The organism is Pandoraea faecigallinarum (assembly GCF_001029105.3).
GTDB lineage: Bacteria > Pseudomonadota > Gammaproteobacteria > Burkholderiales > Burkholderiaceae > Pandoraea > Pandoraea faecigallinarum.
In genome coordinates, this window is record NZ_CP011807.3 from 3,341,241 (window position 1) to 3,571,926 (window position 230,686).

Below are 230,686 nucleotides of genomic sequence, written 5' to 3' on the forward strand. Positions count from 1 at the left end.
GCCGTCATGTGCGCGGTGGCTGCGGGCGAAGCATTACGTGAGCATCGTGTACAGCATCACCGCGACCGAGAGCGTCATCAAGGCTGTCGCGACCCATCCGCCGATGGCGACCGCGCGCGAATTGGTCATCTTGCCGACGACGGCCTCGCGTGACGACAGCAGCATCACGATCACCATACAAGGCACGGCGACCACACCGTTGATGACGGCACTCCAATACAGTGCCTTGATCGGATTGATCGGACTGACGCAAACCACGGCCCCCAGCACCGTACACAGACCGATCACGGCATAGAAGGCGCTGGCATTGCGAGGCGTCTTGCTCATGCAGCTGGGGAGCTTCAGCGCGCCGGTCAATGCGTACGCCGCACTGCCCGTGAGCGACGGGATCGCCAACAGGCCGCAGCCGATCAGACCGAGCGAGAACAATAGCGTTGCGGACTTCCCGGCAACCGGCGTCAGGGCGCTGGCCGCCTGACTCGTCGACTCGACGTTGTGCACGCCGTGGACAAAGAACGCCGCGGTAGCCGTCATCATGATGCACACCGCCACGATATTGGACGTGAGCATGCCGACCCAGGTATCGGCAAGAATGCGGGTTTCCTGTGCCTTGCGCTGACTCGCCGCCACCTTGATCGGCTTTTCGTTATCGCGCGCCTCGATCTCCTCGACTTCCAGCGCCGACTGCCATACGAAGAGATACGGACTGATCGTCGTGCCGAGAATTGCGACCAGCGTGGTGGCGTATTCCTTCGTTGGCGTGATCGTGGGCCAGACGACGGCGCGCATCGCCGTGTGCCAGTCGGTATGAAGCACGAACAGATTCGCGATATAGGCGAACAAGGCCAGCGTCAGCCATTTCAGGTATCGCGCGTAGGCTTCGTATTTCAGACGAATCTGAAGCGTCAATGTGACGGCCGCAAAGAGCAGGGCATACCAGTAATTGCCGCCGCCCAGAAGCATGGACGCCGCGTCGCCCATGGCGGCCAGATCCGCGCCGACGTTGATGACGTTCGCGAGAATGATCAACAGCGCCATCGACGTGGCGATCTTTCGCGAGTAGTGCTTTCGCACCTCGGAGAGAATGCCGTGCCCCGCGCCGCGGCCGATATGTGCGGACGCGACTTGAATGCACACCATCAGGGGAATGGTGACGACGGCCGACCAAAGCACGTGGTAGCCGAATTGCGAGCCCGCCTGCGTGTACGTGCCGATACCGCTCGGGTCGTCGTCGGCGACGCCGGTCAGCAGCCCCGGCCCCAAGCGTCGGAGGATGGAGCCCGCACGCCCATCGGACCGCGCGTTCTTGTTTACCGTCAATGCCTCTTGTTCTTGTGTCGTTTTCATTCTGCTCGCTCCCATTTACGGGGACGGCGAGCAAATTTCGGGCCAGCGCCGCGGCACGGTAATTGCATGCCTGCCCAACCGAGGCAGTCCCTCGAAACCACCGGTAGGAGAGAAATATGGCAGCGAGCAAGAAACAACCCAACGACCACGGCCTGCACGAACTCTTGTTTCAGGCATACGAGACCGAACTGGGCGGCGAGAAGGTCTACACGGCCGCGCTCAAGTGTGTAAAAAATACAGACTTGAAGAAGGAATGGAGCGAATACCTCGAACAGACGAAAAACCATCAGCAGGTGCTGCTCGACGTGTTCTCTGCGTTGGGACTCGATCCCAACGCGCGCTCGCCCGGACGCGAGGTCGTGGCGCACCATGGCGCTTCGCTCGTCAAGGCGATAGAACTGGCCCGCCAGTCCGGCGACGCGGCGCTGGCGGAAATCGCTGCCGCCGAATGCGTGGTGCTGGCGGAAACCAAGGACCATCAGAACTGGGAGTTGCTCGCGACCGTTGCGGAGAAGTCGAGCGGTGAACTCAGCAAGGTGCTCGGCGATGCGGTTTCGGCGGTGGAAACGCAAGAGGACCACCACCTCTATCACACGATGGGATGGGCCAGGGAACTGTGGATCGATACGCTCGGCTTTCCGGCCGTCTTGCCGCCGCCGGAGGAAAGAAAGCACGTCGAGTCGGCCATCGGCGCTGCGCGTGCCGAACAGGCACGCGACAGCATGGTGCAACGCCGGCATTGAGTGCGACACCTGAGGGGCGGCGGGCGTGACGGGGCACAGCGGCCGCGTGATGGTCGCATGATGGCCGCGTGAGGTTGCTGGCGCCCCTTGTGTCGCACGGCGTTCCTTGCGTTGTATGTGGTCGTCAGGGTCGCCGCTGCAGCTGAGTGTCGTGCGGTGCCGGGCGATCGTCGAGGCCGTGACGACGGTTTCGGTGGTCGCCCGGTATTGTTGCGCGGGTCGCTCCGTCTACCTTTCGTCCGACGTCCCGCCTGCCCAATTGTCGTCTAGGCGTGTTCGTGGGTCCGCTCGGTTTGCGACGGGGTCTGCGGCGGTGTTGCGGCGGGGGTTGCGGCGATAACGCAGGCACCGAATCAATTCCTCCGCGTATGGCACCCCCGCAAAAAGCGCCGCGGCAACGACGACCGCCGCGGTGTATGGCAAGGGGACGTGACTGAGCGTCAATGCGAAGCTTTGCGGCGCGTTGCCAACGATGGCGTCTCGGATCTGCGCGAGGTTGGCGCCGACGATCAGCGTCACAGCGCAGATGGGAAGCAATTCCAGAAAGCTGTGAATGTGTTGCTCCAGGGCGGAGATATCGCGCAGGTGTCTGGCGTAACTCACGTCCCACAGCGCCGTGACTTCATGAAGCACCAGACCGGCGAGCATGATGAGAATGACCGTCATGTTGACCTGAAAGACGAGTGCGACCATGAGCGGAATGCCGACTTCGAGCATTTGCGCGATGTGCATGACCGATTCTTTCGCACCGGCGTTCGCCTCGATGCGGGTACGCCGATGACACATCCAGTCTGCGAAGCCGGCGAGCAGCCATACGGGAATGGTCCCGTACCGGATGTACATGTCGACGAAGTCGGCCACGTTCCCGACCGCTCTCGGCGAGGGGAGCGCCATCGCCGGGAGCGGCTGGAGTTCGGAGAGGAACGTCGGCGCGTGCATCAGCCGTCGACACGCACTCGGCAAACCACGTCCGCAACACCGGGAATGCCGCGTATTTTGCCGACGAGGCCCTCACGAACATCCGCGTGAACGACCCATCCGTCGAGTGTGACCGTGCCGTGCGTGACCGAGAATGTAACGAAGGCGTAACGGCCGTCGGCCGGCTCGCGCAAGGCCTCGCTGACCTTGCTTTGCAATCGCCCGGCAACGGGTGCACCCTGCCCGCCGGGTGCGGTGTCTACGGCGCTATCCTGGATCGACGAATGTGTCGTGGGTGTGGGTCCGCGACTCTCGGACGCCGTGGTGTTCGCCGGGTCGTCGGGTTCGTCCGGCAGGAGGTAGCCCTTCTTCTTGGGATCGGTCATGAACGCCTGCTCCGCTATGGCTCGTTGCGCCGTGTGTCGAAGGTTGCATTGCCGCAATGGGGACATTTGGGTATGACGTGCCCCTTCGTCACGTGTGTGGTGCGATGGCAGCGAGCGCATCGGAAGTCCCCCGATTTTTCGGCTCTTTCACCGGCGTTGGCGGACATGGTTGCGCTCCACTTATCGATTCGGTTCCGAGGGCGTGGACACCTCGCTGACCATCTTGCCGCTGGTGGCGTCGTCTGCGGTCTTCGTGGCGATGTCGCCCATCGAGACCATGCCGACCAGCTTTTTGTCGCCGTCGACCACCGGCATGCGCCGGATTTGCTCGCGGCACATGGTGTCGCAGGCATCTTCGACAGAGTCGTCTTCGCGACACCAGTGAGCGCCCTCGGACATGGCGTCTCCGACCTTCGAGTCGGGCCCCTTTCCTGCGGCGACGCAGCGTATCGAGATGTCACGGTCGGTAATCATGCCTTCGAGGTGACCGTTCTCGCAGACGGGCAATGCGCCGACATTCAGATCGGCCATGAGCTTGGCCGCCTGTTGAATCGTGTCGCCGTTGCGAACGAACGCGGGATCTCGCGTCATGATGTCTCGCAAGCGCTGATTCGACATTGGGGAATGTTGAGATTGGTGTTGCTGCATGGTGAACTCCTCCGGAATAGCGATCCGTGGAAAAGCGAGGACGGATGCGGTGACTCCCGGGCCTGACGCGGCCCGCCTCGCACGTTTGGACACGCATGTTGCGTGCCATCGTGGCGAGGCTGCGGGGGAGGAGGAAAGGCGGAGGTGAGAATGCGTAATTTGCACGGCGTTGCACATTCTGCGCGGGCCGGTTGCAAGCGACGTCCGCCTTCAGGCTGCTGGCTTCTGAGACAGCATCGCTAGCAAGAGTCCATCATCCTCCCCCACGTGGATCGGGTTTGCTTCGGCAGGGAGCAGTACTACTCCAGCGCCAACAGTCCTAACCCAGAGAACCCAATTAGGCGCTGCATTTTCCTCTCTTCCTCCGGAAATTGATCGAGAATTTGCGCCAGCGTGGTGCGTGAAAGCACATATTTCCCAGCGCCGGAGGCATCATGGAAGATATATTCAAGCGCCTTTTCTCTATAGCCCGCTGGCAGGATATGAAGTTTTCCTACTATCTCCGCAGTGATCTTTCGCTGATACTCGACGACCAGCGGATCCGCGGGCTGCCTGCCGACGAGTACGTTCCCCGCTTCAGACTCGGTGAGCATGGTCATGACGTGAGAATTCCATTCGCTTTGAGCGTCATCGAGCGCACCGAGCCAACGTGGAAGTAGCTCCGATTCCGAATAGAATTCCTGATCATTCGAATAGACGGCCGCAACTGTCATTTTGTCGGACTGTGCATTAGGTTTCTCCGACACTTCGGGTCGATCCAGCGAAGCCGTCGGGGAGCGGCTGCATGATCTCAAGAAGTTCGATACTTGTGGTTCTCGATGGAGTCGCAACGAGGGTTGTGCTTGAACATCAGTCGCCCTTGGCAAGAAATCCTGATGCTCGGTCAGCGACGCAATGCTCTGTCTCTGCCCTACCGAGTTCAGATCATCGACAAGAGGGGTAGTCGCCGTGGCATGCGAACGAATCCCGGAGACCGTTGATGTAACCGTCGCGGTAACCGGATGCGCATTTGAAGTCGTTGCGGGTGGAATCATGATGGTTCTCCATCGGTGAGTGGAGACTCCAGACTGACACTCTTCTGAGCACGCTCTTTGCGATACGGCCGGTGATTTTCGGTTTCTCCCTCGACGTTTGAAGATCCGCACGCAGCGCCACTGCCGAGTCCACGTAACCGCCCTGCGCCTTAGTGCGAAATGTTTTTGCTATACTCTTGCCCTCGCGTCGGATTTGAGCGCGCCAACGCGTTCCTGCCTGCACAATCGATGCCGCTATCGCCCTCGTTGCTGTACCAAAAGTGTAGCAATGGCGACGTGAAACAGCAGGTTGCGGAGTGATCTGGAGTGATACGTTAGGGGTATCACAACATCCCGGAAAGCCCCGTGGTATAAGGCGATGCCTTTGATTTCAAAGGACATCGCACTAATGGATAGGATCCAGCCTCTCCCTGTAGTTCAGTTAATAGAATGACAACATAAATAACTGATTCTCAAGGGATTTTTAATTTTCCGTAGCAAATTTGTAGCATCTGCAAACGGCGGCGATTTGTACCTATGACCGTTGAAATCTATCTTTTCTTCGCCGAAAAATACCGTTTTCGGACAACCAAAATCGAGAATTTGTAGGCACTGAGTGGAGCGGCCCCACGTATCTGAGGACACAAGGACTCTCTTAAAATAACGGATAGTCTTGTGCCTGTCAGTAAGCCTAGTCATTACGTGGAAAGCATCGAAATTCTGACCGAACCGGAGCGCCGTCGTCGGCGCACGGCGCAAGAAAAAATCGCCATCGTGCAGGAAACATTGGAGCCGGGAGCGTCGGTGTCAGCCGTTGCACGTCGGCACGGCGTCAATGCCAACCAGGTGTTCGGCTGGCGCAAGCAATACCAGGAAGGCAGTCTGGCCGCGGTGAAGGCAGGCGAAACCGTTGTGCCGGCATCTGAGCTGGCCGCGCAGCCCATTGAATGGCTGACTGACAACGGCTCGGCCTACATCGACCACCGCACGCGCAGCTTCGCTCGCGAACTGGGTCTTGAGCCGCTGACCACGCCGGTTCGTTCGCCGCAGAGCAATGGCATGGCCGAATCGTTCGTGAAGACCATGAAGCACAATTACGTCGCCTATATGGACAAGTCTGACGCACCAACAGCGCTCTCGCGTCTGGCTATCGCGTTTGAACACTACAATGAGCGCCACCCGCACAAAGCCCTGAAATACCGCTCGCCTCGCGAGTTCAGGCGTAATGCAGTGTTGACGTGTCCCCGGAATATCGGTACAGGTCAAAACTAGAGGTAAAGTTGCTTCTCGGCGCCCCAAACGGGGCGAGGAGTCGCCATGAAACGCTCGAGATTTTCCGAAGAGCAGATCGCCTTTGCACTGCGACTGGCCGAGAGCGGCACGCCGGTGGTCGACGTTTGTCGGCAGCTTGGCGTGTCGGAGGCAACCTTCTACACGTGGAAGAAGAAGTACGCCGATTTCGGCATTAGCGAGATGCGCAAGCTCAAGCAACTCGAAGACGAGAACGCACGCCTGCGGCGTATCGTCGCCGACCTGACGCTCGATAAGCAGATCCTGCAAGAGGTGGTGCGAAAAAAAGTCTGAAGGCCGCCAAACGGCGCGAGCTGGCGGCTTGGATGCAAGAGCGCTTTCAGATCAGCGTGCAACGTTCCTGCGCGCTGGCGTTGCTACAGCGTTCGACTTGGTACGCGAAGAGTCATGCGCGAGATCAAAGTGCGCTGCGCCAACGCATCCGGGACATCGCCTTAAGTCGCCCGCGGTTCGGCTACCGGCGAGTGTTGGTGATGCTGCATCGCGAGGGCTGGGACGTGGGCAAGAAGCGCGTCTATCGGCTCTACAGCCTGGAGGGATTGCAGTTGCGGATGAAGGTCAAGCGCCGCAAACGCATCGCCCTGCTGCGAGGCAAGCCGCCGGTGCCCACTGGGCCGAATCAGCACTGGAGCATGGACTTCGTTCATGATCAGATGCTTGATGGGCGCCGCTTTCGCATCCTGACCGTCATCGATCAATGGAGTCGCGAGAGTGTCTGTCTGGAGGCCAACTTTCGACAGACCGGCCGTGCGGTTGGCCAAGCACTGGATCGTTCTGCGCTCCTTCGTGGATGGCCTGAATCCATCACCGTGGACAACGGCACAGAGTTCACCTCCCGCGCTCTAGACGACTGGGCATACCGGCGTGGGGTGAAACTCGACTACACACGCCCCGGTAAGCCGACCGATAATGGACTGATCGAGTCTTTCAATGGTCGATTGCGTGATGAATTCCTTAACGTGCATGAATTCGTCACGCTATACGACCTCCGAGAAAAAATGACGGCTTGGCAGCACGACTACAACCATCATCGTCCCCACAGCTCGCTCGGCCATCTGACCCCAAGCGAGTTCGTCCAAAAGTGGTCAGTACAACCCAAAGAGGCAGCCCCTCTCCAGTTTTAAACTGTCCAGTTTCCGAGGGCACTTCAGTGTCATCAACCTAACGGTGTCCGCGTGTCCTGTGTTACAGGGGCAACTCCAAGTGGGCTCACCGGTTGACGGTTGATGCAATTGCCGGAATTGGTCCGGCGCCAGTTGCCCTAAAGCGCTATGTGGGCGCACCGAGTTGTAGTCAGTGCGCCAGGCTTCGATTCGCTTGCGTGCATCGTCGAGACCGATGAACGCATGCTGGTTCAAACATTCTTCGCGCAGTCGGCCGTTAAAGCTTTCGATGTGCGCGTTTTCCACTGGCTTGCCTGGACGAATGAACTGCAGCTTGACGCCATGTTCGTGCGCCCAGGCATCAAGCGCCTTGCTGACGAGCTCCGGTCCGTTATCCACGTGAATCAGATTGGGGCATCGCCCTCGTTGCCGCAATTGCTCGAGCACACGCGCCACGCGTACACCCGTTAGCGAGAAGTCGACCTCGATGTGCGGGCACTCGCGGTTCCAAGCGTCGATGATCGTCAACGGGATTACAGGGTCAACTCCAGGGTATCTCGTGACTTGGGGTATTTTGTACCCCCAAAGGTACCCCCAATGTACCCCCGCTGTCGATGGGCAATCGCGGTTATCTATGGGCATAAAAAAACCGCGAAGCCTTGAACTGTCGCGGTTTTGTGGGCAATGCTGGGAATCGTTAGGCAGTAAGCTGGTCCCCCCGACAGGAATCGAACCTGTATCTAGCGCTTAGGAGGCACTCGTTCTATCCATTGAACTACAGGGAGAGGCTGGATTCTATCCATTAGTGCGATGTCCTTTGAAATCAAAGGCATCGCCTTATACCACGGGGCTTTCCGGGATGTTGTGATACCCCTAATGTATCACTCCAGATCACTCCGCAACCTGCTGTTTCACGTCGCCATTGCTGCACTTTTGCTACAGCAAGGAGGGCGATAGTGGCATCGATTGTGCAGGTAGGAACGCGTTGGCGCGCTCAAATCCGACGCGAGGGCAAGAGTATAGCAAAAACATTTCGCACTAAGGCGCAGGCGACTACATGGGCACGCGAAATTGAGGTAGCAGTTGATGAGGGGAGGAATCTCGACAGGGTGTCGATGAAGACGCTAGTGTCTGCCGTCATTACGCACTATCGGAAGTTGCGAGAGGAGTCCGGGCGGGCCGTTCGGGCGAAGTCCACCGAGTGATCCGCTTGGGTTTTCTGTGCCAAATCCGGAGCGAGTTTTTCGGCGTATCGGGTCAAGTCGGCCCGGGTAAAAACACCAATTGTCGGGCGAATTCGGCCGGCGCCAGCTCTTTGAGAGCTGAGTGAGGCCGACTCTCGTTGTAGTCCCCGCGCCATGCCTCGATAGTCGCTTTCGCTTCGCCCAGCGTCTCGAACCAATGCAAGTTCAAACGTAAGCGCGAATTTCTCCGCACGTAGTATTTAGCAGACGGTCCGGGCAAGCTGTGTCCGCAGAAATAATTGTGGACACAGCCCATGACAGATCTCAATTCAGACCTCACCCTGACCGTCACCTGCGTCGGTCGCAACGGCAAGCGGCGCTACGATGCGGAGTCGAAGCGGCGCCTGATCGAAGCCAGCCTGCAACGCGGCGTGTCGGTGGCGGGGCTGGCACTCAAGGCCGGCGTGAACGCGAACCAGCTGCGGCGATGGATCCGGCTGTATCAGGAACGTGGCGGGCGGGTCGGCCTGTCAGGCCAGCGAATCGCGCCGGTGCCGACCACCCCATCAAGCTTTATCCCCGTCGTCGAGATCCCCCACGGCTTAGCGCCGGCCAACGTACCTGCTTCAGCATCGACACCCCTGTCGCCGTGCACGCCGATGCGCGCACAGTTGACCGTCGAGATGCCCAACGGGGTCACACTGCGTCTGGACTGCACCGAACACGATGGGCCGCTGTTGTCGGCCATGATTGAGAGCCTGGGGCGTTGCGATGTTCGAGCTCGACGCTAAGCTTACGGTCTACCTTCATCGTGATGCCATTGACTTCCGAAAGTCAATCAACGGCCTAGCGGGCCTGGTCGAGGCAGACGGGATGGACCCGTTTGGCTCGGCGCTCTACGCGTTCAGCAATCGGCGCCGGGATCGCATCAAGCTACTCGGCTGGGGTGGCAATGGTTTCTGGCTGTTGATGAAGCGGCTCGAAGAAGACCGTTTCGTCTGGCCGCGCCGACCGCAGGCTGTCATGGAGCTCACCACCGAGCAACTGCACTGGCTACTTGAAGGGATTGATATCGAAGCGGTACGCCGGCACCCTGCACGGCAGTATCGACACGCGGGTTGAGGCGGATGCCTCGTCTGTTACAAATTCGGTAAACCCATGGGCGCTGGCATTTCGCTATCGTGAGCGTCATGTCAGCCCAAGACGCTACCGCCGATCTGCCGCCCGAAGTATTGGCCTATATCCGCCAGCTCGAAGCGAACAACCGCGAACTAAAGGCGAGCAACCAGCAGTTGGCCCAACGCGTCGAACAGCTCGAGGAGTTGTTCCGCCTCGCACAGCTCAAGCGCTTTGCCCCCAGCAGCGAGAAGCTCAAGGATCGCGTGTTCGATGAAGCGGAACAGGCGGCAGTCGCCGAGCCCGTCGAGGATGGTCCGGACGGCGTATTCGCGTTGCCCGATACCGCGCTACCGGCCAGCGACGCACCCCGCCCTGGCAAACGAGGCCGCAAGGCTCTGCCGGCCGACCTGCCGCGCACGCGCATCGAATACGATCTGCCGGATGACCAGAAGGTTTGCCCGTGCTGCCAACATGCGCTACATCGGATGGGCGAACAGACCTGCGAGCAACTGCATATCGAGGTCAAGGCTTCGGTATTGCAGCATGTGCGCTTCAAGTATGCATGTCGCCATTGCGAGCGGCACGCCGAGCAGACGCCCATCGTGATTGCGCCCATGCCGGCGCAACCGCTGCCGGGCAGCAACGCGAGTCCGGCGATGATCGCCACGGTAATGACAGCCAAGTACGCGGACGGCACGCCGCTGTACCGCATGACCGAGGCACTGGGCCGCTCGAACATCGAGATCAGCCGCGGCACGCTCGCTCACTGGGTCATCCGCCCCGCCGAACTGCATCTGTCCCGGCTGTACGACACCTTACGCGGCACACTGCTCTCGCAATCGCTGATCCATGGCGACGAGACCACCGTGCAGGTGCTCAAGGAGGCGGGCAAGAACGCGCAGAGCCAGTCCTACATGTGGGTCTACCGCAGCGCCGAAACCTGCGCCGAGCCGGTGGTGCTGTTCGAGTATCAGCCTGGGCGAGGCCAGCAGTATCCGCAAGCCTTCCTGAAGGGCTATGCCGGCACGCTGATGACCGATGGTTATAGCGCATGGCGCACGCTCGGCAGCGTGACGCAGCTCGGTTGCATGGCCCATGCGCGCCGGGCGTTCGACGAGGCGTACAAGGCGCACAAGAAACCGGACGGTCGTGCGCGCCAAGCGCTGGAATTCTTTAAATCGCTGTACCAGGTCGAAACGCTCGCGCGTGGCGTGCTACCTGAGGGAGAAACCCGGACGGGCTATACGTACCGATTGCGCCAGGCACACAGTGTGCCGTTGCTCGATGCATTCGGCGTCTGGCTCGATGAACAGGCTCCGCAAGTTCTGCCGGAAAGTCTGACCGGCAAGGCGATCAGCTATGCGCGGAACCAATGGGATTATCTGCGACGCTATGTCGAGGACGGTGACGCGCCGATTGACAACAACGTGATCGAGCGGGATATCCGGCCGTTTACCACGGGACGCAAGGCCTGGCTGTTCAGCGATACCGTCGCCGGAGCCAAGGCCAGCGCGATCGTCTACAGCTTGATGCTGACGTGTCGTGCCTGCGGTGTCGAGCCGTATGCGTATCTGCTACATGTGCTCACCGAGCTGCCGCAGCGCGCGACCAATGCCGATATCAGCGATCTCTTGCCGTTCAACTTCGCCAAGTCGCATGGCGCTTCCGCTTCGGTCTGATCACTCGGCGGTGTGGGTTAATTCGCGCTTACGTTCAAACACTCATCACGGAATGATCCGTTAAATGTCTCAATGTGGCAATTGTCCGTGGGCTTTCCTGGGCGACTGAAATCGATTTTCGACTTGTTGTGATATGCCCACATGTCAAGCAATCGCCCGGAAAACTCACTGCCGTTGTCTACGAAAATATGCCGAGGAGCACCGCGTCTGGCCGCGATACGATTGAGCGCCGACACCACATGTTCTCCCCTCAACCGTTGACCAACTTCGATGGCCAGAGCTTCTTTCGTGAATACATCGACAATTGTCAGCGCGCGAAACTTCGAGCCATCTGCGAGTTGATCGGCGACGAAATCCATACTCCAGGCATCATTCGGTTTGCGCGGCATGATTTTCTGCACGCGCGTGACGACCGTCTTGCGGCGCTTGGGAAGTTTCGATCGTAATTGCAATTGCTCTTCGCAATACAGCCGATATGCTTGATCCCTGCCCAACTGCCAGCCTTCACGCCGCAGCAGTACATGCACGCGCCGATAGCCATAGCGCACCCGCGTATAGGCAATTTCGCGCATGCGGGCACGAAGCTCGGCGCGAGGATCTTTCACGCTTTGGTAGTACTGCGTGCTGCGAGGTTGCTTCACCAAACGACAGGCCCGCCTCATTGTCAATCCATAGTGGCTTATCACGTAATCCACCACGTCTTTCCTCAGCGCGGGCCGGGCCACTTTTTTGAAGCAACATCCTGCAGAATGGCCTTGTCCAGGCTTAGCTCGGCCACTAGCTTCTTGAGCCGTGCGTTCTCGTCTTGCAACTGTTTGAGCTCACGTACCTGATCTGACTGCATACCGGCGTATTGCTTCTTCCAGCGATAAAACGTCTGCTCCGAAATACCGACGTGACGGATGAGATCGGCCACCGGCATACCCAACTCGGCCTGCTTCAGTACCGCCACGATCTGCTCGACTGAAAAGCGCTTACGTTTCATAGCAAACTCCTCCTTTTTCCAAGGGGAAAGTTTGCCGAAAAACTAACGTCCTAGGTGGTCCAGTTTTCTCATTGCAGATCACGCTGCAACGCCGTGAATCCTCGGTCCAGTACGCCGTGGCGAGACCAGCGGTTCATGCGCGTGTAGATCGTGTGCCAGCGGCCCAAACGGGGCGGCAGACCACGCCATTTACTCCCCGTGCTCGGCAACATAGGGGATCGCATTGAGCACTTGCAGGTTCGACAGGCTCACGTTGCCCCGCTGTCGCGGCAGGCAATGTTCGATCTGTTTGAATTGGGCTTCGGAGATTTCCATCTCCGAAGCATGACCTTAAATCAGTGTAGTGTGAACACGACCTAGGCGTAGCCCGACGGATTGTTGACCTGCCAACGCCAGTGATCGAGGCACATGCGTTCGATGCCGTGTTTGGCTTTCCAGCCCAGGAGCGCCTGTGCGAGCGACGTCGACGCATAACAGCACGCGACGTCGCCTGCACGCCGGGGCATGAATTCGTGCGGCACGCGTTGTCCGCAGCTGGCCTCGAACGCCTGGATGAGCTGGAGGACGGAATAGCCGCGGCCGGTCCCGAGATTCACCGTGAAACCATGGTCCAGGCGTCGCAGCGCGTCGAGCGCGCTTACATGCCCTTCGGCAAGGTCCATCACGTGGACATAGTCGCGCACACCCGTACCGTCCACCGTGTCCCAGTCGTTGCCGAACACCTTTAACGTCGGCTGGTGGCCCAGCGCGACACGGGTTACGACCGGCATCAGGTTATTGGGTATGCCGAGCGGGTCTTCGCCAATCCGTCCGCTCTCGTGCGCGCCGACCGGATTGAAGTACCGCAGCATGGCGATGCGCCACGCGGGATCTGCGTTGGCCGTATCCCGAAGTATGGTCTCCGCGATGAGCTTGGTTTGCCCATACGGGCTTGCCGCCGAGAGCGCGCACGACTCGTCGATCGGCATTTTCTCGGGATTTCCGTACACCGCGGCCGAAGAACTGAACACCAGATCGCGCACGCCATGCCTTTGCATGGCCTCCACCAGCGTCAGCACGGAACCGACGTTGTTGCAGTAGTACTCGATGGGCTTGCTGACCGATTCGCCCACAGATTTGAGCGCGGCGAAGTGGATGACGCACGTGACGTCGAAGTCCGTAAACACCCGGTCCAGCACACTCTTCGAGCACACGTCCCCTTCAATGAACACCGGCGCGCGCCCGCAGATCTCGGCAATGCGTTCCACGACAATCTTTCGGCTGTTGACCAGGTTGTCCACGATGAGCACGTCGTAGCCACGGTCGAGCAACGCCACGCACGTATGAGAGCCGATATAACCGGCCCCTCCTGTCACGAGAACTGTCTCACGACGCATTGTTGCAATCCTCTTAATTCCCTTCAATCCGGCATCATAAGTGGGCTCCCTGCAACAAAGCAACCGTGCCGCGCGTCGTGCAGGCGCATTCCGGCGAAAGCCGGACCGGTGCGCGCCGCGCTGCCAATTTGCACGTCTTTGCAGTTTTCTCCTGCCATCGTCCCCGAATCGCCCAGTACGGCCTTGCATAAACGCCTTGGTACGACTCTTGCGCCGCCATTGAGTCCATTGGTTTACCCCGCCCCGCGCGTCCAACGCTACGCCCGCTGATCCAGAAGGTCATGGCATCGAAGACAAATTCCGCATCCGGCAATGTGAAATGGCGGATCGCGGCCTACCTCTGGCAGGCGGTGCGCGCGCATGGCTGGTGCGTGGGCGTCGCGCTGGCGCTGCTGCTTGCCGCGAGACTCGTCCCGGTGTCGTTCCCGGTGCTGCGCAAACGCATCGTGGACGAGTTGGGCGCGCCGACGGTTGTGACGCTGCCCGTCTTCGCGATCCTCGGTTACGCGGTCGTGCGCTTCATATCCGATACCTTCAACGAGGTGCGCGACGTCGCATTTTCCGAAGTCACTCAGCGCACCATGGCAGACCTGATCGTCAGGACGTTCTCGCACCTGCACCATCTGTGCGCGCGATTTCACGCACAACGGGAAACCGGGGCGGTCATTCGCGACACGGAATAAGGGACGACGGCCGTCGGTTTCCTGCTCGGCGTCTCGCTCTTCGCCATCGTCCCAACGCTGGTCGAGATCGGGATGATCCTCGTGATCGTCGTGCGCGACTACGGCGGTGGGTTTCTCGTGATCATTGCGGCGACGTTCGTGTCCTACGCCGCGTGGACGGCCTACGCCGCGCGCCGACGCATGCGCAGGCGCATGCAGAAGCAGCTCAACGCACTTGAGGCCGCACAGAGCAGCCGCTTCGTCGATAGCCTGCTCAATGCCGACACCGTCCAGTACTTTGCGCGGGAATCGTTCGAGACGGAAAAGCTGCGCGCCGTCGCGGACGACTGGGCCAAGGCCGGCGTGGCCAACCAAGCGGCGCTTTCCGCATTGCGCATCGGGCAGGGCGCCTGTATCGGCGCTGGCATTGCCGCCGTCATGTTGCTCGCGGGCCAGCACGTCATGACCCGCGCCATGACCCTTGGCGATCTGGTGCTCATCAACGCGTACATCACTCAGGTAAGCCTGCCGCTCAATTCGCGGGGTTTTGTGTTCCGCGAGACGAACGACGCCATCACCAACATCGAACGCTTCTTTGCGCTGCTCTTCGCCAAGAGACGGCCGGACGAGGACAACGACGCGTGCGACGCCCGCCCGCTCATCGTCACGGGCGGCGCCATCGAGTTTTCGGGAATGGACTTCACCTACCGGCCGGGGCGGCAACTGTTGCACGACATATCGTTTCGCGTGGGCAGTGCCCAGACGGTGACCGTCGTCGGCGGGAGTGGCTCCGGCAAATCGACGCTTGTGCGCCTGACTTTCGTCTGTATCAGCCAGACGCCGGCACAAGTACTTCAGCGCGTGTTGCAGTGACCGGTTGAATCCGCCTTGCGAGCCCTGATCTGAATGTACGATGCCAGACTTTGACGGCTTGCGTCGCCAGATCGCCATGAGCAACGCGTCGAGAACCAGCTCGCGAGCGAGCGTGGGCTTCATCGACCAACCCACCACTTTGCGTGAGTGCAGGTCGATGACCACGGCCAGGTAAAGCCAGCCCTGCCAAGTGCGCAAGTAGGTGATATCGGTGACCCACGCTCGATCGGGGCAATCGACGGTGAATCGGCGATTGAGCCGGTTCGGAGCGATGATCGAAGGGCGCCCGGCAATACGGCGCGGAGCCTTGTAGCCACGAATAGCCTGGATCTTGTTGGCCTGCATGATTCGTTCAACACGATGCTGGCCGCAAGTCTCACCGGCTTCGCGAAGATCGCCGAACACCCGACGGGCACCATAGACACCACCGCTGGCCACATAAGAATCACGGATGAGGCCGAGCAGGCGCTGATCTTCGATGGCGCGATCGGACATTGGTTTGTTCAGCCACTGGTAGAAACCGCCGCGCGTAACTTCGAGCACCCGGCACATCACAGCGATACGGAATTCGTGTCGATGATCGTTGATGAAACGGTACTTCACTCGGGTTCCCTGGCGAAGTACCGCGCGGCCTTTTTTAAGATGTCGCGCTCCTCCTCGGTACGACGCAGTTGCGCCCGAAGTCGCAAAATCTCGCTCTTGGCCTCGACCAGCTCGCTCGCCTGCTTTTCGGTTTTGTCCGGGGTGAGCGCCTTGACCCACTTGTAAAGACTGTGCGCTGAGACGCCAAGACGGGCGGACACCTCTGCAACGGAGTGGCCGCGTTCGACGATCTGGCGGACCGCCTCTTCCTTAAATTCCGGTGTAAATCGCTCTGCACTCATGGACTTCCTCCTATGCTCAAATCATAGGCCAGAAGTGCTTACAATCCCGGCAGCAGTCCAAGATGGTATTCGAGTGTCAACTTATGACGAGACAGCCCAATTTCTAAAAAATACCAAAAACGGACGATTCACCATCCGAGGAGACAACGGTGCGGGAAAATCAACTTTATTAAACGTTCTGAAAGGAAAACTCGCCGACGACGCCCTCCTCATTCCGTCACGACATGGCCGGCTCTGCTGGCAGCAATGAGTCAGCGAAATGTCCACCGGGCAACGGACATTGAAACAGCTGCATGAAGCCTTTGATCTTCCCGCCACGAAATACCTGCTGCTCGATGAGTGGGATGCAAATCTCGACGATGAAAATCGACGCACAGTCAATGAAAGGCTCGATCGACTTAGCATAAATAAAGTAATCGTCGAAATACGCCATTAGGGAGATGACATGATCGGCAAACGGATAGCAATCGAAATTCTTGATGACGAACGGTTTATTGACCACTACTCAAGAAGGAAATTCTGGAAAGGGCATATTGCGACGTCGACGACCAGTCTATTGTTCTCATGGACAAAAATGACCAGCAGACCAGGCGACGCTTGCTCGGCTCGCTCGAGAAATTGCTGGATATGGGGCTAGTGTCGAAGCATTTTTAATCCGCCAAATCAACCCTCAGTCGGCGTCCCGCCACATAGCGCCCTGGAGCGTCTTTGATGCGATTGAACATAAGAAAACCCCATGTAGCGATCGTTACGCGGGGTTTTCCCTTAATCCTTACCTAAGACCATCGAAAGCACCGACCTAATCCATTCGTAATCCCCATTAAATTTGATAGGGGATACGTAATTTACGCCCGTGCTAGCATGCGGCGCGGAATGTTCTTACGGAGCATTTCAGCATAGGAGTCCTACCGTATATCGATTTTTACTCCTGCTTTTTTGGACTCCTGGCATTCGGCGGCGTCACCGACCTGGCTACAACCCGATGCACGACGGGATGTGGCAGCGCCGCCATTTCCAGAACAACATTCTAAAGAACTAGGAAAATGGCACACCATCTCGTAAAAATTTCCGGTTTGCTGCTTGCAGCCGGCATCATGGCCGGCTGCTCGACCATGAACCAGGGAAGCAGCAGCGCCAAGACGGCTGCCACCGGCTCGGCCGGCGGCGCAAACTCCGAAAACGCCAATGCGTCGCTAGAAAAGTGCGACCGCCCGCTGGGTACCATCGCGGTGATCGAAGACACGTCCGCCCCGTGGTACGGCGTGCTGACCGGCCAATACAAGCTCGGCTCGACGGTGCCTGTCCTCAAGTTGCTCGTCCAGCAATCGAACTGCTTCGTCGTGGTCGACCGCGGCCGCGGCATGAACACGATCATGGGTGAACGCGCGCTGCAAGAATCGGGCGAACTGCGCGCCAAGTCGAACTTCGGCAAGGGCAAGATGGTTTCCGCCGACTACGCGATCAGCCCGTCGATCACCTTCACGAACAACAATGCCGGCGGTGCCGGCGCCAGCCTGGCCGGCCTTCTGCCGGGGGGCATCGGCTCGGCCATCGGCGCGCTCGCCGGCAGCATGAACTCGAAGGAAGCCAGCACCCTGCTGACCGTCATCGACAACCGCTCCAGCGTGCAGATCGCCGCCGCAGAAGGCAGCGCCAGCGCCATGGACTTCGGCGCACTCGGCCGTATCGTCGGCAGCCAGGCCGGCGGCTCGCTCGGCGGCTATTCGAACACCGCCGAAGGCAAGGTCATCGTGGCCGCGTTCACCGACTCGTACAACAATGTCGTGCGCGCCGTGAAGAACTACAAGCAACAAACCGTGGCCGGCGGCCTCGGCACCGGCGGCCAACTCGCCGTGCAAGACGACGATGCACCGGCCCCCGCCAAGAAAAGCACCCGCAAGAAGAAGTAATCCTCGATAGCCATCCCCCTCCCGAACCCGGCACTCGCCGCGGTTCGGGGCGGCGAATCGGGCACATCAAGCCAGCCCTCTCGCTCCATCCAGCCCACCGGGCGCCCACGACGGCTCACGCCTGCCCTTCGCGCGTCGAACGTCAAATATTTTGCCGCCCGGCAAATGAATCCGCCCCGTCGGCAAAGGCATCGGAGCGCCCCGGCCCATCGGTTCCTCTATCATCCGCATGTGTCTGCCCCCGTACACCTTGGATTTTCGTAGGTGCTGTCTCGCCGCGCCCGTCGTCTTGCGCTGCGATCCCGCCATTCCCTCTTCACCCGACGCCAGGATTCGTATGACGAAGCCTTCGCAGCGCGCTGTCCCGACGACTACGCCAGACGCCGTGGCCGCCCATGCCCTCGCGCACGCGTGGGCGCAGGTAGGGGCCGCCCTCAGCCCCCATCCCGACTGCCCACTGCCGGACTGGGCCGGTGGCGGCGACACGCTTCACCAGCATCTGCTCGTCATCGGTAACGGTGGCGACGACGATCCCGTGAGCCAGCTCTGCTATTTGGAGACCGCCGCCGCCCGCTTCGGCAAGGTGGGCTACGTCGGCCCCGCGAGCGTGCGTCGGCTGGTCGAATGGTCGATGGGGGATCGTGTGGTCGTGCTCTCGCGTATGCCGCGCGACGTGTCGGACTGGGACTTGCGCTGCGCGCTGGGCTCGCTGGCTCGCACATTGGGTCCGCAAGCCACTCATGCGCATGCCGGACGCCCGTTTTTGCGCGTCGCCACGACCGCGGCGCGCCACTGGCGCGATCGGCTCGCCGCCGCCGCGCAACACGGGTTGTGCGTCGGACTGGCAGGGCTGGATACGCTCGATGGCATGCCCCGGACAACACCGCCGCTCGCGCCGCTACTGGGCGTGCCCGGGGTATCGTGGGTGCCGCTGGGGCGGCCGGGAGTTTTCGCGCGTGACGCCGCGCCGCCGGAAACGGTCGACTGGATCGACTGGCGGGCGGACTGTGACGATCTGGCCGACGAAGCCTCGCTCATCGACAACCTGGATCTCGTGATTGCGCTGGATGCCGCTCACGCACATATGGCAAGCGGTCTGGGGGTGCCCGTGTGGCGACTGAGCGCCACACGGCTGACGACATCTCACGACGACGACTGGCAAGCCACCCCGTTTCCGTGTCGCCGGGAGAACTCACCCACGCTCGCCGACATTGGCGCCTTCAGGTTATCCCCGTCGAGCGAAGACTGGCCCGGCGTCGTGAACGCCGCAGCAACGGCATTGCTGGCAATGGCCACTGAATTCCAAGGCTGGACCCGCTAACGTCCGGGGATGTTCGCCACGTGCACTGACATGCACTAACATGCGCCGGCGTCGGGAATGACGCGGGACGATAATCCACCGCCGCCAAATCATCACATCGCCGACCAGCACCTATGACCTCGGTGCACGACACCGCACGTCAGTTTGCGACCTGGCGGCGATTGCCGATGGTCGCGCTGTGGCCTCGGGGATCAGGCAGTCCAGCGATCGCCGACTTGTGCGGTCTTGACCCACACCATGAATGCTTCCGCTTCGGGGGTGTCGGCTGGCGCCGACCAGCTCGCATAATCGGCCTCGACGAACGGGCGATACGGTCCGTGCTTCACTTCGAAAATCACCGCCCCCGGGTCCAGCGACAGCACGGTGTGGTGCGTGCCGATCGGGCTTTCGATCACGCTCGTGTCCTCACCCAGCACTTTACGGTCGATGACGACACCGGCCGCGTCGAACGTGAGCACGACAAACCGCCCGCGCAGGGCCGTGAGCAATTCCCACGTGTGATGGTGCAGGTGCGGACGAATATACGTTGCCGGCTCCATGGCAATGGCCAGTCGCTGGATCGAATCGTCGAGCGACTCATGCAGATTCTGGTTCATGCGGGCGCGCGGCGATTGTGTGGCCTGCCCGGTCAGTGCGTCGAGCGCAGCAAAGGTCAACGTTTTCATGGAGATCTTGTGGGAATGTTGGGAGCGATGCGTCTTGCGAACGGCAACGGCCACGAGTGTAGCAAATCGCTTCGCCATGACCGTCCACAAAAAAACCCGCCGTTCGGCGGGTTTTTTGACTCTGCACTACATTGCGCCGGTGCGGCGCAACGACGTGCTTAGTACATCTTCTTCTTCAGGGTCTGGCTGCGCAGACGCTTACGCAGACGGGCCACAGCAGCGGCCTTCTTGCGCTTGCGCTCAGCCGTCGGCTTTTCGTAAGCCGCACGTGCCTTGACTTCCTTGATCAGACCCGTGCCATCAATGGCGCGACGGAAACGACGCAGTGCGACTTCAACGGGTTCACCGTCTTTGATAACGATCTTGGTCATGCAATATCTCGAATAGTGTTTCGGCCCCCACGGGAGCCACAAATTTGATTTACCGCGCAAAGACACCACTCCCCGCCCTGCCGGAGCATTCTCCTGCCAGGCGCGACGAACGGACTTGCTGCGGACTGCACTACACCACGTCCGGCGGGACCGCGACTCACCTCCTCTGCGATCTCCCGATTGGCTTTCGACACCCGGCTCGCCTAACGGCCCTCGCATCGCGCCTTCCAGACTGGCTGAACGGTTGATTGATGGCGAAGCGGCAGATTCATCGTTCGTCAGTGAATCCCGCTTCCCGCAATGCCCATATTTTGGACAAGGTCGTGATTATACACACAAAGAGCGTCAAATGCACACGTTTTGGCCGCCCACCATACGCAACGAGCCCCGCCAGCCTGTCGCGGAGTCCGTTTCAGCGGAGAAAAGCCCGGCATTTCCCCCTGTCATCCCGGCCGGAATCGCCCGATTCCGGCCGGTTCCCGACTTAGAACTTGTGACGCACGCCTGCGATCACGGCGATCTGCGACTGCGCACCGGTGCCCGTCGGGCCACCGACGTTGTCGATCGCTGCCACGACCGCGTCGCCCGTAGCGCGTTGATACACGCCGTTCAGGTACGTTTCAGTGCGCTTGCTGAAGGCGTACGTCGTACCGGCGTTGATCTGGAACCAGCGCGGCTTGGTGCCCTTGGTGATGCCCGACAGTGCCGTGGCGCCGCTCACGCTGCCATCGCTGTAGACGAACGCCAGGCCACCCAGCAGATTCGGGGAAATCTGGTACTTGCCGTTCAGTTCGAACGTGTTCACGCGAATCGACGACTGGTTGGCGTAGTTGATCTTGGCGTAGCTGTACACGAAGCCGATCGTGGCCGCCTGAATCTGGTACGCGATACCTGCCGCGGCAATGTCGTGCTTGTCGACAGTGCCCGTATAGAAGATGTCGGTGGCGCTGGCGTAATCGTTCGACACGGCGCCGTTGCCGTTTGCCGTGCCCGGGCTCGCCAGGTGCATGTAGCCGGCCGCTGCGCTCAGCGGGCCGTTGGCGTACGACGCGCCGACGCTGAAGGCGTTGTTATGCGAGAAGCCCGTGCCGTTACCCGTATTCGGCTCGTTGCTGAAGCCATACAGTGCGCCGAACGAGAAGCCGCCATAGTTCGCGCTCGTGTACTTGACCGAGTTGCTGATGCGGAACGAGTTGTACAGGTTGTCGATGTCACCGATGTGGGCGCCGTATTGCGTCGCCCATTGCTTGGCCGACGTGAGCGGGCTCACGAAGTCCACCACGGAGTCGTACTGACGGCCGATCGTGACGCTGCCCGCTTGTGCGCTTTGCAGGCCCACGTATGCCTGACGACCGAACATGCGGCTGTTTTGCAGCAGCGTGCCGTTCATCAGGTTAAACCCGTTTTCCAGCACGAAAACCGCCTTCAGACCGCCGCCCAGGTCTTCCGAACCCTTCAGGCCCCAGCGGTTGCCCTGTCCGATGCCGCTCACGGCCTGAAAGTTGTGTGCCCCTTTGGCGTTCAGGCCGCTGGCAACGTTGTTGACGTAAGCGACGCCCGCATCGATCACGCCGTAGAGCGTCACGTTGGTCGTCGAGGTCTGCGCCATTGCCGGCGCGGCAACGGCGAAGCTGGCGGCAGCCAGAGCCGTGAGTTGGAAGCGCTTCATCTTTATCCTCTTTGATGGTGGTCTTATATTTTTGACCTGCCGCAGCAGGTATCCACTGTCGATGTCGGTTGCCCCGGCCGGTGCGTCGAGGATTGCTGCAACCGCATATGCAATGGAGTACTCACCAAATAACGAGCGGTGCTTTCCTTATTCAGGAATAGCACCGCTGGTCATCCGTAAGCGGATGCATTCTTACACGTTAGCGACACACTTCGCAGGCAAGTGGTGCATTTGCAACACATGAAATATTGGGCATATGCAGCCTGTTGCGAAGGGGATTCAGGCAACGTGATAACGTCCATCACCCGCGCGCCACCGAATCGTTTCGCCGACGAATGCGGCTACGCTTTCTCTGTCTTTTATTCGCCCCTGCGAGGCGACGCAGGTCCGGCGGCGGATGTTGCGCGCTTGTGCGCAGCGACGGGTGCCCTCTTGGCAGGCGATGCGCCGTTAGCTGCCGTGACGGCCACACCGTTCGCAGGTTTCACGGCCGCAGGCGCTTTGACGGTCTTCACCGCCTTCGACGCGTTACCGCCATGGCGCGCGCCATTACCCGCCGCCGCAGGCCGGACGGGTTTGGCGGTATCCGCCGACTTCGTCGCCTTATCGGACTTCACCGACTTCAACGACTTAACCGACTTAACTGGCTTGACTGACTTATCGGACTTGATCGCCTTACCCGACTCACCCGAGCTGATCGCCTCAAGAGGCTTCACCGCCTTAGCCGCCTTAGCCGCCTTAGTCGCTTTGGCCGCCTTAGTCGCTTTGGCGGCCTTGGCCTGCCCTGCGACCTGAGTCGGCCTGGCTGTCTTCCGGACCTTCGGCGTCTTCGACGCTTTCGCGGCCTTCGAGACCTTCGACGCCTTGCCCTCGGCGGCAGGCTTCACGTCAGCCTTCGCGGCAGCGGCCAGTTCGAGATCGATGGTGTGCTTCAGACCGGCGATCACCGGTGCCGAGAGGTCGTGCGCGAAGTGATCGAACCAGCGCTTGGCCTGCAAGAGTTTCTTTCCGCCGAGGCGTCGCTTGTGGTTCTCGTCACTGGCAAGCACCTTGGCGCAAAGCCGTGCGCGGCCTTTCGACAAGCGTTCGAGAACGGTGATGATAGTGAACCCGCGATGCGACGTCTTCTGCTCTACAGACATTTCGGCCTCCTGATTTACCTGCCTGGCGCCTGCTATCGACAGGCCCGGATTGGATCGAAGCCACGATCGAAACCACGTGGATGCGAGCGATCCTACCACGTCGCAATGTACGTAAAATAAGCCAGGCGATTTCAGGAGCTTCGGTGTGTGGCGGACGCCACCTCCGGCGGTTCGGGCGCCTGCGCGAAGTACTGCACGCTTGCCGGGATGGCGAAACGGATGTCCTCCTCCAGGAACGCGCGCATGAGTGCAAGGTTGATGTCCTGCTGCAAGTCCATGTACAGGTTGTAATCCGGACTGAGCACAAAATAGACGACTTCGAAGTCGAGCGAACTCGTACCGAACTGCTTGAAGTGCGCGCGATCGAAACGGGTATTGCCCGCGGCTTGCACCGCCTGCTTCACCATCGCAGGCACCTTCGCGAGTTTGTCGGGAATGGTGTGATAAGACACGCTGAACGCGAACACGATGCGCCGTTCGGACATCCGCTTGTAATTGTGCAGCGTATTCTTGAGCAGCTCGGTATTGCCGCAGACGATCTCTTCGCCGCTCAGGCTCCGAATACGTGTGGTCTTGAGGCCAATGCGCTCGATCGTGCCCGCGATGTCGCTGAACACGACGAAGTCGCCGACTTCGAAGGGCTTGTCCAGGCCGATGGCGAGCGAAGCGAACAAGTCGCTCAGCACGTTCTGCACGGCGAGCGCGACCGCCACACCGCCAATGCCGAGACTGGCGACGAAGGCAGTAATGTTCACGCCGAAGTTCGCCAGCATGGCGAGCAGCAACACCGCCCAGGCAAGCACCCGCGCCGTCCAGGCGGTCATGGTGACGATAACCGGGTTGTCGGGCACGCTCGCACGATGCTGCATGCGACGCGTGGACCACACGCCCACCGCCCGATTGACCCATAGCGCGAGTTGCAGACAAAAGAGCACAGTCCAGCCGCGCACGATGGCGGTGTCCCACTTGACACCGAGGTCGAGCATCTTCAGCCCGATGAGCAGCGCGGCGAAGAAAAGGACAAAGTGCCGCGTCGCGCCCAACACTTCTGCAAACATGCCTGCGGCGGGCGATTGCAACCGCCTCGACAATGCCCCGAAACGCCCGAGCGCAATGCGCAAGACGCCGCTCAGAACGCCGTAGGTCAACACCATGGCAATCGCGGCAATCGCCCAATCGGCGGGTTCGATACCTTCGAAGGCTTTTAGCGATGTCAGCGCACTGAAATGCAAATGAAGTCCTCCCTGCGTTCGGCTCGAAACAACGAAGCCGGCGAAGCCGACAAAGCCATAAACGCAGCAAGGTCCGTGCCGGAACCGAACCGGATTGTCCGGCCGGCCAGACAGGTGGTCGGCACGACTGACCGGTATACCCAAATTTTCAATCGATGGCAGAAACGATAGCGAGGACGCCCTCGCTGGCACGCGCACGCCCCACGATGCCTCGCGATGCCCCGCGATGCCCCGCGATGCCCCGCGCCGTCACGCGTCGCGTACATCGCAAACGTCGCCCATGGCGATCATGCCGATCCCTGCGGAACACGCGGAACATGCGGTATCCGCCGGATATGCCGGACGCCCCGAGGAATTCGATCTTCTCCACGGCGCCGTCGAACACGTTCGCTCGGATACGCCGGATACGCCGGATACGCCGAATATGTGGCATACGTCGTCAACGTTTTCGAAGGGCAGCGATACGTGTCGGGCGCCGGCACGTCGACGCAATGATTCGGACGTTGCGCAAACCCGGCTCCCGGCCCTGCTGCGATGATGGATTCAGCCGCTGAGCGGCTAAATCACTTTCATCTCAGGAGGCCTTGATGAGTACTTCGTACGATGACAATGGAAAAGAGCATGAAGACGGAGACAGCAGGAGGCTCGACATTCCGCCGTCGCTCTCGCGTGAAGGGCATGTCGTCTGGTTCTACGAGCACAGGCAATATCTCGGCTTCACGTGGGACGAGTCCACGCGGGAAATTCGCAAGGCATGTGTGAGCGACCCCGAACACGCCATCTACTTCGATACCTTTGCGCACGCGGTGGTGGCATCGGACAGGCTCGTGAGTCCGAGCCTGATTCTTTACTCGCCGGGCAAAGGACTCCCGGCAAGGGTGAAGGGCTGAGCGTCACGCGGCGGCCACGGCACACACGCGAGAGACCCGGCGCCCCCAAACGACCGGGCGGTGCAACGAATCTTCCGTTGCACCGCCCAGGCCGGCTGCCTATCCCCGTGCAGACGCGTTATTTCGCCGTCGGCATCGCGAATTCGGCCCCCTTTTCGGTGCTTTCCGGCCAGCGCTGCATGATCGACTTCTGCTTGGTGTAGAAACGCACGCCCTCTTCGCCATAGGCGTGCATGTCGCCGAACAGGCTGCGCTTCCAGCCGCCGAAACCGTGCCATGCCATCGGCACCGGAATCGGCACGTTGATGCCGACCATACCGACCTCGATACGACGGCCGAATTCACGCGCAATGTGGCCATCTCGCGTGTAGCAGGCCACGCCGTTGCCGAACTCGTGCGCGTTGATGAGATCGACGGCTTCGGCGAAGTCCTTCACGCGAACGCAGGCGAGCACCGGCCCGAAGATTTCTTCCTTGTAGATACGCATGTCCGGGGTCACGTGATCGAAGAGTGTGCCGCCGGTAAAGAAGCCCTCTTCATGGCCCGGCACCTTCAGGCCGCGGCCGTCGACCACCAGCTTGGCGCCCTCTTGCACGCCGAGCGCGATGTAGCTCTCGATGCGCTCCAGCGATTGACGGGTCACGATCGGCCCCATTTCGGCGTCCGGTTCCATGCCGTTCTTGATGATGAGCGTGCGGGCGCGCTCGGCCAGCCGGCCCATGATCTTGTCGGCGACGTCGCCCACGAGCACCGCGACCGAAATCGCCATGCAACGCTCGCCCGCCGAGCCGTACCCCGCGCCGACCAGGGCGTCGATGGCCTGATCGAGATCGGCATCCGGCATCACGACCATATGGTTCTTTGCACCGCCCAGGGCTTGCACGCGCTTGCCGTGCCTGGCGCCCGTTTCGTAGATGTAGTTCGCAATCGGGGTCGAGCCGACGAAGCTGATCGCCTTGACGTCGGCGTGTGCGAGCAAGGCGTCGACGACGACCTTGTCGCCCTGTACGACGTTGAAAACGCCGTCCGGCAGCCCCGCCTGCTTGAGCAGATCGGCCATGAACAGCGAGGCCGACGGATCGCGCTCGCTCGGCTTGAGGATGAACGCGTTACCAGCGGCAATAGCCACCGGGAACATCCAGCACGGCACCATGCACGGGAAGTTGAACGGCGTGATGCCGGCCACGACACCCAGCGCCTGACGCGTCGTCCAGTTGTCGATCCCCGTCGATACCTGCTCCGTGTAGTCGCCCTTGAGCAGTTGCGGAATGCCGCAGGCGAACTCGATCACGTCGATGCCGCGCGTGACTTCACCCTGCGCGTCCGAGAATACCTTGCCGTGTTCCGACGTGATGATCGCAGCGAGTTCGTCGCGATGCTTGTTCATCAGTTCGAGGAACTTGAGCATGACGCGCGCACGTCGGATCGGCGGCGTGTCGCTCCATGCGGGAAACGCCGCCTTGGCGCTTGCCACGGCGGCATCGACGTCCGACACGCCGCCGAGCACCAGTTGACGAGCGCTCTTGCCCGTTGCCGGATTGAAAATCGGCTGGGTCCGCTGGGCGTCGCCCTTCACGCGCCGGCCATGGATGTAATGGACGACGTCGGCGGTATCGTTGAACGCTTGCATTTCAATTCCTCATGATTGATGAACGATGCATGCAGTGTATGAATCGCCGGGGACGTCGCCTAGGCGTTATTATTGAATTTATTGTTTGCAGATACGAACAATCCAGCTATGGAATCGGAAAAAATTGAAGGCTTGTGGACGCATCTTCACTGGCTGACGGTGCTCGCCGAGCAGGGCAGCTTTACGGCGGCGGCGGCCCGGCTCGGCGTGAGCAAGGCGGCGATGAGCCAGCGGATTGCCGAACTGGAGCGGGCCGCGGGCGTGTCGCTGGTGCAGCGCACGACGCGCAGCGTCCGTTTTACGGAAGCCGGGCAGCAACTCGTCGACGACACGCGGGGGCAGTACGAGCAAATCGCGACGAGCTTCTCGAATTTGCGGGACCAGGCGGGCGTGGCCCGGGGCCTCATACGGGTGACGGCGCCTGTGGCGCTGGGCAGGCAACAGGTTATCCCACGGCTGTCCGGCTTTGTGCGCGAGCATCCGGAAGTTCGGGTGCAACTGGATTTGTCGGACCGGTTGAGTTCGATTGCATCGGAAGGGTTCGACCTGGCGATCCGTCACAGCACCAACGCGCCGGAAACGCACGTGGCGTGGAAGCTGTGCGACACGCGCTCGCTCGTCGTCGCCACCCGTGCCTATCTCAAACGACGCGGCACGCCCGTCACCCCCGCCGACCTCATGGCGCACGATTGCCTCGCATATCCGCGGGCGCAGGTGGCAACGACCTGGTCGTTCGAATACGACGGTCCGCGCAAATCGGCCACGGGTCCGGTGACGATCAATGCCAACGGCCCCGTGACGGCGAACAACAGCGAAGCGTTGCGCGATGCGGCGCTGGACGATCTGGGTATCGCGCTGGTACCCGATTTCACGGCGCAGGCCGCCGTGCGTGCCGGCAAGCTGGTGGTGCTGTTGCCCGAATGGCGGCCGGTGGGCGCGTTCGCCGGACGGATTTACGTCGTGCGGCCGTACACCTCGCACGTGCCACAGGCCGTACGATTGTTCGTGGACTACTTGCGCGGGGCGTTTGCCGGAGGATTCCCTTGTTAGGGCGCACGCGGAAGCTCGCGTTGCATCCGGATACCGTGTTGCCTGCGGTTCTCACCCCAAAGCGCCTGGACTCGAAATTTGGTTTCAAGCAGTCGCCTCACGTCGCAAAAGGGCATATGGCTCACGCCGGCGTCTTTCACGGCTGGGTCGCACATCGCCCTGCGCCTGGGTGTTGACGACGCAGCCTTACATTTCCCCATTATTTCCCAACGGCCTGCGATTGCGAGGTTGAGGATACGTTGCCCAATGCCTTGTTCACCGTGACGAATCGAGTGTTCAGTCGCCCTTCGCTGGCGGCCAAATCATGGCTTGCCTGCAAATAGCTACGCTGCGTGTCCAGCACCGGCAGGAAGTCGGTAGCACCGCCGTCATAGCGGGCACGCGCCAATTGGTAAGCCTGCCGGGCTGCCTGAACTTTGCTCCGAAGCTCCCGTGCCTGCTGCTGTTCGGCAGCGTAACCATTGAGCGCATCGTCAATCTCCTGCCACGCTTGCAGCACTGTGCGCTGGAAAGCGATTGCGGCTTCCTGTTGTTGCAACTCACGCAGTTGCACCACCGCCTTGCGCCGCCCACGATCGAACAACGGCAAGTTCAACGAAGGCCCGATGGACCAGGAGCGGCTGCCCCAGTCCGTAAACTCGCTACTGGCAAATGACTCGAACCCGAATCTTGCGCCGAGGCGGATGCTCGGATACAAGTCCGCCTGCGCGACGCCGATACTCGCTGTCGCATTGTGCAGACGTGCTTCGGCGGCACGGATATCCGGCCGGCGGCGGGCAAGCTCAGAAGGCAGGCCCAATGCCAGATCGGGCAACCTCGCTTGCGACTCGACCGGCAATGGTTGCAGTTCGTCGCGTAGCGCGCCGGGGCGCTCCCCGACCAGCAGCCCGATCTGGTTGGCGCTGGCGGCCTCCTGGGCCAGCAGTGGGGGTAACTGGGCCTTGAGTGCCGCCAACTCCGCGCGCTGCTGCTCCAGGCCCAGATGGTTGATGGAGCCGCCCCGCACCTGAGCGTCGAGCAACTGGAGCTGGTCCGAGAGCGTCGATATATCTTCACGTGTGAGCCGAATTTGCGTCTGGGTTGTCCGGAGTTCGAAATAGTTGCGCGCCACGTCGCTGGCCAAACTCAGTCGAGCAAGGTCCAGCAACGCAGCTTCCCGGGACACGTCAGCATCCGACGCTTCGACCGACCGGCGAATGCGCCCCCAAAGGTCGATCTCCCAAGACAAATCAAAGCCGGCCTGATAGAGCGTGAACGGCTCAGCCATGAGCGATACGATCTCGTCCCGGGAGGCACCACTCGGCAGCAGTACATCAATCAGACGCACACTCGCGCCGTTCTCGCTGAGGCGCTGACGGTTGATCTCGCCGTTCAGATCGATCTGTGGGCCGCGCTGTGCCTCCACCATACGGCGCTGCATGCGCGCTTGCGCAAATCGCAGGGTCGCGCTCAGCAGGTCCGGGCTGGCGTCAACCGCCCGCTGTTGAAGGCGGTCGAGCACCGGATCTCCGAAGGCTCGCCACCAGTCGGCGGGCAGCGCCTCGTTGGTTGCGATTGCTGTGCGCAAGCTATCGTCCCCGCTGCGCCACGCGCTCCACGCTTCCGGCGCCTGCGGTTCGGGACTCTTGAAGTCCGGTCCCACCGCGCATCCGCTTAACGCTAGCACCATCAGGCTCGCCGCCATCCTGCGTGGCACGGAACGAACAGCGGCGCGAGCGATCGGGCGTGGCAATGGCATGGCAGCTCCAGAGCAGTAATCAAGCCAGTCGGTTTCTGAACAGCCATGCCGATAACGGCATGGTGACAGCGGCCACGGCTAGAAGGGGAATGAAGTCCACGGCGACATCGGCCAACCCCGCGCCTTCCAGATAGACGCGACGTACGATCGAGACGCCGAAGCGCAGCGGGTTGACGTAGGTCGCCAACTGCAAGATCGCGGGCATGTTCCTCACCGGTGTCAGCAGGCCCGACAAGAGCATCAGCGGCATGATCAACAGGAACGCATAGAGCATTGCCTGCTGCATACTGAGCGACAGCGCAGAGATCGATAAACCGATGCCCACGGCGGCACAGTTGAACATGAGCAGTCCGCCGTACATCAGCCAGACCGACCCGTTCATGGGGATCTGAAACCAGAACCGGATCACAAGGAAGATGATCGTGGACTGAATCAGCCCAATCAGTATCGAAGGGAGTGCCTTGCCAATGAGGATCTGCATTGGGGTGAGCGGCGTGACCAGCAACTGGTCGAACGTGCCCTGCTCGCGCTCGCGTGCCACAGAAAGCGCGGCGAGCAAGAGAGTCTGAAGCATGCTGAGTGCCGCAATCATTGCGGGCATCAGATTCCAGCGCGATTCCAGGTTGGGGTTGTACCAGGCACGGCGCTCGATCGTTACGCCCCCTGCGCCGGATCGCTCGTTGTTATAGTCCGTGACGATCGAGCCGACATAGCCCGCGGCCGCCCCGGCTGTCGAAGAGTTCCGGCCATCCAGAATGACCTGCACCGGCGCTTGCTGTCCCGTTGCAAGCAAGTTCTCGAAATCGGATGGAATACTCAGCACCATAAGGGCGTCATTGGCGTCGATGACATTCGCGATCTGCCGTGGTGAAGCCAACGTGGCGACCCGATGGAAGACGCCGGTGCCGTCCAATCGTGCAAGCAGTTCTACCGAGGCCGCGCCTCGGCTTTGGTCGAGCACAGCGTACGGAACATTTGTGAGGTCATAGGTGGCCCCATATCCGAAGAGCAGCGCCTGCATCAGGGCGGGGGCGAACAGGATGACGCGGCTGGCCGGATCCTTGACGATGGCAAGCAGTTCCTTGCGGATCAGGGCGGCAATTTGCCAAAAGGCGTCGACGAATGCGCTCATGGCTCAATCCAGTGACTTGCGCAGCGTGCGGGTCGTGGCAAGGGTCAGAACAGCAACGTACAGCAGCAGGATGGTGCAGTTGCGCAGAATCTGCGCCCAGTCGTCTCCGGCCAGAAACAGCGTTTTTATCAGGCTCATGAAGTGCGTTGCCGGCAATACTTGACTGACAATCTGAATCACGACCGGCACGTTGCGAAGATCGAAGACGAAGCCCGAGAGCATCATGGCGGGCATGAAGCTCGCCAGCAGCGCCATCTGGCTGGCCTTGAACTGACTTCGCGCGACCCCGGAGATCAATAACCCCAGCAGGAGGGACACCACCAGATACAGTATGGACGCGATAACGATGACCCAAAGCGAGCCACGGATCGGAACCTTGAACAGGAGTCGGGCCGCCAGCAGACACGTCACCACGTTGATGATTCCGACGCCCATATACGGGGCCAGCTTCGCCAGCACCAGTTCCAGGGGCCGAACAGGTGTAACGAACAACGACTCGAGAGTACCCCGTTCCCATTCCCGGGCAATCAGCAGAGACGTCAGGAAAGCGCCAATCAATGTGAGTACCAATACCAGCAGCCCCGGTACGAGATACCACGTGCTGTTGCCGGCTTCGTTGAACCACATCCGCTGAACGACGACCACGGAGCCACCGCTGGCGGAGCTGCCGCCGAGACGATCCAGCTGGCGCTGCGACCATGAGCCGATGGCCCCGCCCACATAGCCCTCGACCGCGGATGCCGTCGTGGAGTCGACGCCATTGAGCAGAAGCTGGATGTGGGCGTTACCCGGTGCAAGCCGGCGCGAAAAATCCGCGGGAAAACGCACAATGGCATCCACCTTGCCCGCGCGCATCAGTTTTTCGGCCTCGGTCATATCGCTGACCCAGGCAGGGGCAAGATATCGTGACCCTTGCAGACCCGCCGCGAAATCACGTGAGCTCGGCGAGCTGTCCTCGAGCACCACCGCAACTGGCGCGCTCGGGACGTCGAACGACAATCCGTAGCCGAATAACAAAATCAGCATGACGGGCAGGAGCAGACCCACCGCAAGGTTGCTTTTGTCACGCAGCATCTGCCGCACTTCCTTGCGAAACAAGGCGGCAAAGCGGCGTCTGAATCCCGGTTCGTCTTTCATGACGCCGCTCCCACGGAGGGGCGATGGCGCTTTGCGCGTTCCTGCTCGACAATGGCAATGAACGCGCTGTTCATGTCTGCCCCGGCACTCCCTCCGGCCTGAGCACGCACATCCTGCGGCGTGCCCAGCGCCAGCAACTCGCCAGCGTCCTGAATGGCGATGCGATCGCAGTATTCCGCTTCTTCCATGAAGTGGGTCGTGACGACGATAGTCACGCCCGATTGGGCAAGCGCTGTGATGGTACGCCAGAAAGCGCGACGCGCCAGCGGATCGATTCCGCTTGTAGGTTCATCCAGAAACAGGATATCCGGCTCGTGCAAGACGCCCGCCGCCATTGCCAGGCGCTGCTTGTAGCCTCCCGGCAAGATGCCGCTGGTCGCGGCTGGGTCGAGATCGAACTGGGCAATCGTGTCGTCGATGCGACGGCGTAGCGCGTCGCCGCGCAAGCCGTAGGCCCCGCCAAAGAATTCCAGGTTCTCGCGCACAGTCAGGTTGCCATAGAGCGCGAATTTCTGTGATACGTAGCCGATGCGTGCACGGGCCTGAGCCCGGGCGGTGCGCAGGTCGACGCCGGCGACTTCCAGATGTCCGCTCGTGGCCGGCAACAACCCGCAGAGCATTCGAAATGTCGTCGTTTTGCCTGCACCGTTGGGGCCGAGCAGGCCAAATATCTCGCCGCGGGCAACGTCAAAGGAAGTGCGGGCAACGGCCGTGAAGTCACCAAATTTTCGCACCAGATCCCGCACCACGATCACCGGCGCGGCGCCTTGGATATCGTCGCGTGCAACCTGCTTGGGGGTCCCATGCACCTGCATACCGGCCCGCGCAGTGCCTTGTCTTCGCGCAGACGTCTGTTGCGATCGCAGCAGCATCATGAACGCGTCTTCCAGCGCCTCTTCACGCGGTTCGGGGTGAGCGTCTTGCAGCAAGGTGCTCAAATGCGCTTCGTCTGCGTCGGGCTGGCGAATGAAGCTCACGGCGCCGCCTCTGGGCACGGCGTCGATAATCAATGCGCCGGCGTCGATGAGACGAGCCTGAAGGTCACGCGCCGGCATGCCCTCGGGAGGCGTCGCGGTATAGGTAAGTCCACTTGCGTCCTTGCGCAATGAGGCGGGCGTCCCCTGCGCCAGCAGCCGTCCTTCATGCATCACGTACACCTGCGCGCATCGCCCAGCCTCATCCATGTAGGCCGTACTCACGATGACGCTCAGGCCTTCGTCGTCCACAAGCTGCTGGACGATCTTCCACAGATCGCGCCGCGAGAGCGGATCGACGCCGACGCTCGGCTCGTCAAGCAGGAGCAGTTCAGGCGGGCGCACGAGTGTACAGGCCAGCCCAAGTTTCTGTTTCATGCCCCCGGAGAGCTTACCTGCCGGGCGATCGATGAAGCGCGTCATGTCGGTCATGTCCAACATGCGCTTGAAGCGCTCCCGGCGCACGTTCCGGGGCACACCATGCAGGTCGGCGTATAGGTCCAGGTTCTCCTGCACGCTCAGGTCCTCGTACAGGCCAAAACGCTGCGGCATGTAGCTGATACGGTCCTGTACCGTCTGTGGACTGCGTGTCACGTCGACATCCAGCACATGCAGGCTGCCGCTATCCGGCGTGAGCAATCCCGCCAACATGCGCATCAGCGTAGTCTTCCCCGCACCGTCCGGCCCCACGAGGGCGGTTAGTTCACCGCGCCGGATCGTCAGGGATATGTCGCTGACCGCACGTATCACCCCGCCCGTGGGCGAGGGAAAGGTCTTGCGAAGTTGCCGAGCAGCGACGGTCGCGTCGAGGCCGCTCATTGCTACTCACCTGGGGCAAAACGCACAGTGGCGGGCTGACCGAGACGCAGCACGTTGGCATCGTCGTCGACCTGAACACGCACTTCGTAGACCAGGGTTGTGCGCAATTCCTCGGTTTGCACTGCCTTGGGCGTGAATTCCGCCACTGACGATATATAGCCCACCTTGCCGCTTACTGGCTGGTCCGGATGACTGTCGGTCACCACACGTGCCGACATGCCCGGCTTGACCTTACCAAGGTCTGTCTCGGAAACGTAGACCCGCACCCACTTGGGTCGAGCCAGCGCCAACGCGAATACCGCCCGCTGGGGCGTCACCATATCGCCCGGCTCCAACAAGCGAGAGCGCACCACTGCGTCAACCGGCGCCTTTAGCTGCCCCTGCGCGATCTGATGCTGCAATAAGGCGAGTTGCGCTTGCAACGCCTTCAGTTGAGCCTCTGCGCCGCCAATATCTTCCTTGCGCGGCCCAAGTTCGACGAGTCGCAGCGCCTGTTGTTGCTCGGCTTCCTGCGCCCTGGCAACTTTCAGGCTGCTTTGTGCGCGTTCCAGGTCCTGGGAACTGACCCCACGGCCCTGCGTATTTGCGGCGATTCCTTGCAGACGAGCCAGGTCCTGCCCTGCGCGAGCAGCGTCGGCCTGAGCGGCAAGCAGACGGCTTCTCGCCTGCGCGACCTCTTGCGGGCGCGACCCGTTTCGTAACTTCATGAGCGTTTGCTGCTGGACCTCGATTTGCGCCTGCGCCTGCTCGGCCTGGAGTTGCAATGTCTGCGTGTCAAGCACGGCGACAATGCTGCCCGCCTTGACGGTATCCCCTTCGTTGGCACGCAACTCTGCAATCCTTCCATTGCCGTCGAAAGCCAGCGATATCTGCCGGATATCGACGTTACCGTGCAGCACCAGCTCCTTTTCGCCCGCCTGCCGCCGGTCGTGCCACCAAAACCAACCCGCGCCGGCCAGCGCGAGCGCAATCAGTGCGGCAAGGATTCGCTTGTTCATAAGGACTTCCGAGTCGGATGTCGATGATAGTAGCGACAATAGCAGAGTTTAAAACCAATTTAAACTACACTGACGATGAAAACACGTATCCGGAGAGAATTTCGATGAGCAAATCTCGGCGCGGCAGTCGGGCCGATGGCGAAGCCACCCGTACGCGTATCCTGGAAGCTGCCGGCGAGATGTTCGCGGCCGCGGGTTATGCAGCCACTACCTGCAAGGCGATCGCCGAGCGCGCAGAAGTCGATCAGGCCTCGATCAACTACCACTTTCGCAACCGCAGCGCGCTCTATCAGGCGGTCGTGGCCGAGGGCCATCGGCATTTCGTGAGCGTCGACGCGCTACGCGACCTGACAGAAAGCAGGCTTGATTCATCGCAAAAGCTTTGGGCGCTTCTCGACCTTCTCGTCCACGGGGCCACAACCGGTTGCCGCGGCTGGCACCTGAAGGTGCTGGCGCAAGAGCTACTCTCGCCGTCGCCGCACCGTCAGGCGCTCCTTACGGATGTGGCTGCTCCGAAGCTATCTTTCATTAGGGCAGTGATCGGTGAGATAGCAGGTATTCCCCAGGATGATCCGGCGCTCACGCGCTGTGTTCTCAGCGTGCTGGCGCCCTGCGCGATGATGCTGCTTGGTTCCGTAGGGGCACCGGGGCCGCTTGCAGAGATATCGAACATGTCACGAGAGACGATCACACGTCATCTCTACACATTTGCAATCGGCGGGTTGGAAGCAATCAGTCGTGAGCGTGAGAAAGGCCGTTAAGAGGAGCCCCGCGCTCGTAATGTCGGAAGAGATCGAACTTACGCGCCAATTGAGCCACGTTCCAAAGGCTTGACCAGGCTCCTGGACGTCAGCGCCCTGATCATCGTCCGCGTTCAGATTTACGTGGGAACGCGGTTCGGGGCGGCGTGATTCAGACGGATTATTGGGGGATGTTTAGGGCGCCACCAAGGGCAGGCGACGCGCCACTTTACCGTCCTCGGCACTTCAACGGATACCGTCAGGAAAACAGAATCGCCGCGTAATTTCGCGCGCTGTGCGGGACGTGAACGATGTCGATGCACTCGTCCGATTCGACCACGCGATAGAAGATTTGGCAGTTGCCGTAGACGCGATGGCGAATGCCGGATCGCATATGGCGCGGCAGTGGGCGCTCGCGCATTCCTAACATACGCTGTAGGCGTTTGTAAGTGCGCCGACACCTTTCGAGTGTCAACGCGTCGACGAAATTATTCGGACGTTACTGAAACTCAAGGCGCAGGACTGCTGCGATGATGAAGCTAAGAGAGATTCCGACGAGTAACGTCAGGCTGAAAATACCGGCGTGACCGACATGCAGCAGACACGTGCAAGCGGCGTTTTTGAAACTTATTAGGGAAATGCCAGAAAAAAGATTAGGGACAATAGATGCTGCCTGTCCCAATCCCTTGAAGCTAGTGGTCGGAGCGATAGGATTCGAACCTACGACCCTCTGATCCCAAATCAGATGCGCTACCAGGCTGCGCTACGCTCCGACGAAAGAGGACGCATTCTAGAGGGTTATGCGCGCCGCGTCAATTCGTTGTGCGGATTCCTGGCCTCTTGCCGGTACTTTTTTTGCCGGTATTTCCCGAGCATTGACCGCGCCGTCCACGGTCGCTGCACAATAACGTCTCCCCCGCACTTCGCCGACGGTCACGCCGCCGCCACGAAACCCCGCCATAGTGGGAGGTTCACCATGTCAGAACCCGTGTCGATGAACCTGATTCTCTGGCGTCACGCCGACGCCGAAAACCTGCCCGCCACCCTCGCGCTCAGTGCACAGGCCGATCTGGCCCGCGAACTCACCGACCGGGGCCGCAAACAGGCCGACAAGGCCGCACAGTGGCTCCGGGCGCGCCTGCCCGATGACGCAATCATCCTCTCCAGCCCGGCCGTACGCGCCGTCCAGACCGCTCAGGCACTCACGCACGCCCCCCGCATCGTGCGCGAGCTCGCGCCCGGCGCCAACGCCGTCACCCTGCTCGGCGCCATCGACTGGCCCGGCACCGCCCAGACAGTCGTGCTCGTCAGCCACCAACCCGCCCTCGGCCAACTCGCCGCCCTGCTGGTGAGCGGCCAGGAAGCGTACTGGACCATCAAGAAAGGCGGCATCTGGTGGCTCGCCTCTCGCCGCCGCGAAGACGAGAGTCAGGTCGTCGTGCGCGCCGTCGTCAATCCCGACCTGATCTGACACATCGCAAGGCGTCCTCGACGAGCCCCCGAATTCCCGGGAAGGCGCGTGCCGTGGACAACGTAAGGCGGCGGATCGAAGCGCTGCCTCATGACAGCGGACGTTTTGTCATAGAATTGTCGTCTATCGTTCACGGAATCGACATTGATGCTTTTTAAAGTACGTCGCAACGCGACCGTCACAAAAAGGGCCTTTATGCGCGACCTGCCGAACCCCACCATGCCGCTCTCTTCGCTGACCCCCACGTCGCGGAGGCGTCTTCCTCGCCCTGAAACGCCTGTCAAACAGAATCTGGCTGTGGCGTGGGTACGCGACGAAAGCGAGCTTCGCGAAGCGCAGCACCTGAGGTACCAGGTATTCGCCGAAGAAATGGGCGCATCGGTCAAGGGCCCCGCCGGCCTCGACGTCGACGAATACGACCAATACTGCGATCACCTGATCGTGCGCGACCAGGACTCGCTCAAGGTCGTCGGCACGTATCGCGTATTGCCCCCCTCTCAGGCCAAGCGCCTCGGCCGTTTGTACTCCGAAGGGGAATTCGACCTGTCGCGCCTCGACCATCTGCGCCCGAAGATGCTCGAAACAGGCCGCTCTTGCGTACATACCGACTACCGCAACGGCGCCGTCATCATGGCACTGTGGAGCGGTCTGGCCGAGTACATGCTGCGCAACGGTCTGGAGACGATGCTCGGCTGCGCGAGCGTGCCGATGGCCGACGGCGGACACTACGCCGCGAGCCTCTATCGCAAGCTGCAAGACACGTCCATGGCGCCGGCCGAATATCACGCAGTGCCCCGTATCGCCCTGCCCGTAGACGAACTGCAATCGACCCTAGACGTCGAACCGCCGGCTCTCGTCAAAGGCTATCTGCGCCTGGGCGCGCGCATCTGCGGCGCCCCGGCCTGGGATCCCGACTTCAATACCGCCGACTTTCTCACGCTGTTCCGCCTCTCCGACATGAACCCGCGTTACGCGCGCCACTTCCTCGGACCGGAACTCGTAAGCAAGCTGCAACAAGCCTGACAGCATGCCAAGCCTTCCTTCCCCCGGACCGTACCGTCGGGGGCAAACGAAAAGCCCGGCATTTGCCGGGCTTTTCGTTTGAGACTCATCACACGCCCGCCTCGGGCAACGCGGACCTCAGGCGTACACGACCTTGTAGCGCATCCCGATCTTCTCCCACTCCTGCGCTTCTCGCTGCAAGCTGTAATCGGTCAACGGATTGGCGTCGATCCACTGACGCGGCACCGACACCTGGAAACCGTCGCCAAGACGCTCCACTTCGATGCTGTCCGGCAGTGCATCCGTACGGCGGCGACAAAACAGAACCGCCAGCCGCAGGCAAAACAGCAGTTGCCAATCGACCTGCTGCGCCTGCGACGCGAGCTTGCCCAACTTGCCGACGTGCCCGAGCAGCAACTCCGCGAGCCGCGCCTGATCCGGCCGCGAAAAACCCGGCATGTCGGCGTTGCTGCCGATGTACGCCGAATGCTTGTGGTACGCGCTGTGCGAGATCGACAACCCCATCTCGTGCAACGACGACGCCCAGTTGAGCAGCGCTTCGCCTTCCTCGCGACCCTCGTCGGCGCCCTGTGCACCGTGCGCGTCATCGGCCGCCTTGAGCGGCAACTGCCGGTACAGTGAAATTGCCAGACGGCCCACGCGCTCGGCCTGCGCACGGTCCACGCCGTAACGGCGCACGAACTGCTCGACCGTCACGGCGCGCATGTCCTGATGCTGCGTACGGCCCAGCAGGTCGTACATCACGCCAAGGCGCAACGCGGCGTCCGTCGTCTCCATGTGGTCGACTTCGAGTTCGTTGAACACGGACAACATGATCGACAGGCCACCCGGCAGCACCGGAATGCGGTCCTGCTTGAGTCCGGCGAGCTTCAGCCGGTTGGTGTTCTCGGCCTTGACGAGCGCACGCTTGAGGCGCTCGAGCCCGCCACGCGTGAGGCCATGCACGCCGCCATCGTTGAAACCGTTGGCCTCGAGCAATTCCGCCAGCGCCCGCGCGGTGCCCGACGATCCGATGGCCTGCGACCAGCCGGCGTCGCGATAAGCGGCGGCAATGATCTGGATTTCGCGACGCGCCGCCAACTCGGCCTGCTTCATCGCATACTCGTCCACATTACCGCTGGGGAAGAACTGACGGCTGTGACTCACGCAGCCGATATACAGACTCTCCATGATCAGCGGCTCGTAGTCCTGTCCGATGATGAACTCGGTCGAGCCGCCGCCGATGTCGACGACGAGTCGATTGCCCGAGCACGTCGGTACCGAATGCGCCGCGCCGGCATAAATCAAACGCGCCTCTTCCCGCCCCGCGATCACTTCGATGGGAAATCCCAGCGCGCGCTGCGCTTCGCCCAGAAAGTCCTGCGCGTTCTTCGCCACACGCAAGGTATTCGTTGCCACCGCGCGCACCTGATCGGGGTGGAAACCGCGCAAACGCTCACCGAAGCGCTTGAGGACATCCCAGCCGCGTTGCTGCGACGGATGATCCAGATACTTCTCGCCGTTCAGGCCCGCGGCCAGCCGCACCGGTTCGCGCAGCGCATCGACCTGATAGATCTGCGTTCCGGCGGACGTCTCCTCCACACGGCCGATGATCAGGCGAAAACTGTTCGAGCCGAGATCGACGGCCGCTAACAAGGGCGATGGGGTACTCATGTGGGAATGCGCCTGAGCGAAGAAGGCCGAAAAGCCCGATGCTCAACTTTAAAAGCATGACGGGCACTCGACAAATAAATGACGAATAAGTTACAAATCGAATATGACACGTCGTTGACAAATATGAATGTCATATAACTGTAACAATGCGGATGAAGAATTCACGCCAATCCCATGTCTTTCGCACGTTCAATATGAATTACCCGCTGCTCAACCGCGAGCTGGGCATCCTCGCGTTCAATGAACGCGTCCTGGCCCAGGCGGCCGATCCGGCCACGCCATTGCTCGAGCGCCTGCGCTTCGTTTGTATCGTGAGTAGCAATCTGGATGAATTCTTCGAAATCCGCGTCGCCGGACTAAAGGAGCAGATGCGCGAAAATCCGGGCATGCTCACGCCCGACGGCATGACGTTTCAGCAAGTTTACACGCAAGTCTGTGCGCGGGCACAAGCGCTCGTCGAAAAGCAATACGCCATGTTCGACAGCCTGTTGCCGCTCATGGAAGCCGAAGGCATCGCCTTTCACCCTTCCGGGAGCTGGAACGAGGCCCAGGTCGAGTGGGCCCGCGACTATTTCCTGCGCGAACTTGTCCCCGTGCTCACGCCCATCGGGCTGGATCCCGCCCACCCGTTCCCGCGCGTGCTCAACAAGAGCCTGAATTTCGCCGTCGAACTCGAAGGCAAGGACGCTTTCGGGCGCGACGCCGAACTCGCCATCGTCCAGGCCCCGCGTGCCCTGCCCCGGCTCGTGCCGATGCCGCCCGCCCTCGCGCCGCTGCCCAACAGCTTCGTGCTGCTCAGCTCGCTCATGCTGCGCTTTGCGAGCGAACTGTTCCCCGGACTCACCGCAAAGGGCTGCCATCAGTTCCGTGTCACGCGTAACAGCGATCTGTTCGTCGACGAAGACGAAATCACCAATCTTCGCACCGCGCTGCAAGGCGAACTCCCGGCGCGTCACCTCGGCGACGCTGTCCGCCTCGAAGTCGACGCCGGCACCCCGGCGCGCCTCGTGCGGCGGCTTCAGACGGAATGCGGCCTGGCCGACTCGGACTGCTACCGCGTCAAAGGCCCGGTCAATCTGGTGCGCCTCATGCCGCTGCCGGAGATGGTCGACCGGCCGGACCTGAAATTCGTGCCGTTCGTTCCCGCGCTGCCCCGGCGCATGAGCGCCTCGCCCGCCATGTTCGACCTGATCGATCAGGGCGATTTGCTGCTGCACCATCCGTACGACAGCTTCCAGCCCGTGCTCGAACTGCTGCTCCAGGCCGCGCGCGACCCCGATGTCGTGGCCATCAAGCAGACCATCTACCGTACCGGGAACGAGTCCGCCCTGATGGACGCGCTCATGGAAGCCGCGCGCAACGGCAAGGAAGTCACGGTCGTGGTGGAATTGCTCGCACGCTTCGACGAAGAGACGAACATCAACTGGGCCGCACGGCTCGAAGCGGTCGGCGCCCACGTCGTCTATGGCGTGGTCGGACACAAATGCCACGCGAAAATGCTGCTCGTCGTGCGTCGCACACGTCAGGGCAAGAAGGCGTTTCTCAAGCGCTACGTCCACCTCGGCACCGGCAACTATCACCCGCGCACGGCACGGCTTTACACCGACTTCGGCCTGATGACGGCCGACGAAGCGCTATGCGCCGACGTGCACGTCGTCTTCCAGCAACTCACGGGCATCGGCCGCCAGACGCACCTCCACGGCCTCTGGCAGTCGCCGTTCACGATGCATTCGCACCTGCTCGAAGCGATTCGCCGGGAAACCGAAGCGGCGACGGCCGGCAAGAAGGCCCGCATCATCGCAAAAATGAATGCGCTGCTCGAACCGACGATCATCGCCGAGCTTTACAAGGCATCGCGCGCCGGGGTCAAGATCGACCTCATCGTGCGCGGCGTGTGCTCTCTGCGGGCCGGCGTGAAAGGGCTGTCCGAGAACATTACCGTGCGCTCCATCGTCGGGCGCTTTCTCGAACACCATCGCATTTATTACTTCTATGCGAATGGTGACGAACACGTCATGCTCTCGAGCGCCGACTGGATGGAGCGCAACTTCTTTCGCCGCGTGGAAGTCGCGTTTCCGGTGCGCGACAAGCGGCTCAAGGCCCGCGTCATTCGTGAAGGTCTGATGGTGCATCTGCGCGACAACACGCTCTCGTGGCTGATGCGCCCCGACGGCAGCTACCTGCGCCGCAAACCGGGCAAGACGCCATACAACAGCCAGATGGTGCTGATGCAGGAGATCGCGCAGCACGTGCAGACCGGCAACTGAACAAGGGAGCGAAGGCGCCTGTTTCCATGGAGCGGTGGGCTGGCTGCCCATTTGTCGTGTCGACGGAAAAAGCGCCCGACCGCGAAGTGAAATGACCCCCAAGAGTTGGACATAAATCCAACCCTTGGGGGTCAGTTCATCGGGCGCCTTTCTCCGTTATCCCGGGGTGCCCCGAGTGTGTCCGGCGTGTGCCACTTATCCCCCGACCGGCACCTGCGCGGGCGTGTCCGCCGGTGCGCGATGCACCACACGCGTGGGCGGGAAGTGAATCGCGAACGTGCTGCCGCGCCCTTCCTCGCTGGACACGCGCAGGTCGGCCTGATGGCGCGTCAGCACATGTTTCACGATGGCAAGCCCGAGGCCCGTGCCACCGGTATCGCGTGAACGGCTCCGGTCGATACGGTAGAAGCGCTCCGTCAGTCGCGGAATGTGTTCCGCCGGAATCCCCAGACCCGAGTCGATCACCGCAAAGCGCGCGCCGCCCTCGTCCGTCGGTCCCCATTCGATACGAATCTTGCCGCCCTGCGGCGTGTAGCGCACGGCATTGCTCACGAGATTGCTGAACGCGCTGTGCAACTCGCCTTCCGCGCCCCGCAGATCGAGTCCGTGCGCTGCACTCACTTCGATGACGTGCTGACCTTGCGACAATCCTTCCGCATCTCCGCGCAGCGAGCGCATCTGCATGCCCATGTCGATGCGCTCGTCGGACGGCGGCTTGCCGCTGCCCTCGAGCTTGGCCAGCGTCAGCAGATCGTTCACGATGTTCTGCATGCGCCCCGCCTGCTGGCGCATGATCTCGACGTAACGCTGAATCTCGTCCGGCGACAGCGGCAACTCGCCAACCGTCTCCAGAAAGCCCGAGAGAACGGTAAGCGGCGTCTTCAGTTCGTGCGAGACGTTGGCCACGAAGTCACGCCGCATCGCGTCGGTGCGCTCGAGATCGGTCACGTCGAGCGAGATGATGAGCTTGCGATTGTCGCCGTACGGAAACACCTGCATCGACAGCACGTTGTTGCGCTTCTCGCCCATGTGGTGCATGAGCAGCGCCTCGTCGTAGCGTTCCGAGGACAGGTAATGCACGAAGGCGGGCGTGCGCAGAAGGTGAGTGATCTGTTGACGCAGATCTCGCCTGGCGTCGATGCCGAAGTGCGTCTCGGCAATCGCATTGCACCACTCGATCTGGTTCTGCTCGTCGAGCATGATCACGCCGTTGGGCGATGCCTGGATCGCCTGAATGAAACGTGCGTGCTGTTGTTCCACCTGCTTGACCTGGTTATGCCAGCGTTTGGCCAGCTTGTGCAGCCGGTAATAGATTTCGCCCCACAACCCGAGCGCGCTGGGCACTTCGCCGTACACCGGCGCATCGAGCAGGCGCCACAGGCGCTGAGCGTGATAGACGTTGAAGAAAAGCTGTATCACCAGCAGAACGACGGCGGTGATGTAGCCTGCACTCGCGCCGAACATCCAGCCGGCAGCCACCGAAATGGCCGCTTGCAGGATCAGGAACGCCAGCGCGCGGGCCCAGATGATATTCATAGACGATGCACAGGAATGTCGCCGCTCATCGCCCTACGGGCATGAGCGGCATGGGCACGGCAGGTCACGACCGGAGCGAGTGGCGACGCCGGACGCATACCCCCACCGGATCACCCCAACGCCGTAACGCCTTCGGGCGCCCGGCCAGCCCTGTCAGACGGACTTCGTCAGACGATAGCCGCTGCCGCGTACGGTCTCGATCATAGCATCGTGGCCCGCCGGCTTGAGCGCCGCGCGAAGCCGCTTGATATGCACGTCCACCGTACGTTCTTCGACGAACACGTGATCGCCCCACACCTGATCGAGCAACTGCGAGCGGCTGTGCACGCGCTCCGGATGCGTCATGAAAAAGTGCAGCAAACGGAATTCCGTCGGGCCGAGGTCGAGCTTGATGCTGTCGCCGCTCGACTGGTGGCTCGTCACGCGATGCGTTGCCGGGTCGAGCTTCAGGCCGTTTACGCTCACCACGTCCTCGGTCAGTTGCGGCGCACGACGGCGCAGCACCGCCTTGATCCGCGCCATCAGTTCCTTCGGCGAGAATGGCTTGGTGACATAGTCGTCCGCGCCGATTTCGAGCCCCATCACTTTGTCCTGCTCTTCGCTGCGCGCGGTGAGCATGATGATCGGCACATGCTTGGTGCGCTCGTTCGCGCGCAACTCACGCGCGAACGTCACGCCAGACTTGCCCGGCAGCATCCAGTCGAGCAGAACGAGATCCGGCAGGACGTCGCTGATCAACGTGAGCGCCTGCTCCGCGTTGTACGCCCGGATCGGATAGTGACCCGCGTGTTGCAAATTAACGGAGATCAGCTCGGAAATTGCCGGCTCGTCTTCCACGATCAGAATGCTGCTAGGCATCGGTTCCCTCTCAAACCTTCAGTAATGTCAGGCGTTTCGTTCGCCCTTTTTGCCTTATTCGCCTTATTCGCCCTATTCGCCTTGCACCTTACGCTGCAAGTCTTCGCGCGAAATGTGCCGGACATCGGTGCCTTTGACAATGTAAATGATGAATTCGGCAATGTTCTTCGCGTGATCGCCAATGCGCTCGATGGCCTTGGCGATGAACAGGAAGTCCAGACCGGCTGAGATGGTCCGCGGATCTTCCATCATATACGTCACCAATTTTCGCACGAAGCCGCGGAATTCATTGTCGATCGCCTTGTCGTCGCGAACGATCTCGGCGGCGGCCACGATATCCAGACGCGCGAACGCGTCGAGCGTGCGGCGCAGCAACTGCGCCGCCATCTCGCCGGAGAGCTTGATCTCGGCGAAATTCACGCTTTGCGCGGCGCCGTCTTCGAGCAGGTGACGGGTGCGCTTGGCGATCTTCTCGGCTTCGTCGCCCGCGCGTTCGAGGTTCGTGATCGTCTTCGAGATCGAGAGCAGCAGGCGCAGGTCGCGTGCGGTCGGCTGACGGCGGGCGATGATCTTGCTGCACTCTTCGTCGATCTCCACTTCCATCGTGTTCAGACGATGTTCGTTGGCGATGACTTCGTCGACCAGCGCCCGGTCGAACGTGTTCAGGCCCTGCATCGCCGTGACGATCTGGGACTCGACCACGCCGCCCATTTCGAGGACGCGCGAGCAAACCTGATTCAGGTCGGTATCGAACTGGCTGGAAAGGTGTTTATCGTTCATGTCGCGGGTTTCCTCGTGGCATCAACCGAAACGGCCGGTGATGTAGTCTTCGGTCTCTTTGCGGTCCGGCTTGATGAAGATCTTTTCGGTCTCGCCGAATTCGATCAGCTCGCCGAGATACATGTAGGCCGTGAAGTCCGAGCAACGTGCCGCCTGCTGCATGTTGTGGGTCACGATCACCACCGTGTAGTCGTCCTTGAGTTCGGCAATCAGTTCTTCGATGCGGCCCGTGGAAATCGGGTCGAGCGCCGAGCACGGTTCGTCGAGCAGCAGCACTTCCGGACGAATCGCGATGCCGCGCGCAATGCACAGACGCTGTTGCTGTCCGCCCGAGAGGCCATAGCCCGACTGTTGCAGCTTGTCCTTGACTTCGCTCCACAGCGCCGCCTTGGTCAGTGCCCACTCCACGCGATCGTCCATCTCCGAGCGCGAGAGCTTTTCGAACAGGCGCACGCCGAAGGCGATGTTGTCGTAGATCGACATCGGGAACGGCGTCGGCTTCTGGAACACCATGCCGACCTTCGCGCGCAGCAGTGCGATGTCCTGCTTGGCGGTCAGCAGGTTCTCGCCGTCCATGTTGATCTCGCCCTCGGCGCGTTGCTCCGGGTACAGGGCATACATCTTGTTGAACGTGCGCAGCAGGGTCGACTTGCCGCAACCCGACGGGCCGATGAAAGCCGTCACCTTGCGGTCCGGAATGCGCAGGTTGATGTTCTTGAGCGCGTGGTACTTGTCGTAGAAGAAGTTCAGGTTCTTGACTTCGATCTTCGAGGGCAGCTTGATTTCTTGCGTCGGGTTCGTCATGGTCGGTCTCAACCGTCAGGTAGGCGTTTGTCGTCGCGTCGTGTTTGCGTTGCGTCGTCTCTCGTTGCCGATTACTTCTTGGCAAACAACGTGCGCGCCAGAATGTTCAGGAACAGCACCCCGAGGGTGATGATGAATACGCCCGCCCAGGCAAGCGATTGCCATTCGGCAAACGGGCTCATGGCAAATTTGAAGATGGTGACCGGCAGGTTGGCCATCGGCTGGTTCAGGTTCATCGACCAGAACTGGTTGGACAGCGCCGTGAACAACAGCGGTGCCGTCTCGCCCGCGATACGCGCCACCGCCAGCAGCACGCCCGTCACGATCCCCGCAATGGATGCCTTCAACGTGATCTTCACGATGATTCGCCACTTCGGCGTGCCCAATGCGAAGGCGGCTTCACGCAGATTGTTCGGCACCAGCTTGAGCATGTTCTCCGTCGTACGGATCACGATGGGAATCTGCAACAGCGCGAGCGAGATGATGCCGGCCCATGCCGAGAAGTGGCCCATCTGCGCGACGACGAGCGCGTAGACGAACAGACCGATCACGATCGACGGCGCGGAGAGCAGAATGTCGTTGATGAATCGCGTGATGCTCGCGAGCCACGACTTCTGACCGTACTCGGCCAGATATACGCCAGCCAGAATGCCCAGCGGCGTGCCGACGAGCGTCGCCACGCCGACCATCACGACACTGCCCATGATGGCGTTGGCGAGACCGCCACCGGCGGTGTTCGGCGGCGGCGTCATTTCGGTGAACAGCGACAGCGACAGGCCGCCGATGCCCAGCGAGAGCGTGGTGTAGAGAATCCACAGCAGCCACACCAGGCCGAAGGCCATGGCCGCGAGCGACATCGCGATGGCGAACATGTTCTTGCGACGGCGATAGGCTTGCAGACGCACGCGCGTAAAGGCGTCTGTCGGCTTCACGGCGGGCGTTTCCAATTCGAGCGCTTGTTGGGTCATCATTATTTACCTTCGCTTTTTTCGAGGCGCAGCAGCATCAGCTTGGACAGCGCCAGCACGACAAAGGTGATGAAGAACAGGATCAGGCCGAGTTCCATCAGGGCGGACGTATGCAGGCCCGGGCCGGCTTCGGCGAATTCGTTGGCGAGCGCCGAGGTAATGCTGTTGCCCGGCGAGAACAGCGAGATGTTGTCGAGCAGGTTCGTGTTGCCGATCACGAACGTGACGGCCATCGTCTCGCCGAGTGCGCGGCCCAGACCCAGCATGATGCCGCCGATGACGCCGGTCTTCGTGAAGGGCAGCACCACGCGCCACATCACTTCCCAGGTCGTGCAGCCGATGCCGTACGCCGATTCCTTGAGCAGCACGGGCGTGACTTCGAACACGTCGCGCATGACCGAGGCGATGTACGGAATGATCATGATCGCGAGAATCACGCCGGCGGGCAGGATACCGATGCCAAGCGGCGGGCCCTGAAACAGCGCGCCGATCACCGGCACGTTGCCGAGCAGTGCGCCCAGCGGCTTCTGGAAGTACTGGCTGAAGATCGGGGCGAAGACCAGCAGGCCCCACATCCCGTAGACGATACTCGGAATGGCGGCGAGCAGTTCAATGGCGGTGCCGAGCGGCCGGCGCAGCCACACGGGCGAGAGTTCCGTCAAAAACAGGGCGATGCCGAAGCTGACCGGCACGGCGATGACGAGCGCGATGACCGACGTGATGATCGTGCCGTAGATCGGCACGAGCGCGCCGAATTGTTCTGCGGGAGGATCCCAGTCCTTCGTCCACAGGAAGGCGAAGCCAAACTTCTCGATCGACGGCCATGCGCTGACGATCAGCGACACGATAATGCCACCGAGCAGAAGCAGCGTGATGAGGGCGGCGGCGCGGGTGAGCAGCGCGAAGAGAAAGTCGCCAACGGAAGACGGAGCGCGCTGCGCGCCCGGTGTTGCGAGGGAGCTGGTGGCTTCTGCCATGATGTCGTCTCAGCGTGAGCGCGCCGCCAGCCGTTGCCACATCTCGATTCGGGCTTCGGAACAGGCGGCGCGGATGATGCCGGTATCAAGGCGCCAGGCAACGCGCGTTTGCATCGCCGGGCGCCTCATTGCAAGGCGCTTTAGACGCCAGCCTTGGCGGCCGACTCGGCAACCTTGGCTTTCCAGCCGGCACGGATCTGCTTCAGGACATCTTCCGGCAGCGGAATGTAGTCCAGTTCCTTGGCGGTGTTCACGCCGTTCTTGAACGACCAGTCGAAGAACTTGAGCACGTCGGCGCTTTGCGCTTCCTTGCCCGCCTCGGCCTTCTGGTGCACGAGCACGAAGGTGGCGGCCACGATCGGCCACGACTTGTCGCCCTTCTCGTTGGTCAGGATCTGGTAGAACGTCTTCGACCATTCGGCCTTGCCAGCGGCAGCGGCGAACGTTTCGGCGGTCGGCTCGACGGTCTTGCCGTCGGCGTTGGTCAGGGCCGTGTACGTCAGCTTGTTCTGCTTGGCGTAGGCCGATTCCACGTAGCCGATAGCGCCCGGCAGACGTTGCACGAAGGCGGCGACGCCGTCGTTACCCTTGCCGCCCGTACCCGTCGGCCAGTTGACCGTGGTGCCTTCGCCGACCTTGCTCTTCCACTCGGCGTTGACCTTCGACAGGTAGTTCGTGAACACGAAGCTGGTGCCCGAACCGTCGGCGCGGCGAACCACGGCGATATCCGTATCCGGCAGCTTGACCTTCGGGTTCAGCTTGGCGATGGCCGGGTCGTTCCACTTCTTGATCTTGCCCAGGTAAATGTCGCCCAGCACTTCGCCCGACAGGACGAGCTCGCCCGCCTTCACGCCCGGCACGTTCACCACCGGCACGATCCCGCCGACGACCGTCGGGAACTGGAACAGGCCCTGCTTGGCGAGTTCTTCATCGGTCAGCGGGGCATCCGAACCGGCGAAATCGACAGTCTTTGCCTGAATCTGCTTGATGCCGCCCGACGAACCGATACCCTGGTAGTTGACCTTGTTCTGGGTCGACTTCTGATAGGCGTCCGCCCACTTGGTGTAGATCGGTGCGGCGAACGTGCTGCCAGCGCCCGTAATCTCGCCCGCAATCGCGCCAGCGGCGAACAGAACGCCAGCCAGGCCGGCAATCGCAGTCTTCATCAGCTTCATGGATCTCTCCGAGTTGGTGTGGTACAGCGTGTGGATGGCTCGAAGAATAGATTCCGAATGTGACAGTAATGTGTCATTTTCGAAAGCTCACAATGAGAATGTCACGAAGACGCCTCGGAACCGTCACACTGCATGCGACGCCGGGTGCCTGGCGCATTCTGCGGAAGATCATTGACTGGTGCGGGTTGCGAAGCGGTTCTACCGGCGCTCAGGGCGCTGAAATGCCTCCGGTCCGGCCCGTGTCAGCACGATGACAGTGACGAAACGATGTCGGAGTGGGTCTGACATGTCTCAGGGTGCTGTCACAAATGTGGATGCCGTGGCGGTTCTGGTTCCCGGAGTGACAACGATGGGAAGGTTTGATGCGTGGGGGAAGCTGCGAGGGGGCTGGAGAGGGGGCTGGAGAGGGGCTGGCGGGGGGCTGGCGACATCGCAGCGGACGTCGCCAGACGGTAAAACGATCAGGCGGCGGCTTTGACCACGTTCGCCAGTTGCTGCGCGAAGCCGGAGGCCTGCGATTCGTCGCGCGCTTCGACCATCACGCGCAGCACCGGCTCGGTGCCCGAGGCGCGAATGAGCACGCGGCCCGAGTCGCCCAGCCGAGCCTCGATTGCCTCGCGCTCGGCAGCCAGACGCGTGTCGGCCTGCCAGTCGTAACCGGCCGGGGTGCGCACGTTGATCATGTGCTGCGGGAACAGGCGAACCCCTTCAAGGAGCTTCGCAAGCGGCTTGTTGTCCGCGCGCCGCACGGCAGCGAGCACCTGAAGCGCCGAGACGATGCCGTCTCCCGTGGTGTGCTTGTCCAGACAAAGGATGTGGCCGGAGCCTTCGGCGCCGACCTGCCAGCCGTGCTTGTACAACTGTTCCAGCACATAGCGATCGCCCACCTTGGCGCGCACGAACGGCACGCCAAGATCCTTGAGCGCCACCTCGACGGCCATATTGGTCATGAGCGTGCCCACGGCGCCCGCGACGCCGCCGTTGCTCAGTCGATCCTTCACCAGCAGATACAGCAGTTCGTCGCCGTTGTAGAGACGCCCTGCGCCGTCCACGATCTGCAGACGGTCGGCATCGCCATCGAGCGCCACGCCGAGATCCGCGTGGTTCGCCCGCACGGCGCGCATGAGGGCGTCCGGGGCGGTAGCGCCGCAGTCTTCATTGATATTGAAGCCGTTCGGCTGATTGCCGATGGCGATGACTTCCGCGCCCAGTTCATGGAACACATGCGGCGCGATGTGATACGCCGCGCCGTTGGCGCAATCGACCACGATCTTCATGCCGCGCAGATCGAAATCGTTGGGGAACGTGCTCTTGCAGAACTCGATGTAGCGGCCCGCGGCATCGTCCAGACGACGCGCCTTGCCGAGTTGCTCGGAACGCACGCACGTCATCGGATTATCCAGTTCCGCCTCGATGGCAAGCTCGGTCTGGTCCGGCAGTTTGTTGCCGTCCGCCGAGAAGAATTTGATGCCGTTGTCATGGTACGGGTTGTGCGAGGCGCTGATCACGACGCCCGCCGCGAGACGCAGCGCCCGGGTCAGGTACGCGACTGCCGGCGTCGGCATCGGACCGGCCAGCATGGTGTCCACACCAGCAGCGGCAAAACCGGCTTCCAGCGCGGCTTCGAGCATATAGCCGGAGACGCGGGTGTCCTTGCCGATCAATACCGTGGGTCGGCCCGTCGTCTGGTTGCCGGCCAGCACGCGCCCGGCGGCGTAACCCAGTCGCAGCACGAACTCCGGTGTGATCGGGCTCTCACCCACCGTGCCGCGAATTCCATCGGTCCCAAAATAGCGTCGTTTCATCGTTGCATCGTTCCCTGTTGAAGCGTCGCGCCGGTTGACGGTCCCTGCGCGCGCGTCTTTTGTGTCCTGTTTTCCGTGCCTTGCGTTTCGCGTCTTGCGTCTTATGGCTCCCGGGCCGCCGGTGGCACCATCGGCGCCGGGCGACGCGGCCGCCTTATTGCCGTGACACGGTGACGCCGTGACGCCGTGACGCCGTGACGCTGCGACGACACGGCGCCGCGGCGCCTCAGTCGGCGTCGCGAACGGCCTGCCACACCTTGAGTGCGTCGACGGTTTCCGCCACATCGTGCACCCGTACGATGGCCGCGCCCTGCTGGGCAGCGCAGATCGCGGCGGCAACGCTTGCCACACGGCGCTCCTGCGGCGTCTGACGCCCCGTGATCTCACCGAGCATCCGCTTGCGCGACATGCCGACGAGCAACGGCAGCCCGTCGCGCGAAAGCACCCGCAAATGCTTGAGCAAGGCGAGATTATGAGCGAGATTCTTGCCAAAACCGAATCCCGGATCGAGATACAGACGCGACGGCGCAACACCGGCGCCGAGCATGGCGTCCACACGGCCATCGAGAAACGCGGCGACTTCGGTCACCACATCCGTGTAGATCGGTGCATCCTGCATGGTTTTCGGGTCGTGGAGCATGTGCATGATGCACAGCGCCGCTTCGTTGTCCCGGACCGCCTCGATGGCGCCGGGCTGCTGGAACCCCCAGATGTCGTTGATCATGTCCGCGCCGGCCGCGAGGACCGCGCGCATGACGCCGGGCTTGTAGGTGTCCACGGAGAGCGGCACGCCGCAATCGCGCAATGCTTCGACAATCGGCACGACGCGATCGAGTTCGGCGGCTTCGGGCAGCGCTTCGGCGCCGGGACGCGTCGATTCCCCCCCAATGTCGAGAATGTCGACCCCGTCCGCCAGCAGTTGTTCGGCGTGGCGCAAGGCGGCGTCACGTGCCACATACTTGCCTCCGTCCGAAAATGAGTCCGGGGTCACGTTCAGAATGCCCATCACATGCACACGACGGGCATCTAGCCGGAAACGCGGGCCGAGCGCCAGGGTATCGGGTTTTGCAACAGGCTCGGCAACGCTGGCGGGCAAAGCGATGTCGGACGCCGCGTCGGCGGGCGCGCCACGGGAAGCGGAAGGAGAAAGGGATTGCGACTGCTCGGTGGACATTCGAAAGCTCGTAGCTCAATAAAACCAATATGGCAGCCCATGCGACGAAAACGTCGGAGGAGCCCGGCGCGCCCCGAGGGACGAACGCCTTGTATGGCCGTAATGTTACCGGAATCGCCTCTCACATCGACCACAGAAACACTCCGTAACACCGAAATTCACCGTCTTGCATTTGGTGCACAACGCCCGCAGCACCGATGTCGCCACCACGGCCCGCCGCCCCGGTGGGTCCGCCGAAATGCAAAAAGGCCGGCAAGATGCCGGCCTTTAGAGTGACAGGGCTCCCGCCCGGTCATGGCGTCCGTCAGACGGTCGCCGGGGTATTGCTGGGCTTGAGCGGCGGGTTGCCACCCGAGGCACCGCCGTTCGACGGGCCGCCCTTGGGCGGGCGCGGCGGGCGGTCTTCCATGATGTCGCCGATCTGCTCGCCGTCGATCGTCTCCCACTCCATCAGGGCTTCGGTCATCGACTCGACCTTCGAGCGGTTGTCTTCCAGCAGTTTCTTGGCCAGCGCGTACTGCTCGTCCAGAATGCGGCGCACTTCGGCGTCGACCTTCTGCTGCGTGGCTTCCGACACCGACTTGGCCGACATGCGACCGAACACCGAATCCTGCTCCGTGTCGACGTAGACCATCGGGCCCAAGGCATCCGACATACCGTAGCGGGTCACCATGTCGCGAGCAAGCTTCGTGGCGCGCTCGAAGTCGTTCGAAGCGCCCGTGGACATCTTGTTGATGAACACTTCTTCCGCGGCACGGCCACCGAACAGGATCGCGATCTGCGTGAGCATCGTGTCGCGATATTCCGAATACTTGTCATGCTCCGGCAACTGCATCGTCAGGCCAAGCGCCCAACCACGCGGAATGATCGTCACCTTGTGCACCGGATCGGCGCCCGGCAGCAACATGGCCACCACCGCGTGACCCGACTCGTGATATGCCGTGGCTCGGCGCTCTTCGTCACGCATGACCGCCGATTTGCGCTCCGGACCCATGAAAATCTTGTCCTTCGCGTCTTCGAAGTCGAGCATTTCGACGATGCGCTTGTTACGGCGCGCGGCGAACAGTGCGGCTTCGTTCACGAGGTTGGCCAGGTCGGCACCCGACATCCCCGGCGTACCACGTGCAATGACCGAGGCATCGACGTCGTTCGCGATCGGCACCTTGCGCAGGTGCACCTTGAGGATCTGCTCACGACCACGGATATCCGGCAGACCGACATAGACCTGGCGGTCGAAACGGCCCGGACGCAGCAGCGCCTTATCCAGCACGTCCGAACGGTTGGTCGCCGCGATGACGATCACGCCCGAGTTGGCTTCGAAGCCATCCATCTCGACGAGCATCTGGTTCAGCGTCTGCTCACGCTCGTCGTTACCGCCGCCCATGCCGGCGCCACGATGGCGGCCGACCGCGTCGATTTCGTCGATGAACACAATACACGGCGACTGCTTCTTCGCGTTTTCGAACATGTCGCGCACGCGGGCAGCACCCACGCCGACGAACATTTCCACGAAGTCGGAGCCCGAAATGCTGAAGAACGGGACCTTGGCTTCACCGGCAATGGCGCGCGCGAGCAAGGTCTTACCGGTGCCCGGCGGGCCGACGAGCAGCACGCCGCGCGGAATACGGCCACCGAGCTTCTGGAATTTCTGGGGATCCTTGAGGAAGTCGACCAGCTCGCCGACTTCGTACTTGGCTTCATCGCAACCGGCTACGTCGGCAAAGGTAACCGGATTGGCATTCTCGTCGATGAGGCGCGCGCGGGATTTGCCGAAGGAGAAGGCACCGCCCTTACCCCCGCCCTGCATCTGTCGCATCATGTAGAACCAGAAGCCGATGATCAGCAACGTGGGTCCGAGATAGTAGAGGGCGGACATGAGCACGTTCGGTTCGTCATCGGCCTTACCCGAGACCTGAACGCCGTACTTCATGAGATCGCCGACCATCCAGATGTCGCCAGGCGACACGATGGTGTACTTCTGGCCGTCGCTGGGCGTGACCTGAAGGCTGCGCCCCTGCACCACCACGTTCTTGATCTTGCCGTTCTTGGCATCGTCCATGAACTGGGAGTACGTTACGCCCTCCTGGACGTGCGGCTTGTCGAACTGTTTAAAAACAGTAAACAAGACCAGCGCGATGACTAACCACACCGCCGCTTTGGAAAACATATTATTGTTCAAAGCGTTGCTCCTTCATGAAATCGCTTCGCGCCAGGAATTCATTCTAATCCACTCGCAGGCGCACCGCTATAGTGATTCTCTACCGCCACCATAGCGCCGGTGCGCTCGTTTGACGGGCATCAAGCCGGTTTTTTCAAACCCCGACCCAGAATGAACGTTTCGGAAGATTTGTCTCGGGACGCCTTCGGCTTGCGCGGCGCCACGGTTTTGAACTGGTATTTGAATTTTTCGACAATCTGGCTATAGCCGCTGCCGTGAAAACATTTGACCAGTAACGCGCCCTCCGGTTTCAGGTGTCGCTGTGCAAAATCCAGCGCCAGATCGCATAGGTGCTCGATCCGCGCGGCATCGGCCGAGGCCACACCGGACAAGTTGGGGGCCATATCGGAAACTACAAGGTCGACTTTGCGCCCGGCGACGATTTCCTCGAGCTGTTCGAGCACGCTGTCCTCGCGGAAATCGCCCTGGAGAAAGTGGACGTCCGCGATCGGCTCCATCGGCAAAATGTCCAGCGCGATAATCGTCCCGTCGATGCCGCCATCCACACGCTTGCCTGCCGCGAGTTTGTTGCGGGCGTACTGGCTCCAGCTGCCCGGCGTCGATCCAAGGTCGACGATCACCTGGCCGGGCTTGATCAGCCGGTCCTGTTCGTCGATCTCCTTGAGTTTGTAGGCTGCGCGGGCGCGATAGCCTTCGCGCTGCGCCATTTTGACGTAGGGATCGTTGATGTGATCGTGCAACCACGCATGGTTGAAACGGTTTTTTGCCATAATTCTTCAAAAACACTGCGAATTTGCAGGATAATACGCCCTTGCGCGCCCAAAATCCGTTAGCCGGCCGGTACCCGCCGCTGGCGTCGTCGGCCCTGAAGCCATGGGTTGCGGGCGCATCCTAACTCGTTTGTCTCGTCTGTCTTTGTCTTTATGCCCGCTTTGAACCTGACCCCGGCGCAACGCGCCGACTTGCGCTCTGCCGCCCATGCGCTGAATCCCGTCGTGCTGATCGGCGCCGACGGCTTGACGCCGGCGGTGCTCAAGGAAATCGACGGCGCCCTCAAGGCCCACGAACTGATCAAGGTGCGTGTGTTCGGCGACGAACGTGACACGCGCGTGGCCATTTACGAATCCATCTGCGATCAATTGGGCGCCGCACCGGTGCAACACATCGGCAAGCTGCTGGTTCTGTACCGCCCCACGCCGGATGAAAAGCCGATGCCCGTTCGCGCCAGGTCGGGCGGCACCGGCGCCACGGTCAAGGGCCGCGCACCGCGCACGGTGACCGTCGTGAAGACCAGCACCAACGCCGGCCGTCGGCCGACGGTCAAGAAGGTGACGGTCGCCGGAAACGAACGCATGACCGCAGGCGGTATCGTCAAGCGCGCCAAAAAGCGCCAGACCAGCGTCAAGCGCCAGCGCAACGACTGACCCGCCGATGGCCGCGAATCCGACGCGATCCGCCCGCCCTCAAAAGAACGCGCCCTGACACGGTCGGGCGCGTTTTTTGTTGCGTGACACATCTCGATGCCGCTTGATACGGCTCGACGCAACGCGATCTCGCGTCGGCCAGCCCACGACGACGCGTCGGCAGCGAGACCGGCATCGTGACGCCCGTGCGGCAATTAGCCGCGCACCGGCTGACGCCAGATCAGCGCAATACCGAGCAGGCTTTGCAACAGATAAATGCCGCTCGAAATCCCGTGAAGCATGCCGAAGCGCGCCGCATAAGCCGATTGCCCAATGTCGACGCCCGACGCTTGCGCCTGCTCACGCAATTGCGCCATGAACGGCTGCAAGCCGAACGAGCTGATCAGCACACACACCATCATCGCCACGGCCAGCCAGCGCAGGCCACGATAGCTGCGTACCGCCGAGGCATCGGCCGCACGCGCGATGAGCGCCGTCGCGAGCCAGACCAGCAACACGCCGCAGACCAGACTCAGCCAGGCCTGCGTGTGAAACAGCCGCCCCGCAACCGTACCGGCCATCGTGCGCGACTCCAGCACAACAAACAGCGTGGGAGCGACGATATAACCGATTGCCCACTGACTACCGCACCAGACGGTCGCGATCAGGCGGAACAACCGTTCCAGCCGGGGCGCGCCGCTGGCAGACGTCACTTCAGACGTAGCGGACATCGATGATCTCGTACTCACGCACGCCGCTCGGGGCCTGCACTTCGGCCACATCGCCTGCGTACTTGCCGATCAACGCACGGGCAATCGGCGAACTCACCGAAATCTTGCCGTGCTCCAGGTCGGCCTCGTCATCGCCGACGATCTGATACTCCACCTTGCCGCCGTTCTCGAGATCTTCGAGTTCGACGGTCGCGGCAAAGACCACACGGCCTTCGGCGTCGAGCGCCGCCGGGTCGATGATCTGTGCTGCCGAGAGCTTCGATTCCAGATCGGCGATGCGGCCTTCGATAAAGCCCTGCTTTTCCTTCGCGGCGTCGTATTCCGCATTTTCCGACAGATCGCCCTGCGCACGGGCTTCGGCAATCGCAGTGATCACGTTCGGACGTTCGACGGTCTTCAGGCGGTGCAGCTCTTCCTTGAGCAGCTCTGCGCCCCGCTTGGTCAGAGGAATGGTACTCATGCGCGTTGTTCCGAAAGACAAAAAAATTGCCGCAGCAAAGCCGCATTCGCACTTTCTGCGAACGCCGCTCGACCGCGGCTGTGACACCTATGTTGCGCTAGTGTAGCAGACTTGCCGACGCTGCCAACCGGAGGACCGGTCGTGCCGCGCGACGCCACATTCGACGCACGTTTGAAGCAGATCCAAAGCATTTGGCGCCCTCGACGGAGATCGGTTCCCCGTCGAGCGCGCCACTTATTTTGCGTCGTTCCCCGGTGCGGCCGCAACATCCGACCGCACCGGGCGTACCCGCCTTACCTCGCGGCCGATTCAGGCCGGCAGTTGGGCATGCAGGCCCTGAAGGTCGTAGACCTCCAGGTTTTGCAGGTACTTCAGGCCTTCCACGGCAGCACGGGCACCCGAGATCGTCGTGTAGTACGTGACCTTGTGCGCCTGGGCGGACATGCGGATCGAGCGCGAATCGGCAATCGCGGTGCGGGTTTCGTCCACCGTGGTGAACACCAGCGCGATTTCACCGTTCTTGATCATGTCGACAATGTGCGGACGGCCGTCCTTCACCTTGTTGACCACGCGCACCGGGATACCCGCGGCCTCGATGGCGGCAGCGGTGCCACGCGTTGCGACGATCGGGTAGCCCAGCGCGTGCAGCATGCGGGCGACTTCGACGGCGCGCGGCTTGTCGGCGTCCTTCACCGTGAGCAGCACCGTACCCGAGGCCGGCAGACGCGAGCCGGCGGCTAGTTGCGACTTGAAGAGCGCTTCCCCGAACGTACGGCCCACGCCCATCACTTCGCCCGTCGAGCGCATTTCCGGTCCGAGCACCGGGTCCACGCCCGGGAACTTCACGAACGGGAACACGGCTTCCTTGACGCTGTAATACGGCGGCACGACTTCGCTCGTCACGCCTTGCGACGTCAGCGACTGACCGGCCATCGCGCGGGCGGCGATCTTGGCCAGTTGACGGCCGGTCGCCTTCGAGACGTACGGCACCGTACGCGAGGCGCGCGGGTTCACTTCGAGCACGTAGATCGTGTCGACGCCATTGCCCTGCTGAATCGCGAACTGCACGTTCATCAGACCGACCACATTCAGCGCCTTGGCCATTTCGGCCGTTTGACGCTTGAGTTCGGCGATGGTCTCGGCCGACAGCGAGTAAGGCGGCAGCGAGCAGGCCGAATCGCCCGAGTGGACGCCCGCCTGTTCGATGTGCTCCATCACGCCGCCGATGTAGACATCCTTGCCGTCCGAAATGCAGTCGACATCGCATTCGATGGCGTCGTCGAGGAAACGGTCGAGCAGCACCGGGCTGTCGTTGCTCACCTTGACGGCTTCGCGCATGTAGCGCTCCAGATCGCGCGGCTCATGCACGATTTCCATGGCGCGGCCGCCCAGCACGTACGACGGGCGCACCACCAGCGGGTAGCCGATTTCGGACGCCAGCTTGAGCGCCTCGTCTTCGGCGCGGGCCGTACGGTTCGGCGGCTGACGCAGACCCAGGTCTTGCAGCAGTTTCTGGAAGCGCTCGCGATCTTCGGCGGCGTCGATCATGTCCGGGCTCGTGCCGATGATGGGCACGCCGTTCGCTTCGAGATCCAGCGCCAGCTTCAGCGGCGTCTGGCCGCCGTACTGGACAATCACGCCAACCGGCTTCTCGAGGTCGACGATCTCAAGCACGTCTTCCAGCGTGACCGGCTCGAAGTACAGACGATCCGACGTGTCGTAGTCCGTGGACACCGTTTCCGGGTTGCAGTTGACCATGATGGTCTCGTAACCGTCTTCGCGCAGCGCGAGGGCGGCATGCACGCAGCAGTAGTCGAATTCGATGCCCTGACCGATACGGTTCGGACCGCCGCCGAGGACCATGATCTTCTTCTTGTCGGTCGGCTGGGCCTCGCACTCTTCCTCGTAGGTCGAGTACATGTAGGCCGTATTGGTCGAGAATTCGGCAGCGCAGGTGTCCACACGCTTGTAGACCGGGCGCACCTTCTGCGCAATACGCGCCTTCCACACGGCGCTCTGGTCGGTGCCGAGCAGCTTGGCCAGACGGCGATCCGAGAAGCCGCTTTGCTTCAGGAAGCGCAGTTCGCCGGTCGTCAGGCTTTCCAGCTTGCGGCCGGCGAGCGCCTTTTCCTTCTTGACGATGGATTCGAGCTGGGCGAGGAACCACGGGTCGATGGCGGTCTCGGCGTACACCTCTTCGAGGCTCATGCCCAGACGGAATGCGTCGCCCACGTACCAGATACGGTCCGGGCCCGGTTCACCGATTTCGGCCACGATCTCGTCGCGATCGGTCGACTTTTCGTCCAGGCCGTCCACGCCGACTTCCAGTCCGCGCAGGGCCTTCTGGAATGACTCCTGGAACGTGCGGCCCATGGCCATCACTTCACCGACCGACTTCATCTGCGTGGTGAGACGGGCATCGGCTTCGCGGAACTTCTCGAACGCAAAACGCGGCACCTTGGTCACGACGTAATCGATGGTCGGCTCGAACGATGCCGGCGTTGCGCCGCCGGTGATTTCGTTGCGCAGTTCGTCGAGCGTATAGCCCACGGCCAGCTTCGCGGCGACCTTGGCGATCGGGAAGCCGGTGGCCTTCGAGGCCAGCGCGGACGAACGCGACACGCGCGGGTTCATCTCGATGACGACCATGCGGCCGTCCTTCGGGTTGATCGAGAACTGAACGTTCGAACCGCCCGTTTCCACACCGATCTCGCGCAGCACGGCGAGCGATGCGTTACGCAGCAGTTGGTATTCCTTGTCGGTGAGCGTCTGTGCCGGCGCGACGGTGATCGAGTCTCCGGTGTGCACCCCCATCGGGTCGAGGTTTTCGATCGAGCAGACGATGATGCAGTTGTCGGCGCGGTCACGCACGACTTCCATCTCGAATTCCTTCCAGCCCAGCAGCGACTCTTCGATGAGCAGTTCGCGCGTGGGCGAGAGGTCGAGGCCGCGCTTGCAGATCTCTTCGAACTCTTCGCGGTTGTAGGCAATACCGCCGCCCGAGCCGCCGAGCGTGAACGACGGACGGATCACCATCGGATAACCGCTGCCGCCGATCTCGGCCATGATCTGCGCCTGGACCGCGAGCGCTTCTTCCATCGAATGGGCGATGCCCGACTTGGCGGAACCGAGACCGATCTTGGTCATCGCGTCCTTGAACTTCTGGCGGTCTTCGGCCTTGTCGATGGCTTCCGGCGACGCGCCGATCAGTTCGACCTTGTACTTGTCCAGCACGCCGTGACGATGCAGGTCGAGCGCGCAGTTCAGCGCGGTCTGGCCGCCCATCGTCGGGAGAATCGCATCCGGGCGCTCCTTGGCGATGATGCGTTCGACGACTTCCCAGGTGATCGGCTCGATGTAGGTCACATCGGCCGTATCCGGGTCGGTCATGATCGTGGCAGGGTTGCTGTTGATCAGGATGACCTTGTAGCCTTCCTCGCGCAGTGCCTTGCAGGCTTGCGCGCCGGAGTAATCGAACTCGCATGCCTGACCGATGATGATCGGGCCGGCGCCGATGATGAGGATGCTCTTGATGTCTGTGCGCTTTGGCATAACGTTCTCAACAAAAATTTAACTCAGCGTCGCGGTCGCGAGCTTCACACCGAAGCCGACGAACAACGCGCCCACGCCGCCGGTTGCCCCGGCGCTCAACCGGCGCCGTTGCCGGAAGTGCTCGGCCAGACGGTAACCGGCCAGGATCAGCGTGCTCAGATACAGGAAACTGCACGTCTGCACGATCACGCCAAGCACGGCAAAGGACACCGCGGGGTAGGCGTAGCCGGGATCGACGAACTGGATGAAAAACGACACGCAGAACAGGATCGCCTTCGGATTCAGCAGACTGATGAACAGCGCGCGCTTGAACGGGTGATCCGCGTCGACCGGCTTGGCCGCAGCCCCGGTGCCCGCATCGGCCGCTGCCGAAGGGGCGCGTGCCGCCCGCACGTTGGCGATGGCCCCGCGCAGCATGTTCAGGCCCATCCAGCAAAGATAGGCGGCGCCGAGGTACTTGACGACGAAGAACAGCGCCGGCTGCGCGTGCAGCAACGACGCCACACCGGCTGCCGACAACGTCATGAGGATGGTGTCGCCGAGGAACACGCCGCACGCGCCCGCGTAGCCCTGGCGAACGCCGCGCTGTGCGGCCACGGCCAGCACGTAGAGCGAGTTCGGTCCCGGCAGCAGAATGACGACCACGACCCCGGCCAGATAGGTCCAGAGGTTGACTATGCCGATCGAGTTTCCGAGCATGATGCGCGTTTCCCTTTCCTGTTTCCCGATGTCGTCGCGACGCGACTTACGCGGGCTGCTTCGCGTCGGCCATCGACTTCACGAAACGGTCGAACAGATAACCGATGTCGTGCGGGCCGGGCGACGCTTCCGGGTGCCCCTGGAAGCAGAATGCCGGACGGTCCGTGAGTTCGAAGCCTTGCAGCGTGCCGTCGAACAGCGAGACGTGCGAGACGCGCGCATTGGCCGGCAGGCTGTTCGCGTCCACAGCGAAACCGTGGTTCTGCGACGTGATGACGACGCGCCCCGTCTCCAGATCCTTCACCGGGTGGTTGGCCCCGTGGTGACCGGTCTTCATCTTGAGCGTTTTTGCGCCGACGGCCAGCCCCATGATCTGGTGGCCGAGGCAGATGCCGAAGGTCGGGATGCGGCGCTCAAGGAAGGTCCGCGTCGCGGCGATGGCGTAGTCGCACGGCTCGGGGTCGCCGGGGCCGTTCGAGAGGAACACGCCGTCCGGGTTGAGGGCGAACACGTCCTCGGCCGAGCTTTGCGCGGGCAGCACCGTGACCTTGCAGCCACGCTCGGCAAGCATGCGCAGAATGTTGCGCTTGACGCCGTAGTCGAGCGCGACCACGTGGAATTTCGGGTCCTGCTGTTCGCCGTAGCCTTCTCCCAGACGCCATTCCGTTTCCGTCCAGGAATACCGTTCGGTGGTGGAGACGACCTTGGCGAGGTCCATGCCGGCAAGCCCCGGGAACGACTGGGCAAGTGCGATGGCCTTGGCTTCGTCGGCTTCGTCACCGGCGAGGATGCAGCCGTTCTGTGCACCCTTTTCACGCAGGATCCGGGTCAGGCGGCGCGTGTCGATCCCGGCGATGGCGACAACGCCTTCGTCCTTCAGGTACTGCGACAGCGTCTTGTCGGCGCGGAAATTCGAATCGAGGATCGGCAGATCCTTGATGATCAGGCCAGCGGCATGGACTTTCGTGGCTTCGACGTCTTCACCGTTGACGCCAGTGTTGCCGATGTGCGGATACGTCAGCGTGACGATCTGGCGCGCATAGCTGGGGTCGGTGAGGATTTCCTGATAGCCGGTAATGGCCGTGTTGAAGACCACTTCACCGATGGTGTGACCGGCAGCGCCGATGGCGTACCCACGAAAGACCGTGCCGTCAGCGAGCGCGAGAATGGCGGGTGGGAATGACGGCAGCACGGGAAACTCCTGAAGGGTTCACCCTGCTGCCAGCCCCATCGTCCGCTCGCGATGACATCAGCGCGGGCACCGGAATTGCGCGGAATATGCGCACAGCGGATGCTCGGGCTGCGGACGAGATGTCAGGCGGGTAGGCGCTAGGGTGAGGGTTAAATGACTAAAACCTTCAAAGTATAGCGCATTTCCAGTTCATCTCAAAGCTGAACGTGTGGAGAACCAGTACGCTCTGCGTTCTCCCGGAGGGGAAGGCCGCCGGCAGACGGATACGCAGAGGGGATAGGGAAGTGAATGCCCGCGCGCTGGGCCGCCAGCACGATATGGCGCTCCATCGAGGCCCCTGCGGCGGCGCCGTCTCGGCGTCGCAAGGCGTCCAGGATATCCAGATGTTCATGATAGGTGGACAGGACCAGTTCCCGTTGATAGAACGGCAAGCGCTGACTTTCCATCACGATTTCGGTGCTACCGCGAAGAATATCGGCGATGGCCGCATTCCCGGCGAGTCCGACGATGCGCAGATGAAAGGCGAAGTCCAGTTGGGCGGCGGTGTCGACGTCGCCCTCGATCAGCGCGGCCTTCATCGACTCCACGTTATCGGTGAGCCACTCGATCTCCGCGCTGCCGGCCGCAAGCGCGGCCAGGCGCGCGGAGAAGCCTTCGAGCGCATAGCGTAGCTGATAGGTGTCGGCCAGCGATATCTGGTCGGCGAAGCGCCACGCCACGCCGATCCGCGCCGAGGCGTCGTTGACATAGACGCCCTTGCCCGGACGGATTGCGACCATGCCCAGCGCTTCGAGCGTGGACAGGGCTTCGCGCAGCGAGGCGCGGCTGATCGACAGTTCCTCCGCGAGCTGGCGTTGCGACGGCAGCATCGCGCCGGCCGGATAGACCTGACGTTCGATGCGCTCGCGAATCGTGGCGACGGCGGCGTCGGTTACGGCATGCGCCGAATGCTTCATGGATCCTCGCAGGGAAGGCAGATGTGCGTATCGCGCATTGTACGACGCCAAATTCCCCCTCACGCGCACACGATACCGTCAACCGTGAGACCCTTGCCGCACGGGCTTTGCGGCCCGCCCCGAAGCCGCGGGCACGAACACACCGCCCGCGGTGAACGCCTATGCGCGCGCCGTCATCCGGTGGGCGTGATGGTCCGGATGGTCGCCCAGCAGACGTCGCACCACGCCGTTGGTCCAGCCAAAGCCGTCCTGTAGCGGGTACTCCCCGCCCGAGCCGCCGCTCGCGCTCATCGCTTCGCTGGTGTGCAGCGAGTACTTTTCCACCAGTTTGCTTTCCCGCGTGTAGAGCGATCCGACCGTCGAGAGCCAGCGATGCGCGATGTCGTTTGCGAGCCGATTCTCTGCGTACTTGCGCAGTCCGTGAATGGCGATCCATTGCAGCGGAGCCCAGCCGTTGGGCGGGTCCCATTGCTGGAGGCTCGACGTCTCGGTCGTACGCAGCCCGCCAGCCGCCAGCAAACGCCCCGCCATTGTCCCCGCCGAGCGTTGCGCCTGCTCCCGCGACGCGAGTCCGACGAACAACGGCGCGGCAAGCGCTGCCGATAGCTGCGGGCGTTGCTCGCCGAGCCGCCAGTCGTAGTCGACGAACGCGCTTTCGGCGTCCGACCACAGATGGCGGGTCATCGCGTCGCGGCGCGCCTGCGCACGCCGGGCAAACGCTTGCGCCGTCTGCGTATCGCCGCCCGCCTCGCTGAGCCTGGCGATCTGCTGCTCCGCGGCAAACAGGAAGCTATTGAGGTCGACCGGCAGGATCGCCGTGGTGCGGATCGAGGACAGATCGTTCGCGTCGCCCAGCCATCGCGAGCTGAAGTCCCAGCCCGACGCGGCGCCGGCGCGCAAGTCCCGGTACACCTCGCCGGCACGCCGAAGCGGCGCACCGCGCGCGGTCGTCACGTCTTCCAGATAGCCTTCCTCACGAGGCGTTTCGCGCTCATCCCAATAGCGGTTAAGGAGTGCGCCATCGGGCAGACGTACCAGATGACGATAGGCGTCGCCCGGCTTGAGCGAGGCCTCGCCGTCCATCCAATACTCGTATTCACGGCGAAGATGCGGCAGATACCGCAAAGCCCGCGCTACGCCGTGCGACTCGAAGAGCTCCACCATCAGCGCGTACACCGGCGGCTGGGAGCGGCTCAGATAATAGGTGCGATTGCCGTTCGGGATATGGCCGTATGTATCGATGAGGAAGGAAAAATTGTCCGCCATGCTCACGAGCAGATCGTGGCGGCCGCTGTGGGCGAGCCCGAGCATGGTGAAATACGAATCCCAGTAATAGAGTTCGTGGAAACGTCCGCCCGGCACGACATAGGGACGCGGCAGGGGCAGCAGCGAGCTGTCGGCCGGGTGTTTGCCGGGCTCGCGCTTGAGTACGTTCCACAGACTATCGATGTGCTCCACGAGTCCTTGCGCCGGATCCGCGACATAGTCGCTCGGCGGTATGCGCTCCAGAGTGAAGTACGACGCCACGAACTGCGCCAGGTCGAAGCCCGGCTTTGCCGCGTTCTCGCGATAGCGGCGCATGATCTCTTGCGGCGCGAGCAGCGGGGCGCAGTCCACGAAGGTCTTGCTGTCGGGAAAAATGCGCTGCGACTGCACGGCGACGAACAGCTCCTGGTAACGGTCGCCAGGCGTGAGCACGTCGGCGGGCGCCGAATGCGCGACATCCGGTGTCATGCCGCCCTGAGCGAGCGTGCGTTGCGCGGTGTCCGTCATGGTCATTGCTCCGCGTAGTTCCACAGCAGCCCACCGTCGACGAACAGCGTCGTCCCCGTCACATAGCTCGCTTCGGGCGAGGCGAGGAACAGCACGGCATTGGCGACTTCGGCGGGATTCGCAAGGCGTCCGAGGGGAATATTCGCGACAAGCGCCGCGAGCTGCTCCTTGTCGGCAAGCAACTGCTGATTGATCGGCGTGCCAACGGCGCCGGGCGCGACGTTATTGACCGTGATACCGAGCGGCGCCAGTTCGATGGCAAGGTTGCGCATCATCATCTTCATGCCGCCCTTGCTGGCACAATAGCTCGTGAAATGCGGAAACGGCAGCTCCTCGTGTACCGAACTCACGTTCACGATACGGCCGCCGCGCTTCGTGTCGCGCAAGTGTTTGACGAAAGCCTGCGTGAGAAAAAACGCCCCTTTCAGATTGACGTTCATGACGAGATCGTAATCGGCCTCCGTCACATCGAGAAACGGGGCGCGCCGCTCGACGCCGGCGTTATTGACCAGCACGTCGATGCGCCCCAGTTGCGCGACAGCCTGATCGATCACGGCGCGGTCGTCGTTCACGCGCCCGACATCCCCGGCAATCACGCAACCGTCGCTCCCGGCGGCGCGCACGGCGTCGAGCGTCTGCTCGGCCATGGCACTGTCGAGCCGGTCCTCGACGACGATGCGCGCACCTTCCTGCGCGAGACGAACCGCGATGGCGCGACCGATACCCTGGGCACCGCCGGTGACGAGTACCACCATGTCTTTCATTCGCATGATGCCTATATGAACGCGTCCCGTTTGCAACAGTTTTCGCGTGTTTTGATAGACAGGATGGGCTGCAGCTCTATATCCGGCCTCGATGCAGTCGGTACAGTCGCTGCGGGCCCCTATGAAATTCGCTGACTCGCACCTCATTCTCCCGGCGAGCTCAAAGCTCGAGGCATCATTCAGGTTTAGCGAGTCCCGGTCCTACCTGGCTTGTCATCACACTCGATTGCTGCGCAACCTTTCGACGTTCACCCTGTGTTTAAACGTTAATCCTCTACGCAAGCGCTGCCCGTTTAGACGGGTTTCACGCTCACGTATCCCTTCTGGTACTGCCGGTCATGGGCAAGAACTGCCCAGATCGTTCGCGCCATCTTGTTGGCTAACGCGACGATTACGACATTTTTTGGCCGCCGCTTCTGGATTTGTTCGACCCACTCACCGGGCTCTTTCGCATGCGTCAGCACAGATCGTGCACCGTGAATCAGCAGGGTGCGCAGATATGTGTCGCCGCGCTTTGATATGCCATGCAAGTTCACCTTGCCGCCCGAACCCGTCTGCTTCGGCACGATCCCAACCCACGCGGCAAACTCTCGTCCCGAACTGAACGCTTTCGCATCTCCCATCATCGCGACAGCTGCTGTTGCCGTCAGTAATCCAACACCGGGAATCTCGCTGATGGCCTTGACCGCCTTATCCTCTTTCTTCCACTCGCGCATCCGACGCTCGATCTCAGCGATCTGCTCATCAAGCTTCTCCAGTCCGTTCCACTGCGCGCGAAACGTATCGATCAGCACGGCAGGCAAACGCTCCGCAATCCGTTCGAGCACAGCGGGTATTTCCTTATCGAGCTTCGCCCGACTCTTGCCCATCACTTCACCGTATTCCGTTAGCAGCCCTCGCAGAGCATTAATCTGCATCGTGCGAAATTTGATCAGTTGCTGTCTCATCCGGTGCAGCCCCAGCATGGCTTGCTGCATTTCGGTCTTTACTGCGACCGGCTTGCCCGGCTGCTGCACGGCCAGCCAGATCGCCTTCGCATCAGCCGCATCGCTCTTGTTCCTGATGTTGAAAGCCTTTACGAACTCCCCCGGCATCAGCTTCACCTCGTGGCCCAGCTTCGCGAGTTGCCGGGCCCAGTGGTGCGCACCACCGCACGCTTCCATCCCGATCAGGCACGGCGCTCGGTTCGCAAAATGCTCAAGGAACTTTGCCCGCTTGATCGGCTTGTTCACGATCTCGCCAGTTTCCTGATCGACGTAATGCACTTGGAACACACTTTTCGCGATGTCTACACCCACTGCCGTACAATTCACTCGGATCCTCCGGTTGCTTTGGAAAACTTCGTATTTTCCACTTTGGGCACATCGATGCCGTTGGCCCGTGAGGATCCACCTTCCTTTGCTCACTCGGTCACGGGGTGGGACGCGTTCATTTCATTCTCCCTGATGGGTTTGCATTGGGGATCTGCGCACCCTGCCCGGCTACGCATGGGCGTCCACACCCGCGGCTGCGGCAGCGCACCAGATGCAGGTGCGACTGCGGCGCGCAACGCGAAGTTCACCGGAATTTCGACGGATTCGCCCAGTAAAACAAGGACTTCCGAGCGGATACCGCGGGTCTCGGGCCAACCCCGCAGCGAATCGCTTCGCCCTAGGGATTCCCCTCAAAAGACATATCTTGACCGCACTATATTGGTTTTCTAATATTCTCCATAACACCACTGGTCAGACCGGTATGACTTGTTTGCATACCCTAATAGACATGGGTGTTGGCGACCCGACACGTTACCTGGCCGCAGCGGCAATCCCGCCGTACCGCCGTACAGAACCAGCCCCCAAGAGAGCCGTCCATTCGGCATTGAGATCGCGAAATCCGAGAGTGATTTGCGCAGGCAGAGGAGACAAACCATGCCCAAGCTGTTTCGTTCGTTGTTTGGCCGAGTCGTCATCGCGTTGATCGCCGGTGTCGCACTCGGCATATGGTTTCCGCAGTTGGGAGAGTCGTTGCGTCCGTTGGGCGATGGCTTTCTGAAGCTCATCAAGATGGTGATTGGTCCGATCGTCTTCTGTGTCGTCGTCAGCGGCATGGCGAGCGCGGGCGATTTGCGCAAGGTCGGCCGGGTGGGCGTGAAGGCCATCGTATATTTCGAGATCATCACGACCTTCGCGCTCGTGATCGGCGCAGTGCTGGCGTGGGCGACGCGTCCGGGCGCGGGCATGAATATCGACGTTCGCAGCCTCGACGCCAGTTCGATGGCGGCTTATGCCGAAAACGCCAAGAGCCTGAAAGACACGGCGGGCTTCCTGCTCAAGATCATTCCGAACACCATTACCGACGCCTTCGCCAAGGGCGACATCCTCCAGATCCTCGTGTTCTCGGTCATGTTCGGATGTGCATTGGCGGCATTGGGTGAGCGCGGCCGCCCCGTGGCGCGCTTCATCGAGGACCTGAGCCACGTGTTCTTCCGCGTCATGGCCTTCATCATCCGCCTCGCGCCGCTGGGCGTTCTCGGCGCCGTTGCGTTCACGACCGGCAAATACGGCGCATCGTCGCTCAAGCAACTTGGGTTGTTGGTCCTCGTGTTCTACGCGAGCTGCTTCGTGTTCGTCACCGTCGTGCTCGGAGGCGTGTTGCGGCTGGCGGGCTTTAACATCTTCAAGTTCATCAAGTATTTCCGTGAAGAGTTGTCCATCGTGTTGGGCACGGCATCGTCCGACGCCGTGTTGCCTGCCATCATGCGCAAACTCGAATGGATGGGCGTCAAGAAATCGACAGTGGGTCTGGTGGTCCCGACGGGGTACTCGTTCAACCTCGACGGTTTTTCGATCTATCTGACGCTGGCGGTCATCTTCATTGCGCAGGCGACGAACACGCCGCTGTCCATGCACGACCTCGTTCTCGTGGTGCTGGTATCGCTGTTGACATCCAAAGGGGCGCACGGCATTCCCGGCTCGGCCATCGTGATTCTGGCGGCGACGCTGGCGGCCATCCCGGCGATTCCGGTGATCGGTCTTGTCCTGATCCTGCCGGTCGACTGGTTCGTGGGTATTGCGCGCGCCATCACCAACTTGCTGGGCAACTGCGTGGCAACGCTGGTGGTCGCCGCGTGGGAGAAAGATGTCGACTTCGCCAGAGCGCATAAGGTCCTCGATGGCGTGCTGCCGTACGAGCCGGTTGCCACGTCGGACGATGGCGTCGACGGCGCGCCGGCCAACGCGGCCCTCACGCGCTGAATCGAGAAGCCAACGAAACGAAAACATCGGGAGGACCACGGCAGGTGCTGCGGTCCTTCAGTCATTCAAGCCTTTTGCGCCGACGCCGACGATGGCGCGTCGGCGTCTTCATCCGGAGCAAATTGCAACATGGCCCTCGCCCCCCAAGATCCGAACGCACCGGAATTCGTGCGCCGTTACGTCAATCTGGCGGACCCGCGTCTGGGTGCGCAGGCGCTGGTCGCCAGCGACGAATTCTTCGCGGCCAAGGAGCGCATGCTCAACCCCGAGCCTGCGGTCTTCATCCCCGGCAAATACGACGAGAACGGCAAGTGGATGGACGGTTGGGAGACGCGTCGCAAGCGCGTGAACGGATACGACTGGTGCATCGTGAAGCTCGCGCGCCCGGGCGTGTTGTTCGGCGTCGATCTCGACACGAGCCACTTCACCGGCAACTTCCCGCCCGCGGCGTCGCTCGAAGGCTGCTACAGCCCGGGCGATGCGCCGACCGATGCGGCCGAATGGTTCGAGTTGCTCGCGTCGACCACATTGCAGGGCAACTCGCACCACTACCACGCCATTGCCGGGCAGCGCCCTGTCACGCACGTGCGCGTGAATCTGTACCCGGACGGCGGTCTGGCGCGTTTGCGTCTGTACGGTTTGCCGCAGAGCGACTGGGCGGCACGCTCGCGCGACGAGCTGATCGATCTGATCGCGATGGAAAACGGCGGCTACGTCGTTGCGGCCAACAATCAGCATTTCGGCCTGGCGTCGAACTTGTTGATGCCGGGTCGCGGCGTGAACATGGGCGACGGCTGGGAGACGCGCCGTCGTCGCGAGCCGGGCAACGACTGGGCGATCATCGCGCTGGCGCAGCCGGGCGAGATCGACAGGATCGAAGTCGACACCGCGCACTTCAAGGGCAACTTCCCGGACCGCTGTTCGATTCAGGCCGCGTATGTCACGGGCGGCACCGAGCAGTCGCTCATCACGCAGTCGATGTTCTGGCCGGTGTTGCTGCCCGAGCAGAAATTGGCGATGGACAAGGCGTTTCAGTTCGAAGCGCAGGTGCAGAAGTTGGGGGCGATCACGCACATCCGCTTCAACATCATTCCGGACGGGGGCGTGTCGCGTCTGCGGCTGTGGGGGCGACTGAGCGACGCGAAGGCGTGAGATCCGCATGAACCTCTGTCGCGCACGAGTTGCGCGACAGAGCAACGAATCGAGAAAAAAGGAGTTGGGAAATGGCGGGACCGGCCTTGAAGATCGAGCGGTTGACGCGCGAGGCGTTTGCGCCGTTTGGCGACGTGATCGAGTTGGCGGGGGCGAAGCATTTCGCGATCAATGGCGGGACGACCGAGCGTTTTCACGATTTGGCGACGGTGGATTTGGGGCCGCAGGGCGGGCGTACGCTGGTCAACGTCTTCCGGGGGCAGCCCAGGCAGTTGCCGTATGAGGTGAAGATGTTGGAGCGTCACCCGCTGGGCAGTCAGGCGTTCATTCCGCTGAAGACGACGCCGTACCTCGTGGTGGTTGCGCCGGCGGGCGAGTTGGACGTGAACAAGATGCGCGCGTTCGTCTCGGAGGGTTGGCAGGGGGTGAACTATGCGAAGGGCGTGTGGCACCACCCGCTGTTGGCGCTCCATGAGGTGAGCGACTTCGTAGTGGTGGACCGGGGCGGCGAGGGTCACAACTGCGACGAGCAGGACTTGCCGGGCGTGTATTTGCTGACGCAGGCGGCTTTGGATGCCGTGCAGGCAACGCAGAAGGTCGCGTAGAACAGGAAACACGAGAAGCACGACGAAAACCGCGAGCCAAGCACGGGAGCGGAAGCGGAAGCGGCCATGAAAATGAAAACGCCGGGCTATGGCCCGGCATTTTCATGGTCGCGATCGGGTAGAGGAAGCGTTTACATCAAACGCCGGGCGGCACCACAGCGGTAACTTCGATCTCGACCTTGGCTTCGTCCTCCACGAGATCGGCGACCTCGACGGCCGTCATGGCGGGAAAGTGGCGACCGATGACAGCGCGGTAGTGCTCACCGATCGCAGGATAGTTGGCGACGTACTCGCGCTTGTCCTTGACGTACCAGGTCATACGAACGATGTGCTCGGGCCTGGCGTTACCTTCGGCGAGAATGGCGACGATATTCTCGAGCGTCTGACGCACCTGGAGCGCGAAATCATCGGTTTCGAAACGTTGCTGCCCATTCCAGCCGATCTGACCGCCGACAAACACGATGCGGCTACCTGCCGTCATCTCGAAAGCCATGCCGTTGGCATAGCCGCGCGGTTTTGCCCACTCGGGCGGTTGGAGAACTTGCAGCATCAGGACACTCCTTCAATGACAGAATCGGGTGCGGCGAAGCGCACAATCGCTTGACGTTGGGCGGCGGGAATGGCGATGGGAGCGGGTTTGCCGCCAGCGCCCTTTGCCACCCAGACGAGAACGAGCGTCGCTTGCAGGCGCGTTTCGTCGCGAGCGCCGGCGAACCGGATACGCAGCGTCATCGACGAGCGGCCCAGGCGCGTCACTTCGAGCGAACGCGTTAGCGTGTCGCCCAGGAAACTCGGCGCACTGAAGCGGCATTCGATGTTGGCCGTCGGCACGCCCATGGCCTCGCGCAGGTGCATCTCGCCGAACGACAGGCCAAGGCCTTCGGCGCACCAGTCTTCGACGAGATCGTTGATCATTTCGAAATAGCGCGGATAAAACACGATGCCTGCCGGATCGCAGTGTTTGAACCGTACCAGCAATGGCTTTACGAACGCGTGTTCCACCACATTGGCCTCTGTCATTGTTGTCTCCCTAACCCGAGCAACGCCGGTAACGTCAGTGGGGACTCACCGGAGCACCACTGCCCCCGCCGCCCCCGCTGTCCCGCCACGTCGACTTCCAACGTCCCCGGATACGTCTCACTGTCCCATTTGCCGCAGCTTGAAGCGTTGCAGCTTGCCTGTCTCCGTGCGCGGCAGCGCGTCGACGAACTCGATGGCACGTGGGTATTTGTATGGCGCGATGTTAGCCTTCACATACTCCTGAAGCGTCTTCACCATCGCCTCGTCGCGCGCCTCGCCGGCCTTGAGCACCACGTAGGCCTTCACGATCTGCCCGCGTGCCTCGTCGTTCGCGCCCACCACGCCGCATTCCGCCACTGCCGGGTGTTGCAGCAGTGCCGACTCCACTTCCGGACCGGCGATGTTATAGCCTGCGGAGACGATCATGTCGTCCGAGCGCGCCTGATAGTAGTAATTGCCTGCTTCGTCGCACATGAACGTGTCGCCCGGCAGGTTCCAGCCGTTCTTCACGTAATTCGTCTGACGCGAGTCCGCCAGATAACGGCAACCGGTCGGGCCTTTCACGGCGAGCTTGCCCACGGTGCCCGGCGGCACCGGCTGCATGTTCTCGTCGACGATCATCGCGATGTAGCCCGGCACCGGCTTGCCGATGGCGCCCGGCACCACATCGCCATTGGCGGCCGAGATGAAGATATGAATCATCTCCGTGCCGCCGATGCCGTCGATCATCTCGATGCCCGAGGCCTGCTTCCAGAGCTGACGTGTCGCGTCGGGCAAGGCTTCGCCCGCCGACACCGTCTTCTTCAGGCTCGACAGGTCGTATTTGCCGACCAGTGCCGCCATCTGACGGTAGAAGGTCGGTGCCGTGAAACAAATCGTCGCCCGGTAGTGGGCAATGGCTTGCAGCAAACTGTCCGGCGTGAGCTTTTCCAGCAGGACCGTCGCCGCGCCGACCCGCAGCGGGAACGTGAGCAGGCCGCCCGTGCCGAAAGTGAACGCTAACGGGGGAGTGCCGCAGAAAATATCGTCGGGTCCCGGCTTGAGCACATGACGCGGGAACAGATCGCACATGGCCAGCACGTCGCGATGGAAATGCATCGTGCCCTTCGGCTGCCCCGTCGTGCCGCTCGTGAACGCGATCAGACACACGTCGTCCACGGCCGTGTCGCAGGCATCGAAACTCGCCGGCTGGCGGGCCATGCGGGCCTCCAGTGAGTCCTCACCCACGTCGTGAAAGTAGACCACCTTCGACAGCACCGGGCAGTAGTATTCGTGCCCCGCCTGTCGATTGAATTCCAGTTCTTCTTTCAGACGTCCGTCGCAAAGGGCCGCGCTCACTTGCGCCTTGTCGACGATCTGCTTGAGTTCCTTCGCGCGCAGCAGCGGCATCGTCGGCACGCCGACAAGCCCCGCCTTGATGACCGCCAGCCACGCGGCGGCCATGAACAGGTTGTTCGGCCCGCGCAGCAATACCCGATTGCCGGGCACCAGCGCCATGTCGTTGCGCAGTACGTGGGCAATGCGATCGACCATCTCGCGCAGGCCGCGATATGTCGTGACCGTTGGCTTGCCATTCTCGACCGAATAGATCGCGGGTGCATCGCCGCGTCCTTCGGCAATCGTACGGTCCAGCAATTCGGCTGCGCAATTGATGCGCGCCGGATATGCCACGTCCGGATTGTCGAGCAGAAACTCGGGCCACTGCTCGGCGGGCGGCAGATTGTCGCGCGCGAAAGTGTCGAGATGTCCAGATCGTTCCATGTGCCTCTCCTTGCCCCCGGTAATCAAGCATGACGCCGACGCATCTCGTCAGACGTTGTTCCAGTGCTTCCAAGTGTTATTGCAAGACGCCATGCCATCCCTGTCTCCGTGGGTGGCCACTGCGCAAATCACAGGCGTGTCGTACTGCCCTGCCGCCGACCTGTCCGGCATGCCCCGCGCGTCGAATGTCAGGAACCGGATCAACCGTCCTTGAGCAATTCGCGCGCGATGATCAGTTTTTGTACTTCCGTAGCGCCTTCGTAGATCCGCAGCGAACGAATCTCGCGATACAGGCGTTCCACTACCGCGCCCGACACCACGCCCGCGCCGCCGAACATCTGCAATGCGCGGTCGATCACCTGCTGTGCCGACTCCGTCGAGAACATCTTTGCCATCGCGGCCTCCCGCGTGGTGCGCTGCCCCAGCACGTCGCGCTGCCACGCGGCGCGATACGTCAACAACGCTGCGGCATCCACCGATGTGGCCATATCGCCCAGCGCGGCCTGCGTCAACTGAAAGTCGGCAAGCGTATGGCCGAACATCTCGCGCGACTTCGCCCGTGCCAGCCCTTCGTCGAGCGCGCGACGCGCAAAGCCCAGCGCCGCCGCCGCCACCGATGCGCGGAAAATATCCAGCGTCATCATCGCGACCTTGAAACCCTGCCCCGCCTCACCCAGACGTTGCGACGCCGGCACCCGGCAGTTCTCGAACTTCAGGCGCGCCAGCGGATGCGGTGCGCTCACGTCGATACGTTCGGCAACGGTCAGTCCCGGCGTGTGCGCATCCACCACGAACGCACTGATGCCACGCGCCCCCGGCGCTTCGCCCGTGCGCACGAACACGCAATAAAAGTCGGCGATGCCGCCGTTGGAGATCCACGTCTTCTCGCCGTTCAGCACGTAGTCGTCGCCGTCGCGCGTCGCGGTGCACGCCATGGCGGCAACGTCGGATCCGGCGTTCGGCTCGGAGAGCGCGAAAGCGGCAATCGCCTCGCCCGAAGCCACGCGCGGCAGATAATGCCGCCTAAGCGCGTCACTGCCCGCGAGCGTAATCGCGCCGCTGCCCAGACCCTGCATCGCAAACGCGAAGTCGGCCAGACCGTCATGGCGCGCCAGCGTTTCGCGCAGCACGCACAGCGCACGCGAATCGAGCTTTTCGAGCGCGCCGCCGTAGCCGGCAGGCACGCAGTACTTCAGCCATCCCGCGCGGCCCAGCTGACGCACGAGCGACACGCAAGTCGCGTCCGTATCGGCGTGATGGTCGACCTTGAGTTCACGCGTGCACCAGTCGTCGAGATCCGCGCCCAGACGGCGATGCGTGTCGTGGAAAAACGGCCACGCCAGGAAATCGTTATTTCTCGCGTGTCGCGGCGCGTTGTGAGGGTTGATATCGCTCATCGTCAGTCGCCCTTGAATACTGGCTTTTGCTTCGCGACGAAGGCCTCGTAAGCCCGGCGGAAATCCTTCGTCTGCATACAGATGGCCTGCGCTTCGGCTTCGGCCTCGATGGCCTCGTCGACACCCATGTTCCACTCCTGATGCAGCAACTTCTTCGTCACGCCGTGGGCGAAGGTCGGTCCGCAAGCGAGCTGGTCGGCCAGCGTGTGCGCCGCCGGGAGCACCGCGCTCCCGTCGTGCAACGCGTTGAAGAAGCCCCACTGCTGGCCCTCCTGCGCCGTCATCACGCGCCCGGTGTAGAGCAGTTCGGACGCGCGTCCCTGCCCGATCATGCGCGGCAGCAACGTGCAGGCTCCCATATCGGCACCGGCCAGCCCCACGCGCACGAACAGGAACGCCGTCTTCGTTTGCGGCGTGCCCAGGCGCATGTCGGAGGCCAGCGCCACCATCGCTCCCGCCCCCGCGCAAATGCCGTCGATGGCGCTGATAACCGGCTGCGGACATGCGCGCATCGCCTTGACCAGATCGCCGGTCATGCGCGTGAAGTCCAGCAGTTCCGGCATGCTCATCTGGGTGAGCGGGCCGATGATCTCGTGGACGTCGCCGCCCGAGCAGAAATTGCCGCCCGCGCCCGTCACGACGACCACCTTGATGTCCGTCGCGTACACCAGAGCGCGGAACAGATCGCGAAGCTCGGCGTACGAGTCGAACGTCAGCGGGTTTTTCTTTTCGGGACGGTTCAGCGTGATCGTGCCGATGCTCGGACGCCCTTGCGCGTCGTTCGACACCGACCACAGAAAGTGTTTGGCTTCATAGTTCGCGAACGGGCGCTTGTGATGCGCCATCGACAGTTTCACGTCACTCATTGGCCGATCTCCTTTGACATCGCCGGGCACTCTCGCGAGGACATCGCTGCCCGAGAAAAAACCGGCGATCCTGCTGGTTGGAATGGCGTTGCGCGACCGTTCGCCGGCGCAACGTCTTCAATGGTCATTGCTTCGACAGACATGCCGGACCTGCCCGGCATGCCCGCCCTTTCAACCGACGGTCACTTCCCCGCCCGCCACCGCAATGGACTGCCCCGTGAGCGCACCCGCGCCCGGCTGGCACAGCCACAGCACGGCGTCGGCGACTTCCTGCGGCTGAACGAGACGCCCCTGAGGATTGCGCCTGGCCAGCTCCGCGCGCGCCTCGTCTTCGCTGCGGCCCGTCTTGGCGACAATGTTCGCCACCGCGTCGCGCACGATATCCGTCTCCGTGTAGCCCGGACAAACCGCGTTGACCGTCACGCCTTTTTTCGCCACTTCGAGGGCGAGCGCGCGCGTCAGGCCGACAACGCCGTGCTTTGCGGCGCAATACGCGGTGACGTACGGATACCCGATCAGACCGGCGGTGCTGGCAACGTTCACGATGCGCCCCCATCCGGCGTTCGTCATCGCGGGCAGCGCGGCTGAAATGCAGTGATAGGTCCCCGTCAGGTTGACGTCGATCATCTGCCGCCAGAGCTGCGCGTCCGTCTTGCCGAACGGCGCACTCACCGCCTGCCCGGCATTGTTCACGAGTATCTGCACCGGGCCGAAACGTCCGGCCGCACTTGCGAATGCCGCCTCGACAGCGCTCGCGTCGGCAATGTCCGCGGCCACCCACCCAAGCTCGCCGTGCGCGGCCAGCGCCTGCGCACTGCTCGCCAGCTTGGCCTCGCTTCGCCCGAGCAGCGTGACACGCGCCCCTTGCGCGAGCAGCGCGCGCGCCACCGCCTCGCCGATGCCGCGCGCGCCGCCGGTCACCAGGGCATGCACGCCCTTGAGCGATGTGGGGGCCGTGCCGGTGGCGGTACCCGCAGAGGTTGCCGTAGTCGTCATGAACTGTCCTTATTTACCGATCTGTTGAGCGTACGCGGCAGCACGCTCCAGATTGGTCTCGTACTGACGTTTGCCGGCATAGTACTGCGACGGCCACGGCAGGTCCTTGTAGCCGATCTTCGCGGCTTCGTGCAGTGTCCAGAACGGATCGGCCAGATGCGGGCGCGCCAGGGCGCAAAGGTCGGCCCGGCCCGAGGCGATGATGCTGTTCACGTGATCCGCCTCGAAAATCGCACCGACGGCAATCGTCGGCACCCCGGCTTCGTTGCGCACCCGGTCGGCGAACGGCGTCTGGAACATGCGGCCGTAGACCGGTTTCTCTTCCTTGCTGACCTGACCCGACGAGCAGTCGATGAGGTCGGCGCCGGCCTCCTTGAAGGCACGGGCGATGGCAACGGCGTCGTCCGGCGTGATACCGCCTTCGACCCAGTCATGCGCCGAAATACGCACCGACATCGGCTTGGCGGCGGGCCACACGTCGCGCACCGCTTCGAAGACTTCCAGCGGATAACGCAGACGATTCTCCAGCGAACCGCCATAGTCGTCCTGACGACGGTTCGTGAGCGGCGAGATGAAGCTCGACAGCAGATAGCCGTGGGCACAGTGCAGTTCGAGCCAGTCGAACCCGGCTTGTGCCGCGCGGCGGGCCGCTTGCACGAAGTCGTTCTTCACGCGATCCATATCGGCACGGGTCATCTCGCGCGGCGTTTGCGACACGCCTTCGATGTACGGCAGCGGCGAGGCCGAGATCAGCGGCCAGTTACCCTCGTGCAAAGGCTGGTCGATACCGTCCCAGGCCCGTCGCGTCGAGCCCTTGCGACCGGCGTGACCGATCTGCATGGCGATCCTGGCGTCGCTGCCCGCGTGGACGAAATCGACGATGCGTTTCCAGGCGTCGCGCTGCGCGTCGTTCCACAGGCCCGGGCAGCCCGGCGTGATGCGCGCATCGGGCGACACGCAGGTCATCTCCGCGACGATCATGCCGGCTCCCCCGAGCGCGCGGCTGCCGAGATGCACGAGGTGGAAGTCGCCCGGCACGCCGTCGACGGCCGAATACATGGCCATCGGCGACATCACGATGCGATTCTTGAGCGTCAGTTCGCGCGCACGGAACGGCGTGAACATCGGCGGAATCGCGTGCTGGCCCTGCGCGCGCTTCACCCCCGCATGCTCGGCCAGCCAGTCCTCGTAGCCCTGCACGTAACCGGCGTCGCGCATCCGCAGGTTTTCATGCGAGATACGTTGCGAGCGCGTGAGCAGCGAGTAGGCGAACTGTTCGGGGGCGAAGCGGGCATAGCGATCGACCGTCTCGAACCATTCCGTCGAGTTACGTGCGGCGTTCTGGATCTTGAGCACTTCGATGCTGCGCGCGGCTTCGTAGCCGGCCAGCACGCCCGGCAATGCGTCCGCCCCTTGCGTGCCAAGGCCGTCGGCCAGCGCAATGGCGTCTTCGAGCGCAAGCTTGGTGCCGGATCCGATGGAGAAGTGCGCGGTGTGGGCGGCGTCGCCCATGAGCACGACGGGCACACGCTTGCCGTCCACCTCGGACCAATGCACCCAGTGTTCGCAGATCACGCGCGGGAACTGAATCCAGATGGCGGAGCCGCGCAGATGCCGGGCGTTGCTCATCAGCGCGTGGCCGCCGAGGTACTTGGCGAAGAGGTGCTCGCAGAACTTCACGCCCTCTTCCTGACTCATCGCATCGATGCCGTGGGCACGCCAGACCGATTCGGGCGTCTCGACGATGAACGTCGAGGTGTCGGCGTCGAACTGATAGGCGTGTGCCTGAAACCAGCCGTGCTCCGTCTTCTCGAAGGCAAACGTGAAAGCGTCGAAGCGTTGATGCGTGCCGAGCCAGACGAAGCGGTTGCGGCGCGTGTCGATGTCGGGACGGAAGGTTTGGGCGTAACGCGTGCGGATACGGCTGTTCAGACCATCGGAGGCGATCACGAGATCGGCCTGATAACGGCGCGCGATTTCCTGATCGTCGCTCACGTCCGTTTCGAAGACGAGTTCGACGCCGAGCGCTTCGCAGCGCGCCTGCAAAATGTTGAGCAGCTTCTTGCGGCCAATGCCGATGAAGCCGTGCCCGCCCGAAGTGATCGTGCGGCCCTCGAAATGGATGTCGATGTCGTCCCAGTGATTGAAGGCGGCGTTGATTTGCGCCGCGCTGACCGGATCGGCTTCCTGGAGGTTGTCCATCGTGGCATCCGAGAACACGACGCCCCAGCCGAACGTGTCGTAAGGCCGGTTGCGCTCGACCACCACCACCCGGTGGGAAGGTTCGCGCAGCTTCATCAACAGCCCGAAGTACAGGCCCGCGGGACCGCCACCGATACAGACGATATTCATCTCCAGCCTCCGGATTTGCAGGATTCGCAGATCGCCACAGTTTGCATCAAGCCCACCGACCGTTCGACCTTTGTTAAATCGTAAATAGTTTATGCCTAAAATACTAGCGAAAAAAAAACGCCGCGACAAGGTGCGCGGCGGGTCGGGCGCGGGCAGGGAAAGTACGTAGATCGAAGACGCACAGCCGCCTCGTCACCCTCAGGCGACTCGGCGATTGCGCGCCCTCCGGCAGCCCTCGTTCAGCGCGCGCCCATCCTGAAGCGCGCGATCGACAGCGTGCTCAGGCTGATGACAGCCCCCGCCATCAGGTAGAGTCCCGGCGCCAGCTTGTTGCCTGTGGCGGCAATCAGCCATGCCACGGCCAGCGGCGTGAAGCCGCCGAAGATCGTCGTTCCCAGGTTGTAGCCGACCGCCATGCCCGTGGCGCGGGTGCGCGTCGGGAACAGGGACGACATCAACGCCGGAATGGGCGCGAAGTACACCGCCTTCAACGTGCCGACCCACAACATCACGACCATCATCGTCGCCAGCGATGCGTGTGCATTCATGAATGCGAACGCCGGATACACGGTACACAGAAACAGCACACCGGCGGCCAGCATGATGCGGATACGACCGACCTTGTCCGACCAGTGCCCCACGAACGGTGTCAGCGTCATGATGACGAACCCGGTCACGAGCGTCGCGATGAAGCCCTGTGCAGGCGGCAGCCCGAGTTGCTTCGTAGCGTACGTCGGCATGTACAGAATCATGTAATTCGCGGTCGTCGTCAGAATGAGGGCCCCGATGCAGACCAGCAGACGCGACTTCTGCGTGGCGAGCACCTCCCACACCGGCGACTTGCCGGGGGCGTCGTGCGTGCCCGGCACCGCCTGCTTGCGCGCCACGTCGTTCGCGAAGGCCGGCGTCTCGTCGACATACTTGCGGATATACAGGCCGATGGGACCGACCAGCATCCCGAACAGGAACGGGACACGCCAGCCCCACGATTCGAGTTGCGGTTGCGTCAGCGCGCCCGTGAGGATCGCTCCGAAGGCAGACGCCAGCAGCGTACTGGCGCCCTGACTCGCGAACTGCCAGCTCGACATGAAGCCCGGCCGGTTCGGCACATGCTCGACGAGGAAGGCCGTCGAGCTGCCGAACTCCCCGCCTGCCGAGAAGCCCTGCATCAGGCGCGACGCGAAAATGCCGATCGGCGCCCAGACACCGATCGCCGCGTACGTCGGCATGAACGCAATCAGCCCCGTGCCTACCGTCATCATCGCAATCGAGAGCATCAGCGACGCACGCCGCCCACGCCGATCGGCATACGCACCGAGAACGAATGCCCCCAACGGGCGGGCCAGATAGGACAGCGCAAACGTGCCCAGCGCCATCAGCAGCGATACGGTTTCGTCGTGCGCCGGAAAGAACAGCTTCGAGATCGTCACCGCGAAGTAGCCGTAGACGATCAGGTCGTACCATTCCAGCGCATTGCCGACGGACGTCGCGACGATCAGCTTGTAGACGGGCACCTCGGCACGCGCGCCCGCTTTGGCGTCGCCCGGCACTTCGCGAGCACGGTCCGCCCCCGGGGCGGCAGCGGAACTGTTCATCGCGGCTTCCCCTCCTTGAGACCGAGCTCACCCAGATCCCAGAACAGCCCGGCCATGATCTGCAACGCTTCGCGCGCGACGGAGCCCAGCAAATGCTCGTCCGGCGCGTGTTGCGAGCAGGCGGGGTAGGAATGCGGCACCCAGAGCGTGGGCAGTCCGAGCACGTCGGCGAACACATCGTTGGGCAACGTGCCGCCAAGGTTCGGCAACAGCACCGGCGCCTTGCCGGTCGTCTCGCGCAGCGAGGCGAGCGCCCACAGCACCCATGGATCTTCCGGGTCGAGGCGCGTCGCCATCACCCCACGCTCCACTTCGACCTCCACCATCGGGAAGCCATGCGCGTCGAGGTGCGCACGCACGATCTCGCCCAGATGCTCCCAATCCGTGCCGACTACGAAACGGATCTGCATGTGCGCGTAGGCATACGGCGGAATGGCATTGACCGGCTTCTCCGGATTGCCCGTCTTGAACGCGAGGACTTCGATGTTGTTCCAGCCGATCACACGTTCGGTCGGTGTCAGCCCCGGCTCGCCGTAGTCGGCGTCGACCTTGGGATCGTTCGGGCCACCACCGGCCTCCAGCCCGGCCAGCGCGCGACGCACCGACGCGGGCAATTCGGGCGGACGCAGCCCTTGCACGAGAATCTTGCCGTTGCCGTCGACCATCGAGGCGATGGCATTGGCCAGCACGATGCCCGGGTTGCGCAGCAGGCCGCCCCAGTTTCCCGAGTGATGAGCGCCGTCGCGCAGATTCAGACTGAGCTTGAAGTTGACGAGTCCGCGCGACCCGAGAAACACCGTCGGGCGCGTGGCCGCAAGGCGCGGACCGTCGGAGGCAATCAGCACGTCGGCACGCAGTTCGTCTCGCAATTGTTCGCAAATCGCGTGAAGGCCGGGCGACCCCATTTCCTCGCCCATCTCCACGATCATCTTGACGTTGTAGCCGAGCTTGCCGCCGCGCGCCGCCAGAACTTCCGCCAGCGCCGCGAGATTGATGGTGTGCTGGCCCTTGTTGTCGGCGGTGCCGCGTCCGTACCAGCGATCGCCTTCGACGACGATCTCCCAGGGCTTCAGTCCGTCGCGCCACTGAGCGTCGTAGCCGCGCACGACATCGCCGTGCCCATAGGTCAGCACCGTCGGCAGACCGTCGCCTTCGTGGCGTTGCGCGATCAGAAACGGCCCGCCGCCCGGGACCGGATTCGGCACGATGCGCGAGGTGAAACCGAGCGCGGCGAGCGCCGGCGTCATTTCCTCGGACAGATACGCCCGAAGCACCTCGCCGCTGTCCGCCTCCTGACTTTCGGTCTTGTAGGCAACCCGGCGATTGAGGGTATCGAGGAACGCGCCCGAATCGTAGTGGGCGGTGGCTTGGGAAATCGCTGCGCTACGGGTCACTACTTGTCTCCAGATGGCTTTATGGGCACGGCTGCCGGTCTCGCACATCGTTGCGATGCGTGCCATGCGTGCCGGTGGCACGCTGCGGCACAACCGTTCAGGCCATTCTAGGAGCGGGTATTTTTGACAACAATGATAATATTTCGAAGGTTTCTTTGCTGTTTCGGCAAAGCAAAAGCAAACGCCCCGGCGCATCGCACCGGGCAAGTCGGGCGGACCCACTCCCTTGGTGTCATGCAAACTCACGCACTGCGTTACTTTCTCGAAGTCGCCCGCACGGGCTCGCTCAGCCGCGCCTCCGAGCGTTTGCACGTGGCCGTCTCCGCATTGAGCCGGCAGATCGCGAAGCTGGAGGAGGATCTCGGCACGCCATTGTTCGAGCGTCGCCCGCGTGGCATGGTGTTGAGCGAGGCCGGCGCGTTGCTTGCCGATCATGCGCGTCGCGTGTTGCTCGACGCGGAGCGTGTCACGTCGGAAATCCGGGGGCTGACGGAGGTGGGCCGCGCGACGATTCGCGTCGCCGGTGCGGAAGGCGTCGCGCGCGACTTCCTGCCGCAAGTTTTCGCGCGCTTTCGCGAAACCTATCCGGGCGCACATTTTCTGCTGGACGTCGTCTCGCCGTTCGTTGCGACGGAGCGCGTGCGCGACGGCGAAGCGGACATCGCCGTGTGCTTCAGCGTGGCGCCGGAAAAAGGCGTGCAGGTCGTTCACACCCAGCCCGCGCCGATCTATGCCTTGATGGCGAAGCAACACCCGCTCGCCGGGCGGCGCAACGTCGCGCTTGCCGACCTGCTTCCCTACCCGCTGGCGTTATCGAACGCAGGCGTGACCATCCGTCAGATGTTCGACCTGTGCTGCACGCTCGAAGGCCTGCTGTTCGAGCCGGTCTTCACCAGCAACTACCACGCAGCGCTGCACAGCTTCGTGCGCTCGGGCAACGCCGTCACCCTCACCGGCTTGCTGACGGTACGCAGCCGCCTCGCGCCGGAAGGCCTCGTGGCGATTCCCATCCGCAATCCCGAATTGCATCAGCGCTCGTTGCAGGTGCAGACGATGGCCGGGCGCACCCTGCCGGCTCCCGTCGACGCGTTCCTCGGCCTGCTGATCGACGCCATTCGCGCCCCAGAGATTCTCGACAAGCCCTTCGCCTGAGCATGCGGAGCGGGCCCAGGCATACCGATTGCGACTTTAGTCCACGGGCGGCGGCGGTGCGGCCGCCGTTGCCGTTGCGTGCGCCTCGCCGTCGCCGGACGCCATCTGCTCGCGGTCGGTCAACTGCGCAAAGATCCACGATGAGCAGCACGTAATCAGGCCGACACATGCGAACGTCGCGCGGAACGCGGGGAGCGCGCCAGTCCCCGCGCTCTCACCGAACGCGCCGGTAAAGGTCACCAGCAGCGCGCCGCCGACCGTCAGGCCGAAGCTCATTGCCAGCATCTGCACCAGCGAGAAAAGGCTGTTGCCCGCGCTCGCCTCGTCGGGATTCAGATCCTTGAGCGTGAGCGTGTTCATCGCCGTGAACTGAATCGAATTGATGCCGCCCAGAACGCCCAACTGGACGATGAGCAGCGGCACCGGATAGTTCGACGTGATTGCCGCGAAACTCGCCATCACGGCCCCCGCCAGAATCGTGTTCCAGACCAATACCGGCCGGTAACCGTAACGCATGACGAGATACGTCGCGAGACGCTTCGCCAATATGCCGGCGATCGTGATCGGCAGCATCAGCAACCCGGCCTCGAATGCGGAATACCCGAGGCTTACCTGCAACAGCAACGGCACGAGATACGGCACGGCCGCAATACCGATGCGCGCGAAGAGATTGCCCAGCAGACCGACACTGAACGTATGCACCTTGAACATCGCCAGCGAGAACAGCGGCTGCGGCGCCCGGTTCGCGTAAAGCCCGTAGGCGACGAATCCGGCGAATCCGAGCACGAGCAGCACCAGCATCAACGCGTGTGCGCCCGCGATGTCGGCATGCCGGTCGAGCGCAAGCGACGTCGCGACCATGCCGACGCACAGCAGCAGATAGCCCTTGATGTCGAACGATGTCCGATGCGGCGCGCGGGCATTGGCGAGAAAGAAATGCGCAGCGACGCACCCGGCGACGCCGACCGGCACGTTGATGAGGAAGACCCAATGCCACGACGCCACCTTCACGAGCCAGCCGCCGAGCGTCGGGCCGATCAGCGGCCCGATCATGCCGGGCACCGCCACGAACGCCAGCGCCTGCAAGTACTGCTCGCGAGGGAATGTGCGCAACACGGCCAGACGTCCTACCGGCAACAACATGGCGCCACCGAATCCCTGTACCACGCGCCACGCGACGAGCGCATCCAGTGTGCCGGAGTACGCGCACATGGCCGAGCCGACGGAGAAGATCGTGAGCGCGCTGGAGAACACCACGCGCGTGCCGAGCCTGTCGGCGAGCCATCCGGACAAGGGGATCGTTACCGCCATTGTCAACGCGTACGCGATGACAACGGCCTGCATGTGCAGCGGCGATTGCCCGAGATCGCGCGCCATGGCGGGCAAGGCCGTGTTGACGATGGTCGAGTCGAGCGTCTGCATGAAGAAGCCGACCGAGACCACGAAGAGCATCGCCTTTTGCCGCCAGGCGGCCGGATGGGGGGGCGTCACCCGCTACGCTCCTTTTAACGCATCGCGAACCTGCTCGAGCGCGGCGGGATCTTCGAGCGTGATGAGATCGCCGGTTTCGCGTCCTTCGCAAATCGCCTGAATCGCGCGACGCAGCAATTTGCCGGAACGTGTCTTGGGCAGCATGGAGACGAAGAACACGCGGGCCGGACGCGCCACCGCACCCAGTTGCTTGTCCACCGTCTTCATCACGTCGCCCTCAAGCGCGAGACGCGCGTCGGCCGTCTCCGCCTGCTCCGGGCGGCGCAGCACCGCGAAGGCCATCGCCACTTGTCCCTTCAACGCGTCCTGCACGCCGATCACCGCCACTTCGGCCACTGCCGGGTGGCTCGCGATGCTCTCCTCGATCTCGCGCGATCCAAGCCGGTGTCCCGCCACGTTGATGACGTCGTCGGTACGGCCGAGAATGAAGTAGTAACCGTCTTCGTCACGCACGCCCCAGTCGAAGCTCGAATACAGCATGCGCCCCGGCACCGTTTGCCAATACGTCTTGACGAAGCGCTCGTCGTCGCCCCACAACGTGCTCAGGCATCCCGGCGGCATCGGGCCTTCAATTGCCAGCACACCCTTTTCGTTCGGTCCGCAGTCTTCCCCTGTCGCTTCGTTGACGAGTTTCACGTCGTAGCCGTACACCGGCTTGCCCGGCGAACCGAGCTTGCCCGGCAAGACTTCGACACCACGCGCCATGCCGAGGATCGGCCAGCCCGTCTCCGTCTGCCAATAGTTGTCGACGACCGGCTTGCCGACGCCCTCCGTCAGCCAGCGCGCGGTCGGTTCGTCCAGCGGTTCGCCCGCGAGGAAAATGAGGCGCAGCGACGACAGGTCGTATTGCGTGAGGTAAGCCGGATCCTGCTTCTTGAGCACACGAATGGCCGTCGGCGCGGTGAACAACTGCGTCACCTTGTACTTCTCGACGATACGCCACCAGATACCGCCGTCCGGGCGAATCGGCGTGCCCTCGTACATGACGGTCGCAATGCCGGCCAGCAGCGGCGCATACACGATGTAACTATGGCCGACCACCCACCCGATATCCGACGCGCAGAACATCGTGTCGCCCGGCTTCGCACAGAAGATATGCTGCATCGACGAGGCCAGCGCGACGGCGTAGCCGCCCGTGTCGCGCTGCACGCCCTTGGGCTTGCCCGTGGTGCCCGAGGTGTAGAGCACGTAAGATGGATCGCTCGATTCCATCCATTCGCAGGGAACGAACGCGTCCAGATGCTGTTCGCGCAGCGGCGCGTAGTCCACGTCGCGGCCTGCCACGCGCGGCATCGGTGCGAGTCCCCGGTCGACGAGCAATACGCTCGACGGCTTGTGCTGCGCGAGCGCAATGCCCTCGTCGAGCAGCGGCTTGTAAGGCACCACCTTGCCGTTGCGAGATCCGGCGTCGGCCGAGACGATGACCTTCGGCCGCGCGTCGTCGATGCGCGCCGCGAGGTTGACGGACGCGAAACCGCCGAACACCACCGAGTGAATGGCGCCCAGACGCGTGCACGCGAGCATGGCGAACAACGCCTCCGGCACCATCGGCATGTAGATCAGCACGCGCTCGCCTCGGACAATGCCCAGCGATTGCAGCGACGCCGCCATGCGGTTCACTTCCGCAGACAGCTCGTCATAGGTGTACACACGTTCCTGCCCTGTCTCCGTCGAGACCCAGATCAGCGCGTTTTGCGTGCCGCGTGAAGGCAGATGGCGGTCGAGTGCGTTATGACAGATGTTGGTCCGTCCGCCAACGAACCAACGAGCAAATGGCGGCTTGTCGTATTCGAGCACCTGATCGAACGGCGTCTCCCAGTCGATCAGTCTGGCCTGCTCCTCCCAGAAGGCCGCACGGGAGTCCGGTGAAATCGAACGGGCGTGAAACGACGCATACGAAGTCATGTTGTCTCCTTCCATTTATTTGCACCCAGTGTGCGCGGCGACGCTTACGGAAGGCTTACCGGATGCCGTGCGCCATCCCCCGAATTCTAGGGGATTACGCGGAGATAGCAGGAAGATTGCGCAAGATGCCTCCAGACAAACCACCTCGACATGCTGTAGACCGGCGCCTCGCCTGGGCGTGAGAGGTCTCCTGCCATACGCGCCTTCGCGAATATGCAGTCGCGAACCGGAGACCGGCATACCAAGCAAAACGCCCGTGAGGGCTGACCTCACGGGCGTTTGGTTTCGTGCTGCTCTGTTGCCGTGCGTTGTGCCGTGACGGCTTGTGCTCCGGCTTACCGCTGAGCGGTCTTCGTGACCTTCGTCGCGGTCTTGGCGGCCGGCTTTGCTGCGGCCTTCGCAACCGTTCTGGCGGGAGCCTTGGCCGCCGCTTTCGCGCTCACCCCGGCGGCCGGCGCCGCCTTGCCCGCTGCGGTGCGCGTCGTCTTGGCCGGGCCGGCGGCCGGACGACGGTCGACCACGCGAATCATCTTGCCGTTCTTGCCCTTGACCAGACGGGTGCGTGGCGCATCGTCGTCGTTCTTTGCCGCGGGCTCGGGTGCCGACGCGGCAACCACTCGCGACGCATCCTTGACCGGCACGTGCAGCACCAGCAATTGGCCCGCCGTCAGCGTATCGCGACGCAGACGATTCCAGCTCTTGATCTGGGCCACGCTCACACCGCTACGCGCCGCCACACCGGCAAGCGTATCGTGCTTGCGGGCGCGTACCATCACCTTGCGCGTATCCGGCAGATCCGGCTCCAGTGCCAGAACGGCACTGCTCGCCACCGATGCGCTGATGTCCTGATCGATATCGTCCGAGCGCGGCACCAGCAACGTCGAACCGGCCTTCAGACGCATGCGCGGCGCAATGTTGTTGACCGAGCGGATGACCGCGGCGTCAACGCCGAGCTTGCGCGCCACATCTTCCGGACGCTCGCGCGAGGCCGACGTATAGGTCGTCCAGCTTGACAGCGGTTTGTCGTAGCTCTTCAGACGACGCTGGAAGACTTCGGCACTGTCAAACGGCAGCAGGATCTGCGTTTGCGCGGCGCCCAGAATGACAGGTTTGCGGAACGAGGGGTTCAGCGCACGGAATTCGTCGAGCGGAAGATCGGCCAGCTTGGCGGCCAGTGCCACGTCGATGTCGCGCTTGGTGGTCACGCTCACGAAGTACGGGTGGTTCGGGATCTCCGGCAGCTTCACGCTGTAAATGTCCGGATGCGCAATGATGTTCTTGATGGCCTGGAGCTTCGGCACGTAGTACCGCGTCTCGGTCGGCATACGCAGGCTTAGATAATCGGTCGGCAGACCCTGCGCCTGATTGCGGTCGATGGCGCGCTGCACGTTGCCCTCGCCCCAATTGTAGGCGGCGAGCGCGAGGTGCCAGTCGCCGAACATCGCGTAAAGCTTCGAGAGGTAATCGAGTGCGGCGGTCGTCGAGGCGAGCACATCGCGGCGCTCGTCCTGGAACATGTTCTGCTTGAGGTTGTATGTCTTGCCGGTGCTGGGGATGAACTGCCACATGCCGGCGGCCTTGGCCGTCGAGAGCGCCTGCGGGTTGTACGCACTTTCCACGAACGGCAACAGCGCGAGTTCCGTCGGCATATGGCGACGTTCGAGTTCTTCGACGATGTGGAACAGGTACTTCTCGGAACGCTGAATCATGCGCTCGACATACTCGGGACGCTGCGCGTACCACTGCGTGCGGTCCTGTGCGAGATCGGTATCGAGATCGGGGATGGCGAAGCCGTGGCGGATGCGCGACCAGAGATCGGCGTCGTCGCTGCCGTAGGCCAGGTCGTTGATCGAATCGTTGTCGAGGTCGATGGGCTGATCGCTCGAGACGCGCTGCTTGCCTTTTGCGGTCGAAGCGACAGGCGACTTGCTGTGCGCATCGGGCGAGGAATTCGATGCACCTGTGGTCGGCGCTGTGCTGGCACACGCTGCCAATAGCAGCGTCAGGAGCAAGCTAACGATAAGTCGCATTGATCGGGCTCGATTTGGGTTACATCTTCATGAAATTGGCAAGGATGGTAAGGAAACCCTTCAGATGCGTCAACCATTCTGCCTAAATTTTTTGCAAAATTTACGCAAAAAGGCCCTAAAAATAAGGGTTATCCCCGATGACGATTTCACAAAATGTGGCCGAAGCGACACGCGTTTTCGGGACGCTTCGTGCCGCTTGCGTCATATACGATGTCATCGACATGACATCGGATCGTCAAGGCGAAGACGACCCATTGGGGCGGAGCAGGTGAAGACGACGCTGTCAACGGCCGCTTTGCGACAGAGCGCATGATGCGCCGTGCGGTTGACAGTTTCGGCCGACAACATTAGACGAAACATTGCAGGCCCCGCGTGCCGGGGTCATGGCGAACCCGCCCCCCTCTGTGTGCCGGGTGCCGGGTGCCGGGTTCCGGAGCCGGACCATAGTCGGGCGGCCGACGCACCTCCATCGGAATCGGGGCACGACGGTGCGACGTCACTACGCCACTACGCCACTACGTCCGGCGCGTAGGCCGCTTAGCGGAACGTGTCCTTCCAACCCCGCACGGCGGCGAACACCGCCTCGCGCGAGAGCGCGGTGCGGCCCGCATGCCGCTCGGCGGCGGCGATTACCGCCGGGGCATCGCTGCGCAGAAACGGGTTGGTCGCGCGCTCCTGAGCGAGCGTCGTGGGCAGCGTGGGGCGTCCCGCGGCGCGCAGCGCCGTCGCTTCCCGATGCCAGGCATCGAGGGCCGCGTTCTCAGGGTCGACGGCCAGCGCGAATCGGATGTTGGAGAGCGTGTATTCATGCGCACAGTGCACGAACGTGGCGGGCGGCAGCGCCGCCAAGGCATCGAGCGAGGCAAGCATCTGCGCCGGCGTGCCCTCGAATAGACGGCCGCACCCGCAGGAGAACAGCGTGTCGCCGCAGAACAGGCGCGGCGCACCCGCAGCCCCTGCCCCGAGGAAGTACGCGATGTGACCCGCGGTGTGTCCGGGAACGTCGATCACCTGAAGCGTCATGGCAGGCGCCTCGATGTGCACCGTCTCGCCGCCGTGGTGAGGATGATCGACGCACCCGATCGCTTCATGCGCGGGACCGTGCACCGGCACGTCGAAACGTTCAAGCAATGTCTCGACGCCGCCGATGTGATCGGCATGCTTGTGTGTGACGAGAATGGCGCGCAGCGTCAGACCGCGCGCGTCGAGATAGGCGAGTACGGGTGCGGCGTCGCCCGGGTCCACCACCACGGCATCTTTGCCGTTGTCGACGACCCAGAGATAATTGTCCTGGAACGCGGGGACGGGAAAGACGGTCAGTGTTCCGGCCGACGCCTTACTCACCGCATCTGCGTGCGCATCCATATATACTCGCCACCATGTCAGAACGTCCGATTATAGACTGGCCCGTCTGGCTCGTCTCACCGCCAGGCCGCTACGCGCTCGCATGGGAACAGGCCCTTTTCGACCAATGGGTCGGGGATCTGTTCGGCTATCACGCACTGCAACTGGGTCGTCCCGAGCTGGATACGCTGCGCGAAAACCGCATGCCATACCGGGGTCTCATTCTTCCGGCCCCTCGCGGCCCGCAGGCGCCTGCGCTCATGACCAAGGCGGCCAGCGACACCACGGGCGGCATACCGTCGGCAGACGCCGGCGCAACCGATATGGTTGCGCGCGACATCCTCGTGAGCCGCTTCGACGAGTTGCCGATCGCGACCGCCAGCACGGACCTCGTGGTATTGCCGCACGTACTCGAATTTGCCGAGAATCCGCACGACATCCTGCGCGAAGTCGAGCGCATTCTCGTGCCTGAAGGGCAAGTCATCATCACCGGCTTCAACAATCTCAGTCTTTGGGGCGCACGAGAAGAATTGGGACGCCTTGCCGGCGCGCCGTTCCTGCCACCCGGCGCCGATCTGATCGCGTTCACGCGCCTGAAGGACTGGCTCAAGCTGCTGTCGTTCGACATCGATCGGGGCCGCTTCGGTTGCTATCGTCCACCTCTGCGCGGTGAGCACTGGCTGCAACGCTTCGAGTTCATGGAGCCGGCCGGCGACCGCTGGTGGCCTATCTTCGGCGCGCTTTACGCGGTGCGTGCGGTCAAGCGCGTGAGAGGCATGCGCTTGGTCGGCAAAGTCCGCAAGCGTATACTCGGCCTCCAGCCGGCGGCGGCGGCGCCTGTGGCGACACCGAACACCACCCGCCGTCAGATGGCCGAAGCGACCGACGCGTCCGACTGATTGTTTGAGAGATGACCTTGCCGCAAGTTGAGATCTACACCGACGGTGCCTGCAAAGGCAATCCCGGCCCCGGCGGTTGGGGCGCCCTGCTCGTCGCGGGCAAACACCGCAAGGAAATGTTCGGCGGCGAGCCGAACACGACGAATAACCGCATGGAGCTGCTGGCCGTCATTCGCGCGCTCGAAGCGTTGAACAAGCCCTGCCACGTCGTGCTGCATACCGACTCGCAATATGTCCAGAAAGGCATCAGCGAATGGATTCATGGGTGGAAAGCGCGCGGCTGGAAGACTGCCGCCAAGGAACCGGTGAAAAATGCCGATCTCTGGCAAACGCTCGACGCCGTTTCGCAGAAGCACGAAATCGACTGGCGCTGGGTAAGGGGCCATGCCGGTCACGACGGCAACGAGGCCGCCGACCTGTTGGCCAATCGCGGCGTGGAGAGCTTGCGCCGCGGGTAACGAGGACGGCAATGACGGCGCCGGCACGACGCGCGTCGCAATGTCCTCCCTGCCGTTAGCATCATCCGCATGCCACGTGAGGCCGCCGGCCAACAGCATGCCAATTCCGAAAGCACACTACCGATTGAACCTCATGCGACAACTGATCCTCGATACTGAAACCACGGGTCTGAATGCCAAGACGGGCGACCGTCTGCTGGAAATTGGTTGTGTCGAACTGGTCAATCGCCGCCTGACCGGCAACAACCTGCACTTCTACATCAACCCCGAGCGCGACAGCGATCCGGGCGCACTGGCGGTGCACGGTCTGACGACCGAATTCCTCTCCGACAAGCCCAAGTTCGCCGAGATTGCCGAGCAGCTGCGCGAGTATTGCCGCGGCGCGGAAATCATCATTCACAACGCGGCGTTCGACCTCGGCTTCCTCGACATGGAGTTCGCCCGCCTGGGCTGGCCGCCGTTCATGGAACATTGCTCGGGTCTCATCGATACCCTGCTGCGTGCGCGTGAGATGTTCCCGGGCCGGCGCAACTCTCTGGACGCGCTGTGCGAGCGACTCGGTGTCAACAACGCACACCGCACGCTGCACGGCGCATTGCTCGATGCCGAACTGCTCGCGGATGTCTATCTTGCGATGACGCGGGGTCAGGAAAGTCTGGTCATCGACGAAGGCGAAAACGACGAAGGCAACGACGGCGTGCCGCGCGAGAAGATTTCGCTGCGGCAGTTCGAGCTGCCGGTGATTCTCGCGGCGACGGAAGAAATCACACTGCACGACGGCGTGCTCGATGGCATCGACAAGGGCATCAAGGGCACGTGCGTCTGGCGCAAGGAACCGGCGCCGCCGGAGGGCGAAGCGGCGGCCGCTGCGTGACGATTGAGGCGAGGTGAGGCGCATTGCGAAAAATTCGCGCAAAACCCTTCCCAAACGAAGAAAACGTCCCTATAATCGCTGTCTTTGCTGCTTGCGAAGCATCGCGAGAAACGGCGTGAAGTGATCGAAAGATATCGTCACGGCGGCAGCAAAATAGAACAAAAGAAAGGTTGCAGACTTCTACGAAAACAGTTAAAGTTCTGCTCCTGATTGCGAAAGAAGAACTTCAGCAATCGACACTAAATCATTGATTTAGTTAATGATTTGGGTGGTTAGCTCAGCGGTAGAGCACTGCCTTCACACGGCAGGGGTCACAGGTTCAATCCCTGTACCACCCACCAGTACTTTCGGTACCTTTGCGTTCCACCTCCGAGACAGTCGCGAGACAGTCATCCCCGAGACGGAGAACGGCATGGGTACTATCCAGAAACGTACTGACAATAGCGGCAAGGTCACGTATCAGGCGAAGATTCGCCGCGTCGGCTTCCCGCACAAATCCAAGACCTTCCCCACGAAAGCCGAAGCTAAAGCATGGCTTGAGCAAACGGAAAGCGTCCTCGCTACCCCCACGCAAGACTCGGTACAACTCGCCACCAAGTACACGTTTGGTGACTTGATGCGCCGGTACGCCAAGGAAGTATCCCCCACCAAGAAGACCGGCGAGGCAGAAGCTGCCCGGCTGCTTACCATCTGCCGGATGCCCATTGCCAAGTACACCGTCGATAACCTGACTACTCAGGCATTCGCAGAGTACCGGGACGAACGGTTGAAGAAGGTGACGGGGTCTACCGTGAACCGGGAATTCAACGTCCTGCATCACGTGCTGGAGATTGCCCGGAAAGAATGGGGAGTCAGCGCCGGACGTAACCCGCTATCCGATGTGCGGCGACCGAAGCACAATCCCGGCCGCATCCGCCGACTGTCACCGACAGAGGAACGTGACCTGCTCAAAGCCTGTAGCGAGTCGAGAGGCGGCTATCTGCGCTGCATCGTGGAACTGGCTCTTGAGACAGCCATGAGACAAAGTGAGCTTCTGAAGATCGATTGGAAGCACATCGACATACCGAACAAACGCCTGTTCCTGCCGGACACGAAGAACGGTACGCCAAGAGGTGTCCCACTGTCCCGGCGAGCTATCGAGCTACTGCAATCCCGCCCTACCCGGTACGGCCTCGCTTTCGGGGACGTGTCGCCGGAGGCGGTGAAGCGGTCGTACATTCGAGCGACACGCCGGGCCAATCTGGACGACCTTCACTTCCACGACCTGCGTCACGAGGCCACTAGCCGCTTCTTCGAGAAGGGACTGTCCATGATGGAAGTGGCGAGCATCACCGGCCATAAGACCCTCTCGATGCTCCAGCGGTACACCCACTTGAACGCAACGCATGTAGCGGACAAGCTGGACGCCCTGTCAGGTCACTCCACGTTGTAGTACGCCCGCAGGGCTGCCTTGTCTGCGTTGCACCGGTCGAGCGCGGCCCGCTCTGCCTGTACTGCACCGGCCAGCGCACCGTTGGTACGGGCGGTCGGGGCCGGTGCATGCGTGCAATCAGCGAGCAGGTCGGTTGGTGGTATCAGCGGCGTCACCGAACAGGCTGTCAAATACAGCGTCAGGGACAGGAGCGTCAGCCCAAGCCCGGTTCGCATCAAGCGCATTCTTCAACTTCTCCTTGTTCTTCGCCTCCTCGGCTGCCAGCCTGTCGAGGCGGGCTTGCTTCGCCCGGTCGGCGCGCTGGGTAGCCTTGAGGGTGGCGTCCAGTTGGTCGGCACGGCTGCGCTGCTGTACAGCGTCGGCGGCCGCACGTCGGTATCCGTACTCACAGACACCGGCCACGGCGGCCGCCACGATCAGCAGGCAACCTAGAATCTTCTCGGTAGTCGTCATGGGGTCAGGAACAGTGCCCGTTCTGCGTCACGCCGCTTCACCAGCCCGCGCAGCTTCGTCTTTCTCGCGTACACCCAGCGGGGAAACTCGTCGGCCGCACCTTGGAAGTCCCCGGTGTTCAGCTTGCGCACAAGCGTGGACGAGCACATAGCCGTTGGGCCGACGTTGTGCGTGAATGAAATGAGGGAATCGACTTGGTTCTGGTTCAGCGGTCGGAACGTCACGCATCGGGAGACGTGCCCGGCCCACTTGGCCGCGTCCTTGGAGCGCAATGCGTCGCACATGGCGTCATTGGCTACCATCCCGCGCTTCACGTCAGGGCCGGTGTGGCCGTCGCAAATCGTCGGGACCGACCATCCTAGGGCGGGGTCGGGGTACGATTCGTACACCCGCCCCTCCTGCCCGGTGATGAACGCCAGCCCACTAACCGAGACGGTCAGCGCACCGAACAGCAGCCGGGCTTTTACGCCCATCAGGCCACCTTCACCGTCTTGGTAGCGCCGGTCACCGCATGGCACGCATTGGCGCAGGCGATGAAGAAGTCACGCAGCGTTGCGGCCGACGCCTTGCCGCTGTCGCCGTAACCGGCAGCCACCTCCACAGCGGAGATAGCGTCGGCGGATGCGGTGCGCAGTTCGAAGCCGGTCGAGCAGATATCGCCCACATAGGGCAGCTTGTCGTATTGCATGTTACCTCCGGTATTTGTTGAACATCGACCCGGCCGCCCGTGCCGGGCCGCGAGTCATGCGGTTGTAGCCGAGCGGGTTCTTCTGCCACTCTGCGAACTCGCGTTCGCGCTGGGCTTCGATTGCTCGGTCTTGGTTGATACCCATTTGGGTAGTCCAGTAGCGGACGTTCGCCGCCAATGAGTCCAGGCGGTCGTCGTGCTGGAGAGCGTCCTTGTCACGGGTGACGTGGGCGATCTGATGGAACAGGGAGTAGCTGCTTCGCTTCTCGGCGGCGTACCGCACAAGGCTTTCGGCCTCGTCGCGGGCAATGTCGTCATTGAAGACGAGAGAACCACGGGCGATGACCGGCTCAAGCGTGTCGATGATGCGCAATTCCTTCTGCCCTGACTCCCAAACCTCCTCGATTGCGCACCCTGCCCCGTTCACGTTCGGGTATTCGGCGCGTAGGATCGGAAGCCACGTGTGCAGATACGCACCGTTGCCGAAGTTCTTCTCCACGAGGATGCGGTTGACCTTCCACTTGCGGGCGACTTGCGCCAGCTTGCGGAAGCCGTCGGCGTCGAAGCCTCCCTTGATACCGGAGCACTCCAACACCCAAATCGTCCCGTTGAGAAAGCCTGTAACGGAGTAGCCCGTTTCGTCGCCGTTCTTACCACCGCCTGCCGGGTCAACGTGCATGACGATGCCCTGAAGCGGTGCCCGGTCGGGTGAGACGCTGGACGGAACCGCCAACGTGTACGTGGTGCCGCACACCTCGTACTTGATCGTCTGGTGCTCAAGCAGGCCCGGCTCGACCGTCAGCGGGAACGAGTCCCCGATAATTCGAACCGCCTGAATCTTCACCAGACGGAGCGGGAAGCGGTCGGCGTCCGCCAGCTTGGTATTCAGCATGTGCTGAAGCTGGAAGTACGACGGCCCTTGGTCGTGCTCCTTCTTACACAGGAACTCCTCTGTCCCGGCTGGGAGTTCCAAGTCGGTCGGCTGCCCTTGGTCGCCAAGCGTACCGCCGCCGATATGCAAGGACGGGTCGGCCTCCACGTCGCGCCGAATCATCGGCGCAAGCAGGTCGCCGTAGTTCGCCATCTGCTTCTCGGTGGGGTAACGTCCCGTCCAAATGCGGACGGTGTAGCCACGTCCCGGAAGCGTGTTGTAGATTGAGTTGATCGACTGCGGCGTGCCGAGGTAGACGATGCGCCCCGTTGCGCAGATGGACGGGAAGTCTCGCGTGAGTTGCAGCAGCGACTGGCGCTGGTGCTCCGTCAGGGAGTTCTTCGCGGACTCGATATCGTCTGCGATCAACAGGTCGGCGCGCTTACCCTGAAGGTTGCCGGTAATGCCGACGCACGCTACTGACGGGGACTTCTCCAGTCCCTTGAGACTGTGGTGAACGTCGAACGCTTCAACTGACGTGCGATCCCCGGCGTTACGGTCGGGGCGCAAGCATTCCAACTCGTCCATCGTCATGATGATGCGAACGATGAGCGTGCTGATTTCGTTGGCCTGTGTACCACCCGCCGAAATGACGAGAATGCGTTGGCGTGGGTTGTGGATCAAACACCAGACTGCGAATGCAGCGGTGATAGTGGTTTTTGCCTGCCCGCGCTGTGCCTGAATCATCAGGTAGTGCGGCCCGTGCTCCAAGAACTCGGCAATGTCCTTCTGGATTCGCGTAGTCGAGAATCCCAATTCCTCCATAACATCGTGAAGGAACGGGATAAACGACGGGTACGCATCCCGCAGAAGGTCCAGCATTGCCCAGCGTTGTAGCGCGAGTTCTTCCGACTCGCGTGCCACTAGTGGACGTGGAAGCTGTCTGTGGCGTCAGCCACTTCATCAGAGGTTACGGGGGCTGCGGCAGGAGTCGCCGTGGCATTGCGCTCACGGCGCTTCTTCAACTTCTCTTGCAACGAAGCCAACGCGGAGTTGTCTTCGATCACAGCAGTGATGCTGTTGTCCTTGAGGAACTTGATTGCTGCGCTGATATCCGCAGCGCTCGCCTCGTCATTGTCGATTCGATCCCGGAGAATCTTCGCGACAGCGGCGTGCAGCAAGCCGAGTTCATCGGTACTGGCTTTACTCATTCGCGCCAGCCTTTACCTGCGTGCCAGTTCTTGAACTTGGCCCACACGGTCGGCGCGATGTTGATGCATTGGAGGGCGATGTAGAAGGCGGTGAGAATCGACACGATGGTTGACCACGGGAGATTCAGGGCGGTATACGCCCAGCCGCCGACGCCCACACTAGCAACCGTCGCAGGTTGGTGTGCGTCGTACATAGAGTCCTGAAATTTGATTTGATTGGTTGCGGGAGTGGGCTAGTTGACGGCGTTGTTATTAACCGTATATCCGACCGCGTAGAGTGAGACGTTCAGACTTGCAATGTTTCCCTCAGCATTCCGCGTATAAACCTTCCAACTAGTGGGCGGGACAGGAACCCACTCGCGGGCGTAGTACCGGCAGGTGACGGAGGAGGTCGGGGTACCGTACGCAATCGGCGAAAAGCTCAATACGTCGCCTTGTTGCAATGTCGATCCTCCCCCCTCGCTTGACACGATTACATCCACTCCACCATATACACCGGGGCCTGCAACGATGTTACTCACCAAGAACAGACCAACGTCTGAAACACCTTCGACGCCGTTCAGAAAACCAAATGTGCGCACTGCATTCGTCGGATGATTGGCGTCGCCGTAGATGCCCCGTGGGCTAAAATACCGAACACGCGCCCCATCTAGCTTGATTTCCCAAAGTGGCTTACGGTTGTTCATATCGAACAGCGCAATAAGGTGCGCGTACTTATAGACAGTCCCGACAAGGTTCGGGGTCGTATTCGCGCTCATAATCAAGCTGATCGTATCCGTGTCGTTGTATACGAGAAATACACGGACAATGATTGCACCTGTAGCCGGAATGCTGCCATCCTGTCCCAATGCCCCAACCACTCCGACGCGGCATGTGAGGTCAACGTTCTGGATGGCGAGTGTCCCCGCTGCTGATCCCGGGCGTGCGAGTACACCGCGCTTCACCTTCAGACGAAATCCCGCCGACGTACCTGCACTGACAAACGCAGGCGACCAGTTTGCGTTGTCAGCAGTGCTACCCAAAACGCCGAACAGCACGCTAACTTGATCCCGCAGCGCAGAAGCCATAGCTAGTGCCGCGCTCGCCTTGCTATCGACGCCATTAGCCGTAGTGTTCGCCGTCTGTGCCACCGTCTGCGCATTGGTGGCAATGTTTGTTGCACCAACCGAGTTGTCCAGCGCTTGCTGTGCCTTCCCGTCGATTCCGTTAGCGGTATCGCGTGCTGCGTCCGCTGTCACTTTTGCTGCGTCGGCGGTCAGCACTGCCGCAGCGCCGTCCTCCATTGCTTTAGTGGCCTTTGCGTCGATACCGTCTGCGGTAGTCTTCGCCTCGTTAGCCGTGCGAACGGCTTGCCCCGAGGCGGCCAGAGCGTCGGCGGCATCAGTCGATGCTTTGCCGGATGCGGTAAGCGCCTCGTCGGCCTTGCGGACTGCCTCAACGCTGCGCACAACGGCGTCGGCGCTGGAGGCGTTGATGGCGTCAAACCGGTCAACCATTTCGGCGGCGACGAACACCGCCTGCTGGTTGCTCATGTCCAAATTTTTCTCGTCCATGACTGCCCCGGTGGCGTAGTTCACCAGCGGTACAGTCTTCTGCGTATCTCGGTAGACGACGAGATAAAAACCGGCAGGGATTGCCGGGGTGATGCTCAGGGTGTTCGGGCCGAGGAAGTTCGACGGTACAAGGGCCACCGGACTCGTTAGACCGGTGGCCTGCTCGTACGTGTACGCCTTGATGTTGGCCCGGCCGATGTAGCCGCCAGCGAAGTTGAACTCGAAAGCGGTACGCTTCCCGTCACACGGGAATGAGACCATCGAATTCCGCTCGCCGCCCGCGCCTGCCGAGTTGATCCACGGCAATAGCTGTTCGTTCGCCATGCAGGCTCCTGTTTGTATTGTGTGTCTTTCTAGGGAGCCAAAATGGGAGAAGCCCGCCGTAGCGGGCCTCCCGTGCTTACTGTGTTGCCAACGAATTACTCAACGCGGTTCCGAACACTGTGTTTGACCCCGGCACCAGCCGCCACATGTTGCGTAGCTGCTTGTGATAGTCCACCGGATCGACCTTGCCCGGCATGTGGCCGAGTACGGCCCCGGATGCTACATTGCCCGCCGCCCCTGCCCCGCGTCCGATGTTTTGGAGGAAGCCGATTGCTGCGACGGGGCTACTACTGCCGAACGTCTGCCCGCCAAAGATCGTATGCCCGAGGTCAAGCGTATCCGGCAGTAGGCCCGCCATGTTGACCATGACAGCGACACCCGTTGCCAACTTCATGCCGGACAAGTTCTCCTCCAGATACTTCTGCTTCTGCGTGGAGTCCATACCGACGGTATTTGCCTGTACCTTCGCGTAGTACAGCATCGCGCCCCAAGCAGTTGCCATCGTGAAGCCTACGGCCGCATTGCTATCGCCAATGAACACGTTACGAGCGAACTGCTTTTCGGCGGCGGTCACACCGAACCGGCGGAACTGCCCAATCAGCTTGCCGAACTCCTTCTCCGTGGCCCAACGCGGCGTTTCACCAACAAGCGCCCGCTGGACAACCTGCCATGTGGCACGGTGCAGCGATCCAATGAAAGCGTCCGCTGCGTACTGGTCATCCCACTTGTCGAAGTTGATGCCGTCGCCCTTCTTGCGGCCGCCGTCGTGCTTCGTCATCTGCGTGCGGATTCGGTCGATGTCCTGCGGCAAGATGCCCATGTCAGCGAGGCGCGCATCGGTGATGTGCCCCTTACCGTCACGAATCTTCGCCCACATGTCCTCGGCCAGAATCGGCAGCACGCCCCGGTGAACGATCTTGCCAACGAGGTTCAAACCAGACAGCGTACCGACGGCATTTGCCGATCGATCGGCCAGACGATTCAGCGTGCTACCTTCCGCGAGAACCGTTTCAGGCTTGAGCACGGAGTTCGTGGTCTGATCGATGTGCATGCGATGGTCAAGGCCGAGGGCACTGCCAGCGTACTCATGCAGCGTTGCCTTCAGCCCCTTCCCAGCGCCATCCGTGACCCCGGCGTACAGCGAGCGGAAGAATCCACCCACGCCAACCGTCGATGCGATGGTCGCAATGTCGGCCATTGCGTTGAAGCCCAGCTTACCCATCATCGTGACGTAAGCCCCGGTTTGGAGTAGCTTCGAGACACCGTGCTCTTGGTTGTTCAGGTTCCCCTGAAGCGACCGAATCAGGAAGTGGATGTTGTCCACGTCCTGCGGCGTTGCCCCGTCCTGACGCAGCGCGTCCAACAGCGCATCGACGTGCTGCGGGTCACGCAGGCCGCGCTTCGCCAGCGCGATGTTGCCCGACCACTTGGCAGCACTTCCGTTGACCATACGACCAATGTCGGTATCGATGTAGTCCAGCATGCGGACGCCGCCCTCCGCGTCTAGCAAGTCGAACTCGGTACGGGTGCGATCCTTGATAACGTCGGTCAGGCGCTGCTTGAATTCCGTCGCCATTTCCCACGACACCTTCGTACCGCGCCAGTCCTCAAGCAGAAGATCAGCAGCCACAGCACCGAAATGGTTGTCGGCACCATCGATCCGCGATTGCGGGTCTTTCATCGTCTGGTTCAAGTAGTGGTCAACCATACGCCCCGCCTTCTCCGAGGCCGTAGTTCGCAGTTCGGCCAGCGCTTCGGGCGTGTGGGGGCCGGTCGCCAGCATCTTGTCCAGCGCGGGGCCGACAACCTTCGCCTCGTACTGGCGACGCAAGATCGCCTTGAACGCGTTGAACTTCGGCACGTCATTGACGTACAGGTCGTTTAGCGCCCGGAAGTCCCACTTGTAAGGCATGTAGCCAACCCAACCGCCACCGTGGATGCCTTCGCTCTGCGCGTCCCCGACAGCCTTACCGTTCTCGGTCAGAGTACGCCAGTAGCCATCAAGCGCACCCGCGTACTCACGCACCAGCGGGTCTGCCGTGGACACGTACTCGGTGCCCGCCTGGACTGCTGCACGGTGCTTCAGACGCTCCTCGGCAATCAGCTTCCCTACGCGCTTCTGCGCCTCCTCCCCGCCACCCATTGCAGCGGCAGCCAGTTCCTTCGGGGTGAACAGCTTCGGCCAGATACGCTCATGGACTTCGAAGAAGGGACGCTTAAACGAATGCGTCATGATTTCCTTCTCGATTGCGGCCGACGAGGCGTGCTGACGGTTCATACCCGTCGCATCCTCGCCCAGCGCGGACGCCCACATACGCACGCCCTTGCTCTTTGACTGTGCCAGCAGCAGGCCCACGCTGTCCGCAATCTGCCCGAACATTCGGAACGCAGCGGTATCACGCACCGCACTGCCGTACCAACCTGCGGCGCGCTCACGTAGTTTGGCCGTCGCCTCCGGGCGTACCTCCTGCCAGTCGTCAATTTGCTTCTTGAACTCCTGTGCCAGCGCCGAGCGTACAATGTCATCACGCACGGGGGCGCTGTTGCGCACGCCTGCGGCGGCAGTGTCATGCAGCGGCGTGTCGATGAGCGTATCCGCCAAGCCAATTGCCTTGAGCAGCGCATTGGTCTGGTTCGCCGTAATGCCCAGCAAACTACGGACTAGGTCAACCGCCTTAGTCAGTAGGTGTTCGCCCTTCGACTTCATTGCGGCCAGATGGTCGATGAACTCCGTCTTACCGCTATACAGACCGGCCACAAACTCATCCACGTTCGACAGGTAGTAGCGGGTCTTCGAGTCGTTGCCCCTGTAGGCGGCAGCCGCTTCTGCGCGAAGCTTCTCCAATTCCCCAGCGATCTTTCCATGTGCTGAGGCGGGATTCGCCTTACCGTATTCGAGCTTCTTGACCGTAGCCGCGTGGGCCAACTCATGCAGCAGCACGTCGTCACCGGCCTTGCCGCCGAGCGACACAGAATGAGTCTTCGGGTTGTACGCACCCGTTACCGAGTCGTCGGCACGGCGGACAACAGACACATCACCGCGCAATTGCTCGTGCAAGCGACCGGCCAGTCCCTGCACCATTGGGTCGGCCGTGCCCGCTGCCATACGCGCCAGTTCCGCTTTACCGGAGGCACCGGCAACGGCCGCTTCCGTGTTCTGCGACAGGGCGCGCTCCTCACGGCGGATAGTCGGGATCGCCTCATCAGTCATCGAAGCCAAGGCCCGGCGCACGGCTGTAGCCATCGGCAACTGCGCAGTCTGCGGCGCGTCGATGGAAGCACGTTCGCGGCGCAGCGCTGCAAGCTGCGTTTCAATCTCGGTAAGGCGCTGGTGCGACTTTGCCGCCTCCGCATTCATTTCGATGAACTGAGACAAGCGTTCAACCTTGGCATGATGCTCGGCGGTGTACGCCTGCACATCGGCCGTCGCCTTCGCCTGCGCTTCCTTGAACTTCATACCGCCAGCTTGGTAATTACGGGTCAGCGCCTTGACATCAGCTTCGTCCGGTACGGAGCCAGCGAGCACGCCGAGTTCGTCACGGGCGGACGCAATCGCCCCCTTATCCGCGCCCTTGGCTGCCGTGGCGAGGTGCTGTGTACGCTCGGCCTCAAGCGCGGCCACGTCCGCGTCCAGTACATCCGCGAGACGGCGTGCGCCCGGCTCCACAACATCAGTCATACCGACTCGGTGCGGGCGGAATTCCGAAAGCATCGCCACCGGGTCCGCCGCGTACACACCGCCGTTCGGTACCGGGCCGCGTACGTCCAATGCACCGGCCTCTCGCACACCGCGCTCTGCGACTTCGGTTGCGGCCTTTGCCGCGCCGACGACAGCGGGATCGTTCTTGGGCACGGGGGCACCGCCGAATCGGTTTGCCAGCAAGTGACCGCCCGCGCCCAATGCTGCGCCGACGATAGACTGCTGAAGCACGCCGGACCAGTCCATGTCCTGATTGTTGGACGCCCGGATTGCCATTTCTATTGCGCCGTTCTCCGCACCGGCTAGTGCGGCGGAGCCGAGCAACCCACTGCTCATTTGTACACCGGCACGGGCCGCGATTGCCGAGCGCGCTGCGGCGACCGCACCACCAGTGCCCATCGTCGCAAGGATGACAGCCGGGTCGCCCATGCCCGCCGCTAATTGCGCGGTCGTTGCGCCGACCTTCTCCCATCCCTGTACAGCCGCAGCGCGGTTTTCGAACTCAGCGCGCTCAATGGCCCAGCCCATACGGCGACGCCATTCCGCTTCACTGCCAGAACCGAGCACGTAGTTGCGGAGGTCGTCGTTCGCCCAAACCTGCGGCGTCTGCTCGCCCATTGCACGGCTTTGGTCCGGCGTGATCGTCCAGTTCGGGTCGTCCGCCTCCCGGCTGAAAATGTCTTTGAGGCGGCCAGTGATGCCTCCCCACACAGCGGCTTGCACGAATGCCTCTCGCGGGTCAACGTGCTTCGTTGTCTGGTCGGCCACCTGTGCCCAACTGGATTGTTCGGCCTTCGCGGTAAGCGAGGTGTCTCCCGATCCGGTCACTTGGTCGAGTACGCTGCGCTCTCCGACAGTACCGTCCGCCATCTGACGGAACAGGCCGGACGCGGCTTGCGCCATCGCAAGCTTCTGACCGACCTTCGTCTGCTTCCCGGAGACAGGAGCAGGTGCTTCCCCGCCCAGCACTTTCGGTACGTACGCGTTCGTCTCGTCGTTGTTCCAGCGGTCGCGTCGCCAGCCAGCGCTATAGGCGCGCAAGGCATCCGGCAGATTGCCGAACTGACGCAGGTTCTCCGACATGACTTCGCGGTGAAGCGTCAGCGCATCATCAAAGTCAGACGGATTGAGTGCGCGGCCCACGCGAGCCTGCACAGCGAGCAACGTGTCAGGCATGACCTGCACATAGCCTCGTGCGCCCTTATTCGAAACAGCGTTCGGGTTCCATTCGCTCTCGACCCCGATCTGCCGGGCAGTCGTGCCACGCGGAATTCCCAGCGTGTCGTCGTTCGCTTGTGCTTTGTCGAGTTGGTCTTGAGTCGGCAGAAATGCCATGTGGTTCTCCAGAGTGGAACACGCATCGTGCGGCAGGCTCACGAGGAACCTGCCGGGGGTTGCGTGCTAGTTAAAAGGGGGTCTTGAGATATGCGTTGTATGCACCTTCGGGATCGGGTGCGGGACGACGGCCGTTGGCCTTCTTTTCGGTCAGATGCTCGATCCAGTGGGCGAGTCCGTCCGGGTCGTTCCGATCCCGGCCCGGCCCGACCTGAATCATTAACGGACCATGCGTCGTATCCGACGTAGACTTCGGAAACATGAACAGCATTAGCTGCCCCGCGCCGAGTTGTTCGCCGGACCGTACCTCGTAGTCGTCCGGGTCGAAGTTGCCGATATCTCCGCCGTTCTGGCGCACCTTCTCGGTGACGCGTGCCCGGATCATTTCCTTGAGCGCGTCCTGATAGATGCTCGTGGACTGGTTTCCTTTCCCCGGCAAGATGCGGTTCACGCTCGCGCCAAGCGACTCCTCGGCACGCACTGCCGGGTTGTGCAGGACGAACGCACCCGGCACGAAGTCGGCGTTACGGGTCACTTGCGACAGCACAATTTGACCGGCTTCGGCATAGTCCATGTGATAGGCCCGTGCGTACTGCGCGGCGAGCGGCGCGACCTGATCGGCCAACGCCTTCTTGTTCCCGTCGTTGAGTTCGAACGGGGTAAGCTGCCCGTGGCCTAGCATCTTCTTGAAGAATCCCGGATCGGCGTTGGACACGATCTGCCGCATCTGCTTACGATCAGCTTCCGTCGCGACAGCATGACCGCCACGGGCGATTACCTCTCGCTGGGCCACCAGTTGCTTCGGGTCATTGATATCGACTCCGCTGTTGAGCAACGCGACAACCTTCGGTGCTTCCTCCCCGAGATAGTGGGACAGCGCGGAAGCACCTCCGGTCGGTGACTTGTAAAGCATGGCCGCGTACTGAAGCGCTTGCTGCTGGTTCGACGTAGCCGGGCCGTTGCCGGACAGCAGACCGGGAATCTGCGTCTTGAAGATGGCCGACAATTCAGGCGGGCGCATCTTCTCCTCAGATGCCGACTGCCCCGCCTTGTCGAAGAACGTCTGCATCCGCACCGGGTCGCCGGACTGCACAGCCGAATGAAACGCCTCGTTCATTGCGTCGCCCACGGCCTTCGGGTCAAGCGTCAGACCATGCAGAGCATCGAAGCGGCCACTGTTGAATGCCGTGAGCGCAAGCGTGCCCGACTGGATGAAGTTCTCCTGCTTGCTCTGTGCGGCAGCCGCAGTCTTCTCCAGTGCCAGATTCCCGGAGAGCCACTGCTTGTACATGTGCGCCCGCTGGGTGTTGTTGATTAGCGGCTCGCTCGCACCAGTTTGCGTCTGATGGCGCTGGTTGTAACCATCCACAACGGCGTTGAACTCCTTGTCGCTGTGAATACCGGTCATACCGTGGGACAGGTTGAACTCGAATCCCGAGAGGTTGTTCAGGATATCGGTCACGGCCGGATTGCTCCGCGCATCCTTCTGCACGTAAGCCGGAAGCAACGACTCCAAGTGCTCACGGGCATCGCCGGGCAGCTTGCGCCACAGCGGCGATTCCTTCACCGCGGTAAACGCGTCGAAGTTGCCGCTATCGAGGTTGGCCTTCAGCGACCGAACCATGCCCTTCGTCCACGACTGTTGGGACTGGCCCGGTGCGGGTTCAGCCGACGCAAGGTAGTTCTCGTACGCGACCTGACGATCCTCGTCCGCCCAGCCAGTCTTTACCGATGCCTGTCGGGCAGCACGAAGCGCATTACCGTTGGTGACGTTGAGGTTGACCTGTTTGTCGGCCATGTCCTCCTGCTGCCACGCGATGTGCTCCTTCATATGCGTGGTCAGCATGCCGCCCCACCCTTCCGCAAGCTTCGCCTGGACAGTCGCATCCACGAGAGGATCGCCCGTGCTCTTGATGTTGCTGGCCTGCGAGACGAGGAACTTGCGCACCTCGTCCGGCGATTTCGTCTTCAGGTCTGGCATGGCCTGAAGGAAGTCCGTTTGTGCCTGAGTCACCGCCGTGGTAGCCGCCATCGCCTGAGCGCCGCGCACTGTGGCAGAGGGGCCAAAAATCTGCGTGTACCACGGCTGCTCCTTCTCCACGTCCTGAAGCGCTTGCCCCTGAGCGACCTTCGACATGCCTTCGAAGTACAGCCGCTTTTGCTCCGCATCGACGTACGGCTTCAGTGCGCCGTCAGACAGACGGTTCAGCGCCGTCAACGTCTTCAGGCTTGCGTCTGCGATACCGCCGAAGTTCGACTGCACGACGGCAGGGCCGGGACCGGTCGAAGCAGACCCACCCGCACCGCCGCCCCGAATCTGCGTTTGTACACCCGATTGCTGCGCGTCTGCATTCTGGAGCACCACGCTACCGTTACTGGACAATGCGAACGAGTCCGCCATCTACCCTCCTCTGTGAATTACAACGTGAACTTGTAAGCCGAGCCGAACCCGCTGCTACCGGTGAACCCGGCCCCGTAAGAGGCCGACGCGAGCGGTGTTCCTGCACCGAGTCCGAATAGCCCGGCAGAAGTGCTGCTTGCCGAACCGAAGCCGGACAGCAGCGAACTGACCGCACCGCCGATCCCGCCAAACGCCGCGCCGAGGGCGTCGGCCCCAAGTGAAAGAACACCCTGCGTGACGGCACTCGGTTGGTAATCTGCTTGCCAAAGCGGCGCGACAGTCTTCGACGCAATCGACTTGGTGAAGTCCATCGGTGCGAAAACCTGCCCCTCGTCCAGCGCCCGAATCGCACCGCTCATAAGCCCTGAGCGCTGAAGTAGTGCATCGAATGTGGTCTGCTGCTGGGAGTCCTGAATCTGCGACTCGCGACGTGCTGACGTGGCGGCGAGCGTTGCCTGAAGCATCCGGCCCGTCGTGCCACCTACACCTGACGCGGCGGCGGCAGCGTGCACAGCGCCAAGCTGCTCCGCCGATTGAAGCTGCCGCTCAAGGCTCCCCTGTACGAACTTGTCGGACATACGGGCCATATTGATTACCGAGGCGTTCACCGCCTTACCAGCGGAGTCGAGCTTCTGCGAGTTGGCGATACTCCGCTGCACACCGGAAAGCGCAACCTGCGCTGCCAACAGGGTATTGTTTGCCCCGCGCAACGCGTTCTCGCTCGCCACCTTGGCTTCAGCCAGCAGATTCTGCGAGTCGATTTGAGCCATGCCAATCGTCTTCTGCGCATCGTACGCAGCGTTCCGATTGCTGGCCCCGAGAAACCCGAACACTGCATCGGTTCCGGCCTTTACTACACTGCCCATCGGACCTCCTTACACGCGACGAGAGTTGTTGAAGAACTGCCCCACCCACTCGATAGCGGTGATGGTCATAGGTAGCCAGCGTCGGGATGCCATTCGCACACGGTGCTCCGTGTTGGCCCGCCCCACTGCCACGTTTAGGACGGTCTGAGACACCGGCTGCCGCCCGACTAGGTTGTTGCTGTGCCCGACAAGCCGACCATTGAACGACTTGACCTGCGCGGTATTGCCAGCGAACGTGACGTACCCTTCGAACCCGCCCGTGTCCGACACCGAGACTGTGTATCGCGTGATAACCAAGCGGCCGTTGACGATTGCGATGCCGTTCTGGTCACGAACGTACGGGGGAGTGATATCTACATAAGAATCGAATACCGCCCCGACTACTGCCGGTGGATCATCCCCACCCCCGAGCACGTCACCAACGAACGCGTCAACGTCAGCGATATCCGCTCCCAGCAGGCGGGCATTTCCGGCGTCAGCCGTGGCTGCTACGCAAACGTCCTCGCGGGGTGCATCGGCCTTACGCAGGAATCCCGAGTTGCTGTAGAAGTCATATACGCGACGTTGCATGTCGAGGTACGGTGCTGCGGCGAGATTGGCGTCAACAACGAACTGCTCACATGCCACCCATGTCTCCGTACCACGAGTGCGCAAGGTGAACGCGTAGAGCGTCGCTTTGTAAACGGTGATCGCGATGATTCGCCCAACCGTCTTTGCCCACGCCCATCGCGACCACGAGTCGTAGACACGAGACTGCGTACCCGGTTGATCGATGAACGAATAGACGTACAGGCCATGATCGTTACCGTCTGTGCGCAGAAACACCGTAGCCGGTGCTGCCAATGCTGCGAACTCCACAGGCTTGCCCCGCAAGTACATGTCGAGTTGCTGGCTGACCTTGTACGTCTCAGGTGTGTCTTGGAACAGTCCAAGCTGGAACTGACTCACGCTAGTCGAGAACTTCGAGTTCCCAGCCTGCGCTGGCGCGCTGGCGTACTTGCCGTAGAACAGCAGGTTTCCGATGACAACCGGCTGCGCCTGTGTGGAATCGCGCTCACTAGCTGACGTGGTGATCGCAACCGACTTCGGCGTGAGCACTACACGCCCCGAGATTGCGTACTGCTTACGCTCACCGAACATGAACAGGTCTTTGCTGTACGTCACGCTGCGCGTAATGATGTCGTCCTCCGCACCGAGGGCGTACGCTTCAATCGGATCATCGTCAGCAAGCGTAAGCATTGATCGACGGAACCAGTTGAAGTAGTCGCCCGTGCGAGACATGAACACGACACCATTCGCGACAATCACAAGGCGATCTTGGAAGACCGTCAGTAGCGAAATTCGACGCCCAAAGAAGTAAGGGACCGCCCCCTTCGAGTCGAGGTCGCCAGTACTGCTCGCTGCGAATCCGGGAACCTCCCCACCCGTCGCGGCGGCGAGTGCCGTTGGCGAAGAAGCGAGGGTGAACGTCCGGCCATCGGCTGAAATGACGCCAAGGGCGAACACCTGCCCCGGCGTGACCGTCTGTGCCGGTGCCTCCTTCCATGTAACCGTCTGCCAACCGGCATTCGTGGTGTCCGCGACGGCGCGCATGTAGTACGGGTCCGCCCCATTGGTCGGACGTACGCGTACCACCTTACCCGGTGCGTGGATGCTGGATAGCTTGGACGGGTCGTCGACCTCAGCGAACACGCAGCGCAGCAGCGTGCCGTCGCCAGAGTCCGTTCCCGACGCCTTAGTCGCTCCCGAAAATACAAGGGTGCTACCGATGACGTACTGCTCGGTGAACCCGGCAGCCGACAGCGCCTGCGATAACTTAGTTGCGATGCTCTGCGGCTGAATGTCTCGCGCAGCGTCACCGATCCACTTGTTTACTGCCGAGTTATACGCATTTACACGGTCGTTGACCTGCTTCTGGTAGTCAGTTGCTGTAGATGGGATATCGGACGTGTCGAGAAGCCCTTGATAGCTGGAAGTCATCGTCGTGTAAGACGCGGTAATCGTCTTGCCGTCCGACTTGCGTTGTACCGTCACCGTATAGGTGCGGCTGTACTGCCCGCCCCGAATCCAGAACACACCGTTCCCGCTGGTTGCCGCGTAGTCATCGACTACGCTGTACCCCGGCCCCAGCTTGTTCGACGCCATGACGACGTACTGCCCGACTGTCGTAACCGCCGATAGGCCGCCGTAAATCCACGGTTCCAACGCCGTAGGGTCGGCATACGCCACGTTTAAGAATTTTCCGGTGTCCTTGTTGAGGACGTAGCAAAACGGGAGGTTGTCAGCCTTTGGCCGCTCCGCAGATTGGTACACGAAGCTGTACTCCGTGCCTTCGATGTAGAAGCTGTACTCCCGGTACTGACGAGCGTATTTCTTCTGGTCATCCGACAAGCTAACGCCGGGGATTACCCGCTCGTCCATCGTCACGGAACCATGGCGGCGTGCCAGCCCCCGCACCGGGTCGGAAACCATGTTGACCTGTTCGTAGTGCTGCCCCGGATGGCGTGCCTGCGGGATCTGTTCCGACACACCGCGCACCACACTTTCATAGCTCGAAACGACCTTAGCCATTACCAACCACGACGCGTGTAGCGCGTCACCGGGCTAATCAAGCGCAGCTTCGAAAGTGCAGACGGTGCGTTGAGGAAGTTGATTCGCTCGTTGCGGATGTTCTCGGCACTCAGTACGTTGAATGCCTGTTGATAAGCACCGCCGAGCTTGCTGTACTTGTCCCGGTCACCGTCGAACGCGGCTTGGAAGTCGAGCGCCGTACGCGCACATACGACGTGCTGCGCCATCATCGGCAGGTCCGCGAAGGGAATTTCGCGGACAACAATCGCCCGAACCACGCCGCCGATGCCGGAAACAAACGCCCGCATGTCATACGTTGACTTCGTACGGTCATACAGACGACGGCCACGAGCAACGACTGCCGGATACGCCGTTTCGACGTTGATCTGATCAGCAGGTAGGTAGATGAAACCGGTTGTCGAGTCCGGCACGAGTTCGATCAAGTCTTTGTTGAACCACCACCCTCTCGACTGCTCAAGCGTGTTAGAGGTGTTCAGCTTGTTAATTGCGGCAGCGACTAGCGGGTGATCAAGATCGATTGAGTTGATGGGGGATTCGCCCATCGTGTCGAGGCACGCATTGATTACGTCAAGTTGCGACAAGGCCGCCATCTGTGCTCCTGAAACGAAAAATGCCCCGCACTGCTGTTCGCAGCCGGGGCATAGAGTTCGGGTGACTTGCTGATTAGGCGGCGGCCTTCAACACGCCAGCGAACGCCGGGTTGTTCGGGGTAACGCCGAAGCTCAAGTGGGCGTCGATGTACCACATCTTCGACTTCTCGTCATAGAACACAGCCGGGGTCAGCGGGATCGTCTCACCAGCCAGCAGAGCACGCGGCGAGAACACCGTGCCGATGGTCTTCGTGAAGTCGCCGTCGTAGGCGTTGCCGTTACCGGCGTTCGACAGTTCGTGACCGGTAATGACGGTCGTCGGGACGTTGTTCGAAAGGAAGATCGGAACACCCGCAGCGCTGAGCGACTTGGTGCGAATTTCCGTGCCTTCCGAGGTCTTGAGCGTCGAGTCGATGAGGCGGTTGTTCTTCAGGAGCGTGTAGAAGTACTTCGGCTTCAGGACGATAATCATGTCGTCCTCAACCGGGTCAACGTCCTTCTCCGACATCTCCGCGAACATATCCAGCAGCTTCGATTCCAGCTTCGCCGGATCGGTCTCATCCGAGGCGGCATTCATCGTGGTCACGGTGCCCGGCTTCCAGCCCTTCGGGTAGGCCGCCATATCGCTGATTTGCGCGGCCTTGAGCGCTTGGATGAAGAACGACTGGTCGAAGAACTTCGAAATCTTCTTGCCGTGCTCCATGCCGATATGTGCGCGGGCCTCGTACGCCGACTGGAATTCGTCCAGCAGGAACGTGGTAGCACGCGCATTGATGAGCGTATCGACGGTCAGCTTGACCTTCGAGAACTGCACAACACCGCTGTCCGGCTCGGTGCCCGGCGTCACCTTCGAAAGCGTCGATTCACCGACTTGGTAGTTGCTGATCGTGGAGGTTCCCTTCACCGGGCGAATCGGCACGAAGTTGCGGATGATCGACTTGCGTTCGATGGTGCCTTCGACCACGCCGCCGTATTCTTCGATGTGAAGGGCGAGCGGATTGGTTTCTGCCGGTGCCGAGCCGATCTGTGCGTTGGTGCCGGTCTGGAGATTTGCACCCGAGCGGGTGACGTTGGTGTAGCTGATGCCCATTCGATTTCCTTATCGTTATTTCGAACGACACGCCACGGGATGTGTGTGTCTTTCTAGGCGACCAAAATGCGAAAGGGCCGCCCGAAGGCGGCCCCATGAGGAGGAAGCGAGGAGGCGCTATGCGCCGTGTATCAACCGCGCCAAGCTGCGCGGCGTTGCTGGAGTTGGCGGTAATCCGGGCTGGATTCGAACGACGGACCAAGGCGCTCGCGCAAGGCATGCACTTCGCGGCCGTAACTGCGCTGGTCAAGCGGCGAAAACGGCTGGGCAGTGTTGGCCGCCGCGTCGGAGCGGACTGCCGACCGTTGCGGGGGAGACGTGACGCCCGACGAATTGCGGTAGCCATTCACCAAGAAGTGCGCCATCGCCTCGGCCATAATCCCGCCCGCCGCGAGCGCGTCGTTTGCTGCCTGCTTCTCGGTTGGTTCGGCGTTGGTGCTGGCCCACTCCAGAACCGCGTCCCACTCCTCACGGCTACCTGCGGCGGCGACACAAAGCGCGCCCGTGGCCTCCTGCTTTTCACGCTCCGACGCTGTGTGCGTCTCATAAAATTGCTGGGCCAGCGCGATGTGCGCCTCCCAACCCTGAATCCCCTTCTCGGCCAATGCGGCGCGCAGCATGTCGAAGTCACCGCCCATGGCCGCCTGGACGGCAGGGTGCTTATCCGACATACCGTTCCGGCCAAGGAAGCCCAGCACGAGGTCGAGCTTGTCGTCACCCGACGGGGCATACTCGAACGCCTCACCAAAGGCGGGCGATTCACCAGCAACGCCTGCTACCGGTTGCGCGGATGCGCTCTGCGCCGGGGGCGTGGTCGCCGTTACCGGTGCCGTTGCTGCGGCGGCTACTGCTGCCGGTTGGCCTGCGGGCGCGCCAGTGACTTCGGTCGTGGTTACTTCAGTGGTCATTACTTATCCTTGCGGCGAATTTGCATTGAGGAATGCCGACGACACAGGACGGGCAACTTGTTGTGCCAGTGCTGCGGCTTGCTGGTTTTCCAGTTGAGCCTTCTGTTCATCGGGGGATTTGATGTACTGCGTGGAGTCGACACCACGACCGGCGAAGATCGCCTGTGCGATAGCGTCCATCTTGAGAACGAACTGAGCTTGCGGCGGCAGACCAGACAACGCAGCCAAGTCCATAATGCAAGCCTTGAGGTTGTCCAAGTCGCCGTTGCGCGAGAGAGCGTCGAGGCCGGTAACAATGGTCGGCTCAATTTCCGTCTCGCCCAACTTGACGCCAGTGAGTTCCACCAGCCAGTAGGCCATCGGAAGCTGGAAGTCGATAGCGAGTCGCGAGTAGACGCCGCCAAGCGCGGTTTCCAACTCATTCGCCACCAACCGCACTTCTTCGGCGGTGACACGCTCGGCATCGCGAATGACCGAAGCCCCCAACAAGAACGTGCGGCCAAGCCGGTTGACGTACTTCGTCGCAACCGTATCCACGAACTGCATGTTCGCGCCGGTTCCCGTGATGAGCGGGATAATGTCGTCCTTGACGCCCGGCAGTGCTGCACCGTTCTCGGAGTTCTCTAAGTCCTTCGCATTCGTCTGGCCTGCCGGATTCACCAGCCAGCGGAACTCGGATGCAAGGATCGCGCCCTTCACTTCCGACTCTGATAGCACAGACAGCGCTGCGAAGTCGCCCGAGTTCTGCTCAACTAGACCGGTGCCGTAGTCGTTCTCGTCTGCGAGTTCCCACGTTAGCACCCGGTACGGAAGGTCTTTCTCGGAGTACGTCCCTTGGAATTGCGGCCCGAGGTCAAGGTCACCAATCTGAGTCGTCTCGGTGTACCGCTCCTTCTCCCCGTCCCAGCGAATCCACTTGAAGTACGAGACTTCAGTGCAAGTCGTCGGATCAAGCGGGTTCATCCGCCCGTACTGCTGCGGCTTAACGGACTTCAGGTGCGCCTGTACGTCATGCTCCAACTCATCGAATCGCACCTTCTCGTGGATGACGATTTCGATAATGCGGCCGGTCATACTGCGCTTCACCACGAAGCGCTTCAGCCCGAGCACACGCATGGGGGCGTCTTTCTTCTTGCCCAAGACAATCAGGCAGTTTCCAGTGATGATGAGGTGTTTGAGCGCGAGGTAGAGTTTCGGGCGAATGCCCATCTTGTCTAGCTGCTTGATGCAGTTGCGCTCTGCGACGGCGAGTTGACCTTGCAGCGATTCGACCGGCACATCCAGCCGGGTCATAAGCTGCTGCAACAATTGCGAGGGTACGTCCAGCCGGAAGAAGGGCCGGGAGGGGGCGAACAACGCGAGCATCAGCTTGTTTGACAGGTTGTTGACTAGCTGATTACCCAGCGACTGGAAGTCGGTTTGAAGTTCTTCGCTCTGTTCGTTGTAGCCCTGCGGAGGGCAAATAATAGGTTGGGTAAATGCGGCGTATTTTTCACAGCGGGAAAGCAGGGCCGTTCGCTTGAGCGACCCGGCCTCCCACGCCTGCTGCGCGGTGTACAGCACTAGCTCAGGCGGATACCCACACCGCCACTGTCACGCCCACCAACGCCAGATGCAGCGCTACGCTGGTTGAAGTACCGGCGTCGCGGATCGGACTCGCCTTGATCGCCAACTTGAACAGACACCGGTTTGCTGTCGGGCGCGGCGTCCGCCTGAAGCTGCGATGCTTCATTGGCCGCTTGCTGCTGGGCAACCGAGTTCTGTAGTGCATTACGCGACGCCTCGGCTTGTTGCTGAAGCTGCTGCTGCATCAGCCGAGTGTTCTCCTGCTGTCCGGCAATCTGAGCATCAGTCTGCCGCTTGAGTTCTGCGGCTTGCGCGGCAGCAGCTTCAGCCATGCCGCCGTCGCCACCACCGCCTCCGAAGCCGAGTGCCTTTGTCACCCCGCGTACGATTCCTCCCATACTTCTCCTTCTTAAATGCGTTGAATTAGGGTAGTGGCTTCGCGCCGGAAGCCATACCGCTCGTAGACCCTCACTAGCCGGTCATCGCTGGGCAGAGCGGAGCCTGCCACGATTACGTCGCACTGGTTCTCTACGGCTAACGCACGCAGTGCCCTGATCGCGTCGGTGAATCGACCTGGCGACTCCGGTACGCGGAGCACCAGCATTTCCTCCAACGCTCGGACGTTCGGGTTGTACCAAGGCGTACCTACGCCGTAGCAAACCAGATACCCGGATACGAGAACGGACGCGACTGTCCGCTTGAGCAACGAGTCCGCAACGTGTGCGGGGTCAATCAATTGCGTCCACTGCTTGCCGCGCTTCTTGATTACTTCGGCTTCAGAGAACACGCGCCCGATGATCGCTTGCCACTGCTCCGGCGAGTAATCATCGGGATACAACATAGCCTTCACGCAGCAGCTTCAGCACCGTTTGAATGCCTAACTGCGCCCCGGCCTGCAAGTCCGTAGTAGAACTGGTGACTACGGGCGGGGTTAGCTTAGATTCCAGCGCCTTGTAAGCTTCCGGGTCGAGCCGGACAACAACTTCTTCATTCATAGGGGCGGGCTCCGTTTTCTGTGTCTTTCTAGGGTGCCGAAATTGAAAACCGATTCGGTTCCCTAGAAAGATCACACCATCATGCGAAGAAGAACGGGCTGTCGAGCACGCCTTTGATATCCAAGTCGCCGCGCTTCGGTGGATTCGAGAGGCCATCGAAGCGGCTGCGGAACGAATCGAGCGGATCACTTTCTTCATACATACCCACGAATGTTTGTCGGATCGTGCGATAGAGCTTCCCGGCGTCTGCGGCGTGCGTGCCGTAGTCATCGTGAATCATCGCGAGAGAGTTCACGCCTCGGTTCTTGCACTCCAGTACCGTCAGTACCAAGTGCGCGGCATCCATCGAGTGAACGAAGTTGGGGGCAATCCCGTTCTTGTGGCGGGATTTGCTCGGCTCGTCGCCGGTTAGTCCGATCTTGACGCGGGTCGCGCCGAACAACAGAGAGCGCACGGAGACAACCTCTACCTCGTTGTAGACCTGCACCACAGGAAAACCCGAGGGAGCCGTCCAAGATATCTGTTGCGCACCGGAGCGGACTAGCGACGTTGCAGACTTCTGAAGCCACGCCATAGCCGACGTGGCCGCGACCACCACTTCTCCGATGGCATCCCAAACCAGATGGGAAAGAAATCCTGCCGCCGTCGTGTACTCGTCCGGGTTGAACTCCGGTGCAGAGCCGGTACGGAGATAGTCGGCCTCAATGAACTCAGCACAGGAGAATCGCGTAGAGCCGTATGGGAGCGTCATAACAGAGCGCTTCACTAGCTTCCGGTTCATACCGTGTGAAAGCCACTTGCTACGGAAAACCAAATCGCGCTCAGATAGGTCAGACGGATTCAGGTCGGTGAGTTTCCGCTGTACTACGTCTGCGACTTGCTGGTAGATATCGTTCGGTCGTGCAGCGCGTACGAGGTTAACCGCCCGTCCGCCGACAGAATCTCGAAGCATTGCCGAGAAGTGCTGAAGGCCGTTGCAACTACCGTCGAACCCAACCGGGATTCGAGAGACGAAAGTGTCAGGGCGTCGTCGCCACTCAGCGTACTCGATGCACCACGCAAGAAATTGAAAGGGCGAATCTGCTTCCGACCAGTCGCGGTTAGCGATAGGGTCGTCGGCGTAGGAGAGGATGAATCGTTCATTGTCGTTGACCCACTTGATGCGTTCCTCGAACGGAACTTTGTCGATACCGAAGCGGTTGGCTCCGTTGATCTTGAACCAGCGGACTGCTTCTTCGTCGTGGAGCGGTTTCCCTTCCGCGAATCGCAGCATCGCCTTTTGCAAGTCGCTGCCCTGCGGGGAGACGCCTGTAGTCATGGCGTACAGGCGACCTCGGAAGTCCGCTTGGTAGACGAAGTAGATGGCCGGGTAGTCCCGGTACTTCAGCGCCGTACGCATGGCGGTATCGAACCGGCCCCACTTCACACCACGCTGCACCCTGCGGTTATGCCAAAGTGCAGCCTCACGCTTCCACTTCTTGAACTCAACCTGCTGCTGCTCGGTAAGTACCAGTTCCTTGATCTTCGCTCCCGGAGGCAACCACACGGGAACCGGCGGTCGTTCCTCACCCTCAGCGGAAACAATCTCAGCAACGTCTCGCTTCGAATGCCTGGACAACTCCTGCACTGCTGCGAGCAAGTCCGCGTTGATCTGCCAAGGGACTCGCTGGAGGTGATTGATACCTTCGAGCACGCGTCCCATGTCAGCCGACTTGATGGCCTCGCGGGCCTGTCGGATGTGGATGCGGTGCATGTTGATGCAGTGCGGCATCTGCCGACGCATTTCCGGCGTGTGGTATCCGCCGTCGTTCACCGCGACCCAATCCTTCGGCGGTTCGATACACGGTTGGTGGAACGGCATCGACATGGCGACTGCCTCGCGCACCGTGGATACGACTCTCTTGGCATCGTCCGAAAGGCTCACGAAGTAGTATTCCCGGTGCTTACCCTTCCGGCTAACCCGCTGCTGTACCACTTCGATAAGGCCGATTTCCCGCATCAGTTCAACAAGCCACAGGCCGACCTGTTCGCGCTCCGGGTTCGTCCACATCGGGATAGGAACCTCGTTCTCGTTCGCGCTGTGGCGTAGCGTGTTGTAGCGGTGACGCGCACTCTTACTGCGTCGTTTGTCGAGGTCATGGGAGATTTCCCAAAACAACTCGGGGTTGATGTGTTCGAACGTTGCGAGCACCAGTTCGGCGTAGACGCTACGACCGACCGTACGACCGAGGTCGCGGGCATCGTTGTCGTCGCCACCGGCTACGCAATGTACGAGAGCGCTGCGAACCGCGATGAACGCAACCGATGCCGGGTCGAGCGGCTTCACGAGTGCGACGTGTGCCGCCCGGCGTCCAGCGCGACCTGTCTCAGCAAGTGATGCTTCGATCAGGTCACGCACCGGGATAAGCCAACGACGGAAGACGGCGTTCGTGTACGGGTTGCTTTCGACGCGGCCCTCCTCCTCGTTCTTCGCCATCATGCGAAGTGCGCGGGTGCGGCCTGCGTCGCGGATTTGCGCTTCTAGCTCGGTCTGAGTTTCAGGCCGACGCTCCAACCTTATGCGATGGCGAAGCTGTCTGCTTGACGCTCAAGGTCGGCAATGGTGCCGTTGTTCGCCACCAGTTCCACCAACAGGTGAGACAACGATGCCGGTCGCGTGTAGTTCGTAAGCTGCTCGGCAAGGTTCTCGCTGACGTGTTCGTTGACTCGCACCACATCCTTGCGGGTGACGCAGATGCAGCGGTCCAACACAGCGGCCTCGTGCTCGAACCGGAAGTCAGTAACGATGACGATGCCCGGCAGACTGCGCCACTGGTCAACCGCCAGTTCAACCCACAGCGTTTTGCGAACGCGCTGCCCGCCCTCGGTGCCGAGAATCTGCATGAACTCGCGGGGGCTAATGCTGATTGCGGAGCGACCGGCGTCATCAAACATGCGCGGTTCAAGGGCTTCGATGGTGTACGTCCACAGCAGGGCACGGTCGTTGTCGGTCAGGCGACCCTGCAAGTACGACTCGATGGCGTTGAAAAGGCGGTCGCTCAGTACCGACCAGTTGAACAAGACGCGCTTCTCTTTCTTCGCACGGTCGTGAACGTCGAAGCCACAGCCCGTTGCGATATGGCGAATGAAGTCCGCGAACCCGCCAATACGCGCCGTGGTGCCTGCGTTAAGGTAGCTGCGCTGAAGTGCGCGGGCGAACGTGTCCTTGCCAACACCGGCTAGGCCGGTGAGGCCGATGATTTTTGCCAAATGGATTCCTTACGAGTGGAGGTTGCTACTGCCCTTCTGTCAGGATGACTTCGAGGCCGGGGTCAGTTGATGAGGAGGTTGGCGCGGGCGGCCTTACCGTTCACGACTTGTCGACCACGCGACCAGCCACCGCAGTCATTGCAGCGGTAACGGATGTAGCGGCTGACTTGGGTATGCCGATAGCCCTTCTGGATGACGTTGTGACTACCGCACTTCGGGCACGCTGGACTCGTGGGGTTCGAGAACGCCGCCACGTTTGGATGACCTTCCATCCACGGCCGCAGCTTCAAGTACAGTTCCTCCAGCGACACCGTGTCCTGAATGTTGTACTTCTTCATTTCAGCCCACGCCGCACGATTACCGGCAAGGCATTGCTTCCACAGTTCGAAGCCGGGGAACTGAGCGTGCTCCGACTTCTTCTCCGTACACAGTTGGTCGGTCAGATACACCAGCCGGTTCGAGGTGAAAGCGAAGTGCTTGCGGGCCTCCAGCATCGTGTCGATGATGACGTAGGGGGACGGCGGCTGTAGCCCGTTCAGAATGAACCGCGCATTGATCTTGCGCATGTCGAACTTCTTGCCGTTGTGGGCGACAACAATGTCCGCCTCGTCCAGCAGGCGATGCAGCTTGAGCATCAGTTCGTAGTCGTTCTCCATGTCCTTTGCACGGGACTGGTCGTGATAGATGACGCGCTTCGCGCCTAGCCACTTCGCTGAGAACGAAAGCAAGTACCAGTCATGTTCGATCTGGTTCAGGCCGACGTTCTCCTTCCAAGTGCGCCACACGTTCGCAAGGATAGGGGCCGTCTCAATGTCTGCTACGAGGATGCGGGGTTTGGTCACTCGATGTGGGCCTTTGGATCAGGAGATACTGCGTTGGATTTCGTCGGCAATAACTGCGCCGATCTTTTTCGCCACCGATTGCACGATGTACTCGCGGGGAATTTCGGATGCGCGGAAGTACCGATCGGCAGGCGTATCGACACATACATACAAGTCCGTGCCGTTGATGGTGACGACAAGTCGCCATTCGTCCACCCTGCGCCACTCGCTGAATGACTTCGACCACTCGCGGATCGGGATACGGAGGTCAGGCATCTGCACATCCCCCGGCAATGCGTGCCTTGCGGCGTGCCTCTCGGGCCTTCTTGTTGCGCAGGTCGCGCTTTTGGTCTTCCGTCTTGTACGTCGGATGCAACACGTTCGATGGGAACTGCTGGTGGAATTCGAGGTAGTCCGCGACGCCGCGCAGAAACTTGATCGGATCGACGCCGCCGCCGAGGCGGGAGGCCCAATTCTCCAAGCGGCCAAGTACCGCGTTTTCCCACCGATTCAGCACGGCACGAATGCAGCCGGTCTTGTGGCAGTGATCCAGTACCGGGTCGGTGATCTGGAGGCCCGTGATCGGGCTAGTGTTGTTCTGCTCGCGCAGCATCTTCGTACGCTGCGGCTTGAGCATTGATGCGGTTAAGCGTCTCACGCTGCTCCTTGACACGAATGATGAGCCGATCCAGCGCAGCTTTGATGCTGGCCTTGGCCGGGACGATGCGGAGCATGTCCGCAATGGGGGCGTTGCTTGTGGTGCGAAGCCACAAGAGCGCTGCTTGTTCAACGAAAATGTCTGGGGCGTCCGGGCCGAACTTCGTGGCGTAGGCTGTCGCCACCACGCCATACGCCTCATCGTTACAAGCGGTTCCGGCAAGAGCCTTCGTCGCCTTTTCCTCCCCGACCTTCGGGATACCGGGGATGTTGTCCGCTGAGTCGCCCTGGAGCATCTGCAACCAGAACCACTTGTGCCCATAGACGAGGCCGTTGTACGGGCCGATGACTTCGTACGCGCCTTTCGGAACGTGGGTGAGGGTGAAGTCCGTCCAGTCGATGTGAATGCCGGGCAGCATCCGCATGTCCTTGTCACGCGTTGCGATCACGGTATCGAACAGTGGATCGCGGGACGTGTACGCAGCGAGAGCCATGCCGTCGTCGGCCTCGCGGTCGTCCCACATGGCGCGCTTGAAGCGCACGTACTCGGCACGCTCAAGGTAGTCGCGGAGCACCTGCCAGTTCTTCGGCTTGCTGCCGGATCGCTGACCTTGGTACGGCTTGCACTGCGCAATCAGGAAGCGCTCGCCTTTGGTGCTTGCTGCTGCGGTGAGGTGTAAGGTTGCCGAGGCGCTGCCGGACATTTCCCGGAACGCTTCAATCCGATCTGCCGCCACCCGGCGCGCAACCCCGGCTTCCATGTCATCGCCACCGGCAGCGAAGTACGCGAGGTAGTCGCCGTCAACATGGACGACGCGCTCGGGGACTTGCTCTGGGATGACACTGCGGGGGTCAGGCTGGGCGGCTGCTGCGGCGTCGATGGCCGCAGCGATGTGGTCAGGCAGCAATCAGAACTGTGCCAACGGGTCGTCTTCGTCTGCGGCAGGCGACTCGTCAACCGGCTCGTCCTGCGGCTGCGGCTCGGGCTTCGCTGCCGCTTTCGCCTTGGCCGGAGTGTCAGTGCCGCCGATATCGACTTCACCTTCGAGCAAGACTTGCATCGGGCTACCCTGCCAGTTCTTCGCCGTCATGATCGCGTTCTGGAACACGTTCTTCGACTTGGCCGGTGCAATCACTTCACCGGTCTTCTCGTCCTTGCGCTCCGGGTACTCGCCGTCGATGTAGATGCTGTCCCACATCGCTTTCGACGGGAAGTCCCACAGGAAGCACTTCGGCTCCGTGATCGGGTCGCTGACCTGCACACGCTTCGTCTCGCCCGTCTCCGGGTCTTCGACCAACGGAGCACGCACGGTGAAGGCTTTCGTGTTCGGGTCAACGAGGTCGGCTTCGATGCCCTTGCCGCCACCCTTCTTATCGAACTCACGGTGGAAGATATTGCCGAGGTAGGCATTGCCCAACAGTTCGGCCATGATCTTCGCCTTACCGTCGTAGTTCATCGCCTTGAACAGCTTGTAGAAGCCAGCCTTTTCACTGAGCGACTTGTTCAGCTTGACCGTGATGCGTTGCGGCACGACCGTACCGTCTTCCAGCTTACGAGGTTCGTGCTTCGGGCCGGACAGTTCGAAGACCAGCCACGCCTTCTCGTTGGTCTTCGGCTTTCCTTGGTACTGCCCCTCGTGCTTGCCCATTTCGATATAGCCAACGAAGCGCAGGCGCACAAGGCCCGTCGCCGGGGGCGTGTAGTCGCCACCGCCGCCGCCCTTCGTTGCAACGTTCATGTCTTGGGATTGGGCTGCTGCTTGCTTTACTGCGTCTTGGAGATTGAACGTCATTAATCAGTATCCTTGTAGAAGAATGAGAATCGCGACCAGTGCTTCCGCACCGAAGATGTAGAGCTTTAGTGCTGCCACGAGGGGGTGTGGCCGCCGATGAATCGCTTACGAAGCCAAGGACGCAGCGCGTCGCATGCCTTCGAGAACACCGGGTCGGTGATCTTTTCTTCGTCCATCATCGAAGCGCCCCAAACGGTGTCGCTCGGCACACCGATGGGCAGTTCCCACTTGAACCACCACTCCATGAACGTGCTGGCTTCTTCCATGCAGACGTGCAAGAGGGCCGCAGCCTTCGCCGCAACGCTCTTGTGGAAGTCGCCGTACTCGGCGTCGTGAACCTGATTCACGAGGAGCGCGAGGCCGTCGAAGTTTTTGAAGTGATAGAAGGCGCGGACTGACAACCACATCGCGGCCTTGGCCCATTCGCCGCCCGATCCCTGAACCGGATAGTTCTTGATTTCCGTAGGCGAGAACGACGCGAGTTGCCCACGCTCGGCTAGGAACTTCGGAGCGGGAGACTCGTAGAAGCAGTAGCGCTTACCGTCCGGCGTCCTGTAATACGACTTGCCAAGCTGTACCGTCAGGCCGCGAATGTCGGGGTGAGCCACTACCTTGCCGGTAGGTCGCCGCCCCTTCTTGAGCGTAGTTGTCATAGCGTCGAAGAACGCGTTGACTTCCGGGTAGCGTGCATCCTCTGCGTCGGCCAGCGCTTGCACTTCGTCCTCGGACATACCGGTGGACCGGGCAATCGTCTTGACGCCTGCACCATAGGCACGCTGGAAGCTGAAGACCTTGGCCTTCGTGCGCTTGTAATCCCAATCAGGATCGCCCTCGACCTTGCACTTGTGGAACACTTCGTCGTATTCCATGTGCTCCTTCGCAGCCAGACGCACGCAGTGCATGTCCTTGCCTGTTCGCAAGTCTTCGATAAGCTGAAGCGCATGGGTAAGGATGGCTTGGATGTAGACTTCCAGCGACGAGAAGTCGGACTGGCAAATCACACCGTCGTCGCCCCAGCGGGAAGCGAGGATGCGCTTCACATCGGACTTCTGCCCCTTCGGCACATTCTGAAGGTTCGGGTTGCTGGACGACAGGCGGGCCGTGACGGTGCTCGTCATGTTCAGCATGTGGTGGATGATGCTGTCCAACTGCACCATCGTGAGCATGCCGACGTGCTCCCCCTTCTTCTCGTCGTACCGGATGAAGTACGTACCCAAGTCCTTCGTCATCGCCTGGACTGCTGCGAGCGACTTCAGGAACGGGATATCCCGGCTGCCGAGTTCTTCGATGACTTCGGACGACGTGGAGTACACACCCGGATCGCTGCCCGCCCATTTCGCATCAGGCTCCGTGAAGCCGTCGAACCGGTAGATGAACTTCTCCATCCGCGACTTCGGCTTGGAGAGGTCGTTGACCTTGACCTTCTTCGTCTTGGGCTGGCCCTTGTTCTTGCCGCCCGCGAACGTGGCAACCACCAGTCCGTGCGCCTCCACTTTCTCGAAGCTGGCGGTTGTGCCGTCTTCAAGTAGGTAGTGCGTCTCCTCCTTCTGTGCATAGACCTGCTGACCGGCGTCGTCCAGCACCGGGGCGCGGGCCTCGTACGTGACGTTGCCGCCAAAAATCAGGGCAGACTTGTGGAAGCGGCTATTCCAGTTGAACTCGAACGGTAGGCCATCCGGCAGGAACGCCGAGAGCGTCGTCAACTCACCGGCCAGTCGCTCGGCCAATTCCCCGGCGAGCTTGTGGCCTAGCTCCGTGTTGACGTACATGCCATTGCGCTCGGCTTCGATGGTGAAGATGAGCGCGCCCATATTCAGGAGGATGCTGCGGAGTTGACCGTTTGCCTTGGCCTTCTCGTACTGCGCCCGGAACACGAGTTCGGTGTTGCCGATATCACCGTGCTCCCACTGCCCCGCCTCATCGGTACGTCCGACCAGATAGCGCATCAGCAGGTCTTCGGGAATGTCGATGGTCTGAACCCCCGCCTCCCACAACGCTTTCACTTCATCGAGCTTGACGTTGCCACCGTAGGCCGGGGCAATCTCGTCCAACGCGAGCATGTGCGAGGACTGCTCCATCCCTGCCAGTAGATACTCGGCAAGCTGAATGTCCCACACAATGCCGCCGCCAGCCACGAAATCCATCCACGCCGACAGGTTGGCCTGCGCATTGGAGTTGGGGTTAGCGATGGCGTACAGCAGGTCGAACTTGATGTTCTGACCGACCAGCAACTTCGTACCGGCCAGCAGCTTCGTGAACCAATCATTCGGCAGGTTCTTGCAGGCGGCTACCCGCGCCTCTTGGGTGTCGCCGTCAGGGAAGTACTCGCCGAAAACGCGCTCACCTGACGAGTTCAGATTTTGGTCGGAGAGTTTCCCCCGGCACCATCCGTGGCATACGACATAGTTCTCCGGCGAAAACGGATTAGCTTTGCGCTTGTATTCCGTCTTGGTCGAAGACTCAATGTCCCATACGGTGTAGTTCAACCGGGCAGCCCGAAGAATTTCAGGATGCTGAACTTGGGACGCTGCTCGAACGATGCACAGTGCTCCCCCTTCCGCGCCGAATATGCAGTCGTGTAGTACACGTCCTCACCGCCGTTCACATGGTCAGGCTTGCGGGTTGGGTTCGCCCGACATTGCGCTGAAATCCCGTAGCCCGCATGTACATAAATCTGCGCCTTGCGGAAGTGCTTGCATTCAACGCACGGCGGCGTCGGTTTCTGGAAAGCGATCATGCGACCTCCACGATGGTTCTCGGCTGGGTCAGCGCCAGCAGTTCGGCCTGCGCTTCCGGGAGGAGGCCAGCAAGCACCTGCTCCTGATAGCCCCGGCGCAGATTGGCTTGGTAAGCGTCTGCAACAGTGCGCTCGATGCGCTGATTCGTTTCCAGATTCGTCTGGTATTGCTTCAGGTCAACCTTGCTCACGATCCACTGGTAGCGATGCTCGCTGTTCGGCTCGATTCGCAAGTCACTGTGCTGCTCAACCACTTCGACAACCTTGTAGTTCTCAGCGACCTGAACCACGGCACGATCCCCGGCAAGCAGCACAAGGTCCGTCACGTATATGTAGGTCTTTTCCAGCGGCGCACCTTGGAAGCGCACGCTAACGGTGCGAATGCCTTCACGCAGAAGCGCGGCGATGTTCTTGTCCATGTCAGTTTCCGAAGTGGGTATGCAGTCGTTTGTAGATGGCTTGCATCGCGGACTCGTCCAGAGCCACGATATCGTCGTCGTCCATGTCATCCCGATTGACCGGCTTCTGTCGCAGCACGAGCAACGGCGTACCGTCGCGGCGCTCCATCAGCGTTGCCGTCGTCGGGGATGTAGTGGTCCCTGCCCCGTTCACCAAGGACGGGGCGTTGTAGATTTCAGTGGGTCGCAATCGGATTACTCCGGGTCATTGAACTGCGATTTACCTGCGTCGAAGTACACCTCGCGCCGAGGGTCGCCTGCCGCGCCGTCGCGTCGCTTCTTGTTCTTCGGGAGGGAAAGGAACCGCGTGTTCTGAAGGGTGGGGTCGCTGGAGCGGCCTAGCATCAGAATGAAGTCGGCAGCACCGGCTTTACCGGTCTGGCTGTTCGCCAGCATGTTCTGCTTCGGGAAGCACTCGCCTTCGGCGGTTCCATTCAACTGCGACGTGGCGAGCACGGCACAGTCGTACTTCACTGCCCAAATTCGGGCGCGCTGGTACATCGCCTCAAGCAACTGGTCGGTTCGCGTACCGCCGTTGGCCGCGCCTTGATCCATCGACACGTTGTCCAGCATGTCCACGACTACGACAGCGGGCTTCACGTCGCGCACAATGTCCTCAAGCTGGCTCACCGTGAAGTCGTGCACGTCGAACACGTAGAACAGGTCGCGCCCGCCCTGCGCTTGAACGTACCGCTCGTAGATCGAACCGTCTTGTGACCATCGGACGAGTTCCGAAGTCGTGGCCTTGAGCATCGCGTTATAGAAGCGCTGCTTGATCTTCCGTCCCGGTCCCTCGTTGTTCAGCACGATGATCGTTCGACCTTGGCCGGGAAATAGCTGCTCTACCTGCGGCGCGAACGCTGCGAGCAGACAGGCGATCAAGCTGGTCTTCCCGCTATCGACACGGGCCGCGATGATCCCGAAGTCCCCGGAACGCAGTGGCTTCATCGAAGCGTCGATGCATGCGATGCCGTAGTGAAACCCGGTGTCGTTCGCCTCGGCCAACAGAATGTCTTCGATGCGATCCTTCACCTTCGGGTGCTCTACGGTGCGCTGCACGATGCTCTCGTGCCGCTCCGCAACGGCGCGCAGTGCTGCCGTCAGGTCAACTTCACCGGCCTCGTACCCGTCGATCAATGCGGCCAGCCGGTTCGATGTAGCTACCTCTGCGAGCCGGTTGCGGATACCGTCCGTTGAACCGGGCGGTGCAGGCTCCGCAGCTTCTCGCAACGTCGCGCCGTACAGCGCAAGCTGTTCCTCGTTGAGCTTCGGGTGACGCAGCGCGAAGAACGTCTGGAACGCTGCCGTGTCGATCTTCGTAGCGGTCGGATGCTCCGCGAAGTACGCGCCGTAATCCGCTAGAACGGTCTTCGTCTTGATATCGATGCCCTTGTCGGGTATCGCTCTGTGTAGCTGGTCGTACTCCTCACGGGTGCGAAGAATACGCAGCAGTGTTACGTCAAGAATCGGCGTATCTCCCTGTCAGAAAGTAGCTTCGGGTCAGCACGCGATAAGACGTATCGGGCATTGACACCGTAGCCGGTGAGTTGCTTGACGATGGCCCGCGCAGCGATGACGCCGGGCCGCTTGCCTGCGGGGTACTGCCAGTCAGGGTCTAGCCACACGAGCACCGGCCCTCCCCGGCTGACGATCTGAACCGCGACCGGCTCGGGCAGCTTCGTGCCGAGTAACGACCACGCCTCCGTGTGCTTCCCGACGCGGAAGGCCGACAGAATGTCTTCAGTCAGCACGAGCACCCGGCCCGTGCCGTACTTGGCGACGAGGCGGCTACGGTCTACGTTTGGATTCACGTACTTCGGTCGCGGGTCGTCGGGCTTCCAGCCCATCGCCCTGCCCTGCCAGTACACAACCCGCTCGCCATCAAGCACCGGCAGCACCACGCGACCAGACGGCTCGTGGAAATACGCACCGACGCGCTCAATCTCCGGTCTGCCCAGCGCGGCCTTGTACAGCCAGACGCGTGCCTCCTCGGGCCATGAGTCGATATCGAAGTTGGTTGGTACTGGCAGAGTGACGCTTGAGGCCAGCGCCTCATCGGCTTCGCGCTCGCTTTTGCGGCGAGCAAGCCATTCACCGAGCGTTTCCGTCGGCTTGTCCACGATTCCCGGCTCACCACAGCGGAAGCAATACGCGCTCCAGCGGTGCGCCTCGTGGCGGATGGAAAGTACGCGTCCGGGGCCGCAGGCATGCCCTACACGGGCTGACCGGCCTTCGTCTAGCTCCTGTGCCTTAGCGAGCCAGTCGGACGGCGGAAGCAATCAAAGTGCTCGCGGCTGAATGGCCCACACCTTGACCAGACGCGCATGCGCCTTCTCACGGCCCGCTTTCATCGTATGGCCCGTGTCTCGAAGGAATCCGAGACGTGCCGCAGAGCGCGGCAGCGATCCCCACGCATTCGCGCTTTCCGGTTCGTCCACACGCCCGGCGGCACGGAATTCATCCAGAGTCACACGAGTGACGCCGCGCTTGTAGCTCTCCATGCAGAACAGCTTCAGCGCTGCAATGGCGCGGGCCGCCCACTCGGAACCGGCACGGCGTGCCGCTGCTGCTTGACCACGAGCCTTGCGGGCTTCGCCGCTCGTCGCGGTAGGCGTAATGCGTTCGAATCGGCAATGAAGCCAAAGCGCATTGACCCCCTCAACACGCACAAGGTCTCGGCTGACTGCTTCTACCTTGTAAACATCGCCAGCCTCCAGTTTGTTCCCGTACAACGACGCACTGGACACGCAGCGTACCGTGTCGCCCTTTTTGAACTTGGACGGCGGGGGCGGCGAGTACGACTCATCGGCCAATTCGAAGCGACTGGCGTAGTAGTCGGTTCTGCCGGTCTCCAGAAGCTGAACGTAGATGCCGGTCTGTCCGGCGATGGTATAGACTGCCCCACGCTTCAGGCGGACGCTCTCACTCACACAACGAACGCGATCACCGATTTTGAATTGCTTCGTCATCAGAGCACCCCGCCGATCAGCTTGGCTTCAGCCTGTGCGGCCTGCTTCACGTCACGCGCCGCGACGCGGGCCTTGGCGGCAGTGATATCGGCATCGAAGGCGGCATCGGTGGCCGCGTTAGCGACGCTGTAGGCGATATCGGCTTCCGTAGTGCGTACGCGGGCTTTCGCCTCGGCAGCGGCTACCGTGAGGCGCAGCGACTTGATATGCAGGGAAACGGCGAACTGGTGGACGGCACGCGTAGCGCGGGCCAGATGCTTCGAGAATTTCATGTGGATTCCTTTCAGAGTGCGCACACCTTGGATGCGCGCTTTTGGGTCGGTGAGTTTCGCTAGTTACTGCTCACTACGAGAAGCCGCGCTGCTTCTCCTCTTATGCAACCTATTCGGCTGCGCCGGTTATTCCGCGTACTCCAGCGGCAGCGTAGCGAGAGCTTTGGGGGCCGCATCGCCGTAGCGTCGCGCTTCTGCCTCTGTGTCATAGGCACGCAGGCTACCGACCTCAACCCACTCCCCGACCCGGTACAGGTTCACCCACACCGTGCGCTTGGTCGGGGCCATGAACAGGTCGCGCCGGTTTTCCTCGCCGCTAAGAAAAGCCCCGTTGTCGCAGAAGTGCATCGTGTGGCGCTCACCGGTAACATGCGCAAGCACGCGGAACGTTTGCGGCTCCTCCGGCACGTAAGCGACGAACCGCGCAGCGCGGCCGTCACGGGTAATCAGGGCTGCACCGGCCTTGGCGGCTTCGAGGTCGAACGGCTTGTACTTCGGTTGGGCTTGCGTCATTGCGTCTTCTCCTTCGGTTGCTTCGGGGTATGGGTGACGGTGCGGGCGTACTCGAATACGGTTTCGATCACGACCCAACCAGTGGTGTCTTTGCGGGACGGGTACAAGAATGGATACCCACCGCGATTCAGGCAGGTAGTCGCCGGGGCTTTGTTGTTGTAGAAGCGGGAGACGCGCTTACCTTCGGCGTCTTCCACGTGAAAGCGACTGAGAACCATCGCGCCCACGGTTACGCGCCCCCTTCCAGACCGATGCGGCTGGCGAGCATGCGGCCCAGCAGGTGCTGCACGTAGGCCGCGTGGGACGGGAAGCCGATGGCGCGGGCTGCGCGGTTCTTCTTGCGCGTGTACTGTCGGCCGGGGCGGGTGCCGCCTACCGAATTGAGGGTACGGACAATATGCATAGAACTCCTAATTAAATTGATGGGACGTGTTCCGAAATTCTGTACTGCGTTGGCTACTTCACCGCCCTGTTACGTCGAATCAAGACCGATGTGCGAATCGGGGAGACAAGGCCGGAAATACACGCTGCAACTACCTTGCCGTTGTGTGTGACGATGCGAACTCGTGGCGTCATTTTCCGGGCGTGAGGTTGACGGACTTGGCGAATGCCGACGCCATTGCAGACTGCTCGATAAAGCGCGGGGAGCGGCGAGTAACCGACGTGATGACTGCGGAACCGACGTTGCGGGCGGGCTTACCTTGGTACGGACGCTGCTTCGTGCTGTGTTGCATTGCTTCTCCTGTGGATTGAATTTAGTTCAAGCGGCTGCGAGGCATTCGAACGCCTGCGCCAATTTGGTAATGCCTTTCTGCGAAATACGGACTTGCGTTCTGCCTCGCCCCTCCAGCCGCACAGGAATCTCCCTCTGCGTCAGCAACCCCGAAGTGATGCGCTCCTGATTCGCACGCCACTCGTCACCGTGCGGGTATATCCAGCCCTGAGACTCTAGGTACGCCGTCAATTCAAGCGGGCGCACAACCAACACGTTTGCTGCATCGCGGATGCACAACGTCCCCGTCGTGTCCGCAAGCCGCGTGAACGCCCGCAGCATGTGCGTTTGCTGTGGGCCTATCGCTTCGCCTTGCTCGGCACGTTCACGGAACCTCATAAAGCCACCGCCTACGCGACCGGAGTCGCTATGTACAAGCTGCATCTGCTCTCCTTCGTTGATTGACTTACCTACTCACTCGCAGGGCAAGTCGATTCTCGGCTACCTTGTAAGCCGCTACTAGGTGATCTTTCTCTAGAAGTTGTGTTAGAGAAACTCCCTCACGCGAGACATGCGGCGTCACGCGAATCCGCATCAGCAATTGCGCGGAACAGGGCGTACGAAGCGTCATGACTAAAATGAAAGGTTGCGCATCGCACGGAATGGGTGGTGGTCTTGCGGTAGACCTCGAACCGCCCCACCCCCTTGCAGTGAACCCAATGGGTCGCGTTCTCGTGCACGATGTCTGCTTCTTCACGCATGACCACACCCCGCCTTTGCCACCGCGAGACGGCCCGCGAGGAAGTCATCAACGTCCTGCCGCACCTCGGCAAGAGTGCCCCAACGGGTACGCCCGCCTACCCGCACGCTGTAGCTGATTGCGCACCGCCCCTTTGCGATTCGGAAGCCTTTGTATGTGCTGAACATTGCGGCCCCTTAGTAGTCAAGCAGGCCAGCCAACGCGGCACGGTTTGCCGCGACGTACTCGACAATGCGGATACGTTCTCGCGGATGCAAAACGACGGGAGCAAGGTTGAAAAACTCCCCGATCAGATCGACGCGGTGCCCTTCGGCTTTCTCGCGGCTGTCGAAGGTCTTTCCTCGCGTCACGTACACGGTCTTTTCGTGGATCATGATGCCCCCCTTACATGCCAACCATCGCAGCACGGATGCTGCTGACGCTGTACGGCGCACCGTCCGGTGTGGTGTGGACGCCGTTGTCGTTCAGATGGGCCAGTAACGAGGCGGCTGCTACCTGCTTGTTCTCCGAGTCACGCACCAACTCTTGCGCGACCCTGTACAGCCCCTCGTCATTGTTGATCCACAGGGACACGTTCCAGTGATTCCAATTCTTGTGGCCGTTGTAACCTTTGCTTCCGCTCATGGTCGAATCTCCTATACGTAGGAATACTAAATTTATAAATGACAGATATCCCGGAATCCCGGGTGAATCGAGATAGAGGCACTGGATGCACCAATGCGCCGTTCCAATGTTTCTATCTCGTGGCACTGAGCAATACTCGAAGGAAACCGCCCAATGCCGCGCCACGTGCCGGTGCTACCGGCTGTCTCGTGTCCCGTGGTGGACATACGGTTACTAGCCCGTGGCCCGCAGGCCGGTGAGCGTTCACGCACCGAATTGTTAAAGAACCGTCCCGAGAACCCCGGTCGCACTGCCGGGCGGGTGCTGCTGTGTTGCTGGTGCCGAACTAGCTTTTGCTTGTTGCTGCACCGTGAGACGAACTTTAAACAAGCAAATGCTAACCATCAAATACTGATTTTTAATCACCAAATGATGGCGATAGGGAAAAATTATCAAATGCTGGTAGCATCCACTCACCGCGCCCAGCATATGCATGTATACTTTGCGTCACGACCAACTCACAGATAGACGACGACCATGAGCGAAACTCAAACGGCGGCTGCGTTCATAGAGCGCCTGTTCACGGCCATCGGGCATGACAACCTGTATAGCTGGGGACGGAAGGTGGGCATAACCGAAGGGACGATGCAGACCATCAAGCGAGGAAGCATCCCGAAGGCGGACGGCCTACTCGCAATCAGCAAAGCAACGGGGAAAACGGTTGACTGGCTATTAGGTGCCGACAGCGAGCAAGGAAATGCTAACTACAGCACGCGCCATTCAGCAGATACCACGCCAGCAAATACTGACGAGTTCGTTTACATCCCGCGTTACGATGCTTGCGCATCAGCGGGTACGGGCTACTGGCTGGGAGACGAGGCGCAAGCCCGGTTCACGATGGCATTCCGCCGTCATTGGGTGGAGAACTACTTGCGAGCAAGGCCGGAGGATTTGAGCGTCCTTCGCGTTAAGGGCGACTCTATGGAGGATGTTCTTTTCGACGGGGACAACATCCTGATTAACCGAGCCGATACAGCCGCCACCGATGGGATATTTTTGATTACGGTGGACGGTGAACTACTCGTGAAGCGTCTGCAACGCCTTCCGGGCGGTAGGCTGCAAGTTATATCCGACAACCCCGATTACCCGCCATTCGAAGTCCCCGTTAAGGAAGACGACGACCAGCGGGCCGGGTTTAACGTCGTTGGCCGCGTTGTCTGGTTCGGTCGGCAGTTGTGAGCTAAAGATCAGTCCCGCCCCTCCGACTCCAGTCTAGACACCGCTCGCTTCACACGCCCATTAGCGATACGAACACCGCCCCTCGCTACATGAGCGATACGGATGCGGTTTTGGTAAACAGCCCGGACCACCCGGTAACACGCAGACACCGCTACGTAGAGCAAGAACATCACCGTAAAGTGAAAGAAAGGAACTGCGATAATGTCTATCGGCTTGTTAAAGTAGGTGGGCGGAATGACCACACGGGCCAACCCCCAAACCCCGGACATGAGGCCCACACCAAAGGCACGCCACGCGGTGGTAGCCCACCGATTACCGGTGTCACCGGAAGGCACCTCAGAATGCGCTTCCTGTTCATTCTGCCCCATCCCCATACAGTGACCTCCCCTCGCTGATCTTATATACCGGCTCCTGTACCGGCCCGCCCTCGGCGGCCTGTCATTATATCCGTACGGAGTGCTTACTACGCAGTGGCTCCCCGTGCCCTGCATCTGTCAGGCTCGTCTCATACCAGCACCTGTGATTCTTGGTAGGTCGCTCTCCCCCGCCCGGTTCCCTGTACCCGCTGCCCTGTGTTCGGTCATGTGTTGCTGACCTGTGACGTATTCCTGTGTGGTGTCCTGTTCACCTCATCCTATCCCGGCGTCCTGTCCCCGCTCCCTGTCTATGTTTCCCTGACCGGCCTAGCTGCGCTGGCCTTCGCATCCGCTCGTCAGGCCGACAGATACCGGTCATGGTTTCTGTGTCTTTCTAGGGAACCGAAATAGGAACGGCACCAATCAACCGCGTCCTGTCCCCGCCCAACGCACCCGCCCAGCCGGAAAAGAAGAAACAGATGCCGCACTCGCACGCACGCGTTCAATGCGACGGAACCACAGACGCGAGCCTACCGCTCGCCCGGATACAGGCGGATAGACGTGCGTACAGCCCGCACAATGGCCCGGCACTGGCCCGGTAATGCCAACTTACACCCAGCAACCGGTAAACCAGCACAGCCCCTGTAAGCGGCCCGTGTCCCGGATTGTCTCGCCCAGCTAGTACAGCCCCACTCCCCGCCCCGTCAGCCGGTCATGGTCGCCGGTTCCGGCCCCTGCCTTTGCAGGGCAGTCACAGCCCCGTCAGCCATCCCCGCACCCGCTCCCCGGCACCGTCCCCCGGCCAGAAACCGGACAGTCATCCAGCCGACCCCGGCATGGGGGAAACCGACTCGTGGCGAGCGGCGCAATCCCCGCAGAAAATCGCAGCAAAATTTGGTCCGGTTCAGATACGATTCAGCCTACTCAGTCACCAACAAGATCTGCCGATGGTAACGACTAGCAGTCTCATTGAATTCCTGAACAAGTGGCAAACGCTGCTCGGCTCCCTCATCGGGTCGCTTGTAGCCATCGTCGTAGCCCTCATTGTCGCCGACCGCGCCCCAAGAGCGCACTCTCATTTGATCAGGGCCATCGCGGTATCATCCGACAAAACTGTACGGGGGCGCGAGTGAATATGGGTCAGATAGTCGATGCGGTATTGAAGGCGTTCGATAAATTATCCAAAGCAAACATCGCAACGTTCGGAGTATTCATAGCGAGCGTTGCCGCACTCAATCTACCCCGCATAGCCCAATTATTCGGGTCGGACGTTGGCGCGGGCGTACCCGTTGAATGGCGTTGGATTGCGTGGCTGGTCGCGGTCTTTTCAGTCACGGTGCTAGTGTGCGACATAGCTGCACGGGGATGGCGACTAGGTGCTACTGCGGCCGCAAAGACGATCCACTCGATAAAGTGGTCGCCACGATTCACTCCCCTGACGGGGAGCGAGGAATGGATTTTTGAATCGTGGACCCCGAGTTTACCGCCTATGACCATAGGCCGAATTGAGGAGGTGGTTGGCCCGTTCATTAAAAGCGTCGACCTCCATAAAACAATGGAGACCTTGATTGAGCGGGGGTACTTCTCCCGATCAACAGCCGGGTATATTAGTCTAACGAAAGCCGGTCTGGATGAGCTATACCGTCGCAAATTGACCTCGAAGAAAGAGTCGCCTTGAAGTGCTACGAGCCACGAGATACCGAGAGACAATTCTGTTGACTACAGAAAAAGGCATAGGTACAGTTTGCCGAGTCGCACAGGGGCGACGGCAGGGGTCATAATTTTGAGACTTGCCGAGCCAATAGTGAGACAAGCCACCGGGATTTGCGCGGATTTGCACCGATGTTAGCAACCCAGCGGTAGAGCAGGAGCGGCTGCGCGGAGCGTGGACGCGAAGGGGGCCTTCACACGGCAGGGGTCACAGGTTCAATCCCTGTACCACCCACCAGATTCGAAGGGCCGACGACACGTCGGCCCTTTTTGCATTCCGCACGGGAATCTGCAAACTGTCGATGGGCGCATACACGTACCCCCATCATGTCACGTTTGCTACGCGTGCCCGGTCGTTTGAATCCCCTCCCCCACTAACAACCAACCCACGCAACGTTGCAAGCTCCGGTGGTCGCAGAGGCCGACCGCGCCTGAAGATGATGCCTTCCGAGGCCGCCGCGTCGGGCGCTGTTCAAGGGCAAACCTCTCCCCGCCAGCCAGCGCGAACTCCGACCGTCACATCGCTGGCGTCGGCGACATCGCTCTCGCCCAGCCAACGGGCAGCGCATCGGCATTTCATATATTTTTACTATTAAATGAAAGTCGCAATCGCAAAAATCATCAGCGCAATCCACTGGAATATCTCGATTTGCCGAACGTCCACCCCTGCCTGCGGGGTTTTCGACGGAGTGATGGGGACTTCCGTGGCAGTCTTATATAAGACCCAAGCATTCACATTACGAAAAGGCATTTCAGTTTTGCCCCTGACCCGTGTCACAATCAGAGAAAATTTGTCATGGCTAGCGGACTGTCACCCCAGTCGGCGGCGTTCCCCCACCTTTTCCTGATTCTTGAATCCGAGACCAGCGATGAGTACGCAGCAACCCAGCATCATCTACACCCTGACCGACGAAGCACCGCTTCTGGCCACCAGTTCCTTCCTCCCGATCATCCGCACGTTCACCGCTCCGGCGGGCGTGGCGATCGAGACGAGCGACATCTCGGTCGCGGGCCGTATCCTCGGCGAATTCCCCGAATTCCTGACCGAAGAGCAGCGCGTGCCGGACAACCTGGCCGAACTCGGTCGCCTGACGCAGGACCCGAACACGAACATCATCAAGCTGCCGAACATCAGCGCTTCGGTGTTCCAGCTCCAGAGCGCGATCAAGGAACTCCAGTCGAAGGGCTACAAGGTCCCCGATTACCCGGAAGATCCGAAGACCGACGAAGAGAAGGCCATCCAGAAGCGCTACTCGAAGTGCCTCGGTTCGGCCGTGAACCCTGTCCTGCGCGAAGGCAACTCGGATCGCCGCGCGCCGCTCGCCGTCAAGAACTACGCCAGGAAGCACCCGCACAGCATGGGTGAGTGGAGCATGGCGTCGCGCACGCACGTCGCGCACATGAAGCATGGCGACTTCTACCACGGCGAAAAGTCGATGACGATCGACAAGGCCCGCGACGTGAAGATGGAACTCGTCACCAACAGCGGCAAGACGATTGTTCTGAAGCCGAAGGTCTCGCTGCTCGACGGCGAAATCATCGACAGCATGTTCATGAGCAAGAAGGCGCTGTGCGACTTCTACGAGGAACAGATGGAAGACGCCCGCAAGACCGGCGTCATGTTCTCGCTGCACGTGAAAGCGACCATGATGAAGGTCTCGCACCCGATCGTGTTCGGCCACGCCGTGAAGATCTTCTACAAGGAAGCCTTCGAAAAGCACGGCAAGCTGTTCGACGAACTGGGTGTGAACGTCAACAACGGTCTCGTGAACCTGTACGAGAAGATCGAAGCGCTGCCGAGCACGCAGCGTGAAGAGATCATCCGCGATCTGCACGCCTGCCATGAACACCGCCCGGAACTGGCGATGGTCGACTCGGCCAAGGGGATCTCGAACCTGCACGCGCCGAACGACGTGATCGTCGACGCATCGATGCCCGCCATGATCCGAATCGGCGGCAAGATGTGGGGCGCCGATGGCCGTCCGAAGGACACGAAGGCCGTGATTCCGGAAAGCACGTTCGCCCGCATCTATCAGGAAATCATCAACTTCTGCAAAACGAACGGCGCATTCGACCCGACCACGATGGGTACGGTACCGAACGTCGGCCTGATGGCGCAGAAAGCAGAAGAGTATGGCTCGCACGACAAGACGTTCGAGATCGCCGAAGACGGCGTGGCGAACATCGTCGACATTGCCACGGGTGAAGTGCTGCTCTCGCAAAACGTGGAAGCCGGCGACATCTGGCGCATGTGCCAGGTCAAGGACGCGCCGATCCGCGACTGGGTGAAGCTCGCCGTGAACCGTGTGCGCAACTCGGGCATGCCGGCCGTGTTCTGGCTCGACCCGTACCGTCCGCACGAAGCCGAACTGATCAAGAAGGTGGAAAAGTACCTGAAGGATCACGACACCAACGGTCTCGACATCCAGATCATGTCGCAGGTGCGCGCCATGCGCTACACGCTCGAGCGCGTGATCCGCGGCCTGGACACGATTTCGGTGACTGGCAACATTCTGCGCGACTACCTGACCGACCTGTTCCCGATCATGGAACTGGGCACCAGCGCCAAGATGCTCTCCATCGTGCCGCTGATGGCCGGTGGCGGTATGTACGAAACGGGCGCCGGCGGTTCGGCACCGAAGCACGTCAAGCAGTTGGTGGAAGAAAACCACCTGCGCTGGGACTCGCTGGGTGAATTCCTGGCACTGGCCGTTTCGCTGGAAGATCTGGGTATCAAGACGGGTAACGAACGCGCCAAGATCCTGGCCAGGACGCTCGACGCCGCAACGGGCAAGCTGCTCGACAACAACAAGGGTCCCTCGCCGAAGACCGGCGAGTTGGACAACCGCGGCAGCCAGTTCTATCTGTCGATGTACTGGGCGCAGGAACTGGCCGGGCAGAAGGACGACGCCGAACTGGCCAAGCTGTTCGCACCGCTCGCCAAGCAACTGACCGAGAACGAGAAGACGATCGTGGGCGAACTCGCCGACGTGCAAGGCAAGCCGACCGACATCGGCGGTTACTACAAGCCGGACTTCGAAAAGCTCGAACAGGTCATGCGCCCGAGCAAGACGTTCAACGCGGCACTGGCGAGCGTCGCAACGGCGTAAGTCGCAGCGACTCGACCCGGGCGGCCTGCAAGGGTTGCCCGACAGTCGGCAGACGGAAAAAAAGCTGGTCCATTCCCATGGACCAGCTTCAGATTGCTGACGAACCCCTCGTTTTTCGGAGCGAGGGGTTTTATCTTTTAGGCAAGGGCGAATGGGCAGCGTAAGGGCGCGCACATTGAGAGACAAGCCCTCAGGACGCTCGTGAGCCACCGAAACGGGCGCCAAAGGGACGAACGCTCGCCTAAACGCGCCCGTAGGCGCGCCACCAGCATCGCAATTTTTTTGATGTTCTGCGCCGCCGCAGCCAACAAGCACTGCTCGGCCACCTTGCGCAGCCCGCGCATGCGCGCATAGCGATGCCCATGCAGTTGCTTGGCATCGGCAAAGCTGCGTTCCACCGTCTCCTTGCGCCGCGCGTAAATGCGTCGCCCCCACTCGCTCAGCCGCCTCGCGTCCACCCGCTGCTTGGCGCGCTCCCAGACGTGGCGCGTCACCACCTTCACCGCGTTGGCACTGTTCGTGCACTGTGCTCGTACCGGGCAGCACCGGCATATCCGAGCATCGGATTTGTATTCTCGATAGCCGAGCCGGTTAGTCGTGCTGTACGGCAGCGCCTGTCCCTGCGGGCACACGTACTCGTTGCGGTACGCGTCGTATTGGAACTGCCGTTTGTAGAACAGCCCCGGCTTGTGGTTCGGCGTGCGATAGCCCATCACCCCGGCAATCTCCCGCTCCTCGAGCCCCTGGCACACCGCCGGCGTGAAGTAGCCAGCATCCAGCCCCACCGCTTCCACCTTGAACTCGAAGCGCTCGCGCTGTCGATCCAGCCGCTCCAGATACGGCTGGCTGTCGTGCACCGAGGCCGGCGTCACATGCGTATCGGTGATGATCGCGTGCTTGGCGTCCACCGTGCGGTGGTCCAGATAGAAGAAGCCCTTCGGCTTGTCGTCCCGCACCATGTAGCCGCTGTCCGGATCGGTCCGGCTAATCTTGGTGTCCTTGCTCGACGGCGGCTCATCGTCGTCCCGATTCAGCGGCTTCTTGCCATGCGCGGCCCGGTCCGCATCCACTGCCGCATTGAGCTTCTCCAGATAGGCCGCAGGCGTCTGTTCCAGCTTTACCACGTCGAACTTGTTCTTGTTCGCGTTGGCCTTCAGGTGCGTGCTGTCGGTGTACAGCACACGGCCATCGACCAGACCACGGCCCATCGCCTGGCGCACGATCTCGTCGAAGATCTCCTGATACACCGTCGTGTCCGTGAAGCGTCGGCGGCGATTCTGTGAGAACGTCGACGCATCCGGCACCTTGTCGGTCAGCCGAAACCGGGCGAACCACCGATAGGCGACGTTGACCTGGACCTCGCGCATCAACTGCCGCTCACTGCGCACTCCAAACAGGTAGCCGATGAACAGCAGCTTGAACATCACCACCGGATCGAGCGCCGGACGACCGTTGTCTGCGCAGTACAGATGCGCGACCTTTTCGCGGATGAATTCGAAATCCACTGCCGCGTCGATCTGGCGCAGCAGGTGGTCCTTCGGCACGAGTTCCTCGAGCGTCACCATCTCGAGTTCGTGCTGCGTGGGCGTCGGGATCTTTAGCATCCTGCTATTAAAAAACAAAACCCTCGCACTTGGCGAGGGTTTGTCAGCAATCTGAAGCTGGTCCATTCCCATGGACCAGCTTTTTTCGTTAACAGCCGCTCACACTGCGCGGAACGATCAGCGGTTGACCTGCTCCTTCGATTGCGTCAATGCCAGCACGGCGCCCAGCGCCAGCGCGGCGGAAACGCAGTACATCCCCGCGTTGGTGCTCTGCGTGACGTCCTTGAGCCAGCCGATGATGAACGGGCTCACGAAGCCTGCGAGGTTACCGATCGAGTTGATCATGCCGATGGCTGCCGCGGCGGAGCCGCCGACGAGCAATGCGCTCGGGTACGTCCAGAACACCGGCATCGTTGCCAGCATGCCGGCCGTGCCGACCGACAGGGCCACCATCGCGAGCGGCACATTGCTGCCCCAGACGGTGCTCAGGTACAGACCGGCGGCGCCGGCGAACGACACCACGGCGAAGTGCCAGCGTCGCTCACGCGTGCGGTCCGAGCTGCGCGCCACACCGATCATGCTGACGACGGCGCAAGCGTAAGGAATCGCGGTCAGCAGCCCCACGTCGAGCGCGCTTTTCACGCCACTGGCCTTGATGAGCGTCGGCAGGTAAAAGCCGATGCCGTAGAGGCCCATCATGCAGCAGAAGTAAATCACCGCCATGAGCCACACGCGGCCGTTCGCGAACACCGACGCAACCGACTGCGGCGCCTTGCCGGCGCTGTCCTGCGCGATGTTGTGTTCGAGCACCGCCTTTTCCTCTTCCGTGAGCCACTTCGCGGCGCGGATGCCGTTCGGCAGGTACATCAGCGTGATCACGCCGAGAATCACCGACGGAATGGCTTCGATGAAGAACAGCCACTGCCAGGCCTTCCAGCCGCCCACGCCGTTGAACGCTTGCAGAATCCAACCCGAGAGCGGGCCGCCGAACACACCTGCGACAGGGATCCCGATCATGAACAACGCGTTCATACGGCCACGGCGCTGTGCCGGGAACCAGTACGTGAGGTACAGCACGATGCCGGGGAAGAAGCCCGCTTCGGCCACACCGAGCAGGAAGCGCACGACATAGAACTGCGTGGGCGTCGTCACGAACAGCGTTGCTGCCGAGAGCACGGCCCAGGAGATCATGATGCGCGCGATCCAGCGGCGCGCACCGACCTTGTGCATGATGATGTTACTCGGCACTTCGAAGAAGAAGTAACCGATGAAGAAGATACCGGCGCCCAGACCGTAGACGGTCTCGCTGAACTGGAGGTCGTTCAGCATTTGCAGCTTGGCGAAGCCAACATTCACGCGGTCCAGATAGGCCGCGACATAACACAGGAAAAGGAACGGCAACAAACGCCAGGTCGCTTTTGCGTAGGCTTGCGCCTCGATCTCGCGCGTGTGCGCGTTGGCTTTGACACCGTTAGCGATAGTACTCATGGTCTCCACTTCGAACCTCGGCTGCCCAGCAGCCTGAATTGACTGCAACGCCGCACCCGGACCACTCGCACCGATCACGCTGCCTTACCTGCTCGACCGCTCTGACGACCTCACGATTCCCGTCGTACGAGAATCGATCCCGCGGGGGTCCGGAGGCATTGTCTCCGGACGTCGCGCCCGGCTCGCAAGCCGTTTCGCGACGTTTCTCACCCTGCCATCCCCTTCTGTTATTGGGAGGCCGACGCGGATTGTAAACCATAGGACACCTCTCAATTTGGAACGCCCACTCAATCTCTAAGCGAATTCTTAAAGCGTCATCTTCGCGAATGTCGTATCGGCGCGACGCAACGCGCCACTGACACGCGCCGCCCGGTGACGCCACGTCAATCGCAGGATGCCGCATGTCACGGCCAGCGCCACGGCTGACACGCACGGACTCACTCGGTGATGTCCGAAAATTTGCGCCGTGCACGGCCGGTGCGCCGCTGACAGGCGCGCCCTTTCGCGCGTAATCTTGACGTTGATCGGCCTCCGGCAGCGTTGCGCAATGACGACCCTTCCGAGCGCCGTCGAGGCCTGACGATGCCGCCGAGGCCGTCGTTGCCCACCTGCCCGTGTCGACGGCGGGGCCATCACACCCTCCGCCATTTGCCAACCGCCGAATGCCTACCGTCATGTCGTCCCACGCTCCGCTCTCGCTTCGCGCACCCGCCACTATTTCGCTGGTCAGCGTCTTTCCCGCAGGGGACAACGGCGGCAACCCCGCCCCCATCGTGCTCGATGCCGATGCGATGACATCCGGGGAGATGCGGGCCGTCGCCGCCCATTACGGCCACGAAAGCGCCTTCGTCATGAACGCGCGAGCCCCGGAGAACGCCTGGCGTTTTCGCTTCTTCGTTCCGAATCACGAAATGGAGATGTGCGGACACGCCACGCTGGGGGCGTTATGGGTCCTGCGTCGTGGGGGACGATGGGACGGCAGCCCCGTCACCATCGAGACACTGAGCGGACGCGTTCAGGGGCGTCTCGCAGCCGATGGCGAGCACATCGAAGTGAGCCAGCCCGCCGGGCGCACCGAACCGGTCGTCGATGCCAGCGCGATTGCGGCCATCTGCGCCACGTTGCGCATCGCGCCGGACGACATCGCGCTCGAAGGCGTCTGCAACGCGGCAACCAGCCGGGTGAAGACACTCGTGCCGCTGCGCAGCATCGCGCAATTGCAGGCGCTCTGCCCCGACTTCACGACGCTGCTCGCCACGTGCGACGCCATCGGTTCGACCGGGCTTTACCCTTGCGCCCGCGAAGCGGTAGAAGACGGGCACGCGTTGCCGGTGTTGCAAGCGCGTCAGTTCCCGCGCTCGTCCGGCTATCCCGAGGACGCGGCGACAGGCATTGCCGCCGCCGCACTGCTCTACGGTGCACGCCGTTATGGCTGGCTCGCGCCGGGCGAGCGCGGCGTGGTCGTGCGTCAGGGCGTGGCGATGGGACGGCCGTCCGCCATCACCGTGACGCTGCGCGACGCGCTCGACGCGAGTGCCGGTTGCTGGATCAGCGGTGACGTGCACGCAATATGACAACCACCATCACGCCGACGACTGCCGCAAGCGCACCGCACAGAAACACGGCACGGTAACCGAACGGGTTCGCCACCGCCCCGGCGAGCGGGCCGGTCGTGAGAATCGCGACGTCCTGGAACGCGGCGTAAGTTCCCAGACTTGTGCCACGGCTCGCCGCCGGCGCGCGCTTGACCACTTCGATGCCCAGCGATGGAAAGATCAGCGACGCGCCCGCACCGGCGAGCGCCGTGCCCAGCAACGCGAGCCACGCGAGCGGCGCCTGCCAGACAATCAGCAGACCGATGGCCTCCACCGCGAGCGACGCCTGCGCGACACGCAGATTGCCGAAGCGCTCGGGCCAGCGTCCGCCGATCAGACGCATGAGCACGAACGCCGCACCGAATGCGGACAGCGCAATGGCCGCCCCCGGCCAGCGCGACGCTTCGAAGTACAACACCACGAATGCACCGACCACCGCGAAGCCAACGCCCTGCAACGCCAGCGCCAGTCCGGGCATGAACACGATGCGCAGCACCTGCGAATACGGCAGCGCACCACCCGCATGGTGCGCGGGCGCGACCGCTGCGATCCGCGAGATGACCGCCCAGCCGGCCAGCGGCAGCAGGCAGATCGCGATGGCGACACCGCTGAGTGCCGTCGCACCGTACAACGTCAACCCGAGCGGCGCGCCGACGGCGAAGCCGCCGAAAACGGCCGCGCCGGTCCACGACATCACACGCCCCGATTGCGGCGCACCGAGACTGCCGATGGCCCACGTGAGAGTACCGGTAATGCACAGGCTCTCCCCCACGCCGAGCAGCAGACGCGCGAGCGTGAGCACCGCCAGCCGGGGCTCCGGCGCGATCGGCAACAATCCGGGCGCGAGCAGCGCGACGCCCGAGAGCGCGACGAACCGCAAACCGCGCATCAGCGCGACGCGCGCGCCGCGCTGATCGGCGGTGCGCCCGGCGAACTTGCGGGTGAGCACCGTGGCGAGCGACTGTACGCCCACGGCAAAACCGACGACGACGTTGTGATAGCCGAGTGTGTCATGCACGAACAGCGGCACCACCGAGAGGGACATGCCGATGGTCAGGCACGCGAGAAAAACGTTCAGCGAGAAGCGCACCAGCAACGCCGTAGCGTTGGCAGGCGCCGGGGTTGCGGCCGTCTGACGGGCCGATGCAGCGGAGGACGACATGCGAAAAGACTCCAAAGGTTGCCGGGCAACGCTGGACGAATGGCGGACACGCAAAAACGCGGACATGCCAGACGCAGGACGACGGACGCCAGCCGGCGGACGAACAACCGCAACGGGGCATCGGATCGGTACAGGCAAATCGGGAAGAGACGGCGCTTGTGGCGCTCAGGGAACCCGGACAGCGCTGAATGGGCTGACCGGCCGTTCACCGACAAACGCACGCCCCTCGACCGACGTGCCGGTCTGACCGGCCGCTGTCGCGGAGAATGCGTTGAATGACGTGAACGCTTACGTGACATCGACGATGGTTTGCCGAAGTCAGAAATCTGTGGCCATTCTAGCCACGCATATTGCGTTGCGCAAGCGGCAAGGATCCGGCGAAGAAGCGGCAAGGAAGCGGCAAGGAAGCGGCGGGGATGAGGCGCATCGGAGCGACGGCGTCGCTGCACTGCGACGCTGCGGCACGAGACAGGCTGCTCGCCGACGGTGTCCCGATCAGTCGATCGGATCCGTTCCCCTGGCCCGATGGGTGCTGGCCTTGACCGTCTGCTGCAACGCGCTGTAGCGGCGCAACGCCTCTTCCATGACGGAGATGCGCACGCTGCCGGCCGCGCCGTCGGCCAGCAACTTGGCCTTGAGTCCGCCGTAGGCGGCTTCCATGGACGCCGCGTGCGTACCGAGCGATTCGCCGCCATCCGCAGGCAACGTGTCGCTCTCTACGTGGTCCAGCAATGCGGTCGACTCGCGCAGGAACGCGGTGTAGACATCGGCCTGCCCCGTTGCCGTAGTCGTCCGATCGTGCAACGCCGCCGCCGCAACCGCCTGCTCGGCTGCGCTCTCGTAGTAGCGCAAGGTCCTCAGTGTGTCCGCCAGCTGCTCCGCGGCGACGGCCTCCATTGCCACCCGGCTCATTCGCTCCGCGAACGACTGGCAGACGCTCGCCAGTCGCGTCACCGACGCATGTTCCTGCCCCAGCACCCCAGGGCTCGCCGCCGCGAGCGCACCGCGCACCATGTGCCGGGTCATCGCGCCCAGTCGCTCAACCTCGCGCCTGAGGGCGTCCACGGCGAGTTGGGGCACCTGCAGAACGTTGTCGTCGAGGAACTGCGGCGCGCCTTCGTCCTCCTCGCGAGTACGGAAGCGTCGTTGCAGCCAGTGCAGCAACGGCGTGGCGAGCGGAATCATCAGCAGTACGCCAAGCACGTTGAACGTGGTATGGAAGATGGCGAGCTGGATGGCAGGATCGACTGCGTACCCTGCCCACGACAGGCCAATGGCGATCGCGCGGATCATCCACGGCAACAGCAGCAAGGCGAGCACGGCGGCGACCACGTTGAAAGCGACGTGCGCCATCGAGGCACGGCGCGCATTGGGCGTCGCGCCGACGGCGGCGATCACTGCCGTGACGGTGGTGCCCACATTCGCCCCGATCACGACGGCCGCCGCGCCCTGCGCGCTCAACAGGCCGTTCTGCGCCGCCGTCAGCGTGATCGCCATCGCCGCGGCCGAGGACTGCACGATACAGGTGAGCACGAACCCGACGATCACTTGCAGCAGCACGTCGAGCGGCCCATCGCCGTCGGGCAGGCGAATCATGCCGGCCATGTCGACGAAGGCCGATTGCAGCAGCGAGATGCCGAAGAAGAGCAGGCCGAAGCCCGCGAGCGCGTTGCCGATGGCGCCACGTCGCGACGCCGCGCCGCTCAGCCGCATGGCCACGCCGATGGCGATCATCGGCAGGGCGAAGGCGTCGATATTGAGCTTGAGGCCGATGACAGCGACGATCCAGCCCATCATGGTGGAGCCGAGGTTGGAGCCGAACATCAGCCATAGCGCCCCGCCGAGCTTGAGCAATCCCGCGTTGACGAAACCGATGGTCGCAATCGTCACGACGGACGAGCTTTGCGTGATGGCCGTGACGAGCACGCCCGAAGCGAAGGCCTGCCAGCGCGTGCGCGTCGCTCCGGAGAGAATGCGCGCGAGCGCCGGGCCGGCAGCGAGCTTGAGGCCGTCGGTCATCATCGCCATGCCGATGAGGAAGATACCGACACCGCCCGCCAGAATACTGACCGCCTTGATGATTTCAGCCATGCAACGCGTTCCCGAATAAAGGAGTTCAAGCGATGGAGCGTCAGACGTCGGCGCGCAACAGCCCCCAGCATAACCGGTAAAGCTCGTCCTCGAATTCCGGAGTGCCAAGCAATGGGGAGTCTTCGAGCACCGCCGAGCGAAGCGTACCCATGACGGCGCGCGTGAGAACGAACACGGTGGCGGCCGTGGGCTTTCGCATCTCCGGCGCGGCGCGGCGCGACATGGCGATGGCGATGTGTTCGGCCGCCTCGCGCATCGCCTGCATGACATTCTCGTGGTGATCCAGTTGCCACGCCATCTTGATGAGCGAGCGCTTCACGCGCCCGCCCGAACCGAAGGCCTCGATCAGCAACCGGATACGCTCGCGAATCACGCGTTCGGGGTCGTCGCCCTGCGCGGCCGCCTGGGCAAGACGCTCGTTCTGCTCGTCCATCACACGGCGACGCTCGCGCGCAATCATCGCCAGCAGGATCGCCTCTTTGGTCGGAAAGTACTGATACAGCGTACCGATGGAAAACCCGGCCTTTCTGGCGATGCGATTCGTGGTGAGCGCCGCTTCGCCTTCTTCGTCGAGAATCTGAGCAGTGGCCTCGAAAATGGTCTCGACAGTGTGTTGCGCGCGCGCCTGCATCGGCCGCTTACGCATGGTCGACGCGGCATTCGGGGTAGTGGGCGGCTTGGATGCTGGCATAACGGAAAACCTGAGCGGGAAGCGAGTTGCGGGCAAGCGTCTGAAAAATGAATGATGCTCACATTCAAGACGAAATTCAAGAGACGGCGTCATTGCGTCACATTGAAGAGAGGTCCGCCATCATGAGCAACGACATTTCGGCCCTGACCGTACGCAAGCTGACCGTCGATCTGGCGAGCGGCTTCGATCGTCACTGGCATAGCGGCTGCGCTTACCGCACGATGTATTACAACGCCCTGTCGATGAGTTTTCCGGTCGGCGAGCAATCGTTCATCGACTCGGTACGCGACACGATGGATCGTTTGCCTGACGACGCGCGCTACGACAAGCTGCGTGCCGACATCGCGCAGTTCATCGGGCAGGAGGCGACCCACCGCCATCTGCACGGGCAGTACAACGCCCAGCTCGCCCGGCAAGGTCTCGTGAACCATTGGGAAAACTGGGCCACGCGGCGCATCCGGTTCGCGCGCCGCCGCCGTTTCTCGCCGATGTACATGCTGGCGATTACCGCCGCCTACGAACATTGCACGGCGGTGTTCGGCGACGGTGCGCTGCGTTACGAGGGCTGGCTCGCGAAGGCCGAGCCGAAGATGCGCCTGATGTGGCGCTGGCATGCCGCCGAGGAAACCGAGCACAAGGCCGTGGCGTTCGATCTGTATCGCGCACTGGGCGGCAGCGAGCGGCAGCGCGTGCTGTCGTTCGTCTACGTGCTGTTCATGTTCGGACTCGAAAGCCATGCGCAGACGATCAATAACCTCTGGCACGACGGCACGCTCTTCAAGCCGCGCACCTGGTTGGGATTCGTCTCGATGTTCTTCGGACGCGACGCGCTGGTGTGGCGCACCACCGGACCGATGCTCAAGTACCTGCTGCCCTCCTTCCATCCGAATCGCCACGGCGATCCGAAGTTGGCCGAACGCTGGCTCGAAGCCCATAACGCAAGCTGGCGCGCCGTTCGCTGACTGGCCGTTGGCGCAACCGCCGCCGGGACGCACCTCGCACGCCGCAGGCGATCGTTGCCGGCGGCGTTTTCGCGTCTGCCCCGCCCGCTTTCGTCTCCCCGTAAATTGCGCTACGCAAGAGCAAAACCGCCCGTGTTAACCCGCGAAGTGTGACGGTAACAACGGAATACCGAGTATCAACGCCGCGTGATATTTCGCGTGAGGCAAGTTGATAATAATGATCACGCCTCAATGCAGCACCGATAACCGCGCGATGCGAAGTCAGTGTGTCAATGACTCAGGCGTGCCCCCTTGCACTGTTCGGTGAAAAGAGAAGTTCAGAGGCACGCACAGACTAAAACGAGACGGAGACACATTCATGAGCAAGGCAGCAGGTTGGCTGCGGGGCGCGCTCGCCCTCGCGGTTTGCGGCGCGGCGGGCGTCGCCAACGCACAATCGAACGTATCCCTTTACGGCCAGGTCGACGCCTGGGTCGGCGCGGCCAAGGCCCCCGGGGGCGAGCGCGCGTGGACGCAGGGCGGCGGCGGCATGTCGACCTCGTACTGGGGAATGAAGGGATCGGAGGATCTCGGCGACGGCCTCAAGGCAATCTTCACGCTGGAAGACTTTTTCCTCCCGCAAAACGGGCACTACGGCCGATTCACCGGCGACAGCTTCTTCTCGCGCAACGCGTATGTCGGTCTGCAATCGAATACGCTCGGCACGGTCACGATGGGCCGGCTTACCACGTCGTACTTCGTCTCGACGATTCTCTTCAACCCGTTCATCGACTCCTACACGTTCAGTCCGATGGTGTATCACACGTTCCTCGGCCTCGCGGGTCAGGGGATCGTGGGCGACTCGGGGTGGAGCAACGCGGTCATGTATGCCACGCCGGATTACAAGGGCCTCGGCGCGAGCTTTTCGTATGCGTTCGGCAACAAGGCAGGCGAGACGGGACAGAACAAGTGGAGCGCCGCCGCGATGTACTTCCATGGCCCGCTCGCGGCCACCCTCGCCTACCAGCAGGTCAAATTCGACGCGGTGCCCGACGACCAGGCCGGCATCACGGGTTTTCGCAATCAGCAGGCGCTGCAAGCCGGTCTGACGTACGACTTCAAGGTGGTCAAGTTCTTCGGGCAGTATCAGTACATCAAGAACACCATCACCGGCGGCAATCTGACTTCCAACGGCGGTCAACTCGGCTTTACCGTGCCTTTGGGTGGCGGCAACGTGATGGCGTCCTATGCTTATACGAAGAACTCCGGGGCGAACACCAGCAGCCGCAATACGTGGGCCATCGGCTATGACTATGGTCTGTCCAAGCGCACCGACGTGTACACCGCCTACCTCAACGACAAGGTCTCCGGGCTGGATGCCGGGAATACTTTCGGGGTGGGCATGCGCATGAAGTTCTGACAAACTCGTCGCACAAACCCGGTAGTACGCACGCGCGCGCAGTACAATGCGCGCGCCCCCGCTGCACACGGACAACGGCATAACAAAGTCACAAGGAGAGCGCGTTGCTGACCAAATTCTTCAAACTCCAGGAGCATGGCTCCAATGTACGGACGGAAATGGTGGCGGGTCTCACGACCTTCCTGACCATGTCGTACATCATTTTCGTCAACCCCAACATCCTCGGCACGACGGGCATGGACAAGAGCGCCGTGTTCGTGGCGACGTGCCTTGCCGCCGCCATCGGTTCGGTGGTGATGGCCTTCGTCGCGAATTACCCGATCGGCATGGCGCCGGGCATGGGCCTGAACGCCTTCTTCGCCTTCACGGTCGTGGGCGCCATGGGCTACACCTGGCAACAGGCGCTCGGCGCGGTGTTCATCTCGGGGTGTCTGTTCATTATCCTGACCGTCACGGGGGTGCGATCCTGGCTCATTGCCGGGGTACCCAAATCGTTACGATGCGCCATCGCCGCGGGTATCGGCCTGTTCCTCGCCATCATCGCACTGGGTAACGCCGGTGTGGTCGTCGCCAATCCGGCAACGAAGATCGGCCTGGGGGACCTGCACTCGCCACAGGCGCTGCTCGCGATCTTCGGCTTCTTCCTGATCGCCGTGCTCGACGCGCTGCGGGTTCGCGGCGCCATCCTGATCGGCATTCTGGTGGTGACCGTGCTCTCGATGGTGCTGGGCCTGAACCAGTTCCAGGGCGTGTTCGCCATGCCGCCGAGCCTCGCCCCGACGTTCCTTCAACTGGACATTCCAGGCGCACTGCACGCGGGCTTCGTGCACGTGATTCTGGCCTTCGTGCTGGTGGAAGTGTTCGACGCGACAGGCACGCTCATGGGTGTGGCCAAACGCGCCGGCCTGCTCGAAGGCACGCATTACAAGGGGTTGGGACGTGCGCTTTTCGCCGACTCGATCGCGATCTTCATCGGCTCGCTGCTGGGCACCAGCAGCACGACGGCCTATGTCGAGAGCGCCTCGGGCGTTCAGGCCGGTGGCCGTACGGGTCTCACCGCGCTGACGATTGCCGTGCTGTTCATCCTCGCGCTGTTCATCGCCCCGCTGGCGGGATCGGTCCCGGCCTACGCGGCGGCACCGGCGTTGCTGTATGTGGCGGGCCTGATGTTGCGCGAACTGCTCGACGTCGAGTGGGACGACATCACCGAAGCCACGCCGGCCGCGCTGACCGCACTGGCCATGCCGTTCACGTACTCGATCGCCACCGGTCTGGCCTTCGGCTTCATCTCGTACGCCGTGCTCAAGCTGTTCACGGGCCGTGCCAAGGAAGTGCATCCGGCAGCGTGGGTCATCGCCGTGCTCTTCGTTCTGAAGTACATCTTCTTCCCCGGCTGAGCGGATCGACAAAGCCCAACGATTCTCCCGAAAACGGGAGATGTCGCGAAACGGCCCCCCGGAAAACTTCCCGGCGGGCCGTTCGCTTTTTGCGTTGCGCCCGGCTTATGCCCTGGCCGCCGCGATCAGCGCCGCCAGGCCTGCGCGATGCTGGCCCCGGGCGTCGAAATTCTCTGGCGAGAGCCACTGCTCGAAGCCGCGACTGATGGCCGGCCATTCACCGTCCGTGATCGAGAACCACGCGGTGTCCCGGCTACGGCCGCGATAGACGATGGCCTGACGGAAGATGCCCTCGAAGGTGAAGCCATAGCGGGCGGCCGCGCGGCGCGACGCAGCGTTGAGCGCGTCGCACTTCCATTCGTAGCGACGGTAGCCGAGTTCGTCGAAGGCGCGGCGCATGAGCAGGTATTGCGCCTCGGTGCCCGCACGCGTGCGCTTGAGCAACGGCGAGTAAGCCACGTGTCCGACTTCCACCACGCCGTTGGCGGGATCGATGCGCATGAGCGCGAGCGTCCCGACGGCCTTGCCGGTCCCGACATCGACGATGGCGTGATGCAGCGGATCGGTGGATGCCGAGAGCCTGGTGGCATATGCGTAGTAGCTGTCGAAGTCGGGGAACGGTCCGCCGCTCATGTAGGTCCAGTCGCGGCCATCGGGCGCGGTGGCGTACGCATCGTACAACTCCCTGGCGTGACGCTCCACGTCGATCGGCTCCAGGCGGCAATATCGCCCCTGGATCGGCGTTCGCGGCGGCAGGGCACGCGGCGTCCAGCCGGGCAGCGGCGGACCGATCGGCTGATCGTATTCGTTGAAGTTCGGGACGTCGGTCATTTCTCTCTCATCTCCGGCAAAGTGGCAGGGCAAGCGTCTGGCGATGTTTAGGTTACCCCTTCAGTGGTACGATTAAAAGCACCACAGCAAGCCAATCTCTTGGTGCCATGACTGCGCTCCCCAAAGCCCCGCCTGCCCCATCGGCGCTCCCGCCCGAGAGTGTCGCCGCGCTCTTCGACAGCCCGCTCGCGACCGGCCCGGGCCGCGGCACCTCGCTTCAGAAGCAACTGCTCGCGCGTCTCAAACACGCGATTCTCGAAGGGCGCCTGCCCGCCGGCGCGCGGCTACCCGCGTCGCGCACGCTCGCCGAAGACCTCGCCGTTTCGCGCAACACGGTGTCCATCGTCTACGACCAGCTCGCCGCCGAGGGCTTCATCGTGCCCCATCGGCTCGGCACGCGCGTGGCACAGCTCTCGCTCGACCCGCACATTGCCGCACAGGCGGCGCACGCCGGCGCCGCTTCCGCCATGGCGACGCAAAGCGTTGCCGCACCACTCGCGTCGCGCCGCATCCAGCGCCTGCCCGCCACGCGCCACGCCGCGCGCGCCGACGAAACGCCATTGCCGTTCACGCCCGGCGTGCCGGCCCTCACCCGCTTTCCCGCAAGCACGTGGCGCCGCACGCTCGAACGTGTGATGCGCGAGGCGCTGCCGCGTCACTATCACTACGGAGATCCGTTGGGCGAGCCAGCGTTGCGCGAAGCGATTGCGGGCCACTTGCGGATCTCTCGCGGTGTGCGCTGCGAGGCGTCTCAAGTCGTGATTACGGAAGGCGCGCACGAGGCGCTGATGCTTTGCGTGCGCCTGCTGACGGACCCAGGCGATACGGTATGGATGGAAGATCCGGGATATCGCGGCGCGAAGGCGGCCTTCCATTCGAGCGACGTGCGCCTGCAGGCGCTGCGTGTCGACGACGAGGGCATCGTGATTCCGCAAGCGTTGTGGACACGCTCGCCACCCCGGCTGGTGTACGTCACGCCGTCGCACCAATACCCGCTGGGCAGTGTGCTCTCGGCGTCGCGCCGTCTCGATCTGATTGCGCAGGCGCGACGCCACGGCGCGTGGATTCTCGAAGACGATTACGACAGCGAGTTTCGCCATCAGGGCGAACCGATCGCGGCGATGCAGGGCATGGTGCCGGATGCGCCCGTGGTCTATGTCGGCACCTTCAGCAAGACAATGTTCCCGGCCCTGCGGCTAGGCTTTCTGGTCCTGCCGACGGCGCTCGCCACGCAGGCTCGCGATGCCCTCGACGAACTGCTGCGTGGCGGCCATCGCTTCGAACAGCTCGCGCTCGCCGATTTCATTCGCAGCGGACATTTCGCACGGCATCTGGGGCGTATGCGCCGGTTGTACCGAGAGCGTCAGACGGCATTGCGCGACGCACTGGCAACCCACTTCGACCCCGCCTACGCGGTGATCGGCGAGCGCTGCGGACTCCATTTGACGGTACGGCTCGATCCGGCGTTTCCCGACAAGGCGATCGTGGCGGCAGCGCAGCGCGAAGGCATTGGCCCTCGCGCGCTGTCGAGCTTTGCGCTCGACCCACAACCGGCGGACAACGGGTTGGTAATCGGCTATGGGGACACGGATGCGTCACGTATCCCCGGGCTGGTCCGGCGATTGGCCGCGATTGTGGCGGCGCAGTCCTGACAGTCCCACCGGCGGGCGAGGCGTAGTGTTCTTACGCGCACGTGGCGGAGGGTGCCGGCGTTGCGGACGTGGTGCTTTGTGCCGGCTTGCCGGCCGCCGCCGTGTCGCCCGCCGTTTCGCCCGCCGTTTCGTCCGCCGTCTCGCCCGCCGTTTCGTCCGCCGTCTCGCCAGCCATTTCGCTGCCGTGCGCCGCGTCGACGGCGGCATTGCGCGCCATCCAAAGCGTAAGCAGAACGGCAGCCATCGCGGCGAGCGCGGCACACAGATACACTTCGGCGTAGCCATACGCACCGACAATCAGACCGGCGACGGGGCCGGTCACGCCGAGCGCAACGTCGAGAAATACGGAGTATGCGCCAAGCGCCGCGCCGCGGTTTTGCGCCGGGACGAGATTGACCGCCGCCACACCCAGCGACGGGAACACGAGCGAGAAGCCCGCACCGGACAGTGCGGCGCCCAGCAACGCCGTGAAGCCGGTCGGCGCGATGCCGAGCACGATCAGGCCGAAGGCCTCCAGCGCGAACGACGCCATCGCGACACGATAACCGCCGAAACGCCCGATGCTGCTACCGAACAGCAGACGCACGCCCATGAAGCACAGGCCGAACGCCGTCAGCGCCAACGCGGCGTTGTCCCAGCGATGGCTGGCGTAGTACAGCGTGATGAACGTGGAAATCGCACCGAAGCCGATGGAACCCAGCGCGAGACCCATGCCGAACGGAAGTACACGGCCGAGCACGGCCCGGAACGCCAGACGCTCGCCATGAATCACTGGCGTTGCCCGCTTCATGCGCGCCAGCAGCAGACCGGCGGCGCCGGCAAGCGCCACGGCGCCCCCCACGGCCTCAATGCCGTATGCGTGGTCGAGCGCCACGCCCAGCGGTGCGCCGAGCGCCAGCGCGCCGTAGGTCGCCACCCCGTTCCACGAGATGACACGCGCAGTGTGCGACGGGCCGACCTGTCCGATACCCCACATGATCGCGCCCGTCGACACCCAGCTCTCGCCGAAGCCGAGCACCAGACGTGCCGCGATCAGCGCCAGCAGTGCGAGCCAGGGCACACTGGAGAACACGCCCCCGAGCGCAACGAGCAAGCCGGACGCACCGCACGCCGCCAGACCGCACAGAACAGTGCGCTTGGGCCCCCAGGCGTCAGCCGTTCGCCCGGCGTAGGGGCGCGAGAGCAACGTGGCAAGGTATTGCACGCTGATAGCCAGCCCGGCGATCACCGAGCTATACGCCAGATCGACATGGACAAACGACGGCAGCACCGCGAGCGGCAGGCCGATCGTCAAATAGCAGAGAAACGTGAAGAACACGGTGGAGACGATCTGCAACGTCGTGGCGAACTGGCCGTTCGCGGGGCGGGTGTCGGTAGGCATTGCGCAGGGGATCAGGAATCGACGAAACCCCAGGAAGCGACAACCCGCACGACGGGCAAGCATGCGTGCGGGTTGACTCAATCCTAGGGTTTTCCCGGATGATACGCCGTTTCCCCCGTTTTGTGTAAACGCTTAAAAGCGCTTTAGCGCCCCACTTCTGCCAACGATTTCATGCTGACCGACAACATGGCAAGGTCGGGATTGCCGCTCGCGACCTGATCGGCCAACACGCGGTGGTACCGTGCGAGCGCTTCCGCATGGGTGGTCTGCCAGCTCGCCACGAGCCGGCCCGCGGGACTGCCCCCGGCAGTTTCGTCCGACGGGGCATCGTTGCCCTGCGCGTGGCCCACGCCTTCGAGCACGCTCGCCGTCAGCCGGCGCCGCAGCGCCGACAACTCCTCAAGCAACGTGGCGCGCGCGAGCCGCTGCCAGTGCGTCTGTATGGGCAAGCCGAGCACGCCCGTGTGCAACCAGCGGTAGCCGAGCGGCGTATCCAGTGCGAAATACACCTGCGCGGCAAGCGCCGGTTCGCAACCGGTCGTGCTCGCGACTTCGGCGATATCGAGCAACGCCACGCGCGCACCGATGCCGGCCGCCGTCTGCGCGAGCAACGGCGGCACGCCTGCGTCGATCAACGTCTGGCATCGGGCCTGAGCGTCCTGTGCGGCGTCGCCGCTCACCAGCGTATCGAGCGTCGGCAGGATTGGATCGAGCACGCCGCGCAAGCGCGCAACGGTTTGCGGCACGTCCGTCAGCCGACGTCGCAAGAACCACAGGGTCGCCTGCTCGTGCCACTGTGCAAGCGCCGTGAAGAGCGAGGCCTGCGTTTCATGCGAGACACGCGCGTCGAGGGCGTCGACATCGAGCCACAGCGCGTCGAGTCCGTACGCGCCCCGCGCCGCCAGGCTGGCCCGCACGACATCCGCCGGTTCGGCGCCCGTTTCCTCGCTCAGCCGGTGAACGAACGTCACCCCTGCGCGGTTGACCAGCGCATTGGCGTGCATTGTCGCGAGAATTTCCCGTTTGAGCGGATGGCGCTGCATCGCCGCGGCACACCGGTTTGCCAGTGGCGCTGGAAAATAGGACGGCAAGCCGTGCGCGACGAACTCGGCGTCCGGCAGATCGCTCGCGAGCAACAGGTCGTACAGCCACATCTTGCCGTAGGCCATGAGGACCGCCCGCTCCGGCGACGTCAGGCCGGTACCCGCTGCGCGCCGGGCGTCGAGCGCTTCGTCGTCGGGCAGGAACTCGATGGTGCGCGAGAGCCGCTGCGCCCGCTCCAGATACCGCATGAAGCGGGCATCGTCGTCGAGCGCCGCCGCCGAGCGCAACCGGCCGAGCGACAAAGCCTGCGTTTGCAGGTAGTTGTCGCGCAGCACGAGCGTGCCGACTTCCTCCGTCATTTCCGCAAGCAGGGCGTTGCGCTGCTTGAGCGTCATTTCGCCATCGGTGACGACCAGACCCAGCAGGATCTTGATGTTGACCTCATGGTCGGAACAGTCGACGCCGGCGGAGTTGTCGATGGCATCGGTGTTGATGCGTCCGCCGTGCTGTGCATACTCGATACGTCCGAGTTGCGTAAGCCCCAGGTTGCCGCCTTCGGCCACCACCTTGCAACGCAACTCTGCGCCATTCACCCGCAGCCCATCGTTCGCACGGTCGCCGACTTGCGCGTGCGTCTCGGTACTCGCCTTGACGTAAGTCCCGATCCCGCCGTTGTACAGCAGGTCCACCGGCGCACTCAGCAGCGCGCGCAGCAAGTCGTTGGGGGCCATCTCCGGGGCGTCGACCCCCAGCCACTCCCGAATCTGCGGCGACAACACAATGGCCTTCGCGGTACGCGCAAAGACGCCGCCGCCCGCCGAGATCAGCCGGGTGTCGTAGTCGGCCCAGCTGGAGCGCGGCAGCTCGAACAACCGCTGGCGCTCGGCATACGACGTCGCCGCATCGGGCGTGGGGTCGAGGAAAATGTGACGATGGTCGAACGCGGCAACGAGCCGGATGTGCTTCGAGAGCAGCATGCCGTTGCCGAACACGTCGCCCGACATATCGCCGATGCCCACGACCGTGAAGTCCTGCGTTTGCGTATCCACGCCCATCTCGCTGAAATGCCGCTTGACGGACTCCCAGGCGCCGCGTGCGGTGATGGCCATCTTCTTGTGGTCGTAACCGACGGAGCCGCCCGACGCAAATGCGTCTCCCAGCCAGAAGCCGTACTCCGCGGATATGGCATTCGCATAATCGGAGAAGGTGGCCGTGCCCTTGTCGGCAGCGACGACCAGATACGGATCGTCACCATCGATGCGCACCGTCTGCGGCGGCGGCACCAATTGCCCGTCGACGTAGTTGTCCGTGAGGTCCAGCAGCCCGCGCAGGAATGTCTGGTAACACGCCACGCCCTCGGCCAGATAGGCATCGCGGTCCCCGGGCGGCGGCGGCTGCTTGACCACGAAACCGCCCTTCGAGCCGACCGGCACGATGACGGTGTTCTTCACCATCTGCGCCTTCACCAGTCCGAGCACCTCCGTGCGGAAATCCTCACGACGGTCGGACCAGCGCAGTCCGCCGCGCGCCACACGCCCTCCACGCAAATGCACGCCCTCGACGCGCGGCGAGTAGACCCAGATCTCGAACATCGGCTTGGGCTCGGGCAGGCCGGGCACCTTCGACGGATCGAACTTGAACGACAGATATGCCTTCTGTTCGGTCTGTGCAGCGCCACCCCGGGCGCTTTGGAAATAGTTGGTGCGCAGCGTGGCTTCGAGCACGCCGAGGAACTGGCGCAGGATGCGGTCTTCGTCGAGGTTGGGAACGTCTTCGAGCGCCGCGTGGACTTGCGCGCGCAGCCGCTCGGCGCGCGAATCGCGGACATCCGCACTCAGCGCCGGATCGAAGCGCGCCAGGAACAGCCGCACCAGCATGCCCGCAATCGCCGGGTTGCCGGTGAGCGCGTTCTCGATGTACGCATTGCTGAAGGTCGAACCGACTTGCCGGATGTACTTTGCGTACGCCCGCAAAATGCGCACCTCACGCCACGTGAGACCGGCTTGCAGCACCAGACGGTTGAGATCGTCGTTCTCCACATCGCCTGCCCAGATGCGGGCGAAGGCGTCTTCGAAACGCGAGCGAGCGTATTCCAGATCCACATCCGCGCCGTCGAGACTCGTCATGCCGAAGTCGTGCATCCACACCACGCCGGCATCCGCCGGCTCGATGCGATACGGCCGCTCGTCGTTCACCCGCACGCCGAGATGTTCGAGCATCGGCAAACTGCGGGACAGCGCGATCGGCTCGCCCACCTGATAGATCTTGAAGCGCAGCGTGCCGGGGGCCGCCTCCAGCGGTCGATACAGTTGCATGGCGAGCGGTGTCGCCGCCGATGGACCCGATGCACCTCCGGCATCCGCCTGCGAGGGCGGCGTGCGAGCGGCCAACAGCGGCTCGATCAGCGCGACGTCGCGTACGGCGACGCGCGCCGCGTAGTCCTCGCGATACCCCGCAGGAAACGCCCGTACGTAACGACGCAGCGCCTGCGTGCCACGCTCCTCCCCCAGTTGCTCGCGCAGAGCGTCGGACAGATCGTCCTGCCAGCGCCGGGTCGTCTCGACGATGCGGGCTTCCAGTTCGTTGACGTCGACATCCGGCACTTTGCCCGGCTCCGTCCGCACGGTGATGTGAATACGCGCGAGCATCGACTCCGAGAGCTGTGGCGTGAACTCCACGCTGGTGCCGTGATAGGCCGCGAGCAAGAGGTTCTGCACGCGCACGCGCAGATCGGTGTTGAACTTCTCGCGCGGCACGAACACGAGGCATGACACGTACCGGTCGAAGCGGTCGCGCCGCACGAACAGCCGGGTGCGCTGACGCTCCTGCAAGCGCAGAATGCCCAACGCGATGTCGGCAAGCGGATCGACGTCGATCTGGAACAATTCGTCGCGCGGATATTGTTCGAGGATGGTGGCCAGCGTCTTGGCGAGATGGCCGTTCGGCAGGAAACCGGTGCGTCGAATGACTTCGGCAACCTTGCGGCGTACCAGCGGTATCTCGTCGGCCGGCACCATATAGACGGTAGACGTGTAAAGGCCGAGGAAGCGCCGCTCGCCGCAGACCTTGCCCTGAGCGTCGAAGCGCTTCACCCCCACGTAATCGAGGTAACCGGGACGATGGACGCTCGCCCGCGAGTTCGCCTTCGTCAGAAAAATCGGGGAGCTTGCCTGCACGATGCCGATGGCGCCCGGCGAAAGACGTGTCACGTCGGGGGCGCCCGCGTCGCGTAGCGACTCGCGCAGCACACCGAGGCCGGTGCCCGTCACGCCTTGGAGATAGTGCTCGCCGTCGCGCTCGACGAGTTCGTAGTCGCGATAGCCGAGAAAGGTGAAGTGACGGCCGAGCATCCAGTCGAGAAAGGCCTGCGCTTCGTCGATCTCCTCACGCTCCCGGGCCGTCACGTCCTGTTGTTCGGCGCGCTGCGTGAGCGATTCGATGGCCGCATGGGCGGCGGCCTGCATCGCGCGCCAGTCCTCGACTGCGGCCCGCACGTCGCCCAGCACGCGCTGCAGGCCGTCGGCCAGCGCCTGAACGCGCTCGGGTTCGGAGAACCGGTCGACCTCGATGTGGATGTACGACTCGAAGCGGCTGCCGTCGTCTTCCGTGGCGGCGCCGGTATTGCTGCTGCCGGGCGCGACGCCCAGGCGCTTGCCCGACGTGTCGCGCCGGATGCGATAGACCGGGTGAAACGCCGAGTGAAGCGCCAGCCCCTGACGGTTGATCTCCATCGTCACCGAATCGACGAGGAACGGCATGTCGTCGTTGACGATCTCCACGACGGTGTGACTGCAATGCCAACCGTGCTGGTCGAGCGTGGGGTTGTAGATGCGGATGCACGGCTCGCCGGAGACGAACTTCCGGCCGAGTTGCCAGTGCGCCATGGCCGCACCGTACAGATCGGCGACACTGCGCGAGACAACGTCGTCGGCATCGGCCAGACCGTAGTAATGCCGGACGAAAGCCTCGAACAGGGTCGCCACGTCGGGCGCTCGCTCGCGGGCCATCGTAACGACTTCCGCCATGTGCTGGCGGACCTTCTCTTCCGAATTCGCGGGCATGATGACCTCGGCGGGAATGGGACAGGGACAGGCAAAGCCATGCTACGCCCGGCGGCCCCGGGCTGGCAACGGCGGTTTTCCTGAGGGCGGGCAGGCCGGAGCGCCACGAAAAACGGGATGCCTCCGACGGTATAATCGCGCATGACCTCAAAAGCCCCCGACTCGCGCAACGACAGCGCACCCGCGACGCCCTTCTCGAGCCTGCCGCTCTCGCCTGCCATGCAGGAGAACCTCGCACGGCTCGGTTATGTCTCGATGACACCGATTCAGCAGGCATCGCTTCCCGGCATTCTCGCGGGCCACGACATCATCGCCCAGGCCCGGACCGGCAGCGGCAAGACCGCCGCGTTCTCGTTGGGCCTGCTCCAGCGTGTGGACGCCCGCGATTTCGCCGTTCAGGCCGCCGTGCTGTGCCCGACGCGCGAACTCGCCGAACAGGTCGCGCAGGAAGTGCGCCGCATCGCGCGCGCCGAGGACAACATCAAGGTACTCACGTTGTGCGGCGGTTCGCCGCTGCGCCCGCAGGCCGAAAGCCTCGCCCACGGCGCGCACGTGATCGTCGGTACGCCGGGGCGCATCATGGATCACCTCGATCGCGGCACGCTCTCGCTCACCGGCATCAAGACGCTGGTGCTCGACGAAGCGGATCGCATGCTGGACATGGGTTTTTTCGACGATATCGCGGCAGTGGCGCGGCAAACGCCCGCTACGCGTCAGACGCTGCTGTTCTCGGCCACCTACCCCGAAGGCATCGGCAAGCTTGCCCAGCGCTTTTTGAAAGCGCCGCGCGAGATCCGTCTGGAAGAGAAACACGACGCCGGCAAGATACGCCAACGCTTTTACGAAGTGCGCGACGACGAGCGTCTGCACGCCGTGGGCCAGCTGCTCGACCACTTCCGCCCGGTAAGCACCATCGCGTTCTGCAATACACGCGCCCAGTGCAACGACCTGACGGATGTGCTGCGCGCCGAAGGCTTTCACGCATTGACACTGCACGGCGATCTGGAGCAGCGCGAACGCGACATGGTGCTGATCCGGTTCGCTAACCGCAGTTGCTCCGTGCTGGTAGCGACGGATGTGGCCGCACGCGGGCTGGATATCGCGCAGCTCGAAGCGGTCATCAACGTGGACGTCACGCCCGACCCCGAGGTCTACGTCCACCGCATCGGCCGCACGGGCCGCGCCGGCGAAGACGGCTGGGCGTTCAGTCTGGCGACGATGGACGAGATGGGCCGCGTCGGCAACATCGAAGCCGCGATGGGCGCGGAAGTCCAGTGGCACAAGCTCTCGGAGCTCACGCCTACCGGCAGTGGCCACCTGCTCCCGCCGATGGTGACGATTCAGATGCTCGGCGGCAAGAAAGACAAGATCCGCCCGGGCGACGTGCTCGGCGCGCTCACGGGGGAAGCCGGTTTCGCGGCCTCGCAGATCGGCAAGATCAACGTGCTGGAGAACTTCACGTATATTGCGGTTGAACGCGACATCGCGCCGGTGGCGTTGCGCAAGATGTCCGAGGGTCGTGTCAAGGGCCGCAAGGTCAAGGTAAGATTTCTTCAGGATTAGTTTCCGTCCCCTGAGCGCCGCGCGCCACAAGGAGGCTGCAATGAGGTCACTGCGTACCCTGTTGTTCTTCCCTTCGACGTGGCGCCGGGCGCTTCTCGTCATGGCGGCCGGCGTGCTGGCCGCATGCAGCACCAAGGGCGTTCCGCCCAACCCCACGCTCACCGACGACACGCTCGACGAATACGCCATCGTCATCGTCGGCCTCGACACGCCACTGCAAAGCACGTGGGGGCCGTGGAGCTACTCGGACTTCAATCAGACGGTCAACGGCATCATCGGCGGCAAGATCACGCGCACGCTCAACAGCAATCCGCCCACACGCGGCTACCTCGCCATGCGTGTCTCGCCGCTCATGCGCAACGAGCGTTTCGGTCCGTTGGAATTCACACCCGCCGACAACAGCTACCGCTTCCGCTACTGCAAGGGACGCAAGGTGCCGACCGTCCAGGTCAAGCGCGGCGATGTGATCTACGCAGGCACACTCGTGCTCGATAGCCGCGACGGCAAGATCTGGCTGCGTACCGAATTCGACATGGCGGGCGCGCGACGCTTCGTACAGGCGAACTATCCCTCGCTCGCCGACAAGCTCCAGCCGCAGCCGTTTACCTATTACGAAGTGAAAAGCGAGCCGGGCTGCCGGTGAGTCGCAGCATCAGCCGGGATCGGCTTCGTCGCTCGGCGTGAGCACGATCTCGCGGCCTTCGCAAAGCGCGTCGGCGCGTTCGCCGAGTTCCGCGGCAACGTCCGCCAGATGCCGCAACAGCGTGTCGGCCAGCACCGACTCGGGCGCATGCGCGGGACGCAACATCTCGACCGGAAAGTCGATCGCCGGCGCAACGCGATACAAACGCTGCGCCTGCACATGCGCGCTTGCTGCCGTGAATTGATCCAGTAACGCATAGCCGAGGCCATGCTCGACGAGCGCGGCGGCGAGCGAATAGGTCTGCACCATGACTTCGGCGTCTTGCAGCAACGCCGTCTGGTCGAGACGCTCGTTGATCAGCGCCCCCAGCGGCGTGTCGTCGTGGAGTTTGATGAGGTCGCGCCCGGCCAGTGCATCGGCGCTGGCCGGGCCGCGCCGCGAGAGCTTCGGCCAAGAAGCCGGCACGGCCAGCACGATGTGGCCCTGCGCCACCGGACGGCTCACGATACCGGCCGCCATCGGCGGCGCCGACACGATACCCACGTCGACCGATGAGGTCAGGATCGCGGTAATCGTCTCGCTGGTGTGATGGGTGATGAGCTCGAAGACCACGTCCGGATGCGCGCGCCGCATGCGCTCAATGGCCGCGGGCAGCAGACTCTGCGCGAGACTGGGCGTGACCGCAATGCGCAGATGACCGACGCCATGCGCGCGCAGATTGCGCGACGTCGTCCGAAGCCGCTCCAGATCCATGAAGATCCGCTCGACGTCGGGATACAGACGCTGCGCTTCGGCCGTCGGCACGAGACGCCCCTTGACGCGATCGAACAGCTTGAAGCCGAGTTGCTGCTCCGCGTGCTGCAACACGCGCGAGACGACCGGTTGCGAGACGTTGAGCAGTTGCGCCGCGCCGCTGGCCGACCCGGTCAGCACCACCGCGCGAAATGTCTCGATATGCCGCAATTTCATGCCTGATGTCGTCTCCCCGTCGTCCTCGCTACCGTGCCGGCACTCGCGCCGAACCTATAGCCAAAAGACATATGCTGCCTCAAATCCGCATAGGTTACCGAATTTTCTCCCTCTACACTGCGTAGCAAAGGCGGGTGTACACCCGCCCGGGCGAATTTTTTCCGCCTTGCTTTCCCTCGCGTTTTTCGTTGTTATTTATCGTCATGCACATTGGAGTTATCGGGGCGGGCATCGTCGGCCTCGCCAGCGCGTACCAGCTGCTTCGCGCGGGCCACGAAGTTACCGTGATCGACGCCGCACGCGCGCCGGGGCTGGGCACCAGTTTCGCCAACGGCGGCCAGCTCAGCTACGGCTACGTGTCGCCGCTCGCCGCCCCGGGCGTGCTATCGCAACTGCCCTCGCTGGTGTTTTCCCGCACCGGGCCGCTGAGAATCAAACCGTCGCTCGATCCGGACTTCTGGCGCTGGTCGCTCGAATTCGTCAGGCATTGCAACGCGAGAGCGAATGCCGATTCGACGCTGCGTCTGCTCGCGCTCGGCCTGCACAGCCGCGAGGTGATGCTGGAGTTTCTGGCGCAGGAGTCGGCGTCGTTCGCCTACCGTCTGAGCGGCAAGCTCGTGGTGTATCGCGACGCGGGCAAACTCGCCGCCGCGGAACGATCGCTCGAACTGGCCAACGGCCTGGGTTACCCGCAACGCCGTGTGGACGCGGCAACGTGCGCCACGCTCGAACCCGCGCTGGGCAGGATCGCCGGCGAACTGGCTGGCGGCATCCACACGCCGGGCGAAGGCACCGGCGACTGCCAGATGCTGTGCACGGAACTGGCACGGATCGTCGGTGCGCACGAGCGCGGCACGCTGCGCTTCGAGCATGAAGTGACCGGCTTCGACATACGCGGCAACGCGGTGCGAGCCGTGCGCACGCGCACCGAAGACATTGCGGTCGATGCCTGTGTCGTCGCCAACGGGCTGGCGGCCGCACCGCTGCTGCGCGCGGCCGGCGAGCCGGTGTCGATGTATCCGCTCAAGGGCTACAGCCTGACGTATTGCGACGCCCCCGCGGACGCCCGCCCGCAAGTCTCGGTCACGGACGCCGACAACAAGGTCGTCTATGCCAGTCTCGGTGCGCGTCTGCGCGTGGCGGGCATTGCCGATCTGGTGGGGTACGACTATCGCATCGCCGCGCATCGCATCGACGCGCTGCGCACGTTGTCCGCCGCACTGTTCCCGTCGCTGCGCGGCACGCCCGCGCCGCTGGAGTGGACCGGCATGCGCCCGTCCACTCCGCATGGTCGCCCGATCCTGGGCCGCGCGGAAAAGGTGGGCAATCTGTGGCTGAACGTGGGCCACGGCGCACTGGGTTTCACGTTGTCGATGGGGGCCGCACGCGCCATCGCCGACGCTATCGACGGCAAGCGTCCTGCCGTCGATCTTGCAGGGTTTGCCCGTCTGGCCGCCTAGCGGCCGGTGTCCGACCATGACGGGCCATTGGCATCGCTCCCCCGGGGACCGTTGGGGAAGGTGCCGGGTTGTATCAGTGTGTTTGGCTTTTGACATTCCAACGGCGCGGACCACCGTGCCATTCACTTCCGATAGGACAGAGACCATGAAGAAGCTGTTTGCTCCCTTGCTGCTCGTCAGCGCTGCTGCCGCCCTGTTCGCCCAAACCGCGAGCGCGCAGGAACTGACTGGCACGCTCAAGAAAATCAAGGACACCGGCGTGATCGCTCTGGGTGTGCGCGAGTCGTCGATTCCGTTCTCATACTCGGACAACAACGGCAAGACCATCGGCTACTCGCAGGAAATCGCGCTCAAGATCGTCGACGCGGTCAAGAAGGAACTGAACGCGCCGAACCTGAAAGTGACGGAAACGCCGATCACGTCGCAAAATCGCATCGCGCTGATGCAAAACGGCACCATCGACCTGGAATGCGGCTCGACCACGCACACCTTCGAGCGCGCCAAGCAAGTCGGCTTCTCGCACAACATCTTCCTTTACTCGATCAAGATGATCGCGAAGACGGGCTCCGGCATCACCGATCTGAACAGCCTGAAGGACAAGACCATCGCGACGACGGCCGGCACGACGGCCGACCGCATTCTGTCGGGCAAGAAAGGCGAGATCGGCTTCAACCTGATCCAGACGAAGGAACACTCCGACGGCTTCCTGACCGTCAAGCAGGGCCGCGCCGTCGCGTTTGTGATGGACGAACCGCTGCTCTACGGCCAGCGCGCCGCCCTGCCGCCCGGCGAAGCCAAGAACTTTGAAATCGTCGGCCCGAACCTTCAGTTCGAAAACTACGCCTGCATGATGCGCAAGGACGACCCGGCATTCACCAAGGTGGTAAACACCGTGATCGCCGACATGCAGAAGTCCGGCGAGATGACCAGGCTCTACGACAAGTGGTTCACCCAGCCGGTGCCGCCGAAGAACCAGAACATGAACTATCCGATGACGCCGGAAATGCGCGCCATGTTCAGGGATCCGATCACGAAGGCTTACGACTGATCCTGACGGACGGTCCGTTGTGCGGGGGCCACGGTCCCCGCACCGGACGATCCCGTTTTTTGCCGTTCCCGCAGATTGCCATCGCCATGAATTCGCACGCCACCCTCGGCATCCTCGGCGGCATGGGCCCCGCCGCCGGCATCGACCTCTGCCGCAAGATCGTCGATCAACATCCCGCCGACCGCGATCAGGATCACATCCCGTTCATCCTGTATTCGGTGCCCCAGATCCCCGACCGGACCGAAGCCCTGCTGCGCGACGGCGCCTCGCCGCTCGACGGCATGCTCGACGGGGTGCACGCGCTGGAGCAGTCCGGCGTGGGCTGCATTGCCATCGCCTGCAACACCGCCCATGCGTGGCTCGACGCGCTGCGTCATCGCACCCGGCTGCCGGTGCTCGACGTAGTCGAGGCCGTCGCCGGCGAGTTGTCCAAATGCGTGCCGCCCGGCTCGCCCATCGGCCTGATGGCGACCGAAGGCACGCACCACGCGAACGTCTACCGTCCCCGCCTCGAAGCGCTCGGCTACCGCTTCGTCTCGGCGAACGAACCGCTCGCGCATCAAACCCTTGTGAACGAAGGCATCCGCCTGACCAAGGCGGGCGAAATTCGCCGCGGCGGTGAAGCGCTTGCCATGGCGATGGAACAGTTGCTCGCGGCCGGCGCGCAACGCGTCATTCTCGGCTGCACGGAAATTCCGGTGGCGCTGGCCACTTGCGAAACGCCGCTCGTACGCTTCGGCCTGGACGCCTCCGCAGCACTGGCCCGGGCCTGCATTGCGTGGTCGCTCGCGCACGAGGCACCCGCTCACGCCTGAAGCTTCGCCGTGGCGGCGTTCGCCGCCCGGCCATTCTCAATTTCCCGATTTCACGCTCACCGACCGCGAATCGTGCGCCCTGCGACGACATGGGTGCCGTTGCGATGTTGCATCGCAATGTTAAAAATCCACGATGGCGATGCCCTCAAGTGGGCCGCGCTTGGGTAGACTGGCGCACGCGAGTCGATCGCACCGGTGAGAATACCGGCGGCGTGACGGTTTCCAGGCGGACGATGTCGACCGGCTTCGGTCAAACGCCACCGGTCATGCAGGAAAAAACTCCGATCGCCTTGTAGGAAAAAATCCAACACCGGAAATCCGTTGGAAAGCGGCATGAAACGGGGATTGTGGTCACCAAAATCGCTGGCGTCTTTGGCTATAATGGCCGACAATCCATCGGACACCTGCCGGACCGAAGTCCGGCCATGAGCGCGTTTGCCTGAACGGGGAAGCACATGAGCGGCAGCGCGCTCGACGTGATGCATGCACAGACAACAACAATGAGTTCAGATCGACTCCCAGCCGGTGTGCCTTTGGTCGAGCCTTCGACGCTGGCACCGGCAATCGCCGAGGCGAGTGCCGCGGCGCCGGCCCCGGCGTTATCCCGGGCGCTGGTCGAGCTGACCGGCGGACTTTCGGCTCACGTTGCAGCCGATGGCCGTTTCCTTTTCATTGCCGAAGCTTCTCTACGTCTGCTTGAGTACTCGCGCGAGTACATCGACCATGCCACGCTTTTCGAGCTGACCGGCATCGAAGACGTTCCCCTGTTGCAGGACGCCTTTTCCGCCGCCCAGACGCTCGGCCCCCAGCAGTGCACCGTGCGCCTGCTGCGCGGCCTGACCGACCGGGTCTGGATGCGTCTGCGCATTGCGCAGTACACGCCCCGTATCGGAGGTGCTGGCGGGGCCGGCGCCACGTTCATCGTGCATGGCGAAGACATTACCGCCTTCAAGGAAAACGAAGCGCGCCTGTCCGACCTGGCGGTACGCGACGCGGTGACCGGACTCGGCAATCGTCAATATATTCAGCAGTGCATCGTCGAGACGATTCAGCACGCGCGCGAAGGCGGTCCGAACTTCGCCGTCGCCCTGCTCGACCTCGACGGCTTCAAGAAGGTCAACGACTCGCTCGGTCACGACGTGGGCGATCAGTTGCTGCGCGACGCGGGGCAGCGTCTGATCGCCCAGATTCGCGAAACGGACATGGCCGCACGCATGGGCGGCGACGAATTTGTTCTGGTGCTGCCCGGTTGCGATAACGAACAGGCGCTCGGCGGCATCGTGAAGCGACTGCTCTCGGCCGTGCAGCAACCGTTTCAGGTCGGCGACCAGTTGCTGCACCTGACGACGAGCATCGGCGTGTCGTTCTATCCGCAGCATGGCGACTCTGCCGGCTTGCTGATCAAGCATGCGGACGCCGCCATGTATTGCGCCAAGGATCGCGGCCGCAACGGTCTGTTCGTCTATACGGACGATCTGGGCGATTTGCACCGCAAGGCGTTTTCGCTGGAATCGGCGATGTTCGAGGCGATTCACAACGGTGAATTCAGCCTGCATTATCAGCCGATCTGCGATCCGATTTCGCTGAACGTGAAGGGTGTCGAGGCGCTGATGCGCTGGCATCCGGCGCTCGGCCCGGTCTCGCCGGCCGAGTTCATTCCGCTGGCCGAAGCCAACGGTCTGATCAATCTGCTGGGCGGCTGGGCGTTGCGCGCGGCGTGCATGCAACTCGCGCGCTGGGATCGCACCCGGCTCGACGGCCTGTACATGTCGGTCAACGTCTCGGCACAACAGTTTCACCATCCGTCGTTCCCGAGTCTGGTGTGGCAGGCCATTGCCGACTCCGGCGTGGAAGGTCACCGGCTGGTGCTCGAAATTACCGAAAGCGTGCTCATGCGTGACCCGGAGCAAGCCAATCTGGTGCTGCGCGAGTTGCAGACGCTCGGCGTGCGTTTCGCCGTCGATGACTTCGGCGCGGGCTATTCGAGCCTCGGATATCTCAAGCGATTCCCGCTCTCCGCGCTCAAGATCGACCGCAGCTTCGTCAAAGACATGCCGACGTCACCGAACGACCGTACGATCGTGACGGCAGTTCTGGGACTGGCACGCGAGCTGGGACTGTCGGCTGTCGCCGAAGGGGTCGAAACGGAAGAACAACGGCAGATGCTGATCGATCGCGGCTGTCATTCCATCCAGGGCTGGCTGGTGTCGAAGGCCTTGCCTGCGGGAGAACTGGAGGCAGCCTTTGCGAGCGGGCGTCTCAACGTGGATGCCGGCCACTGACCGGACCCGCTACCATGAGTCTTACCAAAGAAAAAACGCTCGAATTGCTCTGGCAGCGCATGGCTGAGCGCGGCGACTTTCCGTCGCTGCAACGCTCGGTCACGGGCATCGTGTCTGCCATGCAAAGCGAGAACACCAGCACGGCCGACCTCGCGTCGTCGGTACTCTCCGACTTTGCCCTCACCCAGAAAGTGATCCGGCTGGCCAACTCCGCCATGTACGCGCCGTTCGGCTGCAACGTGACGACGGTCTCGCGCGCCATCATGATCCTTGGCGTCGACACGATCGGTCACCTGGCGCTGAGTTTGAAGCTGCTCGAAGGTTTCGGCGAAGTCGCGGCGCGTCGCGACGACATGGCTCGCGAGCTTGCCCGGGCGACGCTCGCCGGGGCATTCGCACGCGACATTACGTCCAAGAACGGCATTCGCGACGGTGAAGAGGCCGTCGTGTGCACGCTGCTGCATCATGTGGCGCGCCTGCTGGTGACCTATTGCTTCCCCAACGAATGGGCGCAGATTCAGGACATCGCCGCCGGGCAAGGCATCAGCGACAGCGACGCTTGCGAGCAGGTCCTGGGCATTTCGTTCCCCGAGCTTGCCGAAGCGGCGGCCCGCAAGTGGGGACTACCGGAGTCGATCGCGACAAGCATGCGCCCGATCGATCTGGAAGGCGATGCACCGCTCTCGCACGCCGACTGGCTGTGCGCCGTGGCGAACATGTCCAACGAGATGGTGACGGAACTCACGCGCGGCGCCGATGCCACGCGTCTGGCCGAGCTGGCCGAGCGCTATGCCGATCGTCTCGCGCTGGACATCGGCGAAGTCGTTTCCGTCGGCGAAGAGATGGTTCGCGACACGAGCCATCAGGAATTCATCGCGATCAGCACCGGCGCGTCGAACACGCGTCAACCGCCCGCGGGCAAGCCGCTGGATTCGGCGCGGCGTCTGGCCGACGGGTTGTCCGAAGTGCGCGCCGCGACCGGGGAGACCGACGCCGTCGGGCTGCTCAATCTGACGCTCGAAGCGATTCTGCAATCGCTGGGCTTCGTCAACTGCGCCGCGTTCGTGCGAGCACCGGCGGGCAAGTGTTTCGAGATGCGCTTCGGGATCGGGCGCGACGTGCAGCCCCTGCTGGGCCTCACCTTCCCGGAAGCCTTCGAGCCGGATGTCTTCCATCTTGCGCTGACCAACGGTCGTGCGATCCTGATCGACAACGCCCGCGAGCCGCGCATCGTGCCGCGTATCCCGCTGTGGCACCGCCAGCATTTCTCGAATGTGAAGTCGTTCTTCCTGCTGCCGGTTCGCCAGCGCAACCAGACCGTGGCTTTGCTCTACGGTGACTGGGGCGGTGCGTTGTGTGCGGGCGGTATCGGGGCAAAGGAAATGGAGTTCCTGCATTACATGGGGGATGAGATCTCCAGCAAGCTCGAGAGCGTGGCGCAGCAAAATGCCGCCACGGGCAAGATCACCGATTCGCTGGCCCGCAGGCCATCGGGTACGACCGGCGGGCGCTGAGACGACCGCCCCACGATGGCCGGCCTTTTCGATTTGCCCGATTTGGCCGGTTTGCCCGATTTGGCCGGTTTGCCCGATTTGCCCGATTTGCCCGATTTGCCCGATTTGCCCGATTTGCCCGATTTGCCCGATTTGCCCGATTTGCCCGATTTGCCCGATTTGCCCGATTTGCCCGATTTGCCCGATTTGCCCGATTTGCCCGATTTGCCCGATTTGGCCGGTTTGCCCGGTTTGCCCGGTTTGCCCGGTTTGCCCGGTTTGCCCGGTTTGCCCGGCGCCCGTCCGACCTTTGTCGACGGGCGTTTTCGTTAGGCCGGGGGGGTTCGGGTTGCGTTGGCAAGTTGCGTTTGCCGGTTGCGTTTGCCTTGTCGAACGCTCCAGTGTCGGCACAATTCATATGCCAAATGCAATCTTTGGTATTTGAAATCCGGTATGTTCCACCCGCTGGCGTTCGGCAGCGTGCATGGCGCCCAGGGCCGCGTTGGATATTTCGTCCGTCTCCAGGCATCCGCCGTCCTCGCGAATTCCGCCCGGCCCTGCCTCGCCCGCCACGCGGCATAAGGCTTTCACGCCGTGTGCCGCCATCCGTGCGCTCGGGCGTACCATGTCGGCAGACCGCAGTTTTTCTCCATGACTGTGCGTTGATGGCGGGCGAGTACACCATGCTCGGTGCGCGCATGCGTTTTTTGACGCGACTCGCTGTCTCCCGGTAAAGAATTTACGCTCGGTTTCACCTTGTGAATCACCCCTGTAAATCAAATCGTACCGACGGACCAGGAGAAGACATGACGCAATCTGCTGCTGTACCGGTGCATCCGGTCGACGAGCGCCTGCCGCTGCCGAAGTTGTTCATGCTGGGATTGCAGCACGTGCTCGTGATGTACGCAGGAGCGGTCGCCGTACCGCTGATCATTGGCGGCGCCCTCAAGATGTCGGTCGACCAGATTGCGTTTCTGATCAACGCGGACCTTTTTGCCTGCGGCATTGCGACGCTGATTCAGACGCTTGGTCTCTGGATCTTCGGCCTTCGCCTGCCGATCATGATGGGCGTCACGTTTACCGCTGTCACGCCGATGATCGCCATCGGCACGAATCCCGACCTCGGGTTGCTCGACATTTACGGCGCCACGATTGCGGCCGGCATCATCGGTATTCTGATCGCACCGTTCATCGGCAAACTGTTGCGGTTGTTTCCGCCGGTCGTGACGGGCACCGTCATTACGGTGATCGGCATCTCGCTCATGGGGGTGGGGATCAATTGGGCGGCGGGCGGTTTCGGCAACCCCGATTACGGCAACCCACTGTACCTGGGCGTCTCGTTTGCGGTGCTGCTGTGCATTCTGTTCATCACGAAATATGTGCGCGGTTTCTTCGCCAACATCGCGGTGCTGCTCGGCATTCTGTTCGGAACGCTCGTGGCGATCGCGTTGGGCAAGGTGTCGTTTGCAGGGGTATCGGAGGCCCCGTGGTTCGGCTTCGTCATGCCGTTCCATTTCGGTGTGCCGCGCTTCGATCCAATCGCCATCGCAACGATGACACTGGTCATGCTCGTGACGTTCATCGAGTCGACGGGCATGTTCCTCGCGGTGGGCGACATCGTGGGACGGCCGGTCGATCAGAAGACGCTGGTGCGAGGCTTGCGTGTCGATGGACTGGGCACGCTGATCGGCGGCATTTTCAACACCTTTCCGTACACGTCGTTCTCGCAAAACGTGGGACTGGTTGGCGTGACGGGTGTGAAAAGCCGTTGGGTGTGCGCGATGGGCGGCGCGATTCTGATTGTGCTCGGCCTGTTTCCGAAGGTCGCGCACATCGTGGCGTCAGTGCCGCAGTTCGTGCTTGGCGGCGCGGGCATTGTGATGTTCGGCATGGTGACGGCCACCGGCATCAAGATTCTGTCGAGCGTCGACCTCTCGAAGAACCGCTACAACCTGTACATCATCGCGATCAGTATCGGCGTGGGGATGATTCCGGTGGCGTCGGACAAATTCTTCATGAAACTGCCGCATGCGCTCGCCCCGTTCTTCCACAGCGGCATTCTGCTCGCATCGATCAGTGCTGTTCTGCTCAATGCGCATTTCAACGGCTTGCGCAGCGAAGAGGAGGCAAGTGCGCTGGCGCAGGAAGCGGCCAGGCAAGCGGACGCTGCGCATTGAGGCACATGGCGGCAAGTCGCGAAGTCGCAAATCAGCATGGTTCCGGGCGGTGTGGAACGCCCTGCCGGTCGACGCGATGTGGGGGCGCTGACCGGCAGGACGCCGTGATCGGACTATGGCGAGCCAATTCCGCATATCCCTCAATACCCCCCGATATCCCCCGATATTCCGCAACATCCCATCAGTGAAAGTTCCGACTTGAGATCGTCAGTTCGCCGAGCATCGGCGAGAGATCGATCAGCCGATGTGCGACCAGATGGGTGACTCGCTCCTCGCGCTGCCACACGCCCTCCACGCCCAATAACGACGACGCGAGCAACTCCCTGCGCTGCGCCTCGACCAGATCCGGCCAGACAATCACATTGATGATGCCCGTCTCGTCTTCCAGGGACACAAAAACCGTGCCGTTGGCCGTGCCAGGCCGCTGACGTCCCGTCACAATGCCGGCCGTGCGTACCCGTCGCCCATGCACGCCCTCGGATTGCAAGTCCTTCGCCGTGCGCACGCGCAGCTTCGCCAGTTTCTCTCGCAATAACAGCAGCGGATGGCGACGCAGCGTCAGTCCCGTACTCGCATAATCGGCCACGATGTCCTGCCCTTCGGGCATCGGCGGTAGCGCGACCTGTTCGTCCGCACTGCCCGGCGCGGCGTCGCGCAAAACCGTTGCGCCGAGCAGCGGTGTCGGCGGCTGCCATGCTGCTACCGTCCAGCGCGCCTGACGTCGTCCGCCCAGCAGCGCCGATAGCGCATCCGCCGCGGCCAGTGCATCGAGATCCCGGCGCGATAACGCGGCCCGTGCCGTCAGATCGTCGATATCGGTGAAGGGCCGCTGTCTGCGCGCCGCCTCGATCGCCTTCGCCCCCTCCTCCGACAGTCCCTTGACCAGCGACAGGCCCAGTCGCACTGCCGGTCGACGCGCGTTCCCGTACCGGCCGATCCGCGCCTCGGGACGCGATTCGACATCGCTCACGCATACATCCACCGCACGCACTTCGACACGGTGCCGCCGCGCGTCCTGCACCAGTTGCGACGCCGAATAGAACCCCATGGGCAAACTGTTGAGCAATCCGCACAGGAACATCTCCGGCGCATGACACTTGAGCCATGCACTGGCGTACGCAAGCAACGCAAAACTCGCCGCATGACTCTCGGGAAATCCGTACTCGCCGAACCCCTCGATCTGGCGACAGATCGCCTCGGCGAATTCGCGCGGATAACCGTTCTTCAGCATCCCGCTGACGATGCGGTTCTGAAATTTCTCCAGCCCGCCTTTGCGTTTCCATGCCGCCATCGAACGGCGTAATTCGTCTGCCTCCCCCGCCGTGAAGTCGGCAGCGATCATCGCGATCTGCATCACCTGCTCCTGAAAGATTGGCACGCCGAGTGTGCGCTCCAGCGCCGGTTTGATCGCGTCGCAAGGATAGTCGACCAGTTTCCGATCCTTTCGCCGCTTCAGATACGGATGCACCATGCCGCCCTGAATCGGCCCCGGACGCACAATCGCGACCTGTACCACCAGGTCGTAGAACACCTTGGGTTGCAAACGCGGCAACATGCTCATCTGTGCCCGCGACTCGATCTGGAAGACGCCCACGGTGTCGGCCCGTCGAATCATGCCGAACGTAGCCGGATCGTCACGCGGAATGTCGGCCAGTTCAAGCGGCGCCCCCCGCCACTCGCCAAGCAGATCGAGCGTGCGACGCAACGCACTCAGCATGCCGAGGGCAAGCACATCGACCTTGAGCAGTTCGAGCGTCTCGATATCGTCCTTGTCCCACTGAATGACGTAGCGCCCTTCCATCGCCGCCGGGGCAATCGGCACGAGACGCGACAGTCTGTTGCGCGAGATCACGAAACCGCCCACGTGCTGCGACAGATGCCGGGGAAAACCGATCAACCGCGCCACCAGATCGGCCCACAGGCGTGTCGTCGGTGCATCGGGCGACAGGCCTTGCGCGGCCATGCGCGCGAGCAGATTCTCCTTGCCGTCCCACCATTGCTGACTCTGCGCGACCTGCTCGACGATGGACAGGTCGATGCCCAACGCGCGTCCCGTGTCGCGCACCGCGCTGCGCATGCGATAGCTGATGACCGTCGCCGCCAGCGCCGCCCGGTCGTTGCCATACTTCCTGTAGATGTACTGGATGACGATTTCGCGCTTCTGATGCTCGAAGTCGACGTCGATATCCGGCGGCTCCTTGCGTTCCTTCGACAGAAACCGGCCGAACAGCACTTGCGCTTCGTCGGGATTCACCGCCGTAATCCCGAGGCAATAGCACACGGCTGAATTCGCCGCCGAGCCACGCCCCTGACACAGTATTCCCTGACTACGGGCGAAGCTCACGATGTCGTAGACGGTCAGAAAGTACGGCTCGTACTCAAGCTCTCGAATGAGGTTCAGTTCCGTTTCCAGAAGATTCCTTACCTTCTCCGGCACGCCGTTCGGGTAGCGGCGCTTCGCTCCCGCCTGGACTTCCCGATGCAGATACGATTCCGGTGTGTACCCGGCAGGCACCAGTTCCTCCGGATACTCATAACGCAGCGTGCGCAAGTCGAAATGGCATCGCGATGCCATCTCTATCGTCGCGGCCAGCGCATCTTGCGGAAAAAGCCATGAAAGCCGCAGTCGGGGACGCAAATGCTGCTCGGCATTGGCCGTGAGCGACAACCCGCATGCCTGCACAGGCTTGCCCAAGCCGATTGCCGTGAGCGTGTCCAGCAACGGTTTGCGCGAGCGCACATGCATGAGCACATGCCCGGTGGCGACAAGCGGCACACCACACTCGGCCGAGATCGCGCGCAAACGCGCCAGATGCGCTTCGTCGTCGGCCCGGTAGCGACGCTCCAGGGCCAGCCATAGGCGCGCCTCTCCGAACGTTTGCGCCGCCCAGCGCGTCTGGGCCAGCGTGCGCTCATGACTCGCATCGGGATCGGGCACGAGAATGATCAGGCATCCCCGCAGACCGCGCAGATGCGCGTGCTCCCCGGTCGGTGCGCTGAAATCCCTCGCGTGCAGACGGTAGCTGCGGTTCGGCCCTCGCATGCGTCCGAGCGTAATCATCTCGGACAGGTTGCCGTAACCGTCCCGGTGCTGTGCAAGCGCCACCAGATGTAGGGTGCCGAGGGCATCGAGGACATCGGAATCGTGGCCATCCGGCGCGTTTGCATCGATACCGGACAGTGGGGGCCGGGAGGGTCGATGGGGCTGATGGGGCTGAAATTGCTGAGCTGATGAGCGATTCGACGATCGTCCCTCCGACGCTATCGGTGTTTGTAACGATGCGTCTTCGGGCGTCAGACGAAACTCGCTGCCCACGATCAACGACATGTGCTTGTGCTCGGCCTTCTCCACTTCAGCCAGCGCCCGAACGACACCTGCGAGCGAGCACTCATCGGTAATGGCTAACGCGGTGTAACCGAGATGCACCGCGCGCGCGACCAACTCCTCCGGGTGCGACGCCCCGCGCTGAAACGAGAAATTCGACAGGCAATGCAACTCGGCATACGCAGGCAAGCCGCCGTCGTCCTCCCCGCGCAATCGGGAAGGATCGGCATCGGGGGTATCGATACCGTCGTCGTTGGCCGCCAGCCCTTTGGCCACCGCCCCTTGCCATGAGAAGTCATCGTCAAAATTCATAAGACAGCCGCCCCGTCGATCTCAGCCAAACAGGCCGTGCAAATACCACGCAGCATCGGCCCCCTTCACCGGACGCTCCCGAAATACCCACAACAACGCGCCCGACGTATCGGCGGCGATGAAGTAGTCGCGCGTTACCGTGCCCGGCTCCCACCATCCCGCCTCGATACGCTCGGGACCGCTCACCAGTCGCAACGGTCCTTGCCGCCACGGACGCTCCTGCTGCACGCTCAAGCGCTGTGGCGCATCGAGCAGCCATACCGGACGAGGCGGCGATATGCGCCTGGTCTGCGGCAGATGACGGTTCGCACCGGATGCCGCCCCTTGCCCCGCCGACGCAATACTCGCAATCCTTGCCTCCACCTGCCCACCGGCATTCGTCGCCCCATACGGCACGCTCACGAACGCCGCCTCGGGACGGTGATCGCCGCGCACCTGCAACCGTCGCACGTGCTCATCTCCCAGACGCGCCACCACGCGCTCCATCAATTGCACGAAATCCTGCCGCTCGCGCCCCGGCTCCGGCAGCAACGCGCCGCTTTGCGCAACGTGGGGTGCCGTTTGCGTAATGTCGAGCCGCAGAGTCAGCACCGGTGCGATCAGCGCAGCGCGTGCGAGCCGTTCTTTGCACAACGACAACAGGTGCGCGGGCGCAGCACTCGCTTCGGCCAGCCGAATGTCGAAGCGCGTCGGCGCCAGTGTTTCTCTGCCGAGCGGTTCGTGTTCGAGTATCAGCGTCAATGCGCGTGCGGCCAGTTGCCCGGCGGCGAGCCATCCCGTCAACTGCGCCAACAGACGACGCAAACCGAAGAGCAGCACTTCGACGTCGTGAGTGAGCGAGGGCAATGGCAGTACCGCTTCGAAATGAGGCGGCGCGCGATACCAAGTGGGGGCCTCCGGCGTCTCGCCATACGCCCGGGAAAGCGCGGCCGGCAGGTCTGCGCCACAGCGGCGTCTCACGCCGGCCGATGGCAGCGCCCGCAATTCGCCCAGCGTTGCGCAGCCGATGTGCTCCAGCCAGTCGAGCCATGGCTGCGCCTCGGGCAATAACGCAACCGATAGCGGGTCGAGCTGCTCGGGTAGCGCCGCCAGCGGTGGTGGCCGCCAGGATTCGGAATGCCATGCCGAGGCGCCAGCCTCGCTGTACGGTGCACAAAGGTCGACGTGCAGCAGGTCGGCGTGCATCGGCACCGCCTCTGCGGCGCGCGCCAGCAACGACGCCGCGCTGGCCGTCGCCGCAATCCCCACCGAAGCCCGATGCCCCAATGCCTGCGCGCTCTCGAGCACTTGCGCCGCCAGCGAAGCCAGCCCGCCGAACAATCGCAAACTCGGTGCGACGTCGATCACTACGCACTGTGGGGCGACAATCGCCACGTCGGGGCCAAAACGCAACAATGCCAACGCCAGCGCTTCGAGAGCGAGTGTCTCGGCGGCTTCATCGCGGTCGTGAAACCGGGCCTGCGACAACAGCGCCAGCACACCGCCACGACGCATGCCTGGCCGCACCCCGGCTGCCTGTGCCACCTCGCCCGCCTGCCAGACACGCGACTGCGCCAGCACCACCGTCGTATCGGGGGACGCCTCGGCCTGCCCGTCCGCCCATAGGCGCGCAGAGGCGATCTCAAGTGCCAGATATGGCAGATGCAGAGCGATCCAGCAGGCCATGCGAGACTCCGGCAACAGATACGAAAGACACCACGGACGTGACGGACGTGGCGGACGTGGCGGACGAAGGAGCAGGATTCGGCTGGGCGTGCAACGGCGACGCGTCGTCGCGGGTGTCGGCCGCCGGTTGCGGGGCGCGCGTATAAGGTGCAGGCAACGTCAGCCAGAGCGGATCGAGACGCGGCGGCCCGCGGCGCTTGTGAAACTGCACGCCGAGCCGGCTGCCCTCACCGACCGTCAGCGCCAACCTCAGCGGTGCGGCCGAAGCGCTCGAAACCGCCGCCGGGGGACGCATTACCCACGTCAGCGTCTCACTCCCGCCAGCCGCCACCTGAAGACGCCGAATCTGCTCCGGCGTAGCCGTTGGCAGCCATGTCAGCACCGCGCCGCAGCAAGCACTCTTGAGCGCCTGCTCGGCACACCAGAGCATGTCTCGGTCTTCGGCCCGGACGTCCTTCCCGCTTCCGCCTGTGCTCCCCCCCCCTCTCCCCGCTCGTCCCTCGATGCCTCGCGCCAGCCATTCCCGTGAGCTTTTGGATGCCCCGGATACCGGGCGCATCACCACGCTGAGCCAACGCAGATCGATGCCCCACCCTGCCAGCGCCGGGGCATACGGCAACATCGGCGGCGCAATCACCATCACCGGTTTGCCCGCCTGCGTCAGCTCACGCAGCACCGGCACCAACAGACGCCACTCCCCGATTCCCGGACGATCGCTCAACAACTCTGTCACCGCACCATGCGGCCACCCGGCACCGGGCAGTTCGGCATCCAGCGCCGCAAAACCGGTGGCGTGGCCCGCCCGATGGCAGTGCGCCAGTTCACTGGCGCGCCATAACCCGGCAGGCAGAGAGGAAAGCGGCAGAGCCATCTGGAGAATCAAGCGCTCAGAATACTGTATGAATGTACAGTATAGCAGTTCGTCGGCCCAGGACAGCATCTCAATGGCCCGGCGATGACGACGATCTCGCTTGCGGGCGAACGTTCGCCCGGCTAACGTGAGCGACATTGCACGAACCCCATCTCTCATGCCGCTCCCGACTACCGCCACCGCCCCCTTCTGCCCCTCCGAGGTCAAGGGCAGCATCGTTATCGACGCGCGCGAATCGCGCTGGACCAAACTCAAACGCTTCGCCGGCCCGGGATTGCTCGTCGCCATCGGCTATATGGATCCGGGGAACTGGGCGACGGATATTCAGGCCGGCTCGCAATTCGGCTACTCGTTGCTCTGGGTGGTGGCCCTATCGAGCCTCGCGGCCATCTTTCTGCAAATGCTCGCGGCACGCCTGGGGCTGGTCGCCGGACGCGATCTCGCACAGGCCAGCTACGAACGCTACGGCCGCACGGGCCGTCTCGTGCAATGGATCACCGCCGAAATTTCCATCATCGCTTGCGATATCGCCGAGGTGCTAGGCTGCGCACTGGCCTTCAAGCTGCTGCTGGGAGTGCCCGTGACCTGGGGCATCGTGCTTACCGCGCTCGACACCATGATCGTGCTTGGGCTGCAAGGCAAAGGCTTTCGTCAGATCGAAGCCATCGTTTTCGGATTAATCGGAACGATGGCGTTCTGCTTCGTGGCGCAAGTTGCGATGGTGCCCCCCGACTGGCATGCCGTGGCCGCGGGTCTCGTACCGGGCGCACCCAGCCACGACCGGCGCGACGCCATCGTGCTGGCGCTGGGCATCGTCGGTGCGACGATCATGCCGCACAACCTGTACCTGCATTCGTCCGTCGTGCAAACCCGGCGAGTGATCGGCGGCAAGCGGGGCGATGTCCCCGACACGCTTGCATTGGTGCGTATCGACACGTGGGGTTCGCTGTTGATCGCCATGTGCGTGAATGCGGCCATTCTGATTCTTGCCGGCTCGGTCTTTCATGCCAGCGGCCAGACCAACGTCACCGATATCGAGCAGGCGTATCAGTTGATAACGCCGATTGCGGGCGGCGCCGCTGCATTCATGTTCGGCCTCGCACTGCTCGCTTCCGGGCAAAGCTCGACACTCACCGGTACCATCGCCGGGCAAGTCATCATGGACGGTTTCCTGCACATGAAGATTCCGTGCTATCAGCGGCGTCTGATCACACGCGGACTTGCGCTCGTCCCCGCGCTGATCGGGGTGCTGTGGCTCGGCGACGGCGCCGTGGGCAAGTTGCTCGTGTGGAGCCAGGTCCTGCTCAGCCTGCAACTGCCGTTCGCGATGTGGCCGCTCATTCGCTCGGTGAGCGACTCGCGTGTGATGAAAGGCCATGCGATCGGGGGGCCGGCGCAGGTGTTCGCCTGGTGCCTCTTCGTCGTGATCACCGGCACCAATCTGCTATTGATTTTCGGATTGAATTGAGCGGCGCAACGCGATGGCGGCGCGACATCGTCGTGCGCCGCCATCGCGTTGCGCCGTGCAAACCGCCTGACAACCCGAGATCGCTCAGCCCGGGGGATCGTCCAACACAGCGATAACGCGTGCTACCATCAGCACCCCTTACCAAGTCATACAAACAAAAGTCGTCACAAGAAAGTAAGGGCATCAGAGGTCCGCGAAGCCGATGCCAACGCGCATCGTCCAGTGGGCACCAACACACTCAGGGGTATCACCGTGCAGAAAAAGAAGTTCAGCTTTGCATTGCTCAGCGCTGCCATGGTCTCTGCGGCCGTGCTCGGCGGCTGCGCCACCGAAAGCTCGCGTTCCGTGGAAGTCGCCAAAGTCGAAAGCGCCAGCCGCCCGTATGTTGGCGCGCGTACGCCGATTGCTGTGGGCAAATTCGATAACCGTTCTGCGTACATGCGTGGCGTTTTTTCCGATAACGTCGATCGCCTCGGCAGTCAGGCCAAGACGATTCTTATCACCCATCTGCAACAAACCCATCGCTTCAACGTGCTCGACCGCGACAACATGGCCGAGACTCGTCAGGAAGCCGACATCAAGAAGACGCAGCAGACGCTCAAGGGTGCCGACTACGTCATCACTGGCGACGTCGTCGAGTTCGGCCGCAAGGAAGTGGGCGACAAGCAGCTCTTCGGCATTCTCGGGCGAGGCCGCGAGCAAATCGCTTACGCGAAGGTCAACCTGAACGTGGTGGACATCGCCACGTCGGAAGTCGTCTACTCGAGCGGCGGTGCAGGCGAGTTCGCCCTGTCCAACCGCGAGGTCATCGGCTTCGGCGGCACGGCGGGCTACGACTCGACGCTCAACGGCAAGGTGCTCGACCTCGCCATGCGCGAGGCCGTCAACAACCTCGTCGCCGGGATCGAAAGCGGCGCCTGGAAGCCCGGCAAGTAAGCCAACCATCCCATTTTTGCAGCATGCCGTAGCGCGTGAGCCGACACGCGCCCGAACTTGCGCGTCAGACGCAGGCGCGGGTGCGACGTGGTGACACGTGCGGCGGCATGCCTGTCAGGATCTCTCTCATCATGAATCGCACACGCTCATTCGGCCGTTCGGCCGTGGCGGTCATCGCCGGCGGCGTCATCGTCGCCCTGTCGGGTTGCGCCACGCCACCCAAGCCGCTTTACGACTGGGAAAGCTACCAGCCGCAAGTCTACGAGTACTTCAAGGGCGAATCGAAAGAAGCCCAGATCATTGCGCTCGAACGCGACCTGCAAAAAATCAAGGCGTCCAATAACGCCGCGCCTCCCGGCTACCACGCTCACCTCGGTTTGCTTTACGCCTCGGTCGGCAAGTCCGACAAGATGGTCGAGCAGTTCCAGATCGAAAAGCAGTTATTCCCCGAGTCCGGCAATTACATCGACTTCCTGCTCAAGAACAAGACCACGGAGGCCAAGCAATGATCGCCCGACTCTTTCAATGGATGACGGTGGCCGCGCTGGCCGCCGTGATGACCGGTTGTGCCGTACATCAGGCCAAGCCGTACGACTACACCGCGTTCAAGGAAAGCAAGCCAAAGTCGATTCTGGTGTTGCCGCCGCTGAACGAATCGCCGGATATCGACGCGACCTATAGTGTGCTGTCGCAGGTTACGGTACCGCTGGGTGAAGCGGGCTACTACGTGATGCCCGTGGCGCTGGTCGATGAGTCGTTCCGTCAGAACGGCCTGACCGTGGCTGGCGACATTCATCAGGTCAGCCCCGCCAAGCTGCGCGAAATTTTCGGAGCGGACGCCGCGCTGTACATCAAGATCACGCAATACGGCACGAAGTACATGGTGCTCGACAGCGCCACGGTGGTGACCGTCTCTGCGGAATTGATCGATCTGCGCAACGGCGCGAAGCTGTGGAGCGGCGCTTCCAGCGCGTCGAGCAACGAAGGCAACAACAGCGGTGGCGGCGGGCTGATCGGCATGTTGATCACGGCGGCCGTCAAGCAAATCGTCAACAGCGTGTCGAACGCCGGTTACACCGTTGCCGGCACCGCCAACGCCCGTCTGCTCTCGGCAGGACGCCCGAACGGCATGCTCTACGGTCCGCGCTCGCCGAAGTACGGTACGGACTGAGTTGCCGCTTCCGTGGAGAAATCTGCGTAGCGTAGCGTACCGGGTACCGGGCACCGGGATCGAAACGGTCCCGTGCCGGATTCGACGCCGCGTTCGCAATGTATGCGTACTCGCGGCCGGTACGAATCCGGCGAGCCTTGAGCGTGAGTTCCGGCACTCACGCGGAGTGACCTGTGGATATGGCCCGAGCGCATCGTTGCGCCGTATTGCAGCGGCGTAAGCGACAAAGTGACAAAGCGACAAGCCACAAAACGACAAAGCCCGCCGAAGTGGCGGGCTTGCTTTTGCCCATCCCCGGAACAGCGGGGATGGCATCCGGACTCACGGTTGGGCGCCGTCGCACGTCATTACACAATGACGGGAATCGCCCGATGAGACGATCACTTGCCTGGCTGCGCCAGCGACGACCGTTCGTCCGGAAGCACTTCGGACTTGCTTAGTAACCGGCGGTTTCGAGCGCGCGGATACGTTGTTCCAACTCAATGATGTCCTTCGACTCAGCCAAAAACGCTTCACGACGACGACGCTCAGCGGTTTCAAACCAAGTGTTCACGACTTCAAACAGGGCGGCAAACATGACGTTTCTCCATTTCAATTAGTGTGCTGCATCGCAGCAGTGCTTCGCATTATATAGGGTTTTCCCGGTAAGGGTTAGCCCTTATGCGGGAAAAACCAACAAAACCTGCTAGAGCAGTGCTTCGAATGGAGTCAATTCCATCAAAAACAATTAAAAATCAATAACTTATATAAACAACAACGCCACCTCATGCCGTCCACGGCACACTGTCGCACGGCACGATCAAAATTCGAGAGACAAAAAAAGCGCCGCTACTGCGGCGCATCACGAAGTCAACCAGGGCTCACGTGTGACATCGATCAAACGTCATATCATCGTCGAGAGCCTTATGGGGCGTGGCGTACCACTTGAGCATCCCCGTCGCTGACTGGCCCGTCAGTCGCGGTTCCAGTCGTGGTTCCGGTCGTGGTCACGGTACCGGTTGCACCTGCGTCCGACGCCGTGTTCTGATGCGCCGCAGTGCCGCAGGCGGCTGTGGCATGCGTACCACTATCGCGCTTCGTACCCGGTCCGCCCGGCAGTTCCGCCCCCGCCAGCCCCTCAAGGATCGGACAATCGGGACGCTCGTCGCCATGGCAATGCATCGCCAGATGGGACAGCGTGTCGCGCATCGCCACCAGTTCGCCGATGCGCTGATTGAGTTCGTCGACGTGAGACTGCGCCAGGGCCTTCACCTGAGCGCTGGAGCGCCCGCGATCCTGCCACAGCGCCAGCAGTTGGCGAATCTGGTCGATGCCGAACCCCAGACGCCGCGCCTGACGAATGAAGCGCAGCAGATGGAGATCCTGCTCGCCGTAACGCCGGTAACCCGCCTCGGAGCGGGGGCTCGGGGGCATCAGGCCGATACTCTCGTAGTACCGGATCATCTTGGCCGTAACGCCGCTGGCCTGCGCCGCTTGTCCGATGTTCATGGCGACCTCACTGGGGGGAACGAGGGTTGAACGACGGGAGAGAAGATCCGTTCGCGGCCTTTTCGGTGTCCGACAGCACGAGTCGTGCACTGATTGGCGCATGATCGGAAATCCGCGACCAGGGGCGCCCGTGCAACACTTGCGCCCCTTCGATATGAAAACCGCGTGCGTAAATGCGGTCAAGTCGTAAAAGCGGCAATCCGCTCGGAAAACTGCGGGCAGGACGACCGACGCTGTTCTGAAACACCTCCGTCAGCGCCAGCTTTTCGGCCAGCAGACGGTCCGCCTGATTGCTCCAGTCGTTGAAGTCACCCGCGATGATCAGCGGGGCATCCGAAGGAATGGCATCGGCCACCCGCTCCGTGAGCATTTCGAACTGCCGGCGGCGCCCCTGCCCGGCGAGCGACAAATGCACGCACAAACAATGCAGCGGCTGCGACAGTCCCGGCACGGCAATTTCGCAGTGAAGCATGCCGCGCTTCTCGAAACTATAGGTCGTGATGTCGTGATTGTCCGACTTAACGATCGGATAACGACTCAAAATCGCATTGCCGTGGTGCCCGTGTTCATAGACCACATTGCGGCCATAAGCGTGATCCCGCCACATCGCACCGGCCAGGAACTCATGCTGAGGCTGTACCGGCCAGTTGCTGTGGCGCACCGCGTGGCGCTGGTGCATGCCCTGCACTTCCTGGAGGAAAACCAGATCGGGCGCCAGCCCCTCCAACCCCGCGCGCAATTCGTGAACGCGCAAACGGTTGAATGCGGAAAAGCCTTTGTGGATGTTGTAACTCGCGATATGCAGACTATTCATATTCGGCAGCATCGACTCCGTGCCGGAAGACAGACGATATCACCTAGATGATGCCGCTTTCGGCGAATTTCAAGACAAATGAAAATCCGGGCGACAACTTCGCGGTGTCCGCCAATCCGTCGCCCCCGATCGGTTCATTATGCGCCGTCCGCCTTGTGCGCGGGCGAACACCCGTCAAACGCCCGCCCGGCGGGCCACTTCGCCCTTTGCGCCCTCGGTTTTTACGGCACCGTCCGTGTCGTGCGCCACGCTCCCCTGATCGGCAGGACGCCACCGGCGCAGCAACAACGCATTACTGACGACGCTAACGCTACTGAGCGCCATCGCCGCCCCCGCGATCACCGGACTCAACAGGCCGAACGCCGCCAGCGGAATGCCCACCACGTTGTACGCGAACGCCCAAAACAGGTTCTGACGGATTTTCGACCACGTACGGCGCGAGACATCGATCGCGTCGGCCACGCGCAGCGGATCGCCGCGCATCAGCGTAATGCCCGCCGTCTGCATCGCCACATCCGTTCCCGAGCCCATGGCAATGCCGACATCGGCAGCCGCAAGGGCAGGCGCATCGTTGATGCCGTCACCGACCATCGCTACGACTCCGCCATCCCGTTTGAGTTGCGCCACGACCTCGGCCTTGTTCTCAGGCAGCACGTCCGCATGAACCTCGTCGAGCCCCAGCGCGTCTGCCACCGCCCTGGCGCTTCCCGCGTTGTCGCCCGTCACCATCACACACCGCACGCCCAGCGCATGCAGCCGTTCGACAGCAGCTCGCGCGCTCTCCTTGAGCGTGTCGCCGAACGCCAGCAATCCGAGCAGACGCGCTGCACCGCCCCCCCCGGTCGACGCGCCGCCCTCCGCCACGGTCTCCACCAACCACGATACCGTGCGGCCCTCACTGGCCAGTCGAGCGGCTTCCTGCGCCAGCGCTCCCTGCGAAACACCGAGTTCATCGAGCAATCGGGCGTTCCCTAACTGAAGCGAATGGCGGACATCGTCCCCCGCGGCCGAAGCGATCCGGATACTGGCCCGCATGCCGCGGCCCGGCAACGCCACGATATCGGATGCCACCGGCACCGCCGACGTTTGCCCGGCTTGCTCGACCGCCGTCGTCACCGCCCTGGCCAACGGATGCGAACTCCCCGACTGCACTGCGGCAGCCCACTGCAAGAGTGTGTCGGCACGGACGCCTTGCGCCGGCAGATACGCGACCAGACGCGGCTTACCTTCCGTTAGCGTACCGGTCTTGTCGAATGCCACGACGTCGATGCGATGCGCCAGTTCGAGCGCCTCGGCGTCCTTGATGAGAATGCCCTGCCGCGCCGCTGCCCCCGTGCCGACCATGATGGCCGCCGGTGTGGCGAGACCCAGTGCGCAAGGACACGCGATCACCAGCACCGCCACGGCATTCAGTAACGACGCTTCCAGCCCGATTCCGGATAGCCATCCGCCGATCACCGTGGCGATAGCGATCAGCACCACCACCGGCACAAACACCGCTGCCACTCGATCCACAGCCCGCTGGATCGGCGCCTTGCCTGCCTGAGCGTCTTCGACCATGCGAATGATGCGCGCCAGCGCGGTATCGGCGCCAACGGCAGTCGTCTGCACGCGCAAAGTGCCCGAACCGTTGATCGACCCGCCCACGACCTTGTCGCCGCCGGCCTTGTCGATGGGCAGCGGCTCACCGGTCAGCAATGACTCATCGAGCTGGCTCGCGCCCTCGCGAATCACACCGTCGACCGGCACCCGCTCACCGGCGCGCACGACGACCCAGTCGCCGACCTTTACCTGCGCAAGCGGCACCGATACCTCAGTGGCAGCCCCCTGCGGATCGCGCAGCACGCGTGCCGTCTCGGGGCGCAACGCCGCCAGCGCACGAATCGCTTCCACGGTACGCCGCTTGGCGCGCGCTTCGAGCCATTTGCCGAGAAGCACCAGCGTGATAACCACCGCCGCCGCTTCGAAATACAGATGCGGCATGCTGCCGGCGGGCGCTCGCCACCACTCGTACACACTGAGGCCATATGCTGCCGACGTGCCCAGCGCCACGAGCAAATCCATGTTGCCGCTACCTGCCACTACCGCCTTGTACCCTGCCCGGTAGAACCGCGCACCGAGCCAGAACTGCACCGGCGTGGCGAGCAACCATTGCACCCACGGCGGCGGCATCAGATGCACGCCGAACGGCTCGACGAGCATGGGCAACAGCAACGGCAGCGACAACACCGCCGCCACAGCCACCGGCCACCATGCCGGGCCACGCTCGACGGCGGCAGCCTGCGCCGGGTCGGTGACCGGCGACGCCTCGTAACCGGCTTTCTCCACGGCCGCGCTCAACACCGCAACGTCCACCACACCGCGTACGCCGCGCACTGCGGCACGCTCGGTTGCCAGATTGACGCTGGCCTCCACCACGCCCGGCACGTTGCGCAGAGCCTTTTCCACCCGTCCCGCACATGACGCGCACGTCATGCCGCCAATGGCAAGTTCGAACGATTGCTCCGCGACCTGATAACCGGCATCGCTCACCGCCGCCTCGACCGCGTCCAGCAACGCCGTCGGCGCCACATCGCCGGCCGCCTCGACGGCGGCCGTTTCGGTTGCAAGGTTCACATTCGCGCCCGCTACGCCGGGGGCGCGGCGCAACGCCTTCTCCACCCGCGTCACACACGATGCGCAGGTCATGCCTTCGATACCGACCGACCAGTTCTGAGTCATCTATGGGCCTCCACGAGGACTGTCATCATGCGTCACAGCATAGACCTTGCCATGACAGGAAGGTCAAGCACTATGCGGTAACTCGTCGCGAATTGCGTTCCGTTCGCGAACGGGTATGGACGGGTATGGGTATATAGGTGTGGTTCTGCCGTCGCGCCTTATCACGATAGCGCCGCCGCGACCGCACGTGTTTAGGGGACGTCCGAGCCGTTACCCGACATGTCCGAAAAAAGGCTTGAGCTTCCCGCCGTAGGAAGGTCTATCATCGATTCAACTGATCAGTGCCATCTGTGCAACCGAACCTCTTGAAAGGAGAGCAAACATGCAAGTGCAAGTCGAGGGTATGAGCTGCGGTCATTGCGTCAAGGCTGTCACGCGGGCGATCATCGAGCGCGATCCAAACGCGAAGGTCAATGTGGACCTGGGTGCGGGAAGTGTCGACGTACAAAGCGGTCTGTCGGCAGCCGAAGTCAGCGCCGCCATTACCGAAGCGGGTTATACGGTCAGGGGCACCCAGACCTGAACGTTCGTTCGGCGCCGGTTCGGCCAACCGGCGCATTAACGTCGCGGGCGGCGCCTCGCCCTGCGACATCCCCTGCGACATCCCCTGCGACATCTTTTCCGGCCCTCCTCGCCTGCCTCCCCCCTCCCTTGCTCGCCTCACCGCCTCCATTCCCACGCACGCCACGCGGCCTTCCCTGCGCCTCGCAACGCCTTGTGCTACGCTTTGTCCCGCCGAGTACGCAATGACACCGCGCGATGCGTGACAGCACAGCGACATTCGTACGGCATACACGTCTTCAGGGCGGGGTGAAAGTCCCCACCGGCGGTATATGACACTGCGCAGTTCGCTGCGACGTCATGAGCCCGCGAGCGCCTGCCACCGTTGTTTCGCAACATCGGCGGGGTCAGCAGATCTGGTGCGAAGCCAGAGCCGACGGTCATAGTCCGGATGAGAGAAGATGCGTCGACACCCGCGTGCCTTGGGATGCCATCCCATGGTCACGTCCGTTCGCATGCCCCGAAAACGTTTTTCGCCCGATTGACTTACGCGAGGAGCGTTTCATGTCCACCAGCAACAACCGCCATACCCAAGCCGCATCGCAAGACACCGCCTCGACCGACGATCTGTACGCCTATCCGGCATTCGCCGATCTGCCGCCGGTCGAAATGCGTCTGGCCGCCGCGCTCGAGGCCATGCGCGAAGGTCGTCCCGTCATTCTGATGGATGATCTCGACCGCGAAAACGAAGCCGATCTGATTGTCGCCGCAGAGAAAATCACCCCCGCCACGATGGCGATGCTGATCCGCGAATGCAGCGGCATCGTGTGCCTGTGTCTGCCCGACGAAACGCTGCGCCGTCTCGATCTGCCGCCGATGGTCGAACAGAATCAGAGCCGTTACGGCACTGCGTTCACGGTGACGATCGAAGCGCGTCAGGGCGTGAGCACCGGCGTGTCGGCAGCGGACCGCGTGACCACGATCCGCGCGGCAATTGCCGACGACGCCCAGCCGTCCGACCTTTCCCGGCCAGGCCACGTGTTCCCGCTGCGCGCGCAGCCGGGTGGCGTGCTCACGCGGCGCGGTCACACGGAAGGCTCGGTCGACCTGGCAATTCTCGCCGGACTCAAGCCCGCCGCCGTGCTGTGCGAACTGATGAACCCGGATGGCACAATGACGCGCGGCGCCGACATCGAGCGCTTTGCCAGGCAGCACGATCTGCCCATTCTGACCATCGACGAACTCGCGACCTACCGCCTCGGCCGCGCTCAGGCCGCCTGAGACGCCCCGGCCCCTTCCCCCTCCCCTCACCCCCTGCTCTCCTCGGCCATTCGAGCCGCGAAACGGGAGCACTGCCCGCAGCAACGGCGGTCACCGCCGTTGCCGCGATGCCGGTTTGCGCCCCTCCCCCTGCAACCCGTCGACGCTTCCCTCTAACGCAAGATGAGCAATCGAGCGCGGGCACTCCTATAATCGGCCAGACAAGTCGAATGCCTAGCATTATAAAAGTTACGAGGAAGACGTCATGAGCACGAAACCGGGCAACGCCACCGATGCCGCCGCCGTTCTGGCGCAATGGGAAGCTGACGAAGCTGCCGTGCGCGAGCGCATGACGCGTAACGGCCCCGCGCGCTACGGTGTGGCGACACCGTCCGACGTGATCGGTCTCACCGGTCAGGAAATCTTCGACGCCATGTTCGACGGCAAGCTGCCGATGCCGCCGATCAGCGAAACGCTCGGCTTCATCGCCGTCGAAGTCGCCAACGGCCGCGCCGTCTTCCAGGGACGCCCGGCACTGCCCTACTACAACCCGCTCGGCTCGATTCACGGTGGCTGGTTCGCCACGCTGCTCGACTCGGCCGTCGCCTGCGCGATTCATTCGACGCTGCCCGCCGGGCGCAGCTATACGACGCTCGAACTGAAGACCAACATGGTCCGTGCCCTCACGCGCGACGTTCCGCTCGTGCGCGCCGAAGGCAAGGTGATTCAGGCGGGACGTCAGGTGGGTATTGCCGAAGGCCGCATCGTCGGCCCGGACGGCACGCTCTACGCCCATGCCACGACCACGTGTCTGATCTTCGACTTCCCGCCGAAGAAGGCTTGAGCGGATCAGGCGCGTAATCGGGCATGTAATTTGACAAGTCATTAGGCATGTAAGCGGTGTCACGGGGACAGGCGCCACGCCGGATACGCGCAGATGCTGCCGACATGAAAAAGCCCGCCGGGGATGTCCCTCGGCGGGCTTCTTTCATGCCCTCTCCGGACCCTGTGCGTCGCGATGGGTCGACGACACGGAGTCCCGCTCAGTGTGACGACGACCCGCCGCCGTGCTCGCCGTCGGGCTGATGTTCGAGCGTTTCTTTCAACGCGATCTGCAATTTGGCGTGCATGCGCACGAACCAGCTACGCATGATGACGGCCAGCACCAGCGTGCCGGCGACGATCAACACGATCATCTCCGTCGACGGCAGAATGCTTGCCGAGAGTGCCGCCACCAGCAGAATCACACCGACCATGGCGGCGATGGGCAGGATCTCGGCGACCACGCGCCGCACCTGAAACGTGTAACGTCCGGTCAGGCTCGGCGGCACCGACAACTCCACGAGCAGCAACGACAGCGACTTGAGCTTGCGATACACCGCGATCAGGAACGGCAGCGACAACACGAGCGCCCCGCCCCAGACCACGGCGCTTTGCAGGCTGGGGTCCGCCACCCACGGCTTCATCAGTTCCGCCAGACGACGATAGAAGAATGCGCCGCCGAGGAAGATGGTGACGACGAGCGCCAGATTGATCGCCACACTGACCACGATACGACGCACGATGGTCACGATGGTCGCGCTGTCGCCCGTCAACTGAATGCTCTGCAGCCACTGCGTGTATTGCCCGAGCACATACGACAGACGCCCGGGCATGGCGCGTCCGAGCCAGCCGGTGAAAGGATCGGCGCTCTTGATGAGATACGGCGTGAGCAGCGTGGTAATGACCGAGACGGCCACGGCAATCGGATAGAGAAAGTCGCTGGTCACTTTGAGCGACAGGCCGAGCGACGCGATGATGAACGAGAATTCCCCGATCTGCGAAAGCCCCATGCCCACGCGCATCGACGTCCGTCCATCCTGCCCCGAAAGATACGACCCCAACCCGCACGACACGATCTTGCCGAGCACCACCGCCACCGTAATGACCAGGATCGGCCACACGTAGGTGACCAGCACATGCGGATCGAGCAACAGGCCGATCGTGACGAAGAACACTGCGCTGAACATGTCGCGCAGCGGCGCGACGAGCCTCTCGATGGTGTGCAACTCGCGTGCTTCGGCCATGATCGCCCCGATCAGGAAGGCGCCGAGCGCCACGCTGTAACCCATCTGGATCACAAGCAGGCAGAAGCCGAAGCACAGCCCGAGTACGACGACGAGCAGCATCTCGTCGCTTTTGAACTTCGCCACGTACGCGAGGACGCGCGGCACCAGCAGAATGCCCACGACCAGCGATACGACCATGAACAGCAGCAGCTTGCCCAGCGTGAAGGTGGCCTCGCCTGCGTCGACCTGGCCGCTGATGGCGATCCCGGAGAGCAACGCGATCATGCCGATGGCGAGGACATCCTCCACGATCAGCACACCGAAGATCAGTTGCGCGAACCGCTCGCGCTTCATGCCGAGTTCGTCGAGCGCCTTGACGATGATCGTGGTCGACGAGACCGCCAGCATCGCCCCGAGGAAGATCGAGTCCATCGCCTTCCAGCCGAAGAAACGGCCGATCTCGTAACCGATCCACAACATCAGCACGATCTCGGTAATCGCCGCCACGAACGCCGTTACGCCCACCCGCGCGAGCTTGCGCAGGCTGAATTCCAGTCCCAGAGAGAACATCAGGAACACAACACCGAGTTCGGCAAGGATCCCGATGGTCTTCTCGTCATGGATGAGCGCAAACGGCGGCGTGTACGGTCCGATGATGACACCCGCCACGATATAGCCGAGCACGACCGGTTGCCGGAACCGGTTGAAGATGACCGTCACGACGCCTGCCAGCAGCATGATGACGGCCAGATCCTGAATGAAGTCGATGGCGTGATGCATCCGATACGTTCTCCCCGCAGCGCGTTGCGCCGATATTGATGTTCTTGACCCACGCCCGCGACACGCCGTGTCTCGACAGGAGACGCAGCGCTCACACAAGACGTGATGCTCGATGAAGGTGGGAAGCCGGTCAGGCGTTGCCTCCTGCCGACTTGATAGACGTTGCGTTCGTTCGCCCGGGCTTGCCGCTTACCTGCTCGCCCGGCCTCCCGGTTTCCCGGAACGACCTGCCGCCGAACCGCCCGCTTGCATACCCTGAAGGGCCTCCGGTTCGCACACCGAAACCGTGCACCGGGCAAACATTCGGCCAAAAACTGGCGCCGAATCAATATACGCGATGGCCGGACACGCGCGCAACCCAAGATTGACGGGGCTTTTCATAAAAAATTCCCGTTTTTCACGGTGTCGTCGGAAATTTTTTTTCTTGCTTTTTGTCTTCTTCGCCTGTGAAATATCACACAAATATCAATCGAATTTCACGAGAGACGCAAATTGCTCGTTCATCGTGCGCTCGCCCGGTGCCCCATCCCTGCATTGACCGCATTGACCGCATTGACCGATTTCACAGGAGTTGTCGACGTATGAGTTCCCGCTTGTCCTTTGTGGTTTCTCCGGCTTCCCCGGTGTCTGCCGCGTCGTCGACCTGCGCCGATGCCGCGCCCGCGCGCGTCGACGTCGTGCTCGACACATTGATCGTTGCCGGCTGGGCCGGGCGCGATCAGGACGCTGTCGAACATCACATCGCCGAACTTGCCGCGTTGGGCGTGCGCCGGCCGTCGAGCACGCCCTGCTTCTACCGTCTCGCCCCCGCGCTGCTGGTGCAGGACGACACCATCGACGTGGTCGGCCAGACCAGCAGCGGGGAAGCCGAATGCGTGCTTCTGCGTCAGGGCGACGAATGGCTCGTGAGCGTCGGATCCGATCACACCGACCGCGAAGTGGAAGCGTATGGCGTGACCGTCTCCAAGCAGGTCTGTGCCAAGCCGGTCGCCCGCCACGCGTGGCGCTATACCGATGTCGCCGCGCACTGGGACCAGTTGGAACTGCGCTCATGGGTGACACGCGAGGGCAAGCGCCGCCTCTATCAGGAAGGCACGGTCGCCGGGCTCTTGTCGCCACGGGAATTGATGGCGAAGCTCGGCCCGCTGGGCCTGCCGTCGGGCGCCGCAATGTTCTGTGGCACACTCGCTGCCATTGGCGGCGTGGCTGGTGGCGAGCAGTTCGAGATCGAACTGCTCGACCCGGTTCTCGGCCGCGCGATCCGGCATCGCTACGCCACGCAGGCGCTGGCGATTGCCGACTGACTGCCTTCCATCCGATGCCCAACGACACTGCTTTCGAGTCCCGCTCCACGGTTTCCGCTGCGGCCGCCACCGTCCTTTCGCAAACGGCCGCCGATGACCGCAGCCTGACAGAGCGCGCTTATGAAGCGATCAAGCACGACATCATCACGTTGCGTCTGCGCCCGGGTGAAACGCTCAACGAAGCGCAACTGATGCAGTCGACCGGGCTCGGGCGCACGCCGGTCCATCAGGCAATGCACCGGCTGGCACTCGAAGGGTTGTTGGTGATCCTGCCGCGCAAAGGCGCGATGGTTGCCCCCGTCTCGCTGAACGACGCGCTCGAAATCATCGACGTGCGCATGATCAATGAGACGTATTGCGTCGAACTCGCGGCGCGCGCGGCCACGCCGGACGACCTCGCTGCCATCGGGTCCGTACTGGAACGATCGCGCGAGGCCATCGCGTCGCGCGACGTGGCCGCGATGATGCGCATCGACCGGGACTTTCACCTGGCGATTTCGCGCGCCTCGCGCAACCAGACGCTCGCCGAACTGTTGCGCGGTCTGCACGAGCGGTCGCTGCGCTTCTGGTTCCTCGCCCTCTCCACGCCCAGTCATCTGGAAGGCGTCTACGAAGAGCATCTCGAACTGTTTGAAGCGCTCGCCGCGCATGACGGCGAGCGCGCCCGCCGGGCGATCGCCCGTCACATCGAAGAATTCCGCACCCAGATCCTGAAAGCGATCTGAACATGAGCACCGACGCCATCGATCTGCAACGCCCCCTGCCCGAACTCGCCGCCGCGCTGGACGCCGGTCGCACCACCAGCCGCGCGCTCACCGAACAGGCGCTCTCGCGCATCGCCGATCCGGCCGGTCAGGGCAACGTCGTTTTCACGCAGGTGGACGCACAGGCCGCACGCGAGGCCGCCGACGGTCTCGACGCCTTGCGCCGCGCGGGCACGCGTTTGTCGCCGCTGATGGGGATCCCCGTCTCGGTCAAGGATCTGTTCGACATTGCCGGTCAGGTCACGCGCGCGGGCTCCAAAATACTTGCCGATGCCGCCCCCGCCACGCACGACGCTCTCGCCGTGGCCCGGCTGCGTCGGGCCGGCGCCGTGATCGTCGGACGCACCAACATGACGGAGTTCGCCTTCTCGGGCCTTGGTCTGAACCCGCACTACGGGACGCCGCGCTCGCCCTGGCAGCGCGAGGCGGGACACATTGCCGGCGGCTCGTCCTCGGGCGCTGCGGCATCGGTGGCCGACGGCATGGCCGCCGTCGCTCTGGGCACCGACACGGGCGGCTCGATCCGTATTCCGTCGGCATTCTGCGGCCTGACGGGCTTCAAGCCGACGGCCGCACGCACACCGCGCGACGGCGCCCTGCCGCTGTCCACGTCGCTCGACTCCGTCGGCCCCATCGGTCGTTCGGTCGATTGCTGCGCGTGGGTCGATGCAATTCTTTCGGGCAACACGGTGAATGAAACGCCAGTCGCTGCGCGCGACGTGCGCGGCATGCGCTTCGGCGTCTTGACGAATGTCGTGCTCGACGGCGCGGAGCCTGCCGCCCTCGCCATCTACGAGCGTGCACTCGCCGCGCTCGCCAAGGCCGGTGCGACCCTCGTCGAATTCAGGTTCGCGCCCTTCGACAATCTGCCCGCCATCAACCGGTTCGGCTTCTCGCCCATCGAGGCGTACGCCTGGCATCGGAAACTGCTCGCCGAGCGGGCCGATGGCTACGATCCCCGGGTGCTCGTGCGCATCCGCAAGGGGGAACCGGCGGGTGCAGCGGATTACATCGACTTGCTCAATGCCCGGGCCGCGCTGATTGCCGCCGCGACCCCGGTCTGGCAGCGCTTCGACGCGGTGCTGTGCCCCACCGTGCCGCTCACGCCGCCGGCCATCGCCCCGCTCGAAGCCAGCGACGAATCGTTCACCGCGACCAATGCGTTGGTGCTGCGCAACCCCACCGCCATCAACATGATCGACGGGTGCGCGTTCTCGCTGCCGTGTCAGGCCAGGGGAGAAGCCCCAACTGGGCTGATGGCCAGCGGCGCAGCGGGCGACGACGCACGTCTTTTCCCGATCGCCCGCGCGATCGAGCAAACCCTGCGCTCGGCAGGTCTGGGCGGTTGACGCCGGCGGCGCGCGCGCCGTGAGGCCGCAATCCTCGCCGGCCTGCGTGCTCGGGCGCCGCCGCAGGACCTCAGCGCACGCGCAAACGTCTGATTTTCGGGCGAAAAGTTCCGTAATTTTTCGACTCACACGCGGCTCGGGCCGGGGTTACAATCCCAGCCCAAGTGCCTGCCGCCCCGCGTCATGCGGGGACCTGCGGGATTTGTGATGGCCTACCGCCCGAAGTGAAATGAACGCTCAAATCGACCCGGCCCTGCGCCGCGAACGTCTGCTGTATCTCCTGCTCACCGTGGTTTGCCTGGCCTTGCTGGGCGGTGCGCTGTACTTCCAGTACGTGCGGCACGAAGACCCTTGTCCGCTGTGCATTCTGGCGCGTTACGCGCTCGTGCTGATCGCGATTTTCGGTCTGGTCGGGGCAGTCTCGCGGGGGTGGGCGGGCATCCAGGTCGCACGCCTGCTCGCGGCGCTTTGCGCAATTGGCGGGATGGCGGCTTCTGCGTATCTCATCTACGTGCAGGCCAATCCGATGGTGAGTTGCGGTTACGACGTGGTCGAAGCGTTCGTCGACAATCTGCCCACGTCGCGGCTGCTGCCGCAGGTCTTCCAGGTCCAGGGCATGTGCCAGACGACGTATCCGCCAATACTCGGCCTGACGCTGCCGATGTGGTCGCTCGCCGCGTTCGTCGTGATTTTCCTGTCGCTGGCGCTGAGTCGCCCGCGCCGCGCGATTTCGCTTCGCTGACCGATTGCGCGTATTGCCCGGCGCACCGTCGTGCCGTTGCACGATCGCGCCGGCGCCGGCAACGGCCGTTCGCCCGCAGGGCCACGGCCGTTGTCGTTACGCGCTCAGGGACGCACCAACGCCGGTGCGTCCGTCCCGGGGGTGCCGGCCGCGTCGAGTTCGGTGGCCACTTCCGCAATCCGCCGACGCAGCCACGTCACTTCGGGCGCTGCGTGGGTACGCTCGTGCCATAGCTGGTAGAAGCGCATCGGCGGGAAACCGATGGGCGAAGGCACCACACGAATCGGCAGATAGCGCGCGTAATGCTGCGCAAACTGGCGTCCCGTCGTGAATACGAGATCGGTGCGCATGAGCACGTACGGCACGAGCCCGAAATAAGGCATCGTCATCTGGATGTTGCGCCGCAGGCCCTGCTCGGCCAGATAACCGTCGATGAAGCTCTGGCGCTCCGCCACGTAAGGCATCGGCGCGAGATGCGGCAACTCCAGATAGTGCTTGAGCGAGATGCCCTTGTTGGCAAGTGGATGCTGCGCGCCGAGCATGCAGACGACCTCGTCGTCGAACAGGCGCGACATGTGCAATTGCGGCGGCGGCTCCAGCCAGTTGCCGATCACCACGTCGAGCGAGCCGTTTTCCAGCGCGCCCGCGTAGTCGAAACCGGCATTGATCGGCTGGACGTGCAGCCGCGCCGAGGGCGCGTCGCGGCGCAGCACTTCGGCGATGTTCGGCAGGAAGACGGCATCGAGATAATCGGGCGCACCCAGCCGAAACGCCCGCGTGGTGGTCTGCGGGGCGAATTCCGTACTGGGATGCGTGATCCGCTCGATGGCGGCGAGCGCATCGGTGGCGTAGCCCAGCAACTCGCGACCGCGCTCCGTGGCCACCATGCCGCTCTTGCCGCGCACCAGAATGGCGTCGCCGGTGATCTCGCGCAGGCGGCGCAGCGAGTTGCTGATGGCCGGCTGCGACTGGCCGAGCTTGAGTGCGGCGCGCGAGACGCTTTGTTCGGTCAGCAGCGTGTGAAGTACCCGCAGCAGGTAGGCGTCGATCTGTTCGCGGGGTCTTTGCATGGGCGAAAGTGCTGTGGTGGCGGGTTGAACACCGGGAAACGGCAATAAACAGCAATAGACAGCAATAAGCGGCAATAACCGCCGAGCCGAGCCGGTAGTTTATGACAATGATGCGTCATCGGGGCGCCGGAATAGCCATCATCATGGCAGCGAAATATTTCCCCCTGCCGCCGGTGCTATCTTCGGCTCATCCCTACGCCGGCCTTTCCAATACCCTCCGGCGCCCCCGCAATCACCACTGCACTACACTGAGAACCATGGAGACACAAGCCATCCGCTTCTTTTACCGCGGCAAGGTGCACGAGGTCGCTGGCGAAGCCACGACGCGCACCGTGCTTCAGTACACGCGCGAAGACCTGCACTGCACCGGCACCAAGGAAGGGTGCGCCGAGGGAGATTGCGGCGCCTGCACGGTCGTGATCGGTGAACTGGCCGACGATGGCGGCGTGGCGCTGCGCGCGGTCAACGCCTGCATCCAGTTCCTGCCCACGCTCGACGGCAAGGCCCTCTTCACGGTCGAAGATCTGCGCGCCGCCGACGGCACGCTGCATCCGGTGCAGCAGGCGCTGGTGGACTGCCATGCCTCGCAGTGCGGCTTCTGCACCCCGGGCTTCGTCATGTCGCTGTGGGCGATGTACCAGAATCGTCCGCTGGACGCCGGCTGCCCGACCCGCCGCGAGATCGACGACGTGCTCTCCGGCAATCTGTGCCGCTGCACGGGCTACCGTCCCATCGTCGACGCCGCCCAGAAGATGTTCGAATTGCCGCGTCCCGAATTCGACCGCCAGGCGCTGGCCCGAGAACTTCAGGCATTGCAGCGCGGCGACACGCTCTCCTACGAGCACAACGGCCATGTCTTCCATGCACCGCGCACGCTGGCCGAACTGGGCCGTCTGCGCGCCGCTTATCCGGACGCCCGCATTCTCGCCGGCAGCACCGACGTCGGCCTGTGGGTGACGAAGCAATTCCGCGAGTTGAAGCACCTCATCTACATCGGTCAGGTTGCAGAACTGCGCGAGATTTCGCAGGGTGCGAAGGACATCTACATCGGCGCGGCGGCCTTGCTCAACGACGCGTTCGATGCGCTCGTCCGGCACTATCCGGATCTGGCCGAACTGCGTCAGCGTTTCGCCTCGTTTCCGATTCGCAACGCCGGGACATTGGGTGGCAACGTCGCCAACGGCTCGCCCATCGGCGACTCGATGCCCGCGCTGATCGTACTCGGCACGCGCATCGTGCTGCACCGCGAAGGCGTGGTGCGCGAGATGCCGCTCGAAGACTTCTATCTCGCCTATCAGAAGAACGCCCTCGAAGCGGGCGAATTCGTGCAGGGCATTCGCGTGCCGCTGCCGGGCGCAGCCCAACGTTTTCGCACCTACAAGCTGGCCAAGCGCTTCGACCAGGACATCTCGGCGGTGTGCGCAGCGTTCGCCGTCGAACTCGACGGCGACATCGTACGCTCGGCCCGCGTGGCCTTCGGCGGCATGGCGGCCACGCCCAAGCGCGGCAGCGCGATCGAAGCGGCGCTGAGCGGGCAGCCGTTCACCGAGGCGACCGTGCGTGCTGCGATGGCCGCCTTGCCGAGCGACTACCAGCCGTTGTCGGACATGCGCGCGACGAGCGCCTATCGTCTGGCCGGCGCACAGAATCTGCTGTATCGTTTTTTCCTGGAAACGCGCACCGACGCGCCGCTTGCGGCCCACGAAGTGAACGCGTTCGCCAACGTCTAACCGGAGCCGCCCCATGAACACGCAAGTCGAAGGCTTCATGACGCACGCCGCTCCGGCCGCCGCGCAGGTCGGCCGCTCGCGCACGCACGAGTCCGCTGAACTCCACGTGTGCGGTGAAGCCACCTACACCGACGACATTCCCGAGTTGCAAGGCACGCTGCATTGCGCACTCGGCCCGTCGCCCAAGGCCCATGCCCGCATCCTCTCGCTCGATCTGGACGCCGTGCGGCGCGCTCCGGGCGTGGTCGCCGTGCTCACCGCTGCCGACATCCCCGGCGTGAACGACTGCGGCCCGCTCGTCCACGACGATCCGATCCTCGCGGACGGCGTCGTCCAGTACATCGGTCAACCGATGTTCGCGGTGGTCGCCGAGTCGCACGACGCCGCACGCCGCGCAGCGCGTCTGGCCAAGGGCGAATACGAGGACCTTCCTGCCATCCTCACGCCGCAGGCGGCCAAGGCGGCCGGCGCGGGCGTGATCCCGCCGATGCACCTGCGTCGCGGCGATGCCGACGCCGCCCTGCAAGCCTCGGCGAACCGTCTGAGCGGCACGTTCGAATGTAACGGACAGGAGCAGTTCTACCTCGAAGGGCAAATTTCGTACGCGATTCCCAAGGAAAACGACGGCCTTCATCTCTATTGCTCGACGCAGCACCCGACCGAGATGCAGGCGCTCGTCTCGCATGCACTGGGCTGGCATAGCCATCAGGTGCAGGTCGAATGCCGCCGCATGGGCGGCGGCTTCGGCGGCAAGGAATCGCAATCGGGCCTGTTCGCCTGCGTGGCCGCGCTGTGCGCGACACGCCTGAAGCGCCCTGTGAAGCTGCGTCTGGATCGCGACGACGACTTCATGATGACGGGCAAGCGTCACGGCTTCTATTTCGAATACGACGTGGGCTTCGACGACGAGGGCCGCATCACCGCCGCCAAGGTCGACATGACGCTGCGCGCGGGCTTCTCGGCCGACCTCTCCGGTCCGGTCGCCACACGCGCCATCTGCCACTTCGACAACGCGTACTACGTACCGGACGCCGATCTGCGCGCCCTGTGCGGCAAGACCAACACGCAATCGAACACCGCATTCCGTGGCTTCGGCGGCCCGCAGGGCGCGCTCATCATGGAAGTGCTGCAAGACGCCATTGCGCGACGTCTGGGCAAGGATGCGCTCGACGTTCGCCGCGTCAATTTCTACGGCAAGACCGAGCGCAACGTCACGCCGTACGGGCAAGTCGTGAAGGACAACATCATTCACGAACTGGTCGCGGAACTGGAGCGCACGAGCGATTACCGCGCGCGTCGCGACGCCGTGCGCGAGTTCAACCGCACGAGTCCGGTGCTGCGAAAAGGGCTCGCGCTCACGCCCCTGAAGTTCGGCATCTCGTTCAACGTGCAGGCCTTCAATCAGGCCGGCGCGCTCGTCCACGTCTACCGCGACGGCTCGATGCTCGTGAACCACGGTGGCACGGAGATGGGGCAGGGCCTGAACACCAAGGTGGCGCAGGTCGTCGCGCACGAACTCGGTGTCGACCTCTCGCACGTGCGTGTGACGGCCACCGACACGAGCAAGGTCGCGAACACGTCGGCCACCGCCGCATCCACCGGCGCCGACCTGAACGGCAAGGCGGCGCAGAACGCCGCATGGCAGATCCGGCAGCGTCTTGCCGCCTTCGCCGCGCAGAAGTACGGCGGCTCGGCGGACGACGTGCGTTTCGCCAACGGGGTCGTCAGCGCGAACGGCAACGACGTGCCCTTCCCCGACCTCGTGGAAGCCGCCTACTGGGCGCGCGTGCAGCTCTGGTCCGACGGCTTCTACGCCACCCCCGGGCTGTCGTGGGACGCCAAGACGATGAACGGCAATCCGTTCTTCTACTTTGCCTACGGTGCGGCCGTCTCGGAAGTCGTTCTCGACACGCTCACCGGCGAATGGCGTCTGCTGCGTGCCGACGTACTGCACGACGCCGGCAAGTCGATCAACCCTGCGCTCGACATCGGGCAGGTCGAAGGGGCGTTCATCCAGGGCATGGGCTGGCTAACGACGGAAGAACTGTGGTGGAACAAGGACGGCAAGCTCATGACGCACGCCCCGTCCACCTACAAGATTCCCGGCATCAGCGATTGCCCGACGGACTTCCGCGTGGCGCTGTATGAGAACGCCAACGTCATGGATTCGATCCACCGCTCGAAGGCGGTGGGCGAGCCGCCGCTGTTGTTGCCGTTCTCGGTGTTCAACGCCCTGCGCGATGCCGTGGCCAGTGTGAACGACTATCGCGACGAACCGGTGCTCAACGCGCCGGCAACGTCCGAAGCGTTGCTCATGGCGATCACCGAATTGCGCACACGGAGCGCCGCCTGATGCATCGCTGGGTCGACGCCGCCCACAAGCTGCTCGTTCGCGGTGAAGCCGCGGTATTGGTGACGATCGCGCGCGTGGAAGGCTCTGCGCCGCGCGAAGCGGGCACCCATCTGCTCGTTACGCGCGAACACGTATGGGAGACGATCGGCGGCGGGCATCTCGAATGGCGGGCGATGGACGTCGCACGTCAGTTGCTGCGCCAGTACGGGCAGCAGGGCGCGCGGCACGTCGAGCGTTTCGCGCTCGGCCCGAGTTTGGGGCAGTGCTGCGGCGGGGCCGTCACCCTCGCCTTCGAAGTCCTCACGCTGGCCGATCTGGCCTGGGTGAGCGCACTGCACAAGCGTCTTGCCGCGGGCGAAGCCAGCTTGCGCAGTGTGGCGTTCGGCGCACCCGGGGCCGACGCCGCGGCGAGCCAGCAGCAAGGCGGGCCGGTCCTGCTGAGCGAACTCGATGCCGGCGAACCGCTCGCGCATCCGCACACCCTCACGCGCGACGCCGACGATGCGGCCTGCGCCTTCTGGCAAGCCAGCGACGGCTGGCTGTGGCTCTCCGAACGGCTTGCGCCGAGCGATTTTCATATCGTGCTGTTCGGCGCCGGGCACGTGGGACAGGCCGTCGTACAGGTGCTCGCCACGCTACCGTGCCGCGTGACGTGGGCCGACGAGCGCACCGAGACGTTTCCCGAATCGGTGCCGCCCAATACCGTCGTCGAGTCGACCGACACGCCCGAAGCGCTCGTGGCCGAAGCGCCGCCCGGCGCGTATTTCCTCGTCATGACGCATAACCATGCGCTCGACCAGCGCCTGTGCGAGGCGATCTTCAAACGCGACGATTTCGCCTATTTCGGACTGATCGGGTCGATGACCAAGCGTCGCCAGTTCGAGCATCGTTTGCGCGAGCGCGGCGTGCCGCCGGAGCGTTTCGAGCAGATGATATGCCCCATCGGCGTGGCAGGCATCACCGGCAAGGCTCCCGCGACGATTGCGATTGCGCTCGCCGCACAGCTGTTGCGCGTGCGCGAGCAGCAAATGCGTCAGAGCGGGCCGGCCGCCATGTCCGACAATGGCGTTGCCGTCTGAACCGGGGTTCTGCTTCGAACGCTTCGAGCGCTTCGAACGTTTCGCGCCCGCGCCGCCCTTGCATGCGTGACCGGCAATCGCCTGCGACGGTAGAATCCCGCCCATCCCCCTGAACAAGACACCGCCATGCCCCTCACGCCAGAACTCGCGAGAACCCTTTGCGCCATGCCCAAGGCGGAACTGCATCTGCACATCGAAGGCACGCTGGAGCCCGAACTGATCTTCCGGCTTGCCGAGCGAAATCGCGTCGCGCTGCCTTATCCCAGCGTGCAAGCCCTGCGCGATGCATACGCCTTCACCGATCTCCAGTCGTTTCTGGACATCTACTACGCGGGCGCGAGCGTGCTGCTCACCGAAGACGACTTCTACGATATGACGCGCGCCTACATGCAACGCGCGGCCGCCGACAACATCCGTCATGCGGAGATCTTTTTCGACCCGCAGACCCACACGTCCCGCGGCGTGTCGATGGCCACCGTGGTGAACGGCATCGAACGCGCGCTGGCCGAAGCCCAGGCGCGAGACGGCATCACGAGCCGTCTGATTCTGTGCTTCCTGCGTCATCTCCCGGAAGACGACGCCCTGCAAACGCTGGAAACGGCGCTGCCGTACTTCAACAGCCACGGGCATCGTCTCGTGGGCGTGGGACTCGACTCGTCGGAACAGGGGCATCCGCCCAACAAGTTCGCCCGCGTGTTCGAGCGCTGCCGCGCGCTCGGCCTGCGTATCGTGGCGCACGCCGGCGAGGAAGGGCCGCCCGAGTACATCCATGAAGCCCTGGACATGCTGCGTGTGGAGCGCGTCGATCACGGCGTGCGGGCCATCGAAGACGAAGCGCTGCTGGCACGTCTGGCTCGCGAAAAAATCGCACTGACGGTGTGCCCGCTCTCGAATGTGCGTCTCAAGGTGTTCGACCACATGGGACAGCACACCCTGCACCAGTTGCTCAAGCGCGGGCTCGCCGTGACGATCAACTCCGACGATCCCGCCTACTTCGGCGGCTACCTGAACGACAATTTCCTCGCCACCTTCGACGCGCTCGACATGACGCTCGACGATGCTTACACAATGGCAAGGAACAGCTTCGAGGCGTCGTTCATCGACGATGCCGAGAAGCGCCGTCTGGTCGGCGAGCTGGAGCAATTCCGCGCAGCCCAGGCGCAGTGACCGGCTGCGGCAGCGGCGGCTGAGCGTCTGCGCCGGGTCTACGCCAGCACGAACGCCCGAATCATTCGGGCGTTTTTTTATGGGCGCACGGCCTGATCGGTCGGGCCGCGCGCGTGCGGCGCGCCCACATTACCTGCCGATGATGTGGAACATTCCGCATGAGGAATATTTTCACCGGGACCCGATGCTATTTTTCGAGCGTGCCCTGATACGCGTCGAAGGTGCCCCCACACCGCCGACGCCAGGCGCATTCACATAGAACATATCGGAGACAACACCCCATGGACTCATCGCTCAGCCCCCCGGCGAGTCGTGACCTGGGCCTGCCCCAGGCCCAGACGCAAGCCCACACCGCATCCGATGCGGCGCTCGACAACATGCGCGTGGCGGGCGCGCAACCGGTGCCCGCGCTCGACCGTTATTTCGGTATCACGGCACTCGGCTCGACCTTGCGCACCGAAGTGATAGCGGGTATCACGACTTTCCTCGCTGCGATGTACATCATCGTCGTGAACCCGGCCATTCTGTCGAAGACGGGCATGGCCTTTCCGGCGGCTCTCACGGCCACGGTGCTCATCAGCTTCTTCGGCAGTTGCGCGATGGGTCTCTACGCGCGCAATCCGGTGCTGGTTGCCCCCGGCATGGGGCTCAACGCCCTTTTCGCGTTCACGATGGTGCACGGTGTCGGCATGCCGTGGCAGACCGCACTGGGCTGCGTGTTCTGGTCGGGCATTCTCTTTGCGCTGCTCGCGGCGCTGAATGTGCGACGCTTCGTCGTCGAAGCGATTCCCGCCAACCTGCGCTACGCGATCTCCTGCGGCATCGGCCTGTTCATTACCGTGATCGGGCTCGTCAATGCGAAGCTGGTGGTGAGCGATCCGGTGACGGTGGTGCGTCTCGCGCATCTGTCCCCGCCCACGGTGACCTTTCTCATCGGGCTGGCGCTCACGACCGTACTCGTCGCGCGCCGCGTGAATGGCGCGCTGATGATCGGCATCGTCGTTACTACGCTCATGGCCGTGCCCATCGGGCGGTTGTGGGGCGACGGCAGTGCGTACTTTCCCAAGGAAATCGCCACGGCCACGCTGGTGAACTTCCAGGGCTTCTTCGCGGCTCCCGACTTCTCGGGTATCGGCCAGCTCGATCTGCTGGGCGCGCTGAAGGTGGCGTACCTGCCGTTCATCTTCGTGATGCTGTTCACGGCGTTCTTTGATACCCTCTCGACCTTCATGAGCATTGCCGAAGCGGGCAACATGAAAGATCGCGACGGCAATCCGCGCAACATGCGTCAGGCGATGATCGTCGACTCGTTCTCGGTGCTGATCTCCGGCCCGCTCGGCACGAGCCCGGCGAACGCCTACATCGAATCGGCCGCCGGTATCGCGCAGGGCGGGCGCACCGGCCTGACTGCCGTGGTGTGCGCCCTGCTGTTCCTGCCGTTCCTGTTCCTCTCGCCGATGCTCTCGCTCGTGCCGGCCATTGCCACGGCGCCCGCCCTGATTCTCGTGGGTGTGTTTATGATGGAATCCGTGGCGCGCATCGAATGGCACCGGATGGACGAAGCCATCCCGAGTTTCATCGCGCTGGTGATGATTCCGATTTCGTATTCGATCACCGACGGCATCGCGTACAGCTTCCTTGCGTTCGTCGTCCTCAAGCTGTTCACGGGACGCATCAAGGAAATCAAGCCCGCGATGTGGGTCGTCGCAGCGCTGGCCGTGCTGCTGCTCACGCAAATGTAACGACAGAAGGACCCGATTATGTCCACCGCAAATCAAGCCACGCACGGCGTACGTGCCGTACGCGCGCAACTGGTCTACTTCACGCACGATCCCGCGCGCGCCTATCTCGACGGCACGCCCGGCACGGTGCACCACACCGACGGCATCGTCGCCTTCGAGAACGGGCGCATCACCGCCGTGGGCGATTACGCCAGGGTAGCCCCGACACTGCCCGCCGGTACGCCCGTCGAAGACCTGCGCGACAAGGTGATCACGCCGGGCTTCATCGATACGCACATCCACTATCCGCAAACGGATATGATCGCGTCGCCCGCGCCCGGGCTGCTGCCATGGCTCGAGAAGTACACGTTCCCGACCGAGCGCCGTTTCGAGAATCCGGAGTACGCGGCGGATGTCGCCCGGTTCTTCCTCGACGAACTGCTGCGCGGCGGCACCACGAGCGCACTGGTGTACTGCACCGTGCATCCCGGCTCGGCGGACGCCTTCTTCAAGGAAAGCGATTCGCGCAATCTGCGCATGATCGCGGGCAAGGTGATGATGGATCGCAATTGCCCGGACTTCCTGCGCGACACGGCCGAGAGCGGCGCCCGCGACAGCGAGGCACTGATCCAGCGCTGGCACAACAAGGGGCGTCAGCTCTACGCACTCACGCCGCGCTTCGCGCCGACGTCGACCGAAGCGCAGTTGGGCGTATGCGGCGAACTCGCCGGGCAGTATCGGGACGTGTTCATCCAGAGCCACGTCGCGGAGAACACGGACGAAGTCGAATGGGTCCGCTCGCTGTTTCCCGGACACCGCAGCTATCTCGACGTCTACGACCATTACAAGCTGCTGCGCAAGCGTGCCGTGTACGGCCACTGCATCTGGCTCGACGAGCATGATCGCCGCCGCATGTTCGAGACGGGAACGGTCGCCGCGCATTGCCCGACGTCGAACCAGTTCCTCGGCAGCGGTCTGTTCGACTTCGCGGCCGCGGAAGCCACGCGCATGCCGGTCACGCTTGCCACGGACGTGGGCGGCGGCTCGACCTTCTCGATGTTGCAGACGATGAACGAGGCGCACAAGGTGGCGCGCCTGTCGGGCTACCACCTCAGCGCCGAGCGCATGTTCTATCTGGCAACGGAGGGCGCGGCGCACGCGCTGGATCTGCACGGCACCATCGGCACGCTGGCCGTGGGGGCCGAGGCCGATTTCGTGGTGCTCGATCCGAAGGCAACCCCGCTACTCGCACGGCGCACGGCGCTCGCCGAGTCGCTCGAAGAGTTGCTGTTCGCGTTCGCCATGCTGGGCGACGACCGGGCAATTGCCACGACGTATGCGGCGGGCAAGCCGGTGCATCGTCGCGCCGCACACTGACGGATCCGGCGCATCGCCCCTCGATGCATCGATGTTTTGCAGATGTCTTACCGATGTCTTACGCGTGAGAGCGGATGTCGTCGCCTTGGCTCGACAGCCGCGCCCACGCGGTCGCCGGCCGTGCGCAAGGGGCATACGGCCGGGGATCTCCTTGGGCAGCCGCATGGCTGCCCTTTTTTGTTGCGGCGCTCGCGCTGCACCGCTTCGCACCGAACGCGAGGCTTGCGCGAGTGCCGCTCGCCAATGCTATAATCCGCTCCGATTCATTGGGGAGTAGCCGCCCTGACATAGACATTTGTCTTCGGCAGGGGCGTACGTCAACAAACTTGGCCGGTTCCGGCTATGGCGTGCGCAGCCCTCGGGCCTGGCGAGACCGATGACGATGCTTCCGCCAACCGGGCCGGGATGCATTGTCATTGGCTCGCAATTACACGGCCCGGCGGAGAAAAAAGGTGTCCCCGTTCCTCGTATCGACCGGTGTGGTCGCGCTTGCCGAAATCGGCGATAAAACCCAATTGTTGTCCCTCGTGCTCGCTGCGCGCTTCAAGAAGCCCGTGCCGATCATTCTCGGGATTTTCGTCGCCACGCTCGTGAATCACGGCTTCGCCGGCGCGCTCGGCGAATGGCTTTCGACAGCCATCAATCCCACGATCATGAAATGGGCCGTGGTGGCCTCCTTCATCGGCATGGCGATCTGGATCCTCGTGCCCGACAAGCTCGACGACGAGGAGACCAATATGCGGCGCAAGTTCGGCGTCTTCCTGTCGACCGTCATCACGTTCTTCATCGCCGAGATGGGCGACAAGACGCAGATCGCGACGGTGATGCTCGCCGCGCGCTATCAGGACTTCTTCGGTGTCGTTGCCGGGACCACGCTCGGCATGATGCTGGCGAACGTGCCCGCGGTGCTCGTCGGGCACAAGTTCTCGGGACGCCTGCCCACGCGTGCGGTGCACGCCGTGGCCGCGGTGATCTTCCTGGTGCTGGGCATCGTCACGTTGATGCAGTGACCGCAACCACGCCACCGACATAGGCGACACAGCGACATGGGGAAGCGGCCCGGGATCGGCCGCTCCCCCGCGGTGAACGACTTTCCGGCGACGACTTTCCGGCGACGTCGCGATTACTTCCCGACCTTCTGCTGCACGTTCACGGTCTGCCCGCTCGGGAATGGCAACTGCCTGAGCGCCGCATCGATCAGGAACGGCATGGCCGAGGCCATCGACGTGCCGGCATCGCTCGTGTCCGCCTGCACGCGGTACACCTCCTTGCCAGTGGCGCGGTCGGTGAAACGCAACTGCAAACCGGCCAGCGCATAGGGATAGTCCCGCTGCACATAGGCGGGCGGCGCACCGTACGGATAACCGTACCAGCCCCACGGGCGTCCCCACGGCCCCCAGGGACCGGGCGCGAACATCGGGTCGTAGGCCGGCTCCGTCACGCGCATCATCTGCTGCTGAATGCCGTAGCTCATGCCGATCAGATAATGCGCGCTCGCCGCGCTTTGCTCACTGAAACCATCACCCGCGAGACGCGCACGCAGCCACTGCTCATACGTGGCGTGCTCCTGATTGTTCTGTTGCTCGGGGGTACGCGTAAGGGCGTAGGTCCGCGGACCTTCGAAACCCGGCGAATTACCGAACGCAGTCACCTGACTGGTGACCGTGCTGGCACACCCGGCCAGCAAGACGCTGGCGACGGCCAACGTCGCCATTCCCCATCGTTTCCACATGATTCACGACTCCCGAGTTGAGACGGCGATGCCGCAGGCACGCCCGCCGGCATCGTTCCGACGCGGCCGATGCGCTCGCTGCGGCGGGCAACCTGCGACGATTTAAGCATAGGACGGCACCTCGCGCACATCCGGATCATTTGACGCAGGCATGAGGCGAAAATTCAGCAAATGAGCGGCTTGGACGCTAAGGTTGCGCCACTCCGTTACAATTTGTGAATCCTTGGCCGTCCGCACAATACCGTCCATGCTCAGAACCGACCTTGCAGGTGTCATTCAACGCTCCGACTATACGCCCCCGGCGTATTTGATCGACACCGTCCAACTCGACTTCGATCTCGCCCCCGATGTGACCACCGTAACCAGCCGGTTGCGCGTGCATCGCAATCCTGCCGGGCCTGGGGGCGACCTCGAACTCGTGGGCCAGGGGCTGCAACTGGTCAGCCTCGAAATCGACGGCAAGCCGTGGTCCGGCTACCGGACCGGCGACGAAATGCTGACGGTGGAAGCGCCGCCGCAGGCCTTCGAACTGATGCTCGTCACGCGTTGCCGTCCCCAGGAGAACACCTCGCTCATGGGGTTGTACGTCTCCGGCGGCAACTTCTTCACGCAGTGCGAGGCCGAGGGCTTTCGCAAGATCACCTATTTCCTCGACCGTCCCGACGTGATGGCCACGTACACCGTCACGCTGCGCGCCGACCGCGAAGCGTATCCGGTGCTGCTCGCCAACGGGAACCTGATCGACAAGGGCGACTTGCCCGACGGCCGCCATTTTGCGGTGTGGGACGACCCGTTCAAGAAGCCGAGCTATCTTTTCGCGCTCGTCGCGGGCCGACTGGTGTGCCGTGAGGACCGCATCGTGGCGGGCGACGGCCGCGAGAAACTGCTCCAGGTCTGGGTGCAGCCGCAGGATCTCGACAAGACCGAACACGCCATGCATTCGCTCATCAACTCGATCCGCTGGGACGAGGAGCGCTTCGGCCGTGTGCTCGACCTCGATCGCTTCATGATCGTCGCGGTGAGCGACTTCAACATGGGCGCGATGGAGAACAAGGGCCTGAACATCTTCAACACGAAGTACGTGCTGGCCGACGCGGCCACGGCGACCGACGACGACTTCAGCAACATCGAAGCCGTTGTGGGCCACGAGTACTTCCATAACTGGACCGGCAACCGTGTGACGTGCCGCGACTGGTTCCAGTTGAGCCTCAAGGAAGGCCTGACCGTCTTCCGCGATCAGGAATTCTCCGCCGACATGATGGGTTCCGAGTCGGGCCGCGCCGTCAAGCGTATCGACGACGTACGCGTGCTGCGTCAGGCACAGTTCCCCGAAGACGCCGGCCCCATGGCGCATCCGGTACGCCCGGAGAGCTATGTCGAAATCAATAACTTCTACACCGTCACCGTCTACGAAAAGGGCGCGGAAGTCGTGCGCATGTACCAGACGCTGCTCGGTCGCGACGGTTTCCGCCGTGGCATGGACCTGTACTTCGAACGTCACGACGGGCAGGCCGTGACCTGCGACGACTTCCGGGCCGCCATGGCCGACGCCAACCAGCGCGATCTGACGCAGTTCGGCCGCTGGTACAGCCAGGCCGGCACGCCACGTGTGACGGTCGATGCCGTCTATGACGAAGCCGCCCGCACGTACACCCTCACGCTCACGCAGCGCTGCCCGAAGGTCGGCGTCGAGTTGCAGGACGAAACGCTGGTCAAGCAGCCGTTCCACATTCCGTTCGCCGTCGGCCTGCTCGATCGCGACGGACGCGATATGGCGCTGCGCCTGGCCGGCGAAGCGTCCGACACTTCCGGCACGGCAGCGTCCACCACGCGCGTGCTCGACTTCACGCAGGAGCGCCAGAGTTTCACGTTCGTCGACGTGCCGCATACGCCGATGCCATCGCTGCTGCGCGGTTTCTCGGCGCCGGTGATCGTCGAACACGAATACACCATCGACGAGCTCGCGTTCCTGATGGCGCACGACAGCGATCCGTTCAACCGCTGGGAAGCGGGGCAGCGACTGGCAACACGTCAATTGCTCGCCCTCGTCGAATCGATTCAGATGGGCCAGTTGCCGAGCGTGGACAGCTACGTGCTCGAAGCCTTCCGTCAGGTGCTGCGCGACGAAACGCTCGATCCGGCGTTCCGCGCACAGGCGCTCACGCTGCCGGCCGAGTCGTACCTCGGCGAACAGATGACGGAGATCGATCCGGCGGCAATTCATGCCGCGCGTCAGTACCTGCGTCAGCGCCTCGCGGCGTCGCTGCATACGGAGTGGCTCGCCGCTTATCACAACCATCGCGTGCCCGGCCCGTATCAGCCGGATGCCGCCTCGGCCGGCGAACGCGCGCTGAAGAACCTTGCGCTGTCGTATCTGATGGAACTCTCGGACGCCGGTGCCGCACAAACGGCGCGTACGCAGTACGACTCGGCCGACAACATGACGGACCGCTTCGCCGCCCTCACGGCACTCGTGCAGCGCGGAGGTGCCGCGCGAGAGGGCGACGCCGCCCACGGCCCGAACCACGCGGCCGAGGCGCTCGTGGACTTCTATCAGCGCTTCGAGAACGAGCCGCTGGCCATCGACAAATGGTTCGCGCTGCAAGCCATGCAACGCGGCGACGGCAGCCATTGCGTGATCGACGCCGTGCGCGCCCTGATGCGTCACCCGGCGTTCACGCTGAAGAATCCGAATCGCGCCCGCTCGCTGATTTTCAGCTTCTGTAGCGGCAATCCGGCGCAGTTCCATGCGGCGGACGGTTCGGGCTACCGGTTCTGGGCGGAACAGGTCCTCGCGCTCGACGCCCTCAATCCGCAGGTCGCCGCCCGTCTTGCACGGGTGCTCGACCGCTGGCGCAAATACACGCCCGCCCTGCGCGAGCGCATGCGCGACGCGTTGCAACAAGTGGCGCAACACAAAGCGCTGTCGAAGGACGTGCGCGAGATCGTCGAAAAGGCGCTCGCCTGATCGATGGCCGGTCATGCGGTAACGGCTTTATGCTCCACGCGCCCTGCCTCACACCTCACGCGTTAAGTCTTACGGCCGCATGACCTCGAAGTATCCGCATCTGACGTAAATCTTGTAGGGCCACCGCGGCCCTGCGCCAATCAACGGCCGCAGCGCGGGCACCGGGATGACCACCTCGTCGAACGCTCCCGCCATCAGGTAGTTCGCGGGATCGTTGCACAGTGTCACCTTGCCGCTCATTGCACTGATCGTGAGGTGAACGTCCTGCCCCGGATAGTTCGGAGGATCGCGAAACGTCAACTGATAGATCATCGTGACGTTGGCGTCGGGCGGACTCTCGACATCGTAGGTGCCGTTCGGAAGGTTCGAGCGAAACGTGAGCCGCAGCGCCTCGTCGAACGCCGCGTGCGACGCTACCGGCGAGCGCACCTCGCCCCGCACGCTCCACCAGAAGGGGGAGCCCTCCAGCGAATCGAGTTTAACGTCGACCGGCAGGAAACGCTTCTTCTCCTCGCCGTCGTAACACCACGCGCGCATACAGCCGTCGTAATGCAAAGCACCTCGCTCGGATGTCCCTTGTTCGTGGATCGTGACGCGTGGGTAGCGGGTGTCGATGGACCTGTCGACGGGCAAGTCGACAGACTCGGGCGGCACGAGATCGCCGCGCGCAAGCAGAATGAACGCTTCCATGCCCCACCTCCGACTGCTGGTCCACAAACCTGAGTCGTTGCCGCGAGCGCGCTACGTCTGTGGTGCCGCTACCCGCATTGGCACGCCGCTTCGTCGTTCTAGCGTCGTCGTTCTCGCTTCGTCGTTCTAGCGTCGTCGTTCTATTTCGTGCGCGTGCTATTTGGAGCGCAGTCTAGTCAACGATGGGCGGCTGCGCACCTGTCAACCCTGACAGGTGTGCAGCCGAGGGGTTGACCCCATAATGAAAAACACCCCAAGGATTGGATCAATGTCCAACGCTTGGGGTGCAGTTCATGTCGCTCCGGCGGCGTTCGGCTTTCCGATGGGAGCGCCTCACGCCGCCTGCGCCTGCGCTCCGACAAGACGTGCGCGCACCGCCCTGGCCGCCGCGACCATGTGCGTCAGCGCCCCGTCGACCTGCGCCCAGTCGCGCGTTTTCAGGCCGCAGTCCGGGTTGATCCACAGCCGCTGCGCCGGAATCCGCGCCAACGCCGCTTCGATCAGCCGCTCCATTTCCGCCTGCGACGGCACGTGCGGCGAATGAATGTCGTACACGCCCGGGCCGATGCCATTCGGATACTCGAATGCCTCGAATGCCTCGAATGCCTCGAATGCATCAAGCAGCGCCATATCGGAGCGCGTGGTCTCGATGGAAATCACATCGGCGTCGAGCGCGGCAATCGACGGCAAGATGTCGTGGAACGCCGAATAGCACATATGCGTGTGGATCTGCGTGTCGTCCGCCACGCCCGAGGAGCACACGCGAAACGCGCGCACCGCCCATTCGAGATACGCCGGCCAATCGTTCTCACGCAGCGGCAGTCCTTCCCGCAATGCCGGTTCGTCGATCTGGATCACACGCACGCCGGCCGACTCCAGCGCCGCCACCTCTTCGCGCAACGCCAGAGCGATTTGCAGCGCCGTGCGCTCGCGCGGCTGATCGTCGCGCACGAACGACCATTGCAGCATCGTGACCGGCCCGGTGAGCATGCCTTTGACCGGCTTGTCGGTCAGCGCCTGGGCGTAAGCGCTCCATGTCACGGTCATCGGCTCGGGCAGATATACGTCCCCATAGATCACCGGCGGCCGCACGCAACGCGAGCCGTAGCTCTGCACCCAGCCATGCCCGGTCGTTGCGAAACCCCACAACTGCTCGGCGAAGTATTCGACCATATCGCTGCGCTCGGCTTCCCCGTGCACCAGCACGTCCAGACCATAGGCCTCCTGCTTCTCGATGGCCAGACGAATCTGCGCGCGCATCGTCTCCAGATAATCGAGATGCGACAGCGCGTGCCGCCGGAATGCGGCGCGCGCCTCGCGGATCGCCCCTGTCTGCGGAAACGAGCCGATCGTGGTCGTCGGCAGCAGCGGCAGTTTCAACCATGCGCGCTGGGCCTTCGCGCGCACCGGATAGGGCGAGGCGCGACGCGCATGCTCATCTTGCAAAGCCGCGAGGCGCTTTTGCACGACAGTGTTGTGAATTCGCGGCGATGTGCGGCGCGCGGCCTGTGCCGTGGCATTGGCCGCGAAGGCCGCGCGTACGTCGGCACGGGCGAATTCGACGGTATCCAGCGAACGGCGCAGCAGCGCCACTTCCGCGAGCTTCTGCACCGCGAAGGCGAGCCACGAGCGCACTTCCTTGTCGAGACGCACTTCGTGCGCGAGGTCCACCGGGCAATGCATCAACGAGCAACTGGATGCGATCCACAGACGATCCCCCAGCGCCTGCGCAAATGGCAGGAGTTGCTCGCGTACGCGTGCGAGGTCCGTGCGCCAGACGTTGCGGCCATCGACCACGCCGACGGAGAGCACCTTCGCTTGCGGCCATTGCGTGTCCTGCAAGCCTTGCGGAGGTCGCGAACCTTGTGCAAATGCGGCAGCGAACGTCGCCAGTTGCGACGGGGCGCGCACCACGTCGACATGCACTCCGCCGACGGGCAGCGCCGCCAGCAACGGGGCATGCTCGCTGACGTCGCCGAAGTACGTCGCCAGCAACAGCGACGGGGCGGCGCCCGACAAGCGCGCGTAGGCGGGCATGAAGGCGTCGCGCCACGGTGCGGGCAGATCGAGCGCGAGAATCGGTTCGTCGATCTGCACCCACGTCACACCCTGCGCCTTCAGGCGGCCGAGCACACGCTCGTATTGCGCCAACAATCGGGGCAGCAGCAACAGGCGATCCGTCAGACCGCCCGTCTCCTTGCCGAGGTACAGCAAAGAGACCGGCCCCAGCAGTACCGGTTTGACGTTGGCCCCCTCGGCCAGCGCTTCGGCCACTTCGTCAAATAGCCACGCAGTGCCCTCGCCAAAGCGCGTGCGCGGCGAGTACTCCGGCACGAGATAGTGGTAGTTCGTATCGAACCATTTCGTCATTTCCATGGCGCTTTGTCCGGCGCGGCCCCGTGCGGCAGCGAAGTAGTCCGCCAGCGTGACGTCGGCGGCACCCAAGCCGAAGCGCTCGGGCAGCCCGCCCACGAGTGCGAGCGTGGACAGTACCTGGTCGTACCAATGGAAGTCGCCAACGGTGATCCAGTCCAGACCGGCGTCGCGCTGTGCGCGCCGGTTGGCGGCCCGGATGCTGCGGCCGGTGGCAAGCAACGCCGGCACGTCGCCCGAGGCCATGCCGCCATGCCAGAACGCCTCGACGGCGAATTTGAGTTCACGTTGCGCGCCGATGCGCGGCAATCCGAGTACGTGGGCTTGAGCCATGAAGGGTGTCCTTGCGGGGGGCGACGACTTCGGGGGCACGACGTCGTCACCTGATGAGCCTATGCGTCCATGAACGCGTGCGGGACATGCCCGCCCAGGCTGGCAGTATCCGGGGCTTCCGTGTATTATCCAAACGAAAGTTTTTGCCGATCATCATTATTTTTATTCATGCAACGCACTCCCATCGAGCTTCGTCACTTGCAGACACTGCTGGCGCTGCGCGACACCGGCAGCGTTTCGCGTGCGGCGTTGTGGCTGCATCTGACGCAGTCCGCCCTCTCGCATCAGATCAAGGCATTGGAAGATTTCTACGGCTTGCCGCTGTTCGTGCGCAAGTCGTCACCGCTGCTGTTCACCCCGGCGGGCAAGCGTCTGCTTGCCCTGGCCGAAGAGGTGGTGCCGGCCGTCGACGAGGCGGGACGCGACCTCACCCGGCTCGCGCAGGGCACCCAGGGCACGCTGCGCATCGCCGTGGAATGCCACACCTGTTTCGACTGGCTGATGCCTGCGATGGACGCGTTTCGTCAGCGCTGGCCGGAAGTGGAACTGGATATCGTGTCGGGCTTTCATGCGGACCCGATCGGTCTGCTGCATCAAGACCGCGCCGATCTGGCGATCATTTCGGAGCATGAGGACGGCGAAGCGGTGGATTTTCATCCGCTGTTTCGTTTCCAGATGATGGCGCTCATGGCAAACGACCATCCGCTGGCAGGCAAGTCACATCTCGATGCCGAAGACTTTCGCGACGAGACGCTCATTACCTACCCCGTGCCCGACGACATGCTCGATATCGTGCGTCAGGTGCTGCGCCCGGCAGGCATCGAGCCGACACGTCGCACCACCGAACTGACGGTCGCGATCCTGCAACTGGTGGCGAGCCGCCGCGGGCTGGCGGCGTTGCCGCTTTGGGCCGTCACGGGATATCTGGAACGCAAGTACGTGAGCGCAAGGCCGATCACCCCACGGGGGCTGACGGCCGAGCTATGGGCGGCGACGCTGCCGGCGATCACCGCACGGCCGTACATCGGCGAATTCGTCTCGATCATGCGCGAGACGAGCCTGCTGACGCTGCCGGAGATCGAACTGCTCTGAGTCCACGGGCGCTCGCCTCGCGGCTTCGTCAGCCTATTGCGAAATCTTCTCCAGTGCGATGTCGCGCGTGCGCGGTCCCATCAGACCGATGGAGAGCATGACGATCAGCATCGCGCACGAGATGAACGCGAACACCCCCGTCACGCCGAAATTGCGCAGCACCGACGCGATCAGAAACGCGGTGAAAATCGCCGAGAAGCGGCTCCACGAATAGACGAACCCGACCGCGCGCGCGCGGATGCCCGTGGGGAACAGTTCCGTCTGATACGCGTGGTAGCTGTACGACATGATGTTGTTCGCGAGCGTGAGACCGATACCCATTGCGATCAGCAGGTACGACGAACTCACCTGCGAGAACACGATACCGCACACGATGCCGACGCCGGCCGTCCATACGATGGCGTGCTTGCGCTCGACCTTGTCGGCCATCCACAGGCCGATGAGCGGGCCGGCCGGCGCGGCCAGCGCGATCACGCTCGAATACGCGAGACTCGTCGTCACCGTGATGCCCTGCTTGATGAGCAGCGTGGGCACCCAGTTGGCGAAGCCGTAGAAGCCCACCGTCTGGAAGATGTTGAACAGAATCCTCATGATCGCGCGCTTGCGGTACGGCGGCACCCACATGTCGCGAAACGCGCTCTTCGGCACCACCGGCTCCGGCGTGCCCGGCGCCGGCAGCGGTTTGCCGTACTCGCGCTCGACTTTGGCTTCGAGCGCCGAGAGCACGCGCCCGGCTTCGTCGAGACGCCCCTTCTGCGCCAGCCAGCGCGGGCTTTCCGGCAACGCGCGACGGATCCACCAGACGAACACCGCACCATGGGCGCCGATAAGCACCACCCAGCGCCAGCCTTCGAGGCCGAAAAACTCGCGCGGCACGAGCCAGTAGGACAGCAGCGCGACGACCGGCACCGCCGTGAAGCCGACGGCCTGCTCGCAGGCGAATGCACGGCCGCGAATCTGCTTGGGCACAAGCTCCGCGATGTAGGTGCCGATCGTCACCAACTCGACGCCGATGCCCAGACCGACGATGAAGCGCCAGAAGTTCACGCCGGTGGCCGTCTCCTGAAATGCCATGACGACGTTCGCGACCGTGTACCAGAGCAGCGAGCCGGTGAACACGGCGCGACGTCCGAACCGGTCGGCGAGAAAACCGCACGCGATGGTGCCGATAAACAGCCCCGAGAACAGCGCGGCAATGAAACTCGCCACGCCGGTCGTGCCGAACAGGCCCGGTGTCGTCGGCGTGAGAATGCCGCTTTTCACGAGCCCCGGCGCAATGTAGCCGGTGTAGAGCAGATCGTAGAGTTCGAAGAAGAAACCGAGACTGAGCAGCACCACCAGCATCCAGACGGTGCGGGTGGGCGGCAGACGGTCGAGCCGGGCGGAAATGTCGCCTGCGTTCAGGCGGGTTGCCGCAGTCGTTGCTTGAGCGGCGCGAGGCATGGAAGGCATTGAAACGTCGGGGGATGGCATGGAAATCGTCTCCGGGCCCGTTCGGTCATGGCCGAACTGCTCACTTGACCGACATCGCCGATGGACGCCGGTTACACCATGAATCGACAGGCACGAGGCCGAAATTGTGCCACGAATGGCACCGCGCCAGTCACCTTTGCCACGTAGTGCGAAAAATTACGATGTTCATTAACAACGGCACGGCACGCTGCGCGACGCCGCAGAGCGCAGCATGGCGTTTCGGCTTGCGCACGCAACGCGGCATTCGTCGCGCTGGCGAAAACGCCTCCGGCGAGGGGCTTTGCGCCGGTGCGTGACGCGATTGCCTCACGTGATTGCCTCACGTGATTGCCTCACGTGATTGCCTCACGTGATTGCCTCACGCGATTGCAACCGGTTATTGCCCTCCCCCATCGCCTTGAGTTCGTCGAAGCTCACGATTCGCCCGGCGAGCGCGCTCGCCGCCACCGTGTAAGGACTGGCGAGCCAGACACTTCCCGGCCCCGAGCGTCCGGGGAAGTTGCGATTGATCGCGCTGATCGTGACCTGATCGGCCGACGTCGACTGGCCGGGACCGCAGTTCGCGCAGGCGCCGCAGCCCGGCATGATGAGCGTGACCCCCGCCGCTTCGAACGTCTTCAGATAGCCTCGTTGCTCGCAATACGTGCGCACGTCCATCGTGCCGAATTGCAGGAACAGCGAGCGCCCCTGGGCGACACGCCACCCCCTGGCGACACCCCACGACAGCACCTCGTGATACGCGTCGAAGTCGTCGCGCTTGCCGGCGGTGCACGAGCCGCCGTAGGCGATGTCGATGGGTACGGGAGCCTCGAGCGCCGCGAGGCGGACGCCATTGCCGGGGTCGCCCGGGCGCGCGAGCATCGGCGTGAGCGAGGCGGCGTCGATGCGGATCACATCGTGGTAGCGCGCGTCGGCGTCGCTCGTCATCCATGGTTCGAGCGTGAAGTCGATGCCGCGTCGTTCCTTGAGGAACGCCACCGTTTTCTCGTCCGGTGCGACGATGCCGGTAAAGCCGCCCAGCTCCGCAACCATATTGGTGAGCGTGGCGCGCTCGTCGATCGACATGTCGCGAACCGCGCTGCCCGCATACTCGAAGACAAGACCGATGGCCCCGCCGCTGCGGATCGCGTCGAGGTGCAGCAAATGAAGCACGACATCCTTCGCTGTCACACCCGGCCTGAGTGCGCCGTCGATTTCGATGCGCAACGTCTGCGGCACTTTGCAACGCACGTAACCCGTGACCCAGCTATTGGCGACATCGGTGGCGCCCGCACCGAACGCGAGACAGCCGAGTGCGCCCGCGTGCGGGGTGTGCGAGTCGGTGCCGACCACGATCTGCCCCGGCAATGCGTAGCGCTCTGCCATGAGCGCGTGGCAGATGCCATCGGCGCCGTCGGCGCCGCTCGCGCCGTCATCGGCCAACTGACCGTGCGCCAGCACGGGATAGCGTGCGACGAACTCGCGGTGACCGCTCGTCAGGTTCGCCACTCCGGGCAGCAGCCCCCGCGAGACGTGCGGGAAACTCTGTGCGGCGAGCACCAGATGGTCCTGAAACGCAATGATGCGTGCGGGATCGTGCAGCGCCGCCGGCTCCCCGAAGGCGCGGTGCATCAGATGCGCGCACATCCCCGTGAAATAGTCGTGAGAGAATCGCCAGTCGACGCGTACGAAAACGCCGTCGCCACGCTCGACGCCCGGCGTGCCCGGATGCAGGCGCCGCGCCATGATCTTCTCGACGAGCGTGCGCGCACGCGTGTCGCGGCGCTCGACAGGCGCGGGCCACTCGGCGAACTTGCTGTACGCGAGCAAACCGCCGCTGCGGATGATCTGCTGCGTGAGGGCATCGCGCCCTTTGAGGAATTCGGTAATCGGGATGGCTTCGCCGGCCAGAATGCGATCGAGCACGCCAAAGTCGGTCGTCGTCAGAATGCCGATGTTGTCGCAGTTCTGCTGATAGATGCGCTCGAAACTCTCGGCGACGATCAGACGAATGCCCGCCGAGAGTTCCGCAAGCGGGCTCGATTCGCGCGACGAGCCTTTGCCGTAACGCTTGCCGGCGACCGTGATCTGGAAGCCTCCGCGACGCACGTCGTGCTCGCCGATCGGCATCTCGTTTCCCGCCTTGAAACCGACGTAGGGATAGCGCCCGAGCCGCTCGTCGTACGTGAGCATGACGGTCACGGGCGTGATTTCGTCCGTGGACACGTTCTCGCGCAGCGTGCCTGCCTGAGCGCGGGTAAGGGACTCGCCCGACATCTGACGGCGCACGATGGCCGGGTCGTCGGACAGAAACAGCACGCGGCCGTCGAAACGAATGATGTCTTCCATGCGGCAATGACCTCCGGAAGACAGCATAGCGGCCACGTCACTGCCCTGCCGTGCCGTCTCGGCAAGCCCGGCGTGACCGTTTGCGAAGCCGGTGCGCCGGGCGACGATGCGCGCGAATGGCGATAGCCAACGGCGAAGCATCGAAACGCCATTGCCGCATTGCCGGCTCTGCGCGTTCGCACGGGGCGCTTACCCCGTCATGCGTCGGACGCCGCGCGCCGGTCTTGCTGCCCCTGCTGCCCCTGCGCGAGAAAATTCACGACGGCGGATGCTGTCGCACTCAACTGCTCGCGCGACGCAAAGACCAGCCACAGTTGACGCTGCGCCCATTCGTCCGTAAGCGGGCGCACGACGATGTCGAGTTTGCCGACGTACAACTGCCCGACCTGCTCCGGCGCAATGGCGATGCCCAGCCCGGCATGCGCCATGCGGCACAGGGCGTCGAGACTCGACACGCGAATCTTGATGCGCAACGACTCCCCGGCCGCGCTCGCCTGCTGACGCAGCATCTGTGTGAGCGCGCTGTTGCCCTGAAGGCCGACGAGCGTTTCCCCTACACATGCCGAGAACGGGATTTCGCCGGTGCGCGCCGCCAAGGGGTGGCCGGCGGGCAGAATCACGGCGAGCCGGTCGCGGCGGTAGGGCACCATCGTGAACGCCTCGATACCTTCGACGGCATTGCAGATGCCCACGTCCACCGCGCGCTCGGCCACACGCTGAAGCACTTCGTTGCTGTGCTGCTCGTCGAGTTCGACGTCCACTGCCGAAAACACGCGGCCGAATGCCGCAAGATCCTCCGGCAGAAACTGCACGATGGCCGAAAGGTTCGCCGCAATGCGCACGCTGCCGCGCGCCCCCTCATGAAATTGGGACAGTTCGGCGCCGAGCGATTCGATCGTGCCTAAAATACGTTCGGCATAACGGCGCACCGTCTCGCCCACCGGAGTGACGGTGATACCGCGCTGATGACGCTGGATGAGAGGAAGCCCGACGATGGCCTCGATGTCGGCAATGCGCCGGCTGATGGCCGACGGCGCGATGAATTCACGCTCGGCGGCGCGCGCCATGCTCCGCTCCTGACAGACGGCCACGAAAAGACGCAAAGAAGTGAGGTCAAGCTTGCGGAGAAGGTTTTCCATACCCGTACGGCAATACACCGGAAACGCCGGAAACGCCCGGCTGGCGCGGCCCTGCGAGGGGCACGTCTTTTGCTGGACAAACAACGAATCGACGCCTATTATACGCATCGCGTACACAGACCTGCCGACCCGACCATGAGTGCACAGCAGACTTTCCTGCGCGACGCGATGCGTCGCCTGAACATGACCCGCGACACCTTCGCCGAGCGCATCGGCGTTCGCCGGCGCGCCCTCGACACCTGGCTGCTGCCGGAGGATTCGAGCGAATATCGCACGATGCCGAGCATCGTGGAGAAATTCGTCGGCGAAATCCTCGGTCGTGAAGCGCCGTCCGCGGAATCTACGCAAAGCGCACACAAGCCGCTGCGCGAACGCATGGGTCTGGACGGCAAGCCGCATTTGATCTCCGTCGACCAGTTCTCGCGCGACTCGCTCGAAGAATTGTTCCACGTTGCCGATATCATGCAACCGATCGCGCGCCGCCAGAAGATTTCTCGCGTGCTCGAAGGCGCGGTGCTCGGCAACCTGTTCTTCGAAGCCAGCACCCGCACCCGCGTGAGCTTCGGCGCCGCCTTCTGCCGCCTCGGCGGCTCGGTGTGCGACACGACCGGCTTCACGTTCTCGTCGATGGCCAAGGGCGAATCGATCTACGACACGAGCCGCGTCATGAGCGGCTACGTCGACGCGCTCGTCGTCCGTCACCCGGAAAAGGGATCGGTCGCCGAATTCGCACGCGCCACGAACATCCCCGTCATCAACGGCGGCGACGGCCCGGGCGAACACCCGAGTCAGGCGATTCTCGACCTGTACACCATCGGCCGCGAATTCTCGCGTCTGGGCAAGCTGGTCGACGGCGCGCACGTGGCGATGGTCGGCGACCTGCGCTACGGCCGCACCGTGCACTCGCTCATCAAGCTGCTGGCGCTGTATCGCGGCCTGAAGTTCACGCTGATCTCGCCGCCGTCGCTCGAAATGCCGACGTACATTCTCGACCAGATCTCGCAGAACGGCCACGTCATCGTGCAAAGCAACTCGCTGGCCGATCTGGCCGGGGCGGACGTGGTCTACGCGACGCGCATCCAGAAGGAGCGCTTTGCCGACGAAGCGATCGAGGGTTACACGCCGGACTTCCAGATCAACGAAGCGCTGATCAATCAGTACTGCGACAGCCGTACGATCATCATGCACCCGCTGCCGCGCGACAGCCGCCCCGGTGCCAACGATCTGTCGACAGACCTCAATCACGATCCGCGTCTGGCCATCTTCCGTCAGACGGACAACGGGATTCCGGTGCGCATGGCGATCTTCGCGATCCTGCTCGGCGTGGACAAGCAGGTCCAGCACAGCATGCGTGACGCCGCCTGGCGCTCGCCGTCGCACATCGGTCCGGACGACGCCCTGTTCGACGGTCTCGACTGATCGCCGGTCGCTGCCGCAGTGTCTCGGATCATTCCGAGACACCGGCGCTTCCTGCCCGATACTGCACTGCCCCCGAGGATTTTTCGCGGGGGCAGTGTCGCTTTACGAGTAAAATTGCGTCCATCACGAATAGGTACGCTTTTTTGCTTTTCCGGAGGCCCACATGCGGCGCAAGACCCTTACCCAATATCTCATCGAACAGCAGCGGGAATTCAACAACATTCCCGCCGAGCTGCGTTTGCTGATCGAAGTTGTCGCACGCGCGTGCAAGTCCATCAGCCATGCCGTGTCCAAGGGGGCGCTCGGCGGCGTGCTGGGCAGCGCCGGCAGCGAGAACGTGCAGGGCGAAGTGCAGAAGAAGCTTGATGTGATCTCCAACGAGATCATGCTCGAAGCGAACGAATGGGGCGGTCATCTGGCGGCGATGGCGTCGGAAGAAATGGAAGACGTCTTCCACATTCCGAATCGTTATCCGCAAGGCGAATACCTGCTGATGTTCGATCCGCTCGACGGCTCGTCGAACATCGACGTGAACGTATCGATCGGCACGATCTTCTCGGTGCTGCGTTGCCCGGAAGGCGTCACGGATCCGACCGAGAAGGACTTCCTGCAACCGGGCACGCAACAGGTCGCTGCGGGTTACGCGGTGTATGGCCCGCAAACGGTACTGGTGCTCACGACGGGGCATGGCGTGAACTGCTTCACGCTGGATCGCGAAATGGGTTCATGGGTGCTCACACAGGAAGGCATGCGCATTCCGGAAGACACGAAGGAATTCGCCATCAACATGTCGAACGAGCGCCACTGGTATCCGCCAGTGCAGCGTTATATCGGCGAGTTGCTGCAAGGCAAGGAAGGCGTGCGAGGCAAGGACTTCAACATGCGCTGGATTGCATCGATGGTGGCGGACGTGCATCGCATCCTCACGCGCGGCGGTGTGTTCATGTATCCGGCCGACAAGCGCGATCCGGACAAGCCGGGCAAGCTGCGCATCATGTACGAAGCGAATCCGATGAGCTTTCTGGTGGAGCAGGCGGGCGGTGCGGCGACGAACGGCGTGCAACGCATTCTGGACATTCAGCCGCAAAAACTGCATGAGCGCGTTGCCGTGTTCCTCGGCTCGAAAAACGAAGTCGAACGCGTGACCGGTTATCACCACGAGGCTGGCGCGAAGTAAGGCGCAGGTGCCGTCGTCGCGGAGACGGCGAATGCCGAAAATTTTTTGCGACGACGCAAGCGCAGGATCTCTGGAATTTCAATGATTTACGCGCGATGGCCGCAAGCATCGCGAAAAATCTTTGAAAAAGGTAGTGACAAATCCGTAAAACCTGCTAATATCTCACTTCTTCGCAGCGCCGGAGTAGCTCAGTCGGTAGAGCAGCTCATTCGTAATGAGAAGGTCGGGGGTTCGATTCCTCTCTCCGGCACCAGCGACTTAAATCGTTGGATGCAGTGAAGTCCTAAAAACCCGCTAATGCGCACGCTTGGCGGGTTTTTTGTTTTTCCGCGAGATACCATGCGGCGCCCCCAATCGATCATCAATCTGGGGGCACATGTGGGGGCATGGCGTTGCCCCTCGCGACCGGTGCCCCCAACATGGCATGGAGTTGCACACATGGCGCTTGCCGACGCGAAGGCACGCACTGCCACCCCCTCCGAAAGGGGCTGCGCACATAGTTCCGCTGCCAACGCAAGCCATCGCAGTTCTTCATGATCTGCACGCGCTAACCGGAAGCGGCAACTAGCTTTTCCCGAGCATTCACTTGTCCGGCAGACCCATGAGCGACAACGCGTCATATGCCGCGTTACGGCGTCCAGGCTATGACAGAGAGATGATGACCGGGCACGGATTCCGGGCAACGGCTCGGACCATACTCGACGAGACGCTCAACACCCCCGTCGTTATCATTCAAGCCCAATTAACGCACTCCGTACGAGACCCGCTAGGTCGTGCCTATAACCGCACGTCGCATCTTCCACAGCGTCGAAATATGTTGCAGCAATGAGCGAACTACGTCGATGCACCGAAGCTGGTCATCTGATCCCTAATCATCGTTTGAACTCCGGTCCGGAGCCTTGACTGACCAGGCTCCCGGACGTCAGCAACCTAATCGTCGTCCGCGGGCCGCGCCATCCAGTCGTGATAGCCGGCTGCGCCCATCTTGCGCATCAGCGCTTCGTTGCGCGCGTAGATCGTCTCCGCTTCGGGGAACGCGTCGACCGCCCGGTCGATGCTGGCCTCGCGCAGCAAATGCAGAATCGGGTACGGCGAGCGGTTCGTGAAGTTCTCGACGTCGTCCGGCGCCGTGCCTTCGAACTGATAGTCGGGATGGAAGCTCGCGATCTGTAGCTCGCCTTCCAGACGCAATTGCCGGAGCATGCGCCCGGCGAAGAACAGCGCGTCGTTGTACTCGTGAAAGTCGAGCAGCGCCTGCGGCAAAATCAGCAACGTGGTATCCACGGCTCGCGGGTCCGCTTCGGACAGCCACCGCAATTCCTTCTCGAGGTCGAGCAGCGCACCCTCCATATCGTGCGCTGCGCTCACCACGTAGCGGATCTGATCCTTGACGTGTACCGCTTTTGCAAACGGACACAGGTTCAGCCCGATCACGGCGCGCGTGAGCCAATGGCGAGTCGCCGCAATCACGGCGTCGTTGTCCTGCACGTGGTCCGAAGCGCTCGCCGGACCCGTCGCCGGCGCTGCAAGAGGATGGGGTTTGTCCGACATACAAAAAGCGGGATGGTGATTCGTGAATACCGCATTGTAGTTCGCGAACCTCCGCACCGGCACGTACTGGCACGTACTGGCACGTACTGGCACGTACCGGCACGTCCGGCGTCGATAACTTTCCGGCGTGAATGCCAAAACGCGGGGCGGGCATCTGGGCAACCATGCGGCCTCTCCCACGTCCTTCGGCGCGCAGCGTCCACAACCATGCCCGGCACACCGCCCATCACCACCCACGCTCACAGCACCAGCACGACCAGCGACAGCGGCAACGTCGTATCGTTGCACTATTGGCCAATCGAGAGCACGGCACTGAGTGCCATGACCTTGAGTGAATTACTCGCCACGCATCCCCGGCGCACCGCTCATTCGCACCAACCGTCACACCAACCGCCGCCTCCGTGCGGCTCGCCGCCCTATCGCACACAGGACATCTGGAACACGCTCGCCAACACGCAAAGCCGCGCCGGCCGCGAATTGCGCGAGGCCTGCGACATGGCCTGCGGCAACGGCCCGCTGTTTCTCGAGATGGTGACGCTGCTGGCGACACCGGAAAGTGAGCGTACCGTCGACAAACTGGCCGACGCCGGCCTCTTTCTGGTTCCCGATCCCGCCCGGCACCTGCGCGCCGACGACGCGGCCCTGTTACGCAGCAACGAAGGCCTGCTGCTGTGGCTGCAATATGCGGCCTCGCCAACGGGTTACCTGAATGTGTTCGATGGCTCGGACGTCTTCGGGAGCACTTCGACCAGCGATCGGGACCGCATCGGCAAGATTCTGCGCATTCTCATCGCCTGCGGGCGCGACCGCACCACTACCACGCCCACCAGCAGGGTGGAAACCGCACCGCTCAATCCGCTCTCGCATCTATGCAGCCAGGTCGCACCGCACTGGCTGCGCCGCGTGCTCGAACTCGGCGCGAATCCCAATCAACGGAATCAGCGCGGCATGCCGCTCACGACCGCGGCGATGCGCGCCGAAGCACTTCGTCTGCACCATGCCGGGCAGGACGTCATGCATGCGCATGCCTCGCTTCACCGGCTCGCCGAGTTGCTCAAACGCCACGGCGGCGATCTGCTGGCGCCGAATCGACGCGGCGTACCGAGCGTCGCGCTCCTTGCCTTTCACGGCCTGTGCGGCGCGGCGCACGCGCTGCTCGCCTCGGGGGCCGATCCGAACGCCGCCGACGCGCAGGGCAATACCTTGATGCACCACCTCGCTCATGCCGTCAGTCTGCGCGACGACCCCACCCATAGCGACAACGCAAGACTCGCGCATTACATGCTGATCGTCGCCTCACGCTACGGCGGCGATTTAGGCCGGGTGAACGCCAACGGCCATGCCGCGCGCGAATGGTTACCGCAGTCGCTGACGCCCGGTCCGCATGCCGGGCCTATCGACGACGAGTTCCGGCGCAATACGCGGGCGACGGCACTGCGGCGAATCAAGGCGCTCGGATAACCTCATGCCACGCATGCCACCCACGCCACCCGCGCCACCCACGCCGGCCGTGCCGCCGCCGACAGACCTGCCGACACCTCCGCCTTGCCCCCCACCGCACACGAACGCGGCTCGCGTTGCCGAATCGCCCGCACCCACGCCGCTGTCGGCGCTCACGTTGGACGACGTGCTGACGGCACAACGCGAAGGACGCGGCTCGTCGCAGGAGATATGGGAAACGTTGATGAGCCTCTCGACGGTCTCGGGGCGTGAGCTTCGCGACAGTTGTCTGGTCGCAAGACCGGCGGATCCCGAAGGACTCACCTTTACCATGGCCACGCTGTTTTGCACGCCCGAGCGGCGCAGAACGCTGGCCGATCTCGAGCGCGCGGGCATCTTCGTCGGTTCCTCGCGACGCACGCCGCTTGCCCCGGAGGACGCCGGTCTGCTGACGAGCGACGAGGGCCTTCGGCTATGGCTGCGCTACGCCGCCTCGCCATCGGCCTATCCCTCGCTTTTCATCGACGCCATTCTGGGCGACACCTTCCCGCCGGAACCGTCCCCGTCGCTCATGCGCGCGCTTCGCGTGCTGATTGCCTGCGGACGCGACACCACCAACGACGTGCCGATATCCAACGTGCCAGGCGAGTGCTATCTCCCGCTCTCGCATTTGTGCAGCCACGTCGCTGCGCCGTGGTTGCCATCGCTGCTGCACCTTGGCGCGAACCCGAATCAGGTGACGGCAAGCGGTGTGCCGCTCGTGGCCTCGGCCATGGCGGCGCAGGCCGACCGGCTTCACACGCAGGGGCATGACTTGTTGATCGCACATGACTCGCTGTACCGCCTCGGCAAGACGCTCTGCACGCATGGCGCCGATCTGGCAATGCCGTCGCGCAAGGGATCGCCACCGGTCATGCTGCTCGCGCTGAACGGCTACTGTGCGGCAGCCGAAGTTCTGCTGGCACTGGGCGCCTCATGCAATACTGCCGCAGGCGATCCGGGCGGCAATACACTGATGCATCAACTTGCCGCGGCCACGCGGCACAAGGCGTGCTCGTTCACGGCGTTTTTCCTCTTTACGCTTGCCCTGCGCTATGGCGGCGATCCCGGGCAGGCGAACCACGCGGGCGTCACGGCCTTGTCGCTGCTGCCGGACAGCCTCTCCCACTTCGCTCGCCTTAGAACGTGTTTGCGATCTTCTGGTCATCCCTGATAATTCGAGGATGACGAGAAAGAAATACGCGAGTGACATAAGCCGAGAGAAGTTCTCGGAGATCGAGCCGCTGTTGCGCAGCGTGCGCCGGCGCACGAAGCCCACGACGGTGGACTTGTACGAGGTGTTTTGCGCGGTGCTGTATCTGTTGCGTACAGGTTGCCAATGGCGCTTCTTGCCCAGCGAGTTTCCCAAGTGGCAAACCGTCTACGCGTATTTCAGCAAATGGAGTCAGCCTGACCAGCACGGCGTGAGCGTGCTGGAGCAGGCACTCAAAAAATCAGGTTGGCGCGGCGCGCACAAGACAGGGACGCAGCGCCAGCACGACGTTCTTGATCGTGGACGCGCAGAGCGTGAAGAACACTGACACGGCAGCGCATAAGGGTTATGACGCGGGCAAGAAGGTGTCGGGCATCAAGCGTCATATTGCCGTAGACACGCAGGGCTTGCCGCACGCCGTGGCGGTAACCACTGCCGAGGTGACCGATCGCAAAGGAGCGTTGCTGGCGTTCGAGCACGGCAAGCCTCGCTTGGGACAGGTGCAAAGTGTGCTGGTCGATGGCGGTTACGTGGGCGAACCCTTCGCGCAGGGCGTGCGCGAGATCTTGGGCGAGCGGGTCACGGTGCAGATCGCCAAACGCAGCGAACTGCATACTTTCAAGGTCCTGCCGCAGCGTTGGGTCGTCGAGCGCAGTTTCGCCTGGCTGGAGAAGAACCGGCGCTTATGGAAGAACTGTGAGCGTTTGCTCAACACCAGCTTGCAGTTTGTCCATCTCGCCTTTTTGGCACTGCTGCTCAGGAGATCGTAAACCGGCTCTTACACAGAAGATGATCGCGCAGGCACGAGAGCGCGCGCGCCATGTGATCGCCAACCCGAAACCGCAGTCCCCCGAGGAGCGCAACGGCACGTCAGCGCCGTCATGATGGCGCAGGCCAGGCGGCTGTGCGAGGCCGGGCACGATCCCCTGCTCCCGCACGAATCGTTGTTTGCGGCGGCCACGTCGCTCCGGCGCGAAGGCGTCGATCTCACGCAGATGCATCTGGACGGCTCCCCGCCCGTGCTCTGGCTCGCGCTGCGCGGCTACTGCGGCGCCGCGGAAGTTCTGTTGGCCCATGAACCCGACTGCAACGTTCCCCGGTTCGCCGGCAATACGCTGATGCACTATCTGGCCGCCGCCACGCGTTGTTCGAGCGACGCCATCTACGCCGACTACATGCTCAACACCGCACTGCGCTACGGCGGCGACCCCACGATCTGCAATCTCGCGGGCGATTCGGCGCTCACGCCGCTCACGCCGCTCACGCCGCTCACGCCCGATCGCATCCGCTTCCTGCGCGCGGGCCTTTCGTTCATCGGCCAAACCCGCAAGAGTGCAACGCTGATGGTCAATAGCCGCCACGGCCCGTTGGCGCGCGCGAACCCGCCCAGCCCGGGGCCATCCCCGCCTGCATCAATGCGGCATTCCGCCGCAGCCCAATAATATGCATTTCATTTACATCTTATAATCGCTCCGCCGGGGCCCCCGAACGTCGTAGTCGTGAATTGAGCCTTGGGGGCACCGGCCACCGAATGCCGCACCGTGCGTCTGATCAGCGAGATGCCACGATGCCGATGAAACGTCCAGCAATGCGACCTAAAACATGCATTTTTGTTGAATCTTATGAACCAAGGAGTCCCGCCATGCTTTCCGCCGCTTCCCGCCCTTATATCGATGCCAGCGTTCCGGTTCTGCGCGAACACGGCCTTGCGATCACGCGTCACTTCTACGCGAGCATGTTCGAAGCGCATCCCGAGCTGCGCAATCTCTTCAATATGGGCAATCAGGCGAGCGGCGCACAACAGCAATCGCTGGCTTCGGCCGTATTCGCTTACGCCGCCAACATCGACAATGCCGCGGCGCTCGCGCCGGTGCTCGAACGTATCGTCCACAAGCACGTCTCGGTCGGCATCACGCCGTCGCACTATCCGATCGTCGGACGCCATCTGCTCGGTGCCATCAAGGACGTATTGGGAGACGCTGCAACGCCGGAGCTGATCGCCGCCTGGGACGAAGCCTACTGGCTGCTCGCCGGCGAATTGATCGCCGCCGAAGCACGGCTCTCCGAGAAAACACACGCCGCGCTGGGCAGCCTGCGCGAACTGGTCGTGGCCGATGTCGACCGCGAAACCGAACACGTCGTGTCGTACTACCTGCGTACGCCGGAAGGCGGCTCGCCGGGCGAGTTCGTCCCGGGTCAGTACGTGAGCGTCTCGGTCACGTTGCCGGACGGTTTGCAACAGCGCCGCCAATACAGCCTCTCCGACGCCCCCGACGCGCCGCACTGGCGCATCACCGTCAAGCGTGAAGCGGCCGACGGGACAAAGCCTGCCGGTCAGGTCTCCAACTGGCTGCACGCCAATCTGAAGGCTGGCGATCGCATTCTGGTGAGCCCGGCATACGGCGAGTTCACACTGCCGCAGAACGACGCCCGGCCGCTCGTGCTGCTCAGCGCCGGTGTCGGCATTACGCCGATGATGTCGATGGTGGCCGCGCTCGCCGCGAAGCGGTCGCATCGCGAGATCGTATTCGCCCACGCCGGGCGCAACGGTTCGCACGTGGCGCTGCGCCGTCATCTGGCGTTCGCCGCCGGGCAGCTGCCGCATCTGCGCGTGGCGACGTTCTTCGAAACGCCGCGGCCCACCGAGCGCGAGGGCGTCGACTACACCTTCGCCGGGCGCATGGACATTGCGCGCCTGTCGCTGCCGGCCGATGCCGACTACCTGCTGTGCGGCCCGGCGGCATTCATGCAGGCACAGTGGCGTGCCCTGCGCGACGCCGGCGTGCCCGCCGAGCGCATGCACCGCGAAGTCTTCGGCCCGGATGCCCTGGACCACTTGCTGTAAATCCAGATCACGATCCGGGAAAAGCGGATCGTCAGCCGTCAACGACAAGGCCCCCGATATTGCGTCGGGGGCCTTGTCGTTCGTGCACAGTCACCGGCGGCAATCGCGCGGGCGCCGCTCGAACGCCCGCGCAGCGCCGGGGCCGCGGGAACGTCGGCGAGCCTTCGGCCCTTCGGCCCGTTCAGTCGATCAGCGCGCCGGACGCGTCGTAGAACGGATGCGAGCCGCCCGCATCGTCCACGAACGCGAGATGGGACACGAGCCCCGTTTGCGGCGTGAAGCGGTGCAGTTGGAAAGCCGGCGGATCGAGCACCCACGCCGACGGACCGCCCTCACGCAGATCGAGCGCCACCTGATGCGCAGGCGACGGGCATACGCTGGCGACGGTCCCCGCGAAACGCGTGTGAATCGGACGATGCACATGTCCGCAAATCACGCGCTCCACGTTGTCGAAACGCTTCACGATCGCCGCCAGGCGCGCGGCCGAGGCCGGATCGAGCGCCTGAACGTCCATATGTTCGATGCCGCACAGAAACGGCGGGTGATGCATCGCGATGACCGTGGGGGTTCCGGTGTCGCTCGCCAGCGTGGCTTCCAACCAGTCGAGGCGTACGTCGCACAGCTTCCCGCCTCCGTTGGGCGGATCCTGCGTGTCGAGCGCCACAAGCCGCATCGGCCCGAACATGGCGGTGTATTGCACGAACTCGCCCGGCTTGCCGAGGTACGTATGCTCGGGGAAGACGTCGCGCAACGCGTCGCGCCCGTCGTGATTGCCCATGACGAGGTAATACGGGATTTGCAGTGGTGCGAGCAGGCGGCGCAGATGCTCGTACTCCTCGCGAGCGCCGAAGTCGACGAGATCGCCCGTGAGCACGACGAACTCGGGACGCGGCGCAAGCGTATTGAGACGCGCCACGCAGCGCTCGAGATAGGCGGCGGTATCGACGCGGCGATACGCCAGCTTGCCGGGGCGTTTGATGTGAAGGTCGCTGATTTGCGCGAACAGCATGAGCGGTTTATCCGTGAAGCGAAAAGACATGGGCGGCGGGCAGCGACAGGCCCACCTTGTCGCCGACGCGGCACTCGCGACGGCTGGAAACCTCGACCAGCACCGGGCCGGCAGCGGACACGCCGCCGAGCACCAGGCGTGTACGGTCGCCGAGGAACTGCACCTCTTCGATCCGGCCCGTGAGCGCGGCGTCATCCGCCGCCACCACGGTGGCGTCTTCCGGACGGAAGTAAAGCTCCTGCACGTCCGCACGCACTTGCGGACAGGCAAGCCGCCCACCCGCCAGATGAAAATGACCGTCGCGCCAGACACCGGCCAGCCGATTGAGCGTGCCGACGAAGTTCGCCACGTGACGCGAGGCCGGCTGATAGTAAATGTCGCGCGGTGCGCCGATCTGCTCGATGCGCCCGGCACTCATCACCACGATGCGGTCCCCCAGCGCCATCGCTTCGTCCTGATCGTGGGTGACATACACGGTGGTGACCCCCAAGCCCCGCAGCAAACGGTCCATATCCGCGCGCACGGTCTCGCGCAATTTCGCATCGAGTGCCGTAAGCGGTTCGTCGAGCAGCAACACACGCGGCTCCGGCGCGAGCGCACGAGCCAGTGCCACGCGCTGCTTCTGACCGCCGGAGAGTTGTGCGATGGCGCGGTCCGCGTACGGCGTGAGATGCACCAGATCAAGCAACTCGTCCACACGCTTGTCGATCTGCGCCGAGGGCAGACCGCGCAACTTGAGGCCGTACGCGACATTGCCGCGCACGGTGAAGTTCGGGAACAGCGCGTAGTTCTGGAACACCATGCCCACGCGCCGCTTTTCGATGGGCAAACGCGTGACGTCTTCGTCGCCGAAGCGAACGCGGCCACCGGCGTCGGGGCGCTCCAGCCCCGCGATCATGCGCAACGTCGTGGTCTTGCCGCATCCCGACGGGCCGAGCAGCACCAGCGTCTCGCCCGCGCCGATCGTCAGATCGAGCGGTTGCAGAACGGTGTTGCCATGGAACGTCTTGGCACAGCGTTCGAGATGAATGGGGATGGAAGTCAGTTTCATCGTCAAATCCTTGGCATTCGGTGGGCGGCCCGCGCAACCGTGAAATCGGAGGCTCAGGTACGACCGCGCGCGTTCCTGACCTTGGCGCGCTGGGCTGTCGTCTGCATGACGATGAGCAGCGGCACGATCAGCACGAAGAACAC

Annotated in this window: 189 protein-coding genes, 4 tRNA genes, 10 pseudogenes and 2 riboswitches (1 of these 205 running past the window's edge); of the genes and pseudogenes, 71 read left to right on the forward strand and 132 right to left on the reverse strand. The window is 62.7% G+C overall.

Going from position 1 to position 230,686, the window contains the following annotated elements; all coding sequences use genetic code 11:
- Positions 1-33 precede the first annotated feature (33 nt).
- Positions 34-1,347, reverse strand: coding sequence for an NRAMP family divalent metal transporter (locus AB870_RS14590; protein ID WP_084663713.1), 1,314 nt, complete (start codon positions 1,345-1,347; stop codon positions 34-36).
- Between the two features lie 116 nt (positions 1,348-1,463).
- Here AB870_RS14590 and AB870_RS14595 point away from each other — a divergent pair, with 116 nt between their 5' ends.
- On the forward strand, positions 1,464-2,090 hold the full coding sequence (locus AB870_RS14595; RefSeq protein WP_047905276.1) for a hypothetical protein: 627 nt from the start codon (positions 1,464-1,466) through the stop codon (positions 2,088-2,090).
- 228 nt (positions 2,091-2,318) lie between these two features.
- Here AB870_RS14595 and AB870_RS14600 read toward each other — a convergent pair whose 3' ends face one another.
- The 5 genes from AB870_RS14600 to AB870_RS26405 all read right to left on the reverse strand — a co-directional run bounded on the left by AB870_RS14600 (position 2,319) and on the right by AB870_RS26405 (position 5,076).
- A complete protein-coding gene (locus AB870_RS14600; protein WP_053059384.1) occupies positions 2,319-3,029 on the reverse strand; it encodes a hypothetical protein in 711 nt (236 codons plus the stop codon).
- Entirely contained in the window at positions 3,029-3,394 is a 366-nt protein-coding gene (locus tag AB870_RS14605; protein ID WP_047905277.1) for a BON domain-containing protein, read from the reverse strand. Before AB870_RS14605 ends, AB870_RS14600 begins: the two co-directional genes overlap by 1 nt.
- A gap of 14 nt (positions 3,395-3,408) precedes the next feature.
- On the reverse strand, positions 3,409-3,561 hold the full coding sequence (locus AB870_RS25655; protein WP_084663715.1) for a zinc ribbon-containing protein: 153 nt from the start codon (positions 3,559-3,561) through the stop codon (positions 3,409-3,411).
- 13 nt (positions 3,562-3,574) lie between these two features.
- Positions 3,575-3,985, reverse strand: coding sequence for a CBS domain-containing protein (locus AB870_RS14610; RefSeq protein ID WP_084663717.1), 411 nt, complete (start codon positions 3,983-3,985; stop codon positions 3,575-3,577).
- A gap of 356 nt (positions 3,986-4,341) precedes the next feature.
- Positions 4,342-5,076, reverse strand: coding sequence for a hypothetical protein (locus AB870_RS26405; protein ID WP_157112340.1), 735 nt, complete (start codon positions 5,074-5,076; stop codon positions 4,342-4,344).
- A gap of 753 nt (positions 5,077-5,829) precedes the next feature.
- Here AB870_RS26405 and AB870_RS27685 point away from each other — a divergent pair.
- From AB870_RS27685 to AB870_RS14630, 3 genes and pseudogenes are all read left to right on the forward strand, one after another.
- Positions 5,830-5,895, forward strand: a pseudogene (locus tag AB870_RS27685) (hypothetical protein); the annotation flags it as partial.
- Between the two features lie 96 nt (positions 5,896-5,991).
- Positions 5,992-6,327 (forward strand): annotated as a pseudogene (locus tag AB870_RS27690) (integrase core domain-containing protein); the annotation flags it as partial.
- A gap of 45 nt (positions 6,328-6,372) precedes the next feature.
- A protein-coding gene (locus AB870_RS14630) for an IS3 family transposase (protein ID WP_157112341.1) occupies positions 6,373-7,490 on the forward strand; the annotation gives its coding sequence in 2 pieces (ribosomal slippage) (positions 6,373-6,634 and positions 6,634-7,490; 1,119 coding nt in all).
- A 114-nt stretch (positions 7,491-7,604) separates the two neighbouring features.
- Here the strand turns inward: AB870_RS14630 and AB870_RS25665 are convergent.
- The 3 genes and pseudogenes from AB870_RS25665 to AB870_RS25670 form a co-directional block, all read right to left on the reverse strand.
- Positions 7,605-7,997 (reverse strand): annotated as a pseudogene (locus AB870_RS25665) (integrase core domain-containing protein); the annotation flags it as partial.
- 182 nt (positions 7,998-8,179) lie between these two features.
- Positions 8,180-8,254: transfer RNA gene (locus tag AB870_RS14640), tRNA-Arg, on the reverse strand.
- Between the two features lie 472 nt (positions 8,255-8,726).
- A pseudogene (locus tag AB870_RS25670) lies at positions 8,727-8,882 on the reverse strand (integrase core domain-containing protein); the annotation flags it as partial.
- An 85-nt stretch (positions 8,883-8,967) separates the two neighbouring features.
- Here AB870_RS25670 and tnpA point away from each other — a divergent pair.
- The 3 genes from tnpA (at position 8,968) to tnpC (ending at position 11,451) form a co-directional block, all read left to right on the forward strand.
- A complete protein-coding gene (tnpA, locus tag AB870_RS14645; protein WP_047905282.1) occupies positions 8,968-9,444 on the forward strand; it encodes an IS66-like element accessory protein TnpA in 477 nt (158 codons plus the stop codon).
- Positions 9,425-9,775 (forward strand): IS66 family insertion sequence element accessory protein TnpB, encoded by a 351-nt coding sequence (gene tnpB / locus AB870_RS14650; RefSeq protein ID WP_047905283.1) that lies wholly within the window; start codon positions 9,425-9,427, stop codon positions 9,773-9,775. The genes tnpA and tnpB overlap by 20 nt, the downstream gene beginning before the upstream one ends.
- Before the next feature lie 68 nt (positions 9,776-9,843).
- Positions 9,844-11,451: an IS66 family transposase gene (tnpC, locus tag AB870_RS14655; RefSeq protein ID WP_047905284.1), complete on the forward strand. Its 1,608-nt coding sequence runs from the start codon at positions 9,844-9,846 to the stop codon at positions 11,449-11,451.
- Positions 11,452-11,480: 29 nt separating this feature from the next.
- Here the strand turns inward: tnpC and AB870_RS14660 are convergent.
- From AB870_RS14660 to galE, 3 genes and pseudogenes are all read right to left on the reverse strand, one after another.
- Positions 11,481-12,436, reverse strand: a pseudogene (locus AB870_RS14660) (IS3 family transposase); the annotation flags it as partial.
- 77 nt (positions 12,437-12,513) lie between these two features.
- A pseudogene (locus AB870_RS27135) lies at positions 12,514-12,751 on the reverse strand (transposase); the annotation flags it as partial.
- Positions 12,752-12,792: 41 nt separating this feature from the next.
- Entirely contained in the window at positions 12,793-13,812 is a 1,020-nt protein-coding gene (gene galE / locus AB870_RS14675) for a UDP-glucose 4-epimerase GalE (protein WP_047905285.1), read from the reverse strand.
- A gap of 253 nt (positions 13,813-14,065) precedes the next feature.
- Here galE and AB870_RS25675 point away from each other — a divergent pair.
- A pseudogene (locus AB870_RS25675) lies at positions 14,066-15,322 on the forward strand (ABC transporter transmembrane domain-containing protein); the annotation flags it as partial.
- A gap of 34 nt (positions 15,323-15,356) precedes the next feature.
- Here the strand turns inward: AB870_RS25675 and AB870_RS25680 are convergent.
- Both AB870_RS25680 and AB870_RS26795 read right to left on the reverse strand, forming a co-directional pair.
- Positions 15,357-16,231 (reverse strand): annotated as a pseudogene (locus AB870_RS25680) (IS3 family transposase); the annotation flags it as partial.
- Positions 16,232-16,448: 217 nt separating this feature from the next.
- Positions 16,449-16,733, reverse strand: coding sequence for a hypothetical protein (locus AB870_RS26795; RefSeq protein ID WP_047905287.1), 285 nt, complete (start codon positions 16,731-16,733; stop codon positions 16,449-16,451).
- Positions 16,734-17,274: 541 nt separating this feature from the next.
- Between AB870_RS26795 and AB870_RS26800 the strand changes: the two genes are divergently transcribed.
- Positions 17,275-18,141 carry a CsgG/HfaB family protein gene (locus AB870_RS26800; protein ID WP_047905288.1) on the forward strand — a complete coding sequence of 289 codons (867 nt, stop codon included), beginning with the start codon at positions 17,275-17,277 and terminating at the stop codon, positions 18,139-18,141.
- A 337-nt stretch (positions 18,142-18,478) separates the two neighbouring features.
- Positions 18,479-19,462 (forward strand): hypothetical protein, encoded by a 984-nt coding sequence (locus AB870_RS14705; RefSeq protein WP_047905289.1) that lies wholly within the window; start codon positions 18,479-18,481, stop codon positions 19,460-19,462.
- 191 nt (positions 19,463-19,653) lie between these two features.
- Here AB870_RS14705 and AB870_RS14710 read toward each other — a convergent pair whose 3' ends face one another.
- The 5 genes from AB870_RS14710 to AB870_RS14730 all read right to left on the reverse strand — a co-directional run bounded on the left by AB870_RS14710 (position 19,654) and on the right by AB870_RS14730 (position 24,541).
- Positions 19,654-20,127: a WbuC family cupin fold metalloprotein gene (locus AB870_RS14710; protein ID WP_047908228.1), complete on the reverse strand. Its 474-nt coding sequence runs from the start codon at positions 20,125-20,127 to the stop codon at positions 19,654-19,656.
- Positions 20,128-20,285: 158 nt separating this feature from the next.
- Positions 20,286-20,498 carry a 30S ribosomal protein S21 gene (gene rpsU, locus AB870_RS14715; RefSeq protein WP_010806331.1) on the reverse strand — a complete coding sequence of 71 codons (213 nt, stop codon included), beginning with the start codon at positions 20,496-20,498 and terminating at the stop codon, positions 20,286-20,288.
- A 484-nt stretch (positions 20,499-20,982) separates the two neighbouring features.
- A complete protein-coding gene (locus AB870_RS14720) occupies positions 20,983-22,167 on the reverse strand; it encodes a porin (protein ID WP_047905290.1) in 1,185 nt (394 codons plus the stop codon).
- Positions 22,168-22,526: 359 nt separating this feature from the next.
- Positions 22,527-23,309 carry a hypothetical protein gene (locus tag AB870_RS14725; RefSeq protein ID WP_047905291.1) on the reverse strand — a complete coding sequence of 261 codons (783 nt, stop codon included), beginning with the start codon at positions 23,307-23,309 and terminating at the stop codon, positions 22,527-22,529.
- Positions 23,310-23,440: 131 nt separating this feature from the next.
- Positions 23,441-24,541 (reverse strand): mechanosensitive ion channel family protein, encoded by a 1,101-nt coding sequence (locus AB870_RS14730; RefSeq protein ID WP_237169950.1) that lies wholly within the window; start codon positions 24,539-24,541, stop codon positions 23,441-23,443.
- Between the two features lie 587 nt (positions 24,542-25,128).
- Here AB870_RS14730 and AB870_RS14740 point away from each other — a divergent pair.
- Positions 25,129-25,431 (forward strand): hypothetical protein, encoded by a 303-nt coding sequence (locus tag AB870_RS14740; protein WP_047905293.1) that lies wholly within the window; start codon positions 25,129-25,131, stop codon positions 25,429-25,431.
- Positions 25,432-25,549: 118 nt separating this feature from the next.
- Here the strand turns inward: AB870_RS14740 and AB870_RS14745 are convergent, their stop codons facing one another.
- Positions 25,550-27,061: a CoA-acylating methylmalonate-semialdehyde dehydrogenase gene (locus tag AB870_RS14745; RefSeq protein ID WP_047905294.1), complete on the reverse strand. Its 1,512-nt coding sequence runs from the start codon at positions 27,059-27,061 to the stop codon at positions 25,550-25,552.
- A 108-nt stretch (positions 27,062-27,169) separates the two neighbouring features.
- Between AB870_RS14745 and AB870_RS14750 the strand changes: the two genes are divergently transcribed.
- The gene (locus tag AB870_RS14750) at positions 27,170-28,111 is read left to right on the forward strand and encodes a LysR family transcriptional regulator (RefSeq protein ID WP_047905295.1); all 942 of its coding nucleotides are present in this window, start codon (positions 27,170-27,172) and stop codon (positions 28,109-28,111) included.
- A 199-nt stretch (positions 28,112-28,310) separates the two neighbouring features.
- Here AB870_RS14750 and AB870_RS14755 read toward each other — a convergent pair whose 3' ends face one another.
- The 6 genes and pseudogenes from AB870_RS14755 to AB870_RS14775 form a co-directional block, all read right to left on the reverse strand.
- On the reverse strand, positions 28,311-29,795 hold the full coding sequence (locus AB870_RS14755) for an efflux transporter outer membrane subunit (protein ID WP_197683846.1): 1,485 nt from the start codon (positions 29,793-29,795) through the stop codon (positions 28,311-28,313).
- Positions 29,796-29,868: 73 nt separating this feature from the next.
- Positions 29,869-30,981 (reverse strand): ABC transporter permease, encoded by a 1,113-nt coding sequence (locus tag AB870_RS14760; RefSeq protein ID WP_047905297.1) that lies wholly within the window; start codon positions 30,979-30,981, stop codon positions 29,869-29,871.
- Between the two features lie 3 nt (positions 30,982-30,984).
- A complete protein-coding gene (locus AB870_RS14765; RefSeq protein WP_047905298.1) occupies positions 30,985-32,118 on the reverse strand; it encodes an ABC transporter permease in 1,134 nt (377 codons plus the stop codon).
- Positions 32,115-33,470, reverse strand: a complete 1,356-nt coding sequence (locus AB870_RS14770) for an ATP-binding cassette domain-containing protein (RefSeq protein WP_472462567.1) — start codon at positions 33,468-33,470, stop codon at positions 32,115-32,117. The genes AB870_RS14765 and AB870_RS14770 overlap by 4 nt, the downstream gene beginning before the upstream one ends.
- Positions 33,459-33,818: pseudogene (locus AB870_RS27695) on the reverse strand (ATP-binding cassette domain-containing protein); the annotation flags it as partial. The pseudogene AB870_RS27695 and the gene AB870_RS14770, both read right to left, overlap by 12 nt.
- A gap of 95 nt (positions 33,819-33,913) precedes the next feature.
- The gene (locus AB870_RS14775) at positions 33,914-34,909 is read right to left on the reverse strand and encodes an HlyD family secretion protein (RefSeq protein ID WP_053059388.1); all 996 of its coding nucleotides are present in this window, start codon (positions 34,907-34,909) and stop codon (positions 33,914-33,916) included.
- Between the two features lie 17 nt (positions 34,910-34,926).
- Between AB870_RS14775 and AB870_RS14780 the strand changes: the two genes are divergently transcribed.
- Entirely contained in the window at positions 34,927-35,670 is a 744-nt protein-coding gene (locus AB870_RS14780; protein WP_237169951.1) for a TetR/AcrR family transcriptional regulator, read from the forward strand.
- 675 nt (positions 35,671-36,345) lie between these two features.
- Here AB870_RS14780 and AB870_RS14785 read toward each other — a convergent pair.
- Positions 36,346-36,422 (reverse strand) — tRNA-Pro (locus AB870_RS14785).
- Between the two features lie 203 nt (positions 36,423-36,625).
- On the opposite strand from AB870_RS14785, the gene AB870_RS14790 reads away from it, so the two are divergent.
- Together AB870_RS14790 and AB870_RS14795 are read left to right on the forward strand one after the other, a co-directional pair.
- Positions 36,626-37,120, forward strand: coding sequence for a SixA phosphatase family protein (locus AB870_RS14790; RefSeq protein WP_167362706.1), 495 nt, complete (start codon positions 36,626-36,628; stop codon positions 37,118-37,120).
- A 195-nt stretch (positions 37,121-37,315) separates the two neighbouring features.
- Positions 37,316-38,143, forward strand: coding sequence for a GNAT family N-acetyltransferase (locus AB870_RS14795; RefSeq protein WP_047905301.1), 828 nt, complete (start codon positions 37,316-37,318; stop codon positions 38,141-38,143).
- Between the two features lie 117 nt (positions 38,144-38,260).
- Here AB870_RS14795 and ppx read toward each other — a convergent pair whose 3' ends face one another.
- Complete coding sequence (gene ppx / locus AB870_RS14800) at positions 38,261-39,796, reverse strand: exopolyphosphatase (protein WP_047905302.1); 1,536 nt, start codon at positions 39,794-39,796, stop codon at positions 38,261-38,263.
- 152 nt (positions 39,797-39,948) lie between these two features.
- Here ppx and ppk1 point away from each other — a divergent pair, with 152 nt between their 5' ends.
- Positions 39,949-42,063 carry a polyphosphate kinase 1 gene (ppk1, locus tag AB870_RS14805; protein WP_047905303.1) on the forward strand — a complete coding sequence of 705 codons (2,115 nt, stop codon included), beginning with the start codon at positions 39,949-39,951 and terminating at the stop codon, positions 42,061-42,063.
- Between the two features lie 195 nt (positions 42,064-42,258).
- Here the strand turns inward: ppk1 and phoR are convergent, their stop codons facing one another.
- The 11 genes from phoR to AB870_RS14860 form a co-directional block, all read right to left on the reverse strand.
- Positions 42,259-43,599, reverse strand: a complete 1,341-nt coding sequence (gene phoR, locus AB870_RS14810; RefSeq protein WP_047905304.1) for a phosphate regulon sensor histidine kinase PhoR — start codon at positions 43,597-43,599, stop codon at positions 42,259-42,261.
- Between the two features lie 153 nt (positions 43,600-43,752).
- Positions 43,753-44,457 carry a phosphate regulon transcriptional regulator PhoB gene (phoB, locus tag AB870_RS14815; protein WP_047905305.1) on the reverse strand — a complete coding sequence of 235 codons (705 nt, stop codon included), beginning with the start codon at positions 44,455-44,457 and terminating at the stop codon, positions 43,753-43,755.
- Positions 44,458-44,529: 72 nt separating this feature from the next.
- Complete coding sequence (phoU, locus tag AB870_RS14820; protein WP_047905306.1) at positions 44,530-45,237, reverse strand: phosphate signaling complex protein PhoU; 708 nt, start codon at positions 45,235-45,237, stop codon at positions 44,530-44,532.
- Positions 45,238-45,258: 21 nt separating this feature from the next.
- Entirely contained in the window at positions 45,259-46,041 is a 783-nt protein-coding gene (pstB, locus tag AB870_RS14825) for a phosphate ABC transporter ATP-binding protein PstB (protein WP_039397158.1), read from the reverse strand.
- Positions 46,042-46,112: 71 nt separating this feature from the next.
- Positions 46,113-47,009 carry a phosphate ABC transporter permease PstA gene (gene pstA, locus AB870_RS14830; RefSeq protein ID WP_047908233.1) on the reverse strand — a complete coding sequence of 299 codons (897 nt, stop codon included), beginning with the start codon at positions 47,007-47,009 and terminating at the stop codon, positions 46,113-46,115.
- A 2-nt stretch (positions 47,010-47,011) separates the two neighbouring features.
- Positions 47,012-47,986 carry a phosphate ABC transporter permease PstC gene (gene pstC / locus AB870_RS14835; RefSeq protein ID WP_047905308.1) on the reverse strand — a complete coding sequence of 325 codons (975 nt, stop codon included), beginning with the start codon at positions 47,984-47,986 and terminating at the stop codon, positions 47,012-47,014.
- Positions 47,987-48,126: 140 nt separating this feature from the next.
- A complete protein-coding gene (pstS, locus tag AB870_RS14840; RefSeq protein ID WP_047905309.1) occupies positions 48,127-49,161 on the reverse strand; it encodes a phosphate ABC transporter substrate-binding protein PstS in 1,035 nt (344 codons plus the stop codon).
- 461 nt (positions 49,162-49,622) lie between these two features.
- A complete protein-coding gene (gene glmM, locus AB870_RS14845; RefSeq protein ID WP_047905310.1) occupies positions 49,623-50,966 on the reverse strand; it encodes a phosphoglucosamine mutase in 1,344 nt (447 codons plus the stop codon).
- A 226-nt stretch (positions 50,967-51,192) separates the two neighbouring features.
- Entirely contained in the window at positions 51,193-51,972 is a 780-nt protein-coding gene (folP, locus tag AB870_RS14850) for a dihydropteroate synthase (protein ID WP_237170136.1), read from the reverse strand.
- 472 nt (positions 51,973-52,444) lie between these two features.
- Positions 52,445-54,319 (reverse strand): ATP-dependent zinc metalloprotease FtsH, encoded by a 1,875-nt coding sequence (gene ftsH / locus AB870_RS14855; protein WP_047905311.1) that lies wholly within the window; start codon positions 54,317-54,319, stop codon positions 52,445-52,447.
- 119 nt (positions 54,320-54,438) lie between these two features.
- Positions 54,439-55,089, reverse strand: a complete 651-nt coding sequence (locus AB870_RS14860) for an RlmE family RNA methyltransferase (protein ID WP_047905312.1) — start codon at positions 55,087-55,089, stop codon at positions 54,439-54,441.
- Between the two features lie 153 nt (positions 55,090-55,242).
- On the opposite strand from AB870_RS14860, the gene yhbY reads away from it, so the two are divergent.
- Positions 55,243-55,743, forward strand: a complete 501-nt coding sequence (gene yhbY, locus AB870_RS14865) for a ribosome assembly RNA-binding protein YhbY (protein WP_047905313.1) — start codon at positions 55,243-55,245, stop codon at positions 55,741-55,743.
- A gap of 194 nt (positions 55,744-55,937) precedes the next feature.
- Here the strand turns inward: yhbY and AB870_RS14870 are convergent, their stop codons facing one another.
- The 9 genes from AB870_RS14870 to AB870_RS14910 form a co-directional block, all read right to left on the reverse strand.
- Entirely contained in the window at positions 55,938-56,453 is a 516-nt protein-coding gene (locus AB870_RS14870) for a DUF4149 domain-containing protein (RefSeq protein ID WP_047905314.1), read from the reverse strand.
- Entirely contained in the window at positions 56,437-56,913 is a 477-nt protein-coding gene (gene greA, locus AB870_RS14875; protein ID WP_047905315.1) for a transcription elongation factor GreA, read from the reverse strand. Before greA ends, AB870_RS14870 begins: the two co-directional genes overlap by 17 nt.
- A 309-nt stretch (positions 56,914-57,222) precedes the next feature.
- Positions 57,223-60,465, reverse strand: a complete 3,243-nt coding sequence (carB, locus tag AB870_RS14880) for a carbamoyl-phosphate synthase large subunit (protein WP_047905316.1) — start codon at positions 60,463-60,465, stop codon at positions 57,223-57,225.
- Positions 60,466-60,483: 18 nt separating this feature from the next.
- Positions 60,484-61,164 carry a leucine efflux protein LeuE gene (leuE, locus tag AB870_RS14885; protein WP_047905317.1) on the reverse strand — a complete coding sequence of 227 codons (681 nt, stop codon included), beginning with the start codon at positions 61,162-61,164 and terminating at the stop codon, positions 60,484-60,486.
- Between the two features lie 46 nt (positions 61,165-61,210).
- Entirely contained in the window at positions 61,211-62,356 is a 1,146-nt protein-coding gene (gene carA / locus AB870_RS14890; protein ID WP_047905318.1) for a glutamine-hydrolyzing carbamoyl-phosphate synthase small subunit, read from the reverse strand.
- A 194-nt stretch (positions 62,357-62,550) separates the two neighbouring features.
- Positions 62,551-63,312, reverse strand: a complete 762-nt coding sequence (locus AB870_RS14895; protein WP_047905319.1) for a FadR/GntR family transcriptional regulator — start codon at positions 63,310-63,312, stop codon at positions 62,551-62,553.
- A gap of 159 nt (positions 63,313-63,471) precedes the next feature.
- Positions 63,472-65,085 carry an alpha,alpha-trehalase TreF gene (gene treF / locus AB870_RS14900; RefSeq protein ID WP_237169952.1) on the reverse strand — a complete coding sequence of 538 codons (1,614 nt, stop codon included), beginning with the start codon at positions 65,083-65,085 and terminating at the stop codon, positions 63,472-63,474.
- A 2-nt stretch (positions 65,086-65,087) separates the two neighbouring features.
- Positions 65,088-65,849, reverse strand: coding sequence for an SDR family NAD(P)-dependent oxidoreductase (locus tag AB870_RS14905; protein ID WP_197683847.1), 762 nt, complete (start codon positions 65,847-65,849; stop codon positions 65,088-65,090).
- A 293-nt stretch (positions 65,850-66,142) separates the two neighbouring features.
- On the reverse strand, positions 66,143-67,162 hold the full coding sequence (locus AB870_RS14910) for an IS110 family RNA-guided transposase (RefSeq protein ID WP_047905322.1): 1,020 nt from the start codon (positions 67,160-67,162) through the stop codon (positions 66,143-66,145).
- 594 nt (positions 67,163-67,756) lie between these two features.
- Here AB870_RS14910 and AB870_RS14915 point away from each other — a divergent pair.
- The 3 genes from AB870_RS14915 to AB870_RS14925 all read left to right on the forward strand — a co-directional run bounded on the left by AB870_RS14915 (position 67,757) and on the right by AB870_RS14925 (position 70,839).
- Positions 67,757-69,082 (forward strand): C4-dicarboxylate transporter DctA, encoded by a 1,326-nt coding sequence (locus tag AB870_RS14915; RefSeq protein WP_047905323.1) that lies wholly within the window; start codon positions 67,757-67,759, stop codon positions 69,080-69,082.
- A 129-nt stretch (positions 69,083-69,211) separates the two neighbouring features.
- Entirely contained in the window at positions 69,212-70,234 is a 1,023-nt protein-coding gene (gene alc, locus AB870_RS14920) for an allantoicase (RefSeq protein WP_047905324.1), read from the forward strand.
- A 71-nt stretch (positions 70,235-70,305) separates the two neighbouring features.
- Entirely contained in the window at positions 70,306-70,839 is a 534-nt protein-coding gene (locus AB870_RS14925; RefSeq protein ID WP_047905325.1) for an ureidoglycolate lyase, read from the forward strand.
- A gap of 136 nt (positions 70,840-70,975) precedes the next feature.
- Here AB870_RS14925 and AB870_RS14930 read toward each other — a convergent pair whose 3' ends face one another.
- The 9 genes from AB870_RS14930 to AB870_RS14975 all read right to left on the reverse strand — a co-directional run bounded on the left by AB870_RS14930 (position 70,976) and on the right by AB870_RS14975 (position 82,220).
- Complete coding sequence (locus AB870_RS14930) at positions 70,976-71,386, reverse strand: RidA family protein (protein WP_047908235.1); 411 nt, start codon at positions 71,384-71,386, stop codon at positions 70,976-70,978.
- 2 nt (positions 71,387-71,388) lie between these two features.
- On the reverse strand, positions 71,389-71,859 hold the full coding sequence (locus AB870_RS14935) for an acyl-CoA thioesterase (RefSeq protein WP_047905326.1): 471 nt from the start codon (positions 71,857-71,859) through the stop codon (positions 71,389-71,391).
- A 117-nt stretch (positions 71,860-71,976) separates the two neighbouring features.
- Complete coding sequence (locus AB870_RS14940; RefSeq protein WP_047905327.1) at positions 71,977-73,620, reverse strand: AMP-binding protein; 1,644 nt, start codon at positions 73,618-73,620, stop codon at positions 71,977-71,979.
- A gap of 200 nt (positions 73,621-73,820) precedes the next feature.
- Positions 73,821-75,017 carry an acyl-CoA dehydrogenase family protein gene (locus AB870_RS14950; protein ID WP_047905328.1) on the reverse strand — a complete coding sequence of 399 codons (1,197 nt, stop codon included), beginning with the start codon at positions 75,015-75,017 and terminating at the stop codon, positions 73,821-73,823.
- A 2-nt stretch (positions 75,018-75,019) separates the two neighbouring features.
- Complete coding sequence (locus AB870_RS14955) at positions 75,020-75,883, reverse strand: enoyl-CoA hydratase family protein (RefSeq protein WP_047905329.1); 864 nt, start codon at positions 75,881-75,883, stop codon at positions 75,020-75,022.
- A gap of 171 nt (positions 75,884-76,054) precedes the next feature.
- Positions 76,055-76,879, reverse strand: a complete 825-nt coding sequence (locus tag AB870_RS14960; RefSeq protein WP_047905330.1) for an SDR family NAD(P)-dependent oxidoreductase — start codon at positions 76,877-76,879, stop codon at positions 76,055-76,057.
- Positions 76,880-76,888: 9 nt separating this feature from the next.
- Positions 76,889-79,231 (reverse strand): bifunctional salicylyl-CoA 5-hydroxylase/oxidoreductase, encoded by a 2,343-nt coding sequence (locus AB870_RS14965; RefSeq protein WP_047905331.1) that lies wholly within the window; start codon positions 79,229-79,231, stop codon positions 76,889-76,891.
- A gap of 239 nt (positions 79,232-79,470) precedes the next feature.
- A complete protein-coding gene (locus tag AB870_RS14970; protein WP_084663725.1) occupies positions 79,471-80,826 on the reverse strand; it encodes an MFS transporter in 1,356 nt (451 codons plus the stop codon).
- Positions 80,823-82,220 (reverse strand): M20 family metallopeptidase, encoded by a 1,398-nt coding sequence (locus AB870_RS14975; protein WP_047908237.1) that lies wholly within the window; start codon positions 82,218-82,220, stop codon positions 80,823-80,825. The genes AB870_RS14970 and AB870_RS14975 overlap by 4 nt, the downstream gene beginning before the upstream one ends.
- 234 nt (positions 82,221-82,454) lie before the next feature.
- Between AB870_RS14975 and AB870_RS14980 the strand changes: the two genes are divergently transcribed.
- A complete protein-coding gene (locus tag AB870_RS14980) occupies positions 82,455-83,372 on the forward strand; it encodes a LysR family transcriptional regulator (protein ID WP_047905332.1) in 918 nt (305 codons plus the stop codon).
- A gap of 36 nt (positions 83,373-83,408) precedes the next feature.
- Here the strand turns inward: AB870_RS14980 and mdtD are convergent, their stop codons facing one another.
- From mdtD to gloB, 4 genes are all read right to left on the reverse strand, one after another.
- Positions 83,409-84,824, reverse strand: coding sequence for a multidrug transporter subunit MdtD (mdtD, locus tag AB870_RS14985; protein ID WP_064674842.1), 1,416 nt, complete (start codon positions 84,822-84,824; stop codon positions 83,409-83,411).
- 42 nt (positions 84,825-84,866) lie between these two features.
- Complete coding sequence (locus tag AB870_RS14990; protein ID WP_047908239.1) at positions 84,867-86,768, reverse strand: propionate--CoA ligase; 1,902 nt, start codon at positions 86,766-86,768, stop codon at positions 84,867-84,869.
- Between the two features lie 335 nt (positions 86,769-87,103).
- The gene (locus tag AB870_RS14995; RefSeq protein ID WP_047905333.1) at positions 87,104-88,798 is read right to left on the reverse strand and encodes a transglycosylase SLT domain-containing protein; all 1,695 of its coding nucleotides are present in this window, start codon (positions 88,796-88,798) and stop codon (positions 87,104-87,106) included.
- Between the two features lie 537 nt (positions 88,799-89,335).
- Positions 89,336-90,163, reverse strand: coding sequence for a hydroxyacylglutathione hydrolase (gene gloB, locus AB870_RS15000; protein WP_047905334.1), 828 nt, complete (start codon positions 90,161-90,163; stop codon positions 89,336-89,338).
- Positions 90,164-90,177: 14 nt separating this feature from the next.
- Between gloB and AB870_RS15005 the strand changes: the two genes are divergently transcribed.
- The 5 genes from AB870_RS15005 to AB870_RS15025 all read left to right on the forward strand — a co-directional run bounded on the left by AB870_RS15005 (position 90,178) and on the right by AB870_RS15025 (position 93,805).
- Entirely contained in the window at positions 90,178-91,041 is an 864-nt protein-coding gene (locus AB870_RS15005; protein ID WP_047905335.1) for a methyltransferase domain-containing protein, read from the forward strand.
- A gap of 11 nt (positions 91,042-91,052) precedes the next feature.
- Positions 91,053-91,499 (forward strand): ribonuclease HI, encoded by a 447-nt coding sequence (rnhA, locus tag AB870_RS15010; RefSeq protein ID WP_047905336.1) that lies wholly within the window; start codon positions 91,053-91,055, stop codon positions 91,497-91,499.
- Between the two features lie 133 nt (positions 91,500-91,632).
- A complete protein-coding gene (gene dnaQ / locus AB870_RS15015; protein ID WP_047905337.1) occupies positions 91,633-92,373 on the forward strand; it encodes a DNA polymerase III subunit epsilon in 741 nt (246 codons plus the stop codon).
- A gap of 266 nt (positions 92,374-92,639) precedes the next feature.
- Positions 92,640-92,714 (forward strand) — tRNA-Val (locus AB870_RS15020).
- A gap of 71 nt (positions 92,715-92,785) precedes the next feature.
- Positions 92,786-93,805 carry a site-specific integrase gene (locus AB870_RS15025; RefSeq protein ID WP_064674843.1) on the forward strand — a complete coding sequence of 340 codons (1,020 nt, stop codon included), beginning with the start codon at positions 92,786-92,788 and terminating at the stop codon, positions 93,803-93,805.
- On the opposite strand, the gene lysC is transcribed toward AB870_RS15025, so the two are convergent.
- From lysC to AB870_RS15205, 42 genes are all read right to left on the reverse strand, one after another.
- On the reverse strand, positions 93,790-94,029 hold the full coding sequence (lysC, locus tag AB870_RS27550) for an Rz1-like lysis system protein LysC (protein ID WP_372435448.1): 240 nt from the start codon (positions 94,027-94,029) through the stop codon (positions 93,790-93,792). The two genes, AB870_RS15025 and lysC, sit on opposite strands and share 16 nt — an antisense overlap.
- Positions 93,923-94,258 carry a hypothetical protein gene (locus tag AB870_RS15030; protein ID WP_053059389.1) on the reverse strand — a complete coding sequence of 112 codons (336 nt, stop codon included), beginning with the start codon at positions 94,256-94,258 and terminating at the stop codon, positions 93,923-93,925. Before AB870_RS15030 ends, lysC begins: the two co-directional genes overlap by 107 nt.
- Complete coding sequence (locus AB870_RS15035; RefSeq protein WP_047905339.1) at positions 94,255-94,731, reverse strand: lysozyme; 477 nt, start codon at positions 94,729-94,731, stop codon at positions 94,255-94,257. Before AB870_RS15035 ends, AB870_RS15030 begins: the two co-directional genes overlap by 4 nt.
- The gene (locus tag AB870_RS15040; RefSeq protein WP_047905340.1) at positions 94,731-94,946 is read right to left on the reverse strand and encodes a hypothetical protein; all 216 of its coding nucleotides are present in this window, start codon (positions 94,944-94,946) and stop codon (positions 94,731-94,733) included. The genes AB870_RS15035 and AB870_RS15040 overlap by 1 nt, the downstream gene beginning before the upstream one ends.
- 1 nt (position 94,947) lies before the next feature.
- Positions 94,948-96,699, reverse strand: a complete 1,752-nt coding sequence (gene terL, locus AB870_RS15045; RefSeq protein WP_047908241.1) for a phage terminase large subunit — start codon at positions 96,697-96,699, stop codon at positions 94,948-94,950.
- A 41-nt stretch (positions 96,700-96,740) separates the two neighbouring features.
- Positions 96,741-97,028: a hypothetical protein gene (locus tag AB870_RS15050; RefSeq protein WP_053059391.1), complete on the reverse strand. Its 288-nt coding sequence runs from the start codon at positions 97,026-97,028 to the stop codon at positions 96,741-96,743.
- Positions 97,025-97,222: a hypothetical protein gene (locus tag AB870_RS15055; protein WP_047905341.1), complete on the reverse strand. Its 198-nt coding sequence runs from the start codon at positions 97,220-97,222 to the stop codon at positions 97,025-97,027. Before AB870_RS15055 ends, AB870_RS15050 begins: the two co-directional genes overlap by 4 nt.
- Before the next feature lie 39 nt (positions 97,223-97,261).
- Positions 97,262-98,905 carry a phage tail fiber domain-containing protein gene (locus AB870_RS15060; RefSeq protein WP_053059392.1) on the reverse strand — a complete coding sequence of 548 codons (1,644 nt, stop codon included), beginning with the start codon at positions 98,903-98,905 and terminating at the stop codon, positions 97,262-97,264.
- 76 nt (positions 98,906-98,981) lie between these two features.
- Entirely contained in the window at positions 98,982-103,940 is a 4,959-nt protein-coding gene (locus AB870_RS15065; protein WP_047905342.1) for a transglycosylase SLT domain-containing protein, read from the reverse strand.
- A gap of 70 nt (positions 103,941-104,010) precedes the next feature.
- Positions 104,011-106,341, reverse strand: coding sequence for a hypothetical protein (locus AB870_RS15070; RefSeq protein ID WP_047905343.1), 2,331 nt, complete (start codon positions 106,339-106,341; stop codon positions 104,011-104,013).
- A 17-nt stretch (positions 106,342-106,358) separates the two neighbouring features.
- Positions 106,359-107,207 carry a virion core protein, T7 gp14 family gene (locus tag AB870_RS15075; protein WP_047905344.1) on the reverse strand — a complete coding sequence of 283 codons (849 nt, stop codon included), beginning with the start codon at positions 107,205-107,207 and terminating at the stop codon, positions 106,359-106,361.
- 9 nt (positions 107,208-107,216) lie between these two features.
- Entirely contained in the window at positions 107,217-109,778 is a 2,562-nt protein-coding gene (locus tag AB870_RS15080; protein WP_047905345.1) for a phage nozzle protein, read from the reverse strand.
- Positions 109,778-110,389, reverse strand: a complete 612-nt coding sequence (locus AB870_RS15085) for a hypothetical protein (RefSeq protein ID WP_047905346.1) — start codon at positions 110,387-110,389, stop codon at positions 109,778-109,780. Before AB870_RS15085 ends, AB870_RS15080 begins: the two co-directional genes overlap by 1 nt.
- Positions 110,390-110,462: 73 nt before the next feature.
- Positions 110,463-111,479, reverse strand: coding sequence for a capsid protein (locus AB870_RS15090; RefSeq protein ID WP_047905347.1), 1,017 nt, complete (start codon positions 111,477-111,479; stop codon positions 110,463-110,465).
- Between the two features lie 131 nt (positions 111,480-111,610).
- Positions 111,611-112,387: a hypothetical protein gene (locus AB870_RS15095; RefSeq protein WP_053059393.1), complete on the reverse strand. Its 777-nt coding sequence runs from the start codon at positions 112,385-112,387 to the stop codon at positions 111,611-111,613.
- A 3-nt stretch (positions 112,388-112,390) separates the two neighbouring features.
- Entirely contained in the window at positions 112,391-113,950 is a 1,560-nt protein-coding gene (locus AB870_RS15100; RefSeq protein ID WP_047905348.1) for a portal protein, read from the reverse strand.
- Complete coding sequence (locus tag AB870_RS15105) at positions 113,950-114,285, reverse strand: hypothetical protein (RefSeq protein WP_157112347.1); 336 nt, start codon at positions 114,283-114,285, stop codon at positions 113,950-113,952. Before AB870_RS15105 ends, AB870_RS15100 begins: the two co-directional genes overlap by 1 nt.
- Before the next feature lie 77 nt (positions 114,286-114,362).
- Entirely contained in the window at positions 114,363-114,794 is a 432-nt protein-coding gene (locus AB870_RS15110; protein WP_047905350.1) for a hypothetical protein, read from the reverse strand.
- Positions 114,778-114,948, reverse strand: coding sequence for a hypothetical protein (locus AB870_RS26805; RefSeq protein ID WP_167362707.1), 171 nt, complete (start codon positions 114,946-114,948; stop codon positions 114,778-114,780). Before AB870_RS26805 ends, AB870_RS15110 begins: the two co-directional genes overlap by 17 nt.
- 79 nt (positions 114,949-115,027) lie before the next feature.
- Complete coding sequence (locus tag AB870_RS15115) at positions 115,028-117,427, reverse strand: DNA-directed RNA polymerase (RefSeq protein WP_237169953.1); 2,400 nt, start codon at positions 117,425-117,427, stop codon at positions 115,028-115,030.
- Between the two features lie 77 nt (positions 117,428-117,504).
- Positions 117,505-118,197: a deoxynucleotide monophosphate kinase family protein gene (locus AB870_RS15120; protein ID WP_047905353.1), complete on the reverse strand. Its 693-nt coding sequence runs from the start codon at positions 118,195-118,197 to the stop codon at positions 117,505-117,507.
- A gap of 62 nt (positions 118,198-118,259) precedes the next feature.
- On the reverse strand, positions 118,260-118,982 hold the full coding sequence (locus AB870_RS15125; protein WP_237169954.1) for a ribonuclease H-like domain-containing protein: 723 nt from the start codon (positions 118,980-118,982) through the stop codon (positions 118,260-118,262).
- Positions 118,983-119,057: 75 nt separating this feature from the next.
- The gene (locus AB870_RS15130) at positions 119,058-119,294 is read right to left on the reverse strand and encodes a hypothetical protein (RefSeq protein WP_047905355.1); all 237 of its coding nucleotides are present in this window, start codon (positions 119,292-119,294) and stop codon (positions 119,058-119,060) included.
- Entirely contained in the window at positions 119,287-119,631 is a 345-nt protein-coding gene (locus tag AB870_RS15135) for an endonuclease domain-containing protein (RefSeq protein WP_047908245.1), read from the reverse strand. Before AB870_RS15135 ends, AB870_RS15130 begins: the two co-directional genes overlap by 8 nt.
- Complete coding sequence (locus tag AB870_RS15140; protein ID WP_174554728.1) at positions 119,606-120,583, reverse strand: hypothetical protein; 978 nt, start codon at positions 120,581-120,583, stop codon at positions 119,606-119,608. The genes AB870_RS15135 and AB870_RS15140 overlap by 26 nt, the downstream gene beginning before the upstream one ends.
- Positions 120,584-121,468 (reverse strand): hypothetical protein, encoded by an 885-nt coding sequence (locus tag AB870_RS15145; protein ID WP_064674844.1) that lies wholly within the window; start codon positions 121,466-121,468, stop codon positions 120,584-120,586.
- 65 nt (positions 121,469-121,533) lie between these two features.
- Complete coding sequence (locus tag AB870_RS15150) at positions 121,534-123,954, reverse strand: DNA polymerase (RefSeq protein ID WP_047905356.1); 2,421 nt, start codon at positions 123,952-123,954, stop codon at positions 121,534-121,536.
- Complete coding sequence (locus tag AB870_RS15155; protein ID WP_047905357.1) at positions 123,951-124,205, reverse strand: hypothetical protein; 255 nt, start codon at positions 124,203-124,205, stop codon at positions 123,951-123,953. Before AB870_RS15155 ends, AB870_RS15150 begins: the two co-directional genes overlap by 4 nt.
- A complete protein-coding gene (locus AB870_RS15160; protein ID WP_047905358.1) occupies positions 124,202-124,624 on the reverse strand; it encodes a hypothetical protein in 423 nt (140 codons plus the stop codon). The genes AB870_RS15155 and AB870_RS15160 overlap by 4 nt, the downstream gene beginning before the upstream one ends.
- A 1-nt stretch (position 124,625) precedes the next feature.
- Positions 124,626-124,853: a hypothetical protein gene (locus tag AB870_RS26425; RefSeq protein WP_157112349.1), complete on the reverse strand. Its 228-nt coding sequence runs from the start codon at positions 124,851-124,853 to the stop codon at positions 124,626-124,628.
- Between the two features lie 5 nt (positions 124,854-124,858).
- Positions 124,859-125,893: an AAA family ATPase gene (locus tag AB870_RS15165; protein ID WP_237169955.1), complete on the reverse strand. Its 1,035-nt coding sequence runs from the start codon at positions 125,891-125,893 to the stop codon at positions 124,859-124,861.
- Between the two features lie 224 nt (positions 125,894-126,117).
- Positions 126,118-126,783 (reverse strand): DNA primase, encoded by a 666-nt coding sequence (locus AB870_RS15170; RefSeq protein WP_237169956.1) that lies wholly within the window; start codon positions 126,781-126,783, stop codon positions 126,118-126,120.
- Positions 126,784-126,942: 159 nt separating this feature from the next.
- Complete coding sequence (locus AB870_RS15175) at positions 126,943-127,632, reverse strand: hypothetical protein (protein ID WP_047905361.1); 690 nt, start codon at positions 127,630-127,632, stop codon at positions 126,943-126,945.
- Complete coding sequence (locus AB870_RS15180; RefSeq protein WP_047905362.1) at positions 127,632-127,904, reverse strand: hypothetical protein; 273 nt, start codon at positions 127,902-127,904, stop codon at positions 127,632-127,634. The genes AB870_RS15175 and AB870_RS15180 overlap by 1 nt, the downstream gene beginning before the upstream one ends.
- A gap of 126 nt (positions 127,905-128,030) precedes the next feature.
- Positions 128,031-128,417 (reverse strand): hypothetical protein, encoded by a 387-nt coding sequence (locus AB870_RS15185; RefSeq protein ID WP_047905363.1) that lies wholly within the window; start codon positions 128,415-128,417, stop codon positions 128,031-128,033.
- Complete coding sequence (locus AB870_RS15190) at positions 128,414-128,635, reverse strand: hypothetical protein (RefSeq protein ID WP_157112350.1); 222 nt, start codon at positions 128,633-128,635, stop codon at positions 128,414-128,416. Before AB870_RS15190 ends, AB870_RS15185 begins: the two co-directional genes overlap by 4 nt.
- An 11-nt stretch (positions 128,636-128,646) precedes the next feature.
- Positions 128,647-128,820: a hypothetical protein gene (locus AB870_RS26430; protein WP_157112351.1), complete on the reverse strand. Its 174-nt coding sequence runs from the start codon at positions 128,818-128,820 to the stop codon at positions 128,647-128,649.
- Positions 128,821-128,989: 169 nt separating this feature from the next.
- On the reverse strand, positions 128,990-129,151 hold the full coding sequence (locus AB870_RS26435) for a hypothetical protein (protein WP_157112352.1): 162 nt from the start codon (positions 129,149-129,151) through the stop codon (positions 128,990-128,992).
- Between the two features lie 26 nt (positions 129,152-129,177).
- Positions 129,178-129,573, reverse strand: coding sequence for a phage antirepressor KilAC domain-containing protein (locus AB870_RS27555; RefSeq protein ID WP_047905365.1), 396 nt, complete (start codon positions 129,571-129,573; stop codon positions 129,178-129,180).
- A gap of 116 nt (positions 129,574-129,689) precedes the next feature.
- The gene (locus AB870_RS26440) at positions 129,690-129,890 is read right to left on the reverse strand and encodes a hypothetical protein (protein WP_157112353.1); all 201 of its coding nucleotides are present in this window, start codon (positions 129,888-129,890) and stop codon (positions 129,690-129,692) included.
- Between the two features lie 175 nt (positions 129,891-130,065).
- A complete protein-coding gene (locus AB870_RS15200) occupies positions 130,066-130,263 on the reverse strand; it encodes a hypothetical protein (RefSeq protein WP_053059395.1) in 198 nt (65 codons plus the stop codon).
- 10 nt (positions 130,264-130,273) lie between these two features.
- The gene (locus AB870_RS15205) at positions 130,274-130,513 is read right to left on the reverse strand and encodes a DUF7249 family protein (protein WP_047905366.1); all 240 of its coding nucleotides are present in this window, start codon (positions 130,511-130,513) and stop codon (positions 130,274-130,276) included.
- A 516-nt stretch (positions 130,514-131,029) separates the two neighbouring features.
- Here AB870_RS15205 and AB870_RS15210 point away from each other — a divergent pair.
- Positions 131,030-131,731 (forward strand): S24 family peptidase, encoded by a 702-nt coding sequence (locus tag AB870_RS15210; protein ID WP_053059396.1) that lies wholly within the window; start codon positions 131,030-131,032, stop codon positions 131,729-131,731.
- 2,935 nt (positions 131,732-134,666) lie between these two features.
- Positions 134,667-136,907, forward strand: a complete 2,241-nt coding sequence (locus AB870_RS15230) for an NADP-dependent isocitrate dehydrogenase (RefSeq protein WP_047905370.1) — start codon at positions 134,667-134,669, stop codon at positions 136,905-136,907.
- 137 nt (positions 136,908-137,044) lie between these two features.
- Here AB870_RS15230 and AB870_RS15235 read toward each other — a convergent pair whose 3' ends face one another.
- The gene (locus AB870_RS15235) at positions 137,045-138,511 is read right to left on the reverse strand and encodes an IS1182 family transposase (RefSeq protein WP_053059345.1); all 1,467 of its coding nucleotides are present in this window, start codon (positions 138,509-138,511) and stop codon (positions 137,045-137,047) included.
- A 117-nt stretch (positions 138,512-138,628) separates the two neighbouring features.
- Positions 138,629-139,939, reverse strand: coding sequence for an MFS transporter (locus tag AB870_RS15240; RefSeq protein WP_053059707.1), 1,311 nt, complete (start codon positions 139,937-139,939; stop codon positions 138,629-138,631).
- Between the two features lie 674 nt (positions 139,940-140,613).
- On the opposite strand from AB870_RS15240, the gene AB870_RS15245 reads away from it, so the two are divergent.
- Positions 140,614-141,513: a PhzF family phenazine biosynthesis protein gene (locus AB870_RS15245; protein WP_047905371.1), complete on the forward strand. Its 900-nt coding sequence runs from the start codon at positions 140,614-140,616 to the stop codon at positions 141,511-141,513.
- Here the strand turns inward: AB870_RS15245 and AB870_RS15250 are convergent.
- The 3 genes from AB870_RS15250 to AB870_RS15260 all read right to left on the reverse strand — a co-directional run bounded on the left by AB870_RS15250 (position 141,488) and on the right by AB870_RS15260 (position 145,478).
- Positions 141,488-142,696, reverse strand: coding sequence for an arabinose transporter (locus AB870_RS15250; RefSeq protein ID WP_047905372.1), 1,209 nt, complete (start codon positions 142,694-142,696; stop codon positions 141,488-141,490). The two genes, AB870_RS15245 and AB870_RS15250, sit on opposite strands and share 26 nt — an antisense overlap.
- A 495-nt stretch (positions 142,697-143,191) precedes the next feature.
- Positions 143,192-144,787: a Na/Pi cotransporter family protein gene (locus tag AB870_RS15255; protein WP_047905373.1), complete on the reverse strand. Its 1,596-nt coding sequence runs from the start codon at positions 144,785-144,787 to the stop codon at positions 143,192-143,194.
- Positions 144,788-144,827: 40 nt separating this feature from the next.
- The gene (locus AB870_RS15260) at positions 144,828-145,478 is read right to left on the reverse strand and encodes a TetR/AcrR family transcriptional regulator (protein WP_047905374.1); all 651 of its coding nucleotides are present in this window, start codon (positions 145,476-145,478) and stop codon (positions 144,828-144,830) included.
- A 122-nt stretch (positions 145,479-145,600) separates the two neighbouring features.
- On the opposite strand from AB870_RS15260, the gene AB870_RS15265 reads away from it, so the two are divergent.
- The 3 genes from AB870_RS15265 (at position 145,601) to AB870_RS15275 (ending at position 149,236) form a co-directional block, all read left to right on the forward strand.
- On the forward strand, positions 145,601-146,440 hold the full coding sequence (locus AB870_RS15265) for a metal-dependent hydrolase (protein WP_047908251.1): 840 nt from the start codon (positions 145,601-145,603) through the stop codon (positions 146,438-146,440).
- 358 nt (positions 146,441-146,798) lie between these two features.
- Positions 146,799-147,839: a porin gene (locus AB870_RS15270; protein WP_047905375.1), complete on the forward strand. Its 1,041-nt coding sequence runs from the start codon at positions 146,799-146,801 to the stop codon at positions 147,837-147,839.
- Between the two features lie 104 nt (positions 147,840-147,943).
- Positions 147,944-149,236 (forward strand): NCS2 family permease, encoded by a 1,293-nt coding sequence (locus AB870_RS15275; RefSeq protein ID WP_047905376.1) that lies wholly within the window; start codon positions 147,944-147,946, stop codon positions 149,234-149,236.
- Between the two features lie 105 nt (positions 149,237-149,341).
- On the opposite strand, the gene AB870_RS15280 is transcribed toward AB870_RS15275, so the two are convergent.
- A complete protein-coding gene (locus tag AB870_RS15280; RefSeq protein ID WP_047905377.1) occupies positions 149,342-150,067 on the reverse strand; it encodes a GNAT family N-acetyltransferase in 726 nt (241 codons plus the stop codon).
- Between the two features lie 107 nt (positions 150,068-150,174).
- Here AB870_RS15280 and pdxR point away from each other — a divergent pair, with 107 nt between their 5' ends.
- Positions 150,175-151,719, forward strand: a complete 1,545-nt coding sequence (gene pdxR, locus AB870_RS15285) for a MocR-like pyridoxine biosynthesis transcription factor PdxR (RefSeq protein WP_047905378.1) — start codon at positions 150,175-150,177, stop codon at positions 151,717-151,719.
- Between the two features lie 31 nt (positions 151,720-151,750).
- On the opposite strand, the gene AB870_RS15290 is transcribed toward pdxR, so the two are convergent.
- Both AB870_RS15290 and AB870_RS15295 read right to left on the reverse strand, forming a co-directional pair.
- A complete protein-coding gene (locus AB870_RS15290; protein WP_418303966.1) occupies positions 151,751-153,100 on the reverse strand; it encodes an MFS transporter in 1,350 nt (449 codons plus the stop codon).
- Positions 153,101-153,243: 143 nt separating this feature from the next.
- Entirely contained in the window at positions 153,244-158,205 is a 4,962-nt protein-coding gene (locus AB870_RS15295) for an NAD-glutamate dehydrogenase (protein ID WP_047905379.1), read from the reverse strand.
- Between the two features lie 141 nt (positions 158,206-158,346).
- On the opposite strand from AB870_RS15295, the gene dbpA reads away from it, so the two are divergent.
- Entirely contained in the window at positions 158,347-159,768 is a 1,422-nt protein-coding gene (gene dbpA / locus AB870_RS15300) for an ATP-dependent RNA helicase DbpA (RefSeq protein ID WP_047905380.1), read from the forward strand.
- A gap of 40 nt (positions 159,769-159,808) precedes the next feature.
- Positions 159,809-160,411, forward strand: a complete 603-nt coding sequence (locus AB870_RS15305; RefSeq protein ID WP_071386887.1) for a hypothetical protein — start codon at positions 159,809-159,811, stop codon at positions 160,409-160,411.
- Between the two features lie 9 nt (positions 160,412-160,420).
- Here AB870_RS15305 and AB870_RS15310 read toward each other — a convergent pair whose 3' ends face one another.
- A complete protein-coding gene (locus AB870_RS15310; protein WP_047905382.1) occupies positions 160,421-161,380 on the reverse strand; it encodes a LysR family transcriptional regulator in 960 nt (319 codons plus the stop codon).
- A gap of 203 nt (positions 161,381-161,583) precedes the next feature.
- Here AB870_RS15310 and AB870_RS15315 point away from each other — a divergent pair, with 203 nt between their 5' ends.
- From AB870_RS15315 to cuyB, 3 genes are all read left to right on the forward strand, one after another.
- Positions 161,584-162,840, forward strand: a complete 1,257-nt coding sequence (locus tag AB870_RS15315) for a D-amino acid dehydrogenase (RefSeq protein ID WP_047905383.1) — start codon at positions 161,584-161,586, stop codon at positions 162,838-162,840.
- Positions 162,841-162,985: 145 nt separating this feature from the next.
- The gene (locus AB870_RS15320; protein ID WP_047905384.1) at positions 162,986-163,888 is read left to right on the forward strand and encodes a transporter substrate-binding domain-containing protein; all 903 of its coding nucleotides are present in this window, start codon (positions 162,986-162,988) and stop codon (positions 163,886-163,888) included.
- Between the two features lie 86 nt (positions 163,889-163,974).
- Positions 163,975-164,703 (forward strand): cysteate racemase, encoded by a 729-nt coding sequence (cuyB, locus tag AB870_RS15325; RefSeq protein ID WP_047905385.1) that lies wholly within the window; start codon positions 163,975-163,977, stop codon positions 164,701-164,703.
- A 56-nt stretch (positions 164,704-164,759) separates the two neighbouring features.
- Here cuyB and AB870_RS26445 read toward each other — a convergent pair whose 3' ends face one another.
- Positions 164,760-165,188 (reverse strand): hypothetical protein, encoded by a 429-nt coding sequence (locus AB870_RS26445; protein WP_167362709.1) that lies wholly within the window; start codon positions 165,186-165,188, stop codon positions 164,760-164,762.
- A gap of 48 nt (positions 165,189-165,236) precedes the next feature.
- On the opposite strand from AB870_RS26445, the gene AB870_RS15330 reads away from it, so the two are divergent.
- The 4 genes from AB870_RS15330 (at position 165,237) to AB870_RS15350 (ending at position 170,655) form a co-directional block, all read left to right on the forward strand.
- Positions 165,237-166,985 carry a putative bifunctional diguanylate cyclase/phosphodiesterase gene (locus AB870_RS15330; RefSeq protein WP_053059398.1) on the forward strand — a complete coding sequence of 583 codons (1,749 nt, stop codon included), beginning with the start codon at positions 165,237-165,239 and terminating at the stop codon, positions 166,983-166,985.
- 14 nt (positions 166,986-166,999) lie between these two features.
- On the forward strand, positions 167,000-168,499 hold the full coding sequence (locus tag AB870_RS15335) for an HDOD domain-containing protein (protein ID WP_053059399.1): 1,500 nt from the start codon (positions 167,000-167,002) through the stop codon (positions 168,497-168,499).
- Positions 168,500-168,514: 15 nt separating this feature from the next.
- Positions 168,515-168,811, forward strand: a complete 297-nt coding sequence (locus AB870_RS26955) for a hypothetical protein (RefSeq protein WP_053059400.1) — start codon at positions 168,515-168,517, stop codon at positions 168,809-168,811.
- Between the two features lie 473 nt (positions 168,812-169,284).
- On the forward strand, positions 169,285-170,655 hold the full coding sequence (locus tag AB870_RS15350) for a nucleobase:cation symporter-2 family protein (protein WP_047905386.1): 1,371 nt from the start codon (positions 169,285-169,287) through the stop codon (positions 170,653-170,655).
- A 181-nt stretch (positions 170,656-170,836) separates the two neighbouring features.
- Here the strand turns inward: AB870_RS15350 and AB870_RS15355 are convergent, their stop codons facing one another.
- From AB870_RS15355 to AB870_RS15365, 3 genes are read right to left on the reverse strand one after another with little or no spacing between them, the layout of a single operon-like run.
- A complete protein-coding gene (locus tag AB870_RS15355; RefSeq protein WP_084663735.1) occupies positions 170,837-174,292 on the reverse strand; it encodes an error-prone DNA polymerase in 3,456 nt (1,151 codons plus the stop codon).
- A gap of 21 nt (positions 174,293-174,313) precedes the next feature.
- On the reverse strand, positions 174,314-175,957 hold the full coding sequence (locus AB870_RS15360; protein ID WP_047905387.1) for a Y-family DNA polymerase: 1,644 nt from the start codon (positions 175,955-175,957) through the stop codon (positions 174,314-174,316).
- Positions 175,914-176,828 (reverse strand): hypothetical protein, encoded by a 915-nt coding sequence (locus tag AB870_RS15365; RefSeq protein ID WP_064674846.1) that lies wholly within the window; start codon positions 176,826-176,828, stop codon positions 175,914-175,916. Before AB870_RS15365 ends, AB870_RS15360 begins: the two co-directional genes overlap by 44 nt.
- Before the next feature lie 157 nt (positions 176,829-176,985).
- Between AB870_RS15365 and AB870_RS15370 the strand changes: the two genes are divergently transcribed.
- The 4 genes from AB870_RS15370 to AB870_RS15385 all read left to right on the forward strand — a co-directional run bounded on the left by AB870_RS15370 (position 176,986) and on the right by AB870_RS15385 (position 180,403).
- Complete coding sequence (locus tag AB870_RS15370; RefSeq protein ID WP_047905388.1) at positions 176,986-178,296, forward strand: Nramp family divalent metal transporter; 1,311 nt, start codon at positions 176,986-176,988, stop codon at positions 178,294-178,296.
- A 294-nt stretch (positions 178,297-178,590) separates the two neighbouring features.
- Positions 178,591-179,232: a CsgG/HfaB family protein gene (locus AB870_RS15375; RefSeq protein ID WP_047908258.1), complete on the forward strand. Its 642-nt coding sequence runs from the start codon at positions 178,591-178,593 to the stop codon at positions 179,230-179,232.
- Between the two features lie 131 nt (positions 179,233-179,363).
- Positions 179,364-179,741, forward strand: coding sequence for a DUF4810 domain-containing protein (locus AB870_RS15380; protein WP_047908259.1), 378 nt, complete (start codon positions 179,364-179,366; stop codon positions 179,739-179,741).
- Positions 179,738-180,403, forward strand: coding sequence for a DUF799 domain-containing protein (locus AB870_RS15385; protein ID WP_047905389.1), 666 nt, complete (start codon positions 179,738-179,740; stop codon positions 180,401-180,403). The genes AB870_RS15380 and AB870_RS15385 overlap by 4 nt, the downstream gene beginning before the upstream one ends.
- 436 nt (positions 180,404-180,839) lie before the next feature.
- Here AB870_RS15385 and AB870_RS25695 read toward each other — a convergent pair whose 3' ends face one another.
- The 4 genes and pseudogenes from AB870_RS25695 to AB870_RS15400 all read right to left on the reverse strand — a co-directional run bounded on the left by AB870_RS25695 (position 180,840) and on the right by AB870_RS15400 (position 185,426).
- Positions 180,840-180,980: a DUF3563 family protein gene (locus tag AB870_RS25695; RefSeq protein WP_072617503.1), complete on the reverse strand. Its 141-nt coding sequence runs from the start codon at positions 180,978-180,980 to the stop codon at positions 180,840-180,842.
- A gap of 518 nt (positions 180,981-181,498) precedes the next feature.
- Positions 181,499-181,891 (reverse strand): annotated as a pseudogene (cueR, locus tag AB870_RS15390) (Cu(I)-responsive transcriptional regulator); the annotation flags it as partial.
- A gap of 7 nt (positions 181,892-181,898) precedes the next feature.
- Complete coding sequence (locus AB870_RS15395; RefSeq protein ID WP_064674847.1) at positions 181,899-182,717, reverse strand: endonuclease/exonuclease/phosphatase family protein; 819 nt, start codon at positions 182,715-182,717, stop codon at positions 181,899-181,901.
- Between the two features lie 162 nt (positions 182,718-182,879).
- Entirely contained in the window at positions 182,880-185,426 is a 2,547-nt protein-coding gene (locus AB870_RS15400) for a heavy metal translocating P-type ATPase (RefSeq protein WP_084663739.1), read from the reverse strand.
- 322 nt (positions 185,427-185,748) lie between these two features.
- Between AB870_RS15400 and AB870_RS15405 the strand changes: the two genes are divergently transcribed.
- The 3 genes from AB870_RS15405 to AB870_RS15415 all read left to right on the forward strand — a co-directional run bounded on the left by AB870_RS15405 (position 185,749) and on the right by AB870_RS15415 (position 188,031).
- A complete protein-coding gene (locus AB870_RS15405) occupies positions 185,749-185,949 on the forward strand; it encodes a heavy-metal-associated domain-containing protein (protein ID WP_047905390.1) in 201 nt (66 codons plus the stop codon).
- Positions 185,950-186,218: 269 nt separating this feature from the next.
- A riboswitch (FMN riboswitch) is annotated at positions 186,219-186,394 on the forward strand.
- A 97-nt stretch (positions 186,395-186,491) separates the two neighbouring features.
- Complete coding sequence (gene ribB, locus AB870_RS15410) at positions 186,492-187,208, forward strand: 3,4-dihydroxy-2-butanone-4-phosphate synthase (RefSeq protein ID WP_084663741.1); 717 nt, start codon at positions 186,492-186,494, stop codon at positions 187,206-187,208.
- 244 nt (positions 187,209-187,452) lie between these two features.
- On the forward strand, positions 187,453-188,031 hold the full coding sequence (locus AB870_RS15415) for a PaaI family thioesterase (RefSeq protein ID WP_047905391.1): 579 nt from the start codon (positions 187,453-187,455) through the stop codon (positions 188,029-188,031).
- Positions 188,032-188,230: 199 nt separating this feature from the next.
- Here the strand turns inward: AB870_RS15415 and AB870_RS15420 are convergent, their stop codons facing one another.
- A complete protein-coding gene (locus AB870_RS15420) occupies positions 188,231-190,015 on the reverse strand; it encodes a cation:proton antiporter (protein ID WP_047905392.1) in 1,785 nt (594 codons plus the stop codon).
- Positions 190,016-190,596: 581 nt separating this feature from the next.
- Between AB870_RS15420 and AB870_RS15425 the strand changes: the two genes are divergently transcribed.
- From AB870_RS15425 to AB870_RS15440, 4 genes are all read left to right on the forward strand, one after another.
- Positions 190,597-191,319 carry a DUF2848 domain-containing protein gene (locus tag AB870_RS15425; RefSeq protein WP_084663743.1) on the forward strand — a complete coding sequence of 241 codons (723 nt, stop codon included), beginning with the start codon at positions 190,597-190,599 and terminating at the stop codon, positions 191,317-191,319.
- 14 nt (positions 191,320-191,333) lie between these two features.
- Positions 191,334-192,044 carry a GntR family transcriptional regulator gene (locus tag AB870_RS15430; RefSeq protein WP_084663745.1) on the forward strand — a complete coding sequence of 237 codons (711 nt, stop codon included), beginning with the start codon at positions 191,334-191,336 and terminating at the stop codon, positions 192,042-192,044.
- A gap of 2 nt (positions 192,045-192,046) precedes the next feature.
- On the forward strand, positions 192,047-193,432 hold the full coding sequence (locus tag AB870_RS15435; RefSeq protein ID WP_047905394.1) for an amidase: 1,386 nt from the start codon (positions 192,047-192,049) through the stop codon (positions 193,430-193,432).
- 229 nt (positions 193,433-193,661) lie between these two features.
- Positions 193,662-194,174, forward strand: a complete 513-nt coding sequence (locus AB870_RS15440) for a disulfide bond formation protein B (protein WP_047905395.1) — start codon at positions 193,662-193,664, stop codon at positions 194,172-194,174.
- Positions 194,175-194,278: 104 nt separating this feature from the next.
- Here the strand turns inward: AB870_RS15440 and AB870_RS15445 are convergent, their stop codons facing one another.
- Complete coding sequence (locus AB870_RS15445; protein ID WP_047905396.1) at positions 194,279-195,244, reverse strand: LysR substrate-binding domain-containing protein; 966 nt, start codon at positions 195,242-195,244, stop codon at positions 194,279-194,281.
- A gap of 257 nt (positions 195,245-195,501) precedes the next feature.
- Here AB870_RS15445 and xdhA point away from each other — a divergent pair, with 257 nt between their 5' ends.
- The 7 genes from xdhA (at position 195,502) to AB870_RS15480 (ending at position 205,681) form a co-directional block, all read left to right on the forward strand.
- A complete protein-coding gene (gene xdhA, locus AB870_RS15450) occupies positions 195,502-196,974 on the forward strand; it encodes a xanthine dehydrogenase small subunit (RefSeq protein WP_047905397.1) in 1,473 nt (490 codons plus the stop codon).
- Positions 196,975-196,987: 13 nt separating this feature from the next.
- Positions 196,988-199,327, forward strand: coding sequence for a xanthine dehydrogenase molybdopterin binding subunit (xdhB, locus tag AB870_RS15455; RefSeq protein ID WP_047905398.1), 2,340 nt, complete (start codon positions 196,988-196,990; stop codon positions 199,325-199,327).
- On the forward strand, positions 199,327-200,406 hold the full coding sequence (gene xdhC / locus AB870_RS15460) for a xanthine dehydrogenase accessory protein XdhC (protein ID WP_047905399.1): 1,080 nt from the start codon (positions 199,327-199,329) through the stop codon (positions 200,404-200,406). The genes xdhB and xdhC overlap by 1 nt, the downstream gene beginning before the upstream one ends.
- Before the next feature lie 126 nt (positions 200,407-200,532).
- On the forward strand, positions 200,533-201,573 hold the full coding sequence (locus AB870_RS15465) for an adenosine deaminase (RefSeq protein ID WP_047905400.1): 1,041 nt from the start codon (positions 200,533-200,535) through the stop codon (positions 201,571-201,573).
- A 377-nt stretch (positions 201,574-201,950) separates the two neighbouring features.
- Positions 201,951-203,315, forward strand: coding sequence for an NCS2 family permease (locus tag AB870_RS15470; protein ID WP_047908265.1), 1,365 nt, complete (start codon positions 201,951-201,953; stop codon positions 203,313-203,315).
- Positions 203,316-203,333: 18 nt separating this feature from the next.
- Positions 203,334-204,671 (forward strand): guanine deaminase, encoded by a 1,338-nt coding sequence (gene guaD, locus AB870_RS15475; protein ID WP_047905401.1) that lies wholly within the window; start codon positions 203,334-203,336, stop codon positions 204,669-204,671.
- Positions 204,672-204,927: 256 nt separating this feature from the next.
- Positions 204,928-205,112, forward strand: a riboswitch (yybP-ykoY riboswitch).
- A gap of 11 nt (positions 205,113-205,123) precedes the next feature.
- Positions 205,124-205,681 carry a TMEM165/GDT1 family protein gene (locus tag AB870_RS15480; protein ID WP_179949727.1) on the forward strand — a complete coding sequence of 186 codons (558 nt, stop codon included), beginning with the start codon at positions 205,124-205,126 and terminating at the stop codon, positions 205,679-205,681.
- 113 nt (positions 205,682-205,794) lie between these two features.
- Here the strand turns inward: AB870_RS15480 and AB870_RS15485 are convergent, their stop codons facing one another.
- Complete coding sequence (locus AB870_RS15485) at positions 205,795-206,403, reverse strand: DUF4136 domain-containing protein (RefSeq protein WP_047905403.1); 609 nt, start codon at positions 206,401-206,403, stop codon at positions 205,795-205,797.
- A 247-nt stretch (positions 206,404-206,650) separates the two neighbouring features.
- Here AB870_RS15485 and pepN point away from each other — a divergent pair, with 247 nt between their 5' ends.
- Entirely contained in the window at positions 206,651-209,371 is a 2,721-nt protein-coding gene (gene pepN / locus AB870_RS15490) for an aminopeptidase N (RefSeq protein ID WP_047905404.1), read from the forward strand.
- A gap of 69 nt (positions 209,372-209,440) precedes the next feature.
- Here the strand turns inward: pepN and AB870_RS15495 are convergent, their stop codons facing one another.
- Both AB870_RS15495 and metE read right to left on the reverse strand, forming a co-directional pair.
- The gene (locus AB870_RS15495; protein ID WP_047905405.1) at positions 209,441-210,061 is read right to left on the reverse strand and encodes a hypothetical protein; all 621 of its coding nucleotides are present in this window, start codon (positions 210,059-210,061) and stop codon (positions 209,441-209,443) included.
- Between the two features lie 333 nt (positions 210,062-210,394).
- On the reverse strand, positions 210,395-212,767 hold the full coding sequence (gene metE, locus AB870_RS15500; RefSeq protein ID WP_047905406.1) for a 5-methyltetrahydropteroyltriglutamate--homocysteine S-methyltransferase: 2,373 nt from the start codon (positions 212,765-212,767) through the stop codon (positions 210,395-210,397).
- Between the two features lie 168 nt (positions 212,768-212,935).
- Between metE and AB870_RS15505 the strand changes: the two genes are divergently transcribed.
- Complete coding sequence (locus tag AB870_RS15505; RefSeq protein WP_047905407.1) at positions 212,936-213,859, forward strand: LysR family transcriptional regulator; 924 nt, start codon at positions 212,936-212,938, stop codon at positions 213,857-213,859.
- Between the two features lie 33 nt (positions 213,860-213,892).
- Here the strand turns inward: AB870_RS15505 and AB870_RS15510 are convergent, their stop codons facing one another.
- The gene (locus AB870_RS15510; RefSeq protein WP_071386890.1) at positions 213,893-215,311 is read right to left on the reverse strand and encodes an MFS transporter; all 1,419 of its coding nucleotides are present in this window, start codon (positions 215,309-215,311) and stop codon (positions 213,893-213,895) included.
- A gap of 182 nt (positions 215,312-215,493) precedes the next feature.
- Between AB870_RS15510 and AB870_RS27375 the strand changes: the two genes are divergently transcribed.
- Complete coding sequence (locus AB870_RS27375; RefSeq protein ID WP_257786656.1) at positions 215,494-215,628, forward strand: hypothetical protein; 135 nt, start codon at positions 215,494-215,496, stop codon at positions 215,626-215,628.
- A 49-nt stretch (positions 215,629-215,677) separates the two neighbouring features.
- Here AB870_RS27375 and AB870_RS15515 read toward each other — a convergent pair whose 3' ends face one another.
- Together AB870_RS15515 and AB870_RS15520 are read right to left on the reverse strand one after the other, a co-directional pair.
- On the reverse strand, positions 215,678-217,660 hold the full coding sequence (locus tag AB870_RS15515) for an aconitase family protein (RefSeq protein WP_047908266.1): 1,983 nt from the start codon (positions 217,658-217,660) through the stop codon (positions 215,678-215,680).
- A 197-nt stretch (positions 217,661-217,857) separates the two neighbouring features.
- Positions 217,858-218,727, reverse strand: coding sequence for a LysR family transcriptional regulator (locus tag AB870_RS15520; protein ID WP_472462562.1), 870 nt, complete (start codon positions 218,725-218,727; stop codon positions 217,858-217,860).
- Positions 218,728-218,934: 207 nt separating this feature from the next.
- Between AB870_RS15520 and AB870_RS15525 the strand changes: the two genes are divergently transcribed.
- The 3 genes from AB870_RS15525 (at position 218,935) to AB870_RS15535 (ending at position 221,648) form a co-directional block, all read left to right on the forward strand.
- A complete protein-coding gene (locus tag AB870_RS15525; protein ID WP_047905410.1) occupies positions 218,935-220,218 on the forward strand; it encodes an aspartate carbamoyltransferase in 1,284 nt (427 codons plus the stop codon).
- A gap of 163 nt (positions 220,219-220,381) precedes the next feature.
- Positions 220,382-221,395, forward strand: coding sequence for a class 1 fructose-bisphosphatase (locus tag AB870_RS15530; RefSeq protein WP_047905411.1), 1,014 nt, complete (start codon positions 220,382-220,384; stop codon positions 221,393-221,395).
- Positions 221,396-221,572: 177 nt separating this feature from the next.
- Positions 221,573-221,648, forward strand: a tRNA-Thr gene (locus AB870_RS15535).
- A 677-nt stretch (positions 221,649-222,325) separates the two neighbouring features.
- Here AB870_RS15535 and AB870_RS15540 read toward each other — a convergent pair.
- On the reverse strand, positions 222,326-222,946 hold the full coding sequence (locus tag AB870_RS15540) for a DUF1415 domain-containing protein (protein WP_084663749.1): 621 nt from the start codon (positions 222,944-222,946) through the stop codon (positions 222,326-222,328).
- Positions 222,947-223,153: 207 nt separating this feature from the next.
- On the opposite strand from AB870_RS15540, the gene AB870_RS15545 reads away from it, so the two are divergent.
- The 5 genes from AB870_RS15545 to hmpA all read left to right on the forward strand — a co-directional run bounded on the left by AB870_RS15545 (position 223,154) and on the right by hmpA (position 228,483).
- A complete protein-coding gene (locus AB870_RS15545; RefSeq protein WP_047905412.1) occupies positions 223,154-224,407 on the forward strand; it encodes an ankyrin repeat domain-containing protein in 1,254 nt (417 codons plus the stop codon).
- A gap of 4 nt (positions 224,408-224,411) precedes the next feature.
- Positions 224,412-225,599, forward strand: a complete 1,188-nt coding sequence (locus AB870_RS15550) for an ankyrin repeat domain-containing protein (protein WP_157112355.1) — start codon at positions 224,412-224,414, stop codon at positions 225,597-225,599.
- Between the two features lie 10 nt (positions 225,600-225,609).
- Positions 225,610-226,408 (forward strand): IS5 family transposase gene (locus AB870_RS25700; protein WP_418303967.1). Its coding sequence is split into 2 segments (ribosomal slippage): positions 225,610-225,881 and positions 225,880-226,408, totalling 801 coding nucleotides; the frame shifts between segments, so codons are not numbered across the junction.
- Positions 226,409-226,519: 111 nt separating this feature from the next.
- The gene (locus AB870_RS15565) at positions 226,520-227,080 is read left to right on the forward strand and encodes a hypothetical protein (RefSeq protein WP_047905416.1); all 561 of its coding nucleotides are present in this window, start codon (positions 226,520-226,522) and stop codon (positions 227,078-227,080) included.
- A 200-nt stretch (positions 227,081-227,280) separates the two neighbouring features.
- Positions 227,281-228,483 carry an NO-inducible flavohemoprotein gene (gene hmpA, locus AB870_RS15570; protein ID WP_047905417.1) on the forward strand — a complete coding sequence of 401 codons (1,203 nt, stop codon included), beginning with the start codon at positions 227,281-227,283 and terminating at the stop codon, positions 228,481-228,483.
- Between the two features lie 181 nt (positions 228,484-228,664).
- On the opposite strand, the gene AB870_RS15575 is transcribed toward hmpA, so the two are convergent.
- The 3 genes in view from AB870_RS15575 to AB870_RS15585 are tightly spaced (at most 53 nt apart) and all read right to left on the reverse strand, a layout consistent with a single transcriptional unit that may run on beyond the window.
- Entirely contained in the window at positions 228,665-229,492 is an 828-nt protein-coding gene (locus AB870_RS15575; protein ID WP_047905418.1) for a phosphodiesterase, read from the reverse strand.
- Between the two features lie 7 nt (positions 229,493-229,499).
- Positions 229,500-230,543: an ABC transporter ATP-binding protein gene (locus AB870_RS15580; RefSeq protein WP_047905419.1), complete on the reverse strand. Its 1,044-nt coding sequence runs from the start codon at positions 230,541-230,543 to the stop codon at positions 229,500-229,502.
- 53 nt (positions 230,544-230,596) lie between these two features.
- Positions 230,597-230,686, reverse strand: partial view of an ABC transporter permease gene (locus tag AB870_RS15585; protein ID WP_053059402.1) — the final stretch only. 714 nt of this gene lie beyond the right edge of the window; 90 of the gene's 804 nt are visible here — the last part of the coding sequence; the start codon falls outside the window, past its right edge; it ends in the stop codon at positions 230,597-230,599.

Bases quoted from the DNA above. Each gene is read 5' to 3' on its own strand.
- AB870_RS15090 (WP_047905347.1), bottom strand. From the start codon at position 111,479: ATGGGCATCAGCTACACCAACGTCACCCGCTCGGGTGCAAATCTCCAG.
- AB870_RS15310 (WP_047905382.1), bottom strand. From the start codon at position 161,380: ATGAAATTGCGGCATATCGAGACATTTCGCGCGGTGGTGCTGACCGGG.
- AB870_RS26445 (WP_167362709.1), bottom strand. From the start codon at position 165,188: ATGCATCACGTCGAGCGCGCTGCCGCTCATGTGCTTCCCCGTTCAGGC.
- guaD (WP_047905401.1), top strand. From the start codon at position 203,334: ATGTCCACCGCAAATCAAGCCACGCACGGCGTACGTGCCGTACGCGCG.
- AB870_RS14710 (WP_047908228.1), bottom strand. From the start codon at position 20,127: ATGAAAACGTTGACCTTTGCTGCGCTCGACGCACTGACCGGGCAGGCC.
- AB870_RS15505 (WP_047905407.1), top strand. From the start codon at position 212,936: ATGCAACGCACTCCCATCGAGCTTCGTCACTTGCAGACACTGCTGGCG.
- AB870_RS14950 (WP_047905328.1), bottom strand. From the start codon at position 75,017: ATGAGCGATATCAACCCTCACAACGCGCCGCGACACGCGAGAAATAAC.
- AB870_RS15565 (WP_047905416.1), top strand. From the start codon at position 226,520: ATGATGGCGCAGGCCAGGCGGCTGTGCGAGGCCGGGCACGATCCCCTG.
- AB870_RS15545 (WP_047905412.1), top strand. From the start codon at position 223,154: ATGCCCGGCACACCGCCCATCACCACCCACGCTCACAGCACCAGCACG.
- folP (WP_237170136.1), bottom strand. From the start codon at position 51,972: ATGGGCATTCTGAACGTGACCCCGGACTCATTTTCGGACGGAGGCAAG.
- AB870_RS15520 (WP_472462562.1), bottom strand. From the start codon at position 218,727: ATGGCGCGCGCCGCCGAGCGTGAATTCATCGCGCCGTCGGCCATCAGC.
- ribB (WP_084663741.1), top strand. From the start codon at position 186,492: ATGTCCACCAGCAACAACCGCCATACCCAAGCCGCATCGCAAGACACC.
- AB870_RS14980 (WP_047905332.1), top strand. From the start codon at position 82,455: ATGCAAACTCACGCACTGCGTTACTTTCTCGAAGTCGCCCGCACGGGC.
- AB870_RS15400 (WP_084663739.1), bottom strand. From the start codon at position 185,426: ATGACTCAGAACTGGTCGGTCGGTATCGAAGGCATGACCTGCGCATCG.
- alc (WP_047905324.1), top strand. From the start codon at position 69,212: ATGGCCCTCGCCCCCCAAGATCCGAACGCACCGGAATTCGTGCGCCGT.
- AB870_RS26435 (WP_157112352.1), bottom strand. From the start codon at position 129,151: ATGCAACACAGCACGAAGCAGCGTCCGTACCAAGGTAAGCCCGCCCGC.
- AB870_RS15295 (WP_047905379.1), bottom strand. From the start codon at position 158,205: ATGCCCGCGAATTCGGAAGAGAAGGTCCGCCAGCACATGGCGGAAGTC.
- phoR (WP_047905304.1), bottom strand. From the start codon at position 43,599: ATGAATATCATCTGGGCCCGCGCGCTGGCGTTCCTGATCCTGCAAGCG.
- tnpC (WP_047905284.1), top strand. From the start codon at position 9,844: ATGTCAGCCCAAGACGCTACCGCCGATCTGCCGCCCGAAGTATTGGCC.
- AB870_RS15050 (WP_053059391.1), bottom strand. From the start codon at position 97,028: ATGAGTAAAGCCAGTACCGATGAACTCGGCTTGCTGCACGCCGCTGTC.
- pepN (WP_047905404.1), top strand. From the start codon at position 206,651: ATGCTCAGAACCGACCTTGCAGGTGTCATTCAACGCTCCGACTATACG.
- AB870_RS15515 (WP_047908266.1), bottom strand. From the start codon at position 217,660: ATGGAAGACATCATTCGTTTCGACGGCCGCGTGCTGTTTCTGTCCGAC.
- AB870_RS15145 (WP_064674844.1), bottom strand. From the start codon at position 121,468: ATGACGTTCAATCTCCAAGACGCAGTAAAGCAAGCAGCAGCCCAATCC.
- AB870_RS15040 (WP_047905340.1), bottom strand. From the start codon at position 94,946: ATGCAATACGACAAGCTGCCCTATGTGGGCGATATCTGCTCGACCGGC.
- AB870_RS15160 (WP_047905358.1), bottom strand. From the start codon at position 124,624: ATGGACAAGAACATCGCCGCGCTTCTGCGTGAAGGCATTCGCACCGTT.
- AB870_RS15510 (WP_071386890.1), bottom strand. From the start codon at position 215,311: ATGCCTTCCATGCCTCGCGCCGCTCAAGCAACGACTGCGGCAACCCGC.
- AB870_RS14740 (WP_047905293.1), top strand. From the start codon at position 25,129: ATGAGTACTTCGTACGATGACAATGGAAAAGAGCATGAAGACGGAGAC.
- AB870_RS15580 (WP_047905419.1), bottom strand. From the start codon at position 230,543: ATGAAACTGACTTCCATCCCCATTCATCTCGAACGCTGTGCCAAGACG.
- AB870_RS14760 (WP_047905297.1), bottom strand. From the start codon at position 30,981: ATGAGCGCATTCGTCGACGCCTTTTGGCAAATTGCCGCCCTGATCCGC.
- AB870_RS15290 (WP_418303966.1), bottom strand. From the start codon at position 153,100: ATGCCTACCGACACCCGCCCCGCGAACGGCCAGTTCGCCACGACGTTG.
- AB870_RS15025 (WP_064674843.1), top strand. From the start codon at position 92,786: ATGGGTACTATCCAGAAACGTACTGACAATAGCGGCAAGGTCACGTAT.
- AB870_RS15355 (WP_084663735.1), bottom strand. From the start codon at position 174,292: ATGAATTTTGACGATGACTTCTCATGGCAAGGGGCGGTGGCCAAAGGG.
- carB (WP_047905316.1), bottom strand. From the start codon at position 60,465: ATGCCAAAGCGCACAGACATCAAGAGCATCCTCATCATCGGCGCCGGC.
- AB870_RS15240 (WP_053059707.1), bottom strand. From the start codon at position 139,939: ATGAGTACTATCGCTAACGGTGTCAAAGCCAACGCGCACACGCGCGAG.
- AB870_RS15065 (WP_047905342.1), bottom strand. From the start codon at position 103,940: ATGGCATTTCTGCCGACTCAAGACCAACTCGACAAAGCACAAGCGAAC.
- AB870_RS15110 (WP_047905350.1), bottom strand. From the start codon at position 114,794: ATGTTGTATCCCGATGATTACTCGCCGGAGCAGTGGCAAGCGATCATC.
- AB870_RS15445 (WP_047905396.1), bottom strand. From the start codon at position 195,244: ATGCAAAGACCCCGCGAACAGATCGACGCCTACCTGCTGCGGGTACTT.
- AB870_RS15235 (WP_053059345.1), bottom strand. From the start codon at position 138,511: ATGCTAAAGATCCCGACGCCCACGCAGCACGAACTCGAGATGGTGACG.
- AB870_RS14870 (WP_047905314.1), bottom strand. From the start codon at position 56,453: ATGTCCGCTACGTCTGAAGTGACGTCTGCCAGCGGCGCGCCCCGGCTG.
- AB870_RS14960 (WP_047905330.1), bottom strand. From the start codon at position 76,879: ATGACGACTACGGCAACCTCTGCGGGTACCGCCACCGGCACGGCCCCC.
- AB870_RS14755 (WP_197683846.1), bottom strand. From the start codon at position 29,795: ATGGCGGCGAGCCTGATGGTGCTAGCGTTAAGCGGATGCGCGGTGGGA.
- AB870_RS15415 (WP_047905391.1), top strand. From the start codon at position 187,453: ATGAGCACGAAACCGGGCAACGCCACCGATGCCGCCGCCGTTCTGGCG.
- AB870_RS15130 (WP_047905355.1), bottom strand. From the start codon at position 119,294: ATGCCTGACCTCCGTATCCCGATCCGCGAGTGGTCGAAGTCATTCAGC.
- hmpA (WP_047905417.1), top strand. From the start codon at position 227,281: ATGCTTTCCGCCGCTTCCCGCCCTTATATCGATGCCAGCGTTCCGGTT.
- rnhA (WP_047905336.1), top strand. From the start codon at position 91,053: ATGACCTTGCCGCAAGTTGAGATCTACACCGACGGTGCCTGCAAAGGC.
- AB870_RS15465 (WP_047905400.1), top strand. From the start codon at position 200,533: ATGCCCCTCACGCCAGAACTCGCGAGAACCCTTTGCGCCATGCCCAAG.
- AB870_RS26440 (WP_157112353.1), bottom strand. From the start codon at position 129,890: ATGCGTGAAGAAGCAGACATCGTGCACGAGAACGCGACCCATTGGGTT.
- AB870_RS15255 (WP_047905373.1), bottom strand. From the start codon at position 144,787: ATGGCTGAAATCATCAAGGCGGTCAGTATTCTGGCGGGCGGTGTCGGT.
- AB870_RS15315 (WP_047905383.1), top strand. From the start codon at position 161,584: ATGCACATTGGAGTTATCGGGGCGGGCATCGTCGGCCTCGCCAGCGCG.
- AB870_RS15360 (WP_047905387.1), bottom strand. From the start codon at position 175,957: ATGGCCTGCTGGATCGCTCTGCATCTGCCATATCTGGCACTTGAGATC.
- treF (WP_237169952.1), bottom strand. From the start codon at position 65,085: ATGACGGACACCGCGCAACGCACGCTCGCTCAGGGCGGCATGACACCG.
- AB870_RS14790 (WP_167362706.1), top strand. From the start codon at position 36,626: ATGTCAGAACCCGTGTCGATGAACCTGATTCTCTGGCGTCACGCCGAC.
- AB870_RS14860 (WP_047905312.1), bottom strand. From the start codon at position 55,089: ATGGCAAAAAACCGTTTCAACCATGCGTGGTTGCACGATCACATCAAC.
- AB870_RS15370 (WP_047905388.1), top strand. From the start codon at position 176,986: ATGCCGCTCCCGACTACCGCCACCGCCCCCTTCTGCCCCTCCGAGGTC.
- AB870_RS15470 (WP_047908265.1), top strand. From the start codon at position 201,951: ATGCGCGTGGCGGGCGCGCAACCGGTGCCCGCGCTCGACCGTTATTTC.
- AB870_RS14925 (WP_047905325.1), top strand. From the start codon at position 70,306: ATGGCGGGACCGGCCTTGAAGATCGAGCGGTTGACGCGCGAGGCGTTT.
- AB870_RS15185 (WP_047905363.1), bottom strand. From the start codon at position 128,417: ATGACGCAAGCCCAACCGAAGTACAAGCCGTTCGACCTCGAAGCCGCC.
- lysC (WP_372435448.1), bottom strand. From the start codon at position 94,029: ATGCGCTTGATGCGAACCGGGCTTGGGCTGACGCTCCTGTCCCTGACG.
- AB870_RS14970 (WP_084663725.1), bottom strand. From the start codon at position 80,826: ATGAACAGTTCCGCTGCCGCCCCGGGGGCGGACCGTGCTCGCGAAGTG.
- AB870_RS15365 (WP_064674846.1), bottom strand. From the start codon at position 176,828: ATGGCTCTGCCGCTTTCCTCTCTGCCTGCCGGGTTATGGCGCGCCAGT.
- AB870_RS15495 (WP_047905405.1), bottom strand. From the start codon at position 210,061: ATGGAAGCGTTCATTCTGCTTGCGCGCGGCGATCTCGTGCCGCCCGAG.
- AB870_RS14915 (WP_047905323.1), top strand. From the start codon at position 67,757: ATGCCCAAGCTGTTTCGTTCGTTGTTTGGCCGAGTCGTCATCGCGTTG.
- AB870_RS15385 (WP_047905389.1), top strand. From the start codon at position 179,738: ATGATCGCCCGACTCTTTCAATGGATGACGGTGGCCGCGCTGGCCGCC.
- AB870_RS14995 (WP_047905333.1), bottom strand. From the start codon at position 88,798: ATGCGACTTATCGTTAGCTTGCTCCTGACGCTGCTATTGGCAGCGTGT.
- yhbY (WP_047905313.1), top strand. From the start codon at position 55,243: ATGCCCGCTTTGAACCTGACCCCGGCGCAACGCGCCGACTTGCGCTCT.
- AB870_RS14955 (WP_047905329.1), bottom strand. From the start codon at position 75,883: ATGAGTGACGTGAAACTGTCGATGGCGCATCACAAGCGCCCGTTCGCG.
- AB870_RS14905 (WP_197683847.1), bottom strand. From the start codon at position 65,849: ATGAAAGACATGGTGGTACTCGTCACCGGCGGTGCCCAGGGTATCGGT.
- terL (WP_047908241.1), bottom strand. From the start codon at position 96,699: ATGCTGGACCTTCTGCGGGATGCGTACCCGTCGTTTATCCCGTTCCTT.
- AB870_RS14595 (WP_047905276.1), top strand. From the start codon at position 1,464: ATGGCAGCGAGCAAGAAACAACCCAACGACCACGGCCTGCACGAACTC.
- ppk1 (WP_047905303.1), top strand. From the start codon at position 39,949: ATGAAGAATTCACGCCAATCCCATGTCTTTCGCACGTTCAATATGAAT.
- AB870_RS15270 (WP_047905375.1), top strand. From the start codon at position 146,799: ATGAGCAAGGCAGCAGGTTGGCTGCGGGGCGCGCTCGCCCTCGCGGTT.
- AB870_RS25695 (WP_072617503.1), bottom strand. From the start codon at position 180,980: ATGTTTGCCGCCCTGTTTGAAGTCGTGAACACTTGGTTTGAAACCGCT.
- AB870_RS15405 (WP_047905390.1), top strand. From the start codon at position 185,749: ATGCAAGTGCAAGTCGAGGGTATGAGCTGCGGTCATTGCGTCAAGGCT.
- AB870_RS15430 (WP_084663745.1), top strand. From the start codon at position 191,334: ATGCCCAACGACACTGCTTTCGAGTCCCGCTCCACGGTTTCCGCTGCG.
- AB870_RS14600 (WP_053059384.1), bottom strand. From the start codon at position 3,029: ATGCACGCGCCGACGTTCCTCTCCGAACTCCAGCCGCTCCCGGCGATG.
- AB870_RS15575 (WP_047905418.1), bottom strand. From the start codon at position 229,492: ATGCTGTTCGCGCAAATCAGCGACCTTCACATCAAACGCCCCGGCAAG.
- phoB (WP_047905305.1), bottom strand. From the start codon at position 44,457: ATGCCTAGCAGCATTCTGATCGTGGAAGACGAGCCGGCAATTTCCGAG.
- dnaQ (WP_047905337.1), top strand. From the start codon at position 91,633: ATGCGACAACTGATCCTCGATACTGAAACCACGGGTCTGAATGCCAAG.
- xdhC (WP_047905399.1), top strand. From the start codon at position 199,327: ATGCATCGCTGGGTCGACGCCGCCCACAAGCTGCTCGTTCGCGGTGAA.
- AB870_RS15525 (WP_047905410.1), top strand. From the start codon at position 218,935: ATGAGTGCACAGCAGACTTTCCTGCGCGACGCGATGCGTCGCCTGAAC.
- AB870_RS15540 (WP_084663749.1), bottom strand. From the start codon at position 222,946: ATGTCGGACAAACCCCATCCTCTTGCAGCGCCGGCGACGGGTCCGGCG.
- pdxR (WP_047905378.1), top strand. From the start codon at position 150,175: ATGACTGCGCTCCCCAAAGCCCCGCCTGCCCCATCGGCGCTCCCGCCC.
- galE (WP_047905285.1), bottom strand. From the start codon at position 13,812: ATGCGTCGTGAGACAGTTCTCGTGACAGGAGGGGCCGGTTATATCGGC.
- AB870_RS15105 (WP_157112347.1), bottom strand. From the start codon at position 114,285: ATGGCTGAAGCTGCTGCCGCGCAAGCCGCAGAACTCAAGCGGCAGACT.
- AB870_RS14775 (WP_053059388.1), bottom strand. From the start codon at position 34,909: ATGAACAAGCGAATCCTTGCCGCACTGATTGCGCTCGCGCTGGCCGGC.
- AB870_RS15175 (WP_047905361.1), bottom strand. From the start codon at position 127,632: ATGACGAAGCAATTCAAAATCGGTGATCGCGTTCGTTGTGTGAGTGAG.
- AB870_RS15395 (WP_064674847.1), bottom strand. From the start codon at position 182,717: ATGCTGCCGAATATGAATAGTCTGCATATCGCGAGTTACAACATCCAC.
- AB870_RS15485 (WP_047905403.1), bottom strand. From the start codon at position 206,403: ATGTGGAAACGATGGGGAATGGCGACGTTGGCCGTCGCCAGCGTCTTG.
- tnpB (WP_047905283.1), top strand. From the start codon at position 9,425: ATGTTCGAGCTCGACGCTAAGCTTACGGTCTACCTTCATCGTGATGCC.
- AB870_RS26955 (WP_053059400.1), top strand. From the start codon at position 168,515: ATGGCCGGCCTTTTCGATTTGCCCGATTTGGCCGGTTTGCCCGATTTG.
- AB870_RS15420 (WP_047905392.1), bottom strand. From the start codon at position 190,015: ATGCATCACGCCATCGACTTCATTCAGGATCTGGCCGTCATCATGCTG.
- dbpA (WP_047905380.1), top strand. From the start codon at position 158,347: ATGACCTCAAAAGCCCCCGACTCGCGCAACGACAGCGCACCCGCGACG.
- AB870_RS15060 (WP_053059392.1), bottom strand. From the start codon at position 98,905: ATGGCGAACGAACAGCTATTGCCGTGGATCAACTCGGCAGGCGCGGGC.
- pstA (WP_047908233.1), bottom strand. From the start codon at position 47,009: ATGACCCAACAAGCGCTCGAATTGGAAACGCCCGCCGTGAAGCCGACA.
- AB870_RS15550 (WP_157112355.1), top strand. From the start codon at position 224,412: ATGCCACGCATGCCACCCACGCCACCCGCGCCACCCACGCCGGCCGTG.
- AB870_RS14935 (WP_047905326.1), bottom strand. From the start codon at position 71,859: ATGACAGAGGCCAATGTGGTGGAACACGCGTTCGTAAAGCCATTGCTG.
- xdhA (WP_047905397.1), top strand. From the start codon at position 195,502: ATGGAGACACAAGCCATCCGCTTCTTTTACCGCGGCAAGGTGCACGAG.
- AB870_RS27375 (WP_257786656.1), top strand. From the start codon at position 215,494: ATGTTCATTAACAACGGCACGGCACGCTGCGCGACGCCGCAGAGCGCA.
- AB870_RS15435 (WP_047905394.1), top strand. From the start codon at position 192,047: ATGAGCACCGACGCCATCGATCTGCAACGCCCCCTGCCCGAACTCGCC.
- AB870_RS14605 (WP_047905277.1), bottom strand. From the start codon at position 3,394: ATGACCGATCCCAAGAAGAAGGGCTACCTCCTGCCGGACGAACCCGAC.
- AB870_RS15115 (WP_237169953.1), bottom strand. From the start codon at position 117,427: ATGATGGCGAAGAACGAGGAGGAGGGCCGCGTCGAAAGCAACCCGTAC.
- AB870_RS15070 (WP_047905343.1), bottom strand. From the start codon at position 106,341: ATGGCGGACTCGTTCGCATTGTCCAGTAACGGTAGCGTGGTGCTCCAG.
- AB870_RS14795 (WP_047905301.1), top strand. From the start codon at position 37,316: ATGCGCGACCTGCCGAACCCCACCATGCCGCTCTCTTCGCTGACCCCC.
- gloB (WP_047905334.1), bottom strand. From the start codon at position 90,163: ATGGATGCGCACGCAGATGCGGTGAGTAAGGCGTCGGCCGGAACACTG.
- AB870_RS14725 (WP_047905291.1), bottom strand. From the start codon at position 23,309: ATGTCTGTAGAGCAGAAGACGTCGCATCGCGGGTTCACTATCATCACC.
- AB870_RS27555 (WP_047905365.1), bottom strand. From the start codon at position 129,573: ATGCAGCTTGTACATAGCGACTCCGGTCGCGTAGGCGGTGGCTTTATG.
- AB870_RS15425 (WP_084663743.1), top strand. From the start codon at position 190,597: ATGAGTTCCCGCTTGTCCTTTGTGGTTTCTCCGGCTTCCCCGGTGTCT.
- xdhB (WP_047905398.1), top strand. From the start codon at position 196,988: ATGAACACGCAAGTCGAAGGCTTCATGACGCACGCCGCTCCGGCCGCC.
- mdtD (WP_064674842.1), bottom strand. From the start codon at position 84,824: ATGCTCTTCGTGGTCTCGGTCGGCTTCTTCATGCAGACGCTCGACTCG.
- AB870_RS15230 (WP_047905370.1), top strand. From the start codon at position 134,667: ATGAGTACGCAGCAACCCAGCATCATCTACACCCTGACCGACGAAGCA.
- AB870_RS15095 (WP_053059393.1), bottom strand. From the start codon at position 112,387: ATGACCACTGAAGTAACCACGACCGAAGTCACTGGCGCGCCCGCAGGC.
- AB870_RS15245 (WP_047905371.1), top strand. From the start codon at position 140,614: ATGTCGTCCCACGCTCCGCTCTCGCTTCGCGCACCCGCCACTATTTCG.
- AB870_RS15180 (WP_047905362.1), bottom strand. From the start codon at position 127,904: ATGAAATTCTCGAAGCATCTGGCCCGCGCTACGCGTGCCGTCCACCAG.
- AB870_RS15200 (WP_053059395.1), bottom strand. From the start codon at position 130,263: ATGATCCACGAAAAGACCGTGTACGTGACGCGAGGAAAGACCTTCGAC.
- AB870_RS14705 (WP_047905289.1), top strand. From the start codon at position 18,479: ATGACGAAGCCTTCGCAGCGCGCTGTCCCGACGACTACGCCAGACGCC.
- AB870_RS15155 (WP_047905357.1), bottom strand. From the start codon at position 124,205: ATGATCGCTTTCCAGAAACCGACGCCGCCGTGCGTTGAATGCAAGCAC.
- AB870_RS14780 (WP_237169951.1), top strand. From the start codon at position 34,927: ATGTCGATGATAGTAGCGACAATAGCAGAGTTTAAAACCAATTTAAAC.
- ppx (WP_047905302.1), bottom strand. From the start codon at position 39,796: ATGAGTACCCCATCGCCCTTGTTAGCGGCCGTCGATCTCGGCTCGAAC.
- AB870_RS26405 (WP_157112340.1), bottom strand. From the start codon at position 5,076: ATGATTCCACCCGCAACGACTTCAAATGCGCATCCGGTTACCGCGACG.
- AB870_RS14990 (WP_047908239.1), bottom strand. From the start codon at position 86,768: ATGACTTCGTATGCGTCGTTTCACGCCCGTTCGATTTCACCGGACTCC.
- AB870_RS15305 (WP_071386887.1), top strand. From the start codon at position 159,809: ATGAGGTCACTGCGTACCCTGTTGTTCTTCCCTTCGACGTGGCGCCGG.
- AB870_RS14750 (WP_047905295.1), top strand. From the start codon at position 27,170: ATGGAATCGGAAAAAATTGAAGGCTTGTGGACGCATCTTCACTGGCTG.
- AB870_RS15335 (WP_053059399.1), top strand. From the start codon at position 167,000: ATGAGTCTTACCAAAGAAAAAACGCTCGAATTGCTCTGGCAGCGCATG.
- AB870_RS15440 (WP_047905395.1), top strand. From the start codon at position 193,662: ATGAACGCTCAAATCGACCCGGCCCTGCGCCGCGAACGTCTGCTGTAT.
- AB870_RS15210 (WP_053059396.1), top strand. From the start codon at position 131,030: ATGAGCGAAACTCAAACGGCGGCTGCGTTCATAGAGCGCCTGTTCACG.
- cuyB (WP_047905385.1), top strand. From the start codon at position 163,975: ATGAATTCGCACGCCACCCTCGGCATCCTCGGCGGCATGGGCCCCGCC.
- pstS (WP_047905309.1), bottom strand. From the start codon at position 49,161: ATGAAGCTGATGAAGACTGCGATTGCCGGCCTGGCTGGCGTTCTGTTC.
- AB870_RS14965 (WP_047905331.1), bottom strand. From the start codon at position 79,231: ATGAATATCGTCTGTATCGGTGGCGGTCCCGCGGGCCTGTACTTCGGG.
- AB870_RS15205 (WP_047905366.1), bottom strand. From the start codon at position 130,513: ATGAGCGGAAGCAAAGGTTACAACGGCCACAAGAATTGGAATCACTGG.
- pstB (WP_039397158.1), bottom strand. From the start codon at position 46,041: ATGACGAACCCGACGCAAGAAATCAAGCTGCCCTCGAAGATCGAAGTC.
- AB870_RS15005 (WP_047905335.1), top strand. From the start codon at position 90,178: ATGTCAGAACGTCCGATTATAGACTGGCCCGTCTGGCTCGTCTCACCG.
- AB870_RS15530 (WP_047905411.1), top strand. From the start codon at position 220,382: ATGCGGCGCAAGACCCTTACCCAATATCTCATCGAACAGCAGCGGGAA.
- AB870_RS15320 (WP_047905384.1), top strand. From the start codon at position 162,986: ATGAAGAAGCTGTTTGCTCCCTTGCTGCTCGTCAGCGCTGCTGCCGCC.
- AB870_RS15030 (WP_053059389.1), bottom strand. From the start codon at position 94,258: ATGACGACTACCGAGAAGATTCTAGGTTGCCTGCTGATCGTGGCGGCC.
- AB870_RS15260 (WP_047905374.1), bottom strand. From the start codon at position 145,478: ATGCCAGCATCCAAGCCGCCCACTACCCCGAATGCCGCGTCGACCATG.
- AB870_RS15055 (WP_047905341.1), bottom strand. From the start codon at position 97,222: ATGTACGACGCACACCAACCTGCGACGGTTGCTAGTGTGGGCGTCGGC.
- tnpA (WP_047905282.1), top strand. From the start codon at position 8,968: ATGACAGATCTCAATTCAGACCTCACCCTGACCGTCACCTGCGTCGGT.
- AB870_RS15135 (WP_047908245.1), bottom strand. From the start codon at position 119,631: ATGCTGCGCGAGCAGAACAACACTAGCCCGATCACGGGCCTCCAGATC.
- pstC (WP_047905308.1), bottom strand. From the start codon at position 47,986: ATGGCAGAAGCCACCAGCTCCCTCGCAACACCGGGCGCGCAGCGCGCT.
- AB870_RS15350 (WP_047905386.1), top strand. From the start codon at position 169,285: ATGACGCAATCTGCTGCTGTACCGGTGCATCCGGTCGACGAGCGCCTG.
- AB870_RS15075 (WP_047905344.1), bottom strand. From the start codon at position 107,207: ATGGGCAGTGTAGTAAAGGCCGGAACCGATGCAGTGTTCGGGTTTCTC.
- AB870_RS15035 (WP_047905339.1), bottom strand. From the start codon at position 94,731: ATGGGCGTAAAAGCCCGGCTGCTGTTCGGTGCGCTGACCGTCTCGGTT.
- AB870_RS14590 (WP_084663713.1), bottom strand. From the start codon at position 1,347: ATGAAAACGACACAAGAACAAGAGGCATTGACGGTAAACAAGAACGCG.
- rpsU (WP_010806331.1), bottom strand. From the start codon at position 20,498: ATGACCAAGATCGTTATCAAAGACGGTGAACCCGTTGAAGTCGCACTG.
- AB870_RS15250 (WP_047905372.1), bottom strand. From the start codon at position 142,696: ATGTCGTCCTCCGCTGCATCGGCCCGTCAGACGGCCGCAACCCCGGCG.
- AB870_RS14745 (WP_047905294.1), bottom strand. From the start codon at position 27,061: ATGCAAGCGTTCAACGATACCGCCGACGTCGTCCATTACATCCATGGC.
- AB870_RS14770 (WP_472462567.1), bottom strand. From the start codon at position 33,470: ATGAAACAGAAACTTGGGCTGGCCTGTACACTCGTGCGCCCGCCTGAA.
- AB870_RS26430 (WP_157112351.1), bottom strand. From the start codon at position 128,820: ATGCATATTGTCCGTACCCTCAATTCGGTAGGCGGCACCCGCCCCGGC.
- AB870_RS15085 (WP_047905346.1), bottom strand. From the start codon at position 110,389: ATGGCGGCCTTGTCGCAACTTGACGTAATCAATGCGTGCCTCGACACG.
- AB870_RS15265 (WP_047908251.1), top strand. From the start codon at position 145,601: ATGAGCAACGACATTTCGGCCCTGACCGTACGCAAGCTGACCGTCGAT.
- AB870_RS25655 (WP_084663715.1), bottom strand. From the start codon at position 3,561: ATGTCCGCCAACGCCGGTGAAAGAGCCGAAAAATCGGGGGACTTCCGA.
- AB870_RS14610 (WP_084663717.1), bottom strand. From the start codon at position 3,985: ATGACGCGAGATCCCGCGTTCGTTCGCAACGGCGACACGATTCAACAG.
- AB870_RS15380 (WP_047908259.1), top strand. From the start codon at position 179,364: ATGAATCGCACACGCTCATTCGGCCGTTCGGCCGTGGCGGTCATCGCC.
- AB870_RS14765 (WP_047905298.1), bottom strand. From the start codon at position 32,118: ATGAAAGACGAACCGGGATTCAGACGCCGCTTTGCCGCCTTGTTTCGC.
- AB870_RS15190 (WP_157112350.1), bottom strand. From the start codon at position 128,635: ATGGTTCTCAGTCGCTTTCACGTGGAAGACGCCGAAGGTAAGCGCGTC.
- AB870_RS26805 (WP_167362707.1), bottom strand. From the start codon at position 114,948: ATGAATGAAGAAGTTGTTGTCCGGCTCGACCCGGAAGCTTACAAGGCG.
- AB870_RS15375 (WP_047908258.1), top strand. From the start codon at position 178,591: ATGGTCTCTGCGGCCGTGCTCGGCGGCTGCGCCACCGAAAGCTCGCGT.
- AB870_RS14895 (WP_047905319.1), bottom strand. From the start codon at position 63,312: ATGAAGCATTCGGCGCATGCCGTAACCGACGCCGCCGTCGCCACGATT.
- leuE (WP_047905317.1), bottom strand. From the start codon at position 61,164: ATGCTCGGAAACTCGATCGGCATAGTCAACCTCTGGACCTATCTGGCC.
- greA (WP_047905315.1), bottom strand. From the start codon at position 56,913: ATGAGTACCATTCCTCTGACCAAGCGGGGCGCAGAGCTGCTCAAGGAA.
- AB870_RS15280 (WP_047905377.1), bottom strand. From the start codon at position 150,067: ATGACCGACGTCCCGAACTTCAACGAATACGATCAGCCGATCGGTCCG.
- AB870_RS14940 (WP_047905327.1), bottom strand. From the start codon at position 73,620: ATGGAACGATCTGGACATCTCGACACTTTCGCGCGCGACAATCTGCCG.
- AB870_RS15080 (WP_047905345.1), bottom strand. From the start codon at position 109,778: ATGGCTAAGGTCGTTTCGAGCTATGAAAGTGTGGTGCGCGGTGTGTCG.
- AB870_RS14720 (WP_047905290.1), bottom strand. From the start codon at position 22,167: ATGAAGCGCTTCCAACTCACGGCTCTGGCTGCCGCCAGCTTCGCCGTT.
- metE (WP_047905406.1), bottom strand. From the start codon at position 212,767: ATGGCTCAAGCCCACGTACTCGGATTGCCGCGCATCGGCGCGCAACGT.
- phoU (WP_047905306.1), bottom strand. From the start codon at position 45,237: ATGAACGATAAACACCTTTCCAGCCAGTTCGATACCGACCTGAATCAG.
- AB870_RS26800 (WP_047905288.1), top strand. From the start codon at position 17,275: ATGGCACACCATCTCGTAAAAATTTCCGGTTTGCTGCTTGCAGCCGGC.
- glmM (WP_047905310.1), bottom strand. From the start codon at position 50,966: ATGAAACGACGCTATTTTGGGACCGATGGAATTCGCGGCACGGTGGGT.